The 230,686-nt window shown below is 41.6% G+C and carries 222 protein-coding genes, 3 tRNA genes, 7 pseudogenes, 1 riboswitch and 1 other annotated feature (2 of these 234 only partly in view); of the genes and pseudogenes, 22 read left to right on the top strand and 210 right to left on the bottom strand.

Annotated elements, in window-relative coordinates; all coding sequences use genetic code 11:
* From trpD to LI126_RS02270, 13 genes are all read right to left on the bottom strand, one after another.
* A protein-coding gene (gene trpD, locus LI126_RS02210; protein WP_055173384.1) for an anthranilate phosphoribosyltransferase crosses the window boundary here: on the bottom strand, positions 1-880 show its 5' portion. Its footprint begins 131 nt before the window's first position; 880 of the gene's 1,011 nt are visible here — the first part of the coding sequence; its start codon is at positions 878-880; its stop codon lies beyond the left edge, outside the window.
* A gap of 3 nt (positions 881-883) precedes the next feature.
* Positions 884-1,510: an anthranilate synthase component II gene (locus LI126_RS02215; RefSeq protein WP_227164744.1), complete on the bottom strand. Its 627-nt coding sequence runs from the start codon at positions 1,508-1,510 to the stop codon at positions 884-886.
* Positions 1,507-3,036 (bottom strand): anthranilate synthase component I, encoded by a 1,530-nt coding sequence (gene trpE, locus LI126_RS02220; protein WP_227164745.1) that lies wholly within the window; start codon positions 3,034-3,036, stop codon positions 1,507-1,509. The genes LI126_RS02215 and trpE overlap by 4 nt, the downstream gene beginning before the upstream one ends.
* Positions 3,037-3,504: 468 nt before the next feature.
* Entirely contained in the window at positions 3,505-6,720 is a 3,216-nt protein-coding gene (locus tag LI126_RS02225) for a penicillin-binding Tp47 domain C-containing protein (RefSeq protein WP_331469851.1), read from the bottom strand.
* 36 nt (positions 6,721-6,756) lie between these two features.
* The gene (locus tag LI126_RS02230; protein ID WP_227164746.1) at positions 6,757-7,119 is read right to left on the bottom strand and encodes a hypothetical protein; all 363 of its coding nucleotides are present in this window, start codon (positions 7,117-7,119) and stop codon (positions 6,757-6,759) included.
* A 126-nt stretch (positions 7,120-7,245) separates the two neighbouring features.
* Complete coding sequence (locus LI126_RS02235; protein WP_227164747.1) at positions 7,246-7,752, bottom strand: Gx transporter family protein; 507 nt, start codon at positions 7,750-7,752, stop codon at positions 7,246-7,248.
* A gap of 29 nt (positions 7,753-7,781) precedes the next feature.
* Positions 7,782-8,204 (bottom strand): NusG domain II-containing protein, encoded by a 423-nt coding sequence (locus tag LI126_RS02240; RefSeq protein ID WP_227164748.1) that lies wholly within the window; start codon positions 8,202-8,204, stop codon positions 7,782-7,784.
* A 3-nt stretch (positions 8,205-8,207) separates the two neighbouring features.
* Positions 8,208-9,080 (bottom strand): 4Fe-4S binding protein, encoded by an 873-nt coding sequence (locus tag LI126_RS02245; RefSeq protein ID WP_227164749.1) that lies wholly within the window; start codon positions 9,078-9,080, stop codon positions 8,208-8,210.
* 1 nt (position 9,081) lies between these two features.
* Positions 9,082-9,537: an FMN-binding protein gene (locus LI126_RS02250; RefSeq protein ID WP_227164750.1), complete on the bottom strand. Its 456-nt coding sequence runs from the start codon at positions 9,535-9,537 to the stop codon at positions 9,082-9,084.
* 1 nt (position 9,538) lies between these two features.
* Positions 9,539-11,320, bottom strand: a complete 1,782-nt coding sequence (locus LI126_RS02255) for an FMN-binding protein (RefSeq protein ID WP_227164751.1) — start codon at positions 11,318-11,320, stop codon at positions 9,539-9,541.
* A gap of 36 nt (positions 11,321-11,356) precedes the next feature.
* Positions 11,357-12,430 carry an FAD:protein FMN transferase gene (locus LI126_RS02260; RefSeq protein ID WP_227164752.1) on the bottom strand — a complete coding sequence of 358 codons (1,074 nt, stop codon included), beginning with the start codon at positions 12,428-12,430 and terminating at the stop codon, positions 11,357-11,359.
* 381 nt (positions 12,431-12,811) lie between these two features.
* Complete coding sequence (locus LI126_RS02265; RefSeq protein ID WP_227164753.1) at positions 12,812-14,395, bottom strand: ABC1 kinase family protein; 1,584 nt, start codon at positions 14,393-14,395, stop codon at positions 12,812-12,814.
* A 137-nt stretch (positions 14,396-14,532) separates the two neighbouring features.
* Positions 14,533-14,934, bottom strand: coding sequence for a hypothetical protein (locus tag LI126_RS02270; RefSeq protein WP_020436683.1), 402 nt, complete (start codon positions 14,932-14,934; stop codon positions 14,533-14,535).
* Positions 14,935-15,233: 299 nt separating this feature from the next.
* Here LI126_RS02270 and fucO point away from each other — a divergent pair, with 299 nt between their 5' ends.
* On the top strand, positions 15,234-16,379 hold the full coding sequence (gene fucO, locus LI126_RS02275; RefSeq protein WP_020436684.1) for a lactaldehyde reductase: 1,146 nt from the start codon (positions 15,234-15,236) through the stop codon (positions 16,377-16,379).
* A 374-nt stretch (positions 16,380-16,753) separates the two neighbouring features.
* On the opposite strand, the gene LI126_RS02280 is transcribed toward fucO, so the two are convergent.
* The 9 genes and pseudogenes from LI126_RS02280 to LI126_RS15835 all read right to left on the bottom strand — a co-directional run.
* Positions 16,754-17,323, bottom strand: a complete 570-nt coding sequence (locus tag LI126_RS02280) for a TetR/AcrR family transcriptional regulator C-terminal domain-containing protein (protein WP_020436685.1) — start codon at positions 17,321-17,323, stop codon at positions 16,754-16,756.
* Positions 17,290-17,955 carry a DUF4317 family protein gene (locus tag LI126_RS02285; RefSeq protein WP_015528131.1) on the bottom strand — a complete coding sequence of 222 codons (666 nt, stop codon included), beginning with the start codon at positions 17,953-17,955 and terminating at the stop codon, positions 17,290-17,292. The genes LI126_RS02280 and LI126_RS02285 overlap by 34 nt, the downstream gene beginning before the upstream one ends.
* 93 nt (positions 17,956-18,048) lie before the next feature.
* Entirely contained in the window at positions 18,049-18,837 is a 789-nt protein-coding gene (locus LI126_RS02290) for a GTP pyrophosphokinase (protein WP_015528132.1), read from the bottom strand.
* Between the two features lie 30 nt (positions 18,838-18,867).
* Positions 18,868-19,626, bottom strand: coding sequence for a YdcF family protein (locus LI126_RS02295; protein ID WP_020436686.1), 759 nt, complete (start codon positions 19,624-19,626; stop codon positions 18,868-18,870).
* On the bottom strand, positions 19,623-20,054 hold the full coding sequence (locus LI126_RS02300; RefSeq protein ID WP_020436687.1) for an SseB family protein: 432 nt from the start codon (positions 20,052-20,054) through the stop codon (positions 19,623-19,625). Before LI126_RS02300 ends, LI126_RS02295 begins: the two co-directional genes overlap by 4 nt.
* Positions 20,055-20,230: 176 nt before the next feature.
* Complete coding sequence (locus tag LI126_RS02305) at positions 20,231-21,295, bottom strand: NAD(P)H-dependent flavin oxidoreductase (RefSeq protein WP_155205000.1); 1,065 nt, start codon at positions 21,293-21,295, stop codon at positions 20,231-20,233.
* A 551-nt stretch (positions 21,296-21,846) separates the two neighbouring features.
* Positions 21,847-23,313 (bottom strand): bifunctional metallophosphatase/5'-nucleotidase, encoded by a 1,467-nt coding sequence (locus tag LI126_RS02310; RefSeq protein WP_055158548.1) that lies wholly within the window; start codon positions 23,311-23,313, stop codon positions 21,847-21,849.
* Positions 23,314-23,583: 270 nt separating this feature from the next.
* Positions 23,584-23,802, bottom strand: a pseudogene (locus LI126_RS15830) (beta-galactosidase small subunit); the annotation flags it as partial.
* A pseudogene (locus tag LI126_RS15835) lies at positions 23,802-24,236 on the bottom strand (glycoside hydrolase family 2 TIM barrel-domain containing protein); the annotation flags it as partial. The pseudogenes LI126_RS15835 and LI126_RS15830, both read right to left, overlap by 1 nt.
* On the opposite strand from LI126_RS15835, the pseudogene LI126_RS16275 reads away from it, so the two are divergent.
* Positions 24,231-25,043, top strand: a pseudogene (locus tag LI126_RS16275) (helix-turn-helix domain-containing protein); the annotation flags it as partial. The pseudogenes LI126_RS15835 and LI126_RS16275 overlap by 6 nt on opposite strands.
* A gap of 227 nt (positions 25,044-25,270) precedes the next feature.
* On the opposite strand, the gene LI126_RS02330 reads toward LI126_RS16275, so the two are convergent.
* The 5 genes from LI126_RS02330 to LI126_RS02350 form a co-directional block, all read right to left on the bottom strand.
* Complete coding sequence (locus tag LI126_RS02330; protein ID WP_227164754.1) at positions 25,271-25,615, bottom strand: hypothetical protein; 345 nt, start codon at positions 25,613-25,615, stop codon at positions 25,271-25,273.
* 44 nt (positions 25,616-25,659) lie between these two features.
* Positions 25,660-25,848, bottom strand: a complete 189-nt coding sequence (locus LI126_RS02335; RefSeq protein ID WP_227164755.1) for a hypothetical protein — start codon at positions 25,846-25,848, stop codon at positions 25,660-25,662.
* A 21-nt stretch (positions 25,849-25,869) separates the two neighbouring features.
* Complete coding sequence (locus LI126_RS02340; protein ID WP_227164756.1) at positions 25,870-26,100, bottom strand: hypothetical protein; 231 nt, start codon at positions 26,098-26,100, stop codon at positions 25,870-25,872.
* Positions 26,101-26,269: 169 nt separating this feature from the next.
* Positions 26,270-26,476 carry a hypothetical protein gene (locus tag LI126_RS02345; RefSeq protein WP_227164757.1) on the bottom strand — a complete coding sequence of 69 codons (207 nt, stop codon included), beginning with the start codon at positions 26,474-26,476 and terminating at the stop codon, positions 26,270-26,272.
* Entirely contained in the window at positions 26,415-26,588 is a 174-nt protein-coding gene (locus tag LI126_RS02350) for a hypothetical protein (RefSeq protein ID WP_227164758.1), read from the bottom strand. Before LI126_RS02350 ends, LI126_RS02345 begins: the two co-directional genes overlap by 62 nt.
* Before the next feature lie 544 nt (positions 26,589-27,132).
* Between LI126_RS02350 and LI126_RS02355 the strand changes: the two genes are divergently transcribed.
* Positions 27,133-29,088: a hypothetical protein gene (locus LI126_RS02355; protein ID WP_227164759.1), complete on the top strand. Its 1,956-nt coding sequence runs from the start codon at positions 27,133-27,135 to the stop codon at positions 29,086-29,088.
* 2 nt (positions 29,089-29,090) lie between these two features.
* On the top strand, positions 29,091-29,741 hold the full coding sequence (locus tag LI126_RS02360; protein ID WP_055158423.1) for an ATP-binding cassette domain-containing protein: 651 nt from the start codon (positions 29,091-29,093) through the stop codon (positions 29,739-29,741).
* A 236-nt stretch (positions 29,742-29,977) separates the two neighbouring features.
* On the opposite strand, the gene LI126_RS02365 is transcribed toward LI126_RS02360, so the two are convergent.
* The 22 genes and pseudogenes from LI126_RS02365 to LI126_RS02465 all read right to left on the bottom strand — a co-directional run bounded on the left by LI126_RS02365 (position 29,978) and on the right by LI126_RS02465 (position 56,668).
* Positions 29,978-30,586 carry an ATP-binding cassette domain-containing protein gene (locus tag LI126_RS02365; protein WP_227164760.1) on the bottom strand — a complete coding sequence of 203 codons (609 nt, stop codon included), beginning with the start codon at positions 30,584-30,586 and terminating at the stop codon, positions 29,978-29,980.
* Positions 30,583-32,523: a DUF1430 domain-containing protein gene (locus tag LI126_RS02370; protein ID WP_055158419.1), complete on the bottom strand. Its 1,941-nt coding sequence runs from the start codon at positions 32,521-32,523 to the stop codon at positions 30,583-30,585. Before LI126_RS02370 ends, LI126_RS02365 begins: the two co-directional genes overlap by 4 nt.
* 661 nt (positions 32,524-33,184) lie before the next feature.
* Positions 33,185-33,283: pseudogene (locus tag LI126_RS15850) on the bottom strand (maturase); the annotation flags it as partial.
* 129 nt (positions 33,284-33,412) lie between these two features.
* Positions 33,413-34,321 carry a hypothetical protein gene (locus LI126_RS02375; protein ID WP_227164761.1) on the bottom strand — a complete coding sequence of 303 codons (909 nt, stop codon included), beginning with the start codon at positions 34,319-34,321 and terminating at the stop codon, positions 33,413-33,415.
* A gap of 146 nt (positions 34,322-34,467) precedes the next feature.
* Positions 34,468-34,665 carry a hypothetical protein gene (locus LI126_RS02380; protein ID WP_020436598.1) on the bottom strand — a complete coding sequence of 66 codons (198 nt, stop codon included), beginning with the start codon at positions 34,663-34,665 and terminating at the stop codon, positions 34,468-34,470.
* Positions 34,666-35,157: 492 nt separating this feature from the next.
* Positions 35,158-37,788: a pyruvate, phosphate dikinase gene (ppdK, locus tag LI126_RS02385; RefSeq protein WP_227164762.1), complete on the bottom strand. Its 2,631-nt coding sequence runs from the start codon at positions 37,786-37,788 to the stop codon at positions 35,158-35,160.
* Between the two features lie 383 nt (positions 37,789-38,171).
* Entirely contained in the window at positions 38,172-39,572 is a 1,401-nt protein-coding gene (locus LI126_RS02390; RefSeq protein WP_227164763.1) for an aminopeptidase, read from the bottom strand.
* Positions 39,573-39,684: 112 nt separating this feature from the next.
* On the bottom strand, positions 39,685-41,085 hold the full coding sequence (locus tag LI126_RS02395; RefSeq protein WP_055146386.1) for a glycine--tRNA ligase: 1,401 nt from the start codon (positions 41,083-41,085) through the stop codon (positions 39,685-39,687).
* Positions 41,086-41,231: 146 nt separating this feature from the next.
* Complete coding sequence (locus tag LI126_RS02400) at positions 41,232-42,104, bottom strand: sensor domain-containing diguanylate cyclase (RefSeq protein WP_055158414.1); 873 nt, start codon at positions 42,102-42,104, stop codon at positions 41,232-41,234.
* A 2-nt stretch (positions 42,105-42,106) separates the two neighbouring features.
* Positions 42,107-42,634, bottom strand: coding sequence for a V4R domain-containing protein (locus LI126_RS02405; protein WP_070103538.1), 528 nt, complete (start codon positions 42,632-42,634; stop codon positions 42,107-42,109).
* Between the two features lie 190 nt (positions 42,635-42,824).
* Complete coding sequence (gene recO, locus LI126_RS02410; RefSeq protein WP_055158474.1) at positions 42,825-43,541, bottom strand: DNA repair protein RecO; 717 nt, start codon at positions 43,539-43,541, stop codon at positions 42,825-42,827.
* 406 nt (positions 43,542-43,947) lie between these two features.
* Positions 43,948-45,156: a molecular chaperone DnaJ gene (gene dnaJ, locus LI126_RS02415; protein WP_015528715.1), complete on the bottom strand. Its 1,209-nt coding sequence runs from the start codon at positions 45,154-45,156 to the stop codon at positions 43,948-43,950.
* Positions 45,157-45,305: 149 nt separating this feature from the next.
* Complete coding sequence (dnaK, locus tag LI126_RS02420; protein ID WP_015528714.1) at positions 45,306-47,177, bottom strand: molecular chaperone DnaK; 1,872 nt, start codon at positions 47,175-47,177, stop codon at positions 45,306-45,308.
* Positions 47,178-47,225: 48 nt separating this feature from the next.
* On the bottom strand, positions 47,226-47,879 hold the full coding sequence (gene grpE / locus LI126_RS02425) for a nucleotide exchange factor GrpE (RefSeq protein ID WP_054751834.1): 654 nt from the start codon (positions 47,877-47,879) through the stop codon (positions 47,226-47,228).
* Positions 47,880-47,912: 33 nt separating this feature from the next.
* Positions 47,913-48,962, bottom strand: a complete 1,050-nt coding sequence (hrcA, locus tag LI126_RS02430) for a heat-inducible transcriptional repressor HrcA (RefSeq protein WP_015528713.1) — start codon at positions 48,960-48,962, stop codon at positions 47,913-47,915.
* A 348-nt stretch (positions 48,963-49,310) separates the two neighbouring features.
* A complete protein-coding gene (locus LI126_RS02435) occupies positions 49,311-50,561 on the bottom strand; it encodes a glutamate-5-semialdehyde dehydrogenase (RefSeq protein WP_020437003.1) in 1,251 nt (416 codons plus the stop codon).
* Positions 50,562-50,787: 226 nt separating this feature from the next.
* The gene (locus tag LI126_RS02440) at positions 50,788-51,303 is read right to left on the bottom strand and encodes a GNAT family N-acetyltransferase (protein ID WP_020437002.1); all 516 of its coding nucleotides are present in this window, start codon (positions 51,301-51,303) and stop codon (positions 50,788-50,790) included.
* 69 nt (positions 51,304-51,372) lie between these two features.
* Complete coding sequence (locus tag LI126_RS02445) at positions 51,373-51,660, bottom strand: hypothetical protein (protein WP_020437001.1); 288 nt, start codon at positions 51,658-51,660, stop codon at positions 51,373-51,375.
* Between the two features lie 47 nt (positions 51,661-51,707).
* Complete coding sequence (locus tag LI126_RS02450) at positions 51,708-52,700, bottom strand: Rpn family recombination-promoting nuclease/putative transposase (protein ID WP_020437000.1); 993 nt, start codon at positions 52,698-52,700, stop codon at positions 51,708-51,710.
* Positions 52,701-52,987: 287 nt separating this feature from the next.
* On the bottom strand, positions 52,988-55,354 hold the full coding sequence (locus LI126_RS02455; RefSeq protein WP_020436999.1) for a xanthine dehydrogenase family protein molybdopterin-binding subunit: 2,367 nt from the start codon (positions 55,352-55,354) through the stop codon (positions 52,988-52,990).
* Positions 55,355-55,356: 2 nt separating this feature from the next.
* Positions 55,357-55,851 (bottom strand): (2Fe-2S)-binding protein, encoded by a 495-nt coding sequence (locus tag LI126_RS02460; protein ID WP_015528188.1) that lies wholly within the window; start codon positions 55,849-55,851, stop codon positions 55,357-55,359.
* Position 55,852: 1 nt separating this feature from the next.
* A complete protein-coding gene (locus tag LI126_RS02465; protein WP_020436997.1) occupies positions 55,853-56,668 on the bottom strand; it encodes an FAD binding domain-containing protein in 816 nt (271 codons plus the stop codon).
* A 336-nt stretch (positions 56,669-57,004) separates the two neighbouring features.
* A riboswitch (Lysine riboswitch) is annotated at positions 57,005-57,176 on the top strand.
* Between the two features lie 199 nt (positions 57,177-57,375).
* Here LI126_RS02465 and dapA point away from each other — a divergent pair.
* Positions 57,376-58,260 (top strand): 4-hydroxy-tetrahydrodipicolinate synthase, encoded by an 885-nt coding sequence (dapA, locus tag LI126_RS02470; protein WP_020436996.1) that lies wholly within the window; start codon positions 57,376-57,378, stop codon positions 58,258-58,260.
* Between the two features lie 78 nt (positions 58,261-58,338).
* On the opposite strand, the pseudogene LI126_RS15855 reads toward dapA, so the two are convergent.
* Positions 58,339-58,650: pseudogene (locus LI126_RS15855) on the bottom strand (PD-(D/E)XK nuclease domain-containing protein); the annotation flags it as partial.
* A gap of 51 nt (positions 58,651-58,701) precedes the next feature.
* On the opposite strand from LI126_RS15855, the gene LI126_RS02480 reads away from it, so the two are divergent.
* Together LI126_RS02480 and LI126_RS02485 are read left to right on the top strand one after the other, a co-directional pair.
* Positions 58,702-58,772 (top strand) — tRNA-Trp (locus LI126_RS02480).
* Positions 58,773-58,977: 205 nt separating this feature from the next.
* A complete protein-coding gene (locus tag LI126_RS02485; protein ID WP_227164764.1) occupies positions 58,978-60,909 on the top strand; it encodes an ATP-binding protein in 1,932 nt (643 codons plus the stop codon).
* 96 nt (positions 60,910-61,005) lie between these two features.
* Here LI126_RS02485 and LI126_RS02490 read toward each other — a convergent pair.
* The 5 genes and pseudogenes from LI126_RS02490 to LI126_RS02510 all read right to left on the bottom strand — a co-directional run.
* Positions 61,006-61,269 (bottom strand): annotated as a pseudogene (locus LI126_RS02490) (IS66 family transposase); the annotation flags it as partial.
* 68 nt (positions 61,270-61,337) lie between these two features.
* Entirely contained in the window at positions 61,338-64,100 is a 2,763-nt protein-coding gene (locus LI126_RS02495) for an ABC transporter permease (RefSeq protein WP_227164766.1), read from the bottom strand.
* An 11-nt stretch (positions 64,101-64,111) separates the two neighbouring features.
* Positions 64,112-64,786 (bottom strand): ABC transporter ATP-binding protein, encoded by a 675-nt coding sequence (locus LI126_RS02500; protein WP_227164767.1) that lies wholly within the window; start codon positions 64,784-64,786, stop codon positions 64,112-64,114.
* Positions 64,787-64,887: 101 nt separating this feature from the next.
* Entirely contained in the window at positions 64,888-65,808 is a 921-nt protein-coding gene (locus tag LI126_RS02505) for a sensor histidine kinase (RefSeq protein ID WP_227164768.1), read from the bottom strand.
* Position 65,809: 1 nt separating this feature from the next.
* Positions 65,810-66,463: a response regulator transcription factor gene (locus LI126_RS02510; protein ID WP_020435972.1), complete on the bottom strand. Its 654-nt coding sequence runs from the start codon at positions 66,461-66,463 to the stop codon at positions 65,810-65,812.
* Positions 66,464-66,886: 423 nt separating this feature from the next.
* Between LI126_RS02510 and LI126_RS02515 the strand changes: the two genes are divergently transcribed.
* Complete coding sequence (locus LI126_RS02515; protein ID WP_020435973.1) at positions 66,887-67,300, top strand: C-GCAxxG-C-C family protein; 414 nt, start codon at positions 66,887-66,889, stop codon at positions 67,298-67,300.
* Positions 67,301-67,364: 64 nt separating this feature from the next.
* On the opposite strand, the gene LI126_RS02520 is transcribed toward LI126_RS02515, so the two are convergent.
* Entirely contained in the window at positions 67,365-68,063 is a 699-nt protein-coding gene (locus LI126_RS02520) for an enolase (RefSeq protein ID WP_020435974.1), read from the bottom strand.
* 215 nt (positions 68,064-68,278) lie between these two features.
* Between LI126_RS02520 and LI126_RS02525 the strand changes: the two genes are divergently transcribed.
* Positions 68,279-69,121, top strand: coding sequence for a YitT family protein (locus LI126_RS02525; RefSeq protein ID WP_227164769.1), 843 nt, complete (start codon positions 68,279-68,281; stop codon positions 69,119-69,121).
* Positions 69,122-69,158: 37 nt separating this feature from the next.
* Here the strand turns inward: LI126_RS02525 and LI126_RS02530 are convergent, their stop codons facing one another.
* The 7 genes from LI126_RS02530 to LI126_RS02560 form a co-directional block, all read right to left on the bottom strand.
* On the bottom strand, positions 69,159-69,887 hold the full coding sequence (locus LI126_RS02530) for a cell wall hydrolase (protein ID WP_117824853.1): 729 nt from the start codon (positions 69,885-69,887) through the stop codon (positions 69,159-69,161).
* Between the two features lie 256 nt (positions 69,888-70,143).
* Positions 70,144-71,148, bottom strand: coding sequence for an aldo/keto reductase (locus LI126_RS02535; protein WP_015528207.1), 1,005 nt, complete (start codon positions 71,146-71,148; stop codon positions 70,144-70,146).
* A gap of 22 nt (positions 71,149-71,170) precedes the next feature.
* Entirely contained in the window at positions 71,171-72,103 is a 933-nt protein-coding gene (pfkB, locus tag LI126_RS02540; protein ID WP_055146401.1) for a 1-phosphofructokinase, read from the bottom strand.
* A 48-nt stretch (positions 72,104-72,151) separates the two neighbouring features.
* Entirely contained in the window at positions 72,152-73,201 is a 1,050-nt protein-coding gene (locus LI126_RS02545) for a galactitol-1-phosphate 5-dehydrogenase (RefSeq protein WP_227164770.1), read from the bottom strand.
* Between the two features lie 41 nt (positions 73,202-73,242).
* Positions 73,243-74,760 carry a xylulokinase gene (gene xylB / locus LI126_RS02550; protein WP_055145980.1) on the bottom strand — a complete coding sequence of 506 codons (1,518 nt, stop codon included), beginning with the start codon at positions 74,758-74,760 and terminating at the stop codon, positions 73,243-73,245.
* Positions 74,761-74,773: 13 nt separating this feature from the next.
* Positions 74,774-75,838 (bottom strand): LacI family DNA-binding transcriptional regulator, encoded by a 1,065-nt coding sequence (locus LI126_RS02555; RefSeq protein ID WP_227164771.1) that lies wholly within the window; start codon positions 75,836-75,838, stop codon positions 74,774-74,776.
* A 43-nt stretch (positions 75,839-75,881) separates the two neighbouring features.
* Positions 75,882-76,733 carry a class II fructose-bisphosphate aldolase gene (locus LI126_RS02560; RefSeq protein WP_015528212.1) on the bottom strand — a complete coding sequence of 284 codons (852 nt, stop codon included), beginning with the start codon at positions 76,731-76,733 and terminating at the stop codon, positions 75,882-75,884.
* 309 nt (positions 76,734-77,042) lie between these two features.
* Between LI126_RS02560 and LI126_RS02565 the strand changes: the two genes are divergently transcribed.
* The 3 genes from LI126_RS02565 to LI126_RS02575 are packed head-to-tail and all read left to right on the top strand — an operon-like array spanning position 77,043 to position 78,410.
* The gene (locus LI126_RS02565; RefSeq protein ID WP_055157603.1) at positions 77,043-77,366 is read left to right on the top strand and encodes a hypothetical protein; all 324 of its coding nucleotides are present in this window, start codon (positions 77,043-77,045) and stop codon (positions 77,364-77,366) included.
* Positions 77,356-77,994 carry a stage V sporulation protein AA gene (locus LI126_RS02570; RefSeq protein ID WP_196020174.1) on the top strand — a complete coding sequence of 213 codons (639 nt, stop codon included), beginning with the start codon at positions 77,356-77,358 and terminating at the stop codon, positions 77,992-77,994. Before LI126_RS02565 ends, LI126_RS02570 begins: the two co-directional genes overlap by 11 nt.
* Positions 77,991-78,410 carry a stage V sporulation protein AB gene (locus tag LI126_RS02575; protein WP_227164772.1) on the top strand — a complete coding sequence of 140 codons (420 nt, stop codon included), beginning with the start codon at positions 77,991-77,993 and terminating at the stop codon, positions 78,408-78,410. The genes LI126_RS02570 and LI126_RS02575 overlap by 4 nt, the downstream gene beginning before the upstream one ends.
* 3 nt (positions 78,411-78,413) lie before the next feature.
* On the opposite strand, the gene sigF is transcribed toward LI126_RS02575, so the two are convergent.
* The 25 genes from sigF to LI126_RS02700 all read right to left on the bottom strand — a co-directional run bounded on the left by sigF (position 78,414) and on the right by LI126_RS02700 (position 103,295).
* The gene (gene sigF / locus LI126_RS02580; RefSeq protein ID WP_015528215.1) at positions 78,414-79,133 is read right to left on the bottom strand and encodes an RNA polymerase sporulation sigma factor SigF; all 720 of its coding nucleotides are present in this window, start codon (positions 79,131-79,133) and stop codon (positions 78,414-78,416) included.
* Positions 79,112-79,579, bottom strand: coding sequence for an anti-sigma F factor (spoIIAB, locus tag LI126_RS02585; RefSeq protein WP_015528216.1), 468 nt, complete (start codon positions 79,577-79,579; stop codon positions 79,112-79,114). The genes sigF and spoIIAB overlap by 22 nt, the downstream gene beginning before the upstream one ends.
* On the bottom strand, positions 79,579-79,890 hold the full coding sequence (locus tag LI126_RS02590) for an STAS domain-containing protein (RefSeq protein ID WP_020436535.1): 312 nt from the start codon (positions 79,888-79,890) through the stop codon (positions 79,579-79,581). Before LI126_RS02590 ends, spoIIAB begins: the two co-directional genes overlap by 1 nt.
* Positions 79,891-79,991: 101 nt before the next feature.
* Positions 79,992-81,473: a tetratricopeptide repeat protein gene (locus tag LI126_RS02595; protein WP_227164773.1), complete on the bottom strand. Its 1,482-nt coding sequence runs from the start codon at positions 81,471-81,473 to the stop codon at positions 79,992-79,994.
* A 20-nt stretch (positions 81,474-81,493) separates the two neighbouring features.
* Positions 81,494-81,643 (bottom strand): hypothetical protein, encoded by a 150-nt coding sequence (locus tag LI126_RS02600; protein WP_167549861.1) that lies wholly within the window; start codon positions 81,641-81,643, stop codon positions 81,494-81,496.
* A 6-nt stretch (positions 81,644-81,649) separates the two neighbouring features.
* Positions 81,650-82,948 (bottom strand): bifunctional folylpolyglutamate synthase/dihydrofolate synthase, encoded by a 1,299-nt coding sequence (locus LI126_RS02605; protein WP_227164774.1) that lies wholly within the window; start codon positions 82,946-82,948, stop codon positions 81,650-81,652.
* A complete protein-coding gene (locus tag LI126_RS02610) occupies positions 82,945-85,164 on the bottom strand; it encodes an LTA synthase family protein (protein WP_227164775.1) in 2,220 nt (739 codons plus the stop codon). Before LI126_RS02610 ends, LI126_RS02605 begins: the two co-directional genes overlap by 4 nt.
* 147 nt (positions 85,165-85,311) lie before the next feature.
* Positions 85,312-87,957: a valine--tRNA ligase gene (locus LI126_RS02615; protein ID WP_227164776.1), complete on the bottom strand. Its 2,646-nt coding sequence runs from the start codon at positions 87,955-87,957 to the stop codon at positions 85,312-85,314.
* A gap of 115 nt (positions 87,958-88,072) precedes the next feature.
* Positions 88,073-88,350: a binding site (T-box leader), on the bottom strand.
* A gap of 132 nt (positions 88,351-88,482) precedes the next feature.
* Entirely contained in the window at positions 88,483-89,277 is a 795-nt protein-coding gene (locus LI126_RS02620; RefSeq protein WP_227164777.1) for a glucosaminidase domain-containing protein, read from the bottom strand.
* A 188-nt stretch (positions 89,278-89,465) separates the two neighbouring features.
* Positions 89,466-90,614 (bottom strand): 1-propanol dehydrogenase PduQ, encoded by a 1,149-nt coding sequence (locus LI126_RS02625; RefSeq protein ID WP_117579170.1) that lies wholly within the window; start codon positions 90,612-90,614, stop codon positions 89,466-89,468.
* Between the two features lie 12 nt (positions 90,615-90,626).
* Positions 90,627-91,397, bottom strand: coding sequence for a DeoR/GlpR family DNA-binding transcription regulator (locus LI126_RS02630; protein ID WP_015528224.1), 771 nt, complete (start codon positions 91,395-91,397; stop codon positions 90,627-90,629).
* Positions 91,398-91,477: 80 nt separating this feature from the next.
* The gene (locus LI126_RS02635) at positions 91,478-92,026 is read right to left on the bottom strand and encodes a BMC domain-containing protein (protein WP_015528225.1); all 549 of its coding nucleotides are present in this window, start codon (positions 92,024-92,026) and stop codon (positions 91,478-91,480) included.
* Positions 92,019-93,365, bottom strand: a complete 1,347-nt coding sequence (locus LI126_RS02640) for an SLBB domain-containing protein (protein ID WP_015528226.1) — start codon at positions 93,363-93,365, stop codon at positions 92,019-92,021. The genes LI126_RS02635 and LI126_RS02640 overlap by 8 nt, the downstream gene beginning before the upstream one ends.
* A gap of 7 nt (positions 93,366-93,372) precedes the next feature.
* The gene (locus LI126_RS02645) at positions 93,373-93,639 is read right to left on the bottom strand and encodes a EutN/CcmL family microcompartment protein (protein WP_015528227.1); all 267 of its coding nucleotides are present in this window, start codon (positions 93,637-93,639) and stop codon (positions 93,373-93,375) included.
* Positions 93,633-94,286: a phosphate propanoyltransferase gene (gene pduL, locus LI126_RS02650; protein WP_015528228.1), complete on the bottom strand. Its 654-nt coding sequence runs from the start codon at positions 94,284-94,286 to the stop codon at positions 93,633-93,635. The genes LI126_RS02645 and pduL overlap by 7 nt, the downstream gene beginning before the upstream one ends.
* Before the next feature lie 113 nt (positions 94,287-94,399).
* Entirely contained in the window at positions 94,400-94,678 is a 279-nt protein-coding gene (locus tag LI126_RS02655) for a BMC domain-containing protein (protein WP_054751816.1), read from the bottom strand.
* Positions 94,679-94,823: 145 nt separating this feature from the next.
* Positions 94,824-95,108 carry a BMC domain-containing protein gene (locus LI126_RS02660; RefSeq protein ID WP_020436527.1) on the bottom strand — a complete coding sequence of 95 codons (285 nt, stop codon included), beginning with the start codon at positions 95,106-95,108 and terminating at the stop codon, positions 94,824-94,826.
* A gap of 34 nt (positions 95,109-95,142) precedes the next feature.
* The gene (locus tag LI126_RS02665) at positions 95,143-95,418 is read right to left on the bottom strand and encodes a BMC domain-containing protein (RefSeq protein ID WP_009003872.1); all 276 of its coding nucleotides are present in this window, start codon (positions 95,416-95,418) and stop codon (positions 95,143-95,145) included.
* Between the two features lie 18 nt (positions 95,419-95,436).
* Positions 95,437-95,787, bottom strand: a complete 351-nt coding sequence (locus LI126_RS02670) for a BMC domain-containing protein (RefSeq protein WP_015528232.1) — start codon at positions 95,785-95,787, stop codon at positions 95,437-95,439.
* Between the two features lie 11 nt (positions 95,788-95,798).
* Entirely contained in the window at positions 95,799-97,013 is a 1,215-nt protein-coding gene (locus tag LI126_RS02675; protein WP_015528233.1) for a zinc-dependent alcohol dehydrogenase, read from the bottom strand.
* A 14-nt stretch (positions 97,014-97,027) separates the two neighbouring features.
* A complete protein-coding gene (locus LI126_RS02680) occupies positions 97,028-98,416 on the bottom strand; it encodes an aldehyde dehydrogenase family protein (protein WP_055161072.1) in 1,389 nt (462 codons plus the stop codon).
* Positions 98,407-98,928 carry a GlcG/HbpS family heme-binding protein gene (locus LI126_RS02685; RefSeq protein ID WP_144366639.1) on the bottom strand — a complete coding sequence of 174 codons (522 nt, stop codon included), beginning with the start codon at positions 98,926-98,928 and terminating at the stop codon, positions 98,407-98,409. Before LI126_RS02685 ends, LI126_RS02680 begins: the two co-directional genes overlap by 10 nt.
* A 28-nt stretch (positions 98,929-98,956) precedes the next feature.
* Positions 98,957-99,769 carry a class II aldolase/adducin family protein gene (locus LI126_RS02690; protein ID WP_055146038.1) on the bottom strand — a complete coding sequence of 271 codons (813 nt, stop codon included), beginning with the start codon at positions 99,767-99,769 and terminating at the stop codon, positions 98,957-98,959.
* A 181-nt stretch (positions 99,770-99,950) separates the two neighbouring features.
* Positions 99,951-100,745 (bottom strand): glycyl-radical enzyme activating protein, encoded by a 795-nt coding sequence (locus tag LI126_RS02695; RefSeq protein WP_227164778.1) that lies wholly within the window; start codon positions 100,743-100,745, stop codon positions 99,951-99,953.
* An 18-nt stretch (positions 100,746-100,763) separates the two neighbouring features.
* Positions 100,764-103,295, bottom strand: a complete 2,532-nt coding sequence (locus LI126_RS02700) for a glycyl radical protein (protein WP_227164779.1) — start codon at positions 103,293-103,295, stop codon at positions 100,764-100,766.
* A gap of 281 nt (positions 103,296-103,576) precedes the next feature.
* Between LI126_RS02700 and LI126_RS02705 the strand changes: the two genes are divergently transcribed.
* Together LI126_RS02705 and LI126_RS02710 are read left to right on the top strand one after the other, a co-directional pair.
* Positions 103,577-104,296, top strand: coding sequence for a phosphatase (locus tag LI126_RS02705; protein WP_227164780.1), 720 nt, complete (start codon positions 103,577-103,579; stop codon positions 104,294-104,296).
* 28 nt (positions 104,297-104,324) lie between these two features.
* Positions 104,325-105,128, top strand: coding sequence for a Cof-type HAD-IIB family hydrolase (locus LI126_RS02710; protein WP_227164781.1), 804 nt, complete (start codon positions 104,325-104,327; stop codon positions 105,126-105,128).
* A gap of 86 nt (positions 105,129-105,214) precedes the next feature.
* Here the strand turns inward: LI126_RS02710 and LI126_RS02715 are convergent, their stop codons facing one another.
* From LI126_RS02715 to LI126_RS02745, 7 genes are all read right to left on the bottom strand, one after another.
* Positions 105,215-106,468 carry an L-rhamnose isomerase gene (locus tag LI126_RS02715; protein WP_020436510.1) on the bottom strand — a complete coding sequence of 418 codons (1,254 nt, stop codon included), beginning with the start codon at positions 106,466-106,468 and terminating at the stop codon, positions 105,215-105,217.
* A gap of 30 nt (positions 106,469-106,498) precedes the next feature.
* Positions 106,499-107,902, bottom strand: a complete 1,404-nt coding sequence (gene rhaB / locus LI126_RS02720) for a rhamnulokinase (protein WP_227164782.1) — start codon at positions 107,900-107,902, stop codon at positions 106,499-106,501.
* A 227-nt stretch (positions 107,903-108,129) separates the two neighbouring features.
* Entirely contained in the window at positions 108,130-109,824 is a 1,695-nt protein-coding gene (locus LI126_RS02725) for a [FeFe] hydrogenase, group A (protein ID WP_055161057.1), read from the bottom strand.
* Between the two features lie 15 nt (positions 109,825-109,839).
* Entirely contained in the window at positions 109,840-111,708 is a 1,869-nt protein-coding gene (gene nuoF / locus LI126_RS02730) for an NADH-quinone oxidoreductase subunit NuoF (protein WP_015528257.1), read from the bottom strand.
* Positions 111,705-112,184, bottom strand: coding sequence for a complex I 24 kDa subunit family protein (locus tag LI126_RS02735; RefSeq protein ID WP_015528258.1), 480 nt, complete (start codon positions 112,182-112,184; stop codon positions 111,705-111,707). Before LI126_RS02735 ends, nuoF begins: the two co-directional genes overlap by 4 nt.
* Before the next feature lie 245 nt (positions 112,185-112,429).
* Entirely contained in the window at positions 112,430-113,395 is a 966-nt protein-coding gene (locus tag LI126_RS02740) for an AraC family transcriptional regulator (protein WP_015528259.1), read from the bottom strand.
* Between the two features lie 20 nt (positions 113,396-113,415).
* On the bottom strand, positions 113,416-114,207 hold the full coding sequence (locus LI126_RS02745) for a ParA family protein (protein ID WP_117497921.1): 792 nt from the start codon (positions 114,205-114,207) through the stop codon (positions 113,416-113,418).
* Positions 114,208-114,427: 220 nt separating this feature from the next.
* Here LI126_RS02745 and ymfI point away from each other — a divergent pair, with 220 nt between their 5' ends.
* Positions 114,428-115,159, top strand: a complete 732-nt coding sequence (gene ymfI, locus LI126_RS02750; RefSeq protein WP_227164783.1) for an elongation factor P 5-aminopentanone reductase — start codon at positions 114,428-114,430, stop codon at positions 115,157-115,159.
* On the top strand, positions 115,156-115,884 hold the full coding sequence (gene pduB, locus LI126_RS02755; protein WP_055161049.1) for a microcompartment protein PduB: 729 nt from the start codon (positions 115,156-115,158) through the stop codon (positions 115,882-115,884). The genes ymfI and pduB overlap by 4 nt, the downstream gene beginning before the upstream one ends.
* A gap of 169 nt (positions 115,885-116,053) precedes the next feature.
* On the opposite strand, the gene hflX is transcribed toward pduB, so the two are convergent.
* The 5 genes from hflX to LI126_RS02780 all read right to left on the bottom strand — a co-directional run bounded on the left by hflX (position 116,054) and on the right by LI126_RS02780 (position 120,556).
* Positions 116,054-117,289, bottom strand: a complete 1,236-nt coding sequence (gene hflX, locus LI126_RS02760) for a GTPase HflX (protein WP_196020146.1) — start codon at positions 117,287-117,289, stop codon at positions 116,054-116,056.
* 74 nt (positions 117,290-117,363) lie between these two features.
* On the bottom strand, positions 117,364-117,924 hold the full coding sequence (locus tag LI126_RS02765; protein WP_020436500.1) for a tetratricopeptide repeat protein: 561 nt from the start codon (positions 117,922-117,924) through the stop codon (positions 117,364-117,366).
* A 233-nt stretch (positions 117,925-118,157) separates the two neighbouring features.
* Entirely contained in the window at positions 118,158-118,934 is a 777-nt protein-coding gene (locus tag LI126_RS02770) for a GTP pyrophosphokinase (RefSeq protein ID WP_020436499.1), read from the bottom strand.
* A 139-nt stretch (positions 118,935-119,073) separates the two neighbouring features.
* Positions 119,074-120,117 (bottom strand): PTS transporter subunit IIC, encoded by a 1,044-nt coding sequence (locus LI126_RS02775; RefSeq protein WP_117497871.1) that lies wholly within the window; start codon positions 120,115-120,117, stop codon positions 119,074-119,076.
* A gap of 7 nt (positions 120,118-120,124) precedes the next feature.
* Entirely contained in the window at positions 120,125-120,556 is a 432-nt protein-coding gene (locus LI126_RS02780; RefSeq protein ID WP_227164784.1) for a hypothetical protein, read from the bottom strand.
* Between the two features lie 324 nt (positions 120,557-120,880).
* Here LI126_RS02780 and LI126_RS02785 point away from each other — a divergent pair, with 324 nt between their 5' ends.
* Both LI126_RS02785 and LI126_RS02790 read left to right on the top strand, forming a co-directional pair.
* The gene (locus LI126_RS02785; protein ID WP_020436496.1) at positions 120,881-121,144 is read left to right on the top strand and encodes a hypothetical protein; all 264 of its coding nucleotides are present in this window, start codon (positions 120,881-120,883) and stop codon (positions 121,142-121,144) included.
* 153 nt (positions 121,145-121,297) lie between these two features.
* Positions 121,298-121,371: transfer RNA gene (locus LI126_RS02790), tRNA-Arg, on the top strand.
* Positions 121,372-121,576: 205 nt separating this feature from the next.
* Here the strand turns inward: LI126_RS02790 and trpS are convergent.
* The 11 genes and pseudogenes from trpS to LI126_RS02845 form a co-directional block, all read right to left on the bottom strand.
* Positions 121,577-122,662: a tryptophan--tRNA ligase gene (gene trpS, locus LI126_RS02795; protein WP_020436495.1), complete on the bottom strand. Its 1,086-nt coding sequence runs from the start codon at positions 122,660-122,662 to the stop codon at positions 121,577-121,579.
* 209 nt (positions 122,663-122,871) lie between these two features.
* A complete protein-coding gene (locus LI126_RS02800) occupies positions 122,872-123,552 on the bottom strand; it encodes a phosphatase PAP2 family protein (RefSeq protein WP_015528270.1) in 681 nt (226 codons plus the stop codon).
* 241 nt (positions 123,553-123,793) lie between these two features.
* On the bottom strand, positions 123,794-124,516 hold the full coding sequence (locus LI126_RS02805) for a glycerophosphodiester phosphodiesterase (protein ID WP_319017054.1): 723 nt from the start codon (positions 124,514-124,516) through the stop codon (positions 123,794-123,796).
* Between the two features lie 122 nt (positions 124,517-124,638).
* Entirely contained in the window at positions 124,639-125,559 is a 921-nt protein-coding gene (locus tag LI126_RS02810; RefSeq protein ID WP_020436492.1) for a diacylglycerol/lipid kinase family protein, read from the bottom strand.
* A complete protein-coding gene (locus tag LI126_RS02815; protein ID WP_117497867.1) occupies positions 125,559-126,167 on the bottom strand; it encodes a TetR/AcrR family transcriptional regulator in 609 nt (202 codons plus the stop codon). Before LI126_RS02815 ends, LI126_RS02810 begins: the two co-directional genes overlap by 1 nt.
* Positions 126,168-126,322: 155 nt before the next feature.
* A pseudogene (gene mutY / locus LI126_RS02820) lies at positions 126,323-127,354 on the bottom strand (A/G-specific adenine glycosylase); the annotation flags it as partial.
* 300 nt (positions 127,355-127,654) lie between these two features.
* Complete coding sequence (locus tag LI126_RS02825) at positions 127,655-128,485, bottom strand: amino acid ABC transporter ATP-binding protein (protein ID WP_020436489.1); 831 nt, start codon at positions 128,483-128,485, stop codon at positions 127,655-127,657.
* Positions 128,469-129,179, bottom strand: a complete 711-nt coding sequence (locus LI126_RS02830; RefSeq protein WP_015528275.1) for an amino acid ABC transporter permease — start codon at positions 129,177-129,179, stop codon at positions 128,469-128,471. The genes LI126_RS02825 and LI126_RS02830 overlap by 17 nt, the downstream gene beginning before the upstream one ends.
* 109 nt (positions 129,180-129,288) lie before the next feature.
* Positions 129,289-130,137 (bottom strand): transporter substrate-binding domain-containing protein, encoded by an 849-nt coding sequence (locus LI126_RS02835; protein ID WP_226901033.1) that lies wholly within the window; start codon positions 130,135-130,137, stop codon positions 129,289-129,291.
* Between the two features lie 177 nt (positions 130,138-130,314).
* Positions 130,315-131,142, bottom strand: coding sequence for an undecaprenyl-diphosphate phosphatase (locus LI126_RS02840; protein ID WP_117497861.1), 828 nt, complete (start codon positions 131,140-131,142; stop codon positions 130,315-130,317).
* Positions 131,136-131,987 carry a Cof-type HAD-IIB family hydrolase gene (locus LI126_RS02845; protein WP_117497858.1) on the bottom strand — a complete coding sequence of 284 codons (852 nt, stop codon included), beginning with the start codon at positions 131,985-131,987 and terminating at the stop codon, positions 131,136-131,138. The genes LI126_RS02840 and LI126_RS02845 overlap by 7 nt, the downstream gene beginning before the upstream one ends.
* Before the next feature lie 180 nt (positions 131,988-132,167).
* Here LI126_RS02845 and LI126_RS02850 point away from each other — a divergent pair, with 180 nt between their 5' ends.
* Positions 132,168-133,337 carry a cell wall hydrolase gene (locus LI126_RS02850; protein WP_226901032.1) on the top strand — a complete coding sequence of 390 codons (1,170 nt, stop codon included), beginning with the start codon at positions 132,168-132,170 and terminating at the stop codon, positions 133,335-133,337.
* Positions 133,338-133,419: 82 nt separating this feature from the next.
* On the opposite strand, the gene LI126_RS02855 is transcribed toward LI126_RS02850, so the two are convergent.
* From LI126_RS02855 to LI126_RS03125, 55 genes are all read right to left on the bottom strand, one after another.
* Positions 133,420-134,175 (bottom strand): aminoglycoside phosphotransferase family protein, encoded by a 756-nt coding sequence (locus LI126_RS02855; protein ID WP_227164785.1) that lies wholly within the window; start codon positions 134,173-134,175, stop codon positions 133,420-133,422.
* A gap of 425 nt (positions 134,176-134,600) precedes the next feature.
* The gene (gene adhE, locus LI126_RS02860; RefSeq protein ID WP_055161012.1) at positions 134,601-137,240 is read right to left on the bottom strand and encodes a bifunctional acetaldehyde-CoA/alcohol dehydrogenase; all 2,640 of its coding nucleotides are present in this window, start codon (positions 137,238-137,240) and stop codon (positions 134,601-134,603) included.
* Positions 137,241-137,554: 314 nt separating this feature from the next.
* Entirely contained in the window at positions 137,555-138,073 is a 519-nt protein-coding gene (locus tag LI126_RS02865) for a bL17 family ribosomal protein (RefSeq protein WP_015528282.1), read from the bottom strand.
* Between the two features lie 191 nt (positions 138,074-138,264).
* Positions 138,265-139,224: a DNA-directed RNA polymerase subunit alpha gene (locus tag LI126_RS02870; protein ID WP_054751551.1), complete on the bottom strand. Its 960-nt coding sequence runs from the start codon at positions 139,222-139,224 to the stop codon at positions 138,265-138,267.
* A gap of 126 nt (positions 139,225-139,350) precedes the next feature.
* A complete protein-coding gene (rpsD, locus tag LI126_RS02875; RefSeq protein ID WP_227164786.1) occupies positions 139,351-139,944 on the bottom strand; it encodes a 30S ribosomal protein S4 in 594 nt (197 codons plus the stop codon).
* Positions 139,945-140,040: 96 nt separating this feature from the next.
* Positions 140,041-140,436, bottom strand: coding sequence for a 30S ribosomal protein S11 (gene rpsK / locus LI126_RS02880; protein WP_015528284.1), 396 nt, complete (start codon positions 140,434-140,436; stop codon positions 140,041-140,043).
* Positions 140,437-140,470: 34 nt separating this feature from the next.
* Positions 140,471-140,839, bottom strand: coding sequence for a 30S ribosomal protein S13 (rpsM, locus tag LI126_RS02885; RefSeq protein ID WP_015528285.1), 369 nt, complete (start codon positions 140,837-140,839; stop codon positions 140,471-140,473).
* A 525-nt stretch (positions 140,840-141,364) separates the two neighbouring features.
* Entirely contained in the window at positions 141,365-141,478 is a 114-nt protein-coding gene (gene rpmJ / locus LI126_RS02890; protein WP_020436478.1) for a 50S ribosomal protein L36, read from the bottom strand.
* A gap of 232 nt (positions 141,479-141,710) precedes the next feature.
* On the bottom strand, positions 141,711-141,929 hold the full coding sequence (gene infA / locus LI126_RS02895) for a translation initiation factor IF-1 (RefSeq protein ID WP_005613024.1): 219 nt from the start codon (positions 141,927-141,929) through the stop codon (positions 141,711-141,713).
* 31 nt (positions 141,930-141,960) lie between these two features.
* On the bottom strand, positions 141,961-142,605 hold the full coding sequence (locus tag LI126_RS02900) for an adenylate kinase (protein ID WP_227164787.1): 645 nt from the start codon (positions 142,603-142,605) through the stop codon (positions 141,961-141,963).
* A 106-nt stretch (positions 142,606-142,711) separates the two neighbouring features.
* A complete protein-coding gene (gene secY, locus LI126_RS02905; protein WP_227164788.1) occupies positions 142,712-144,034 on the bottom strand; it encodes a preprotein translocase subunit SecY in 1,323 nt (440 codons plus the stop codon).
* A complete protein-coding gene (rplO, locus tag LI126_RS02910) occupies positions 144,034-144,474 on the bottom strand; it encodes a 50S ribosomal protein L15 (RefSeq protein ID WP_015528288.1) in 441 nt (146 codons plus the stop codon). Before rplO ends, secY begins: the two co-directional genes overlap by 1 nt.
* 21 nt (positions 144,475-144,495) lie before the next feature.
* Positions 144,496-144,678 carry a 50S ribosomal protein L30 gene (gene rpmD / locus LI126_RS02915; protein WP_015528289.1) on the bottom strand — a complete coding sequence of 61 codons (183 nt, stop codon included), beginning with the start codon at positions 144,676-144,678 and terminating at the stop codon, positions 144,496-144,498.
* Positions 144,679-144,721: 43 nt separating this feature from the next.
* Positions 144,722-145,231 (bottom strand): 30S ribosomal protein S5, encoded by a 510-nt coding sequence (rpsE, locus tag LI126_RS02920; protein ID WP_015528290.1) that lies wholly within the window; start codon positions 145,229-145,231, stop codon positions 144,722-144,724.
* A gap of 16 nt (positions 145,232-145,247) precedes the next feature.
* Entirely contained in the window at positions 145,248-145,616 is a 369-nt protein-coding gene (gene rplR / locus LI126_RS02925) for a 50S ribosomal protein L18 (protein ID WP_015528291.1), read from the bottom strand.
* Between the two features lie 17 nt (positions 145,617-145,633).
* Positions 145,634-146,176, bottom strand: a complete 543-nt coding sequence (gene rplF, locus LI126_RS02930; RefSeq protein WP_117497850.1) for a 50S ribosomal protein L6 — start codon at positions 146,174-146,176, stop codon at positions 145,634-145,636.
* A gap of 274 nt (positions 146,177-146,450) precedes the next feature.
* Positions 146,451-146,852 (bottom strand): 30S ribosomal protein S8, encoded by a 402-nt coding sequence (rpsH, locus tag LI126_RS02935; protein WP_015528293.1) that lies wholly within the window; start codon positions 146,850-146,852, stop codon positions 146,451-146,453.
* A 48-nt stretch (positions 146,853-146,900) separates the two neighbouring features.
* Positions 146,901-147,086 carry a type Z 30S ribosomal protein S14 gene (locus LI126_RS02940; RefSeq protein ID WP_005613006.1) on the bottom strand — a complete coding sequence of 62 codons (186 nt, stop codon included), beginning with the start codon at positions 147,084-147,086 and terminating at the stop codon, positions 146,901-146,903.
* A gap of 15 nt (positions 147,087-147,101) precedes the next feature.
* Entirely contained in the window at positions 147,102-147,641 is a 540-nt protein-coding gene (gene rplE, locus LI126_RS02945) for a 50S ribosomal protein L5 (protein ID WP_020435987.1), read from the bottom strand.
* A gap of 23 nt (positions 147,642-147,664) precedes the next feature.
* Positions 147,665-147,976 carry a 50S ribosomal protein L24 gene (gene rplX, locus LI126_RS02950; protein WP_015528294.1) on the bottom strand — a complete coding sequence of 104 codons (312 nt, stop codon included), beginning with the start codon at positions 147,974-147,976 and terminating at the stop codon, positions 147,665-147,667.
* Positions 147,977-147,990: 14 nt separating this feature from the next.
* Positions 147,991-148,359, bottom strand: a complete 369-nt coding sequence (rplN, locus tag LI126_RS02955; protein WP_015528295.1) for a 50S ribosomal protein L14 — start codon at positions 148,357-148,359, stop codon at positions 147,991-147,993.
* A 23-nt stretch (positions 148,360-148,382) separates the two neighbouring features.
* Positions 148,383-148,640: a 30S ribosomal protein S17 gene (rpsQ, locus tag LI126_RS02960; RefSeq protein WP_054751807.1), complete on the bottom strand. Its 258-nt coding sequence runs from the start codon at positions 148,638-148,640 to the stop codon at positions 148,383-148,385.
* Between the two features lie 17 nt (positions 148,641-148,657).
* Positions 148,658-148,861 (bottom strand): 50S ribosomal protein L29, encoded by a 204-nt coding sequence (gene rpmC, locus LI126_RS02965; RefSeq protein WP_054751544.1) that lies wholly within the window; start codon positions 148,859-148,861, stop codon positions 148,658-148,660.
* Positions 148,851-149,288 (bottom strand): 50S ribosomal protein L16, encoded by a 438-nt coding sequence (gene rplP, locus LI126_RS02970; RefSeq protein WP_055172195.1) that lies wholly within the window; start codon positions 149,286-149,288, stop codon positions 148,851-148,853. The genes rpmC and rplP overlap by 11 nt, the downstream gene beginning before the upstream one ends.
* Positions 149,288-149,944: a 30S ribosomal protein S3 gene (gene rpsC / locus LI126_RS02975; RefSeq protein ID WP_015528296.1), complete on the bottom strand. Its 657-nt coding sequence runs from the start codon at positions 149,942-149,944 to the stop codon at positions 149,288-149,290. The genes rplP and rpsC overlap by 1 nt, the downstream gene beginning before the upstream one ends.
* Before the next feature lie 9 nt (positions 149,945-149,953).
* The gene (gene rplV, locus LI126_RS02980; RefSeq protein ID WP_015528297.1) at positions 149,954-150,340 is read right to left on the bottom strand and encodes a 50S ribosomal protein L22; all 387 of its coding nucleotides are present in this window, start codon (positions 150,338-150,340) and stop codon (positions 149,954-149,956) included.
* Between the two features lie 31 nt (positions 150,341-150,371).
* Complete coding sequence (gene rpsS, locus LI126_RS02985) at positions 150,372-150,653, bottom strand: 30S ribosomal protein S19 (protein WP_015528298.1); 282 nt, start codon at positions 150,651-150,653, stop codon at positions 150,372-150,374.
* A 26-nt stretch (positions 150,654-150,679) separates the two neighbouring features.
* Positions 150,680-151,522 (bottom strand): 50S ribosomal protein L2, encoded by an 843-nt coding sequence (rplB, locus tag LI126_RS02990; protein ID WP_055146130.1) that lies wholly within the window; start codon positions 151,520-151,522, stop codon positions 150,680-150,682.
* A 68-nt stretch (positions 151,523-151,590) separates the two neighbouring features.
* The gene (gene rplW / locus LI126_RS02995; protein WP_005612991.1) at positions 151,591-151,890 is read right to left on the bottom strand and encodes a 50S ribosomal protein L23; all 300 of its coding nucleotides are present in this window, start codon (positions 151,888-151,890) and stop codon (positions 151,591-151,593) included.
* The gene (rplD, locus tag LI126_RS03000; RefSeq protein WP_015528300.1) at positions 151,890-152,510 is read right to left on the bottom strand and encodes a 50S ribosomal protein L4; all 621 of its coding nucleotides are present in this window, start codon (positions 152,508-152,510) and stop codon (positions 151,890-151,892) included. The genes rplW and rplD overlap by 1 nt, the downstream gene beginning before the upstream one ends.
* Positions 152,511-152,540: 30 nt before the next feature.
* On the bottom strand, positions 152,541-153,224 hold the full coding sequence (rplC, locus tag LI126_RS03005) for a 50S ribosomal protein L3 (protein WP_015528301.1): 684 nt from the start codon (positions 153,222-153,224) through the stop codon (positions 152,541-152,543).
* Between the two features lie 86 nt (positions 153,225-153,310).
* Positions 153,311-153,628 (bottom strand): 30S ribosomal protein S10, encoded by a 318-nt coding sequence (gene rpsJ, locus LI126_RS03010; protein ID WP_005612986.1) that lies wholly within the window; start codon positions 153,626-153,628, stop codon positions 153,311-153,313.
* Between the two features lie 906 nt (positions 153,629-154,534).
* The gene (hydF, locus tag LI126_RS03015; RefSeq protein ID WP_227164789.1) at positions 154,535-155,776 is read right to left on the bottom strand and encodes a [FeFe] hydrogenase H-cluster maturation GTPase HydF; all 1,242 of its coding nucleotides are present in this window, start codon (positions 155,774-155,776) and stop codon (positions 154,535-154,537) included.
* An 18-nt stretch (positions 155,777-155,794) separates the two neighbouring features.
* A tRNA-Sec gene (locus LI126_RS03020) sits at positions 155,795-155,890 on the bottom strand.
* Positions 155,891-156,021: 131 nt separating this feature from the next.
* A complete protein-coding gene (locus tag LI126_RS03025; protein ID WP_055146137.1) occupies positions 156,022-157,179 on the bottom strand; it encodes an FprA family A-type flavoprotein in 1,158 nt (385 codons plus the stop codon).
* A gap of 274 nt (positions 157,180-157,453) precedes the next feature.
* Positions 157,454-157,690 (bottom strand): DUF3343 domain-containing protein, encoded by a 237-nt coding sequence (locus LI126_RS03030; protein ID WP_015528306.1) that lies wholly within the window; start codon positions 157,688-157,690, stop codon positions 157,454-157,456.
* Complete coding sequence (locus LI126_RS03035; RefSeq protein ID WP_020436431.1) at positions 157,691-158,137, bottom strand: threonine/serine exporter family protein; 447 nt, start codon at positions 158,135-158,137, stop codon at positions 157,691-157,693.
* Entirely contained in the window at positions 158,137-158,898 is a 762-nt protein-coding gene (locus LI126_RS03040) for a threonine/serine exporter family protein (protein ID WP_055172207.1), read from the bottom strand. Before LI126_RS03040 ends, LI126_RS03035 begins: the two co-directional genes overlap by 1 nt.
* Before the next feature lie 143 nt (positions 158,899-159,041).
* Positions 159,042-159,245: a sulfurtransferase TusA family protein gene (locus tag LI126_RS03045; protein ID WP_015528309.1), complete on the bottom strand. Its 204-nt coding sequence runs from the start codon at positions 159,243-159,245 to the stop codon at positions 159,042-159,044.
* A gap of 13 nt (positions 159,246-159,258) precedes the next feature.
* Positions 159,259-160,356: a YedE family putative selenium transporter gene (gene yedE / locus LI126_RS03050; RefSeq protein ID WP_015528310.1), complete on the bottom strand. Its 1,098-nt coding sequence runs from the start codon at positions 160,354-160,356 to the stop codon at positions 159,259-159,261.
* 19 nt (positions 160,357-160,375) lie between these two features.
* On the bottom strand, positions 160,376-161,503 hold the full coding sequence (locus tag LI126_RS03055) for an aminotransferase class V-fold PLP-dependent enzyme (protein ID WP_227164790.1): 1,128 nt from the start codon (positions 161,501-161,503) through the stop codon (positions 160,376-160,378).
* 151 nt (positions 161,504-161,654) lie between these two features.
* A complete protein-coding gene (locus LI126_RS03060; RefSeq protein ID WP_227164791.1) occupies positions 161,655-162,590 on the bottom strand; it encodes a selenium metabolism-associated LysR family transcriptional regulator in 936 nt (311 codons plus the stop codon).
* Positions 162,591-162,601: 11 nt separating this feature from the next.
* A complete protein-coding gene (gene selB, locus LI126_RS03065) occupies positions 162,602-164,548 on the bottom strand; it encodes a selenocysteine-specific translation elongation factor (protein ID WP_227164792.1) in 1,947 nt (648 codons plus the stop codon).
* A gap of 36 nt (positions 164,549-164,584) precedes the next feature.
* Positions 164,585-166,132 (bottom strand): L-seryl-tRNA(Sec) selenium transferase, encoded by a 1,548-nt coding sequence (gene selA, locus LI126_RS03070; protein WP_227164793.1) that lies wholly within the window; start codon positions 166,130-166,132, stop codon positions 164,585-164,587.
* A 93-nt stretch (positions 166,133-166,225) separates the two neighbouring features.
* A complete protein-coding gene (gene selD / locus LI126_RS03075) occupies positions 166,226-167,296 on the bottom strand; it encodes a selenide, water dikinase SelD (RefSeq protein ID WP_081019605.1) in 1,071 nt (356 codons plus the stop codon).
* A gap of 113 nt (positions 167,297-167,409) precedes the next feature.
* On the bottom strand, positions 167,410-168,021 hold the full coding sequence (gene yedF / locus LI126_RS03080) for a sulfurtransferase-like selenium metabolism protein YedF (RefSeq protein WP_155204149.1): 612 nt from the start codon (positions 168,019-168,021) through the stop codon (positions 167,410-167,412).
* A gap of 107 nt (positions 168,022-168,128) precedes the next feature.
* Positions 168,129-168,956: an ABC transporter permease gene (locus LI126_RS03085; RefSeq protein WP_227164794.1), complete on the bottom strand. Its 828-nt coding sequence runs from the start codon at positions 168,954-168,956 to the stop codon at positions 168,129-168,131.
* A gap of 67 nt (positions 168,957-169,023) precedes the next feature.
* Positions 169,024-170,010: an ABC transporter permease gene (locus tag LI126_RS03090; protein ID WP_227164795.1), complete on the bottom strand. Its 987-nt coding sequence runs from the start codon at positions 170,008-170,010 to the stop codon at positions 169,024-169,026.
* The gene (locus LI126_RS03095) at positions 169,991-171,679 is read right to left on the bottom strand and encodes a dipeptide ABC transporter ATP-binding protein (protein ID WP_227164796.1); all 1,689 of its coding nucleotides are present in this window, start codon (positions 171,677-171,679) and stop codon (positions 169,991-169,993) included. Before LI126_RS03095 ends, LI126_RS03090 begins: the two co-directional genes overlap by 20 nt.
* Positions 171,676-173,250, bottom strand: coding sequence for an ABC transporter substrate-binding protein (locus LI126_RS03100; protein ID WP_227164797.1), 1,575 nt, complete (start codon positions 173,248-173,250; stop codon positions 171,676-171,678). The genes LI126_RS03095 and LI126_RS03100 overlap by 4 nt, the downstream gene beginning before the upstream one ends.
* Positions 173,251-173,423: 173 nt before the next feature.
* Positions 173,424-174,821, bottom strand: coding sequence for an alanine/glycine:cation symporter family protein (locus LI126_RS03105; RefSeq protein WP_055146171.1), 1,398 nt, complete (start codon positions 174,819-174,821; stop codon positions 173,424-173,426).
* A gap of 116 nt (positions 174,822-174,937) precedes the next feature.
* Complete coding sequence (locus tag LI126_RS03110; protein WP_227164798.1) at positions 174,938-176,254, bottom strand: amidohydrolase; 1,317 nt, start codon at positions 176,252-176,254, stop codon at positions 174,938-174,940.
* Positions 176,255-176,275: 21 nt separating this feature from the next.
* Positions 176,276-177,124 (bottom strand): MetQ/NlpA family ABC transporter substrate-binding protein, encoded by an 849-nt coding sequence (locus tag LI126_RS03115; protein WP_227164799.1) that lies wholly within the window; start codon positions 177,122-177,124, stop codon positions 176,276-176,278.
* Positions 177,125-177,155: 31 nt separating this feature from the next.
* The gene (locus LI126_RS03120; RefSeq protein WP_020436418.1) at positions 177,156-177,824 is read right to left on the bottom strand and encodes a methionine ABC transporter permease; all 669 of its coding nucleotides are present in this window, start codon (positions 177,822-177,824) and stop codon (positions 177,156-177,158) included.
* Entirely contained in the window at positions 177,824-178,849 is a 1,026-nt protein-coding gene (locus tag LI126_RS03125; protein WP_227164800.1) for a methionine ABC transporter ATP-binding protein, read from the bottom strand. Before LI126_RS03125 ends, LI126_RS03120 begins: the two co-directional genes overlap by 1 nt.
* 391 nt (positions 178,850-179,240) lie before the next feature.
* On the opposite strand from LI126_RS03125, the gene LI126_RS03130 reads away from it, so the two are divergent.
* A complete protein-coding gene (locus tag LI126_RS03130) occupies positions 179,241-180,101 on the top strand; it encodes a class I SAM-dependent methyltransferase (RefSeq protein WP_227164801.1) in 861 nt (286 codons plus the stop codon).
* A 188-nt stretch (positions 180,102-180,289) separates the two neighbouring features.
* Here the strand turns inward: LI126_RS03130 and LI126_RS03135 are convergent, their stop codons facing one another.
* The 26 genes from LI126_RS03135 to LI126_RS03260 all read right to left on the bottom strand — a co-directional run bounded on the left by LI126_RS03135 (position 180,290) and on the right by LI126_RS03260 (position 206,106).
* Positions 180,290-181,330 carry a DnaJ C-terminal domain-containing protein gene (locus tag LI126_RS03135; RefSeq protein WP_227164802.1) on the bottom strand — a complete coding sequence of 347 codons (1,041 nt, stop codon included), beginning with the start codon at positions 181,328-181,330 and terminating at the stop codon, positions 180,290-180,292.
* A gap of 181 nt (positions 181,331-181,511) precedes the next feature.
* Positions 181,512-182,945 carry an Asp-tRNA(Asn)/Glu-tRNA(Gln) amidotransferase subunit GatB gene (gene gatB, locus LI126_RS03140; RefSeq protein ID WP_020436415.1) on the bottom strand — a complete coding sequence of 478 codons (1,434 nt, stop codon included), beginning with the start codon at positions 182,943-182,945 and terminating at the stop codon, positions 181,512-181,514.
* Positions 182,946-182,947: 2 nt separating this feature from the next.
* Positions 182,948-184,438: an Asp-tRNA(Asn)/Glu-tRNA(Gln) amidotransferase subunit GatA gene (gatA, locus tag LI126_RS03145; protein ID WP_227164803.1), complete on the bottom strand. Its 1,491-nt coding sequence runs from the start codon at positions 184,436-184,438 to the stop codon at positions 182,948-182,950.
* Between the two features lie 14 nt (positions 184,439-184,452).
* Complete coding sequence (gene gatC / locus LI126_RS03150; RefSeq protein ID WP_054751804.1) at positions 184,453-184,746, bottom strand: Asp-tRNA(Asn)/Glu-tRNA(Gln) amidotransferase subunit GatC; 294 nt, start codon at positions 184,744-184,746, stop codon at positions 184,453-184,455.
* 76 nt (positions 184,747-184,822) lie between these two features.
* Positions 184,823-186,049 (bottom strand): hypothetical protein, encoded by a 1,227-nt coding sequence (locus LI126_RS03155; RefSeq protein ID WP_227164804.1) that lies wholly within the window; start codon positions 186,047-186,049, stop codon positions 184,823-184,825.
* Positions 186,050-186,189: 140 nt separating this feature from the next.
* The gene (gene aspS, locus LI126_RS03160; protein ID WP_020436411.1) at positions 186,190-187,521 is read right to left on the bottom strand and encodes an aspartate--tRNA(Asn) ligase; all 1,332 of its coding nucleotides are present in this window, start codon (positions 187,519-187,521) and stop codon (positions 186,190-186,192) included.
* A gap of 461 nt (positions 187,522-187,982) precedes the next feature.
* Complete coding sequence (locus LI126_RS03165) at positions 187,983-189,203, bottom strand: S41 family peptidase (RefSeq protein ID WP_227164805.1); 1,221 nt, start codon at positions 189,201-189,203, stop codon at positions 187,983-187,985.
* A 121-nt stretch (positions 189,204-189,324) separates the two neighbouring features.
* Positions 189,325-190,494, bottom strand: a complete 1,170-nt coding sequence (locus LI126_RS03170; protein WP_054751504.1) for a murein hydrolase activator EnvC family protein — start codon at positions 190,492-190,494, stop codon at positions 189,325-189,327.
* Between the two features lie 12 nt (positions 190,495-190,506).
* Entirely contained in the window at positions 190,507-191,460 is a 954-nt protein-coding gene (gene ftsX / locus LI126_RS03175) for a permease-like cell division protein FtsX (RefSeq protein ID WP_020436408.1), read from the bottom strand.
* Positions 191,450-192,136 (bottom strand): cell division ATP-binding protein FtsE, encoded by a 687-nt coding sequence (gene ftsE / locus LI126_RS03180; protein ID WP_015528337.1) that lies wholly within the window; start codon positions 192,134-192,136, stop codon positions 191,450-191,452. The genes ftsX and ftsE overlap by 11 nt, the downstream gene beginning before the upstream one ends.
* A gap of 36 nt (positions 192,137-192,172) precedes the next feature.
* Positions 192,173-193,264, bottom strand: a complete 1,092-nt coding sequence (locus LI126_RS03185; RefSeq protein WP_015528338.1) for a PucR family transcriptional regulator — start codon at positions 193,262-193,264, stop codon at positions 192,173-192,175.
* Between the two features lie 235 nt (positions 193,265-193,499).
* Complete coding sequence (locus LI126_RS03190) at positions 193,500-194,183, bottom strand: WecB/TagA/CpsF family glycosyltransferase (protein WP_020436407.1); 684 nt, start codon at positions 194,181-194,183, stop codon at positions 193,500-193,502.
* A gap of 133 nt (positions 194,184-194,316) precedes the next feature.
* On the bottom strand, positions 194,317-194,541 hold the full coding sequence (locus tag LI126_RS03195; RefSeq protein WP_055157607.1) for a small, acid-soluble spore protein, alpha/beta type: 225 nt from the start codon (positions 194,539-194,541) through the stop codon (positions 194,317-194,319).
* Positions 194,542-194,600: 59 nt separating this feature from the next.
* On the bottom strand, positions 194,601-195,335 hold the full coding sequence (locus LI126_RS03200; protein WP_227164806.1) for an NAD-dependent protein deacylase: 735 nt from the start codon (positions 195,333-195,335) through the stop codon (positions 194,601-194,603).
* A gap of 347 nt (positions 195,336-195,682) precedes the next feature.
* On the bottom strand, positions 195,683-196,186 hold the full coding sequence (locus LI126_RS03205) for a DUF6465 family protein (RefSeq protein WP_055146210.1): 504 nt from the start codon (positions 196,184-196,186) through the stop codon (positions 195,683-195,685).
* Between the two features lie 175 nt (positions 196,187-196,361).
* Positions 196,362-196,808, bottom strand: a complete 447-nt coding sequence (locus tag LI126_RS03210; RefSeq protein ID WP_015528342.1) for a MarR family winged helix-turn-helix transcriptional regulator — start codon at positions 196,806-196,808, stop codon at positions 196,362-196,364.
* A gap of 126 nt (positions 196,809-196,934) precedes the next feature.
* Complete coding sequence (locus LI126_RS03215; protein ID WP_055146213.1) at positions 196,935-198,653, bottom strand: acetyl-CoA carboxylase carboxyl transferase subunit; 1,719 nt, start codon at positions 198,651-198,653, stop codon at positions 196,935-196,937.
* Positions 198,640-199,989 (bottom strand): acetyl-CoA carboxylase biotin carboxylase subunit, encoded by a 1,350-nt coding sequence (locus tag LI126_RS03220; RefSeq protein ID WP_020436402.1) that lies wholly within the window; start codon positions 199,987-199,989, stop codon positions 198,640-198,642. The genes LI126_RS03215 and LI126_RS03220 overlap by 14 nt, the downstream gene beginning before the upstream one ends.
* A 20-nt stretch (positions 199,990-200,009) precedes the next feature.
* Entirely contained in the window at positions 200,010-200,441 is a 432-nt protein-coding gene (gene fabZ / locus LI126_RS03225) for a 3-hydroxyacyl-ACP dehydratase FabZ (protein WP_015528345.1), read from the bottom strand.
* A gap of 15 nt (positions 200,442-200,456) precedes the next feature.
* A complete protein-coding gene (gene accB / locus LI126_RS03230) occupies positions 200,457-200,948 on the bottom strand; it encodes an acetyl-CoA carboxylase biotin carboxyl carrier protein (RefSeq protein WP_015528346.1) in 492 nt (163 codons plus the stop codon).
* Between the two features lie 12 nt (positions 200,949-200,960).
* Positions 200,961-202,199: a beta-ketoacyl-ACP synthase II gene (gene fabF, locus LI126_RS03235; RefSeq protein WP_015528347.1), complete on the bottom strand. Its 1,239-nt coding sequence runs from the start codon at positions 202,197-202,199 to the stop codon at positions 200,961-200,963.
* Between the two features lie 19 nt (positions 202,200-202,218).
* Entirely contained in the window at positions 202,219-202,968 is a 750-nt protein-coding gene (gene fabG, locus LI126_RS03240) for a 3-oxoacyl-[acyl-carrier-protein] reductase (protein ID WP_227159003.1), read from the bottom strand.
* A complete protein-coding gene (fabD, locus tag LI126_RS03245; RefSeq protein ID WP_015528349.1) occupies positions 202,962-203,882 on the bottom strand; it encodes an ACP S-malonyltransferase in 921 nt (306 codons plus the stop codon). The genes fabG and fabD overlap by 7 nt, the downstream gene beginning before the upstream one ends.
* Complete coding sequence (gene fabK / locus LI126_RS03250; protein ID WP_270363765.1) at positions 203,875-204,831, bottom strand: enoyl-[acyl-carrier-protein] reductase FabK; 957 nt, start codon at positions 204,829-204,831, stop codon at positions 203,875-203,877. The genes fabD and fabK overlap by 8 nt, the downstream gene beginning before the upstream one ends.
* 79 nt (positions 204,832-204,910) lie before the next feature.
* Positions 204,911-205,135 carry an acyl carrier protein gene (locus tag LI126_RS03255; RefSeq protein ID WP_081016846.1) on the bottom strand — a complete coding sequence of 75 codons (225 nt, stop codon included), beginning with the start codon at positions 205,133-205,135 and terminating at the stop codon, positions 204,911-204,913.
* Between the two features lie 23 nt (positions 205,136-205,158).
* Positions 205,159-206,106, bottom strand: coding sequence for a beta-ketoacyl-ACP synthase III (locus LI126_RS03260; RefSeq protein WP_117825762.1), 948 nt, complete (start codon positions 206,104-206,106; stop codon positions 205,159-205,161).
* Positions 206,107-206,392: 286 nt separating this feature from the next.
* Between LI126_RS03260 and LI126_RS03265 the strand changes: the two genes are divergently transcribed.
* Positions 206,393-206,983 (top strand): HAD family hydrolase, encoded by a 591-nt coding sequence (locus LI126_RS03265; protein ID WP_227164807.1) that lies wholly within the window; start codon positions 206,393-206,395, stop codon positions 206,981-206,983.
* Positions 206,984-207,020: 37 nt separating this feature from the next.
* Here the strand turns inward: LI126_RS03265 and smpB are convergent, their stop codons facing one another.
* The 12 genes from smpB to LI126_RS03325 form a co-directional block, all read right to left on the bottom strand.
* Entirely contained in the window at positions 207,021-207,485 is a 465-nt protein-coding gene (gene smpB, locus LI126_RS03270) for an SsrA-binding protein SmpB (protein WP_015528354.1), read from the bottom strand.
* A 48-nt stretch (positions 207,486-207,533) separates the two neighbouring features.
* Positions 207,534-209,645 carry a ribonuclease R gene (gene rnr, locus LI126_RS03275; RefSeq protein WP_227164837.1) on the bottom strand — a complete coding sequence of 704 codons (2,112 nt, stop codon included), beginning with the start codon at positions 209,643-209,645 and terminating at the stop codon, positions 207,534-207,536.
* 238 nt (positions 209,646-209,883) lie between these two features.
* Entirely contained in the window at positions 209,884-210,126 is a 243-nt protein-coding gene (gene secG, locus LI126_RS03280) for a preprotein translocase subunit SecG (protein ID WP_015528355.1), read from the bottom strand.
* Between the two features lie 130 nt (positions 210,127-210,256).
* Complete coding sequence (locus tag LI126_RS03285; RefSeq protein ID WP_015528356.1) at positions 210,257-210,700, bottom strand: hypothetical protein; 444 nt, start codon at positions 210,698-210,700, stop codon at positions 210,257-210,259.
* A gap of 30 nt (positions 210,701-210,730) precedes the next feature.
* Positions 210,731-211,171, bottom strand: coding sequence for an RbsD/FucU family protein (locus LI126_RS03290; RefSeq protein ID WP_020436394.1), 441 nt, complete (start codon positions 211,169-211,171; stop codon positions 210,731-210,733).
* A 109-nt stretch (positions 211,172-211,280) separates the two neighbouring features.
* Positions 211,281-212,396, bottom strand: a complete 1,116-nt coding sequence (locus tag LI126_RS03295; RefSeq protein WP_015528358.1) for a substrate-binding domain-containing protein — start codon at positions 212,394-212,396, stop codon at positions 211,281-211,283.
* 341 nt (positions 212,397-212,737) lie between these two features.
* Positions 212,738-213,742, bottom strand: a complete 1,005-nt coding sequence (locus LI126_RS03300; RefSeq protein WP_015528359.1) for an ABC transporter permease — start codon at positions 213,740-213,742, stop codon at positions 212,738-212,740.
* A 14-nt stretch (positions 213,743-213,756) separates the two neighbouring features.
* Positions 213,757-215,253 carry a sugar ABC transporter ATP-binding protein gene (locus LI126_RS03305; protein ID WP_015528360.1) on the bottom strand — a complete coding sequence of 499 codons (1,497 nt, stop codon included), beginning with the start codon at positions 215,251-215,253 and terminating at the stop codon, positions 213,757-213,759.
* A gap of 78 nt (positions 215,254-215,331) precedes the next feature.
* Positions 215,332-216,309, bottom strand: coding sequence for an ABC transporter permease (locus tag LI126_RS03310; RefSeq protein WP_226865992.1), 978 nt, complete (start codon positions 216,307-216,309; stop codon positions 215,332-215,334).
* 311 nt (positions 216,310-216,620) lie between these two features.
* Positions 216,621-217,622, bottom strand: a complete 1,002-nt coding sequence (locus tag LI126_RS03315; RefSeq protein WP_055146239.1) for a LacI family DNA-binding transcriptional regulator — start codon at positions 217,620-217,622, stop codon at positions 216,621-216,623.
* 176 nt (positions 217,623-217,798) lie between these two features.
* Complete coding sequence (locus tag LI126_RS03320; protein WP_334290420.1) at positions 217,799-219,268, bottom strand: rhamnulokinase; 1,470 nt, start codon at positions 219,266-219,268, stop codon at positions 217,799-217,801.
* Positions 219,269-219,408: 140 nt separating this feature from the next.
* Positions 219,409-221,205, bottom strand: coding sequence for an L-fucose isomerase (locus LI126_RS03325; protein ID WP_055160928.1), 1,797 nt, complete (start codon positions 221,203-221,205; stop codon positions 219,409-219,411).
* Positions 221,206-221,430: 225 nt separating this feature from the next.
* On the opposite strand from LI126_RS03325, the gene LI126_RS03330 reads away from it, so the two are divergent.
* Positions 221,431-222,285 (top strand): AraC family transcriptional regulator, encoded by an 855-nt coding sequence (locus LI126_RS03330; RefSeq protein WP_020436388.1) that lies wholly within the window; start codon positions 221,431-221,433, stop codon positions 222,283-222,285.
* A gap of 102 nt (positions 222,286-222,387) precedes the next feature.
* On the opposite strand, the gene nifJ is transcribed toward LI126_RS03330, so the two are convergent.
* The 6 genes from nifJ to rsgA all read right to left on the bottom strand — a co-directional run.
* Entirely contained in the window at positions 222,388-225,960 is a 3,573-nt protein-coding gene (gene nifJ / locus LI126_RS03335) for a pyruvate:ferredoxin (flavodoxin) oxidoreductase (protein WP_117497785.1), read from the bottom strand.
* Between the two features lie 279 nt (positions 225,961-226,239).
* Positions 226,240-227,193 carry a prolipoprotein diacylglyceryl transferase gene (gene lgt / locus LI126_RS03340; RefSeq protein WP_227164808.1) on the bottom strand — a complete coding sequence of 318 codons (954 nt, stop codon included), beginning with the start codon at positions 227,191-227,193 and terminating at the stop codon, positions 226,240-226,242.
* A 130-nt stretch (positions 227,194-227,323) separates the two neighbouring features.
* The gene (gene ychF / locus LI126_RS03345; protein ID WP_020436385.1) at positions 227,324-228,421 is read right to left on the bottom strand and encodes a redox-regulated ATPase YchF; all 1,098 of its coding nucleotides are present in this window, start codon (positions 228,419-228,421) and stop codon (positions 227,324-227,326) included.
* 141 nt (positions 228,422-228,562) lie between these two features.
* Entirely contained in the window at positions 228,563-229,222 is a 660-nt protein-coding gene (locus tag LI126_RS03350) for a thiamine diphosphokinase (RefSeq protein WP_020436384.1), read from the bottom strand.
* Positions 229,215-229,877 (bottom strand): ribulose-phosphate 3-epimerase, encoded by a 663-nt coding sequence (gene rpe / locus LI126_RS03355; protein ID WP_015528369.1) that lies wholly within the window; start codon positions 229,875-229,877, stop codon positions 229,215-229,217. The genes LI126_RS03350 and rpe overlap by 8 nt, the downstream gene beginning before the upstream one ends.
* A gap of 4 nt (positions 229,878-229,881) precedes the next feature.
* A protein-coding gene (gene rsgA, locus LI126_RS03360; protein WP_055146417.1) for a ribosome small subunit-dependent GTPase A crosses the window boundary here: on the bottom strand, positions 229,882-230,686 show its 3' portion. The gene runs 74 nt beyond the window's last position; only the last 805 of its 879 coding nucleotides appear in the window; the start codon falls outside the window, past its right edge; the stop codon is at positions 229,882-229,884.

Raw genomic sequence — 230,686 nt, forward strand, 5'->3', positions numbered from 1 at the left:
CATTCAGGCAAACTGCATTTCTCTTTGCTCCCTGCTCTTTTCCTGAAATGATATCCAATGTGATCTGTGCGTTTTCCTGAGGTGTTCCTCCTGTCAGTGCGCCTTTTTCGCATCTCTCATAACCAAACTGCTCCGGTGTGATCTCATAGCTTGTAAATGTTCCGTCTTTAATCTCACAGACTGTAGTCGGTGCACACATGGAAATCTCATCTAACTTATCCTGTCCGTAAACGACTATTCCGCGGACGACTCCGAGATTCGCCATGACTCTTGCAAGTGGCTCTACAAGGCTTTCATCATAAACTCCCATCAGTTCCATGTTCGCTCCTGCCGGATTGGACAATGGCCCGAGAATATTGAATACCGTGCGGATACCGAGTTCTTTACGAATCGGTCCGACGTATTTCATTGCAATATGATAATTCTGTGCAAATAAGAAACAGATCTGAATGTCTTTGAGAAGCTGTGTGCTGCGCTCCGGTGCGACATCGATCTTCACTCCAAGTGCTTCAAGTACATCTGCCGCACCGGACTTAGAAGATGCTGCACGGTTACCATGCTTTGCGACCGGGATTCCCGCTGCCGCAATCACAAGTGAAGATGTTGTTGAAATGTTAAATGAATTTGCTCCGTCTCCCCCTGTTCCTACGATTTCCAGCACATCCATGTCATGCAAAAGCTTGATACAGTGTGCACGCATTCCCGCTGCTGATGCTGTGATCTCATCGATTGTCTCACCTTTCATGGAAAGTGCTGTCAGATATGCTGACTTCTGAACATCCGATGCCTTTCCTTCCATAATCTCATTCATTACTTCTTCTGCTTCTGTATAGGTGAGATTTTCTTTCTTTGATAATTTTATAATTGCTTCTTTAATCATTTCTTAATTCTCCTTCAATGCTTTTGCATAGTTAATAAAGTTCTCTATCATCTGAAGTCCCTGCGGTGTCATCACGGATTCCGGATGAAACTGTAACCCAAAGATCGGATATTCTTTGTGTTCCATCGCCATGATCTCGTTGTCCTCGCTTCGCGCTGTCACAATCAGTTCTTCCGGTAGTGTCTCTTCCTTAACTGCGAGTGAATGATATCTTGCCACCTGGATTGGAAGTGTCAGATTCTGAAAGAGGACACTGTCTGTCTTTACGTCTTTCAGCTGTGATGTCTTCCCATGCATCAGCTGTCCGGCGTGACTTACCGTTGCTCCGAACGCTTCTGCCATTGCCTGATGTCCGAGACAAACACCGAGCATCGGGATCTTTCCTTTCAGCTTCTGAATTGCTTCGATACAGATTCCAGCTTCAGAAGGTTTTCCCGGCCCCGGTGAGATTACCAGCGCCTCGGGCGCAAGTTCCAGAATCTCTTCCGGTGTGATTTGATCATTTCGTATTACTTTCACTTCTGAATCAATCTGATCTTTTTGCATGTCACCTCTTTTTGATTCTACTCCTGCGATAAACTGATATAGGTTATAGGTAAAGCTGTCATAATTGTCAAGTAATAGTATCATTCCAATCCTCCTTTCGCAGTTTCCACTGCCTGAAGCACTGCCCCTGCCTTATTTAAACACTCCTGGAATTCATTTTCCGGGATACTGTCTGCTACGATTCCGGCTCCTGACTGTACGCGAATGTATCCATTTTTCTTATAAGCAAGACGGATGGAAATGCATGTATCTACATTTCCTGCAAAATCGAGATAGCCGACTGCCCCTCCGTAGATGCCTCTTTTCTCCTGTTCAAGTTCTGCGATAATCTCACATGCGCGGATCTTCGGTGCTCCGGAAAGCGTTCCTGCCGGGAGAATCGCATCGACTACATCCAGCGCATCTTTGTCTTCCCGAATTTTCCCTGTCACGGTGGAACCGATATGCATTACATGGGAATATCTCTGGATTTCCATATATTTATCAACTTTAACTGTTCCCGGCTGGCCGATCTTGCCGACATCATTTCGCCCAAGATCTACAAGCATGTTGTGCTCTGCAAGCTCTTTCTCGTCTGTAAGTAGCTCTTTCTCCAATTCCTGATCTTCCTCTTCGGTCACTCCTCGCTTCCTTGTACCAGCAAGAGGAAAAGTGCACACCTGTCCGTTTTCTAACTTCGCCAGCGTCTCCGGTGAAGCCCCTGCCACTTCAATATCATCACTTGAAAAGTAGAACATATACGGAGATGGATTCGAGGTTCGAAGCACCCGGTAGGTATCAAAAAGACTTCCTTTTGCCTTCGCTGTCAGCGGATTGGATAACACGACCTGGAAAATATCACCTTCATAAATGTATTCCTTAGCTTTCTCAACCATCTTGCAATAATCTTCTTTATCCACTCCCGGATGGAACGCTTCTTCTAAAACCAGTGGTCGGAAATCTGCCTGCGCCCCGCTTCGGATCAATCGTTCCATCTCTTCTAATTCCTGCTTCGCGTTCGCATAATTTTCTTCCAGATCACCTTCCAGCTTCACGCCTGTAATCAGGATCAGCTTCTGTCTGTAATTGTCAAATACGATGACACGGTCAAATAACATCAAGTCCGCATCCCGGAAATCTCTTACTGCCGTTTTTGCTGCTGTCTTTCCTGTAGTCTCATTCTTCTCTTCCAGAACCGGCTTCAATGTCGGTTCTGCATATTTGATGTAGTCATAAGAAAAATATCCAACAAGCCCTCCTGTAAATGGCGGAAGTCCAGGAACAACCGGACTTTTATATGCTTCGAGAATCTCTCTTAGAGCCTTTCCCGGATGGTCGGTTAAAACTTCCCGTCTGGTCTTATCCTCATCTTCATGCCCTTCGCTGATGATCAAACGCCCATCGGTACAGGTAATCTCCATCGTCGGTGCATATCCAAGGAAGGAATATCTTCCCCACTGCTGTCTGTCCTCCGCACTTTCCAGCAGATAGCAATGCTTGCTTGCCGCCCGCAGCGTCCGCATCACACTAATCGGCGTAAATGCATCTGCATACAGCTCTTTGCTGATCGGAACTCGCTTGTATCTGCCTTGTTCAGCGTAGGATCTGATTTGTTCTAATGTCTTGTCCATGTGTATTCCTCCTTGAAGTTATGCTGCAAAATGAATTTCTCTTTTATCCCGATAGGAAATATATGTTTATGGTAGAAAAAAAGTCCCTGACAGAATATTCCTATTCTGTCAAGGACGGTAAATCTAAATCTTTTCCGCGGTGCCACCTTGATTCACGGGTACACTCCCATGCGCTCTGTAAGATACTAACATATCTCCGGCAACTGACGTATGCCCACACGTCACAGAGTACTCGGATTCTCAAATCCTTTGACTGTGCCCTCAGCGGTCCATTTGGCAACCTGCATCTCGATCCGGCTCTCAGCTTCCCGGACTCTCTGTGCGCGCATAATTACTTTGATCTCCGCTTCATCGGTTTAAAGCGTTATTCCATTTGCTAGGAGTTTATCACTTTAAAGCGATAGTGTCAATGCACTATTTTAATCTTTTTCGCGAAATTGTTGAAAAATTTTCTCAATTTTCTTGTCTTTATTTTCTTTTTCTCTTCCATGCAAATCCGCCAACTCCTGCTCCGAGTGAGGAGAATGCAAGTCCTAATAAGCCAAGAACATTTGCCGGATCACCTGTCTTTGCGGCTTTTGATCCACTTGTTCCTTTGGAAGCTGATCCATCCGTAGTTGTTCCTGCCTTCTTTGTAACAGTCGGAGTTGCACTTCCATTCTGACTTCCCGCCTGATTTCCATTCTTTACAAGTGCTTTGATTGCTGCATTTAACGCATCTGTTGCTTTATCAACTTTTTCCTGGCTTTCTTTTGCATTTAATGCGCTCTTAGCGTCTGTCAGTGCACTCTGCAATGCCTTCCAGCTGTCAACTGTGTAATCAGCTTCTTTCAGAGCTGCCGCATCACTAATTACTTTCTCAAGGGAAGAAGTATCAACTGCTGCCGGCTCTTCTGTCTTATCGTCGTCTTTCTTATCCTCTTCTGTCTTATCTCCCTCTGCCTTAACAAGTGCTTCAATAGCTGCGTTGAGGTGGCTTACTGCCTCGTCTACAGTTGCCTGAGTTTTTGGATTTTTCAATTCATCTTTTGCTTCCTGAAGTTCCATCTGCATAGATGCCCAGCTTTCCGCTGTGTAATCAGCTTCTTTCAGGGCTTCTGCTTTTGCAATAGCTGCCTCAAGTTCTGTTGTTGTGATTGTTTCATTCTCAGATGCTTTTACAATATTCTCCTCTGTTGCCTGGAATTTGTATGTCACGTCATTGTATCCAAGTGCTGTCAGTGTAATGGTCCAGTATCCTGTTCCATCTGTTCCTTCCGGAAGTGTGCAACGAAGAGAATCTGTCAGTCCAAGCTGGATTCCCATTGCTTTGTGCATCCAGTTATCTGCTGCAAATTTTGTTCCATAAGTAGCTTTTGCATTTGTATATGTGCTGTCATCTCCATAGTAAGTCCATGTAACAGTCTGGAGATTTGATCCAAGATCACCATAGTTTCCTGTCAGATCAACTCTTAAGAATTCTCCATAAGATCCGCTTGCTTCTTTTACTGTCAGCCCTGCTTCCTCTGCTGTTGGTGCTGTCTTGAGTGCCTGATCTTTGATTCCGGACTCTGATCCATTATTCACTCTTGCAGAGAAACTGAAAGATCCATCCTCATTCTTTGTTGCTGTTTTCAGACCGTTTGTATTCTCTGTTACATTGGCAACCAGTCCTGTATAGCTTACCAGATTCTTTTCTGAATATCCTCCCGCAAGTTCACTTCCGTTTTCGATCACACGATAGCTTGCTTTCAATGCATCCAGATCAGATGTTTTTACTTTCACCGGCACATATTTCAGTCCGAGTACATCATACTCTGTCATCTTTGTTGTTGCACCGGATTCTTCTGTGATCTCTCCTCTGTTAAATGTAATCTTGCTTCCGTCTGTCAGAACTGCAGTAGTTCCATCTGTCCAGTACTCTACTGCATACTCTTTTCCATTTTCCGCCTTGATTACTGCGTTGCACTGGAAAGAACCTCTGTGAAGTCCATGATTTACTGTAGCTCTTGTTACAGTATCGAATGCACCCTTGTCAGACTCTCCTTTTGAATCCTTTGCATCTGAAGAAGATGTATTTCCTGCTGCCTGCACATTTTCAGCAGCCCAGTACTCTGCCCAGCTAAGTCCTACATATGCGTAAGTATACTCACTCTCCTGTGATAAAGTATAAGTGAATTCGTAATCCTTTGCATAGCCTGTTGCCTTTACTGAGATCTTAAATCCATGTCCATTTTCTGCATCCTTAAATGGAGCCGCAGTCGTATCAATTGTTCCATCTTCTTTAATGATCTTCACTGCACGTTTTCCGGTTGCCGCATACTCTGTTCCGTCAACTGTTACGGATTCGATATTCTTTACATAAGAAGTTACATCCTCTGCTGCATATCCTTCTGCTGCTACAAGTGCTGCACTTTCGCTGTTAAATACAACCGGTACAGCTTCTGTTGTCAATTCAAAATCTGTCGTAAGATCCGCATATTTTCCAGATTTATCAGATACTTTCAGAGTATATTTGCCTATCTCAGCGCCTTTTGTCTTATAGGTAAGTACCCCGTCTTTTACCTGAACATCATCAAGACCTTCAACTGTATATTCTGCCTGATAATCACCAGGAAGTCCTTCTACAGTTACATTTACTTTTCCACTTTCAACATCTGCATTCTCTGCTGCGACATTCCCATTGAATTTAACCGGCACATACTGATCTGCATCAATCTCATAGATTCCATTATCTGTGTAATATGTGATTTTATTGATTGTCTGCCCCATCATCTTTTCATAATCTTTTGAGTCCAGTGTGTTTCCATGAGATGTTGTCACAAATCCTGTACTCCATGCCAGTTTTGTCTTTTTCCAGATATTTTCAAGATGACGAAGTCCGTAGTTGTCTCCTTCTTTTGTGCTGATCACAACTCCATATATTGTATTAACTGTTTCTGGGAGTCCATTTACATCTAATTCATAATCTCCATACTTTGTGTCTGTTGTGAAATCAATTGATGCATCACTCAACTTCTGTGCAGTTGCACCTTTCACTTCACTAAAGCTGAGTGAACCATCTGCATTTACTGTTGCTTCTTTATAATAGGAAGGAGTCTCACTTAAAATATAGTAAGAATAGCTTGCGCTCTCGAATAACGCATCTTTTCCATTATATTCTGTTGTTGTCTCCTTTCCTTTCATATTTACTGTAATGGAAAGCTTGCTGTCATCTGTAATCTGTGTATAGTTTTTCAGCACAGATGCGTCGCTAATCTTGACCGGATATGTAATACCTGTAATATCTGTTCCATCGCTATTCACATGATAAGATCCAGCTACAAGTGTTGATCTTGTTTTCGCTTTTGTAGCGGAGGATACACTGTCTGCTCCTGCTACCTGATCAGCTGCATAAAATTCAGAATATGGGATATTCATCAACACATAAGTTTCTTTCGCAACTTCTGCCTTTTTCAATGCCTTCACTGCTGTATTTAACTCATCTGCCGCTGTGTCCACTGCACTCTGGGATTCCTTTGCTTTCAGAGCGGCCTTCGCTGCAGTTAATTTTGTCTGCATTACACTCCAGCTGTCTGCTGTGTAATCAGATTCTGTCAGTTTCTCAGCCGCTGCGATTGCTGACTCCAGCTTTGCTGTGTCAATGGTAACTGTCTCCCCAGCTACCGGAGCTGACTGGATTGCTTCAAGTGCAGCTTTTTTAATTGCATCAGAAGTACGTGTTGCACCGGATACTGTATCCTAGCTGTTAATTGTATCTTCTGTAGCGGCCTGGCCTTCAAGCTTTGTTTTAAATCCTTTTGTTTTGGAATATGCTTTATTAAAGTAGGATGCATTTCCTTCGTCATATCCTTCTTTCGGTGTAACTGTGATCTCAGAGAATTTTCCATCCTCTACTTTCAAGCTTACTTCTACATCATATTCTTCCCACTCATCGTCACTGTCATCTTCTGTTCTGGTTACATGAGCCGTCTTTGTATAAGTTCCATCCTTTGCAGTCTGACTTCCTGTTGCCGCAAAGATCGTTGACGGGCAAAGTCCTACTACCATAGACATTGCCACTGCCATGGACATTGCCTTTACTTTCATTTCTTTGTTTTTCATAGAAACCTCCTTTTTAACTAAAATAGTTACATACAGATCCTGCCTGTCGCAGTTCTGCTTTCCTGCTTCCGCATGGAATATATTATCAAGTTAGCTTTTACTAACCTGTAATCAAAAAGTATATATCTATACTGTCCTTACAGCTTCTTTCTTCACAACCGGTAAAATCTTTCCTGCGACAATTCCAATCACGAACCCTGTCACTGTTCCTGCCACAAGAAGAACTGGCAGATAATAAATCAGTTTCAGATTCTCCACCACTGCCATCGCAACAAGAATCTGTCCTATGTTATGAAAGACGCCGCCAGCGATACTGACTCCTACAATGGAAATTCCATCCATCTTCTTTACAAGTACCATGGCAAGAAGGCTGACAACCGCCCCTGCCAGACTGTAAATGATCGACATTCCATTTCCAAAAAGAAATCCTGTCAGAAGTACACGCAGTACCGATACCGCCAGTACCTCCGGAATTTCCAGAAAATAAAGACCTGTTACAGTGACCAGATTAGCCACTCCAAGCTTCATCCCCGGCACTCCAAAATTAATTGGGATCAGGCTTTCCACATAACTAAAAATCATTGCCAGCGCAACAAGCATTGCCATGTTCGCAAGTTTTTTATTTCTATTCATACATTCTCCTTTACAGTCGAACAATTAATTTATTTAGAAATTGTATCCGGTAGATGTTCCTTTTCATTTTGAGAATCATCAAAATTCTCAACTTCTTCTATTTCTACAACCAGCTTATGAGGCAGGCAGACAATTGTCTGTGTCCGGTTATTGATCTTTCCCTGCTCTTCGCAATATCCATCCGGACAGTCAGCCTCTTCCATATACGCTTTTCCATCCTTGATCCGGACACGGTTGTAAAAGTCTCCATCCTGCACTTCAATCACCTGGTCTTCATCCAAAGCATATCTTCCGTAAACTTCTCCATCTACCTTGATCACAACCTGTTTTTCCTGAATTTCTTTTTGCCCGCTTTCCTTTGCCTGTACATACTGCATCAGGTTCATCACAAGAAACAGTACACATGCCGCAAAGAGGATTCCGCCTCCTAAAAACAGATCTTTTTTCTTCATCTATTACACTCCTGCCCAGATCATAATTACAAGTAACAGAATTGCCCGAAGAATCGTAAACCAGAATTCATTTCCCTTCAGACCTTTGATTCCTGTATGGATATGCTTCTTTGGACAGGTATCAATACATTTCTGGCATTGGAAACAATCTCCCTCGACTTTGAGTGATCCGTCTTCCGGGAGTCCGATCCAGGATGGACATTTCTTCGTGCATCCGCTGCAGCCTTTGATGCAATTTTCTCTGTCGCGGTGCAATGCAAAGAACGGAAGCACCGGAAGCAATGAGAATACTGCTCCCATCGGACACAGATTCCGACAGAAAAATCTTTCTTCCAGACACATCCCCACAATAATAAGAAGTAGTAATATCACTCCCGGCAAATATCCCTGCAAATGAAGATTTCCTGCATGCAGCATAGAAAAAACATCCCACGGGCTTGTCCCTTTTGCCTTTCCGTATACTCCCGCAAAACAAAGTACTGCGATTACGGTCAACACCAGATATTTCAAATAGCTTAACTTCTCTGTGATCTTTTCTGAAAGCAGCACCGGCTTTTTCTTTCTCTTCTTAAAACACCAAAGATAAAATGCATGAATTCCATCTCCAAGACTTCCGAATGCACATGCGAATCCACAGAAGAATCTTCCGAAAAGAATCGTATACGCGCAGAGAACTATAAGCACTGTTACAAAAGAGGTCAGCCCGATTGCCTCGCCTTCTCCTATCTGTGTAAAAATGTATTTCACGCCGGCAAATGCCGCTGTATACACAGATGGCAGAAACAGAAAATAGAGAATCTGAATCAAGGCACGAAGCCAAGTATGCAATTTTTTAATTTCTTTTGCTTTTAAATTATGTATATTCAACTTCTTCAAACTACTTTACCGCCTGTTCTAATGCCTGTTCTGCTGCATTTTTAATTCCTGTCGAACTGAACGTTGCGCCGCTGATCGTATCAACTTCTGCACTCTGCGCCTCTATGATCTTTGGAATGATATCTTCCGCCATTGCAAGATATGCACTGTCTTCCTTCTCGGCGGAAGTCACTTCTACCGCTTCGATCTTTCCATCTTTTACAGTAACTTCTACCGCAACCGTTCCGCCAAATCCATCCGCTTCTCCGGTATAGGTTCCATCCTTGTATCCTGCTCCATCTCCTGAATCACTCCCTGACTCAGAATCACTGCCGGCACCAGATGACTGTATCTCCAACTGTGCATTCAGTTTTGCGATTTCCTCATCCTTCGCACGGACATCCAACACTTCATTATATCCGAAAAGGACACCGACGATTGCCAGCAGACTAAACAGTCTTACGATAAACTCTTTCATCCTACTGCGCCTCCGTCTCTTCTGGTCTTAAAGCCATTTCCAGTGCCTTTTTGCATCCGTCAATAATCGCATTCGAAGAACAGGTTGCTCTGGATACCGTATCGATTTCTTCCGGCATTCCTTTGGTAATAATCTGGGAAATGACACCTTTTTTGCTTGAAGTTCCATTTGCCGCCTTCTTGATATAGCTGTCATTTGCTGCATCCCCATCTCCTGACACGTCAGTAATGGATACAATTTTGTCATTTCGTATTGTCACCTTCATAGAAAGCTGATACTCTGTAAAATCTTCATCCTCATCCGGCTTACATGGTACACTCACCTCATAAGTTCCATCGATGTATTTTGTCTTCACTTCTTCCTCTTGATCTGACTTCTTTTTCTCAAGCTGTGCAACTGCAAGGTTCAGGTTCTCCACCGCTTTATCAACAGCCTGCTGTTCCACTGTTTCATTCGCAGCTGTTTCCAACAGCTCTTTTGCATCATTCAGTCGGAGACTCAGAACCGCCCAGCTACTCTGCGTATACTCCTCCATCACAAGTGCTTCTGCTGACTTGACTGCATTTTCCAGTTCCGTTGTATCTGCTTTCTCTTCAATGGATTCTCCATTCGTTACTTTCTCCGCCTGTTTTAAAGCATTCTTGATTGCTCCGAGAAGTCCCTTAGAACTGTAAGTTGCACCAGATACAGTATCTACATCTGTATTCTGATTTTTAAGCACATTTTTCACTACATCCATTGCGCGGTTGAAAAATGCTTCATCATCTGATGTCTCTGTGACTAAAATCGCTTTGATCGTATGCTCCTGGATCACCACAGCTACCGATACATCTCCACTGTATCCTTCCGCTGTTCCATAATAGATTCCTTCTTTGTATGGAACTGTTCCGGTTGTGGATGTACTCTGATCCTGACTGGAAGAACTGTTCGAGCCATTCGTCTCTGAAGAATCCGAAGCTGCTCCATTTCCACTCACTGCTGCCTGACTTAAGGCATCTCGCACCGCCTGGATAATTCCAACTGAACTGTATGTTGCTCCGGACACGGTATCTACATTGGTGCTCTGACTGCTGATGATCGCATTGATCAGTGCAGAGGCTTTGGAAATGTATTCGCTTCCATCTTGATTCTCCATAATCTGGATGTCTGTGATCTTTCCACCACTGATCTCAACCTTTACTTTCAGTGTTCCACCAAATCCAGTCCCTGTTCCGTAATAAGTTCCGTCCTTATATGCTGCCGGGTCTTCCACTGTTGCGACAGAAGTAGAACTTCCTGCTGCCGCGCCGCCACCAGACTGTGACTGTCCTGTTGTTCCGCTGTCTTTTTCTCCTGTCAGTGCATTCTTCACTGCACTGATGATTCCCCGGGAACTATAGGTTGCCCCTGAAACAGTATCGACTTCCAATGTCTGTCCTTCGATGATCTTATCGATCACCGCCTGTGCACGTTTGAAAAATGCTGCATCGTCAGATGAACTCAAAATATCAATTGCTGTGATCTGCCTGTCTTTGATCTGCACAGCAACTGTAATATCTCCTGCGTAACCTGTTCCGGTCCCTTTGTAAACACCATCCGTCAGATCAAAAGAACCTTTTACCGCCTGCGTCTGCTGTTCCTCTACTTTTTCTGTTTTTTCTTTTATAATTTCTGACTGTTCCTGCGCTGCATAAACCGGTGGCTGATATCCACTCAGGGAGCCTGCTACACAGGATGCCACAACCGCTACCGAAAGTACCGGTGCAAATGGCTTCAACTTCTTTCCTGTCTCTTTTAAATCCATTTTTGTCCTCCCATCTCTGCTTTTGTCTTATACTTTCTATCGGATGATCTCAACCGTTCTTTCCGTTGAAAAATCATTTTCCAACCCTTCTGTTACATATAGCGTTCCATCGTCACTCATAAGGATTGCATCAAACTCATCCTTATGTTCTCTCCAAAACTCTGCCGCTTTCTCTTCTCCCATAATAAAAAGTGAAGTAGAAAGTCCATCTGCCAGTGTTCCGTCCGAACTTACAATTGTTACAGAGACAAGTCCGCTTTCTGCCGGGTATCCGGTCTTCGGGTCAATGATGTGATGATACGTCACACCATCCTGTTCAAAATACCTCTCGTATCCTCCCGAAGTGATAACTGCCTTGTCCTGAACGCTCAGAATTCCCAGATAATCCTCTGTATCATCCGGACTCTGCACTGCAATCTTCCATTTCGTTCCATCCGTCTTTGTTCCGAGTGCCTGCACATTTCCGCCAAGATTCACTAATCCACTTGTGATTCCATTGTCTTTGTAAATGTCCATAATTCTGGATGAGGTATATCCTTTTGCAATTCCTCCGAGATCGATTTTCATTCCTTCTACGCCGAAAGATATCTTTCTCGTTTCTTTGTCATAAGAAATGTTTCCCGCATCAGTGAGTGGAAGAAGTTGATCCAATGTCTCCTGTGACGGAACCTGGAAGTTCTGTGTTGGGAATCCCCATGCTTCCATCACCGGATAAATCGCAATATCAAACGCCCCGTCTGTTTCCTGGTAGAGTTCCAATGCACGTTCCGTCAGATAACCTGCATCTTCGGAAAGCTCTGCACTTCCATCTGCGTTCAGTTTTGCGATCTCGCTGTCTTCATCTCCTGTCGATAAAAGTGCGTCCAGACGCTCAATCTCTGCCTGTGCTGCATCAACGGCTGCTTCTGCATTTTCTCCATACGCAGTCACTGTCATATAGGTATCCATTGCAAAAACATCTCTGGATGCTTCTTGAATATCCTCCGACTGGTTCTGTGCACTTTCTGACGATATTTCGGATTTATCTGCTGTCTTCTGTCCGCATCCGACCAACAGGGCCGATGCACAAAGACAGACTGCAAGTAAACATTTTATATTTTTTAATTTCATGTAATCGCTCCAGGTTATACTTTTCTAACTTGTGTTAGTCTAACTAACTCTGTAAGTATACAGGATGTCTATTATCCAGTCAATTGGATTTTTATTATTTGAGAACTTTTCTCATTTATCTGTTTTAAACTTATATATTTTTCTCATGAACAAAGAATGTGCCTCGGCACATTCTTGCGCCTGCGGCGTTGCTAAGCGCCAGTGGCGCTTGTTTAGCAAGGACCGAAGTGGAAACGTAGACCGCTTGCGACACCTACCTTGTACGCCACAGTGCGCATCCTGAGCGGAGCGTTTTTTATATATTAGGAAAGGACTTTCCTAATATATAAAAAAGAGAGACGAAAATTTCATCTCTCTTTTCCTTTGCTTTATATTCTTTTTTTACTTCCTCGAGAAAATATGTTTCACAAATACATAGATCATAATCACCACTGCCATCAGATATCCGAACGCTCCAAGCGCCGGAATCCCCATAAACTTCGGTGTCATATCCGTCGTACAGATAATACTTGAACTGATCAGAAGTGCCATGACCCACAAACCCATAACAATATTCCTTACCAAGCGTCTTAAAAGAAATGCCAGATCCTTTGACACACGCAGATCCAGGTTTACTTTTGACTGCCCTTTCATGAATTCATCCATTAAGTCCGTTGTCATGGATGGAAGGTCAATCATCTTCCGCACAGATTTCAAAAGGCTTCTTCCTGTGTTCTTCAATTCCTTCTTAAAGTTAAAATTGTGAAGAAAACCCGCAGCAAGTCTTGCTCTGGCAATCTCCACCATATTGATATCCGGTGCGATATTGGAAAGTACACCTTCCATATGCGTAAGTCCTCTGGCTAGCATCGTCAGTCCATGTGGCATCATGATCTTATTTTCTTTCATGACTTCCATCAGATCCGTCATGACCTCTGCCACATTAATCTTGCCCATATCGGTACTTCCGTATTTCAAAAGCAATCCTTCAATGTCTTCGTAAAGTTTTCTCTGCTCCGGTCGTTCTTTGAATTCGCCCAGTCCAAGAACCGCCTTTAGGATCAGACCAACATCATTCAGTGCAACGCCTTCGATCGCAAGCGTGATCATCTCACGGTCATGCTCTGTCAGTCGTCCCATCATACCCATATCAATCCAGACAATCTTTCCATCACGGATCTTTACATTTCCGGAATGCGGATCAGCGTGGAAGAAACCATCATCCATTACCTGTTTGATATAGTTATCTACAAGTTTGCTTCCAATTTCTTTCAGGTCATAGCCATCTTCGAGCAGCTTATCCTTCTCATCAATACCGCAACCATCAATATATTCCATCACCAGCACATGAACGGTCGTATACTGCTGATACAGAACCGGTGTCTGAACAAAATTGACATCTTTATTTCTTCTGGCAAATTCTTCGATATTCGATGCTTCGGTCAGGAAATTCATCTCATCTCTTGTCACTGACCAGAGTTCGTCAAGCACAAGATCAAAATCAGCCATTCCTTTCAGACTGATCGGCGGCATCAGCTTGATTGCTTTACGGATAAACTCAATGTCCCGCGCCATCATCTCATAAATGCCTTTTCTCTGAATCTTAACGACAACCTCTTCTCCTGACTTTAAGACTGCTCTATGTACCTGCGCAATTGATGCAGAACCGATTGGCGTCTCTTCGATTGATGAAAAAACTTTCTTCCAGGAGCGTCCGTAAGACTCGTCGATTACAGACACTGCCTCCTCGAAGAGCATCGGTCTTGCATCCGTACATAATTCCATCAATTCATCACAATAGGCCTTTGGAAGAATGTCAGAATGGAGTGCCATGATCTGTCCGATCTTCACAAAAGTCGGACCAAGATCCTCCATGATCAAACGAAGTTTCTTCGGACTAAGTCCACGTGTAATATTATGTTTTCGAAGTACAGAAATAATCTCTCTAAATCTTGAATTATTTGTTCCCTTTTCTTTCTCACTCATATCTGTATTCTCCTGCTGTCTCGGTGACGAGTTCCTCTTTTCTTCAGTATCCCTTGCTGATAGTTCAAAAGTAATAGTCACTTTTTTCTTTCTTGAGAAAGCAGAGAAGCCGCTTTTCGGCAGCTTCTCTAATATTTTTACTCTTCTTTTGTCTCTTCCTCAACAACTTCTGCATCATCTACATTTTCAACATCTTCCGCTGTATCTTCTGCATCTACCTCTTCTGCTTCCGAATCTACGGTTGACTCTTTCGCCTTGATCTGAGCCTTCAGTGCTTCTAACTGCTCCGGTGTCATCTTGTCGAGAAGTTCGCTCAACTCTTCCGGTGTAGTGACTTTGACTTTCACATTCACATTGTTCTTTACTGTCTGCTTCAGATTATGCTTGAGTTCCTCATTCAGAACCTTGCCCTGCTCCACTGTAAGCTCGCCTTTTTTTACCATATCATCAAGAACGTCCTTTGACTTCTCTGCAGTTGTAGCAACCGCTCCGATTCCAGCCAGTATTACCTTCTTTAAGTTGTCTGTTAATTTTTCCATAATGCCTGTCTCCTTCCGTAAATGATCTGTTTCCAGATTCAAAACTATAATTAGATTTTACAACTTTCTCTTCATCTCGTCTAGTATTCGATTTTATTTTCTGTGCTTGTTTCACAATAATTTAATAAACCCTTTATAATTTTCAAAACTTTTCCACAAAAAAAAGCTTAAAATGTTACATTTTCAACCTTTTGTAACTTTTCTTTTTTATTTACGCTTGTTAAAATAAAGACATAGTACATCGGGAATATCTCTAAAGCTTCCCGAAAATCTGTTTTTAAAAAAGGAGATCGAAAATCATGGCAAACAGAATTATGTTAAATGAAACATCTTATCATGGAGCAGGCGCAATCAAAGAGATCGCTACAGAAGCAAAAGCAAGAGCATTTAAGAAAGCTTTTGTATGTTCTGACCCTGATCTGATCAAATTCGGAGTTACAAAGAAAGTAACAGATATTCTTGATGAAAATGGACTTGCTTACGAAATTTATTCTGATATCAAAGCAAACCCAACAATCGAAAATGTACAGCACGGAGTAGAAGCATTCAAGAAAGCTGATGCAGATTACATCGTTGCAATCGGTGGTGGTTCTTCTATGGATACTTCCAAAGCAATCGGTATCATCATCGCAAACCCGGAATTTGAAGATGTAAGAAGCCTTGAAGGTGTTGCACCGACAACAAAACCTTGTGTTCCGATCATCGCAGTTCCAACAACAGCCGGAACAGCTGCTGAGGTTACAATCAACTACGTTATCACAGATGTTGAAAGAAAGAGAAAATTCGTTTGTGTTGACCCACATGACATGCCGGTTATCGCAGTTGTTGACCCGGATATGATGTCCTCTATGCCAAAGGGACTTACAGCTTCCACAGGTATGGATGCCCTGACACATGCAATTGAAGGATATACAACAAAAGCTGCTTGGGAAATGACAGATATGTTCCATATCAAAGCAATTGAGATCATTGGAAAATCTTTAAGAAGCGCTGTTGCAAATGAAAAAGAAGGCCGTGAAGGAATGGCTCTTGGACAGTATATCGCAGGAATGGGATTCTCTAATGTAGGTCTTGGAATCGCTCATTCTATGGCTCATACACTTGGTGCTGTATACGATACTCCACACGGTGTTGCATGTGCTATGATGCTTCCAATCGTTATGGAATACAATGCAGATTGTACAGGTGAGAAATACCGTGAAATCGCAAGAGCACTGGGCGTTAAAGGTGTTGACGACATGTCTGTTGAAGAATACAGAAAAGCTGCTGTTGATGCTGTTCAGAAACTTTCTGTTGACGTTGGAATCCCGACAAAACTGGAAGCTCTGAAAGAAGAAGACCTGCAGTTCCTCGCTGAGTCTGCTCACGCTGATGCTTGTGCACCGGGTAATCCGAAAGATGCAAGTGTAGAGGATCTGAAAGAGCTCTTTAGAAAGCTTATGTAAATTGATTTCTGATACACGGACGAAAATTCTGAAATGTGATAAGCTGTGATTCCTTCAAAGGATGACGCATCGAATCTGGCTCAGGGTTACGTGTACTGATAATTCTAGGAAAAACTTAAGATTACTAAATACAAAGAAAGGTTTGGAAAACTCACTGCCGCTCAGACAGTTTCCAAACCTTTCTTTAACGTAACCTTAAGTTTTTCAAGTATTATCAAGCACACTCCACATTCACCATCTTCGATGCGTCATCCTTCTTCGGAGATTCACTTTATCCCACATTTCCGAATTTTCTGTGTATAGAAATAGATTTACGGAATATACGAAGGGGTGAAATGATTCGCACATTTTTTTGTGTGTAGAAATAAATCTATCTACAACAATCCACGTTCTTTAAAGACGTCTCTTAGTTCTGCGGGCATGGATTCGGAGAGGAATCTAGCCAGGGTTTCGGGGGTGGCTTTGTGATTGCCGAGAACCCATTGGACCGTCATGTAAATGGAGCCTTGGCAGTACATTTCTAACTGAAAGCGAATCTTGTCGGACATCTTTTTCCCGGTGTTTCCTTCGATACGATCGGTATAAAATTGTGTGATCAGTTCAAAGTCGTGATCACGCAAACAGTTCTGGTCGTCATTTTTAAATGCCGCACGAAAGAAAAGTGTTTCTTTCTGAATGTATTGAAATTTATTTACAAGACTTTCATAGACTGTTTGTCCCTCTCCCATATGTTCAAAGGATTCAATCAGTATCTTGTCAAAATACCAGTTGATCAAATCGTATTTATCCTGAAAATTCCGGTAAAAGGTCTGACGTGTCACTCCGCATTCTTCTGTGATCTCTTTCACAGTGATCTTTTCGACCGGAGCTTTTTTCATGCATTCTTTCATTGCCTCTGCCAACCGGTATTTTACTTTTTCTCCTGACTTGTATGTTTCTGCCATAACTTTTTCCTTTCCACTCCAAGCAGTTCAAGCAGTTCTTCATGCGGGTATTCTTCGTCTTCCTGGTAAATATCCACGTAATTCATTGCAGCGCCTCCATCTACGAATGCAGGAAACAGGAAACCGCATTCCGGTTCGCCCGGTTCATATTCTCCGCTTAATGGACAGATCACGCATAAAATGTATTCATACATTCGTTCTGATTCTCCCTGACGTATATGATCCAGCCCCTTCGCCGGAATGTCATATCTGTCATGAAAAACATAGATTGCATAATCTTCATCTGCCTGGTAATGTTCCCCGATAATCTCATAAAATGTCTCCATCAGAGCATCATTTTTCAAGCCACAGGCACGCATCCCCATCAGAAGCTTCCACATACTGTCCGGATTTCTTTGATCATCAGAAAACTTATATTCCTTCAGATTTTTATTTGTTTTTGCAAACGGCACTTTCTTCGCAAGTGCCAGATTCTTCTCCTGTTCTGCCGGGCTTAATTTCAGGAAACTGGTGTTAAATGTTCCATCTATAAATCCGTCTATATCCATATATCCCCCGGCGATCCGAGTGATCGATGTCCGTTTCACTGTCATTCGTCTGGTCAGCGCCAGCATATCTTCTCGATTGATCATAATCTTTTCCCTCCGGCTCTCTGTTTATCCCTACAAATCTCTGCATATCTCGACAGCTTTCTGTTCGTCTCAAACATCTTCCGCCTGTCTACATCAGAGATTCTTCTGTCTTATCCGCTCTGTCAATCCTCGAAGCATTAACGGTTCCACGCCGCTACTTTTTTCTTCCTCTTTTTCCTCCGCCTGCATGATCACATCACGCACCTTCTGCATTCTCTCATCAAGAGCTGAGCTGATCTGTGCACAGTCCATCATCTCTTCTGCCAGATACTTACTCTGATCTTCCGGAATACTCTTTTTATAGCGAAGCTTATGCTCCAGGCTCGCCCAGAAATCCATCGCGATCGTACGAAGCTGCACTTCAACTGTGATCATCTTTTTTCCTTCTTTTAAGAAAATCGGAGTCTTCACGATCAGATGAAGACTTCTGTAACCACTTGGCTTTGGATTTGCAATGTAGTCTTTTTTTTGAATTAAAATTACATCGTCCTGATCAAGGAAGCATTTCGCAAGTTTATAAATGTCATCCTGAAAAGCGCAGATCACACGCACACCGGCAATATCCTGAATATTTTCTTCGATTGCATCAATCGTCAATGGAATATTTTTACGACGAATCTTCTTCAGCAGACTCTCCATAGATTTTACACGCGTCTTAATACTCTCAATCGGGTTGCGGTCATACTCCAGCGAATACTGTTCGCTCAGCACCTTAAATTTCGTCTCAACTTCCATGATCGCACACTGATAATAAGCCATCATCGTATTGACCGGCTTTAAATTCTCCTGTACAAAGTCAATAAATTCATCTGAAAGAAGACTGTTTCTTACAAAGTCCTCTCTTCTTTTCTCGATTCGTTCTTCTAATTCTCGTCTACCCATTTGTTTCTTTCATCTCTCTTTTCTTGCTTTTTATAAGATTGACCTGATCAGATACTTCCATTCTGCCAGATATTCTCTAAGCATATTGTTTGGCAGATACAATGGATTCGAGCCTGCAGCAATTGCTTTCGCTGACTTTAATCCCTCACCTTTTGTAATCTGCATTGCCCGAAACATATGGAAATCATTTGTGATAATTCCCACACTTGCTCCGTTTTTCATATATTTTTTACTATATTTTATATTCTGCTCTGTTGTCTTCGATTTGTCTTCCAGAATCAAACGGTCTTTCTCAATTCCGGCCGCTTCCACATAATCAGCCATCGCCTGCGCTTCCGTACATGGCTCGTTATACCCCTGTCCACCTGACACAATACAGATTGTCTCCGGATTTTTCTCCAGATAATCGATTGCTGTGTTCAAACGATGCTTCAGCACTTTGCTCGGTCCATCTGCTCTCACCTGTGCACCAAGCACTATGATGTAGTCCAGATTTTCATCTGCCTTCGCATGCATCTGACTGATAATGCATCCTTCGATAATCACAAAGGAAACTACAAATACAAGCAGTATTCCCCTTAATATCCACATCATCCACATCGGAAGTCTTGCCCATCCATCCAGAAATGTAATTGCTGCGCATCCTCCAAGCAATGCAGCCAATACAAACCAGATCAGGAAGAATCCCGTCCCAGATCCATTTCCGCTCATCCAGAATCCATACCAGGCAAATAACACTGCAAATAAAATACATATTATAGTTACTGTCATTTTTCGCTTTGTTCTCACTTTCCACTTTCTCCAAGAATCAGTCGAAGCAGTGTCTTGTCAAGCATGATTGTCCGGTTCCATGGATTCAGAATGATACCTTCAATCTCATTCTCCTGTACAGCAGACTGGAATAATGGTTCGATTGCTGTCAAAAATGTAGACATCACACTATTAGAACCTTTTAATTCTTCCTCAAAACTTGTAAATGCACTCCACCACTTCTTTCCATCAGCTGTCTTCACTGCCTGTATCTTCAGTTGTTCTGCAACAGAAGGCTCTACCGCAAGAATCAATTGTCCTTCTTCTTTCATTCGTCTACGGATCATTGTCAACGCATGTGCTAAAAGTTCCTGAGATGGTTCCTGCTGGAGTGCAAAAATTGCTTCCTCAATCTTCTCGTTTCCTTTCAGTCCTTCATCTTTTGTATCGTTATTCTGCATCTTCATCCTTGCTACTCCTTGTAAGTTACTTCTATTTTTAATAAATCATCTCATTATTTCATATCTGATATCATCTAAGTATATCATAAAAAGAGAGAATAATGTGATATTTTAAATTTGTTTCACACTATTCTCTCTTTTTTTAATTTTCCTCAATATGACTTTGGATTCTTCCCATTTATCTAAGACACAAGTTCCTGCATCAGCTCATGTACACTCATCATCTGATTGATCCGTCCGACATTACTTCCGCAGAACACAAGTCCATTTTCCACGTCACCTTTGACCGCATCAATCAACGCCTTCGTGATACAGTACGGAACTTTTCCCGGATTACATTTTGCTAAGCAATTATAACATTTCTTAATAGGCTCTTTTTCTTTCTCGACACGCTCGATCAATGCATTGCGAAGAGCACGCCCCGGCATTCCAACCGGACTTTGGATAATCTGGACATCCTCTTCTTTTGCATTGATATAGGCCTGCTTATACGCCTCTGACGCATCACATTCTTCTGTTGCCACGAACCTGCTCGCAATCTGGACTCCGTCTGCTCCAAGTTCCAATGCGTGATCAATATCTGCTCTGTCGAAGATTCCCCCAGCAACGATCACAGGAATCTTCTTCTCGTATCGCTTTTCATACTCTTCCTTACAGGCAATGATCTGACGGATCTCCTCATCATAATCCATCGTATCAATCTCATCTAACTGCTCTCTTGAAAAACCAAGATGTCCTCCGGCTTTCGGACCTTCTACAACAAGAAAATCTGCTGTTCTGTCATACTTATGCGCCCACATTTTCAAGATCAGCTGCGCAGCTCTTTTAGAAGAAACGATTGGCGCGATCTTCGTTCTGCAAGTCTCACTGACCAGCTCCGGCAGGTTCATCGGAAGCCCTGCGCCACTGATGATCACATCTGCACCTGCTGCCACGGCCTCTTTCACATGCTCCGCATAATGCTTCAGTGCAACCATAATATTTACACCGACAAGACCATTTCCCTGCGCGAGTTCCTTTGCTCGCTTGATGTGCTTGTGGATTGCTCTGTTGTTACATGCAGCCTGATCCTTCTCAAACCCTTCTTCATCATAACCAATCTGCGCTGTCGAAATAATTCCAACTCCGCCTTCTTTCGCCACTGCACCTGCAAGGGAACTTCTGCTGACACCTACTCCCATGCCGCCCTGGATAATCGGGAGCTTCGCAGTCAGATCACCTATTTTTAATTGTTTGTTTATACTCATTTTCAATTCTCCTGTATTTTATTTTGAATTTCAAACTATTTTAAGTATAAACTATTTTATTAAAATGTCAAGGAATATTGATTTTACGGATTAATCCGCAGATAAAAAACCCCGTTTTGATAGGCTCTTGCGATAACATATGATGATTCATAAAATGCACTAGTGACTCCCAGGCGGATTCCCGATTCCATTTGCTCCGGTTCTAACAGGCAATGATCCATTCGTTGACTTTGCTTCTCAATTTTTCAATTCTTGGGTAACGGTATGCCTCTCTTCTTTGACTTGCTTTGCAGTTTTGCGCTTCTCGGGTAACGATACGCTAGGAACTAACTGTAAAAACAAAAAGCAAGTCAACAAATGCAACCAAAACAGTTCTCTTGGAATTGCAAAATCATAAAAATAGAATCTCCCCTCATATCTGCCGGAACCAATTAGATTCCATTAGGTATGAGGGGAGATTCTATTTTTTAATCAAGTGCCAATGTTTTGGGTTTTATTGTTACAAATTGGCAATTCTTGATTCATGCGAAAAACTTAATTCAAATAATGGATCAATCTACAACAATCAGGCGTCCTTCAACTTCACGGCAAAGATGCGGTGTAACCATCATATATTCTTCTACAATATCTCGACTTGATGTGGCCAGTACACGAGGAAGTGCATTTTTTTTCGTTTCTTCCAGTGAAATATCCATAAAATCAGAGATATTCATAAAGTGATATTTTGAAAGAGCAATAGAATATAACTGATGCTCTTCAATAGGCTGGTCATTGAGACTAAGTTTCCGGAAAACCTGTTCTTTACGCGACCATATAATCTGCATACCGTGGGAGAACTGATAGAACTCCGTATGTTCTCCAAGAAAGGCTTCTTCGCGCAGGATAAAACGTAGCATATGTTCTAACTGTGCTCCGGTTACTTTCAGCATATAGACAGCTTCATCATATGGCAGGCATTCTACCAGGCTGTGATAATGTACGACAGGTCCCAATTCATAACTTCTGACTTCACCGGAACCGAGAAGCATCAGATCAATTCCAAGGCTGTCTTTCAGAATATCTGCGATCAGGTTACCAAGAGCTGTTTCCTGATTGCGGAGTGGATGCGTCAGACATTTGGTGAATCTTGTTACAATACGATCATACTTCTTGTCAGTTTCCCGCTTATACTGTGTTATAAATTGTTCCATAGCTTCGTCTTTTAGCGCAGTATCGTTGTTGATCGGAATCAACTGCCAGGTAAATGTATCGATTGCATTAAGATCAGTATCTACCATAATATCAAAGCGTCCGATCTGATCTGTGCCTGTACCGGCTTGCACGATATAGATATTATTAACAAGTGCAGGTTCTTCCAGAAACGTGTGTGAATGGCCACCGATGATTACATCCACACCCCAGGCTGGATCCAGTAAAGCTGCAAGCTTTTTATCTTCCTCGAATCCGATGTGTGTCAGAAGTACTGTGAAATCAATATCAATGGCATTGTAAGCATTGCATATATTGCCTACTTCCTGTGCTGCTTCGCTGATATCCACAAAGGAACCAATCAGTTCTTCTGCTTTTGTCTGTGCAAGTACATCCTCTGTTATTATTCCAATAAAAAGTATCTTCATGCCATCTATTTCAGCAATATAGTGAGGCTGAAACAGTCGCTTATGATTAGAGCGGATATGGAAGTTGGCATTGATAATCGGGAAGTTTGCACATTTCTCCAGAAACAGCAAATGCGCCAGACCATAATCAACCTCGTGGTTACCAATCGTTGCCACATCAGGCCCAAGTAGATTCATAATACCGATGGTTGATACGCCCTTGTACTCGGAATCGATAACAGAACCACGGAACATATCACCGGCAATAGCATAAAGCACATTCTTTTCCTGATTACGCACCATGTTCACATATCCTGAGAGAAGAGATACACCACCTACCAGCTTTTCATCAATCTGTTCTGCCAGAAAATCTCCGTGCATGTCGTTTGAATGAAGAATTATTAATTCCTTCAAGTTTTTCATAAATACCACCTCACTTAAAACAGTTCGTTCTTCGTGATGGTTAATTCTTGTAAAGTGTGTCCCCACGCACCCTACAAATAATATTGTAGTATTTTATTGTATTTTAACATGCTTATGTGACAAAGGCAATGGATGGTGTAGCGGTTACAAATTTGTTGACTTTTCTCAGGTAACAGTTCCCTATCTTTATTGACCTACATAGAATTATTGCCAACCAAGTCATCAAACATCACCAACTATCTTCCAAATACTCCCCTGAATAACTGTTTTCTAACAAATGGTAAATGAATATCTGATATCTTCTTCCGCACTGATATGATATTCGTCTTCCACATCACTTCCCCAGCTGTCGATACCTCCGACTCCTCTGACTGCTCCGTATACGCATAAAACAGTTCTTCTTGCTGGCGGTAATTCCTCATGATGCAGAGCATTTTCAATTTCAGATGCTGTATAAGGAAGGCATGAAAAAGCAAATTCCCGGTCTGAATTCCTGCATTGCCGCACATATAATACCACGGTATCTGATCCGAATAATGACAGGTGCGTACCGAATTAATATTATTTCTGAGCATACATGCGATATCTGCTCGCATATCTTCTAATCCAATGCATCTTCCTATTTTTGGATTCCACTCATGACGGTTTACTCCTGTAATAACCAGGCGTTTTCCATTTAAATAAATAATCTTATCAATAATCTCAATTCTTCTGAAACCAATATCGTAAGGAATTACTTCTACTAAACTTCCATCTTCTGCTTTAAGTTCTACATACGCATGATACAAATAAGGATCATGATTATCCCACAGTCTAACAGTCTCTAAATCAATACAGATTGTACCCTCTAAGTGGTCATTTTCTTTCTTTAACTGCACGGATTTTTCTGCTAACAGATTTTCTTCCCTGTCTTTTAAAATAAAAAATCTCCGCTTTTTGTTGGAAGCTGCGGCACATATCGTCTGAAAACCGTCGAAAAGTTACCAACACACCGTCCTCGGGGAAGATTAGATTTCCAACTTATTTATATTGCCTCAGGAAAAGGAGAATTTTATTTTCATGGTAAGAAAGAAATTGTAAATGCCGAAAATATGGTAATCTACCGCCCCAAAGAAGAGCAACGCTACTACTATTATGGTGTAGACCAAACTGAAGTTTACTGAGTTCATTTTACCAGGAATAATGTAACGAATATTTTGAGACAGCATGGTATTTCTGATGATATGCATATAATTTATACCGGTACTTCTCTTGAATATAAACGAATTTTTACATCTATTATAAATGAATTACGTTTTTGCAAAAGTGAGTACGAAGAACTTTGTGTTTATTATTTAATGGAACTCTTAATTCTAACGCACCGGCTTTCCAGTGAAAAGCCACGAAAGAGCAATTTACTGACAATGCAGGAAATGGAACAGGCTGTCCAGTATTTTTCACAAAATTACAATTCGCCAATAAACATTGATGAATATGCACATTCCCATAATTTCAGTATCAGTTGGTTTATCCAAAGTTTCAAACAATATACAGGCACTACTCCTACCCAGTACCTTTTATTCTTACGGATCTCTAATGCAAAAAACTTATTGGAAAATACTTCTTTTAATATATCGGAAATTTCTCGAGCGATCGGATATGAAAACCCACTATATTTTAGCCGTATTTTCAAGAAACAAAGCGGGCTTTCCCCGTCTGAATATAGAAAAAAATATCAAATAATAATGTGAAACTAAATCGCTTTCTAAAAAAAGAACCCGGAATTGTTATTCAAAACAATTGTCGGTTCTTTTTTCTGTATAGATTTCCTGTTTTTGCAGTTCTCGGGCAACAATATCCTCTCTCTTCGTTGATTTGAACACTCTCACCATGCTTTAACAATAGAATATAATTCCCTTTCTGCTTTAAAATCAAAGAATCCTTTCGATTCTGCATATTTTTTCATGACAGTCTCCTTTTATTTTTTTAAAGGTTTAATTTCCGTGACACCACCTAAAGAAGCAGGTGCTGTATCCTCTACATCGCCATTGTATGTCACTATAACCAAGTCCCCAACATTAAAATCCGTAGATTCTTTTCCAACTAAATTTACCATATAGTCATTAGAATACTTTAAATCTTGAAGGATCAGATAGGTATCGTGAACTTCAAGAACTTGTAATTCTATAGATTTTTGAAGTTTTGTATGTATAATAAAAAATAATAGAAATAAAATACATACAAAAAAAATAACTTTCATAATATCCTTATGAAAACTTTTTAGATATCCACCTTTCCTCAGTTCATTATTCTTTTTTAACAAAAAAATCCCTCCTTCACTCTTTTTGTATTGGTGACATTTATTGTTCATTCAAATATTTCATATTGCTCTTGTTTAACCAACTCTGATTGAACTTCTTCAATATAACGATTATAATTTTCTATTGTTTCTTCTGCCTCTTGATTATTTGATTGTGTAGAAATACTATTCTTCAAATATTCTTGTTTTAATGATTCTAAATATTTTTCAATTGGTAAATTTATCTTATTCTTCACCTATTACCTTTGACACCCACATCATCTTATTAGAAAATTTGCTTTTTCCCAATCTTTTCGTTTTACAAATATTTGATATTCATAGGCGGCATCCATCTGAATAAAAGCTATTCCATGATGTCTTCCTGGGTTTGTCAATGTATTTGTAATTACATAAGTTTGGATATTATTTTCAAGTAAAAGTTCTCTAATCTTGTTACACTCATCTATGTTTCGCGTAACACGTATCTCACGTTTTAAAAAATCAAACATTTTGCTTCACTCTCCTTACTTATGCTATCTGTTCCGCTTTGTAAGAAATCAACAGATAGGAACACGGTTCTCCTCGCTCCATTGACTTGCTGTGCATTTTTGCTGTTCTCGGGGAACAGTTCCGGCATTCTTTGACTTGTTCCTCATTTATAAATATAACACAATTTTATCAGGATACGAAGAAAATGTCATCCAGAAACTCTAAAGTCTCTGTTGTGTGACAGGATATAAGAATTAATGCTCTTCGTTCCTTTTCTTCTCTGACAATCTGCCATAGTGTTTCTTCACTCTTTTCATCCAATGCATTCGAAGGTTCATCTAAGATAATCCGCTCCGGTTTTTCCATGATTGCAGCTGTTCTGTATGGTATACTCAACATCAACCTCGCCAAACTCTCTGACTGGTGGATGTTTATGTTCTCTTACCATAGCGGTCACAGAAATGTCGTCTGCTGTGAGCATAAACACATCATCCATTTCCAATCTCATACTGATTTTCCAGCTCAATCACTTCACTTTCGTTTCGGCTCTGTTGCTCCCTGTTCTGCACTTAAATCTAACGTTACCATTTCAACTCCAAGGACTCGGTACAGGCGTTTTGCAAAACCTTACCCGACAGGATTCTCCTGCTACACACTATCAACTTACAAAATTCTCCGCTTACTAGAGGAAATCGGATTAGCTGATTTCTCGGCTTGTATCATGCATTATGTATAAAATATATTAGAACTTAATAGATAATATATACAATAGAAACAAGAACAAATTGACGCTTAATAAAATATATGTTATGTTGAGGTCAGTAAAAAAAGTTGAGAATGAAAGTAGTTAGTCTTGTAGCAACAGTTATGGTTGTCGGTACTCCACTTACAGCGTGGACTATTAATGTAGCAGATGGAGATTTGTATTACAATGGTGGGCAAACGAAACGTCTCATTATGCGTATTATCCATACTGAGCCACTATAAACAACTAGGACGGGTCTGGTTGTCCTGTCTTATTTCGTAATTTTTTCAAAGGAATGGTGTATATTATGAAAAATTTTTTGAAGATTTTTATTTTTCTTGAAATTATACTTTTTGCATATATTTTTAATACTTCAATCTACAACATTTACGAAAAGAACAATATCGCTACTGAGAAATTAGAAGGGTATGTTTTAGAAGAAACATCGCCAGAAATTCTCGACAAATTCTATACAATATTTACAGAAAACTATTCTCAAAATAAATTAGAACTCATTAACAATACGCTCACTTCAACAGATAAATCTGTTTATGATTTATATTGCTATCCATTAAATGAGTTTACACAAAAACAGCCTATATCTTCCTCTATTTTGTTTCAATATCATGAATTACAAGAAGAAGATTTTTTAGATAGTATTGGTGTATTCTATACAGATTTACCAGTTAACGCAATCAAAGAGATTGCTTCTCAACTGTCCGTCACAATAAATACCTTTGAAAACGACGCTATTCCGTATAGTATGGTATTAGAATTGAATCTTCTGAATTTTGTAATCTTGTTTATTGTACTTCAAATCATATATTGTATTTACACATCTTATAGTTTGAAAAAAATAGGTGTTAAAAAAAGCATGGGCTTTTCTACTATACATATTTTAAAGGAACAAATTACAAGTATAATAAAATATTTTTCTGTAACATGTTTCGTATTACTGGTCTTGTTAAATTTATATTACGCATTAACAAACAGATATGATTTTTCTTATTTAGTAACAATTGTACTGTTCTTTATGGGTGTTTTAACTATAAATGTACTTTGTGTTTTAATTACAAGTATTTTAATTAAGTTTGTTTCTTTAGAGGCAATGATCAAAAATAAGACTTTAAATAGCGGCACAAATATTGTAGTTCAGACTATAAAAATAATTTTTTCGGTAATAATTGCTATTACTATAATTTCATTACTTAAGCAGGGAAACTCATTTAGACAAAGCCAACAAGCTGTTTTAGATTATAAGTATCTGGACGGATATTATACCGCTAATGGTTTTAACTCATTGGAGTATGATTATGCGTTAGCAAACACAGACATATTAGAAAACTATTCAAAACAAACATTAGAGATGTATAATCATAACCATTCACTACTATGTGATTTTAGGATAAACGATGGTTTGCAGATATCACGCCCCTATTATGAGCAACAGCTTGTTATTGCAAATAGAAATTATCTGAGTGAATTTTCCAATATCCAGTTCAGTGGAAAACCATTGAGAGAAGATATATTCAGTGAACCAACAGTATTAGTTCCACATAAATATAAGAATGATGAAAATTCTATTAGCGAATATATTAAACAAGAATATTTCCGATTAATGAATTACAATCAATTTTATGGAATACCGGGAGAAGAAAAAACTATTGATAATTTTAATGTCGTTTATATAGACGATGATTCTACAATAAAAGTTAATGCAGAGAATGGTTTTTCGGATATGGTTACTCCTATTATCATTGTTGATACGGGCAATTTTGCAGGACTTTACTATTTGGACTCTTTAAATACAAGATGTCTATTTTTTCAAATGGAGTCAAGAGAAGATTTTTCTTCTTTATTATCAGAATATGATTTAGAGCAATTAGTTACAGCCGGAACATTACTCACACCTTATTTATTGCAACTTGAAAATGTGACATTCGTTCTTAAAACACTCACTACGTTTACGATTGTCTTTATAGTGTCTTTACTGTTTGTTTTGTATATTTCAAATTATGTGGATATTTTTGTAAATCGAAAGAGATATGCGGCAAAAGAGATTTTAGGATTCTCGCATTTTAGAATACTGAAAAATCGGTATATTTTTTTAGGAATTGAACTCATTATATCAGGCGTATTAACTGTTATAAACTATTATTTTGCTTGCCTTTTTGCGATTATACTTATTGACTACATATTCTGCGAATTGCTTTATAAAGTTTATATCTCAAATGCTTTATATGAGATTGAAAAGGGGGCATAAATATGTCATTGATTACATTAAAAAATGTCAAAAAAGAATATGGGAAAAATCAGGTTCTATTTGAAAATTTATCTTTAGAAATAGAAAAGGGCGAATTTGTGGGACTTGTAGGGAAAAGCGGGGCAGGTAAAACAACACTTTTAAATATAATAGGATTGATTACAGATATATCTGAGGGCACAATCATTATTGATAGTCATCAAAATTTATCCATGAACAGTAAAAATGCTATGATTTTGAGAAGATATACAATAGGATATCTGTTTCAAAATTATGGGCTAATAGAAGATGAAAGCGTGTTATGGAATTTAAAATTAGCTCTTGAATATAAAAAAATAAAAAAAGAAGAAAAACTAAAACTAATCAATAAGTATTTAAAGCAGTTTGAGCTAAATGATATGCTTAACAAAAAAGTATATCAGCTAAGCGGTGGAGAGCAACAGCGAATTGCAATTATTAAATTGATTTTACAAGGAAGTCAGGTCATATTAGCTGATGAACCAACTTCTGGACTTGATAAAGAAAATGAATTGATAGTGATGAAACTTCTAAAAGAATTAAATGAAAAAGGCATTACTATAATCATGGTCACTCATAACATGAATTTGTGCGATTGTTTTTCCAGAGTTATAAATGTAGAAAACTTTAGATAGTTTGCTAAAATTGTTCTTTTGATGTAAGTAGGTAATACGGATGATTACCTACTTACGATATTTTTCAGGATTGCCAAGAAAAATTTAACTCGCTTTTCTCTCTAATATGCAAATATATATCCCATCAATATAGCGAATATACTGAAATAAAAGTATCTTTATAATCAATTTTAACCAAAAGAATATGTTCTTAGAGGAGGTGTCTCCTGAAAGAACATATTCTTCTATTATGGGTATTATAAATATAGAACATGCTTTTCTTGTGCTACAATTTCTTCACTATGAGTTACAACAATAACTGTTTTTCCCTGTTCACTTAACTCATGTAATATATTCATAACAATCTCACTATTTTTTTTGTCTAAGGAACCAGTCGGTTCGTCTGCTAATACAATTGAACATTTCTTTAGCATTAAACGAGCTAACGCAACTCTCTGCTGTTCGCCACCAGATAATTGATAGACTTTTTTGTTAATTACTTTCTGTAAGCCAACTTTTTCAAGAGCTTCATTTATTGAAATATCCGTTCTACCTGATTTTTTTATTATTTCTAGATTTTCTTTTACTGTTTTGTTTTCCAAAAGGGCAAAATTTTGAAATAAAAATCCAACAACTTCTTTGAAATATTTCTGCTTTTTTCCTTTTTTTGCCACATCAAAACCATTCACAATAATAGAACCTTTGTCAGGATTTTCAATACCTCCAATCATATTAAGTAAAGTACTTTTTCCGCATCCACTTTCGCCACTAATTACCAAAAAACTGCTATTTGGAATTTTCAAATGAAAATTTTTGAACAAAATTTTATCATTATATGCTTTGCATAGATTTTCAATTGTTATCATAAGCAACCTCCTTTTAATGATTTCGGTATGTTTGTTTTTTCAACAATTGTGATATTAAAGAAAATAATTGTAAATTCTATTAGTGCCATAAATGAACTAACAAGAATGCTAATTCCTACTTCAGTTTGTACCGATAATAAAGAATAGATAAGCATACCTACTAATATCACAAAATTTTCCACTACAATCATTTTAAGAAGTGTTTTGTGCCGTTCAAATAAACTATATCCAAAGATTTTCATTAAGGAAATTTTCATTGCATTTTCTCGAAACTCTAGTCTACTTACGGTAACAATAATCGTAATATTTAAAAGCAATACAATCGTACAAAGAGAACTTAAAAATCCCACGAGTTTTATTAAAAATGTGTGATTATATAAATACTGTTCATGTACGTTTGTAATTACTAGCTGATAATTTCCAAGCATATCTTCATACTTTTTGCTGATATTTCTTAGCTGTTTTTCATCACATTGAAATAAAACTGCTCCTGCCTTATAGCTTTCAAGATACCCACCATTGACTGCTAAATCTTTGTTTGCCTGATAAATAATTATCGGATTTTTGCTTTTTTCGATACCGTTTATTCCACTTGTATCTAAATAGGAAAAGTATTCTGTTTCGCTATACTCTATGTACTGAATATTTAATTGTTGTAAATTATCATGATTTAAAACATGGCTCAAGGAGTCATAGGCTAATTGCTTGTTTTTAGCAAAATATCTATTCTTTGGAATGAAAATAATCAAATCAGAAGATTCATTCTCTACTGTATTTATCTGCTTCGTAAAACCTTGTAACATATCTTTTGCATGATTATTTACATATATCACATCATTTTTATCATTTAAAATATTCAAGCATATTACAGGCTTTAATGTGTTATATTCATTCTTGTATAGTTTATTCCAAAATGCTTCTTCTTTTTCAGCATTAAAATCAGTAGTCTTTACGGTAAAATAATTTGCATCATAATATTCTTCTAACAAATGTTCATTTGTAAATAGGTTATTATGAATACTACTAATATTAGTGGTAATTGTAAAAACAGCGGCTACCCCTGCTATAAATTTTAACGAATAACTTAAAAAATCCACTCCTCTTTTGTGTGTTGCATTTGCAAATGCCTTTCTAATATCAAAAAAACAAAAAGAACAATATGGAATAGTGGAAAGAATAATTCCAATGGAATATAAAATTGTGACGAGTCTATTCTCATATGCTCCCGATATATAATTTGACAGCAATATTTTTGCAACAATAAATAATGTAATGTCAAAAGTAACATCAAATAAAGCAGCCTTAAATGCTATGAAACCAGCACTTTCTCCTAAGGAAACTCGTACAACAACCTCTTTTTTTCGCCTAACCACTTCAATTACATTTAGAACAATCATCAATGCAATAATCATACCCCATATAATAAAAATCATGTCCTTTTCCGTAGAATTCCAATATTCTGGATAAGTCAAGCTATATTTTTCTGATAATTTCTGATATGCAGAGATAATATTGTCCTCATTTCCTATGTATGATATAAAGTTTTCATAACCCACAGAGGTACTTTGCAATTCTGAGAGATTATGAAATTTTACTTTCGTAACTCCGGAAACTAAAGCGGTATATTCTGATTCTTCTATGTTTGCAGTATTTTTTAATGTTTGTCTGATTACTTTATCATCGCCATAAATATGAAGTGTTGAAAGGTATTTATTATTGATTTCATTGTGCTGAGAAAAAATATGTACATCATTCTCCGTTGCAGTTTCTGATACATCTTTCAGAAATTGCGACATATCTTCACTAGCAACTTCATAGCGTGATGACGTAAAATATGCTGTAGAAAAGTTCCAAAGCTGATCTTGAAATATTTCAGATTGCATAAGTATTCCAAAAATCAGGAAACAAAACAAACATAAGTTTTTAATTACTTTCATTTATTTCACCCCCAGATTCCATACTTTATTTGCTTTTTCAAATATCGTAATCAATATTGTGCTATTTTCATCAACAATCCATTGATCTTCAGCTTTTTTGCTACTTGACAACATAATTTGAGTATTCAAATCCTTATAGTCATTAAATAGCACGCCTTGACTTATTCCTTGGTGAAATGGTTTTATCCAAATAATTAGTGCATATCGAACATCTGACTCAGCTATCGCAAGATTTCCATTCCAAAGCAAATAATCAGGGACAGACACACTATACTGGAATCCATCTTTATCTGTGTAAATTTTTACTCCAGATTCTTCTATTTCAGGGAAGTCTTTCTGAAATTCGTTATATGGTTTATATTTTCTTTAAGAAAGTGGGCGCTAAAAACGTCCCTCTTATTAGTTCGCTGATCATAAAATATTTCATTTTTTAATAATTCTTGCTTTGTTTGCCACCTTTTGAATTATTGTAAATCAGCTATTTTCTTAGAATTTGGTGGATATTCTTGTCTAACTCAAGAAACCCAGATTCCGGTAACATGGAAACCGGTATTCCGGAGCGGAAACCACCATTGATTGGCTTGATTAACACTCATAAGGAATCGAATGTCAAGCCCAGAGCCGCTTTGCGGGGCATAAGCCGGCTTTACATTGTAAGATTAATTCCTAACTTTCGCATTTCTCCGTCTGGTTTTGGAATTTCCACTCTTCTGACTGGGAATGGGGTATCATGCCCCTTTCGTATCCTCTCTGGCAGTTCATGGCAATCGAGTAGGAGGCTAAGCATTAGTTGAGTAGCCAACCTCTCAATCAAGTAGATAAGAAAATTTTCACCTTAAACTTCTTACGGAACCGTACGTGAAAGTCTTTCATGTTGACATGATATTGATCATTCAAATATTTCATATTGCTCTTGTTTAACCAACTCTGATTGAACTTCTTCAATATAACGATTATAATTTTCTATTGTTTCTTCTGCCTCTTGATTATTTGATTGTGTAGAAATACTATTCTTCAAATATTCTTGTTTTAATGATTCTAAATATTTTTCAATTGGTAAATTTATCTTATAAACTTCAAATTCATGCTGCCAATATCCTTCTTCCGAACCAAATTGACTTATAAGAGCCTGAGCCTCCTCACTATTAATCGAATCATTTATTGTAACTTTTAAATCATCTAAATAATCATTGATTTCATCATCAGACACAGAATATCCCGCTGCAATAGCTCTTTGATAAGTCGCATCGCGTTGTAACATATATTCTACTGCCTTATCTTCAGCGTCTGACTGTTCATACCCTGCTAAAATGTAAAATTCAGTAGCTTGTTCAATATCCTTTGTAGTAATAACACCACCGGATTTACCTCTTGCATAAATAGACTCATCTGTTTTATCTCGATAGGGATCCAATAATTGTCCGGCTTTCTTCATCAAATCAATATTAGACTCTTTTTCATTTATCACATAGATATTCTCGACTTTAAGTGGTCGAACGTCTGCATTATATGGGAAATAGTAAAATATAATTTTTTTACCTTCCTTTAGATTTTCTAATTCATAACCACAATTTCTACAATCTAACTGCAGTGTATCGACATTTTTAAAATCCTCATCTTGTTCATTCAATTTATCCAAACGAACAACTATAATATTCTTATCTATAGATTCTACTATCCCACTTCTGTTAAGATGGTATACCCCCGAAGAATACATTGTGTCATTTCTTTTTTTTAGTCCTAATAATGCCAAAAGCACCCCTAAAATGCATAAGACATATATTATTTTTTTCTTCATTAAGTTTCACCACACGTTTATTTTTAAAATGGAAGAGAAAATACTTTCTCTTCCACATCCTGATACATAACAAACTATTTTCTATAGTCACGAACCTAAAATATAAACCATAGATCAACAAATTTTCTTCAAGACTTTCATTTTCTCTACAGCTTAAAAACTGTTCCTTTAAGATCTGAATATTGTGATGTATCTAAATTAAGATAATACACTCCATTATCCCAACCATCCGAAACCATTGCTGTATTAAATGTTGTATTATTTACAATAATTTGGGCATATCCCTCAACTGCCATCGTATGCCCATTTCTTCCGTCTGATAAACTAATTCCACAATGAATCATCCCTATATCGCCTCTATTAATAGCTGTTCTATAAAAGTGAACCGGTTCATTTATTTCAAATATAACAAATAAAACTTTCTGCGTCAATATTTTTTTATATTTTCAATATTTTTTACAGTATATTTCCTTATTTTTTATGCATTTTCACTGTTTTTTCTATCATACTCGCTGATTTACTGCATAATCTTTATTTGGAATTAATCTTATGCGTAACATGATTATTTTGACCACCTTTGTATTTTTACAGTTCTTTGGGAACCTTTCCCCCGCTTTCGTTGACCAAAATAGAATTTCTGCTAATCAAGTCATTGAACCGCTTCCAAATCCTCCCCTAAATAACACTTTCCCAATATAAAGTCAAAAAAATCTCCCCTCACACCGAATGAAATCTAATTGATTCCATCAGATATGAGGGGAGATTCTATTTTTTATGATTCACTTTTCAGTGTACTTCCAAAGAAGCTTCTATGTATAATCTACTAACAACTATATTTAAGCGTTCTTCTTGGCAATTGCTGCCTGTGCTGCTGCAAGACGAGCGATCGGTACACGGAATGGTGAGCAGGATACATAATCAAGTCCGATGCTGTCGCAGAACTCTACGGAGCTTGGATCTCCACCGTGCTCTCCACAGATACCTACATGCAGGCTTGGGTTAACCGGTTTTCCGAGTTCGATAGCCATCTTCATGAGCTTGCCAACACCAACCTGATCCAGTTTTGCAAATGGATCGTTCTCGAAGATCTTAGCATCATAGTAAGCATCGAGGAACTTACCAGCGTCATCACGGGAGAATCCGTATGTCATCTGTGTAAGGTCGTTTGTTCCGAAGCAGAAGAAGTCAGCTTCTTTTGCGATATCGTCAGCTGTAAGAGCAGCTCTTGGAATCTCGATCATTGTACCAACCTCGTACTCAAGGTCGCTTCCAGCTGCTGCGATCTCAGCGTCAGCTGTCTCTACAACGAATTTCTTAACGTATTTGAGCTCTTTGATATCTCCAACGAGTGGGATCATGATCTCAGGTTTTACGTTCCAATCCGGATGAGCTTTCTTTACATTGATTGCTGCACGGATAACAGCGCTTGTCTGCATCTTAGCAATCTCTGGGTATGTAACTGCAAGACGGCATCCACGGTGTCCCATCATTGGGTTGAACTCGTGCAGGCTGTCGATAATAGCTTTGATCTGGTCAACTGTTTTGCCCTGAGCATCAGCCAGTTTCTTGATGTCCTCTTCCTCTGTAGGAACGAACTCATGAAGCGGTGGGTCAAGGAAACGAATTGTAACCGGGTTACCTTCAAGAGCTTCGTAAAGTTTCTCGAAGTCTCCCTGCTGCTCTGGAAGAATCTTAGCAAGTGCTGCTTCTCTTTCTTCTACTGTCTCTGCACAGATCATCTCACGGAATGCGTCGATTCTGTTTCCTTCGAAGAACATATGCTCTGTACGGCAAAGTCCGATACCTTCTGCACCAAGCTCACGAGCTTTCTTAGCGTCAGCCGGTGTATCAGCGTTTGTACGAACCTTCATAGTTCTGTACTTGTCAGCCCATCCCATGATTCTTCCGAACTCACCAGCGATTGTAGCGTCTACAGTCGGGATGATTCCGTCATAGATAGCACCTGTGGATCCATCAAGTGAGATTGCATCTCCCTCGTGGAATTCTTTTCCACCAAGTGTAAATTTCTTATTAGCTTCGTCCATTGTGATGTCACCACAACCAGATACGCAGCATGTTCCCATTCCACGCGCAACTACAGCTGCATGAGATGTCATACCACCACGAACTGTCAGAATACCCTGAGCAGACTTCATACCTGTGATATCTTCTGGTGATGTCTCAAGACGTACAAGAATAACTTTCTCTCCTCTTGCAGCCCACTCTACAGCGTCATCAGCTGTGAATACGATCTTACCACAAGCAGCTCCTGGTGATGCTCCAAGTGCTTTTGCCATTGGTGTAGCAGCTTTCAGAGCTTTCGCATCGAACTGTGGGTGAAGCAGGGAATCAAGGTTACGAGGGTCGATCATTGCAACAGCCTCTTCCTCTGTTCTCATTCCTTCATCTACAAGATCACAAGCGATCTTAAGAGCAGCCTGAGCTGTTCTCTTACCATTACGTGTCTGAAGCATGTACAGTTTACCGTGCTCTACAGTGAACTCCATGTCCTGCATATCTCTGTAGTGAGTCTCCAGAGTGTTGCAAACTTCTTTGAACTGTGTAAATGCTTCTGGGAACTTCTGCTCCATCTCGGAAATGTGCATTGGTGTACGAACACCGGCAACAACGTCCTCTCCCTGAGCGTTTGTCAGGAACTCTCCGAACAGACCATTCTCTCCTGTAGCAGGGTCACGTGTGAAAGCAACACCTGTACCACAGTCATCTCCCATATTACCGAATGCCATCATCTGTACGTTGACAGCTGTTCCCCATGAATAAGGGATGTCATTGTCACGGCGGTATACGTTAGCTCTTGGGTTATCCCATGAACGGAATACAGCCTTAACAGCTTCCATAAGCTGTACCTTAGGATCTGTCGGGAAGTCTTCTCCGATCTTCTCTTTGTACTCAGCCTTGAACTGCTCAGCAAGTTTCTTAAGATCATCAGCGTCAAGATCTACATCCTGTTTAACACCTTTCTCTTCTTTCATCTTGTCGATCAGTTCCTCGAAGTATTTCTTACCAACTTCCATAACTACATCAGAGAACATCTGGATGAATCTTCTGTAGCAGTCCCAAGCCCAACGTGGGTTGCCTGAAGCTTTTGCCAGTGTCTCAACAACCTCTTCGTTAAGTCCAAGGTTAAGAATTGTATCCATCATACCAGGCATAGAAGCTCTAGCTCCTGAACGTACGGAAACGAGAAGCGGGTTCTCTTTATCTCCGAATTTCTTACCTGTAATTCCTTCCATCTTATCGATAGCTTCCATGATCTGAGCCATAATCTCATCGTTGATCTGTCTGCCATCCTCATAGTACTGTGTACAAGCCTCTGTTGTTACTGTGAATCCCTGTGGTACAGGAAGACCCAGATTTGTCATCTCTGCCAGGTTTGCGCCTTTTCCACCGAGAAGGTTTCTCATATCTGCGTTACCTTCAGTGAACATATAAACCCATTTTGCCATGATCAATGACCTCCTAAAATAATTTTTACAAATAAAATAATTTTATTTCGCATATAATATTTTAATGGTTTTATACTTATGAGTCAAGTCTTTTGTTCGTAATTATATACAATTTTTACAAATGCTTTTTGTATACTTTTCATATTGGTTAACCTATCTTTCACAAATTGTAAACACATCGTCCATCAGGCTGTCATTTTGCATATTTGCATTAATCTCCATACAATGTGCAACATGCACAAAAAAATAGTTGTCCATGCTTTATAAGAACTTGGAAACAACTACTTTTTTGTGATTAATATACAATTTACACATATCATTGCTATGGTGTTTCCGCCACCAACATCATGCAATTTTCCTCAAAATCAACAAGTACATAATCTTTATCTCATTTCTTCAACAAATGCCTTATATCCCTTATAAGCTTCATACACATCTGCCTTGCTTGTCACTTCCCACGGCGCATGCATACTCAACACTGCGACACCGCTGTCGATGACTTCCATGCCATAATTTGCCATAATGTAAGCAATTGTTCCACCACCACCGGCATCTACTTTTCCAAGTTCTGCGAACTGGTATGCAACACTCTGCGCATCCATTGCATTTCTAATCTTTGCAAGATATTCTGCATTTGCGTCATTAGAACCGCTCTTTCCGCGAGCACCTGTAAACTTGTTGAATACAAGTCCTTTTCCAAAGAATGCAGAACTGCGTTTTTCGAATACTTCAGCATACATCGGATCATAAGCTGCGCTCACATCAGAAGAAAGCATTCTGGAATTCATCAGCGCTCTTCTGACTTTCAGGTCAGACTCCCCTTCTGTCAGTGCCACAAGTTCTGCAACTGTATTTTCAAAGAAACGAGAATGCATTCCGGTCGCACCGACACTTCCGATTTCTTCTTTATCTACGAGAATGCAACACGCTGTGTGCTCCACTTCTTTCACATCAAGCATTGCAAAGAGAGAGGTAAATGCACATACACGGTCATCCTGTCCGTAAGCCAGTACCATACTGCGATCCAATCCACAGTCGCGGGCCTTTCCTGCCGGAACGATCTCAAGCTCTGCGGAGAGGAAATCCTCTTCCTCCATGTCATAATATTGTTTCAGAAGATTGATTACATTTGCTTTTACAGCCTCTTTTTCCTTTTCTTCTAATGTTTCATCCTGCTCAATCGGGCGGCTTCCGATCAGAAGATCAAGCTTCTCTCCTTCTACAACCGTTGCAGCCTTTTTCTCCATCTGTTTCGACGCGAGATGGATCAGCAAATCCGTGATAACAAAGACCGGATCATCTTCTTTTTCACCGATACTTACCTGAACTGTTGTGCCATCTTTCTTTGCAATCACTCCATGAAGGGCAAGTGGAAGTGTCACCCACTGATATTTCTTGATTCCACCATAATAATGTGTATCAAGATAAGCAAACTCTTCATTTTCATACAAAGGATTCTGCTTTACGTCAATACGCGGGGAATCAATGTGAGCTCCAAGAATATTCATACCTTCTGTCAGCGGTTTTGTACCCATATGGAACAGCGCAATCGTCTTGTTCATACACACGGCATACAGTTTATCTCCGGCTTTCACTTCTTCTCCATTTTTAATGATATCTCTGATATCCTTATATCCTTCTGCTTTTGCCTTTTCAACTGCCAATGTAACACACTCGCGCTCTGTCTTGCCGGCATCAAGGCAGTTCTTGTATTCTGTATTTACCTGTTCTAATCTGTCCAGCTCTTCCTTACTGTAAGTTGTCCATGCATTTTTTCTGTCCATGTCATTCTCCTCCTGTTCTATCTTCCATGCTATTTTAAAGTTATAAAGAAACAGCCCAAACTGAATCCACAAGCTTACCTGTGAACTACAGTCCGGGCTTTTCTTATTTATCTTACCACTCGAATTTCTTCTCGAAGTATGCTTTCAGATCTTCAATCTTAACTCTTTCCTGTTCCATTGTATCACGGTCACGTACTGTAACAGCTCCGTCTTCCTCAGAATCGAAGTCATATGTTACACAGAATGGAGTACCGATCTCGTCCTGACGACGGTAACGTTTTCCGATATTTCCACGATCATCGAACTCACAGTTGTAATACTTAGATAACTCTGCAAATACTTTCTCTGCGCCTTCGTTCAGTTTCTTGGAAAGTGGGAGCACACCGATCTTAACCGGAGCCAGTGCCGGATGGAAATGAAGTACAGTTCTCATATCCGGTTTCTCTTCTGTTCCGATATTCTCCTCATCATATGCACTGCAAAGGAATGCAAGTACAACACGGTCAGCACCAAGTGATGGCTCGATAACGTATGGAATGTATTTCTCCTTTGTCTCATCATCAAAGTATGTCATATCCTGTCCGGATACATTCTGATGCTGAGTCAGGTCATAATCCGTACGGTCAGCGATTCCCCACAGCTCACCCCATCCGAATGGGAAAAGGAACTCAACGTCTGTAGTAGCCTTACTGTAGAAGGAAAGCTCTTCCTGATCATGGTCACGGTAACGTACTTCCTCATCTTTCAGTCCAAGAGATGACAGCCAGTTCAGGCAGAAGCTCTTCCAGTAATCAAACCACTCAAGGTCTGTGTCCGGTTTGCAGAAGAACTCAAGCTCCATCTGCTCGAACTCTCTTGTACGGAATGTAAAGTTACCCGGTGTGATCTCGTTACGGAAAGACTTACCGATCTGTCCGATACCGAATGGAAGTTTCTTTCTGGATGTACGCTGTACATTCTTGAAGTTTACAAAGATACCTTGTGCTGTCTCAGGACGAAGGTATACTGTGTTCTTCGCATCCTCTGTAACACCCTGGAATGTCTTGAACATCAGGTTGAACTGACGGATATCTGTAAAATCATGCTTTCCACAAGTCGGACATGGAATGTTATTATCCTCGATAAATGCTGACATCTGCTCCTGTGTCCATCCGTCTACAGAGCTCTCAAGCTCGATTCCATTCTCTGCTGCATAATCTTCAATAATCTTATCTGCACGGAAACGCTCATGACACTGTTTACAGTCCATCAGCGGATCACTGAATCCTCCAAGATGTCCGGAAGCAACCCATGTCTGTGGGTTCATAAGGATTGCACAGTCAACTCCAACATTGTATGGATTCTCCTGAATGAACTTCTTCCACCATGCTCTCTTCACATTATTCTTAAGTTCAACACCAAGATTACCATAATCCCATGTGTTGGCAAGTCCGCCGTAGATCTCAGAACCCGGATATACGAATCCTCTTGACTTTGCGAGTGCTACGATCTTGTCCATTGTCTTTTCAACCATTGTATGTTCCTCACATTCTTTTTTATCATTTACATTATTTATATACCTTATGCACTTTGGTCAGTATTTTCAGAGAAGTTATCCACATTTTCTTAAGAAAATATTCACCTTGCACATCAATGTTACTTATTATAACTACTAATGCCTTATTTTTCAAGCTGTTTTAAGTACTTCTCTTTATGTTTCCGCTTATATTCATACATAACTTCATCCGCTCTTTGCAGAATCTCTTCGGTAGAAACTATATCATGTCTTTCAGGGAGTTCTGTAATACCGTAACTGAAGCTCTTCGGATAGTCATTGTCTTCCTCCTTACAGAATACTTCATACACATGCTCAAATTTCTTCTTCATAATTTCTTTCGAACAATTCAGGAGCACAATACAGAATTCATCACCGCCAAGACGCACAAAGAGATCTCCCGGCCGAATGTTTGCTTTCACTATATCGACAAAATGTTTCAGATACTGATCTCCTTCCTGATGTCCAAAATAGTCATTCACATATTTCAAATGATCAAGATCACAATAACAAAAGACAATCTTCTTTCCTGTAGCAAGCATCGTCTCCGCCCGTTCATGGAACAGATGACGATTTCCAATCCCTGTAAGTTTGTCTCTGTAAGCCTCTTCTTCAAGTTCCTCTTCTCGTTCTTTCAACTGCTTTGTCATTGTATTAAATGCTTCTGAAAATTCTCCCAGATAAGAAACACTCTGAGAATAATCCCCTTTCGCCACCTGCTTTGCCTGCCAGGTGAGATGGTTCAGATTCGCATGGATATTCTTCAGATTCTCACAGAGGAAATTATCTCGCCCCGGCGCTTCAATTGACAGATTTCCCTTTGAAATCTCCGCTGAATAATGCTTCACTTCTTTCACCGCTTTATCCAGATATTGAAGACCTTTTCCAAGTTTCCAAAAAGGTTCGTCCAGCTGTTCAAGATCCAACTTTGCATTCTCGGAATCATATATAATATCCCTCAGATATTCAAATAATATCTCACAGTTTTTCTCTTCCATAACTAACTGTCACCTTCTCTTACATCTGCCTGGAAACGGCAGACACGGCCTCCTGTAGCCCAGCAGTCCGTTTCCACTGCTACATATTCCTTTCCAGAGTATAAAGATAAAATTCCGGAAATAAATCCTTCATCATAATTGCAGACAGTCTCACCAAGCACCGGAAGCCCCGAACAGTCCGCATCTTCCGAGACGGTCAGAATGATCTGCCCGCTCTCCTCGTCTACTGATTCAATACGGAGTACTCCAATCTTCATTTCTGCCATCTTCTTCTGGAGTTCACCCACAAACTGATCCAGCGGCTGATTCAGATTCAGCATCTTACGTGCAAAAAATTCTCCCGCTTTCCTTCCCGCATTTCGGAAAATCTCAACCTGTTCTGCTCTTCCGTAACGTACCGCAAGCTCGTCTTTTATAGAATATTCCAATAGCCGATATACAATCACAGGGAGTTCTCCTCCAAGATTCCCCCTGCTGTTCTCATCATATTCAAGGTAGTCTTCGAAAGAAATCGGTTTCTTCTCCTTCATAAAAATGTTCTCGTCCATCATTTTTCTCTTTTCTTTCCTCTGCTACTATTACATTTACAACAAAATGCACTCGTTTCACACTGTCATGTAACAGGTGATATAACCGTAGTATAGCATGATTTTTTTCATGATTCAACAATTGCATAATGTCTTAAATGTTGTTGAGAATTTTTAAATAATACCCCAAATATCACAGCAATGTCTGCAGTATCTCCAGAGACTTGAACTCCTTATCTACATACATCTTCATCAACCGTCCCATCACACGTCCAAACTTCTCCAGCACTTCCGGCTTCACGTTAAATGTATATAATTTCTCAATTGTACTGGATTCAATATACTGCATCGTATACAGCGTAGAACCGTCAAGAAACATTCCATCTCTCACTTCTCCGTCACATTCATTACACACAAGTCCGCCCTTCGCCGCGCTGAACACTGCCGGCCTCGTCCGGTCGCCACACTGTACACACTGGAACACCTGCGGTCCCTGTCCGTTGATTGTCAGCACTTTCAACTCGAAAATGTAACGGATCAACTGATTCGGAAGATGTGGATTTGTCAGCGCACGCATCGTCTGATAAAGTAATTTTAAAAGTTCCCGCTCATCATTTCGTTCCCTCGCATAGTAATTCGCAACCTCAAGGAAATAAAAGCCATAATATGCACCTACCACATCTGCTCTCAATTCTGAAAAATAATTTGATACATTTACAGACTGAATTGTGTAAGAAGAACGACCTTCATACATCATGAATTCACCGAAAGTAAATGGATTCACCGCTCCCACTAGAGGACTGTTTGGTCTTCTTGATCCCTTTGCAAAGGCTGAGATCTTCCCCTGTTCTTTTGTAAGTATGACAACTCTGCGGTCGTACTCGCCCACCGGTGCGACAGAAAGCACCATTCCTGTCAAAACGATCTGATTCACGATGAAAGTCACCTTCTTTCTGCTATATTTGTAAAGATGTTGGAGACAAAACCCACAACTACGATGCCTGCGGATGCTTCGTGCAACGCATTTCCAATATCTTCTAATATATCCGATTTCGCGTGTAAATACAAGGAGATGTTCTAGGAGGGATTTTTTTGGATATGAGTTTTGCTGGATGTTTGACACATGTTAAGATTTTGGAAAACCAGACCAAGAGAAACTTGCTATAAATCATCTATTTAACCTTGATTCCCTGAATCTGCTTTTCAATTATTCCCATATCATATTCTTCAGCGTATTAGCAACTTGCGTCGCTAGATATGCTAAAAGCGGCAGCCACCAACCTCTCAGTCAGCAGCTGCCGCTCTCATCATTCTTTTTATTCTTTATCTTCAAAGGCTTCTTTCATCTTATCCATGAATCCTTTTTTCTTGCCTTTTTTCTCTGATTTCTCAGATTTTGTAGCAAGGTCATCATGCTGATGAAGTGTATTTCCACTGAGCTCATCGAATTTTCTCAGAGCCTCTTTCGCCTCTGCGCTTAATCTCTCCGGTGTCTGGATCACTAATGTTACATAATGATCTCCTCTTACCTGAGTATTTCTAAGGGATGGAACTCCCTTTCCTTTCAGACGTACTTTTGTATCTGTCTTTGTTCCCGGTTTTACTGTGTAGAGAACGTCTCCGTCTACAGTTGGAATCTTCACATCGCCACCGAGTGTAGCCACTGCGAAGGAAATCGCAACGGTTGAGAAGATATGCATATCCTGTCTCTGGAAGATTGGATGTCTGGATACGTTAACCTCAACGAGGAGATCTCCTCTCGGTCCTCCATTAACTCCCGGTTCTCCTTTTTCACGGATGCGTACGCTCTGTCCGTTATCAATACCTGCCGGAATCGTAACTTTGATCTTCTTTCTGCTGGATGTATATCCTGTACCTGCACATTTCGGACATTTCTCTTTCACGATCTTACCGGAACCACCACAGTTCGGACATGTTTGTACATTCTGTACGGTTCCAAAGAAGGACTGGGATGTATATACGACCTGACCTTTACCACCGCACTTTGGACATGTCTCCGGTGATGTTCCAGGCTTTGCACCTGTGCCGTGACAGTCTTCGCAAGGATCTTTCAGCACAAGATCCAGTTCTTTCTCACATCCGAAGACAGCTTCCTCGAATGTGATGCGGATGCTCTTTCTGATATTAGCCCCTTTCATAGGACCATTGCTTGCGCCGCCTCTTCTGGAGCCACCAAACATATCTCCGAAGATATCTCCGAAAATGTCGCTGAAATCTGCTCCATTGAAATTAAATCCGCCACCGAATCCACCTGCTCCGCCGCCGGCACCACCATCAAATGCAGCGTGGCCGAACTGATCATACTGACGACGTTTGTCAGCGTCACTCAGAACGGCATAGGCTTCGGAAGCCTCTTTAAACTTTATTTCTGCTTCTTTATCCCCCGGATTCATATCTGGATGGTACTTCTTCGCAAGCTGACGGTATGCTTTCTTGATTGTAGCATCATCTGCATCTTTGCTTACGCCGAGCACCTCATAATAATCTCTCTTTGCCTCTGCCATAACACAAATACTAACCTTTCTGTATCTCTTTCTTAACCTCAAGAAATTCTACGAAGCTACAAAGCTCCGTAGAATTTCTCTTCATGCTTCATTTATCTGATGCCCTGCTGCCTGTTTCTCTTCTGTCTTACCGGCATCTTTTCTATATTTTAGACTTCTTTGTAGTCTCCGTCTACAACATCATCACCCTGGAAACCATCCGGAGCCGGACCAGCTTCTGGTGTAGGACCAGCCTGTGCACCTGCACCTGCTGCAGCACCTGCCTGCTCATACATCTTTGTGAACAGTTTCTGTGCGCTCTCCATCAGTTTTTCCTTCGCAGCTTTGATCTCTGCTACCTGCTCTTCTGTTGTGTTCTCCGGAGCAGATTTTGCAAGGATATCTTTCAGTGCCTGAACGTCTGCCTCTACAGCTGCCTTCTCTGTAGCATCGACTTTGTCGCCAACCTCTTTGATTGCCTTCTCTGTCTGGAATACCATAGCGTCTGCTTCGTTTCTTGTATCGATTGCTTCTTTACGTTTCTTATCCTGAGCCTCGAATTCAGCTGCTTCTTTTACAGCTTTATCGATATCGTCATCAGACATATTAGAACCTGCTGTGATTGTAATATGCTGCTCTTTACCTGTTCCAAGATCCTTAGCAGATACATTTACGATACCATTTGCATCGATATCGAATGTAACTTCGATCTGCGGGATTCCACGTGGAGCCGGCGGGATTCCATCAAGTCTGAACTGTCCGAGGGACTTGTTGTCTCTTGCGAACTGTCTCTCACCCTGTACAACGTTGATATCTACAGCTGTCTGGTTATCTGCTGCTGTTGAGAAGATCTGGCTCTTCTTTGTCGGGATTGTTGTATTTCTCTCGATCAGTCTTGTAGCTACACCACCCATTGTCTCGATAGACAGTGACAGTGGAGTTACATCAAGAAGAAGGATGTCTCCTGCGCCTGCATCTCCTGCAAGTTTACCACCCTGTACGGAAGCACCAAGTGCTACACACTCATCTGGGTTAAGGGATTTGCTAGGCTCTTTGCCTGTCAGTCTCTTAACTTCTTCCTGAACAGCCGGAATACGTGTTGATCCACCAACGAGAAGTACCTGTCCAAGCTCGGAAGCTGTGATTCCTGCGTCAGAAAGTGCACGTCTTACCGGTTCCTGAGTCTTTTCTACGAGGTCTCTTGTCAGCTCGTCGAATTTAGCTCTTGTAAGGTTCATATCGAAATGCTTCGGTCCTTCAGCTGTTGCTGTGATGAACGGAAGGTTAATATTTGTTGTTGTTGCACTTGAAAGCTCTTTCTTTGCTTTCTCTGCAGCTTCTCTTAATCTCTGAAGAGCCATCTTATCTGCAGAAAGATCTACGCCTTCTTTTGCCTTGAAGTCTGCAAGCATGTAATCTGTGATCTTCTGGTCGAAGTCATCTCCACCAAGTCTGTTGTTACCGGCTGTTGAAAGTACTTCGATAACTCCATCACCAATCTCGATAACAGATACGTCGAATGTACCACCACCAAGGTCGTAAACCATAATCTTCTGCTCTTTCTCGTTGTCAAGACCATAAGCAAGTGCAGCTGCTGTAGGCTCGTTGATGATACGTTTTACATCAAGTCCTGCGATCTTACCTGCATCTTTTGTAGCCTGACGCTGAGCATCGTTGAAGTAAGCCGGAACTGTGATAACAGCTTCTGTTACTTTCTCACCAAGGTATCCTTCTGCGTCTGCTTTCAGTTTCTGAAGGATCATTGCAGAAATCTCCTGTGGAGAATATTTCTTATCGTCAATATCTACTTTATAATCTGTTCCCATCTCTCTTTTGATGGATGAGATTGTTCTTGCTGCGTTTGTTACAGCCTGACGTTTTGCAGGTTCACCTACGAGACGCTCTCCTGTCTTTGTAAATGCTACAACAGACGGTGTTGTTCTTGCGCCTTCTGTATTCGCGATAACTGTTGGCTGTCCACCTTCCATAACGGCTACACAGCTGTTTGTTGTACCAAGGTCAATACCAATAATTTTTCCCATGATAAATTTCCTCCTCTATCTAATCTCTGAATCTTGTTAAAAATCAAATTAGTTTGCTACTTTTACCATGCTGTGTCTTACAACACTTTCACGGTACATGTAACCTTTCTGGAATTCTTCTGCGATGATGTTCTCACCGAGTCCCTCATCTTCTACATGCATCACTGCGTTGTGGAAATCCGGATTGAATTCCTGACCAACTGCCTCGATTGGTTTTACTCCAACGGATTCCAGTGTAGTCATAAGCTGTTTGTAGATCTTCTCCATTCCTTCTACGAACGGAGCATTCTTCTCCTCCTCCGGTACGGAACCAAGTCCACGCTCGAAGTTGTCTACAACCGGAAGAATCTTTTCTATGATATCTTTCGCTCCGATCTCGTACATCTGGGATTTCTCCTTCTCAGATCTCTTGCGGAAGTTATCAAACTCTGCCATCTGACGAGTAACGCGGTCTGTGAGTTCCTCGATCTTCTCGTCTTTCTTGTCCTTCTTCTCTTTCTTTCCGAAGAACTTTTTCTTACCTTCTGATGCTGCTTCTGAATCTCCTTCAGTCTCAGTTGCTTCCTCTGTTGCTTCTTTCGCTTCAGCCTCAACTCCCTGGGCATCTTCTGTTTCTACTGTCTCTTCAGCTTCTGCCTGCTCTTTTGCAGCCTTTGCTTTTGCCTCTTCAACAGCTTCTTTTACCATATCTTCTTTGCTCATGTTCTCTGTCACCAGCTTTCTACCTTCCTATTATTACTCTTTGGGTTCTTTATTATAAATCGCATCCAACTCACTTTGCAGCGTTTTCAGCGTCTTCATGACATGTTCATAATCCATTCTCTTCGGACCGATGATTCCAATCGTTCCTTTCATACCTTCTCCCAGCTCATATGTGGCGGTAACAACACTGCAGTCTTTCATGGTCTTAACCGGAGTTTCATCTCCGATATAAACCTGTATGCCGTTGTTCTCCTCACTTGCCAGTGTCTCTGTCACCAGATCTGCCAGCTGCTGTTTCTCTTCAAATGCACTGATGATCTCCTGTGCGCTCTGCTTATCACTAAGCTCCGGATATTTGAAAATATTCGTTGCGCCGCTTGTGTAGATCTCCATGTCATTATCTACATGAATGATCTCTGCCACTGCATCCAGTACATGACCGACAACCTCGCTGTGGATACCAGCCTGTTCTTTCAATCTGGCAATCAGACCTAATGTAATCTGATCAATGGATAATCCATTCAGTGTCGTGTTCAGAAGCATATTCAGCTTCAACAGATTCTCGTTACTTAAGGTTTCTCCAACTTCAATGATCTTATTCTTGATCACATTACCACCAAGTACGATGACTGCTACGATCTGTTCTTCATCCACCTGTGATAGCTGAATGAACTTCAATGTGTTCCGGCTGTTGACCGGTGCGGAAACCATCGTTGCATAATTGGTGTTCGAAGCAAGAACCTTTGCTGCCTGCTGGAGTACCTTCTCGACCTTATCGGTCTTCTCAAGAAGTGCATCCTCACGTCTGCTGATCTCCTGCTCCTTATTCTCCATCAGAAGATCTACATAAAAGCGATATCCCTTATCTGATGGAATTCTTCCTGCCGATGTGTGTGGCTGGAAGATGTAACCAAGATCTTCCAGATCTGCCATCTCATTCCTTATCGTTGCGGAACTTAATTTCAAATCTGTGTATTTTGAAAGGGTTCGTGATCCGACCGGTTCGCCAGTCTCCAGATAATTCTGTATGATGGCTTTCAATATCGTAAGTTTTCTTTCACTTAATTCAGCTTCTACAGACATCTCTGTGTTCCCCTTTCTGTTCATCTTTGTTTGTTATTAGCACTCTTTGTTTTTGAGTGCTAACACCTTACAGATACTAAGATAGCACCTCGATTTCTGTTTGTCAACACTGATTGTTATTTTTATAAGTTTTTTATTTTCTTCTTATTTTATTAATAGGATGCTTTTTGGGGGAGGAAATGTGATTTTATAGAAATATTGTTGACTTGGATTGTAATTTTGTGAATTCCAGGCAAGCTTATAGCCAAATCATAAGTTGACTTGAATTATGATACATAAAATCCAGGTCAAAGACAAGTTTATTTAACTTACACTAATTGACCTGGATTTTAAAACCTGCTATCTATACTATCCCCTGATCTGTCCGTTTCCGAAGATAATATACTTTGTTGTTGTCAATGCTTCGAGTCCCATCGGGCCTCTTGCATGAAGCTTCTGTGTGCTGATTCCGATCTCTGCACCGAATCCGAATTCGAATCCATCTGTAAATCTTGTTGATGCATTTACATAAACCGCTGCCGCATCGATCTCATCCTGGAATCTCAATGCATTGTCGTAATCCTTTGTAATAATGGATTCAGAATGTCCTGTATTGTATGTATTGATATGTGTGATTGCCTCATCGATGGAATCAACAATCTTTACAGAAATAATTGCATCCAGGTACTCTGTTCCCCAGTCTTCTTCTGTTGCCGGAATAATCTCTGAACTGATTGCCTGTGCTCTCTCATCTCCACGTATCTCTACACCATGTTCCTTCAGTCTTGTTACAATCTTCGGCAAAGCTGCATCTGCTATCTTGGAATGAATCACAAGTGATTCACATGCATTACACACACCAAGGCGCTGTGTCTTTGCATTTTCAATAATATCTGTTGCCATCTTAATGTCTGCTGTCTCATCAACATATACATGACAATTTCCGGTTCCTGTCTCAATTACCGGAACCGTACTGTTTGCGACAACATTTGCAATGAGTCCCGCTCCGCCTCTTGGGATCAGGACGTCGATCCAGCCATGCATCTTCATCATCTCATTTACAACTTCTCTGCTTGTATCTTCCACAAGAAGGATGAGATCCTGAGATAACTTCTCTTTGCGGAGTCCTTCCTTGATTACACGGGTAATTGCCCGATTGGAATGGATCGCATCACTTCCTCCGCGAAGAATTACCGCATTTCCAGTCTTGAAGCAAAGTCCGAATGCATCTGCTGTCACATTCGGTCTGGATTCATAGATAATTCCGACAACGCCAAGCGGTACGCGTTTCTTTCCGATACGAAGCCCGTTCGGTCTTGTCTTCATGCCAAGCACTTCTCCGATGGGATCATCAAGTGCTGCAATCTGACGCAGACCTTCTGCCATGTCTTCAATTCGCTGTTCCGTCAGTGCCAATCGATCAATCAAAGACTGCTTCACGCCTTTCGCTTTCGCAGCTTCAATATCCTTTGCATTCTCCTGTAAAATCAATTCTCTCTCTTCTACAAGTTCATTCGCTACTGCGAGAAGCCCTCTGTTCTTTGCCTTCGTTCCAAGCTTTGCTGCCTCACGGGATGCACTCTTTGCAAGTCTTCCAAGCATCTGCATATATGTCTCCATTTTATTGCTCCTTTCATCAGCCTGCCGTTAAATATCTCTATCAGTTTCCATTCAGGAATGCCTCGGCATTTCTGCAATCCTGCCAGAGGCTATGTCGAGAGTATACCACACACCTTTTCTTTTTTCTATATTATATCAGTATTTTGCTTTATCTTTTTCACGTATTAACGTATTAGTGCATTTCTGTGAAAACAAACATCAGATGTTTATTCCGATGTTTGTTTTCTTATTCTATAATATTTTTCATCCAGATATCTCTTAAGAATCCGCCATATTTTTCCTTCGTAAGCATCTTCTGATACCCCTGTTTCATGACATTTGATCTGCTGAAAACATTTTCCGGATGCACCGTACAAAGCAGGTAGCGATATCCCATCTGTCTCAAATCACCTTCCGCGTGCTGCATCATTTTATATTGTAAATAGTGCCCTCGAAACTCTGGTAATACAGCCGCCGTATCCATCATAGCACAAAGCTTCAGTTTCTCTTCCTCCATTCCAAGATCATATCCCAGATTATCCGGGTGAGCGCCCGGTAAAATTACGAAAAACATAGCTCCCGCCTTGCCCTCTTCATCAACAGCAAGATATAAAAGACCTCGTTCCTTCTTCATCCAGAAATCAAATTCTTCATACGTTTCTGCAACAAACCATTCCGGAACGTTCATCCCCTGGTCTACCTTATTCACAATTTCGTACGCTTCTCGTAAGCGCTCTCTTCCAACGCGAATTATCTTTATCATCAATAAATCTTCCTATTTTGTAATCACTTCTGTTCATTTATGTCTAATGCTTATACACTAAAATTATTTTTACAGTTCTTGTAGTCCTGCAAAAAACAATTCATAAGGGTCATCCTCTCCTGTAAGCACCGGTGAATTCTCTCCGCCACCATTCGTACTGCGCTTCATTGCGGCATAAAATTCATCTCCCGCCTGCACAATATCCATCGGATAAAGTTCATAACCCGTCTCACGACATACAGAGCAGAATCCTCCAAGAGGATCTTCTGCATCCCTTGTCTTTATGAACTGTTCTCTTAATTTATCATCATGTCTTGCTTTGCGCTGTAATTCATCTAAAGCTTCTACTGCGTTCATCTCTTTCTCCTCATTCTGCTCTGTTTTTCGTGGTATTTGTTTCAGCCTCACTTCCAATATGTGTTTAAGTATTCCTCTGTTTGCTCCTCTGTTAATTTATACTCTTTCCGAACATTATTAAACGTCTCTATTCTAGAAGCATTCAAATTTTGACACGTTCTAATAGTTGCTGCTATTCCTTGCTGAATTCCATCTTTCACTCCATCATCATACATTTCCTGTATTGCCTTACACATATCTACCATCTCCTCCTTCTGCTCTGTTTCACTTGGTATTTGTTTCATGTTCAAAAATGCTTTCATCGCCTGACTTGTTTCATAATCAACATTCTGAAAAAACTTTTTATTTTCATCAATATAGTGTTTCAGTTCTTCCTTACTGTCCCTATATCTTAGCATAGTTAATATCACTTGTAAATCATCCGAAAATTTTTCAACATCTTCCAATCGTTCTGCGTCTACAAGATTGATTTTATAATTGGGAAGATATTTCTCCAAAATTTCTTTCTCTTCTTTCGTTCCTTCCAACCGAAACATATCATACAGATCAACAGGTCCATCCCACGGTTCTGAACCATAATAAAAGACTAATGAAATAATCGGTATCAATCGATCTTTTTTTCGAAATCGCGACAGATATTCTCCTGCGGTAAGATGCTCTAACGACTGACCTGCTTTTTTATTCTGCTTTCGTCGGTCATTAAAGTTTTTCCAATTATTCCGAATCTGTGTTTCGTAATCCATTCCATCATAAAGCATTACCTTGTGCGGCATTGCATAATGAACCTTATCCTGTGATTCATTTGCAAGTAACACAAGTGTAGCCTGATTTCGCCATTTCATAATGATATCGCGGTATTTTTTCATGTTTTTTGTTTTCCCGGTCCGATTTTTCACACTGACAGATGAAACAGGATTCACTTCTTCCAAATCCTCTGGCAATATCACCTGCCTTCCACCATAAATCACACCATTAAATAAATTCGCAAATCTTTTCTTCTCACTTAGCCAGATATTCACATTAACATCTGCTTTTCCCATAGACGCTTCCTCCTGGTTTCTTATTCTTTTGTTATTTTGTAACTCATCAAAATGGAATCTCCTGCTGATACAGCCTTGAATATGAGATAAAGTTATCCTTTCGATAACACATTCAGACAAATGAAATATAGAAAATATACGTCTGAGATTTTGATGTGGATTTACTATAGCAGAATAAAATAACAATGTCAACGTAAAAAAGCTATCAACGACGATATTCAACTCCATTCGTTGTTATCGTAGTTGATAGCTTCCTTATTTCACTTCATTCTTCCCCGACTCCAAGTCTAACGCCCAGAAATTCCTCTGTAAATTTTCTCCGCTGTCATCGGCAGTTCTCTAATGATCACTCCTGTCGCGTTCTGGATTGCATTGCTGATTGCCGGTGACGGTGTATTGATTACGATTTCTCCGATAGACTTCGCTCCGAACGGTCCTGTCGGCTCGTAGCTGCTCTCGAACTCAACACGGATTGTTCCGACATCAAGACGAGTCGGGATCTTATACTGCATCAGGGAATTGCTGAAGTTCTTTCCCTTTTCGTTATATACAACATCTTCATACAGTGCCATACCGATTCCCTGTGCGATTCCGCCTTCCACCTGTACACGCGCAAGGTTCGGATTTATAACTGTTCCGCAGTCTACGACTGCTACGTAATCGATCAGTTCAAGTACACCTGTCTCTTTGTCGATCTCAACTTCTGCCATACCAACCATGAATGGCGGTGGAGATACCGGTGAGGAAAATGCTTCACTTGCGGAAAGTGGTGCGTTACTGAAACACATTACATTATTTCCAATCTGACTTCTTGAAATCTGCTTTCCTGTTGCCAGCTCTGTTACATATTCTCCATCGAAATCTACATCTTCCGGCTTGCATCCGAGATACTCTGCTCCACGCTCGCAGATTTTCTTGCGAAGGGATTCACAAGTCTTAACAACTGCCTGTCCTGTTACATAAGTTGTACTGGATGCGTATGAACCACAGTCGTATGGAGAGATGTCTGTATCTACTCCGAATACAACAACTTCTTCCGGTTTACATTCAAGACACTCTGCTGCCATCTGGGCAAGGATCGTATCGCATCCTGTTCCCATATCAGTAGCTCCAATGATCAGACTGTAGAATCCGTCATCATTTACTTTGATTTCAACCGCACCTGTATCTACTGCTGAGATTCCAGATCCCTGCATGGACATTGCAACTCCGACGCTGCGTACTTTTCCATTTCCCATATCACGGTATGGATACTTTTCATCCCAGTTGATCATTTCTTTTGCTCTGGCAAGACATCTGTCGAGTGTACAGCTGTTTGTAACTTCGCCATAATAAGCCGGCATCTTATCGCCCTGGCGTACCATGTTCTTCTCACGAAGCACTGTCGGGTCCATTCCGAGAACTTCTGCAAGTTCATTTACAGCTGATTCTACAGCGAACTGTCCCTGTGTTGCTCCGTATCCACGGTAAGCTCCTGCTGACATAACATTTGTATAAACGACATCATATGTAAAGCGAAATGCTTCTGTCTTTCCATAAAGTGGAATGGATTTGTGACCGGAAAGACCTACGGTTGTCGGTCCGTGCTCACCAAATGCTCCAGTGTTGGAAAGTGTATAGAGATCGATTGCTTTAATATTTCCTTCTTTATCCGCTCCCAGACGTACATGAAGTTCCATCTCATGACGCGGTGAAGAAGCGATCAAAGACTCTTCTCTTGTGTAAATGATCTTCGCCGGTTTTCCTGTCTTCCATGTGACAAGTGCCGGATAAACTTCGGAAACTACAGTCTGCTTCGCACCGAATCCTCCACCGATTCTCGGCTTGATCACACGTACTTTGCTCTTCGGAATATCGAGTGCATGAGCAAGGATTCTTCTTGCATGGAACGGAACCTGTGTAGATGAAACGACATTTAATCTTCCGTATGCATCTAAATATGTATAAGTACGGAAAGTCTCCATCATCGCCTGCTGGTTCGCCTTTGTATGATAAACGCGATCGATCACGTGATCACATTTTGCAAGAACTGCTTCTACGTCTCCATCTCCACATACATCATGTGCACAGAGATTTCTCTTGTTGTCTGCGCCAACCGGGCAGAGGCTTCTCCAGTTATCTTCCGGATGCACAAGGATTGGATTATCCTTTGCTGTACGGAAATCAAGTACCGGTTCAAGAACCTCATACTGGATCTTCACAAGCTTCATCGCTTTCTTAACTGCTTCCTCTGAAGTTCCTGCCACGATTGCAGCTGCATCTCCAACGAAACGTACTCTCTGGTCAAGGATCAGACGGTCATACGGACTTGGTTCCGGATAGGTCTGACCAGCCATTGTAAATCTCTTATCCGGACAATCTTTATATGTAAGAACACATTCGATTCCAGGTACAGCCTCAGCACGTGCTGTGTTAATATCCTTAATTAATGCGTGTGCATATGGACTTCTGATCACTTTAACAATCAGACAGTCTGACGGTGCAAGGTCATTTGTATAAACACTTTTTCCTGTAACAAGTGCAGCAGCATCTTTCTTTACGACAGGACGGTTTACAATCTTCAGGGATTCTATAGCTTCTCCTTTTTCCTGATTGCTGTGGACAAATTCCGGTTTCTCAGGAATCAGATTCTGAACTTTATCTATTCTTTCCATTCTTACTCCTCCCCGCCCATTTTCTTTACTGTAATGTTAACTGCTGTATTTCTGACTTCCATATATTTCTGGATTGCACGAAGCTGTCCCATGTATCCTGTACAGCGGCACAGATTTCCTGCCAGATATTCTTTGATTTCTTCTATAGAAGGGTTCTTCAATTCACGAAACATTGCGAGCACGTTCATAATGAATCCAGGGGAACAGAATCCACACTGCTCCGCACCTTCCTGTGCAAGAAATGAGCCGAATTCTGCTGCTTCTTTCTCCACACCCTCAAGTGTTGTCACTTCATGTCCGTCAATGCTTGCTGCAAGAACAGAACATGACAGGCGGGATTTTCCATCGATCCATACTGTACACAAACCACAGTTTGTTGTCTCGCATCCACATTTTACACTCTTACATCCAAGATCACGCAGAAGGTTCAAAAGGACTGTATCTGCAGCGATCTCTGTACTTACTTTCTTTCCATTCAGGGTAAACTGTACTTCCATCCTATTTCTCCTCCGCATTATATTCATCTAAAATTGAGCGCATCTCTCTGCGAAGCAGAACCTCCGCAAGGTGCTGTCTGTACTCCGCACTTCCGCGCATATTGCTTCCATAAGTAAATTCTGCTGCCACACGTTTTGCATACTCTGTGAGCTGCTCGTCTGTAGCATCTTTCGGGATCTCCCACTGCTTTTCAAGCAATGCCGCTTTCATCGGTCTTGCTCCTACCGAAAAGAACCAGGACTCCTGACCTCTGTAAATTCCTGTTACGACAGAACATGTCAGTACTGGAAAATCTGTCTTTGTCTGACGAATTGATTCATAACGGAATTTTCTCTTGCTCTTTCTGACGATCACGGATACAAGAATATCCTTATCTGCTTTTCTGTTTACAAACTCAGAAAGTCGAACAGTTCCTCCATTATATAATTCCACAAATGTATCCAGTGCCAGTAATGCAGTCAGCACATCAGAAAATCCGTATCTTCCATAGATACTGCCTCCAACTGTTGCCTGATTTCTAAACTGAACTCCAACAATATGACGAAGGCTTTCTGCAATTCCGTCCCCATAGAATTTTCTCAGCCCCTCATGCTCTTCCAGCTGGCGCAGTGTACACATTGCTCCAATGCGGAATACATGGTCTGTCTCCTCAATCTCATTCAAACCAAGTTCCGACATATCAATGATTGTCTTCACTCTTGCATTTCCTAATCTCATCCACATCATACCGCCCATGATACGACTGTTTCTTGCCTGATTCAGCTCGTAAGCCTCCTCCAGTGTCTTAACTTTCACGTAATTACCGATTGTTAACACAGTAGGTCTCCTTCCTATCCACATACCTTTTCCAAGAATCGCGGTTCTCATCCTCGCAATTTTCTCTTGTTATCTTATGTCGTTTCTTGCGATTGTTTTTCAAAAAACAAACATACAAGCATAAAAAAAGTGCAAATGAAACAGCTTTGTCATTCACACATCTAGCAAATTAATGATATCATATATATAAGAAAAAAGTCAAAAAATCGGTTATACTTTATTATAATCAATTTTTATAAGGTGTACTTATAACCCGGGTATTATAAATAAGAAAGAAATCCAGAAACCATGTTGACATCATTGTACCCTCGGTGTTATTATTTGCTTAAACACGGAAACGTAGATAGAGGTTGCATTTTTCATAAGTAAGGTGACGGATGTGTCAGGAACAGAAGAACTCATCGGAAAGGGAAAGATGCCGAAAGGGTAAGAATCCTGAGTTCTTGTTCTTGGGCATGACGTGAATAGCGGCATGACTGTCATCGCAAGATGGAGAGCTATCTGAATTATACATAATGTATATTTGGGGACGGCGCATCTTGCCGTTTCTTTTATGTTTATTTACAGTTTACGCATTCTTGCATAGATGTATATTAAACAGTTACTGCTCATGGCTATTATAATTATCGTTCACAAGGAACTTATGCGCAATAACCTGCTATGACCAGTAATACTTTGTTTCACCATGTTGAAGGAGGATAAAAAGAATGGCAATTTTTAAAGGCGCAGGTGTAGCGATCGTTACTCCGATGAAAGAGAATCTTGAGGTCAATTATGACAAATTAGATGAGATGTTAGAGGAGCAGATTGCAGGCGGAACAGATGCGATCGTCATCTGTGGAACAACAGGTGAATCCGCTACTATGACAGAGGAAGAACATGCAGCAACAACCCGTTTTGCAATTGAGCGTGTGAACCACCGTATCCCGGTCATCGCCGGAACAGGTTCTAATTGTACAAGAACAGCGATCCAGTTGTCCAAAGAAGCTCAGGAAGATGGAGCTGACGGACTTCTGCTCGTTACACCATATTATAATAAAGCAACACAAAACGGACTGATTGCTCATTACACAGCTATTTGTAATGAAGTAAATATTCCGGCGATTCTGTACAATGTACCAAGCCGTACAGGATGTGGACTTCAGCCACAGACAGTTGCAACACTTGTGAAAGATGTTGAGAACATCGTAGGTATTAAAGAAGCATCTGGAAATATCAGCACAGTTGCACAGATCATGCATCTTTGTGATGGCAACGTTGATCTTTACTCAGGAAATGATGATCAGGTTGTACCGCTTCTCGCACTTGGCGGAATCGGAGTTATCTCCGTTCTCTCCAACGTAGCTCCGGCTTACGTGCATGACATGTGCTACAAATTCTTCTCAGGAGATATCGCAGGTAGCCGCAAGATGCAGTTAGATGCGCTTCCACTGGTTGATGCTCTCTTCTGTGAAGTGAACCCGATCCCGGTTAAGGCTGCTCTTAACATGATGGGAAAAGAAGTTGGAACTCTTAGAGCACCTCTGACAGAGATGGAAGATGCACATAAAGAAGTTCTGAAAAAAGCAATGATGGATCTTGGAATTCTGTAAGAGAACAAAGAAAGGAAGAAGTGATTTTGAGGTCGCTTCTTCCTTTTTTATAATTGCCTGATCCGGCGTTTCTCTTGGTATTAACATCACATCATATCGCCCGTAACCGCTTTCTCTGTTGGACTTTACTTCATAACGATCTCTTAATTCTACCAAAAGTCCCAGAACGAATCCATGATAGAAACGCTCCGGCTGACTTTTTCCTGACGGATGTCTTCCTGTATCAAAACTGTTGAATGTAGCTAGTGCAACTTCATTCATATAAGTATTCATCTCTTTCACATTCCCCCAAAGCATCGCTTTGATAAATGCGTTATAATTTGATTCAGAATTAGAGAACCATCCTTGAAACATTTCTTGAATTTTCTTTATTTTTTTCTTGACATTCATCACTCCATAAGGTATACTTAACAAGTCGCTTGAGTTAAGCGACAACTGAATAGGGGATTGGTCAAATGGTATGATAGGGGTCTCCAAAACCTTTGGTGGGAGTTCGATTCTCTCATCCCCTGTATTAAAAAGCCTTAGAAATCGCGTAAAATCGCTGTTTTAAGGCTTTTTCTTTTTTCCAAAAAGCCCTGCAAATCCAGATTGGTGCCGTGGAGCGATATAATTGAGAAAGAGCAGTCACTGTAGTGGTGGCTGCTTTTGCTATATTGAAGACTGCATGATAATGTGCTATGATAAAATTGATAAATTAGGATTTAGAGGATGTAAATGAGCAGCATGAAGAAAACAAAAGAAGGAATTAATTTGAAAAAACTCCTTAAGCTGAAGAATACAGGCAGTATCTTTGTGATTGCGGGGCTTTTGATGATTTTGGTAATAGCGTCGTACACATATATTCTGCAAAGTTCTTACACTAAGACCGCCCTTGAAACAGAAATCACACGTGACACAGCGAGTGCAGATGCAGTACACAAACTTGTGGATGGAAGAATCGGCAAAGAAGATTTTGATCAAATCAAAGATCAATCTGATGAAAAGAAGCAATTATATAAGGATATTTCTTCATATTTCAATGAAATCAGAACACTGAATTCTACTCGATATATTTACACCGCTAAAAAAAATGAAGAAGGAAAACTCGTTTATGTGGTAGACGGTTTGGATCCGGATGCGAATGATGTAAGACACCCTGGAGATTATATTGAGGAAGAAATGGTTCCATATATTAATAGGGCTATTTCTGGGGAGAATGTGTACTCTCATGATATCATTGATACAACATGGGGTCCGATTTTTACGGCTTGCTATCCTGTAAGCGCAAATCATGATGGGACAGGAGAAATCATTGGCGCATTTTGCATTGAAATGGATATGCAATCAGCTTATGGAATGGTTGAAGAGACGAACCATATTTCCATCATCTGCGGTTTAGTCGCAGGAGCTGTATTGCTTTTAATTTGTCTATATACCTATTATGTTTACCAGAAAAGCAAGGCAGAAGAGCAAAAACAAAAACAATTATTAATGACCGCCGCTGAGGAAGCAGATGCTGCCAACAAAGCAAAATCTGCGTTTTTGCTTAGTATTAGCCATGACATCAGAACGCCGATGAATGCCATTATTGGATTTACAAACATTGCGCTTCACCAGAACACGGTTTCAGATATTCATAATAGCTTGGAGAAAGTTCAACAAAGTTCGAATCATCTTCTCTCTTTGTTGAATGACGTTCTGGATTTTACTCGCATTGAAAGTGGAAAAGTTACTATTTCGCCCGAGCCAGTGGACATTACTCAATTGACAGATAACGTCCAGGCGATTATGAATGGACTTCTTTATAATCGAGATCTTAAGTTTGAAGTACATCAAGAAATCCCAAAGAACCAATATGTCCTTGCGGATGTTGTGCGTATCCGAGAAGTTTTGGTGAATCTTCTTGGCAATGCTGTGAAATTCACAAAGGACGGCGGAAAGATTACTTTGGATATCAGCAGTTACCCAGGAGCAGATGAGAAACATATCATAACTCGTTATGTTGTTCGAGATAACGGTATTGGCATGAGCGAAGAATTCCAGAAAAAATTATTCGAGCCGTTTTCACAAGAAGATGATACTAATGCCAGAACCCAATATAAGGGAACCGGTCTTGGTATGGCCATCACAAAAAAATATGTGGATATGATGGGCGGTTCGATTGATGTTGAGAGCAAAAAAGGTGTAGGTTCTACATTCACAGTGGAGATCCCACTGGAGTTGCCAGAACAGGTTATTCAATCAGAACAAAACCAACATTTGCATGGAGATTTGACGGGTATTCATGTTCTTATGGCTGAGGATAATGATCTAAATGCTGAACTTGCTACGATAATGCTGGAAGATGCTGGTATGACCGTAACACGCGCATCAGACGGAAAAGAAGTTGTGAATTTGTTTAAAAATCATCCACGAGGCACATACGATCTTATTTTGATGGATATTATGATGCCAAACATGGATGGACACCAAGCAGCAAAAGCCATTCGAGCCTTGGGTATAGAGCGGTCCGATGCAGTTACGATTCCAATTATAGCTTTGTCTGCAAATGCTTTTATAGATGATATTCAGGAATCCCTGGATGCAGGCATGAATGACCATATTTCCAAGCCGATTAACATGGAGGAATTAATCAATACTATCACTAAATACATTAAACACGATTAGGAAAACAAAGAAGTTAATTCGACCAGATTTCGGATGCCATTGTTACCGCCTGCCTGTCCCATGACAGAAACAGCCGTGTGGCAGCAGAGTGCATGATCAAAGGTAAGTAATCATCCGTATTATCAAAGTAAGCCGCCCACTTGGGCGGCTCAATTTCTTTGTTGAAAGATTCAGATCATACCTTGCGAATTCGCGTTCCTGTCTTGCCAACGGCATACCATTTACATACTTTGCATTCATGATACCTGCAACCAGTGATGAGATTGCTACACTTCCTTTGATAAGCGGAGATATTTTGTCGGGTCTTACCATAGTCCCGCATTTCGGACAGCTGTATACATAAGTAGAGACCTTGGCGACTGCCGCGCAAAAGATGTCGAAGAAATGAATGGTCACTTTTTAATGTTTAACAAGAAATATTATCTCAATCAATGCAAATCCTTTTCTTCACCGCAAAAACCAACAACAAAATGGGTAACCAGAACATTAATCACTAAAAGTGATATCATTATTCCTGCGATAATAAGAATCGGCCAACGAAATGTGAAATATGACAATTTATTTTCCATATAAATCTTTACCCCAACCAAAGCTGCCATTCCTACAGTAAATAACAATCCCACCACACACATAAAATAATAACTGCCTTCTCCAAAGAGCATTAATTTCATTTGCTTATCGGTCATTCCAATACTTTTCATTACGTCAAACTCTTTTCGTCGAGCGTACATCCCAGTGAATACAACGTTACAATAATTAGTCAATCCCGCAATGAATAATATGATACTTACAGCACCTAAGAGAATTCGATTTCCTCGCATATATGTTTCTTTTTGCTGCATCAGGTCTGATTTACAGATAACAAAAACTCCTGCTTCGCCGGTTCCTTCATCCATTGATACTTCTGTCATTTCGGATCGTTTCTTATTTTCCTCAGAGACCAGCTCGCTGATCTGTGTTTTCACATAAGGTTCTTTTTCCGGATTGGCAGTTAATTCCATTGTTAATATCTTTTTCTCAGTTGGTATCTTTTGAAAGCCTTTCTCACTGATAAAATAGTATAAGCTGCATTCTCCATGCCAGGATTGATTTATTTCCGGGAAATCATCGTTTTGCCGATCCAAATAACCACATAGAGTAAATGTTTCAGATTCTTTTTGAGGGAATTCGTCTTCCTGTTGTTTCTCTTTATTCTCAGAATTACTTTGTTCTTTTCTACGAATCGCATCTTCTCTTGAGAGCAAAGTTTTAAAGTATACCGGTTCGCCAATTGCTTCATCTGCAAGTTTTTGCTGTTCCGGGGTCAGCATATGATCATGTATGATCAGCACACCATTTCCTTCTTCCAAAGATTTCAAATCAATATTGAGTTGATTATCCTGAACGTATTTCTCAAGCGACAAGATTTGATTGTCATTTAAAATCTGTACCGTATCCCAACTGAATCCTTCCACCATATTGTCATTTGTAAGATTCGAAAGCCCTTCATCATAAGGACGGATGCCCTTTCTGGATATAACTGTAGTTACATAAGCTCCTTCGATCAGATTAGAATTCTCCCAATCGATACCATCTATCTTGTGTATTTTTTTCTCCAACTCTTGAGAGATTGGTGAAAATTCATCATAATCGTTATCATACAACAGTTCCACATCATCTCCCTGCGTCAGCAAAGGATCCACATCGATTTCTCTTGTTTTATATTCTTCCCCACACCCCTGGCTTTTCCCGAATTCGCTAAACTCTCCTGCCAGCAAAAAATCAGGACGTTTCTCAAGAAGATGCTTATAATCACATCCATTTGTAAGTACATTCATTAGAACAAAGGATAGGACTCCTAAAAATATAGAAAGACTTGTAATGATAAATCGTGCTTTATGCCGTGTTATATTTCCCCACGCAATATAGAACATTTCTTCTGTTTCAGAACGTCTAGGCACTATTTCCCCAAAGTGTTTTGTTTTTCTGGCAACTGTATTTTCGTTATAAGCAGCACTCTCAATACAAGACAGCTTCATTATTTTTCTAATAACGCCTTCCGATGCTATCCACAAAATTCCATTTACAAATACAACAGAAAGCAAAAGAATCCACGGTCTGAAAAAGGAAAGTATTGTATTCCCTCCCATTTCCTGATAAAAATGGAAACCTAATAGTTCCGGTATTAATAAGACTAAAATCAGTGCAGAGATCAAACTTCCCAAGACAGAACCTTTTAACATGAGTGACCTCATTTGTTTCCGGTATATTTTTGTAATCTGTCTTTCTGTGGCTCCGATCGTGTGGAGCAGTCCGAGATTTTGAACATCTTCGCTCATGGATATCCAAAGGACATTGCGCACAAGGAAATATATTCCACACAAAATTCCTATCGTTCCCAATATCACCATCTCATATCCACCTGCGAATTTAGAAACAGCAGTATATTGTGCTGTATCAGAAACGTATATCTTCTGATCTGCACTCTTCATCGGCAATGTCTGATATAATTTTTCCTCTGTTTTACTCCTGTTTAAATGATCACTCTGACTGAAAAGTAAAGTATAAGGACCCTTTTCCAGTTTCAACTCTTTAATTTTGTCATGTGAAATATATCCGATTGCTAATTTATTTCCAGAGTCCGTATACCAGCCACACAGTTTGAATTTTTCTTTCGAATGTTCGAACACATATTTGTATACATCTAAGTTTATTTCCATCCCTTGTTCCGGTTCTGAGATACCAAGTTTTTTCAATGCCCGCTCAGATAATAGAATTTCATCCTTTTTCTGTGGGTAGCTTCCAATCACATTGGTATATGCCGGTCTCAAAAAATTGTTCCAGCTTTCTGAGTCAGCCCAGACTATATCACATATCGTTTTTGCATTGTTCTCCGAAACTTCTGTAGCTTCACCTACAAAAATACTTTTTGCAACTTGTTTTATATAATCCAGTTGTTTTAATTTTTCATATTGTTCTTCTGTTCCATCTTCTATTCTCCCCGAAGAAGAAGTTCCATTTTCTCTGATTAATCTTATTTCTTCTGCCTGTATTTTTCCAAAGGAGATTCCGAATACCATGGTAATAGCAACAATACCTATTACGATCGAGCAAAATAAAATCGTATTTCTCACCTTCTTGGTACTTGCAAAATTTTTAGCCAGGAATCGGATTATGTCTTTATTGTTATTCGGAATGTTCTTGTGAAACATAATAACCCCTCCTAACAATCTCTTGTATAGATTTTTCCATCAGACATACGTATTACTCTGTCTGCCATCTGTGCGACCTCTTCTTGATGCGTCACGATCAATGTCGTCTGATGAAATCTTGCAGCACAGGATTTTAGTAATCCTACGACTTCCATACTTGTAACAGAATCCAGATTCCCGGTCGGTTCATCCGCCAGGACAATTGCCGGTTTCGTCAACAATGCCCGTGCTATAGAAACTCGCTGTTGCTGCCCGCCGGACAGTGTTGATGGAAAACGTTCTAATTTATCTTTTAATCCAAGAATTTCTACAATCTCATTAAAGAAATCTATATCAATTTCCTTGCCGTCAAGTCGCATCGGAAGAACTATGTTTTCGCGTATACTAAGCGAAGGAATTAAATTGTATTGTTGGAATACAAATCCGATATTTCTTCTTCTGAATATTGTTCTTTCTTCCTTGTTAAGATCTTTTAAACTTGTATTTCTGATCCAGACACCTCCAAAATCCGGAATGTCAAGACCTCCTAACATGTTCATAAGTGTTGTCTTTCCACATCCGGACGTACCAACAACCGCTATAAATTCACCCTCTTCCACCGTTAATGACACACCATCTAAGGCACGCACTTCATATGTATCGGATGTATAATATTTTTTTAGATTCATGGCTTTGATTATATCCATCTTTTCTGTAAACTCCTTTCATAAATGCTACCTTTAACTCAGCCATAATCTATTATACATGGTACCTCTTACAAACTTCTTACACGCTGCATATGAACTGTCTATACCGGAAGATTTACTTCTATAAGCAGCCCTGGCTTCATTTGTTTTGCTTTCATCATCCCTTTTTGTAATAGAACACTCTCTCTGGAAAGATATAAACCAATTCCGCATCCTTCCTGCCCTCTTGCCTGCTCACCACGATAAAATCTTTGAAAAATTTTATTTTCTTCTCCATCTCTTATCCCAATTCCATAATCTCTTACTTGAATTTTATAAAACATTTCTGTCTGTTTCATTGTGATATTGATCCTGCTGTTGTTTTTACTATATTTGACTGCATTATCAAACACATTATAAAGGGCCTCACACATCCAGTTTTTATCATGTTCGCAAATGATTTTCTCTGGCAATTCTACTTGAAAATAGATATCTTTCTCTTCTGCCTTTTTCTGTATTTGCCCCAACGCATTTAGAATCGTTTCAACAAGATTTTCTTTTTGAGTGTGAACTTGTATGATTCCCTGCTCTAATCGGGCAGTTTTTATAAAGCTCTCCACCAAAAAACATAATTGTTCTTCACTTGTTCGCAAGTCTTTTATGTATTCTGTATTCAATGTTTCTTGAGTTTCATTTAATGACTCTTGCAGCAATTCTGTATAATTTTTTATATTCGCCAGCGGTGTCCTTAGTTGATGCGCAATCTCAGAAATTAATTTCTGTATCTCATATTTACTTTTTTCAGCCTCTTTCCTTCTTCCTTCCAATATTTCCTGTAAACGGATTAATTGATTGGTCGTTTTAGAATAGATCGTTTCTTTCCCTATATCAGAACCATCTAATTCATTGCCGTTTATTAAGGATTCCGTCAATTTATATATTTTATTCATTTCATTTGTTCTCAAATGATTTTCAACTAAATATACAGTGCTTCCTCCGAGTATGAAACCTATTAAAAGTACTGTAAAACTTGCTACAGCCATGCTACTCTCCCATTCTATATCCCATTCCAAATACATTACTGATAACATTCGATGAATCATTCAATTTCTTTTTCAATCTGCTGATCATAACGCTAATTGTGTTGGGATCAATGAATTCACTATCGATTCCCCATATATTTTCCATTATCATCTTTTTTGTAAGAACCTGGTTCTGGTTCATAATAAAATATTCTAAAAGCTGATACTCTTTGAGTGTCAAAGATATTTCCGTCTCTCCAACAAAAACCTGTTTTCTATCGGAATATAACATAACCTGTCCGCACATAAAAATATTTTCATTTGATTTTCTCTTTAGCACAACTTCAATACGCTTTAACAATACTTTTATTGAAAATGGTTTAACCACATAATCATCTGCTCCTGTATCAAACGCTTTTAACATATCTTTTTCGTCATCTTTTGCAGTCAAAAAAATAGCTGGAATTTTTCTATTTTTTTGAAGCTCCTGATATAGATTTATTCCATCTCCATCCGGTAATCCAATATCTACGATCAACAAATCTACAGAACTATCTATATTTTTAATTGCTTCTTTTCTCGAACCAGCAAGAATCGTTGTATAACCTTGATTTTTCAAAGATGTATCCAATGCTTTTCTCAACAAATTGTCATCTTCTATAATTCCTATTACCATATACTCCTCCAACTATGATACCTACGGATTGTTTCGTGCAATGCACTCCCACAATCCTGGTATCATCATATAATATAAAAATACACATATCTTCCTGCCAATACAAGCTTTTTACACAATAATATGAAGGGAGATGTTCAGAAATCGTTACTGTTCACTCCCGTGTCAATCACTTCGCTGATTGACACGGAGGATGTATGTTTTGGCTTGAATGCATCTCGCCCATCGCCAAAGGCGATTTAAAATGGCGAGATGCGTTGCTGGTCGCACATCGTGTGAACAGTAACCAGAAATCATTCAAAGCATCACCTTCCTCTGTTGAAATCCGTAATACTAATTGTCATAAATAGAAAAGAGCGTTATAATAAAAACAATTTGAAATCAAAGAAATAAGTTGGAATTTCTAAACACAAGGAGAAAAAAATGAATACAAAAGTGGAAAAAGCATTAGAACTACATGACAAAGGGTATAACTGTGCACAGGCTGTAGCCTGTTCTTTCTGTGAGGAATTTGGTGTAGACCAGGAAACAATGTTTAAAATCTCTGAGGGATTCGGATTTGGCATGGGCATGATGGACATGTGCGGAGCTGTAACCGGAATGATGATGGTTATTGGAATGGACAACAGCATTGGAAATCTTGAAAATGGAAAAGCTACAAAAGCAGATACCTATAAGAAAACAAAAGAATTTGCAGAAAAATTCCGTCAAAAGAACGGAACCTATTATTGTCGTGATCTAAAGGGAGTCTCTGGAAAGGGGAAAGTTGTCCCATGTTCTCAGTGTATTGCAGATGCTGTTGAACTGACAGAAATGTATTTAGAGAGTGTAAAATAAAGTCGCTAAATAATTGGGAGCTATGCTCCCATTATTTATTTCTACCTGATCTCTTGAGATTGCCTCATCCACTAATCTTCTCTTCCAGTTGTAACAATCGATTGTTCAGTACTGTATAATAAGCGCTTTCTCTGTTTTCAACCAAGATCATCGTAATATTCGCTGCAACTGCAAGATCTACCAGGAAGCTGTCTTCTGTTCCTGCTGTTTCCTGACTGAGAATCATTTTATTCCCTTCATTCTGTTCTTTCAGTATTCTTTCGAACAGTTTCGTAAGAACTGTACTCTCGTCTATCTTAATTTCTTTTATCTTTTCTATCTCAATTTCTTCTTTTCTGATCAGCTGCGGCATACTTGGATGTACCGCACGTACGCCTCCAAGATACCTGTAAAGCGGAATCTTTTCTGCAGCCGCTGCTGCTCGCGCCACTGCAAGTGATATTGCAAAGGATGTCTGTTCATTTCCGTTTTCTTTCAGAATTGTATCAATCTTTCTTTGTTCAAATACATTTTCACCGATTATTTCCGGTGCGATCTGACTGTTAAGCAGTTCAATTTTTTCTTCGATGTGCACCTGCTGTTTTTCTGTCTGCTCTTTTTTACTATAATTTTTCCCTGCCATAGACGCTTTTCCTATGATTTCTCCTCCTGCCAGCACTTCCACTTCAATAGCCGGATTCCCGGCGAAATCAAGGATCTCTCTTGCATAAACGTCACGGATTTCTATTGCAAGATCCAGCTTATTTCTAACTTCTGGTTCCACACTCCAAAACCTCCTTTTCGTTGCTTTTCTTTCTATTTTTGTATGCTGTTTTTCGTACTTTGCTTAATTTCAGTATTTCCTTTTTGGAATAACTTCATGCGTTGACTTTTCACTTTTCAACGCTTACAATCATATGTACAAACATTTGTGACAGATTTTTAGATTGGATGTTGCACACAAAAGCTATCATTTTTCTTTTGGGGAGGAATTTATTTATGTTAGACAAGGGGAAACATTTTCTTTTACTGACAGTCAGCACACTGATCATGGCGATTGGTACCTACTTTTTCAAGTTCACGAATAACTTTACCTTCGGCGGTATCACCGGTCTTGCTGTTCTTATTGCGAAGACAGGACTTATGACAGCCGGTGATTTCAACTTTGTTGCCAGTATGACGCTTCTGGTGATCGGAATGATTGTTCTTGGTAAGAAATTCGCAGCTAAGACAGCTTATTGCAGTATTCTGCTCTCGGTAACGCTTTCTTTTCTGGAGCGCGCCTGCCCGATGAAAGCTCCTTTGACAGACCAGCCGATGCTGGAGCTTTGTTTTGCGATTGCACTTCCGGCTCTTGGCTCTGCCATTTTGTTCAACATTGGCAGTTCCAGTGGCGGTACAGATATTATTGCTATGATTTTAAAAAAATATTCCAGCTTCAATATCGGACCGGCTCTTATGCTTTCTGATCTGTTGATCACTATTGCCGGATTCTTTATCTTCGATATCAAAACTGGATTATATTCTTTGCTCGGACTTACGATTCGTTCTTTCATGGTAGACACCTTTATCGAGAACTTCAATTTGTCCAAATATTTTAATGTTGTATGTGACGACCCGGAACCGATCTGTGATTTCATCGTTCATGAGCTGAACCGTAGTGCCAGCGTCTTTCACGCAACGGGTGCTTATTCCGGTCAGGACAAAGCGATCGTCCTGACTGCGCTCAACCGTACCCAGGCTGTCCGCCTGCGTAATTTCATCAAGATTACTGATCCAAAGGCGTTTATTCTGATCTCTAATACAAGTGAGATTATCGGAAAAGGATTCCACAGTATCTGATCAACTCTGTTTGATCAGATGTTGTGAGTGGGGCATTCTAATGAAATAAGTGATCTCCGATCCGTGTTCCGTAACCGCCTACACTGAAATACAGACAATCTCCAATCGGATTGCTTCCTGCAAGTGCATCTTCTGCCGCCTGCATCGCAGTTTCTGTATAGCCCTGGTTTGCTCTTACGCGGTCAAGCCATCCGGACATTGCCGGTGAGAACTGACCGGACTGGTAGATTACTTCTTCCATCGTATCCGGATAAGAGGAACTCTTGATACGGTTCATTACAACCGCTCCAACCGCAACCTGTCCTTCATACGGCTGGTTTCCCGCTTCACAGAAGATCAGGGATGCCAGCAATTCTTTTTCTGCTGCCTGCTGTGCAGCCGCTGCTTCTGCCTGTGCCGCTGCTGCCGCTTCTGCTTCTGCCTTCTCTCTGGCGATCCGTTCTGCTTCTTCCGCCGCACGTCTCTCTTCTTCCAGCTTTGCTTCATAAGCAATCTTCGCTTCAACTGCCGCGATCTTCACATTCTCGATCATCCCTGACTGTACATCGATCACTTCCTTTGATACACACCAGTCAGTACCTACATCCCCGGCAGACTGCGTGTCATCTAAAGTTTCTTCCTGATCCGATGGCTCCGTTGACACTTCTGATTCTACAGCACTCTGCTCCTGTGCTTCCGTGGAACTTGCAAATCCCGTCAGCATGACCGCACTCATCATTGCTGTATACATCGCCAGAAACATCCTTTTATTTTTATTAAATTTCATATACCCTCCTAACAATTTTGTTGCATAATTTTTACCATTTAATTACTATTCTTTATTAATACTATGCATTATTTTCATTTTTATTACATTTATTACAAAAATGTTACGAGCGATATATTATCATAAAAATGTGTGCATGTCAACTTTTTTATTTCACGCAGAAAATCCGATCCTTTTTTCTACTAAAATACAGCTCCTGTAAAAGTCTCAACTTCCTACAAGAGCTGTATCTCTCAACATCATTTTATCTCATTTTTTACAATGTCACGATTTCTCCATCTTCATCCCAGAGATCATGCCAGTCTTTTGCTCCATGCCACAAGAACACCTGTCCTTTTACAAGGCGGTTTCCTTTTTCGAGTGTTGCGATCTTCGCCATCTCTTCTTCTGTCAGCGGATCTTCTGTCATTGCTTTTAAGTTGCTTACATAATTGTGAAGTGAGAACGGAATTGCAATCTCGCCTCTCTGTCTTGCCCATTTCAGTGCAATGATCGCCGGGTGACAGTTATGAGCCTTCGCAATCTCCTGCATAACCGGAGTCTGCAGATCTGCTACATCTTCCGGACACATATCTCTCTCCGGTCTCATCGGAGAACCGATTGGCATGTAACCTACCGGCTGGATATCGTGTGCTACGAGGTAATCGTAAAGTTCCTGTTGCTGGAAGCAAGGATGGATCTCGAGCTCACAGGCAACCGGTTTGATCTTCATCAATGGAAGTACTGCTTCGAGTTTCGGAATCGTCATATTGGAGATTCCGATGAATCTTGTCAATCCGTCTTCGACAAGTTTTTCACACTGTCTGTATGTATTCATGAATTCTTCCACACTGAATGGTTTAGAATCCGGATTTCTTGACTCTACATCGCATTTTGGTGCATGGTAATTCGGGAATGGCCAGTGAATATAATACATATCCACATAATCACACTGGAGATCTGCGATACTTTTCTTGCAAGCTTCTTCGACATGTTCGTGCATATCGTTCCATACTTTTGTCATAATAAAGAGATCTTTACGTTCTACGATTCCCTCATCAAATGCATTTTTAAATACTTTACCGATCTCCGGTTCATTTCCGTAGCATGCGGCACAATCAAACATGCGGTATCCGCTTTTGATTGCTCCGTCTACTGCTTCAGCAATCTGATCTGCTGTAAATCTGTCGGAACCAAATGTTCCCATTCCGATACATGGTGCTTCATCACCTGTGTAGAATTTTACTTTTGGCACATCTGCCGGATTAATAAATTCACCCATGATAACTCTCCTTTTATCTAATCTAACCGATTTTCTCAATCTCCACCTGTGGATAGATCTTTTCCATATCTTCTTTTACGAAGAATCCTGTTTCTTCTCTGAGTGCTGCTGCCGCTGAGATCGCACTTGCTTTCTTCAATGTCTCTTCAACCGAAAGTCCTTCGCTAAGTCCAAGAGCGAACCCGGCGATCATGGAATCTCCGCATCCTACAGTGTTTACCGCATCAATCTTCGGCACACGTGCGCGAAAGATTCCGTCATCACATACGACAAAGGAACCGTCTCCACCGAGTGACACTGCTACGATCTCGACTCCATCTGCATGAATCTGTTTTGCCGCATCTACCATGTCCTGGAAGTTGTCGCAGCTTTTTCCTGTCAACATACGGATCTCATCAATGTTTGGCTTGATCATCGTCGGCTTTGCCTCGATTCCCATCTCAAGCAGTTTTCCACTTGTATCAAGGATGACTTTCTTTCCTGCCTCTTTGCAGATTCTTACAAGACGCTGATAAGCGGTTCCGTCAAGTCCTTTTGGAACACTTCCTGACATAGCAACAACATCTGCTTTCTTCACCAGTTCTGTGAAATGTTTTTCGAATCCCTTAAATTCTTCCTCAGATACCGTGAATCCCGGCTCAAGAAATTCTGTCTGCACGTGATTGACTTCATCCCAGATGTTGATACAGGATCGGCTCTCTTCTTCCAGATGATAGAATTCGCTCTTGATTCCAAATGGTTTCAGTGCGTCTTCGATATAATTTCCTGCATGACCTCCGACAAATCCTGTCGCGACCACTTCCGCTCCTGCGATAGACGCCGGCTTGGATACATTTAATCCTTTTCCGCCTGGCGTATACGCACATTCTTTCACACGGTTGACTTCACCGACCTGATAGCCTTCCACAACATATCTTTTGTCGATTGCTGCATTTAATGTTACTGTAAGTATCATATTCGGTACAGAGCTTTAACACATCAAAGCTCTTGTCCCCCTCTCTGATTAATCTTCGTTTACAAGCATTACTTTCCCCTGTACAAGTCCCGGTGTCTTAAACATCTGGAATGCTTCCTGTGCCTGACTCATCGGAACCATTTTGTAAATAAATCCCTTGTCGAATTTCAGCTGTCCTGTCGCAAAGTAATGTGCTGTCAGATCCCACTCTTTGCCAGGGAACGGTGCGCTGTAGGACATCCAAGATCCTGTCAGTTTGAACTCTTTACGGTTCATGTTCTCCCACATTGCCGGTGTGAACTCAAGATTCACATGTGGTGTTCCGATAAAGCATACATGGGATTTGTTTCCTGCAAGTTCAAATGCCATATGCATGGTTGGAACCTGTCCGGCTGTCTCGAATACAAATCCGTATCCTTTACCGCCTGTGATCGCCATTGCCTCTTCCATAAAATTATCTTTCGTTGTGTTGACAACTTCGTCAGCTCCAAGACGTTTTGCAAGTTCAAGTCTCTCATCACTGATGTCGAAAACTACAACTTTCTTGGATCCGAAGATCTTGCACCACTGCATTGTAAACATTCCGATCGTTCCGCCGCCGAGTACTGCAACATACTGTCCGCCCTGATAATCATTCTGGAATACACCGTGGATAGCTACAGTGGCAGGCTCAAACATGGCCGCCTGTTCATACGGAATGCCTGGATCATATACAACTGCATTTTGCTCTGGGATCACTACATAATCGGCATTGGATCCCTGCTCTCTGGAACCAATAAAGCTGTAATGTTTGCACAGAGAGAAGTTTCCGTTCTGACAGTCATCACATTTCATACATGGTTTCAATGGTGCACCGGATACGTGATCTCCAACCTTAACCTTTGTTACACCTTCACCTACTTCTACAACATCTCCTGAGAACTCATGTCCAAGTACGATTGGATAGAAATGAACTCCGTTGTGAAGTACTCGTGGAATATCAGATCCGCAGATACCGGAACATTTTACTTTGACCTTAACTTCGCCCGGTCCCGGTGTCGGTTCTTCGTAATCAAGATACTGTACGTCTTCGTTGGCGCATACAACTGCTGCTTTCATTTTCAAGATCCTCCTTTTTTGATCTTTTGTTAATTTATTTCTTATTCATGGTTTTTCGCCATAGTTTCCTTTAATTGTTTATAAAGTTCTATATATGTTTCGTAATTTTTATCGTAAACTTTTCTGTTTTCATTATTCGGTTCGTGGGAACGCTTCTCTTCAATAGTAAGCTTCACTGCCTCGTCAAAGTCTTTGTACATTCCGATTCCGACTCCGGCAAGAATCACTGCACCGAGTGTTGTTGCTGTGTCAGAGGATGGAACAACAATTGGTTTTCCTGTGATGTCAGACTTGATCTGTGTCCACAATAAGGAGTTTGCTGATCCGCCCATCGCACGCAGGACTTCTACTTTCGCTCCGGCTTCTTCCGCAACATCAAGGTTATGCTTCAATGCATAGGCTGTTCCTTCCATTGCCGCACGGATGAAGTGTCCTTTTGTCTTACTGAAATCTAATCCGTAGTAGACACCTTTTGCGTTTGGATCCCAGATCGGAGTTCTCTCACCGGACATATATGGGAGGAAGATCACTCCGTCACTTCCCGGTGCTACTGCTGCCGCCTCTTCATTAAATAAATCCAGTGAGCTTTTTCCCTGACGTTTTCCTTCTTCTCTTTCGTACGCCCCGAACTCCCGCTCAAGCCAGCGCATCACTCCGCCGCCTCCGGTTGTTCCGCCTTGTAAGAGCCAGCAATCCGGCACGACATGAAATCCAAGAATCAACCGCTCATCGGCACGATACTGGTCAGTACAGATACTCATTCCACCTGCCTGTCCACCTTGTTCCTGTGTCTCTCCGCTGTGGATCACTCCTGCACCGAGAGTTCCACATGCTGCATCGAGTCCTCCGGCCACGACCGGTGTTCCTTCCGCCAGTCCGCTTTCTTTCGCAGCTTTCTCATTTACCTCACCGATCACTTCATGACAGGCATGAATTTCCGGCAATAGCTCAGAAGAAAATCCAAATTCCTGACACATCTCTTCATTCCAGGTTCCTGTTCTCATATCAAAACAGTGAAGGCCATATCCCTGAGAAAGATCCTGTGTCATCACACCGGTCAGTTTGTATGCAATATAACTGTTGGATTGAAGGATCTTATAAGTCTTTGCATAGACTTCCGGCAGATTTCTCTGATACCAGATGATCTTTGCAGTTGTATAAGATGGCTGCAAAGAGTTGCCGCAAAGCTCGAAGATCTTGTCTTTCCCAATCTTTTCATTGAATTCTTCACAGATATCTGTGGCTCTTGTGTCCATCCAGATTGGGGTGTTCGTAAGTACATTTCCATCTTTATCGACTGCGATCGCAGACCAGCTCTGTCCATCGATTCCGATTCCTTTAATCTCTTCCGGGGAAATATTTCCTTTTACGAGTACCCTTGGGATTGCATCGCAAACTGCTTCCCACCATTCTTCCGGATTCTGTTCTGCCCATCCAGGATGTGGGTAATAAACCTGATAATCACCGGTTCCGGTTGCCTTGACGGTTCCGTCTTTTGCAAAGACTGCAATCTTGCAGGCACTGGTTCCGATATCTATTCCTAATAAATATTCTCCCATGGTCTCCTCCTCTTTATGAAATGTCCGCCACTGATTCTCCTTCTACGAATCCGGTTTTCAGCCAGATTGTCTCTGTTGTTTCTATTTTGTCTGATGTTTTATCTGATGTTTCATCCTTATCTTCGAGATGACTCAATAACAGATTTGCTGCCGCTTGTCCAATCTCTTCCGTTGGCTGTGACACGATTGTCAATCTTGGTACTACAGCTCTTGCAAAATCCATGTTATCAAATCCTATCACAGACAGCTGTTCCGGAACTTTGATACCAAGGTCATTGATCTCCATCATTGCTCCGACTGTCATCTCGTAGTTGGAGATAAAGACTGCTGTCATATCTGGATTGTCTTCGTAAAGCTTGCGCATCGCTTTCGCTCCGCCGGCAATCGTGTAGTTACCATCTGCCAAAAGTTTTGTATCTGTTTTGCCTTTTAAATCTGATTGTTGTGCTGATCTAGCTTTGGATGATTCTTGTATTGCAAGCTCATATCCTCGTTGACGTTCCCTTGCTGTATACACATTATCCGGTCCTGTTATCATACCAATCTTCTTATGCCCTTTTTTCATCAGCCGTTTCACTGCGTTCTGCGCTGCTCCTTCATTGTCTACAAGAACGCAGTCACAATCTCCGTTCTCCATCCTTCGGTCGATCAGTACAACCGGTCTTCCGGATTTTCTAAATCTATCAAATACTTTCTTCTCTGCTCCGGTTGGCATCATGATCAAACCATCCACTCTTCTGTGAAGAAGGAATTCTGCTGCCTCTTCTTCTCGCTTCACATCGGATCTGCAGTCACAGATCATCGTCGCATACCCATGACTTCTTAATAAATCTTCCGCTGCTGTAATGATCTCTGAAAAGAAAATGTTGTTCAACTCGGGTAAGATGATTCCGATGGTCTTTGTTCGGTTTGTCTTTAATCCTCTTGCAACTTCATTTACCTCAAAATGAAGCTTCTCAATTGCCTCTTCGATCTTGATTCTGTTTTTCTCACGCACATTTCCTCCATTTAGATAAGAAGAAATTGTTGCAAGTCCGAGCCCTGTCTCTCGGGCAATGTCTTTCATCGTTGCACCCATAAACTTATTTCCTTATTCTGTATCTTGTAAGCTATCACTTGTTTTATTTTGCTTTTCCATCACATCCGCACATCTTCATGCGTGCGATCACCTGTTCTTTTACAGCTTCCATCGCAACAACACCGAGTTTCTTCGGATCGAATGTCTCCGGCTTCTCTTCAAGCAGTTTCTTCACGGCATCTGTGTATGCAACACGAAGCTCAGTAGCAAAGTTGACTTTACACATTCCACGCTCTACACATTCTCTTACGTCTTCTTCACTCAGTCCGGAAGCTCCATGAAGCACGAGCGGAACATCTACAACTTCTTTGATTGCGCTTACTCTTGGCTTGTCAAGAACCGGGGTTCCTACATAAAAGCCGTGCGCTGTTCCAATCGCTACTGCAAGAGAGGAAACTCCTGTGCGCTCTACGAATTCTTTCGCTTCCTGCGGATCTGTGTTCGTATCAGCATCAGCCTCAAGGTCGTCTTCCTTTCCGCCAACTTTACCAAGTTCAGCTTCTACCGGAATACCAAATGCATTTGCTACATCTACAACCTTCTTCGTCACTGCGATATTATTCTCAAAATCTTCGTGGGAACCGTCGATCATAACAGATGTGTAACCAGCTTTCATTGCCTGAACTGCAAGTTCAAAGCTATTGCCGTGATCCAGATGCAGACATACCGGGATCTTTGTTTTCGCAGCTTCTGCTTTCACGATTCCTGCAAATGTCTCCAATGTTCCGTACTTTACAGTAGAAGGTGTTGTCTGAAGCATCACCGGTGCGTTCAGCTCCTCCGCTGCAGCGATGACTGCTTTAACCATCTCCATATTCTCTACATTGAATGCGCCTACTGCGTATCCATCCTTCTTTGCGTCTAAAAGCATCTTTTCTGATGTAACTAATGGCATCGTATCGTCCTCCTTATTTCCAAAACCGAAACGTTTCGGTTTTGCTTATGTATTTATTTTAGTACGGGATTTATTGCTTGTCAAGATAATGAAAACGAAAAGTATATTTTTATTAAAGCTGCAAATAATGTAACTGTTCAGAGCCAACCTCCAAAATGCTACGCATTTCGTCGGTGTGGCGTATCCGCCAAATAAAATTTCAAAAACAGTTTTAAAAATGCAAGCATTTTATACCTGTTTTTTGAAATTTTGCTTGGCTCTGAACAGTTACCAAATAATAGAAAAAAACACTTCAGGAGGTCTGATGAAATGAAAAACAGAGCGAAAAAGAGATGGTTTGCTTTAATAATCCTTTTACTATGCGCAGTTGTTATTGGTCTGTTTTATTGGAATGGACAGAAGAAAATGCAAAATGATGAGGGATATCTTGTGAAATATTCGTTACTGTTCACTCCCGTGTCAATCACTCCGCTGATTGACACGGAGGATGCGCGTTTTGACTTGAATGCATCTCGCCCCATCGCCAAAGGCGATTTAAAATGGCGAGATGCGTTGCTGGTCGCACATCGTGTGAACAGTAACAAATATTCTGCTCCGGATAAGAAACTGGAGGTGATCGTCCATGGCATCTGAATCAACAACTCTTTATCTCAAAGCAGACAGGAATGTTGAGGTATCAAAGCAAAACGTCATGTTAGGAGACCTCCTGAATATGGAGTGTTCAGACAAGACCATCCTGATGAAAGTAAAAACTTTGCGGATTTTGAAGATCCGGGAGGAAAAAGAACAGCGCTATGTAATTTCCGTGTTGAAAATCATTGCTTGTATTCATGAACAGTATCCCCGGCTGGAGATCCAAAATCTGGGCGAAACAGATATTATCGTTACTTATGAAAATCAGAAAACACCACCTCTTCTCTGGCACATTTTAAAGGTAGTTCTGGTATCCGCAGTGATTTTCTTTGGATCTGCCTTCTCGATCATGGCATTCAATAATGATGTTGGGGTAACGAAGCTATTTGGTCAGATTTATGAACTGATCATGGGAAAGAAGACAGATGGTTTTTCTGTTCTGGAAGTCACGTATTCCATAGGGCTTGCAATCGGAATTCTAATATTTTTTAATCACTTTGGTAAGAAACGCTTTACAGTAGATCCTACACCGATGGAAATACAGATGCGTCTTTATGAAAATGATATCCAGACAACTCTGGTGGAAAATGCAGCACGGCAAAAGAAAGAACTGGAGGTCGGAAAATGAACTTGTTGCAGACAATTTTCCTGGCATTGCTTGGTTTAAGTGCCGGAATGATAGTAGCTGGCGGTGTCTTTTCTTTCATTGTGGAACTTGGTGTGATCTCAGATTTTGCAGATCGTACCCATACCGGCAATCATATTTTAATTTATGAAGATATGGTAGCAGCCGGTGCGATCCTTGGAAACTTGTTTCAGATTTTTGAAGTTAATCTTCCGGGAAGGATGATATTTCTTGCAATTTATGGACTTTTCGGAGGGATTTTTGTTGGTTGCTGGGCAATGGCACTTGCAGAAATTTTGAATGTATTTCCCATTTTTATGAGACGGGCAAGGATTGTCCGGTATCTCGCGGTGTTTGTGATAATGGTTGCATTAGGGAAAGGAATCGGAGCGGGATTGTTTTTTTGGAAAAGATGGTAAACTCTACCGCTTCATTTCTTTCCGCATCCGCTCCAGCACCTTTTTTTCTGTCCTTGACACCTGCACCTGAGACATTCCCATTTTCTTTCCTATCTCAGCCTGCGTCTTTCCTGCAAAATATCTCAGATAAATGATCGTCCGTTCCTTCGCTTCAAGTGTTTCCAGTACTTCTTTTAATACAATTCGATCAAGCACCTTTTCTTCCTGCCTGTCTTTTTCTTCCAGCTTATCCATCAGAAGGATCTCGCTTCCCTCTTTCTGATGGATCGGCTTATATATGGATTCCACCTCCACTGACGACTCCATTGCCTGGACGATCTCCTCACAATCTATCTGAAGCTCTTCTGATAACTCTTTCAATGTCGGTTCTCTCCCGAGTATCCTGGTCATCTTTTCTCTCGCCTGCAGACTCTTATAGGATAGCTCTCTCAATGAACGGCTGACTTTTATCATTCCGTCATCTCTCAAAAAACGCCGGATTTCTCCGGATATCATTGGAACAGCATAGGTTGAAAACTGTACTTCATAAGAAAAATCAAATTTATCAATTGCCTTAAGCAGTCCAATGCTTCCAATCTGAAACAAGTCTTCCGGTTCTGCACCTCTTCCGTAAAATCGCTTTACTACGCACCAGATAAGACCTATATTTTTTTCAACAAGTTCTTCTCTCGCTTTTTTATCTCCGTCGTGTGACTTTCTGATTAAAGCGATTGTGTCGTCCATATTCTGCTCCCTTTACCTATTGTCTTAGTCATTTTCACACTGGTTCCTTCCCCTACCTTTGACTCTACTTCCACAGTATCCATAAATGCTTCCATAAAAGAAAATCCCATTCCTGACCGATCATCCTCCGGTTTTGTTGTAAACATCGGTTCCATTGCTTTTTCCACATTTGCAATACCTTTTCCACGGTCCGATATTTCTACTGTAAAAAGCTGGTTTTCTATACTACAATGTATCTTTACTTTCTCTACTCTCTGTTCATATCCGTGGATAATCGCATTTGTTACAGCTTCTGACACTGCAGTCTTCACATCTGCTACTTCTTCCACCGTTGGGTTTAGTTGTGTTAAAAAGGATGCTACAGATACTCTGGCAAATCCCTCATTTTCTGATCTGCTGTCAAAGCGGATCTCCATCTCATTATTCTGTGTATTACTCGCCTCCATCACTTTTCCCCCTCATAAATCTGCATAATCTTTGCTGCTCCTGAAAATGTAAGAATCTTCCGGATTCTTTCGTTCGTATGTACCGCCCAGACTTCTCCTCCGATCAGACTGACGGTCTTATACCTCCCCATAATGATTCCAATTCCTGAACTATCCATAAAATCTGTCCTGTCAAAGTCAAAGATCACATATCTGATATGATTTCTGCTGATCACTGCATCCGCTTCTTTCCTTATTTCATCTGCATTATGATGGTCTACCTCTCTTGGAAGATAGATCGTCAGACAATTTTCCTGTACCTGATATCTCATATATTTTCATGCCTCCTGCTTTTCTCATTTTCCGTTTAATTACCTGAATCCGTACGCTAAAAAAGGATATGCTTCTTCGCATATCCTTTTCCTTCGTAATCTTATTCGTCATCCTCTGTATTGTCAGAATTATCGTAATCTCCATTATCCTGAGAATTATCATAACTATTGGAGTCATCGGAATTTTCTGAGTCATCGGAATTTTCTGAGTCCTCTGATACTGAACTACTATCTGCACTTGTATCTGCACTGGCATCTCCATTCAGAATTGCAAGCTGCTTTTTCGCATCCTCAATATATCTGGAATTATTATAAGTATCTACCATCTTCTGATACCAGGTCTTTGCATTCTCTGTATCACCTTTTCCCTGATAAGCCTGTGCCAGACGATAAATAGCCTGTCCATCATTATAACTTTCGTCCATCTTCACAACCTTTGTCAGGTACTCAATCGCCTGATCATAGTCCTCTGATTCCAGTGAATCTACACCGGCTGCATATCTTCTCCTGCATGCTGTTGGGAAAATAGAATCAGAAAGTGTATCATACATCTCTTTTCCACTGTCTCCAAGAGAATCTCTTGTAATCTCAAGCAGCGCGTCTGCCATATCCGTATAACTATATTCTCCGGAACGGCTCTGACTTGAAACCTGAAGCAGTTTCTCATAGCTGTCAGATGTTGCCTTTGCCTGATCAACTGCTTTCTGTGCCTCGTCTCCGGCTGTTCGATATTGATCCAGTGTTCTTGTCTGGGCACTCACCTGTGCTTCCAGTGTGTTGATCTGTTCACTGTATGCACGCATCTGATTATTCAACTTCTCCGAGCGGTTCTGATTCACCGCCGGAGCAACAAGAAACCAGATCAAAGCAGCACCAAGAACCATTCCGATCAATATATTGGCAAATGCAAGCTGCTGTGCCATATCCCGGATCTTAGAACGTTTCGGCTGAATGATCGTCTCATTTCCAAGACTGTATTCTACTGTCGCACTTTTTGGTTTCCGGAAACTTCTCTCTGCATTCTTCCCATATCTGCCACGCTGTTTTGTAACTTCTTGCAAATAGGTTAGTGTCAGTTCATTTGTTGTATCTAATTTCTTTGCTTCTATAAGAATCTGTCTTGCCTTTGTATTCTGATTCATCTGTATATAGATCAGAGCCAGAAGCTGATACGCCTTCAAAAATGTCGGATGAGACGCGATCACCTGTTTCAACTGGATGATCGCAAGATCTTCCCCGTTCTGCTGACAGTAAACCAGACACTGGTTAAACTTCTTAATTGCCTGATTCAGTGATTCTAATTCATTCGCTGAATTCTGTACATTTTTAATATAATAATCTGCAATATTGTCTCTTGGGCACAGATTCTTACTGATGATCCACTCCACAAGAGCTTCTGAAACTTCCCCTATGCCATAATACACAAGACCTAAAAGATTCCGCGCCGCAATATTCTCCCTGTTATACTGCAGGCTCTGCTGCAAGGAAACAATTGCCCCGGACATATCTCTCACCTGGGCTTTGCGCAGTCCATCATTGTACCAGGAATTTGACTGATACATGATCTTCTTTGTGTAATCCATTTATACCCACCACTATCTTTCTATCTTCTCACCGTTTTTTCTTTCTTTGCCATAACCTCTTTTACGATATCCTGCATATCTGTCAGATCTTCCTTGTAAACAGCTTCCTCAATCTGGTCCACCTCGAGACTTGGCTTGAATTTTTTGAGTTCTTCTTCATAATTAAGCATCTGCAATCAAACCTCCCCACATCCGCTTAAAGATTCCTGTATAATCTCTTTGATCATTCCTGTCAGGTAAAGAGACCCGAGACAATATACCGTTCTTCTCCCCTGAATCCGCAATACATACTGCATTGCCTCTTTGACAGATTCAATCACAGTCACCGGCTGTTCTGTATATTTCCGGAACAGTTCACCCAGAATGTGTGCGTCTGTCGCACGATCTCCGTCGATCAATGTTACTACATATTCTTCCGCATCAGCATGTTTACATAGATACGAAATCATTTCTTCATATTCTTTATCTTTTACCGCCGAAAATAAAATAATATTTCCATCTGGATTCTTCGGAACACTTCTTGCAAATGCCTGAATGGCACTTACATTATGTGCTCCGTCAACGTATACTTTTGGAAGAATCTCTTCCATTCTTCCTGCCCATTTCACCCTGGCAAGTGCTGTTCTCCACTCTTGTAGATGACCGTTTTCTTTGAAAAGATAACGCATCACTTCCATCGCAAGCAGTGCATTCCCCGGCTGATAGGTTCCAATATTATTTAATTTCCACGTGGTAGTTCCATAATAAGCACTTGCGCAGGAAAATGCAATATGTTTATCTTTAATTCCAAGAATTTCGTACGCATCTTTCCCTATTTTTTTACAGAAACAGCCTTCTTTTTCTGCTGTTTTTTCAATTACAGAATCACTTCCCGGTGCTGTCTGTGCAAAGAACACCGGAACTTTCGGCCGGATGATTCCTGCTTTCTCTCCCGCAATCTGTTCCACTGTATCACCAAGATATTCCATATGATCCAGACCGATCGATGTGATCACGCAGGCGACCGGTTCTACAGAACTTGTTGCATCCAGCCGACCTCCAAGTCCTGTCTCAAGGACAATGTATTCCATTCCTGCTCTGTCATAAGCTTTCATCGCCATTGCAAATAAGAATTCGAAAAATGTCGGATGCTCCAATCCTGCATCCTGCATCCTGCGGACAGCCTGCATGGTCTCTTCAAATACTTCGCAGAAACCCTCATCACTGATCTGCTTTCCGTTCAGAACAATCCGTTCATTCATTTTCACCAGATGCGGTGAAGTAAACAATCCGGTGCTTTTTCCTTCTGCCCTGAGCATCGCATCCAGATAAGCGCATACAGAACCTTTTCCATTCGTTCCCGCTACATGAATGATCTTCTTTCCATTCTGCGGATTTCCCAAAAACAGAAGCATCTCTCTGGTATGAGCCAGAGAGTGCTTTCTTGTAAATCTTGGAATTTCTTCTATATAGGTTACGATTTCCTTATAGGTCATTTTTTCTTTTCTTCCTTTTGTTCTACAAAGGCCTGTCTTCCATTTTCAACATCCGTATCCTGGTCTGTCACTTCTACAAGCTGGCCTCCTGTATATTCATAAGTCTTCGATGTACGGAAGATTGTATTGCTTGAACCGCACTGCGCGACCATGATCTGATCGCCATCTTTGATTTCTGACTCTTTCAGATCCAGTCTTGTATTGTTCAGGAATTTTGTTGTCTGCTTCTCTCCGTTGATATAAACCTTACTTTGTTTTGTAAAGTTCTCTCCGTAAATGCTATAAGTTCCTTTCAGCTGCTCCACAACACTGGTGATCGTCGCATCCTTTACCCCCATGACCATATGTCCTTCTGTGATCGGAGCTCCACTGTCCTTGTATACATACTGTTTTCCGTACATGATATCATACTGGAGTAATTCCAGATCAGCAAGATAATTCTTTGTCTGTCTTCTCTGCTGATGGTAATTGAAAATAGTTCCTGTATGAATATCCAAACGATCAAAGACTTCTGCCATAATCTGGTAAGCAGCGATATTCCCATCTTTCTTTTCCAGTCCAATATTGTCCCAGATAACATAATTCGTATTGTACAGATATTTTCCTTTCAGGTCTTTTGCTTCCAGACCAAGTGTCGGGAGATGGTCTCCGTAGAATACGAGCACTGTCGGTTCCCCTCTCTGCTCGATTGCATCGATCAGCTGTCCAACGAATTTGTCCATCTCATGGACTTCATTTACATAGTACTCCCATGCATTTCTCTTGCCTTCATCTTCCACTCCGGTTACATTGATCTCCGGATTTTCCAAGGTCGGCTCTGTCGGATAATCTCCATGTCCCTGCACACTGATTGTACATACAAAGTCTGTTCCGTCTGTTGTGTCCAAAGACTCCATGATGTTCGGAACAAGAATATCATCTGTCGCCCATCCCTTCGGAGTCGTCTTTAAGATATTCATGAATTCCTTACTTGTATAATGGTCGAATCCCATGTTGTTGTATACTTTGGCACGACTGTAGAAATTACCGCCGTTGTTGTGAAGTGCCTCTGCACCATATCCAAGGGATGAAAGTGCACTTGCCGCACTCTCAAGAGGTGTCGTCTTCACATAAGTCTTGTATGGATACTCTCCCGGTCCGAAGAAACGCATATTCATTCCGGTAAGCACCTCGAACTCTGTATTCGCTGTACCTGCTCCGACAGATGGAACTTTAAAATATCCGGAAGAATAGTCAGCATAAAGCTTTCTGAGATTTGGGATCGGATCCTCGGAAAATCTCAGCCATTCTACCTCTGTCGGATCAAAATAAGATTCCAGCTGGACAAACATGATATTCGGCAGTTCCTCTTTTGAACGGCTTGTCTCACTCACGTTAAGACATCCATCCTTGTTGATCTCTGCCATCGTCTCTTCACTGTAACCGGCCGGCTGATTGATTCCTGTATTAAATAAGCTTGCTGCGAAACAATATGGGAATCCATAGTCTTCGTAAGCAAATGCGATATTTCCAAAATAATTTGAGATCACTCGCTTGTCGATTGCAACATCAGTAAGTCCTACATAGGCAAATCCGGATGCCACAACAGCGATCACTGCAATAATGCGGTGCATCTTTCCAGTATACTGCCCACCGCGGCGCCACATGGAAATCACCCACAAAACAACAGCTGCGATTCCAATGGTAAGCATCACGATCTCAAAGCCATTAAAGTAATTACTTGTCAGTTCCAAGGCATCTGACAGAACTTTCAAGTCCTGTGCATTGAACGGTGTAACTCGCTTCAGGAGCAGATATCCGTTACATGCTCCCAGAAACAGCCAGAATACACTAAGAAGAATTCTGACAAATACACGTCTGCGGAACAGATAAACAATCATAAATGTTGCAAAAATTAGAAATACGTTAAACAGAAACACGAGCGGTGTTCCTGTCATGTAGCTCCATGCTTCAAAAAAGGAATGCCTTGAGATCACCTCAATCAAAAAATTCAAAACACAGGCCAGCAGATAATGAAGGACGAGTGAAAATCTGTTCATCCACTTATAAACCGGCTGCATCTTTTTCGCAAATTTACTGTTTCTTCTCTGTTCCAGGATTCTCTGGCGTCTTGCTTTTTTCTCCTGATAGTGTCTCTTGATATCTTCTGGTTTCAGATTTTTGACCTTTGTAAAAAATCCTTTGATATCTGGTTTTTTAATATGAATCCGCTTCATCTATAACCTCTTTCTTATAGGCAAAATGCACGGCATGGGATCTTAGCTCCTTTCTGCCGTGCGACTTTTTGCCGTCTAATACCTGATACTGTGTCTAAACTGCTGTTTACAGTTTCCTGCTTTTTCGCAGCTTTTCTCCCCCCACAGTTATCTGAGACTATCGATTCTCTCTTTTACTTGCTCAAGCATCTTTGTATATTTCTCAAGTTTATCACGCTCAGCCTGAACTTTATCTGCAGGTGCTTTGCTTGTGAATCTTTCATTTGCAAGCATTCCCTGTGCTCTCTTTATCTCGCTGTTGAGTCTCTCTTCCTCTTTCTTCAGTCTTTCTCTCTCCTGCTCGAAGTCTACAAGGTCTTCCAGCGGCAGGTAAACTGTTGCTCCCGGAACAACGATAGATACTGCATCATCAGCAACATCTTTCTTCTCATAGTGAAGAATAATATCGTTTGCCAGCATCAACGGTTTTACAGATTCCTTGAGTGCTTCAAGTGCTGTAAGCAGTTTTGAATCACTGCTGATAATATAAACCTTTGTACGTTTGTTATTCGGAACATTCATCTCAGCACGCATATTTCTGATTCCGCGTGTGATTGCTTTTACATGCTCAATAACTTCTGTAGCATATGGGAACTTCCAATCCTCTCTGTATACCGGCCAGCTTGACATCATCAATGACTCTTCCTCCGGTACAAGTGCTCCGTAGATCTCTTCTGTAATAAATGGCATAAATGGATGAAGGAGCTTAAGTGCCTGTCCAAGAACTGTCTTAAGTACCCACAGAGCACAGTTTGCGGACTGTGAATCTTCCTCCGCATGGTAGATACGATATTTTGCGATCTCTACATACCAGTCACAGAACTCATCCCAGATAAAGTCATGAACTTTCTGAACTGCGATACCAAGCTCGAACTTGTCCATGTTCTCTGTCATTTCTTTTGTCAGGCTGTTTACCTTGGAAAGGATCCATCTGTCTGCCGGCTTCAGCAGGAAGTCTTCCGGTTCCTCTACAACGTTCTTCTCCATATTCATCAGGATAAATCTGGATGCATTCCATACTTTGTTTGCAAAGTTACGGCTTGCCTCAACGCGCTCGTTGTAGAAACGCATGTCGTTACCTGGTGCATTTCCTGTGATCAGTGTCAGTCTCAGGGCATCTGCACCGTACTTGTCGATGATCTCAAGCGGATCGATACCATTTCCAAGAGACTTACTCATCTTACGTCCCTGAGAGTCTCTTACAAGACCGTGGATCAGTACTGTGTTAAACGGAGCTTTTCCTGTATGCTCATATCCTGAGAATACCATACGGATTACCCAGAAGAAGATAATGTCATATCCTGTTACAAGAACATCTGTCGGATAGAAGTAATCAAGGTCTTCTGTCTTCTCCGGCCATCCAAGTGTGGAGAACGGCCACAGTGCGGAAGAGAACCATGTATCCAGTGTATCCTCATCCTGTGTGAAATGTGTACATCCACAGTGTGGGCATTTCTCCGGCGCTTCTTTCGCAACTACGAATTCACCGCACTCATCACAGTAATAAGCCGGAATTCTGTGTCCCCACCAGATCTGACGGGAGATACACCAGTCTTTGATGTTCTCAAGCCAGTGAAGGTAAATCTTGTCAAAACGCTCCGGTACGAAACGAAGTTCACCGGTCTTCAGTGCGTTGATCGCCGGTTTTGCAAGCTCATCCATCTTTACAAACCACTGCTGTTTGATCAGCGGCTCAACGGTTGTACCACAACGGTCATGTGTTCCTACTGCATGCATGTGAGGAACAACCTTTACAAGGTATCCCTGCTCATCAAGATCAGCTACGATTGCTTTTCTCGCCTCGTAACGATCCATTCCTGCATATTTTCCACCCTTCTCGTTAATTGTTGCATCATCGTTCATGATGTTGATCTCCGGAAGGTTATGACGCTTTCCTACTTCGAAATCGTTCGGGTCATGTGCCGGTGTGATCTTAACAGCACCTGTTCCGAATTCTTTGTCTACATAATAATCTGCAACGATCGGAATCTCACGATTTACAAGCGGAAGGATTGCCATCTTTCCTACGATATCTTTGTATCTCTCATCATCCGGGTGAACGGCGATCGCTGTATCTCCAAGCAGTGTCTCCGGACGTGTTGTTGCAATCTCAAGGAAACGGTCTGTTCCGGCGATCGGGTACTTAATGTGCCAGAAGTTTCCGTCCTGATCCTCATGCTCTACCTCTGCGTCTGACAGAGATGTCTTACATTTCGGACACCAGTTGATGATTCTGGAGCCTTTGTAAATATATCCCTTGTTGTATAAATTGATGAATACTTCTTCTACAGCCTTAGAACATCCCTCGTCCATTGTGAAACGCTCTCTGTCCCAGTCACAGGAAATACCAAGTTTCTTCAACTGGTTCTCGATTGTTCCTGCATATTCTTCTTTCCACTGCCATGTTCTCTCAAGGAATCCCTCACGTCCGAGTTCTTTCTTGTCGATTCCCTCTTCTTTGAGCTGATTTGTAACCTTAACCTCTGTAGAGATTGCTGCATGGTCTGTTCCCGGAATCCACAGTGCGTTATATCCTTCCATTCTCTTGTAACGGATCAGGATATCCTGCAGTGTATTGTCAAGTGCATGTCCCATATGCAGCTTTCCTGTAATATTCGGAGGCGGCATTACTGTTGTAAATGGTTTCTTACTTCTGTCTACTTCAGCATGAAAATACTTGTTCTCACACCATCTCTCATAGAGTTTCTCTTCGATCTGTTTCGGATCGTAAGTCTTTGCGAGTTCTTTGCTCATGATTGTTCTCCTTTTTCCACATATTATGTTAATTTTGTAGTTGTTTTCCACAATCTCATTGTTTTAAAAGTGGATATCTCTTTCTTCTATAACTAGAAAACGCCCTCTACTTCACGTAAAGGGCGAAAATCTCGCGGTACCACCTTATTTATATATGTAAGAACTTGTTACTGTTTGTATTAACCTTGTTCTTTACATATACATCTCTTCGTTCTGTAACGTGAACGACTCCGGGAACTCCTATCCAACCTCTTCGACCTTTCAGAATTCCGGCTCCGAAGCTACCTTCCATCATCCTTTTTCCAAACCGTCTCACAGCCAGATCCTCTTAGCAATCTGAACGGTTCTCTCTGTGGGAAGTAATGATGTACTCCTCTTCTTCAACACCTGTATCTTTACATAGTTGTTAAATACTTTTTAACTGTTACTACTATAGCTGTCAAAGGCTGATTTGTCAAGGGATTTCCCTTTCTTTAAGAAATCTTAAAATATCATAACCACCGCCGGAAGTCCAGCCATATCTTCTTAACCTTGCTCTTTTAAAAGTAAATGTTGCAACATCCCTGCAATATCATACCCGTAGTTCTCTCCTGTCGCCCAACCGACTCCTTCCGGGTTCTCTTTCTGTCCCAGCCATTGTACATAAGGTGCGGAAGCTTTTTTCACATATTCATAACGGTTATCCACGCAAGTCTGATTCAGCGGTTCATCTGTCGCATAGGCCTTCAGATGCTGGATCTGTGCCCGCACTCCTGTTCTGACATCCGGATAAGAATTCCCCGGCACTCCTCCACCGGTTGTTCCTATTCCGGCAAAATTAAACTGTTCAACACTTACATCTCCACCAAACTGAAGAAATCCGGTCTCTTTCATTGCCTGGGTAAATGCAACCTCTGCCCGGATGTCTTCCGCCTCTGCTTCTTCACAGTAAATCTGGCAGAATGTTTCTATGGTATCTGCTCCACCTTTTGCCAGTTCTTCCGACGGATATTCGTATCCCGATTGATTGAAATAATCTGCAAGCTCATCCACCGTAACAACACTCTCCCCCATGACCGGATACTGTCCGGCCGGAGAACACATCTGTGCTGTTATTGCTGCGCTGTCAGTCTGTGCAACTTCTTCTATCGAATCTGTTGCCTCTTCCGCAACTGCTTCCTTTTCATTTTGCATGTCAGAATCTGATTTCTGTTCTACTTCTGACTGTTTCATAACATTATTTTTCTGGTTCTGAGGAATCATTCCGTTTCTTCCTGCCATTGCCAGAATCACTACCAGAAGAACTCCCATTGCTGCTTCTATATAAGTAGGTAATTTCATTTCGCGCTTCCTGTCCATTTCCCAGGTATTTGATATAATATATACAACAATTCTTTCAGATAACACTCAATTAATAAATAGGTACCGTTACCCGAGAACTTTAAAAACATGCCTAAAAATAGAAGCAAAAGAGAGTGTAAAAAAAGAAGCTACAATACGCAGCTTCTTTTTACTTCTTTTTACACTTATTATTTCCACAATTTCTTGTAGATTTCAATAACATCTTCCTTATTTGGTACTCTCGGGTTTGTTGCTGTACATCCATCCTCGAGTGCGGCATCTGCCATACTGTCGATTGCATTGAAGTACTCTTCCTCTGAGATTGTACCCATCTGAGAGATTGACAGCGGAATATCCATCTCTTTTAACATAAACTGTACCCAGTTTACAAGGGATCTGACTGTCATAATTTCATTGTAGCTGCTCAGTCCAAGGATCTGAGCTACGGTTGCATAACGCTTAACAGCCGGAAGATATTCTTTCTGACTCTTACTATGTTTATTGATATCACTGTTGAATTCAATGATATGTGGAAGAAGCATTGCGTTCGCACGTCCGTGTGGGATGTGGAACTTTGCACCTAACTGATGAGCCATACCATGGTTCAGTCCGAGAGATGCTGAGTTGAATGCCAGTCCTGCCAGACAGGATGCGGAATGCATCTTCTGACGTGCATGAGTATCATTTCCATCCAGATATGCTCTGAGAAGGAATACTCCAACCAACTCGATCGATTTCTCTGCAAGTGCTGTTGAGAAATCGCTTCTAGCTGTACTTACACATGCTTCAAGTGCGTGTGTAAATACGTCCATTCCTGTATCTGCTGTAATCGCCGGTGGCACACTCTTTACAAGTTCTGCATCGAGGATTGCCTCGTCCGGTGTCAATTCCCAGGATACAAGTGGATATTTTCTCTGTTCTGCCGGGTCTGATACAACGGCAAATGAAGTTACCTCTGATCCTGTACCGCTTGTTGTTGGAATTGCAATCAGCCCTACCTCTGCGTAATGATCTACGCGAAGTGCAAATTCACGGATTGACTTGGAGGAGTCAATTGCTGATCCGCCACCAACTGCAACAATTGCATCCGGCTTATATTCAAGCATTTTCTTAACACCGAGACTGATCTTCTCAATCGGTGGATCCGGAACAATATCCTGAAAGATATCATATTCCTTACCTGCTTTTTTGATTGGATCGAGAATCAGGTTCAGATTTTTGCTTTTCGCCATAAATGGGTCTGTAACAATCAGGATCTTCTTATATGGCACTTCTGCCAGTCGATCCAGCGCATTATCTCCAAAATTTACTCTAGTTTTAATCTGAAAGCTTTTCATAACTGCCCTTCCTTACTTTGGATAGATACATTTTACACCAATCTTATCAAAATGCTGAAGCCATCTTGTTTCCGGCTTTGCATCCGTAACTATAGTTGTGATCTGATCTAATGAACCTATCTCAGCAAATGCTACTTGATCGAACTTACTGCTGTCTACAGCAAGAATTTTTTCTTTTGCTCTTGTCAGCATTGTTCGCTTATTATTCGCATGCAGATCATCTGAATCTGTAAGTCCAGCGTTCATATCGATTCCCTTTGCAGAGATAATTGCCTTATCTACATGATAAGATCGAAGCATCCGGTCTGTCTGATAACCTACCAGTGCAAAGGATCCTTCTCTTGACTCTCCTCCGGTAGAGAGAACCTTCCAATCCTGCGCCCCAAAAAGCTCTATGATAATCTCCACAGAGTTTGTAAGTACGGTAAGATTCTTCTTTCCCTGTTCGAGAAGCGTCTTTGCAACATACACTGCTGTAGAACTTGCATCAAGCATGATGCTATCCCCATCTTTGATCTGTTCACTCACCAGTTCCGCAATATGCTGTTTACCAACAATATTGCGATTCTTTCTGATGTTGAACGGAAGCTCGATATTCACATTTTCATTGATCACGGCACCGCCATAGCTTTTTATGGCGAAACCGTCCTGAACCAGTTTATCGAGGTCTCTTCGGATTGTCTCCTCGGAAACCTCGTAAATCTGACTCAGTTCGCTTACTACGACTCTTCTGTCGTTCTGCAGTTTTTCTAATATTTCATTTCTTCTCTCTATCGCAAGCATCTAACTGCCTCCTGTCCTAAGTCCAATAGAATGTTACTGGTATTGAACTATAATTCCCTCAGACATTAAAGCAGAGTTCATTATAAGATTGCGTCGCGAATCTGAGCATCCGGATGAGCAATAACGGAAGAGTCAAGGAACATTCCTCTATCTTTGATTGCTTCCTTAGCTTTTTCGATTGCAGCTTCTACAGCAGCCACTTCACCAGTGAGCAGCATGTAGGATTTTCCGCACATACCACGTGCGATACGAAGCTCGATCAAATCAACGATAGCCGTCTTCGCAGCCTCATCAGCAGCTACAATAATTGAAGATGCATCGTATGTCTCCATAATACCAAGAGCGGATACGTCTTCAATATGTGCAGCACCGTAGATTGCCGGGAAGATGGACTCGTGCGGATTACCGAGCACAAAACTGTCGATCAGGTGAAGACCATGCATCTCTTTTGCATTATCCACTGCTGCTTTAACGGCACTTAAGTCACCTGTAATGATCGCGATATATTTGCCCGGACATACTGTCTGTGCTTCGATTATGCTGACTTCAGAAGTCTTTACCATAGCATCAGCTGCGGTAATACCTGCTGAAACAGTCTTATATTCTACCATTCCAATAGCCTTACTCATTGCCTGCACGTCCTTCCTGAGATTCTATGACAATATATTTCTCATTTACTTCTGTAACTAAACCATTCACGGATGCGTGGATTCCAACGCTTAATCCCTTTCCTGGTTCAGCAATCATCTGTCCTTTAGTTACCATGTCGCCTGCTTTCACAATTGCAGAAGCAGGTGCTCCAATATGCTGACTTAACAGAATACGTACTGTCTTAACCGGCACTGCTGATTCATCAAGCGGTGCTTCACGGTTATATCTCGTAAGATCAAGACGCGCCATAAGTCTCTCCATCGGAACTTTTCTGTATTCTCTTTCCGGTCCTACAGGTTTTGCTTCTACTTTCGGAGGACGGATTCCGTTTGCACGAAGACCTCCCTTGTACTCTGCCATAAGACTTCTTGGTGAAAGTCCCTGGAAACAGGAATACATCTCACAAAGTCCGCAGGATGAGCAGAACAACGTATTGATGAAGATGTTCGGCTCCTGTACATCCTTGCATGTTGCTGCAAGCATAAATTTATTTGGCTCAATCGGATGTCCTAACAGATGTCTTGGACATAAGTCTGTACACATTGTACACTGGCAACAGCAAGCTGCTGCTCTCTTCATATCGATTGAGTTTTTCTTTAATTTCTTCTGAATGATGTGATGGTCTTTCGGAAGAACAAGGATTGCATTTGTTGTCTTTGTAACAGGCTGCGCTCCTGTTCCGATATTACCCATCATAGGTCCACCAACGAAGTAAACTGCATCTTTTGTAGTCACACCGCCGGCAAGAGCTACTACTTCTTCCAGTGGTGTTCCGATCGGAACACGTACTGTGATCGGGTGCTCTACCTCAGCTACTACTGATACAAGCTTGTCCTCAACGGGTGTCTTCTCATTCAGTGCTCTGTATACATTGTAAACTGTCTCTACGTTGAATACAGCTACGCCGCTTTCGATTGGAAGTCCGCCCGGTCTTACAACTTTACCTGTTGTCTCATAAATAAGAACAACCTCATCACCTGCCGGATATACTTCATCCAACAGTCCCAGTCTTACTTCCGGATACTGTCCCATAACGGCCTTTACAGCTTCGATCGTTGCTGTGTAAGCTTTCTTAATACCAATGATGACTTCTTTCGCACCGACTGTCTCGCCGATCATATGAAATGTATCAATGATCTCCTTTGCATATTTCTCAAGGAGCTGTCTGTGAAGTCGAAGCAGTGGCTCACACTCTGCACAGTTCAGAATGATTGTCTCTGCACGTTCATCTAATTTAGCATATGTAGGAAAGCCTGCACCACCAGCACCAACGATACCGTTCTGCTGCAATATGCTGCTTAATTCTTTCATATCCATAATTTCACTACTCCAGTCCTAATCCTTCGTCAATAATTCCAACGATTGCAGCATCGATCGGTGCTTCCGGCATACCACTTCCGATTCTCGCAGCACTTCCCTGTACAACCAGAACGTATTCGCCGATTCCTGCGCCGATCTTATCGATTGCAATGATCTGTTTTGCTCCCTGACGCATATGATCTGCCACTTCTACAATCATGAATTTATTTCCGACTAAGTTTTCATTCTTGCGTGTTGATACAACACTGCCAACAACTTTTCCCATTAACATGATACAATCCTCACGGTATCCCCGCTCTTAATCTGCGCTGCATTTGCTTCATCTGTATCGATGTGCATCTCAAGTGTAAAGCTGTCATCTACACGGATCTGTACGTTGTTAAAGATGGTTCCTCTCTCATTATCTGCTTTTACAGATACGATATCACCATCATGAACTCCTGCTGCCATCGCATCTTTCGGAGCCATGTGAATATGTCTCTTCGCAACAATGCATCCCTCGTTCAGATACACCGCACCTTTTGGTCCGATGATCGCGATTGGTGCGCTTCCTGCAATATTTCCTGATTCTCTGATTGGTGCTTTTACACCGAGGCTGATTGCATCTGTTGCAGAAATCTCTACCTGAGTATTCTTTCTGACTGGTCCAAGAACTCTTACATTCTCGATTGCTCTTAATTTAAGACCAACAATTGTAACCTTTTCGTTTGATGCAAACTGTCCACCCATAAGTTCTTTGAACTTTGTAAGATGGTAGCCTTCTCCAAACAGAATCTCGACATGCTCCTGTGTGAGATGGATATGTCTTGCGGACACTCCGATTGGAACGAGAAAACCTTCTCCAGACTGAGCAGCATTCTTTTTCTCTACTGCTTCGAGAACCATTTTTGTAATTAATTCCACATTACTGTTATCCATATTTGTGTCTCCTCGCAAAGTGGATTGCTCCACTTACTTATTTAAGCACTCTCAGGGGATCAGCGCCCGGCGCTTAATCCCCTAAAAGTACCGGTTTTATTTACCTTTGACTATTATTTGATCTGTGGAAGAATCTTCTCAACATCTGTATGTGGTCTTGGGATTACATGTGTAGCTACAAGCTCTCCAAGTCTTCCTGCTGACTCTGCTCCAGACTCAACTGCTGATTTAACTGCTCCAACGTCTCCACGAACCATAACTGTTACAAGACCAGATCCGATCTTCTCTGTTCCAACGAGTGCTACGTTAGCAGCCTTTAACATTGAATCTGCTGCCTCGATAGATGCTACAAGTCCTCTTGTTTCAACCATTCCTAATGCTTCCTGTGACATTCTGCGTTCCTCCTTCTGAACTTCCGGTTTCTTCTGAACCGTTTCTGCCTTTTGCGCCGTCTTTCTTACTCTGCGTACAGTTTTGGCTGGCGCTTTGGCTGTTGTTGTTTTCTTTTCTTTTTCGTCTGCCATCTGTAGCTGCCTCCTATACAACCTTGTTTACACTTGTGTTAATGATTCTCAAGATCTCCTCGTGAGGACTTGGGATCACTACTGTGCTCACTGGTTTTTTGATTCCATTCTGCTCGGCAGCTTCAATGGCCTGCGCAACTGCGGATACATCACCACGAATTATGATCGTGACAAGTCTTCCACCCAGTTTTTTCTCCCATGTAACGAACTGCACATCAGCAGTCTTGCACATGATATCCACGGCTACCACTGCTGCCGTAACACTTGGGATTTCAAAGAATCCATACGCTTTTCCCATGAGACTGCTCCTTTTCTAGCTGTTTGACTTCAAACTATACTGTAGGAAGGATCTTCTCAACGTCGTTGTGTGGTCTTGGGATTACGTGTGTAGCTACAAGCTCTCCAAGTCTTCCAGCTGCGTCAGCACCTGTCTCAACTGCTGCTTTAACAGCTCCAACATCTCCACGAACCATAACTGTTACAAGTCCGGATCCAATCTTCTCTGTTCCTACAAGTGTAACCTCTGCTGCTTTTGTCATTGCATCTGCAGCCTCGATTGCTGCTGTAAGTCCTCTTGTTTCTACCATTCCTAATGCAAGCTGTGCCATTGCCATTGTAATATCCTCCTAAATTTCTTCGACTTCTTCGTCTGTTACTTTGTGTGGTGTTCCTTTATCAAATGCGTTAAGCTTAAGCATCTTCTCAGTGTCCTCAGTCGGTCTTGAGATCTTATACTTTGTGACAATTCCTGTCATTGACTCTGCTTTCGCTGTAGCAGCCTCAAGTGCTGCCTCCACATCTGCAACCTGTCCGCGGAACTTGACCATTACGATCAACGGTACAGGCAACTCGTCTGCATTCGCAGGTTTATTTTTATCGAAGTTCTCCAGTCTTACATTTCCTGCTTTACATCCGGCGTCAGCCGCTGCAAATGCCGTTGCAAGTCCGAATACTTCCAGCATACCTACTGCTTCCATACTCTCTCACCTTATTTGTTGATGATTGCAATCTTAAGACCTTTCATAGCCAGGTTTGTCTGGTGAGCCTCATTGATCTGCTCGAGCGGGAACTCGTGTGTGATCAGATCATCCATCGGAAGTCCGATTGCTTTTGCTCTCTTAAGGAAATCAAATGTAGTTGCATAATCTCTCAGAGTGTATACCCATGAGCCAACCAGTGTGATCTCTTTTGAGCAAAGATCGAAGTGTGGGTTGATTGTTGCATCTCCACCATTGATAAAGAATCCAAGCTCACAAAGTCCACCACCATTGCGGATGAATTTGTAAATGTTTGCATGAGCGATCGGTGATCCTGTACACTGGAATGCGAAGTCAGCAGCATGTCCGCCGAATGCATCTTTTACTCCCTGTGCAAGTGCATCGATTCCCTGGAAATCTTTGAAGTTAACTGACTTCTCAGCTCCCATTCTCTTAGCAAAGTCAAGTCTCTTCTGCTCTCCGTCTACAGCTACGATATTCTCAATACCCATTGTACGAAGAACTGCGATACAGATCAGTCCGATCGGTCCACATCCCTGAACAACAACTCTGCTGTTGAATCTTAAGATTCCTGTTGTCTTAGCTCTTTCTACTGCATGTACAAGTACTGCACATGGCTCGATCAGTACACGGGATTTCAGATCCAGATCACTTACGTTGAATACTGTAGATCCCTCACGGATCAGGATGTAATCTGAGAACCATCCATTCAGATGAACATCATCGTCTGGAAGAAGTCCGTATACATCAGCTCCGCCTACGTTCTGTTTGTTGAGGTCGTACATTGTGATCTCCGGATCATCCTTGAAGATCATACATGTAACAACTTTATCTCCAAGATTCAGAGCTTTTCCAGCGCTGTCAACTTTAACGTTTTTACCCATCTTAACAATCTCACCTGTTCCCTCATGTCCGAGTACTACAGGAATAAGGCTGAATGGGTCTCTCTTGAATTCGTGAGCGTCTGTTCCACAAACACCACATCCTTCAACTTTAACAAGAATATCTCCGTCACCAACTTCCGGCATCGGATACTCTTTGATTTCAAAATGCTCAAGTGCTGTAAGCATAGCTACATGAGCTGTCTTTGGAATTTCATTTCCTGCTGCTTTCTGTGCCGGAGCTGCTTCTGGAACTTTCTTTTCCAGCATGCTCTCAAGTACCTGTTTTACAACAGCTTCTACATTAGCAGAATTCATTTCCATTGTCTATACCTCCGTTATCTTATACATAAGCTGTCTGTCATTACGCAACGTCTTCTCTTTGTGAAGCTACTTGCGCTTGTAAGTCCTTCACCAGTTCTGCTGGCAATTGTAAATGTACAGAAGCCTTCGCCTCCGAATCCAAGTGCCGCATAGGATGGTCCGTTCTTAACAAGAATTGCTGTGTCAATTGCTTTTGCATATTTTGTAATACGATCTACATTCTTGGAATGAATGTGAGCGGAATGTCTGTTACCATGCTCAAGCCATACAGCCTGCTCTACAGCATCGTCGAAATCTTTCGCTCTTACTACACCAAGAATTGGCATCATAAGCTCTGTTGCGATCAGTGGGTGTTCCTTTGGTCCTTCAAATGTAATACATCTGATATTGTCCGGAACTGTAACTCCGATCATTCCAAGCAGTGTCTTTGCATCACGTCCAACACATTTTCTGTTCAGCTTTCCGCCTGCAAGAACTACATTTGTCAGTGCATCCTGCTCTTCCTTGGAAGCCAGGTAGCATCCCTGCTCATTTACCATGTAGTGCATCAGTTCATCAACGATAGAATCAACTGCAACAATCTCTTTTTCTGCGATACACGGAAGGTTGTTATCAAATGTACATCCGTTTACAATGTCCTCAGCTGCCTTACGGATATCTGCTGTCTCATCAACGAGTGCCGGTGGGTTACCTGCTCCAGCTCCGATTCCTCTTCTTCCTGAAGAAAGAACTGCTGTAACAACTCCCGGACCTCCTGTTGCAGCGATCAGCTGAATTGCAGGATGTTTCATCATGATGTTACTTGTCTCAAGTGTCGGATGCTCTACTGTACAAGCAATGTTGTCCGGTCCACCAACCTCAACAGATGCTTCGTTCAGAAGATTAACTGCGTAGATTGATGTTTTGATTGCTGCCGGATGTGGGTTGAATACTACTGTATTTCCACCTGCGAACATTCCGATTGTGTTACAGAGAACTGTCTCACTTGGGTTTGTACAAGGTGTGATCGCTCCGATTACTCCGAACGGTCCCATCTCGATCAATGTAAGACCTCTGTCTCCTGACCATGCCTGTGTAGTGATATCCTCTGTTCCCGGAGTCTTCTCAGCTACCAGCTGGTGTTTTAAAATTTTATGTCCGACATTTCCCATGCCAGTCTCCTGAACTCCCATACGGGCCAGGATTTCTGCATTCTCCATGATCTTTTTACGGATGTTGGAGATAACTTTCTCTCTGTGATCCAGTGACATCTTAGCCACGATCTTCTGGGACGCTTTCGCTGCCTCAATGGCCTCGTTCATATCCTTGAATACACCGCGGTCTCCCTGTACATCAGAAGCGATCTGCATCTTTGCAAGAACGTCCTGTACAATGTCCTGAACCATCTGTTCATTTATAGACACTCTAATACCTCCTTGAAGACTTGTTTTCCGTAAGCTGCGATTGCTGTGTCCTGCTCAGCAGTTCCGCCGCTGACACCAAGTGCACCGACGATCTTACCATCAGCTTCGAGTACCTCTCCGCCTCCGAAGATCACGATCTTACCATCATTCGTAAACTGAATTCCGTATAATGGCTGTCCCGGCTGACTCAACTGACTCAACTCTGCTGTGGACATCTTAAGGCTCGCGGAAGTATATGTCTTGTTTAATGCAATGTCAAAGCTCGCTATGTAGGCGTCATCCATACACTGGACGGCTACAGGTCTACCTGCCTTGTCGGAAACTGCTACAACCGCATTCACACCCACACGTGCCGCTTCTGCCTTAACTTTTTCAATCAAGGCATTGGCAAGCTTCAATGTCATCTGATGCTTTTTGCATTGACAGACATGTTTGTGTGTATGTTGTGGAGCTGCTTCCTTCATCTGATCCAGCACAGCCTGAACTGCACTGGTAATTTCCTGCTCATTCATAGCATTGCTCCTTTACTAATCTGTCAGATTATCTTCCCAGCTGTTCCATAACTTTCTTTGTGATAGAAGCTACAAGATCAGCATCTGTTCCTTCTGGAGCTGCTGCTGAAGATCCGCCACAGTTTCCACCGCATGAATGGCAGCTTGGCTTACCAGCTTTAGCGTTCGGGCAAAGGTTTGCCGGGTGTTTTCCTGGAAGTCCCATCTGTCTTCTCAGTTCGTACAGTCTCTGAACCTGCTCATCGTTCAGTTCCTGAGGTCCGCCAATCTGCATGGACTGCCATAACAGACGTGCGTAGAACTCAAGAGACTCCATCTTGTGGTATGCGCTCAGAAGGCTGTCTGAGTAAGCAAGTGCTCCGTGGTTCTCAAGAAGAACTGCATCAAAGTGCTGAAGGTATGGCTCGACAGCGTCCGGAATCTCCATTGTAGAAGGTGTACCGTATTTAGCGATCGGAACACATCCAAGAGCGATAACTGCTTCTGGCATGATTGGCTGTGTAAGCGGAATACCAGCGATAGCGAATGTTGTAGCGTACAATGGATGAGCATGTACTACAGACTGAACGTCTGGTCTTTCTCTGTACACACGCATGTGCATCTTAATTTCTGAAGATGGTCTGAATCCTTTGTTTGCCTGAAGAACATTACCATTCTCATCTACTTTACAGATGTACTCTGGTGTCATGAATCCTTTGCTGACACCTGTTGGTGTACACAGGAACTCATGGTCGTTCAGTTTTACAGAAAAGTTTCCGTCATTAGCTGCAACCATTCCACGGTTGTAAACTCTTCTTCCGATTTCACACATTTCTTTTTTGATTTCGTATTCGTTTTGCATTTTTTCTCCTCCTTGGAATCGTGTCAAAACTTTTGTTTTGTGTTGTTTCTTAACTTATTTTACCACACAATCCCACATTAGTCAATTTGAACAGCCGTTGTTTTTATTGTTTCTTGTGATTATTTTCACTATTTTCTCTGTTTTCGACTTCGTGTAGATTATCTGATTGTGTTTTTTATTTTTAACCACCGATCCGGCACTCTACACCGGAAACTTCTTCTGCTACTTTCAGAAGTCGTGCCATCTTTTCATTTGTCGGTGGTTTTACATCCCCCATCAGGTATGGGCGGTTCAGTCCGTCATATTTATCCTGTCCCAGCCTGTGGTAAGGCAGAAGATGCATTCTTCTTACATTGCCAAGTTTGCGGACATATTCGGCAATATCACGGATTTCTATCTCTGTATCATTGAATCCCGGGATTACCGGAACACGGATGCTCAACTCTGTCATATGAGAGTCTGCAATCTTCTTTGCATTCTCTAACATCAGTTCATTCGAGCGTCCTGTAAATTCTTTATGTTTCTCTGGATTCATGTGTTTGATATCCAGCAGATACTGGTCTAAATATGGAAGAATCTCTTCGATTGTGCTGTATGGTGCGCATCCCATACTTTCCATCGCAGTTGTGATTCCTGACTCTTTCGCTGCCCGCAGAAGGTCTCTTGCGAACTTCGGCTGGCAAAGGCTTTCGCCTCCGGAAAGTGTAAGTCCGCCTCCGGTTCTTCTATAATAAGTACGGTCTTTTTCTACCGTCTTCATCACTTCCGCAACCGTTGTGTCCTCACCGATCACTTTTGGTTCTCCCTGCACCATCATTGTCTCGATCTCGTAGTGCTGCGATTCCGGATTACAGCACCAGCGGCATCTGAGCACGCACCCCTTCAGGAACACGATGGTTCGAATTCCATTCCCATCATGGATGGAATACCGCTGGATATCGAAGATTCTTCCTTTGGTCTTCAGATATTCTTCCATGCTGTCTCCCTCTTATTCTTAAAATCCCTGCTCTGTTCTGCGGATGATATCATCCTGCAGTGACTTGGACAATGTCGTAAACAGTGCACTATATCCAGCTACACGTACAACCAGATGTTTGTACTGTTCCGGATGCTCCTGTGCGTCCAGAAGTGTTTCACGGCTGACAACGTTAAACTGCATGTGACTTCCCTTCTGATCAAAGTATGACTGGATCAGTCCTACAAACTTCTCAAGTCCTTCTCTTCCACTCAGTGCAGACGGATGAAACTTCTGATTGAACAGTGTTCCATTCGAAGCAATAAAGTGATCCAGTCTGGAAACGGAGTTTGCAGCTGCTGTCGGTCCGTTCACATCCTTACCGGCTGATGGCGATACTCCATCGGCTACCGGCATATGTGCCAGACGTCCGTCCGGTGTGGCTCCTGTCTGTCCGCCAAGCGGTACATTCGCTGATACTGGATATAATCCCGCCTGGAACATACCTCCACGTGGATTTTTGTATTTCTCCAGTGGTTTTGTATAAGTATAGGCAACGTCTCTTGCAAATGCATCAACCTCCGGAATATCATTTCCGAACTTCGGCACTGCATCAATCAGCTTGAGGATTCTCTCACCATTCGCCTTCACCTGCTCTGATTCTGTCGCTGCAACAACAGTCTTCAGGATTGCCGCAACTTCTTTCTCGCCTACCGGCTGTCCGGCAGACTTCATAGCAGAAGCCACTTCTGATACCATCTCTGCAACATCATCACTTCTCAGACCTTTTCCATAGTTTGTACTAAGAGCCATCTTCAGGTCATGCATTGTAATCTTGTTCTCGTCATAAACGAGTTTCTTTACTGCGTAAAGTGCATCTGCCATGTTGGCAACACCGAATCCCTGCGGACCTGTAAAGTTATATACAGCTCCTCCCTGTTCCAGTGTCTTTCCTCTCTTGATACAGTCGTCGACCATACTTGCCAAGAACGGAAGCGGTGCTCTCTCTGCATGTGCCATATCAATAGCATTGTCAGCATTAACAAGTAGTGCGATTGCGTAATCCATCTGTGCTTTATAAGCATCATAGAATTCATCAAATGTCTTCATATCCTCAACATTACCTGTCTTTGGACCAATCTGTACACCCTTGTCCACACCATTTGAAAATACCAGTTCCAGCGGACGACACATATTGAAGAATGCTGCATCATGCCATCCGTTCGTCTTACCGGACTTCTGTGGTTCTACACATCCGATGATATTGTAGTCTCTCGCATCCTGCAAAGTCAGTCCACGACTCTCCAGTGACGGGATAATAACCTCATCATTATAATACGCCGGGAGTCCGATTCCTGTTCTTGTAAGTTCTGCTGCATAAATCAGGAATTCATGTGGTGATCCATTCCAAACTCTTACGGAAAGAGAAGGCATTGGAAGGAATACATGCATAGATGATGTAATACACATAAATGAAAGATCATTCGTAACATCTATACCCTCTTCATTCTGTCCTCCTACAATCAGGTTCTGGAACAGACTGTAACCTGCGAATCCTTCTGCTGAAGCCGCATCACGGCACTTGTTCAGGTCATTTAATTTAACCCAGATACAATCCAACAGTTCCTGTGCAAACTCTCTTGTGATCTTTCCGCTGTCGAGATCCTTCTTATAATAAGGATACATATACTGGTCGAATCTTCCAGGGGAGATTGAATGTCCACTGGACTCGATCTGTAACAGCTGCTGTACAAACCAGAAGGACTGACAAGCTTCATAGAATCCTGTCGCACCCTTCTCCGGTACATTCGCACAATTCTGTGCAATGATAAGAAGTTCTTTCTTTCTTACCGGATCAGAACATTTCTCAGCCATCTCAAGTGCAAGCTTTGCATAACGACGGGCATATGTGATTGCTGCATCACAGCTGATCATCACTGCCTCAAGGAAACGTGATTTTGTCTGATAGTTACCATCACTGACCTTCATAGAAGCAAGCTCATCTTCTGCTTTCTTGCGGATTCCGGAAAATCCGATCTCGAGAACTTCACCATACTTAACTGTCACATGTCCTACACCATTGTAGAAATAGTTTCCAGGTGTAAAGATATTGTGTTCAATGTCAAGTAATGTCTCCGGCTCCATGTATGCTGTAGCCAGGTCACTTGTTGTACGGCCTTTCCAGTAAGCATTCGCCTCTTTCAGTTCCTTCTTCGTCTGCTCAGAGATATAGAACGGGTCGGCACTTCTTGTTTCAACTGTATCAAACTCTGCCTCCAGCCACTCGTAAGAGAACTCCGGAAATGTTTGGCATCCTCTTGGGGCAAGTGTACTGCTTCCAACAACAAGTTCCAGGTCACGGATCGTGATCGGAATATTCTCCAAAATATGCTGGAACGCCTTTGCTCTACGGATGATCATTGGTTCATTCTCAGTCTGTTTGTACGACTCCGTAATCAGTACCGCTCTCGCCGACTCAATCTCAGGCATCTTCGCATACAGGTTTTCTACCAGTTTTGGAATTCTGTCCGACTTCGGGATGGGAGTACTGTCATAAGTATAAAGTCCCATTTTGCTCTTAAACTCCTTTCTTCCAATATTAACATTTATTATACTTTATTTATCCCCCAAAGTCAATCAAAACACAATACATCCCACATTATATTTCTGTAAAGTTACAATAAATCCCAATACGGTTCATGTTGTGTTTTATTTGTTTTTTCTTTACGTTTCGCCTCGAATTTATTGACATTTTACTTAAAATACCGCATACTTAAGGTATATATGCGGCATGGCGAATGAATCAACACAATGTCTGCCGCGTGAACGATTAGAAAGAAGGGTTGGATTATATGGCTTCTTATGAATTTGATATCCACACACATTCCATCGCCAGCGGGCACGGAACCTGTGCGACCATGACTGATATGGCAAAAGCTGCCAATGCAGCCGGGCTTAAGATGCTTGGAATTTCCGATCATGGTCCAAAAACGCTTGGTGGCGGACGCATTTCTTATTTCCGCAGCCTTGCATTTGCACAACCAAAGCGTCTCGGTGTTAGAATGCTTTACGGTGCAGAGGTAAATATTCTGGATCAGGAAGGAAAACTGGATCTTGATGATGAAATTTTAGAATCTCTGGATTATGTTATAGCAAGTATGCATCGTCCAATTTTTAAGTCCGGAACAGCAGATGAGAACACCCGTGCTTATATCAAGGCTATGGAGAATCCTAATGTTAATATCATCGGTCATTGCGATGACGAAAAATTCCCTGTAGATTATTTTGCGCTTTTCCGTGCTGCAATGGAGAACCATGTTCTGCTTGAGATCAATAACAGTTCTTTAAGTCCGGATGGATATCGTGGGGATACGACCTATGCTGATCTCTTAATATTGAATCTGTCCAAGCACTTTAATTATCCGGTTCTGTTCTCCAGTGACAGCCACGGCACCGAACATATCGGTGACTTCCAGTATGCCGAAGCTTTGGCTCGAAAAGCTGACATTCCGGAGGATCTTATCCTGAATTACTCTGTACGTAAGTTTATGGGATTTTTAGGTGAGAGATAATACTATAAATATAGAAGGAATACTTACAATGGGAAAATGCCTTTTCTTTGATGCAGATGGAACAATTTTAGATATTGTAAAAGGAACACCAGAAGATACAAAACTTGCACTTCAACAGTTGAGAAAAAACGGACATAAGACTTTCATCTGTACCGGTCGTTCAAACGCTTTTGTTCCTGAATATCTTATGAAGGAGATTGGATTTGACGGACTTATCGCTAATCTTGGAGCATATATCGAATATAATGGAACGCGGGTATTTGAGCGTGAGATGCCAACCGACCTGGCATGGAAGACCGTAGAGATCATTAAGGCAAACGGTTTTATCCCTGTACTGGAAGGCAATGATTATATGTACTATAATCTGGATGAATATACAAGTGACATAGACTGGTTTGCTGATCTGATCACTCAGGAACTCGGTGACAAACTGCTTCCTATTCGTGGAAATGAACATAATCTTCACTTTAACAAAATAAGTGCCAAGCGCACACCCGGATGTAATCCAGAGAAATTATGCCAGGAATTATCCCTATGGTATGATTATATTATTCACAGTGGATCTTTTGTTGGAAGAACGATTGAATTTGTCATGAAAGGCTGTTCCAAAGGACTTGCGATCAGTGTTATGAGTAATGTACTTGGATACGAAAAGAGGGATGTTATTGCTTTCGGCGATAGCAATAATGACTTGCCAATGTTCCAGGCTGCCGGATTTAAGGTTGCTATGGGAAATGGATCTGAAAACTTGAAATCACAAGCTGATTATGTGACCAGCGCCTTGGAAGACGGCGGAATCCGCCAGGCGCTGGAATATCTGAATTTGATTTAAAAAGGATACTCCTTGACCAACTTCTCATTTTCGAACAAAAATGGGGCATATCAATTTCCTGATATCCCCCATTTTTTCACTCTTTATTATGCTCTCTTAGACAGCACTTCATCCTCATATTTTTGAATCTCGTCAAACCATCCTTCAGCTTCTACACCACACTGACGGCAGTACTCTTCCCATACATCACCGATTGGAAGTGTCTTGCACTGTTCCATAACAACCATCTTCTTGCTCATCTGGTTTGTATCCTGAAGCTCTTTGAGCATCTCGCTTGGCTGACAAAGTGCATCAAGCAGTGCTTTCTGGAAGCTGCGGAATCCTGTTACCCATGCGGAAATACGGTTGATGGAAGCATCAAAGTAATCCAGTGCAATATATGTACGGTCAATTCCGTTCTCGCAGCGAACGATCTCTTTTGCGATCTCTTTTGTCTCATCATCAAAGAGAACTACATGGTCTGAATCCCAACGGATCGGACGTGTAACATGCAGAGCAATCTCCGGGAAGAATGTAAGTAGTGCCGGAATCTTATCGGATACTACTTCTGTTGGATGATAATGTCCGTTGTCCATCAGTGGCAGACATTTGTCTTTGTTCATTGCAGCGTAGCTCAGTGAGAATTCAGCTGACCCTACTGTATAAGCCTCAACACCGATACCGAATACTTTAGACTCTACACAAGGTTTTACAAGGTTTGTGTCAAATGGCTCGGAAAGGATTGCATCGATAGACTCTTTGTAGCGTACACGAGGTCCCATACGGTCAGCCGGAATATCTTTGAATCCGTCACCTGTCCAGATATTCATTACACAAGGAACTCCTGTCTGCTCCGCAAAATACTGTGAAATGCGGATGCAGGCTTTTCCATGCTCGATCCAGAAGTTTCTTACTTCCTCATCCGGGCTTGAAAGTGTAAGTCCGTCTTTTACCATTGGATGTGAGAAGAATGTTGGATTAAAATCAAGTCCCATTCCTCTTTCTTTTGCAAAATCAACCCATTTCTGGAAATGTTTTGGCTCTAATTTATCACGATCTACGAATTCACCATCTTCAAAGATTGCGTAGCATGCATGAACATTGATTTTCTTTTTACCCGGCATCAGGCTCATTGCCTTATCCATATCAGCTAACAGTTCTTCCGGAGTTCTTGCTTTTCCCGGATAGTTTCCTGTTGTCTGGATTCCTCCTGTCAGAGGGCCGTCGTGGTCAAATCCTGTTACATCATCTCCCTGCCAGCAGTGAAGAGAAACCGGAATTTCTTTACATTTTGCGATTGCTGCGTCTGTGTCCACTCCTAATTTTGCATAGATTTCTTTGGCTGATTCATATCTTGTCATCTTTTCTTCCTCCATTTTTGTGAATTTGAATTACGCATTTTCGTATATTTTTACATCAAACGATTTTCCAACACATGTTCTTGCTTCCGGCAGGTCTTTAAATACTCCATCATGTAGCATCTGGACAACAATATTTCCGATTGCTGTAGCTTCAGAAGGCCCTGCAGAAACTTTTTTTCCTGTATATTTTGCTGTCAGTTCGTTAAGATATCCTGCATTGGCACCGCCACCGACAACATAGATTGTAGTGTATTTTTTTCCTGTTAATGCTTCAATCTCTTCGATCGTATCGCCATAACATTTTGCAAGACTGTTGTAGATAACTGCTGCGATCTCGCCCACTGTTTCAGGCACCTGCTGCTTGGAATCACGGCAGAACTTCTTCACAGCTTCAATCATGCTCTTCGGAGCAAGGAAGCAGTCATCATTACAGTCTACTAAAGATGTGATCGTCTCTTTGGAAGCTCTCTCACAAATCTCTGCAAAAGAAAGATCCTCTGTGAATTCTTTCTTTACAGACTGGATCATCCAGAGTCCCATGATATTTTTCAGGTAACGGAAACGGTGATCGTATCCACCTTCGTTTGTGAAGTTTGCCTGCATACTTCTCAGTGAACAGTCTGCTTCTTTTCTCTCAATTCCCATCAAAGACCATGTGCCGGAGCTGATATAAATGGCATTGTCATCGTTGGTTGGTACCGCAAGTACCGCTGAGCCTGTATCATGAGTGGCTGGAAGAACAACCTTGCAGTTGAATCCAACCTCGTTCTGAATGTCCTGTGTAAATTCGCCTACTACTGTTCCCGGCATAGATACCGGCTGGAACATCTCTTTGTTGTATCCGAGCATATCGATCAGTTTATAATCCCAGTCATTTGTCGTCGGATTCACAAGCTGTCCTGTTGTCGCATTTGTATATTCATTTTTCTTCACACCTGTCAGCAGGAAATGGAAGTAATCCGGAATCATCAGGATTGCTTTTGCCTGTTCAAGGTACTCCGGATGAGTCTCTTTTACAGCCATCAGCTGATAGATTGTATTGAATATCTGCTTCTGGATACCTGTTCTCTCATACAATGCGGAAAGGGAAATCTTTTCATACACTTTCTCATCCATTCCATTCGTACGACTGTCACGATAGCCTACTGTATCTCCGAGGATCTGATCCTTCTCATCAAGAAGCACATAGTCAACTCCCCAAGTATCAATTCCCATTGTTGCCGGTATCTTTCCAAGTTCTTTGCATTTCTTCAATCCGTTCTTAATTTCTGTAAAAAGACGATCTACATCCCAACATAAAGTACCGTTTTTGTTATCCATTCCATTTGGAAACCGGTAAACCTCTTCCAGTTTCATCTTTCCATCTTCCATGGATGCCAGCATATGACGTCCACTGGATGCTCCGATATCAACTGCCAGATAATAATTGCCCATTGTTTGGTGCCTCCTTGTTATTTTTCTATTACTGTTCATTTCTTATGACTTTATTATACCCACGCTTTTTATGTAAAAAAAGGACGCTATTTACGAAAAACAGCGTCCTTATTTGCATTATATTTTGTTTTTAGGGTTCTCTTTTGCACCTTGTACAATTTTCAATTACTATTTTTGTTGAAAATGTATATCTTCATTTCAAATGTAATTCTCCACAACCAGATACTTTATTTACCGGAGAAATTTCTATGAAGAAGCTCATGCTCTTTTCCCTTCAACAAAGTATCGTACAAGGAAAGAATCATTGGGTTCTCATTTGATTTCTTGATCTGAGTGTTTACATCTGTATCATATAAGCCCTTCATTCTTGCTTTTCTGGTTCTCGGTCCTGCATTCACCGGCTGACCTCCACCCATGATACATCCTCTGCGGCAGGCCATCACTTCCACAAAATCATACTCTGCTTCGTGATTTTTAATTTGCTGCAATACTTTATCTGCATTTGCAAGGCCATTTACAACTGCTGCCTTAATCTCTCTTCCATTATAATTATAAGTCAGCACTTTAATACCGTCGTCCCCACGCACACCACTCTTTTTAATAGACTCCATGTCTACTCTGTTGTGTCCCTGCTGCAGCCTACGGAGCACTGCCTCTGTAACACCACCGGTAACACCGAAGATCACACCACTTCCGGAGCCGATACCAAACGGTACATCAGCTGCTTCGATCTCAACTTTGTCAAATACAATTCCTGATTTGCGGATCATTCTTACGATTTCTGTTGTTGTAAGCACGTAATCAACATCCTGCTTGCCATTTGTATAAGATTCCGGACGTAAGATTTCTTCCTTCTTCGCCGTACAAGGCATGATAGATACAGATACAATCTTCTTTCCTTCATTTTTCTCAGGATCTTTATAATACTCTCTTACAACTGCTCCAAACATCTGCTGCGGTGATCTGCATGTTGAAAGATTCGGCACGAATTCCGGATATTTATTCTCACAATATTTTACCCATGCCGGACAACAGGATGTAAAGAGTGGCATCTTCTCACCGGAAGTAAATCTCTCAATAAACTCTTTGGATTCCTCCACAACTGTCAGGTCTGCGCCATAGGATGTGTCATATACTTCATCAAATCCCAGACGATGCAATACTCCTACTAACTTACCCATTACATTTTCGCCTTTGGCATAACCAAAATTATCACCGATTGCAACACGTACAGCCGGAGCGATCTGAGCGATCACCTTTGTATTCTTGTCTGCCAAAGCTTCCCACACTTCATCAATATTGGTATGAATACTGATTGCACCGGTCGGACAGACAACACGACACTGTCCACAACCTACGCAGTCTGTTTCTGCAATCTTCTTATTAAATGCCGGTATTACCTGTGCATCAGTTCCACGATACGCGAAGTCGATTGCATTGATATTCTGTACATTATCACACATTCTGACACAGTCACCACACAGGATACATTTATTCGGATCTCTGATAATTGCGTGTGAACTTGTATCAATTGGCTGTATCTCTCTTACATTTTCAAAGCGGATCTCATGAACTCCCATACGGTGCGCCAGTTCCTGCAGATGACACTCGCCGCTCTTGATACACGTCGTACAATCTCTGCAGTGAGCAGCCAGAAGTAGTTCCAGTATCAGTTTCCGGTAGCGCATCAGCCTTGGTGTATTTGTATAAATAATCATTCCGTCTCTCGGCTTTTCTGAACATGAAGCAAATGTTTTCCCTCTGTCATCTTCTACCGTGCATAATCGGCAGGCACCATAGATAGATAATTCCGAATGATAACACAAGGTAGGGATATCAATCCCGGCTTTTCTTATTACAGACAATACATTAGGTTCATCCGTGAACTCAATGGCCTGTCCGTCAATTGTCATAATTCCCATAAATCTCTATCCTCCCTACTCTGTATAAACAGCTCCAAATGGGCAGTTATCGATACAACTTCCACACTTGATGCACTTTGAATTATCAATTGTAAATGGTGATTTTATTTTTCCTGTGATTGCATTTACCGGACAGTTCTTCGCACATTTCGAACATCCTTTGCATTTCTCCGGATCAATCTTAAACACACGAAGATTAGAACAGACTCCCGCACGACATTTCTTATCTATTATGTGCTCTTCATATTCTTTTCGGAATGCATGAATCGTACTTACAACCGGCTTTGGTGCACTCTTTCCAAGACCACATAAGGCAGTATTTTCAATCATGTCTGCCAGTTCTTCCAGTTCATCAAGGTCGCTCATTTCTCCGTTTCCGGCAACTATACGTTCCAGAATCTCAAGCATACGCTTAGTTCCTTCTCTGCACGGAACGCATTTTCCACAGCTTTCTCTCTGTGTGAAGTTCATAAAGAATCTTGCAACCTCTACCATACAGGTGTCTTCATCCATAACAACAAGTCCACCGGAACCGATCATGGCACCGATCTTTGACAGTGAGTCAAAATCCATCTTACTGTCAAGCTGGGATTCTACCAGACATCCACCGGATGGACCACCGATCTGAACTGCCTTGAACCCTTTATCGTCCTTGATACCGCCTCCGATATCAAAGATGATTTCACGTAAACTTATTCCCATAGGCACTTCGATCAATCCGGTATTTTTTACATTTCCGGTAAGGGCAAACGCTTTCGTTCCTGGGCTTTGCGGTGTACCGATACGGCTGTACCAGTCTGCTCCGTTTTTAATGATCATCGGGATATTTGCATAAGTCTCTACGTTATTCAATACGGTTGGCTTCTCCCATAATCCCTGTTCTACTGTTCTCGGTGGTTTTACTCTTGGCATGCCTCGCTTGCCTTCGATCGAAGCTGTAAGCGCGGAACCTTCCCCACATACAAAAGCACCTGCTCCGCGATTGATATGTAATTTGAAGCTGAATCCTGTTCCAAGGATATTATCTCCCAAAAGTCCTTTCTCTTCCGCCTGAGCGATAGCGATCTGCAGTCTTCGTACTGCCAGCGGATACTCTGCACGAACGTAAATATATCCTTCCTGAGCCTGTACTGCATAAGCTGCCAGCATCATACCTTCGATCATTCGGTGAGGATCACCTTCCATAACGCTTCGATCCATAAATGCACCCGGATCTCCTTCATCACCATTGCAGACTACATAACGGATCTTTTCCGGCTGACTCGCTACCTGTGACCATTTTCTTCCCGCCGGAAATCCTGCTCCGCCTCTTCCACGAAGACCTGCATCTGTAACCGTCTTAATCACTGCTTCCGGAGTCATTTCAAACACAGCTTTTTCGAAAGACTCATATGCTCCTACCGCCATTGCATCTTCAATATGCTCTGCATCAATATGACCGCAGTTTCTCAACACCAGACGGGTCTGCTTGGCATAGAATGGAATTTCTTCCTGTGTCTGATATACATGACCATTATCTTCATACATCAATCTTGTAACCGGTTCTCCATGAAGAATCGTCTTTTCAAAAATTTCTTCGCAGTCTTCCAGTTTTACTTTCAGATACAGATAGTTATAAGGTTCAATACGAACCAGCGGACCCATCTCACAGAATCCATGGCATCCGCTCATCTTAAGTCCCACATGAGCGATTTCTTCACCGATTTTGACTGTTACATGATCCATATTGGAAGTTAGTTCTTTCAAACGGGCATATATTTTATCTGAACCACCTGCCAGACATCCTGTTCCTCCACAGACCAGAATACAACAGTTTTCTTTCTGCCGCTTTTCCTTACACTCTTCTCTCCATAACTGGAGCTGCATTCTGTTTTCTATCCTCATTCCTCTTCCTCCCGCAGCTTCTTGATCAGCTCGCTCATTTTCTCAGGTGTCATTTTCGGATGTACTTCATCATTGACCATTACGGCCGGTGCCAGTCCACATGCGCCCAAGCATGAAACCGTCTCTACTGTAAACAACTGGTCATCTGTTGTGTGTTTCTTTTTCCCAAGCCCCAGTTCCTTGTAAAGTCCTTCCAGAATCGGAATAGATTTGCGCACATGACAGGCTGTTCCATCACATACTTTTATCACATATTTTCCTTTTGCCTCAAAAGAAAAATTTTCATAAAAGCTTGCCACACTGTAAGCTTTCGCCTCGGAGATTCCCAGTTTCTCCGCAACATAAGTTAAAAGCTCTGGTGGAAGATAGCGATATTCTTCCTGAATCCCCTGTATAATCGGGATCAAAGACTTTTCTTCACATGTATACTGTGCAATAATCTCATCTGTTTTTTCGTAATAGGATATATCTAACATCGTGCCCCTCCTTTTTGTATTTTTCACATATGTTTCATTATACATCCTATCTCCTTTTGTGCATAGTGCTATTTTGATATTATTTTCGCAATTTTATTTCGTCGTTTTTTTATTTTTATCTGTTTTCATACGTTGTCATTGATGCAAATTGCCAATTCTCACTTCAGTATAGTCTTCGGTTTACTATTCGCGTAAAAAAAGAAGATGCCATCTGTGAAAAATAGCATCCTCTCTATACTTTATCCTTAATTCATATTTTCAATCCGATATTCTTTCGGACTGATTCCGTAGCGTTCTTTAAATTTTCTATAAAAATAGCTTGTATTGTCGTATCCAACTGCTTCTATAATGTCCGACACCGCAATCCTGCTGTTTATCAGAAGATACACTGCCTGCTGCATTCTCTTTTCCTGAAGAAGTTCTTTATATGTTTTCCCTGATTTCTTCTTAATCTCACGACTCAGCCAATAGACATCCACTTTCATCTCTACCGCCAGTTCTGACAGCGTGCCTTCTTTAAAATGATCCTCAATATAGCGATACACATTCGCCATAATCTCTGTGTCAAATTTGCGTCCGCCGGCTTCCATCTTATCCATATAATTCAACAACTGAAGAAACAAAAGTCCCATCGTGATCTGATTACTGCTTCGCTTATTGGAAATGTCATAGAAGATCGTCCAGACCATATTCTCGATCAGATTCTGCACCGGGAGAATATCAGCCACATGAAAATACAGATAAGACGTCTCTTCATCTCTTCCGCACAACGCCCCGACAAGGAAATCTTTCAGCTGATTTTCTTCTGCCCCGATCATAGAGAATGCTGTGTTAAAAAACTCCGGCAGGACAATAAAATTCACTGCAATATCATACTCTCCGGCCGGAAGGATCTCCTGCACTGCATTCTGATTCAGAAACAGAAGGTCACCCTGTTCGAGCACAACCTGATTGCCATTCACGATATGTGTCGTTGTTCCCTGGCACATATAAATTACTTCTATATAATTGTGTGTATGCGCCGGGAAATGTACAAAGCGAGTATGCGGTCTGACCTGGATCAACTTCCCCTTCTTCAGAAGTTTCGCACTGTCCACAACCATTTCCTTCTTTTCTGTATAAAGCTGTGGATCGATCTCCTGTTTTCCTTCAAGGATCCGGCGTTCCTCATCTGTGATCATCGCCAGTTCCCGGATCAGTTCCTGATGCATCTATTGCCTGCCTTTCTTGTTTATCCTTTTAATGTAGCTGCAATCTCTCTCGTTAATTCCATGTACTCTTTCGCACTTCTACTGCTCTTCTTATATGCGATCACCGGTGCATTATTATCCTGCGACCACTCAATTCCACTGTCCACGCGGATGTAAGTATCAAATACTTTCACATCATCTAACTCTTGCAGAGTCTCTAATGTCTGTTTGAAATAATTCTTTCTTGTATCAACCTTTGTGATCACAATTCCACCAAGCTTGAGATCCGGTGCAATTTCTTCTACACTGTCCAGGAATTCAAACATATTTCCAAGACCAAACAGTCCCCATGGAGATGCCTCTACCGGAAGAATCACATAATCGGACGCACACAGGATATTCATCACCCATCCACCAAGTGTCGGCGGTGCATCGATCAGAATATAATCATAAACCTCTGACTCGCGGATCTTCTTCAATCCTTTTTTCAAAATATACTCTCTCTGCCATTTTGTAAAAAGTTCGTATTCAATCGAACTCATCAATGTAGAAGACGGAATCAGATCAAGTCCTTCGTATTTTGTATTCACGATATAATCTGTCAGATCATCCTGTCGCTTGATTGCTTCATACAAATTTTTTTCACTCTGTGCATATGCAAGCACTGTATCTTCGTCAAACAAAGAAAGGGAGAGATTCAGCTGCATATCTCCGTCGATCATCAGAACCTTTTTTCCAAGCTCTCTCAAACCAAATCCAACATTTGAACAAGTTGTGGTCTTTCCGCTTCCTCCCTTATTATTCGTAAAACAGATTACCTTTGTCTTTGCCATTGTGTTCTCTCCTTCTTCCGAAATCATCAAATCTATCCTAATTACTGTATCCAGTAACGCCCTTTTCTAAAATTTTAGCATATCCATTTACGAAAGACAATGAAATCCAATCCATTTTATGTTATAGTTATTGTATCTGAGTAATCATTAGAATTTTATCATGATCACTCTCCAAATCAGCCGCTTATTTAAGGGCTCAGAAAGACTGAGGTTTTCTTTTATGAATAAAAAATCCATACTGATCACCGGTTCTTCCCGCGGCATCGGGCGTGCCTGTGCGAAAGCATACGCCAAGGCCGGTTATCACGTATTTCTCAACTGTGTCCACCAGGTGGAACGCTTAGAAGAACTCGCACATGAGATTCTCTCAGACGGTGGTTCCTGTACAGCAGTTCCCGGAGATGTCAGTAACCCCGACGAAGTCCGGAAGATTTTTCAGATTATTGAAAAAGAGTGTGGTGGCGTTGATATTCTGATCAACAATGCCGGTATCGCCTGGTTCGGACTTCTGACTGACATGACTGACAATGACTGGGATAAGATTCTTGCCACGAATCTTTCTTCCGTCTTCTACTGCAGCCGTGCCGCAATTCCATACATGGTGTCTAAAAAACATGGAAAGATACTCAATATTTCTTCCATGTGGGGAACCGTTGGTGCTTCCTGTGAAGTTGCTTATTCCGCAACCAAATCAGGAATACATGGACTGACACGAGCACTTGCCAAGGAACTTGCACCGAGTAATATTCAGGTGAATGCAATCGCCTGCGGTGTGATCGATACGGAAATGAATGGTCGTTTGAATGAAGAGGAACGCCAAGATCTTATGGATGAGATTCCTTCCGGACGTTTTGCCGATCCGGAGGAAGTTGCCGAGCTTGCATTAAAGCTCACAGATACGCCGGCCTATATGACCGGACAGATTATTGGAATAGATGGAGGATTCATATGATAGACGTACATCACATTGAACAGATTTCACAGGATTGTTCCCTTACTGAATTCGTTGGAACAACCGTTTTGGATACAATCGGACTTGTAATTCCAGGAATTGACCCTTCTCTTCTTGAGAAGATGAATCTGAAGAAGGCATATAAGAGTCTCGGCCTGATCAGTTCAAGAACAGGTGCAGCCGGACAGATCAATGCAGCAGACGAAGCTGTCAAGTCAACGAACACGGAGATTGTCTCTATTGAGCTTCCTCGTGATACAAAAGGCTGGGGCGGACACGGATGTTTTATCGTGATTGGCGGAGACAATGTCTCTGACGTGCGCCGTGCAGTTGACATTGCGCTTGAATATATCGGCAAATATGCCGGTGAACTCTACATCAGCCAGGCCGGACATCTGGAGTTCACTTTCTCTGCCTGTGCAGACAAAGCACTTCATATGGCATTCAACGCCCCGATTGGAAAACCATTTGGATTCTTCTGCGGTTCCCCTGCTGCTATTGGACTTGTCATGGCTGACCTTGCGGTGAAGTCTTCCCCGGTTGAAGTCATCAAGTATATGACCCCGGACCAGGGAACAAGCCATTCGAACGAAGTGATCGTCGCGGTAACCGGTGATGCGGATGCTGTTAAGAATGCAGTCCTCACTGCAAGAGATGTAGGTCTTCAGCTGCTTGTCTCCATGGGAAGTTACCCAGAGAGCCCGGCAACACCGTATCTACAGTAGGATATAACTTTACAGAAACACCATATAATATCACACGCAATTCCAAGAACAGTTTTTCCACTGTTCTTATAAGAAAAAACCGTAAGATGAAGCTCATTTCCTGCTTCCTCTTACGGTTTTGTTATCTATCTATTTTTCTTATTCTATAGCATTAGAATTCCAGACACATTTATAATCTTCCATAAATATCCTGCGGCACATATGCCTTAACCTCAATTCCTTCCGGCACATATTCTTCGGATAACAGCTGTCCTTTACTGCGGATCAGCTGAATCTTGCCCGCTTCACTGAAATCATATAAGCGTTCAATATAAATCTGCTCTTTACGGATAATCTCCAACAATGCGTGTTTGAACTCTTCCAGCCCCTGCCCGGTCTTCGCAGATGTCGCAATGGAATAATCTGCCTGAAGATCTTTGTGATTAACCGGAATCTCAACCTTATCCTGCTTGTTAAACAGTGTAATGACCGGTTTTCCTTCGGCTCCAAGCTGTCTGAGTGTCTCATAAACTACATGCATCTGTGCATCCATCTGTGGATTCGAAGCATCAACTACGTGCACGATAATATCCGCATACTTTGCTTCTTCCAGTGTACTCTTAAATGCCTCTACCAAATGATGCGGCAGCTTGTTGATAAATCCAACCGTATCTGTCAGAAGAATTTCCTGTGTGTTATCCAGTGTCAAAGCTCTCGTTGTTGTATCCAATGTTGAGAAAAGCATTGCATCCTCCAATACTCCTGCCTGTGTCAGTGCATTCTCAATACTGCTCTTCCCTGCTGAAGTATAACCTACTAATGCTGCTACTTTCAGTCCGGACTGCTTTCTCTGTCCACGAATCAATTCTCTGTGGCGCTCTACATCTTTCAATTCTTTCTTCAGTCTGCTGATACGTTCTCTGATCAGACGGCGGTCCATCTCCAGTTTTTTCTCTCCCGGTCCTCTTGTTCCGATTCCTCCTCCAAGTCTGGAAAGTGATTTTCCAAGTCCGGCCAGTCTTGAAGCACGGTACTTTAACTGTGCTAATTCTACCTGGATCTTACCTTCTCCTGACACTGCTCTGGCTGCAAATATATCAAGAATCAGAAGTGTTCTGTCCATGATTTTACAATCCAATTCTGCTTCCAGATTCCCCATCTGCACACTTGTCAACTCGTCATCACAGATAATTCCTGTTCCGTGCGTCTCCCACAATAATTCCTTTAATTCCAGAATTTTTCCTTTTCCTATATAAGTTCCCGGATGGATATTTTCTCTTGGCTGGATCATACGACCGACAACTTCTGCACCTGCTGTCTTCGCAAGCTCTCCAAGCTCATCCAGGGATCGTTCTGCCTGATCAGATCCATCCGTATCTACCGCAACGAGAATTACCCTCTCTTTTATTTCATCCATTGATATCATATTTTCTTTTCCTTATCTACTTATCATGATCTGCTAATATGCAACCTGCCCTGCTACTGACCGCAGTAACCTGTTTATCTTGTCTGAAGGAACTCTGCTTCCTTACTCACAGAATCATCTTCCGGGAAATCTTCCTGATACTGTTTCATCGCACTCTTTGCATTTTCCCAGTCTGCCTGTTGTTCGTAGCAGACAATCACATTATATTCCATTTCTTGAAGAAGTGCTGTATCTGCTTTCGTTTTGTCATCTCCTGTCTTGCTTTCTGCAAGTGCGATTCCAGCCTGGAAACATTCGAGTGCCTTCGCATAATCTTCCGTCTTCATTGCGCAAACTGCGGTCAGATTATAAAGTTCCTGCGTCTGCTCTGCTCCCTGATCCAATGCGGTCTGAAATGCTTCCAATGCTTTATCATATTCTTCCTGTTCATAATATGTCATTCCAAGTCCCTGATACCCATCTGCCGCAACTTCTTTATTCTCATTCTTAGTTGCCTCTTCAAATGCCGTCTCTGCCGCATCATATCTTCCTTCACCAAGCGCCTCTGTCCCGTCCTTGACCACATTTCCACAGCCGGATGCTAAACAAGTCACACCAGCCAACATCAAGACTGCCAGTTTTTTTCTTATCATCATCTATTTTCCTCATCTTTCTATGCTAAATATCTTTCATATTTTCCATTCTTCTATTGCTATAGTATACCGAACCTACAGAAAATCATCAAGCCCCATCGCCAAAGGCGATTTGAAATAACGAAATGCGTTTCTGGTCGCACATCGTGTAAACAGTAACACAATCACTTTTAACAACAAGAGCTGTGAAAATATGAATCTCTCATTTCCCACAGCTCACTTCATTTATTACTGTCTTATGTTACAATCTCTGTCACTTTTTCCTGTACTTTCGAATCTTTATATTCTTTGTTATTTCCAAGAACATCTCTGCACACATCATTCATCAGTTCTTCATTCATCCGAATCTGATCCTTATCCTGTTGGGCAATGCATTCCTGAATTGCCTCATTCAATGAAAGCATCTTATCATCCAGCTCTGATACCATCTTTGCGCATTCCTGCAGATCCTTGCTGATATACTCCGGTGCATTCCCTTCAAATTTGTAGTAGATCTTATGTTCAAGGCTTGCCCAGAAGTCCATTGCAATGGTTCGGATCTGAATCTCAACCTTCGTGTCTACTACACTATCCGAAAGGAATATCGGCACAGAAACTAACATATGATAACTTTTATATCCACTTTCTTTGGGATTCTTAATATAATCCTTAATTGAAAGAACTTTCAAATCGCTTTGATTCCCTATCATCTCTGCCAGACGATATATGTCTGATGTAAATGAACAGATCAATCTTACTCCTGCAATATCATTCACATAGCGAACCATGTTCTCTATGGACGTCTCATGTCCATACCTCTTCAGCTTTTTCACAATACTGTCCGGTGTCTTGATTCTTGTCTTAATATGTTCAATCGGATTATACTGATGTACATGCTGAAATTCATCATTAAGAATCTCCAGCTTTGTACCAACTTCTTTCAACGCTGCATTATACAGGAAAATGATTGTCTTCCAGCTGTCAACATCTTCATAACTCTTTAGCGCAGCTTCTACCTGTTGTTCACTTCTCATAGCAGTCATCCCCCGGTCTGTTTATATATATTAAGTATAACATACTCCCATTTTTCTGTCACAGAATTCACTTCTTTTTTAGAGATATTTTAGTGTTACTGTAATAGTATCTTTCCAATCTCTGTAATCCATTTTCTGCCTACAGCTCCAGTTTCATATCTCCCTGGCGAATCCAGCCCTTCTTTCTCATAAATTCTGAAATTCCAAGTGTGATCACTGCTGGAAGTACAAACTGGATCACAATGATCTTCACCAGAACAATCATCGGATCTTCTGTCTGGATCATCACCTGCCACGTCATCAACGGACCAACCAGCCCGGCTGTTCCCATTCCGGATCCGGTTGCATTATTCGTCATATGGAGTAACATTGTACTTACCGGTCCTAAAATTGCACTTGACAAAATGGATGGGATCCAAATCAATGGATGTCTCATAATATTCGGTACCTGAAGCATAGAAGTACCAATTCCCTGTGCCAAAAATCCACCAATCTTATTCTCTCTGTAGCTTGCAACTGCGAATCCAATCATATTGCAACAACATCCAACTGTAGCTGCTCCAGCTGCAAGACCTGACAGATTCAGGATTACCCCCAAAGCCGCGGAGCTGATCGGCAATGTCAGGATCATTCCCATCAAGACCGAAACTACAATTCCCATAAGGAACGGCTGCTGTTCTGTTCCCCAGTTAATCAAAGAACCCAGCCAGTTCATAAAGGAAGAAATCGGTGGTCCGACAAACAATCCAACAACTCCACCAACTCCAATGCAGATCAATGGTGTCAGGATAATATCTAGTTTTGTTCTTCCTGTAACTAAAATTCCAATCTCAATTGCCACATAAGCTGCCACGAAAGCTCCCAGTGGTTCCCCCGGTCCGGCTAATACAATATTCCCATCTACAAGTACCTGACCTGCCAGAATTTTCCCCGCGAATGCTCCGATCATACCGGCAACAGCTGCACAAACTGTAACAAGCTGCTGAGCCTCCAGCTTCCTTGCTACTCCGACACCAATACCTGCTCCTGTAAGCGCTGCAGCAACTTTCCCGATCAAATAAATTAAATCTCCATAATTTCCTCCAACAAACATTCCTATCTGCTGGATGATTGTTCCTATGATCAATGTTGCAAACAAGCCCTGCGCCATTCCGCTGAGTCCGTCAATAAATATTCTCTTCATCGCTCTTCTAGTCCTCCTTATACAGGACGCCCCATTCCTGTCCTTCCTTCTTCCGGGTGTCCCTCTTCAACGCATTGCCTTCCTCATCACAAAGCTCCGGGATCTGATCTACGGTATCCATCCGGTAGTCTGTCAGAAGCCAGCTTACAATATTCACATTATCCTTTCGTCCAATCACCATCTCCGGCACAAGCGCAGAGAGCATCTGCTCCAGGAAATCAATTTCCACCTGGTTCTCTTTCGAATAAAGCAGTACATTTTTGTAAATCATAAGATAAACACCTTTGCACTGTTCTTCTTCAATATCCATATAAACGGACTGGAATTTCTGTTCAAATCCGAATTCATCAATCAGACGAAAGATTTCCTGTCCATAACTGTCTTCTTCCAGATAACTTCCCAGTATTTCTCTGTCTGTCTCTGTACATTCTCTAATCATAACTGCTCTCCAATCATTCTATCAATTACTATATTGCTGTTACCATTACCGTGTTACTGTTCACACGATGTGCGACCTGCAACGCATCTCGCCATTTTAAATCGCCTTTGGCGATGGGGCGAGATGCATTCAAGTCAAAACACGCATCCTCCGTGTCAATCAGCGGAGTGATTGACACGGGAGTGAACAGTAACATTACCGTTCCACTATACCAAAAAGTCTCTAAAAAAGAAATGACTTTTTGTTTTTCTTATGTTAGGATACAAGAGACAGGTATTTTCAGAAGATCAGATAGTTTCTTCTGCTGCCGGAAAGGAGTCTATTATGTTTCGTTTATGGGGAAAAGAATTTAAAGACAACCGCATGCTTTGCGATACTGTTATCTGCGATGAGACAGACGACACACGTACACATAAGATCTTTCATGCACTCGATAAGATCTGCTATGAATTTGATCTGAGCAAGCCGATCTGGCTCGACTCAACGATCAATGAGTTCAAGCGCCACGCCAAAGCGCGTTTCTATCAGGACAATTTTGTCGATGAGATTGACTTTGACTATCTGGAGATTCAGATTATTGAAGAATAACACTCGGTAGCGCACAAAAGATAGATTGAAAATAGCTTCTAAAATCCGCTTCAAATTTTTTTGAAAAAAATTCAAAATTAGTGTTGACATTTTCCAATATCCGTTATATAATCTTTTTTGTTGTGAGCGATACAACAGAGCAAACAACAAAATGTGCGATTAGCTCAGCTGGATAGAGCGTCTGACTACGGATCAGAAGGCCGGGAGTTCGAATCTTCTATCGCACGCTATAGAGACTGTAAGGAAATTTCCTTACAGTCTTTTTGTATCTTTGGAAAATCTCACTTCAAAGGATCCTCTCCGAACAGACGCCCAAAAATTTACCCAAAACCAAGCAAAGGCGGTGCCAGATTCAAGTTCACATATAAGCAAACTCAAATTTGCACCGCCTGTCCTGATTCAAAACTACATTATAACTATTCCAACAACACTCTATTTTGAAAATCTCTCTGCCTGCGCCTCAATCAGTGCCTTGTCATCAAAATAATTGATCTTCATAGCATCTTTTACTTCCTTCAATGTCTGTGCTGCAACAGCCTCTGCCTTCTCGCTTCCCTTTTTAAGAATCTCGTAGATTGCAGGAATGTCTTTCTGAAGTTCTTTTCTTCTGTTGCGGATTGGCTCCAGTTCTGCCTGAAGAACATTGTTCAGGAATCTCTTCACTTTCATATCTCCAAGTCCGCCTCTCTGATAATGTGCTTTCAGCTCATCCAGATTCTGATATTCTGGCAGGAATTCCGCAAAATACTCTGGTTTACAGAATGCATCCAGATATGTGAATACAGTATTTCCTTCCAGACTTCCCGGATCTTCCACACGGATATGATTCGGATCAGTAAACATGCTGAATACTTTCTTCTTAATATCTTCTGATTCCTCTGACAGATAAATACAGTTGCCCAGAGACTTACTCATCTTCGCCTTACCGTCAATTCCCGGGAGACGAAGGCATGCTTCATTCTCCGGAAGAAGAATCTTCGGATCGATCAGGGTATCTCCATAAACGGAATTAAATTTGTGTACAATCTCCTTTGTCTGCTCAAGCATCGGGAGCTGATCTTCTCCTACCGGTACAACAGTAGCCTTGAATGCTGTAATATCTGCTGCCTGACTGATCGGATATGTGAAGAATCCAACCGGGATACTTGCCTCAAAATTTCTCATCTTGATCTCATTCTTTACAGTAGGATTTCTCTGCAGTCTTGAGACTGTCACAAGATTCATGTAATAGAATGATAACTCTGTCAGTTCCGGTACCTGTGACTGGATAAACAGAGTAGACTTCTCCGGATCCAATCCACAAGCCATGTAGTCTAATGCTACTTCGATAATATTCTGACGTACCTTTTCCGGGTTATCAGCATTATCAGTCAATGCCTGTGCATCTGCGATCATAATAAAAATGTCATCAAAATCTCCTGTATTCTGTAATTCAACACGACGACGCAGGGAACCCACATAATGTCCTACGTGTAATCTTCCTGTCGGTCTGTCACCAGTAAGCATAACCTTCTTCATGCTCTAGTCCTCCTAAATCTCATGTAATACTTTATTCGTAACTGTCAGGCTAATCTGCCCACAGTAATTCACTGGCTTTTATTATAACATTTCCCCAGATGCTTTTCTATAGAAACTTCTGTATATTAGGAAAGGACTTTCCTAATATACAAAAAAGTGCCCTTGACCTCATCAGCCAAAAGCACTTCCTGTAATTCTTTTTCTAACTCTTACTTATTCTGAAATACCGGACGCTTTGAATATCCCGGAACTTTCTTCGTCTCTTCTGCATATACCCACTGATACAACAGATAAGCCATAATAAATGCTCCTGTCACATCAAGTACAGAATGCTGCTTCAAGAACATAGTCGCCATTATGATCAACGCTCCAAGCACATATGCTCCAATACAAACAGCTTTGTGTTTCTTAAGTGCCTGACTCTTATGGATTGCAATACATGCGCACAGAGTATTAAACACATGAAGACTTGGAAATACATTCGTACAAGTATCTGTCCGATACAGCATTCGAACTGCATCTACAAAAATATTATCCCGCTCAAACACAACCGGTCGTAAATCCTGACCATTCGGAAATACGGAACAAATAATAAGGAAAATTGTCATTCCTGCAAACGAAATCTTCGCCAGTTTGTAAAATCCCTGTACATCTGTAACGAAAAAGTATAAAAATGTAGCTGCGATAAATACAAACCATAACATATACGGTACAATAAAATATTCAATAAAAGGAATCTCTTCATCTAATGCTGTCTGCACCACATGATAATTCATCGTCACATGTTTCTCAAGAAACCAAAACCACGGCATATAGATTAACGCGTATAAAAACACCCATGCATGCTTATATCTTTTCATTGTCTCTATGAACTTTGTCTTCCATTTCATATCTGACACTCCTCCGCTTTTCATCAAACCGATACAGCACTTGCTACTTCTGCGCTATTTTCATTTAACGCTCTTTTTTGATAGGCTCGATTATAGCACTTTTAAAACACAATCTCAACCGACTTCATAAGTTTTTAACATTTCTTTTCTTTTTCTTATGAATTATCAACATCTGTCTCTTCTTTTGTTCACCTTTACTTTTTAAATCAGCACTTTCAATAGAAATCAGATTTACTCTTCTTTAACTCATCTCAAAAATATACATATCGAAGCTTCTTCTTGCCGCCTTAACATCCTTTTCTCCATGCAGTGTCCATGCCGCTGCCGGCGTTTTAAAGAGAACCCTGTTCAACCATAATCCCGGATTCTTTCTGTCCGACCACCGGTAAGAAATAAAATCCGGTCTGCACATACAGTTACTCAAAAGATATTTTACACAAAATCTCAAGAGATAATGCGTTGTTCTGTCGTTTTTCGTCAGATTCTCAGATAATTGTCCTCTTGGGATTTCATTCCGATATTTCTTCATCCAACGAAGTACCAGGCTGTTAAAGGATTGGATCATGTATTCGCCATGATATTTTCGCAGTTCTTCATCCAATTTTCTGCAAATCTTTGTATCTGTGTTAGGAAGTTTCACCTCGATCAGAAGTGGTACCTTTCCATCTACCAACTGCAGTACTTCTGACAATAGTGGAATCCGCTCTTTTGTCTCCGCAAGTCTATACTTCTGCATCTCTTCATATGAAGTATCTTCCACTCTGCCCCGTCTTCCACAGATTCTTTCAAATGTATCATCATGAAAAACCACCAACTGTCCATCCTTTGTCAGATGAACATCCAGTTCTATTCCATCTCCGGCTTCGATTGCCGCACGAAATGCCGGAAATGAATTTTCCGGAATCCCACGCTTCTTATCATGAAGTCCTCTATGCGCCCACTTTACGCCAAGAAACGGATGCACTCTTTTTCTGCCCGACAGTCTTGGAGCCAGCAAAAAAATTAAGAAAGCTGGTATTCCTATTACAATACATAACCCAATTGCTAAAACAATCCCTATATGCATCCTGTTTCATCACCTTTCTTCTATTCAACGATCACATTAAGTTTTTCTTTTTCCAGTGAGACTTCTATCTCTTTTGATAAAAAGGAAGGTTCTCCATCTGTATGTAACGGCAGTGCACGATCTGTCACTACCTTTACACTACGACATTTTAATATCGTCACCCCTTTAAATCTTGTATGCTTTCCTGAAAAAGCGGTCGGAAGCAGACACAGAATCTTGAGCTTCGACAGATCCGACACAACCATAATATCAAGAAATCCATCACTTCCGGAAGCGTCCGGACAAAACTTAAAGCCTCCTCCTTCATAAGGAAGATTCATAAATGCTGCAAAATAAGTCCTCTCAAACACTTTCATGCTTCCATCATCCAGTGTCAGTTCAAGTTTCACCGGCCGATCCTTTATAATACGATCCATTGCCACAACCGCATAACTCAGCTTACCGATTTTCAGAAGGTTCAATACACGTTTCCATTTTGAAACACATACTTCATGACAAACTGCAGCATCAAATCCAATGCCGGCACTCACTGCAAATCTTCTTCCTTTCCCTTCCCTTTTTAGCACACCTATATCCATCTTTTCAACCCTTTTGGGTGAAAGAATTGTGTCCAATGCTTCAAAAGGATCTCCCGGAATTCCTGTTCCTCTTGCAAAATCATTGCTTGATCCAATCGGAATATATCCCAACGTCACTTTCTCCAGTGATTTAATTCCGCTTAGTACTTCATTGAGTGTACCGTCGCCTCCAAGAACAACAAGCATGTGCTCCTGGCCATCTTCCGTAATCTCTGATGCAATCTTTCCTGCATCCTTTTTCTTTGTTGTCAGATGAATCTGATAATCGATTCTTTTTCTGCACAACTCAGGTTCCAGCTGTTTCCACAGCATCTCGCCAAGCCCTGAACGAGCCCGCGGATTCACAATAAAGTGATAAATCATCAACCTTCCTCCAGTGTACTGTCCAGATACCGCCTTAAAGAACGACTCATGTTGCCCTCGAAATCAGCATTTCCCTCTCTCAGACACCATTCAAATACATTTCCGATCACGATCATCCGGATATCTGTTGTAAATTCGTCAATACTCTCTCTAATGTTAATAATCCCATCCTTCGCAGCCTGCTCTACATAAGCCTGCACTGTCACGATCGGATATGGACGTTCTGTTCTTATCGCCGGATTCAATGCCTGATTCTTTGTATCATAATACCCTGCCATAAATTCTACACCAAGCTCACGGCAATAAGCTACATAATTCAAATAAACACGGACAATTCCGTCCTTTACATCTTCCAGACTTTTCGGTGTCTCCAGCAGATCCGGTCCCATCGTAGGCTGGTCTTCTATATAATAAGACAGCAAATCATCTTTTGTCTTAAAGTGATGATAGAAACTTCCGTTCGACACTCCTGCTTCTTCACAGATATTCTTGATTGACAATTTTTCATATCCGCTCTTCTGAAGAATCTTCTTCGCTGCCTGAAAGATTTTTTCCTTTGTTTCCTGTGATTTTTTCTGCTGCTTCGATAATTCTATTTTTGTACTCATTTCTGCTAAAACTCTCCCGTATGCATTTTAAACTATAAGAGATATTATAACATATTTCGCCCTTTTTTTCAATAAAACAGAGTGGACTCTATTTTAAGCGTTCTATTTTTATTTTCCAGATTTTTCAGCTACCACAGTATTCTCATCCTCTTCATTTATAGATATGCAGAAAATGCACTCGGAATTGCATAATTTTTCTCCAGGTCCTTCTTTCCTGTAAATATGATCTCAGGATTCTGAAATTCTTTTTCCAACTCATCCACCAAAATCTCATATCCGGTCATATGCCATTCCACATGACTGAAAATGTGCTTCGCCTTTGGCAGCTTCTTCACGCGCACCGGCGTAAGACCTGACTCTTTTGCATATTCTATAACTTCTTTTTGTGTTAAATGTCCCTCTACATTAGGAAATTCATACAATCCTGCAAGGAGTCCTTTTCCCGGCCTTTTGCGAATCGCAATTTCCTCATTATCACAGAATCTTAGAATCGTTCTTTTCTCGATTCTTCGCTCTTTCGCCTTTTTCTTGACCGGATAGTCCATCTGACATTCATCCTGGTATGCAAGACAAAATTCCCTTATCGGACAGCTCTCACACCTTGGTTCTCCATTTGGCAGACAGACGATTGCCCCAAGTTCGATCAATCCTTGATTAAAATCTCCCGGTGCCTCTGCCGGAATCACTTGTTCAAGCATACGTTCTATCTTTGTCCTTGTACTTGCTTTCATAATGTCATCACTGTCTTCCAGAATTCTTGTAACCACGCGAAAAACATTTCCATCTACCGCTGGTTTCTGCTGATGATAAACAAAAGAGCTAATCGCACCGGCTGTATAACTGCCAATTCCCTTCAACTTTTTTATCTCTTCAAATGTATCCGGGAATACACCATTATATTCTTCCATTACCTGTTGTGCTGCTGCCTTTAAATTCCTCGCCCTGTTGTAGTAGCCAAGTCCTTCCCACAGCTTAAGCAGTCTGTCTTCCGGCACTTCAGCCAGCGCTTTGATATCCGGCAGTTCTTCCAGGAATCGTGTGTAATAAGATTTAACTGCTTCCACTCTCGTCTGCTGCAGCATAATCTCTGAAATCCAGACCCGATACGCATTCACATGCTTCCGCCACGGAAGATCTCTCTGATTCTCCCGAAACCATTCAACAAGTGGTTCTACTGTTTCTTGCAGCCTCTCACATGCCAAAGCATCTGCTTCGTTTTTTTTCTTTCCATCACATTTCATTCAATACCATTTCCTTATATATAAAAATATCTGTTCAATATTGTAACACAATACCAAACAGATATTCTATAGATTAAAAATTAAATATTTTTTCGTAACTGTTCAGAACCAACCTCCAAAATGCTACGCATTTCGTCGGTGTGGCGTATCCGCCAAATAAAATTTCAAAAATAGTCTTAAAAATGCAAGCATTTTACACCTGTTTTATGAAATTCTGCTTGGCTCTGAACAGTTACATATTTTCTTTTACAGGATCTTTGAAAGGAACTCCTGAAGTCTTGGATCTTTCGGATGTTCAAAGAATTCTGCCGGGGCAGCTTCTTCCTTAATCTGACCGTCATCAATGAAAAGAACTCTTGAAGCAACCTCACGGGCAAATCCCATCTCATGAGTAACAACAACCATTGTCATTCCCTCTTTTGCCAGATCTTTCATCAGTTCAAGTACTTCTCCTACCATTTCCGGGTCAAGTGCTGAAGTCGGCTCATCAAAAAGAATTACGTCAGGATTCATAGCCATGGAACGGATAATCGCGACACGCTGTTTCTGTCCACCGGAAAGTGTAGACGGATACACATCCGCTTTATCTTCCAATCCGATTCTCTTCAAAAGAGCCATTGCCTGCTCCTTTACTTCTTTCTTGATCTGCTCCTTTGTCTCAGTGATCGGAATCAGTTCTTCCTTCTTGTCACTTCCACGGAACATATTTTTAAATTTGATCATACGATTCTTTTTCTTTGCCTTATCAATGTCCTTACATCTTAGATATGCAGGTGCCATCATGACATTCTGAAGAACTGTCTTATTATTATAAAGATTGAAATGCTGGAAAACCATTCCCATATGGCGGCGATGCTGATTAATATCAACCTTCATATCTGCGATATCAACACCATTAAAGATAATGCTTCCGCCTGTCGGGTCTTCCATACAGTTCAGGCATCGCAAAAATGTACTTTTACCGGAGCCGGATGGTCCGAGTACCGCAACGATATCGCCTTTATTGATCGTAACATTGATTCCCTTCAGAATCTCTTTGTCCCCAAAGCTTTTTTGCAGATTAATTACGTCTATCACTCTTCTTCAGGCTCCTTTCTAATAATTTAACAAGTAATGTGATCACAAGCACAAGTGCAATGTAGATTAACGCCATTACAAGGTACGGTACCATGAATTCGTAGCTGTTACTTCCGATATAGTTAAATGCAACATAAAGGTCAGCTGCGCCAACAAAACTTACTACGGAAGTCTCTTTAATAAGAGAAATGAACTCATTTCCAAGTGTCGGAAGAATGTTCTTTACAGCCTGCGGAATCACAATCTTCATCATACTTGTTCCAAAACTGAGTCCGACTGCTCTTCCGGCTTCCATCTGTCCCGGATCGACAGACTGGATTCCGCTTCGCATGATCTCTGAAATATATGCACCACTATTCAGACCAAATACAACCATAGAAACCTGTACTCCGGTAATCTTCACCCCAAAAATCGGAAGGAGTACATAATAAAAGATAAGGAGCTGAACTACCATAGGAGTTCCTCTGAATAATGCAACGTAAAAGCTGCAAATATGATTCAATACTCTCGGAAGAGTTTTATATTTCGGAATCACACGGACTGTAGCGATCAAAGTACCGATCACAATACCGATAATCAGACCGCAGATTGCGATCAGCAAAGTATTGTGCAGTCCCTGAACTACTTTCACATAGCCATTCTGATTCAGAAATATATCAATAAATTTGTCTACTTTCTGACTAAAATTCCCCATTTGTTTCCTTTCTCCAAAAAGAGGAAAATGCATGCATCATCTTCTGCCTGTATTTCCCTCGTTAATAAATTCTGTTATTTTACTGCCTGTAAATTCTTAGTAAATACTCTTACTGAACCGCGTTGATTGCATCTGTGATTGCTGCTGCCGGTGCTGCATCAATGATCACATACTGAATATTTCCATTGAGCATATCCTGTACTGCAAGTGATCCGCTCTTGTATGTCACACATTTTGCCGGAAGTCCCGGGAAGTCCCAATCTTCGCTTCCTTCAACATAGTACTGACCTGTTGTTCCCTGCTGAACACCGATCTGGTCAGATGATTTTGTCTCAGCAAGCTTAGCTGCAACGTCATCTGCTGTCTTGCAATCATCGAATGTTGTAACATTGCTTGGAACGATCAAACGCTGGGATGCTGAATAGTAAGAATCTGTAAATGTAACATATTCTTCTCTCTCTTCATTGATTGTAAGTCCTGCCATAGCAATATCACATTTCTGCTGGCTTACAGACAGACAAACTGCATCAAAATCCATGTTCTCAATTACAAGCTCTTTTCCAAGTTCATCAGCAAGAAGCTTTGCAATCTCCATGTCGATTCCATAATAATCTTCACCCTTTGTATACTCAAATGGCTCGAATGCTGCATTTGTAGCTACAACCAACTGATCCTTAGATGTATCAAGTGTTGCTGATTTTACTGCTTCCGGCTCTCCGTCTGAGAAATACTTTTTGCAGATCTCATCAAGTGTTCCATCTGATTTGATCTTTGCAATAAACTCATTTGTCTTCTCAAGAAGTTCCGGCTGATTCTTGTCCACACCAAATGCATATTCTTCATCTGTAAGGTCAATATCGATTACCTTTGCTGTTACTGTTTCGTTCTTACTACCACAACCTGCCAGCATGCTGACTGCTAATGCTGCAGTAAGAAATACTGATAAAAACTTCTTCATATTAAGCGCCTCCTCTTTTCTCTGCATAAAAATTCAAAACATGTTAATAATTATAACATGCTTTTCATAAAATGCAAGACGTAATTATGCACGATTTCTTTTGGAAATACAAAATTTTACTGTTCACAATAACTGTGAACAGTAAAACACACTGCACTCTATTCAATAATACATACCTTATTTGAATAAAGCCTGGATACCGAAGAATAAAAATACAACGATTCCAAGTACGATTCTGTAATATCCAAATGCCTTAAAGTCATGGTTCTTGATATATTTCATCAGGAACTTGATTGCTATAACAGATACTGCAAAGGATACGATCATTCCAAGAAGAAGCAGAAATACCTGCATTGGGGTAAATGCCAGACCGAACTTAAACAACTTCAGTGCACTTGCTCCAAACATAACCGGAATTGCAAGGAAAAATGTAAACTCTGCTGCAACACTTCTTGAAACCCCAAGTGCCAGTGCTCCGACAATCGTTGCGCCGGATCTGGACGTCCCAGGAATCATCGCCATCATCTGGAAAACTCCGATCAGAAGAACTGTCTTCACAGAAAGCTGAGAGAGTCTTTTTACTTTCGGTTCTCTTGTCTCATTACGTTTTTCAATTACAATGAATAAAATACCATAAACAATCAACATCAATGCAACAACATATGCATTACTCAGTTTTGATTCAATCAGATCGTTCAGCAACACTCCTCCGATCAGTGCCGGAATTGTTCCGATCACTACTTTAATCCATAACTGAATTGTCATCTTCTTCTGCTTTTCCGTCTTCGTCGGTGAGAACGGATTTAACTTATGAAAATAAATTACTACAACTGCCAGGATCGATCCAAACTGAATCACCACATTGAACATATTCGTAAATGCCTCGTTCTGCTTCAGTTGGATCAGCTGCTCTACCAGAATCAGATGACCTGTACTACTGATTGGAAGCCACTCTGTGATTCCCTGCACAATTCCTAAAATGATAACCTTTAATACTTCTAACATGATTCCCCTCCTCGTTTCAGAACAAACTTCTCGATGGCCTTTGCAGCCCCCTCATCATTGTTGCTCTCCGTAATATAATCAGCTACAGCTTTGACCTTTTCTTCGGCATTCGCCATGGCAACCCCAAATCCAACTTCCTTGAGCATTGCGATATCATTATCGCCATCCCCACACGCCATGATCTCTTCCCGCCTGATTCCAAGCATCTTGCCAAGATTCACAAGTCCGGTTCCTTTATTTACACCAACTGCGTTGATTTCTATATTATATTGAAGAGAGCCAACCAGTTCAAAGACGCCTTCTCGCTCCAGCTCTTTCCATGCCTCTTCTCTCTCTTCCATATCTGCAAACAACATCTGTACTTTATCAAGATTCCCTTCTTTTTCATCCAGCAGATCTTCCAGTCTGTCTACCGCTATTCGTGTTCTCAGAAAATAATCCCACATGTTCGGATTCTTATGATACTTTCTCACCTGCGCGATCTCATCTTTCTGAGCATATCCCTGCCCATCAAAATAAACTTCCAACAGAGTATCATATTTTCTTCCGATTGCAATTGCTTTTTTTGCTGCTTCTTTGGATAACAGATGTTCTTCCAGTACCTTTCCGGTTCTCGTCTCAATAATCCTTGCCCCATTCGCAGTCAGTGCATAATCCATCCCCGTAAGCTCACGTAATTCTTCCGGAACTCCTGTCCATGGTCTTCCGGTTGCAACAAGAACAACTGTACCATTCTGCAGTGCCTCTCCGATTACATTCTTCGTATAAGGAAGAAGTTCCTTCTTATCTGTAAGAAGTGTTCCATCGAGGTCTAATCCAACAATCTTAATTTCCTTTTTTTCCATACTTTTTTCCTTATCTTCTGTATTTTCTATCCGTCAATTGTTACAAAAAGTAACATCTTTTTAATCATTTTGTAAAACAATCATAAAATGTTTCGCGCAAATTTGATTAATTCTCTGTTTTATAGTATAATAGGTTTTCGACAACTATGCAATGTCATTTAAAGAAAGGATATTGAGATTATGGCATTTTACAAAAAAAGCAAGCTACATACGGGCACCGCGCTCATTTGTTCCCTTGCAATTGTATTTTCTGCACTTCCTGTCTATGCTACAGACACGATAGACAATCTGCAAAACCAGACCTCTGCCCTTGAGAACGAATTAAAAGGCATCAACCAGGATATCCTCACCCTGAGTGAGAAGATATCTGATACTGAGATGCAGGTTGAGATCCTCAACAGTGATATAGACAAAACACAGGATGATCTTGAGAAAGCGCAGAAAAACGAAGATCAGCAGTATGAAGATATGAAAAGCCGTATCAAATATATGTATGAGCACGGAAGTGCTACAATGCTTGAGATGCTTTTCTCAGCAGAAAATATGTCAGATTTTCTAAACAAAGCTGATTTTATTGAAAATTTAAGTAACTACGACCGCAAAGCTCTGAACAATCTGAAAGATGTTCACCAGCAGATTGCCGATCAGAAAGCAGACCTGGAAGCACAGCAGGCTTCCATGAAAGATTTACAGAACCAATTGCAGACACAGCAGACACAATTACAGGCAAAAGCTGCTGCAACTTCTACTAATTTGAATGAAGTGAATGCAAAACTGCAGAAAGCCAAAGAAGAAGAGGCAGCTCGTCAGGCAGAAGAAGCCAGGAAACAGGCGGAAGCCGCTGCAAAAGCCGAAGCAGCTGCAAAAGCTGAGGCTGCTGCCAGTGCGAACAAAGCGAATACTTCCAGTTCCTCTGGGAACTCCGGCAATTCAGGTTCCTCATCCTCCGGAAGTTCAAGTTCTTCTGGTGGCTCCAATAGTTCCGGATCTGCCATTGCGTCTGATGACCTTACACTTCTTGCAGCAATCCTGCAATGTGAGGCCCACTATGATTACGACTCTATGCTTGCAGTTGCTACAGTCATTATGAATCGTGTATATAGCAGTCGCTTTCCGAATTCTATTCATGATGTCATCTATGCCCAAGGACAGTTTGCTCCTGTATGGACAGGTTCCTTAGACCGTGTATTAAAGCAAGGTCCACGAAGTCTTTCTATCCAGGTTGCACAGGATGCGATCAACGGAGCTCGTCTTGCTGCCGTAGCCGACTGTTATTACTTCCTGTACGCACCATCGACAAGCAGAACCGGTGTTGTAATTGGCGATAACGTTTTCTTTACAAGTTGGTAAAATAATAAAAAGAAGATTAAGAAGCGCCGGAAGATTTCATTTTCATCTTCCAGCGCTTCTTTTTTAGAAACAACTCTATTTTCTACTGATAATCAACAACATCAATCCATCTCATCAGAAAATCTTTTTCAAGTTCATTTTCTTTAGATAACTGTGCTGCTGCCACAATCGGAAGCCACTGCTGTACATACTGCATTGCTGTATCGCTCTTCTTGCAGAACAATTTCAGATAGAGATCTGCTACTTTCTGATCTTTCAGTGCGAAAAGCAAATATGTCATTGCTGCATCTGCACTTGCATTTCCCTGTGTTGCATGAGCCCAGTCAACCACAGTCATCTTTCCATTCTTTCCTACGATCACATTACTCGGATTAAAGTCTCCGTGACATACTTTATTATGCTTTGGCATACTCTCAAGTCTTGTCAGAAGTTCATAACGTGTAGTCGCATCAAGATCTTTCAATCCATTGATCTGACGAGCTAATTTATCTTTCATTCCTTTCAGAAGCGGTGATTTCTTACTCTGAACCTGTAACTGGAGATCAACAAAGTCTTCCATATATTTTTCCAGATTCTTCATATCAGATTCCATCATGTCCTCAAGTGTCTTACCTGCTTTGTACTCAATAGCAATTGCCCACTTTCCATCAATCTGAATTACTTCTTTTACCTTCGGAATGTCCAGACCTGTCTCTTCTACTCTTGCAGTATTCAGAGCCTCATTAAATACATCTGACTTCGGATGTCCTTCATTAAAAACTTTCACGATACAATCATCACATTTATAGACTGATTTGTAAGCACGTTTCACGATGAGATTTTTTTCTTCTAACTTCATAATATAGACCTCCTTATATCTTGAACGCCCCTTCTTGTCTGCTCTTATTTTATCTCAGCTCTGCTGGGCTGTTCCTTTTGCCTTACGGCTCTTACTTTGTTTTGATGATGTCATTATATCTCACAATTTTTAGAAATAAAACCCCTTTAGAGCAAGTTTGTGCAGTTTTTAACAAGATTTTTTGTCTCTTATATATTGTCTATTTATTAACAATCATAGCTTTGGCTCGTTGCTCACGTATACTTGGAAAACTCAAAAACTGTATTTTCCAAGTTATCGCGGCAGTCGCCAAGGTCTTGTGCAAGCACAGACTTTGGCTCGTTGCTCACGTAAAAAAGAGACAGAACAATGCTTTTCAACATCATTCTGTCTCTCTTCGTATATTTTAGATTCTAACGGTCATATGCCTGCTTATGCAATGCGATTTATTTTCCGTAGTAGCATTTCAGGTACAGATCTTTGATCTCCTGGATGAGTGGGTATCTTGGGTTAGCTCCTGTACACTGATCGTTGAATGCCTGCTCTGACATTTCATCAAGTGTGTCAAGGAAGTACTTCTCATCAATGCCGTAATCTTTGATTGTCTTCTTGATTCCGATCTTCTCTTTGAGTTCTTCAAGTTTAGCGATGAAGTTCTCAAATACTTCTTTATCATCTTTACCTGTGCATCCTGCGAAGCGTCCGAGTTCTGCGTATCTTGCAAGTGCATGTGGGTACTGATACTGTGAGAATGTTCCCATCTTTGTCGGAACTTCTGCTGCATTGTATCTCATAACCTCTGTAAGGATTACTGCGTTAGCAACACCGTGTGGCAGGTGGTGGAAAGCACCAAGCTTATGAGCCATGGAGTGGTTAACACCAAGGAATGCATTTGCGAATGCCATACCAGCCATACAGGAAGCGTTTGCCATCTCTTCACGAGCCTTCGGATCGTTTGCTCCGTTCTCGTATGCAGATGGAAGGTTCTCGAATACAAGCTTAACAGCCTTCATAGCCAGACCATCTGTGTAATCTGTTGCCATGATAGATACATATGCCTCGATTGCATGTGTCATAACGTCGATACCTGAAGCACTTGTCAGTCCCTTCGGCTGTGTCATCATGTTGTCTACGTCTACGATTGCCATGTTTGGAAGCAGAGCGTAGTCAGCGATTGGCCATTTAACACCTGTGTCAGCGTCTGTGATGATTGCGAATGGTGTTACCTCAGAACCTGTTCCTGAAGATGTTGGGATAGCTATGAAGTAAGCTTTCTCTCCCATCTTAGGGAATGTAAATACTCTCTTACGGATGTCCATGAAGTCCATAGCCATATCTTCGAAGTTTGCTTCCGGATGCTCATACATGATCCACATGATCTTACCTGCGTCCATTGCAGATCCACCACCAAGAGCGATGATTGTATCTGGCTCGAACTGTCTCATCTGGTCAACACCCTTGCGTGCACACTGAAGTGTCGGGTCTGGTGCTACTTCGAAGAAGCATGTATGCTGGATTCCCATTTCATCTAATTTATCTTCGATCGGTTTTACATATCCGTTCTTGTAAAGGAAGGAGTCTGTTACGATAAATGCTTTCTTCTTATGCATTACTGTTCCAAGCTCATCCAGTGCAACCGGCATAGAACCTTTCTTGAAGTAAACTTTCTCAGGTGTTCTGAACCACAGCATATTTTCTCTCCTCTCTGCAACTGTCTTGATGTTAAGCAGATGTTTTACTCCTACGTTCTCTGATACAGAGTTTCCACCCCATGATCCACATCCAAGTGTAAGGGACGGAGCCATCTTGAAGTTATAAAGGTCTCCGATTCCACCGTGAGAAGAAGGTGTGTTGATCAGTACACGGCAAGTCTTCATTGCTGCTGCATGTTTTGCAATCTTCTCTGTCTCTGCCGGATGTACGTAGAGTGAAGATGTATGTCCATATCCACCGTCTGCTACAAGCTGAGCTGCTTTCTCAAGAGCCTCATCAAATGTTTTAGCTTTGTACATACCAAGTACCGGTGATAATTTCTCATGTGCAAATTCTTCTGAAATATCTACAGATTCAACTTCTCCGATCAGGATTTTTGTATTCTTCGGTACATCAACGCCTGCCATCTGAGCGATTTCATAAGCTGATTTTCCTGGGATCTTGCTGTTCAGTGCACCGTTGATGATGATTGTCTTACGAACTTTGTCAAGCTCCTCACCTGGTTTCAGGAAGTAGCATCCTCTGTACTGGAATTCTTTCTTAACTTCCTCATATACGCTTTCAAGTACTGTTACAGACTGCTCAGACGCACAGATCATACCATTATCAAATGTCTTAGAGTGGATGATTGAGTTAACTGCCATTCTTACATCTGCTGTATCGTCGATGATAACCGGTGTGTTACCAGCTCCAACTCCGAGTGCCGGCTTTCCTGAAGAGTAAGCTGCTTTAACCATTCCAGGACCACCTGTTGCAAGGATGATATCTGCATCTCTCATTACTGTGTTTGTAAGTTCCAGTGATGGAGCATCGATCCAACCGATGATTCCTTCCGGAGCTCCTGCTTTCACTGCTGCATCAAGAACAACTTTAGCTGCTGCGATTGTAGATGCTTTAGCAGCCGGATGTGGGCTGATGATGATTGCATTTCTTGTCTTTAAGCAGATCAGTGTTTTGAAAATTGCTGTTGATGTCGGGTTTGTTGTAGGGATAACTGCTGCAACAAGTCCGATTGGCTCTGCGATCTTTTTGATTCCAAATGCCTTATCTTCTTCTACAACACCACATGTCTTTGTATCTTTGTATGCGTTGTAAATATACTCTGCTGCGTAATGGTTTTTGATAACCTTATCCTCGAGAATACCTCTCTGAGTCTCTTCTACTGCAAGTCTTGCAAGCGGGATACGCTGCTTGTTTGCTGCCATAGCTGCTTCATAGAAGATTTTGTCAACCTGCTCCTGTGTAAATGTAGCGAAGATTTTCTGTGCCTCGCGCATCTCTTTCATTTTTGCTTCAAGAGCTTCAACGTTATCAATGAATCCGGTGTTTACTGTCTTTGTCTCTACAGTTTTTGCCGCCTCTTTCTTTGCCATCTGAGTATTCCTCCTGTACTTGAATAAATCATTTTTATAGTCACTGTTTTCGTAACCTGCAAGTTTTATCCGATCGGGTTGTTTTTATGTTTCCCGATTACAGGTATTAGTATACTAGTTCGTTAATTAATTGTCAATGTACCAGTTGTTAAAGTTTTAACGTTATTTTTTTAACATCATTTGTGCAGTTTTCACAAAAGCAAATTTTCACTTGACATTTTTAACTATGAAAAACACTTTACTAATATGCAAAAAACTCCCATACAGGACATTTCTGTCCTATATGAGAGTCAAAAATCAGCTATATTATCAAATTAAACAAGCTCGATCAGAACTTCCATAGCTGCGTCACCTTTACGCTGACCAATCTTTACGATTCTTGTGTAACCACCGTTACGATCAGCATATTTTGGAGCGATCTCATCAAAGAGTTTTGCAACCATGTCAACATCTTTCATGTTTCTCTTCTCGCCTTCTTTAACAGGGAAGAGAACTTTCAGCATCTGACGTCTAGCGTGCAGTCTGCTTGGCTTATCTTTTTTGATTGTCTTCTCAACTTCGTCATAAACAGTAACTTTCTTACCGTCAACAACTTCTTTCACACGTTTGCCATCAGCATCTTTACGTGCTACTTTAGCCATTACTGTAACTTCTTCAAAGTTATCTTTCTCTTTTACAGCAAGAGCGATCAGGCTTTCTGCCTGCTTACGGATCTCTTTTGCCTTAGCTTCTGTTGTAACGATCTTTCCGTTGTTAAGAAGTGCTGTTACCTGGTTTCTAAGTAAAGCTTTTCTCTGGCTTGCTGTTCTGCCAAGTTTTCTATACTTTGCCATTTCAAATTTCCTCCATTAATTAACATTTGGTTATGCATCTTCGGGCTTACTAATCAAATGCTCCTGCTGTGCTCTTCGGGCTTACCACCAGGATATTCAATCTTCAGCGGGCTGCAATTCACAAAACTGTAATCACAGCCTGTGCAGGACATAAGTGTCCTGATAATTTATCATAGTACGGATATAGAATATTATTCTTCTCCGTGGTTCAGTTCCAGATTGAGTTCTTTCAGTTTTGCAAGAACTTCTTCGAGAGACTTACGACCAAGGTTACGAACCTTCATCATGTCTTCCGGAGTCTTGTTTGTGAGCTCTTCAACTGTGTTGATTCCGGCTCTCTTCAGACAATTGTAAGAACGAACAGAAAGCTCAAGTTCATCAATGCTCATCTCAAGAACTTTTTCTTTCTCGTCATCCTCTTTCTCAATCATAACTTCTGCCTGCTGAGCTACCTCTGACAGGTCGATGAAGAGTTTCAGATGCTCACTTAACACTTTTGCTGCAAGGCTAACAGCCTCATCAGGAGCCATTGTACCTTTTGTCCAGACATCAAGTGTCAGTTTGTCATAATCTGTAACCTGACCTACACGTGTATCCTGAACTGTCAGGTTGACACGATCGATCGGTGTGTAGATAGAATCGATCGGAAGAACACCGATTGGCATATCTTCTGTCTTATTCTTATCTGAGCTTACATATCCTCTTCCTTTTGTGATTGTAAGTTCCATATAAAGCTTGCTGTCTTTGCCACCGCTTAATGTAGCAATTACCTGCTCCGGGTTTACAATCTCAATATCAGAGTCACACTGGATATCAGCACCTGTTACAACGCCTTCTCCTTCGAACTCGATATAAGCTGTCTTCACTTCATCAGACTCAGATGTGTTCTTGATAGCCAGAGATTTCAAGTTCATGATGATCTCTGTCACATCTTCTTTAACACCCGGGATGGAACTGAACTCGTGCAGTACACCGTCGATTTTCACAGAACTGATTGCTGCTCCCGGCAGGGAAGAAAGCATAATTCTTCTCAGCGCGTTACCAAGCGTAGTTCCGTATCCTCTCTCCAGCGGTTCTACGACAAATCTTCCGTATTTCTTGTCATCTGAAACATCTGTAATTTCAATATTCGGTTTATTAAAATCAAACACTACACAGACCCTCCTTATGGGCTTAATATATGTTGAGGGGGTACAAAACTGTATCTAATCAACTTATTCAGATTAGTTAGGATTGCCCTGCATAAATGCCTGCGCAATCCTTTCAAATCGTAATTATTATTTAGAATACAGCTCGACGATAAGCATCTCGTCAACCGGTACATCGATTGCTTCTCTGTTAGGAAGCTCTTTTACTGTACCTCTAAGATTCTCAGCGTCTGCCTCAAGCCACTCTGGTACCATGTTTCCAGCTGTAGCTTCAAGAATCTCTTTGTATCTCTGTGAACCTTTTTTGTTCTCTTTGATTTCAATAATATCTCCAGCCTTTACAAGGTAAGATGGGATGTTAACCTGTTTGCCGTTTACAAGAACGTGCTTATGATCAACGATCTGTCTAGCTTCTTTTCTTGTTCTAGCAAGTCCAAGACGGAAAACAACGTTGTCAAGTCTTGACTCAAGGATGATCATAAGGTTTTCACCTGTCATTCCTTCCTGCTGTTTTGCCTTTGCATAGTAGTTTCTGAAAGGTTTTTCAAGAACACCGTAGATGAATTTTGCTTTCTGTTTCTCGCGAAGCTGAAGACCATACTCGCTCATCTTTCTGTTTGCTCTTTTTAACTGTCTGTTAGATTTCTTATTGATTCCGAGGTAAATCGGATCCATTCCTAATGAACGGCATCTTTTAAGAACAGGAACTCTATTTACTGCCATTTCTATCCTCCTAATATTATACATGCCAGCGGTACTCATGCCGCTGCGTCAACATTTACTATTAAATAACTGCTTTTCTTATACAGCAGAGTATAATTACACTCTTCTGCGTTTCGGTGGACGACATCCGTTGTGCGGTACCGGTGTTACGTCCTTGATGCTTACTACATCAATTCCGCATGCCTGAAGTGCACGGATTGCTGCTTCTCTTCCTGATCCCGGTCCTTTTACGAATACATCTACTGTCTTAAGACCATGTACTAATGCTGCTTTAGCTGCTGTCTCAGCTGCCATCTGTGCTGCATATGGAGTAGATTTTCTTGAACCTCTAAATCCCAGACCGCCTGCACTTGCCCATGAAAGAGCATTTCCCTGAGCGTCAGTCAGTGTAACAATTGTATTGTTGAATGATGACTGAATATGTGCCTGTCCGCGTTCAACGTTTTTCTTGACACGTTTTTTTGTTACTTTTTTCGCAACTCTCTTAGCCATTTAAACTAACCTACTTTCTTTATTTTATACGATATTATTTCTTCTTATTTGCTACAGTTCTCTTAGGACCTTTGCATGTTCTTGCATTAGTCTTAGTTTTCTGTCCACGTACCGGAAGTCCTTTTCTGTGACGGATTCCACGGTAGCATCCAATCTCTTTAAGTCTCTTGATGTTGAGCTGAATCTCTCTTCTAAGATCACCTTCTACAACCTGAGTCTCATCGATCACTGCGCTGATCTTCTTTACTTCTTCACTTGTAAGATCTCTTACACGAGTGTCAGGATTAACTCCTGCATCCTTTAAGATACGTTCTGCACTTGTTCTACCGATTCCGTAGATATAAGTAAGACCGATTTCTACACGTTTGTCTCTTGGTAAGTCTACACCTGCAATACGAGCCATGTGTCTTTCCTCCATTTTCTTTTCTGGTTTTCTTGTTAATTGTCCCTAATTGAGGCTGCGAATGCGAAATGAGTCTCTTCTTTTTATAAATGAAGTCTGGTGTAACTCATTTACTGCTGCATCCTACCGGAATGTATCCTTCCGATATCCCAGCCCAGGTATGTACGGAAACTACATACCCTTTCCCGGCACGGATCATACTCTCATCCGCCAATGCAAATGCCGGGTATTATAAGCAATATACAATAGCATCTTCCCTCTTTAATATAAAGATGACAAACGTCTGTCAGATGCCCAGACTACACGCTCTGTCGGTACCTGCGGACAGATGCGATGTATCCTTACTGTATATTAAACAGCTCCACACACCTCCTGGCATGTCATGCTGTCAGCCGCTTGATAATTGCACAAAACATCAGTAGCATCACTCGACTAGGTTCGATAATACCTCACCAAGTCTCCTGATAGGCTTTCTCACTAAATTCGTGCTACGCTTACGCTTGCACTCATCAAGTGTTCAATGCCTTAGCCCTGGCGCTGTTTGTGTTTCGGGTTCTCACAGATTACTCTGATACTACCTTTTCTTCTAATAATTTTGCATTTTTCACAAATTGGTTTAACTGATGATCTAACCTTCATGTCAAATCCTCCTTCCCTACTTTGCTCTGCCTATATATTCCGGTATTTTTGGACACACCTCTCCAAAAATGACCATTTCATACTTTACCACAAAACATATGGTAAAGTCAAGACCTAAATTAAAAAAGATATTATTTTCTAAAAATACTTTTCAGAAAATAATATCTTTTTATCTTTTCAGATACGGAACGTTGTAAACAACAACATTCCCGTTATTTGATGTGTAGAATTCTTACTTGTCTCTCCAGACAATTCTTCCTTTGCTCAGGTCATAAGGTGACATCTCAAGTGTAACCTTATCTCCCGGCAGAATCTTGATGAAGTTCATACGCAGCTTACCGCTGATATGTGCCAGTACAATATGGCCATTCTCAAGTTCTACTTTGAACATTGCGTTAGGAAGTTTCTCAACTACAACTCCTTCAATTTCAATCACGTCAGTTTTTGACATTTTTAATCCTCCTGAATGAAATCAACAAAACTTACTCTCCAAGAATCTGAACGATTGCAGCAAATACATCGTTGATATCGATTGTACCATCAACTTCTCTGAGTACTCCTGCTTCTGTATAATAATCGATCAGCGGCTGTGTCTGCTCATGATAAACACCAAGTCTCTTAAGTACTGTCTCTGGTTTATCATCGTCTCTCAAGATAAGCTCTCCACCACACTTGTCGCAGATGCCTTCTTTTGCAGTCGGAGCATATACGATATGATAAGTAGCACCACAATCAACACAAGCTCTTCTTCCAGACATACGGTTTACAATATTCTCATCTGGAACTTCAACATCGATCGCATAATCAATCTTCTGTCCCATCTCAGCAAGTGCACGATCAAGTGCCTCTGCCTGTGGAATTGTACGCGGGAATCCATCAAGTACATATCCATTCTTACAATCTTCCTGGTTTACTCTGTCTACAACGAGATCAACAACCAGTTCATCCGGAACCAGAAGACCCTGATCCATGAAAGTTTTTGCTTTCTTACCAAGTTCTGTTCCGTTCTTGATGTTTGCTCTAAAGATATCTCCAGTAGAAATATGCGGAATAGAATACTTCTCAGCAATCTTCTTTGCCTGTGTTCCTTTTCCTGCTCCTGGGCCTCCTAACATGATGAGTTTCATATCTTTATCCTCCTTATACAAGTTTAACCCGCTCTGTTCGTCCTGCAATTGAGGACAGAACAAAGCGAGCTAAAAGACGTTTAATAGAAAACAATATCAATAACTGTTATCTCTTATTATTTAAAAATCCTGTGTAATTTCTTACAAGCATCTGTGATTCAATCTTCTTAATTGTCTCAAGTACAACACCTACAATAATGATAAGTGATGTTCCACCAAAGGAAACGTTTGCACCAAAAACACCATTGAAGAAATATGGAATCACCTGTACGATGATCAAACCACACGCACCAACAAAGATAATATAATTCAAAATCTTTGTAAGGTAGTCAACTGTTGGTTTGCCCGGACGAATTCCAGGGATAAATCCACCGCTCTTTTTCATATTATTTGCAATCTCCATCGGATTGAAAGTAATCGATGTATAGAAATATGCAAAGAATATTGTAAGTAAAATGTAAACCACAAGTCCGACTGAATAAATCGGATTCTCTGGATCACACCAGTTATTGGAGTTTAAACCTGCAAGGATCTTACTTCCAATTCCAGTTCCATTTCCTTTTCCAAGGAACTGTGCAATCACGATTGGTGTCTGCATCAGTGAAGAAGAGAAGATAACCGGGATTACTCCGGCTGTATTCACCTTCAACGGAATATGTGTTGACTGACCGCCATACATTTTTCTTCCCTGTACTTTTTTGGAATACTGAACTGCAATTCTTCTTTCACCATCCTGAAGAATGATAACAAACACAACTACAACCAGAAGAACTGCAATGATAATAACACCAGCAAGTCCTGCCTTTGCAATTGTTTTGCCTTTCATGAACTGTGTATACAGTGTCACGAAATCATCCGGAACACGGGAAATAATATTGATCAGAAGTACGATAGAAATACCGTTTCCAACTCCCTTTTCAGTAATACGCTCACCGATCCACATAAGAAATGCACTACCAGCTGTAAGCGTACATACAACGATTGCACAATTTACGAAATTATATTCTTCCAGAAGTCCCTGACGTCCAAATCCTACAGCCATTGCGATAGATTCAATCAGTGCAAGACCAACTGTCACATATCTTGTAATCGCTGCGATTTTCTTTCTTCCATCTTCACCATCTTTCTGCATTTCTTCAAGCTTTGGAATCGCTATTGTCAGAAGCTGCATGATAATAGATGATGTGATATATGGAGTGATACTCAGGGCAAATACTGACATTCTTGTAAATGAGCCGCCGGTGAACGCCTCAAAAAAGTTAAATACGTCACCGGTCTGCTGTGCAAAAAAATTCTGAATAAATGTCGGATCTACTCCCGGAGTGGGCAACTGTGATCCTAACCTAACAACGATAAGCATTGCCAATGTATAGAGAAGTCTCTTTCTGATATCCTCAATACTTAATGCTTTACGCAAGGACTTAAGCATTAGATCACCTCTGCTTTTCCACCAAGAGCTTCAATCTTCTCAGCTGCTTTTGCACTGAATGCATTAGCCTGAACTGTAAGCTTCTTAGTTAACTCTCCATTTCCAAGAATTTTTACTCCGTCTTTTGGATTCTTAACAATACCGCTTTCGATCAATGTCTCAACGGATACTGTAGCGCCATCCTCGAATACTTCAAGTGCGCTAAGATTGATTCCTACGATTGTCTTAGAGTTTCTGCATGTGAAACCTCTCTTAGGAATTCTTCTGTATAAAGGCATCTGACCGCCTTCGAAACCAGGTCTTGTAGCTCCTGAACGAGCCTTCTGTCCTTTGTGGCCCTTTCCGGCTGTCTTACCGTTTCCTGAACCATGACCACGGCCTCTTCTGAAATTATCACTCTGTTTTGAACCGTCTGCCGGTCTTAAGTTTGATAAGTCCATGACATTACCTCCTTATCTTAATTAAGCCTCTTCTTCAACTTTAACTAAATGTCTAACCTGCTGTACCATACCTCTGGTAGCTGCATTATCTGGCAATACAACTGTTTTGTTGAGTTTCTTAAGTCCAAGAGCCTCAACTGTTTTTCTATGCTTTGGTACGGCGCCGATTGTAGACTTTACTAATGTAACTTTTAAATTTGCCATTTCAATCTTACCTCCTATGCGCTTGATCGGGCTTCTCGGTTGATTAGCCTAAGATCTCCTCAATTGATTTGCCACGAAGTCTTGCAACATCTTCCGGAGTCTTAACTGCTTTAAGTCCTTCGATTGTAGCAAGTACAACATTCTGTTTGTTGTTGGATCCTAAAGATTTTGTACGGATGTTCTTAACTCCAGCCGCCTCAATTACGGCACGCGCCGGTCCTCCGGCGATAACACCAGTACCTTCCGGAGCCTTCTTAAGAAGTACGGAAGCGCTTCCGAATTTACCAATCACATCGTGTGTTACACTTGAGTTTTCATCAAGAGATACGCTGATCATTTTCTTCATAGCGTCCTCTTTACCTTTACGAATAGCTTCCGGAATTTCAGTAGCTTTTCCTAAACCTGCACCAACATGGCCATTTCCATCACCAACAACTACTAAAGCTGTGAAACGGAAGTTACGACCACCTTTAACAACTTTGGTTACACGCTTGATTGATACCACTTTTTCTACTAATTCCATCTGACTAGCATCAATACGTTCCTGTCTCATCTGTGTTCTCCCTTCCTTAGAAATTCAGACCAGCTTCTCTTGCTGCGTCTGCTAATGCCTTGATTTTACCCTGGTAAATGAATCCGCCTCTATCAAATACAACTTCATCAATACCTTTAGCTTTTGCTCTCTCGGCAATTACTTTTCCAAGGTATGCTGCTGCTTCAACGTCGTTAGTCTTCTCGAGCTCTGCTTTCACTTCTTTCTGAAGAGTGGAAGCGGAAACAAGAGTATTTCCAACAGTATCGTCGATGATCTGTGCATACATATGATTATTACTTCTGAATACAGCTAAACGCGGTCTCTGCGCTGTTCCGCTGAAACGGTTGCGTAATTTCATGTGTTTTTTTCTACGAACTTCGCTTCTAGATTTCTTACTAACCATTTTCACACTCTCCTTATTTATTTCTTACCAGTCTTACCGACTTTACGTCTGATTACTTCATCAGCATATTTGATTCCCTTGCCCTTATATGGCTCCGGTCTTCTCTTATCTCTGATCTCAGCCGCAAACTGTCCAACTTTTTCTTTATCGATACCTTTAACAGTGATCTTGTTCTGTCCCTCAAGTACAGTCTCGATTCCTTCTGGATCGATCATCTCAACTGGATGGGAATAACCAAGGTTCAGTGTCAGTTTATTTCCTGATTTAGCAGCTCTGTAACCTACACCGTTAACCTCAAGAACTTTCTCATATCCGTCTGTTACACCTACAACCATGTTGTTGATCAGTGTTCTTGTCAGACCATGAAGAGCTTTCATTTTCTTTAAGTCGCTCGGTCTTGTAACGATTACTTCTTCGCCTTCAACTTTGATTTCCATTTCTACTGGAAGCTCTTTTGTAAGAGTTCCCTTAGGACCTTTTACAGTCACTACATTGTTCTCAGCAACTTCTACAGTTACTCCTGCAGGAATTGCTACAGGCAGTCTTCCTATACGTGACATACCATTATCCTCCTTAACTTAGATTCTCGGAGAAGCTGCGTTGGCTTCTCTGTTTTCAGTTACATTTATAAGGAAGTTCTTTTCGCTAAGCAAGTAGTCTCGCTAGCTCAAAGAACGTACCTTTTATAATGAATCATCCACTCAACTCGATAGATGAGCAGATTTAAGGAAGTTCTTTTCACTAAGCTCGAAAGGACCTCGCTAAGTTCAAAGAACAACCTCGCACTAAGCTCAAACTTCGGCTACGCCTCGTTCTCACTAAGTTGCTTTCGGCTTACCAAACGAAGCAAAGAACCTCTCCGCCTACGCCGAGTTTTCTAGCTTCTTTGTCTGTTACTACACCTTTGTTTGTAGAGATGATTGCTGTTCCGAGTCCGCCAAGTACTTTCGGGATATCCTCTGTATTAGCGTAAACACGAAGTCCCGGTTTGGAGATTCTCTTCAGTCCGGAAATAACTTTCTCGTTCTTGTCAGCACCGTATTTCAGTGTGATGTGAATTGTCTTGAAAGCTCCATCTTCTACAAGGTCATATTTTGCGATATATCCTTCATCAACAAGAATGTTTGCGATAGCAAGTTTCATCTTTGATGCCGGTACATCTACTGTATCATGTTTTGCAGTGTTTGCATTACGGATTCTTGTAAGCATATCTGCAATTGGATCGCTCATAGTCATGTGTGTGATTCCTCCTATGTTATTTCACAGTATATAGTTGCTTTCGTCTTACCAGCTTGCTTTTTTAACACCCGGGATCTGTCCTTTATAAGCCAGTTCGCGGAAGCAGATACGGCAGATACCGTATTTTCTTAAATATGCATGCGGACGACCACAAATTCTGCAACGGCTGTATTCTCTTGTGGAGAACTTTGGTGCACGCTGCTGTTTGATTTTCATTGATGTTTTAGCCATGAATTTCTCTCCTTTTTACTTTGCGAATGGCATATTGAACTGTGTCAATAATTCACGTGCTTCTTCATCAGTCTTGGCTGTTGTAACAAAAATTACATCCATACCTCTGACTTTGTCAATCTTATCGTACTCGATTTCCGGGAAGATAAGCTGCTCCTTGATTCCAAGTGCATAGTTACCTCTTCCGTCAAATGCGTTCGGGTTTACTCCTCTGAAGTCACGTACACGAGGAAGTGAGAGGTTGATCAGACGATCAACGAACTCGTACATTTTCTCTCCTCTTAAAGTAACTTTACATCCGATCGGCATACCCTCTCTGATCTTGAAGTTAGCTACAGAATTCTTTGCTCTTGTTACAACCGCTTTCTGTCCTGCGATTTTCTCCATGTCTGCAATAGCTGACTCCAGAAGTTTAGCATTGTCTTTTGCCTCACCGACACCCATGTTAATTACAACCTTGTCAAGTTTCGGCACTTCCATGATGTTTTTATATCCAAATTTTTTGATCATTGCATCAACGATCTCATTCTGATACTGCTCTTTCAGTCTACTCAAAGTCCTGGACCTCCTTCCTTGAATTAATCAATAACTTCGCCTGTTGCCTTAGCAAAACGAACTTTTTTGTCTCCATCCATCTTGAAGCCTACTCTTGTTGCTTTTCCGTTATGAAGTAACATAACGTTTGATGCATCAATGTAACCTTCCTGATGTACGATTCCGCCGTTCTGGTTTGCCATGCTTGGCTTTGTGTGCTTTGTCAGCATATTGACGCCTTCAACCAGGACTCTTCCGTCTTTTTTATCTACGGCAATAACTTTGCCTTCTTTATCTTTATCTTTTCCGGCGATAACCTTAACCATATCACCTTTTTTAATTTTCATAGTTGACATTCTCAGGCACCTCCTTACAGTACTTCCGGAGCCAGAGAAACGATCTTCATAAAGTGTTTCTCTCTAAGCTCTCTTGCTACTGGTCCAAAAATACGTGTTCCACGTGGGTTCAAATCGTCTTTTATAATAACAGCAGCATTTTCATCGAATCTGATATAGGAACCGTCTTTACGACGAGCGCCTTTTACAGAACGGACAACAACAGCTTTAACGACATCACCTTTTTTAACAACGCCGCCTGGTGTTGCATCTTTAACAGTTGCAACGATCACATCTCCGATGTTGGCGTATCTTCTTGTAGAACCGCCAAGAACACGGATACACAGTAACTCTTTCGCACCTGTGTTGTCTGCTACTTTAAGTCTGCTTTCTTGCTGTATCATGCAGGTAAACCTCCTTCAAATAATTATTTCGCTTTCTCCATGATTTCCACAAGTCTCCATCTCTTGTCCTTGGACAGCGGTCTTGTTTCCATAACTTTTACTGTATCTCCAACTTTACACTCGTTGTTCTCATCATGAGCTTTAAGCTTGTAAGTTCTCTTTACGATCTTGTTGTAAAGTGGATGTTTTACATGGTCTTCAACAGCAACAACAATCGTTTTGTCCATCTTGTCGCTGACAACCTTACCCGTACGGGTTTTTCTTAAATTTCTCTCTTCCACGGTTGCTGCTCCTTTCACTATGCTCTTTTAGCCTCTGTAATCAGAGTCTGGATACGAGCGATATTCTTTCTTACTTCTTTGATTCTGCTTGTATTATCCAACTGATTTGTTGCGTTCTGGAATCTCAGATTAAAGAGTTCCTTCTTAGCAGCTACTAATTCTTCATTTAATTCCTCTACGGATTTTCCTTTTAACTCGTTTACAAATGTATTAATTTTCACTGTTATCACCGCCTTCTAAGTCTGCGCGAGAAACGATTTTGCATTTGCAAGGTAATTTATGCATTGCAAGTCGAAGTGCCTCTCTAGCTGTTTCCTCTGGTACTCCTGCAATCTCAAACATAACACGGCCTGGTTTAACTACTGCTGCCCAATACTCAACAGTACCTTTTCCACTACCCATACGAGTCTCAGCCGGTTTTGCTGTGATCGGCTTGTCTGGGAAGATTTTGATCCAAACCTTACCACCACGCTTGATGTAACGTGTCATAGCAACACGGGCTGCCTCGATCTGGTTAGAACGAATCCAGCATGGTTCCATAGCTACGATACCAAATTCACCGTAAGAAATCTTATTACCTCTAAGAGCCTTACCTTTCATAGTACCACGGAACTGTTTACGACGTTTTACTCTTTTTGGCATTAACATTATCTATCTCTCCCTTCCTTATCTGCTTTAGTCGGAAGAACTTCGCCTTTGTAAATCCAAACCTTTACACCGACTTTTCCGTAAGTTGTATCAGCTTCTGCGAATCCATAATCGATGTCAGCACGAAGTGTCTGCAGCGGAATTGTTCCCTCGCTGTAGAACTCTGTACGAGCCATATCAGCACCGCCGAGACGTCCGGATACGGAAGTCTTAACTCCGAGTGCTCCAGCCTTCATAGTTCTGGACATGCATGATTTCATAGCACGTCTGAAGGAGATACGGTTCTCAAGCTGCTGAGCAATGTTCTCAGCTACAAGCTGTGCATCTTTGTCCGGTCTCTTAACTTCTTTGATGTCAACGATGAGCTTCTTATCTGTGAACTGTGCAAGCTCTGCTTTCACCTTTTCGATCTCGGAACCACCCTTGCCGATTACGACACCAGGCTTAGCTGTATAAACGATGATCTTAACGCGATCGGATGCTCTTTCGATTTCAATCTTAGAGATTCCAGCGCTGTATAATCTCTTCTTTAAAAACTTTCTGATCTCGTGGTCTTCAACCAGATTGTCAGCGAAATCTTTTTCTGCGTACCATTTGGAATCCCAGTCTTTGATAACGCCAACTCTCAGGCCATGAGGATTAACTTTCTGTCCCATATTGTCCTCCTATCTCTCATTGAGCACGATTGTGATGTGGCTCATTCTCTTCTCGATTCTGTAAGCTCTACCCTGTGCTCTAGGTTTGATTCTCTTCATTGTCGGTCCTTTGTTTGCGTAGCATTCCTCGATGTAGAGGTTCTCAACGCTCATACCGTTGTTATTCTCAGCATTTGCGATTGCTGATTTCAGTAACTTCTCTATAACGCTTGAAGCATATCTTGGATTGTATGCTAAAATACCAAGTGCTGTCTGTACATCCTTGCCTCTGATGGCATCAAGAACGAAACATGCCTTCTGAACAGATACTCTTGCGTAAGAAATCTTAGCTGAAGGTCTTGTATCTCTCTGCTCGTTTCTTTCTCTTTTGATTTGGGATCTATGTCCTTTTGCCATGGATGAACCCTCCTTTCAAAATATATGAAAATTATCTAACTTTTGACTTCTTCTCGTCTTTTCCGTGTCCTCTGTAAGTTCTTGTTGCAACGAACTCACCGAGCTTGTGGCCTACCATATCCTCTGTAACATATACAGGCACATGTCTTCTTCCATCATGTACGGCAAATGTATGACCTACAAATGATGGGAAGATTGTAGAACGGCGTGACCATGTCTTTATAACTGTTTTATCACCTGCAGCATTCATAGCGTCTACTTTTTTAAGTAAGCTTTCGTCTGCAAATGGTCCTTTTTTAAGTGAGCGAGCCATAGGTTCTAACCTCCTTGTGAATCTGATTATTTAATCGCTTTACCATCTCTTCTTCTTACAATCAGCTTGTTAGAAGATTTGTTCTTCTTACGAGTCTTAAGACCAAGTGCCGGTTTACCCCATGGAGTACACGGTCCTGGACGTCCGATACTTGTCTTACCTTCTCCACCTCCGTGTGGATGGTCGTTAGGGTTCATTACGGAACCACGAACTGTAGGTCTGATTCCCATGTGACGCTTACGTCCTGCTTTACCAACATTGATCAGGTTGTGATCACCGTTTCCTACAACACCGATAGATGCGCGGCAGATGATCGGAACCATTCTCATTTCTCCTGAAGGAAGTCTCAGTGTAGCGTACTTTCCTTCTTTCGCCATCAGCTGTGCGCTGTTACCAGCGGAACGAACCAGCTGTCCACCTTTTCCCGGGTACAGCTCGATGTTGTGGATCTGTGTACCAACCGGAATCTCTGAAAGTGGAAGGCAGTTTCCTACTCTAACCTCAGCGCCAGCACCGTTCATAACTGTCATGCCGTCTGTAAGTCCTTCTGGAGCAAGGATGTATGCTTTCTCACCATCTGCGTAGCAGATCAGTGCGATGTTAGCACTTCTATTTGGATCATACTCGATTCCAACAACTGTTGCCGGAATTCCGTCTTTCTTTCTCTTAAAGTCGATAATTCTATATTTCTTCTTAGCTCCGCCGCCACGATGTCTTACTGTGATTTTACCCTGTGCGTTACGGCCAGCTTTTCTCTTCTTGGATTCGAGGAGGGATTTCTCTGGAGTTGTCTTTGTGATCTCTGAGAAATCAGAACCTGTCATCTGTCTTCTGGAAGGTGTATATGGGTTATATGTTTTGATTCCCATTACTGTCTCTCCTTTCGTTTGCTCTGATTATTTGTTTCACGGGTTTGCACCGTATAATGTCTTATTTTTTACAGACCTTCAAAGATTTCAATATCAGCGCTGTCTTCTGTCAGTGCTACTACAGCTTTCTTTGTCTTAGCTGTCTTTCCGAAAGTCATTCCACGTCTTTTGTTCTTACCATCAAGGTTCATTGTGTTGACGCTTTTTACTTTTGTACCGTTGAACATTTTTTCAACAGCTTCTTTGATCTGAGATTTTGTAGCCTCTGTGTGTACAAGGAATGTATATTTCTTGTCAGCCATAAGCTCCATGCTCTTCTCAGTTACAACTGGTTTAAGGATTACATCATAATACTGAATGTTTGCCATTATGCGTACACCTCCTCGATTGCTGCAACAACAGCTTTCGTAGCGATTACTGTGTTGTATTTCAGGATGTCATATACGTTGATTGTGTTTGTATGTGCTGTTTTAACATCCGGGATATTCTTTGCGGAAATCTCAACATTCTTGTTTCCATCTTCAAGAACTACCAGCGCTTTGTTAACGTTCAGGTTGTTCAGTACTGCCTGGAATTTCTTTGTTTTGATTTCGTCGAAATTAAGTTCATCAACAACGATGAATTTGTTCTCTTCTACTCTGGAAGTAAGTGCAGACTTAAGAGCTGCTCTCTTCTCTTTCTTATTCATTTTGAAGGAATAGTCTCTCGGAACTGGAGCGAATACAACTCCACCGCCTGTCCACTGTGGTGATCTTGTTGATCCCTGTCTTGCGTGACCTGTTCCTTTCTGTCTCCATGGTTTTCTTCCGCCACCGGAAACTTCAGAACGTGTCTTGGCTTTCTGTGTTCCCTGACGATTGTTTGCAAGCTGATTTACAACTGCCATGTGTACGAGGTGCTCATTAACTTCAACACCGAATACAGCATCGTTCAGTTCGATTGTATCAACTTCTTTACCTTCGATATTGTAAACAGATACTTTTGCCATCTGTATGTTCCTCCTTTCTTAGCTGTCAGACTAGTTTGCCTTCACTGTCTCTTTGATTGTTACCAGGCATTTCTTTGGTCCCGGTACAGAACCTTTAACGAGGATGAGATTGTTCTCTGCATCAACTCTTACTACTTCAAGATTCTGAACAGTGATCTTCTTGTTACCCATCTGTCCTGGCATCTTCTTACCTTTGAATACCTTACTTGGATCAGATGCTGAACCGTTAGAACCAGCATGACGATGGAACTTGGAACCGTGAGTCATAGGTCCTCTGCTCTGGTTGTGACGCTTGATTGCGCCCTGGAAACCTTTACCTTTTGAAACAGCAGTTGCATCAATCTTGTCTCCTGCTGCAAAGATATCAGCTTTAATTTCCTGAGCAAGTGTATACTCTTCAGCGTTCTCAAATCTGAATTCTTTTACATATCTCTTTCCGGATACGCCTGCTTTGTCAAAATGACCTTTTTCAGCTTTTGTCACACCGTTTCTGTGAGCGATGGACTTCTTTCCACTGTTGTCTTTTGTGACAATCTTTTCTTTCTTGTCAACATATCCAACCTGTACTGCGCTGTAACCGTCATTCTCAACTGTTTTAACCTGTGTTACTACACAAGGACCAGCCTGCAGAACTGTTACCGGAATCAGAACTCCGTCTTCTTCATTGAAGATCTGAGTCATTCCAACTTTTGTAGCTAAGATAGCTTTCTTCATTATAATTACCTCCTGTGATTTACAGCGGAACGCTTTCGCGCTCATCCTAAATTTTAGGAATACTGTTTAAAATTAAGATGTCCTTATTATTTGGACTTCATCTTGATGTCGATAAATACACCAGCTGGCATTTCTAATCTAGAAAGTGCATCAACAGTTTTCTGTGTTGGTGTGATGATATCGATCAGTCTTTTGTGAGTTCTCTGCTCGAACTGCTCTCTGGAATCTTTGTACTTGTGTACAGCTCTCAGAATTGTTACAACTTCCTTCTTAGTCGGAAGTGGTACCGGTCCACTCACCTGTGACCCGTTCTTTTTTACAGTTTCGATGATTTTCTTTGCGGATGCATCAACAAGCTGATGATCATACGCCTTCAATGTGATTCTCATTACTTGACTTGCCATAAAAAAAGTCGCCTCCTTTTCGTACTTTTCACATCAGTACGACAAGCGGTGACTGTACACTCTCCCGTGTGTGTCGTGAGAAACTCACACGTTGTTTCATACTCCTACCCTGGTTATCCCATTGGGGCAAATAGTAATCAGTTTTTGATTCGTACAGTGACTTGTCGCCAGTTTCCTAACTTGACATTCGCTCCACGGAAAACCTGCACCAGCTTATTCATTTGCCGGGCAGCAACCTCGCGCTTCATTGCTATCATGTCACAGCTCTCTTAGTATATCCGAGAGAGTGCAAAATTGCAAGTACTTTTTTTGTTTTTTTTCAAGTACAATCTTTTTCTTCTTTATTCTTGTGTTTTCTCATGTATATATATTTGATTATTGATCGATTCACTTCCTATTATATATAGAAGAAACTCGTTTTATATCATTATTGTTTCCCCCTTTTATTCAATACATGATGTGTTTAAACTGAACCCCATTTAATATTCTCATAATTCTCATATTTTTTTCTTCTCAAATACTTGACATCACTCTGTGCGAATGATATTATTATTTCGACTTGTAAGACCAAAGGCGGTTTTCCTATTTACCGAGGAGAAACTGTCTTTTTTTATTCGTTTTTACAGGTCAGATACTTCAGTTATCATGCAGTACGCTAACGCCGGATGTTTTCCCCAAGAATATCCCTGCCGCAGCAGTACCGTCAGCGCACAGCCTCTTTGTAGGAATTCCCCAGTTTCGTGTGCAGATGTTTCTGTCTGGTAACTAAAGGATCCTCTCAATTACATACCATAGAAATGACGCCGCCTGCTGGAGTTGCAGATCCAGCAAAGCGGCGTCATTTCCGTTATAATGCATTCTTGTTACTGTTCACACGATGTGCGACCAGCAACGCATTCTTTACTTTTATAAGAGTTTTTCTATCTCCGGAAATGGACTCAGACTCCTTTTCAATATTCCATGAATATATGCGATCACCATTCCATAGTTTGCAATCGGAATTCCCTGATCCTGTGCGCAACTGATCCTGTATTTCATTTCGCGTTCATTCAGCATACACCCTCCACAATGAATGATCATTTTATATGAACCAAGGTCATCTGGGAATTCTGTTCCTGAAGAAGTCTCTATTATAAGTTCTTTCCCTGTATACTCTTTCAGCCAGCGTGGAATCTTCACTGTACCAATATCATCACACTGTCTGTGATGTGTGCACCCTTCACTGATCAGCACTTTATCACCGTCTTCCAGAATATCCAGTGCCTTTACTCCGTGTACCATTGTTTCCAGATTTCCTTTATATCTTGCAAATAGAATCGAAAAGGAAGTTAATAAGATATCCTTTGGTGTATCTTTTGACACTCTACCAAACACCTGACTGTCTGTAATAACCATCTTCGGCTTTCTTCCAAGTGAAGCTAATGTTCCTGCAAGTTCTGTTTCTTTTACAACAATAGCAGATGCATCTGCATCCAAAATGTCACGAATCGTCTGCTGCTGTGGTAAAATCAGGCGTCCCTTTGGTGCCGCACTGTCAATCGGCACAACAAGCACTACAAAATCGGATGGTTCAAGAAGATCTCCAACAATCTTTCGTTCTTCCTCTTCCTTTCCTTTCAATGCTCCAAGTTCTTCCTTCAGCTCATAAATTCCGCTTTTATCCGCTGCACTTACAAGAAGAATCTTCTCTTTCTCTGTTTTCAAATAACTTGCGGTATTTTCCTGTACCCGCAATCTCTCATCTTCTTGTGTAAACCGTTCACATTTATTCAGTACTATTATATAAGGTATGTTCTTTTTCTGAATCCGCTCTGTTATCTTGAGATCTTCTTCACTGACGCCACACGTTCCATCAATCACAACAACAGCAATGTCTGTCTTATTCAACACCTGATAACTCTTCTTCACACGAAGTTCACCCAGTTCACCTTCATCATCAATTCCAGGAGTATCCATCATCACAACAGGACCCAACGGAAGAAGTTCCATTGTCTTATAAACCGGATCCGTTGTTGTTCCTTTCACATCAGAAACTACCGCAAGATTCTGTCCTGTTACCGCATTCATCACGCTTGATTTTCCCGCATTCCGCTTACCAAAAAAGCCGATGTGCACTCGTTCGGACACCGGCGTCTGATTCATACCCATATTCTTTTTCCTTTCTTTTGGCGGAGACATGTGGGAATCGAACCCACCCGGGACGTACCACGCCCCACACTGGTTTTGAAGACCAGGAAGCACACCAGTTACTCTTCTGCCTCCATAATACTTAGACAATTCATCATTGATCTATTTATTAAGAAACGGAGCAAACGCCAGCTGATATCTGGTCATCCGCTCCGCCATCTGATTCTATCCTAACAGAATCTTTCTTTCCTGTAAATCACAATTGCTTACATCAATTCCTCTGCCATCTTCTCGATGTCCGCTTTATTCTGCTCATCCATAGAAGACATAATCTTTACTGAAGTCTCAAGCCATGTGATATTCTTGCTCTTCTCAAACATTCCTGTCATCACTTTACCAGCCATAGAAGCCCAAGATCCGTTCTCAATCAGACCAATTGTCTTATTCTGATAGTTACGTTCTGTCAAGTGCTCGATAAATGTCTTCATGAACGGGAATACATCTCCGTTATAAGTTGTTGAAGCAAGAACGATCTTACCGTAACGGAACGCATCTTCTACAGCCTCTGCCATATCCTCACGGGCAAGGTCTGTTACTACGACCTTAGGGCATCCTTTTTCTTTCAGCTTCTCAGCAAGAAGTTCAACTGCCTTCTTTGTATTTCCATAAACAGATGTGTACGCGATCATAACACCTTCAGATTCTGTTCCATAAGAAGACCATGTATTATACTGTCCAATGTAGTGCTCCAGATTCTCTGTAAGAACCGGTCCATGTAGCGGGCAGATTGTCTGAATATCCAGTGTTGCTGCAACCTTCAAAAGATTCTGAACCTGTGCTCCGTATTTTCCAACAATTCCGACATAGTAACGGCGTGCTTCGCAATCCCAGTCTTCCTCTGCATCAAGCGCTCCGAACTTACCGAATCCATCCGCAGAGAAAAGAACCTTATCCTTGCTATCGTATGTTACCATTACCTCCGGCCAATGTACCATCGGTGCAAATACAAATGTAAGCTCATGTTTTCCAAGTGTCAGTGTATCTTTATTCTTCACTTCCAGCTTGTTCTCGTCTGCAAGTTTCAGGTCACGGAAGAAGTTTCCGATCATTGTAAATGTCTTTGCATTTCCAACCACCTTTATATTCGGATATACTTCCAGAAATTTCTGAATATTTGCTGAATGATCCGGCTCCATGTGCTGAATGATCAGGTAATCAGGTGTTGCTCCATTCAATACATCTGCAATATTCTTCAGCCACTCATCGCCAAAAGCTGCATCCACTGTATCCATAACCGCAATTTTCTCATCATTGATCACATAGGAATTGTAAGCCATGCCATTCGGCACGATATACTGACCCTCGAATAAATCAATGTTGTGATCATTTACACCTACATATAAAATGTCATCTGTAATTCTCATATTATGCTCCTTCTCTGCCGAACTATCAGCAGTCTTTTCATTACCGCTCCCACTGATCTGTGAGCAGCACTTTTTTCGTTACTGCACACTCCCGTGTGAACAGTAACCTTTTTTTTCTTTTATTACTGAATAGAGTATAGCGCAAACCGCCCTCAGAATCAACGTTCATTCTCATATTCTCGTTTCTTTTTTGGAAACATGATTACTTTTCCTTCCACATTTATCACTCCACTGTTCAACACAGATTATGCGCATTTTGCCTTGAATCCAAAGATTAGACCATGCACTCATGAAGTTCTTCTCTCTCAATCCCCTTTTCCTGCATTACATGCTTGATCTGTTCTACCGCCTCAAGCGGTGCCGCCCAGGCAAGTCCACAACCGGCCGAGATTACTCTTGGCACCGGAATCAGTCTGCCCGGTACCTCCTCTGCCTTGCACGCTTTTTCCATCGCCATCGCATCCGCAGTTGTGTGAAATGTCACCACAAGTTTTAATTCTTTCTTTCTCATTTATGAGATCTCCTGTTTTCCTCTTATCTTTCTTAAAAAATCACAGATTGCCCAGGCAATACTCATACCTGCCGCAATCCCCAATGCATATAAAAATGTATCTCGTCCATAATTCCATGCCTGATGTAAATTTCCTTCAACAACACTTCTCATACAATAATAAAGCGTGCTTCCTGGAATCAGTGGAATCACCGATGTTACAAAAAATGAAGTCGAAGTACTCCTGCAACTACGCGCAAGTATCTCCGCATATAAGTCGATTCCAAAAGCTGCTGCCAATGTCGGGAAGAACACACCTCCCCAGAATCCTCTACAGATGATAAATAACAGCCAGCCCAGAAAACCGCCAAGTGCCGCCAATGGAAGGTGTTTCTTCTTCATATGAAACAATATGCCAAATGCAACCGAACCCGCTGCACCTGTAAATAATTGAACAATATACGTCATCAACCAATCCTCCCAATCAGAAATATTGCTCCGATAAATCCAAGTGCAAGCACTGCTGCAAGAAGCATTGCCTCTATAAAACGCATAACCCCAGATATCGTATCTCCAATCAATATATCACGAATTGCATTGGTTGCCATCAATCCCGGGATCAATAACATAATATCACCAATCATAATCTTATCCACGTGCAGAGCCGGAAAAAGCCTCGCCATAACACAAATAAAACATCCCGCAAGAAATGATGCCACAAATTGAAACGTCACTTCATTCATGCAATACTTTCTTATATGTCTCTGTGCTCCCCAGATTAAGATGCCTGCTAATCCGGCCAGTAATGCATCCCAAAGATTTCCTCCATAGAAAAGCGCAAAACTAAAAGCTGCCAGAATACTCCCTGCGAGTTTTCCTGTCTGTGTCGGAACAACTTTGTCAATCTGATCGAAGATTTCCCTAAGTTCTTCAGGAGACATAGGATTCTGGCAAAACTGTCTACTCAAATTATTCAATTTCTCCAGCTTCTCGAAATCATTTCCTCCGGTCTTTCGGATTCTCCTTGTCTGAGTTCGTACATTTTCTTCTGGAAATTCCATTGTAATAACAATACTCGATGTGATCACGAACACATTCATCTGTGTTGCACCGCATGCATATCCCATACGGTTCAATGTATCTTCTACACGAAATATCTCCGCCCCGCTTGAAAGCAGCGCATCTCCGATATCAAGAAATACATGCAGATATTTTGTTGAAATATACATGCTGTTATCCTCACACTTTCCTTTTTCTCAACTCTCTTATTATAACCGAAACCAGACAAATAGAAAACATTTTTCATTACTAAAATGCTCCCTTTACCAAATTCACATTCAGTAAAGGGAGCAGGGCTTTTTACTATTTCATTTTACTCGATCACAACAGCAAATCCATCTTCGATTTCTTCTACTGTTGTTTTCTTTCCGTGATCCTTTGCAAATTTCTCCACATTTGTTTTCTGATGTGGTTCTGTCACAAGAACCTTTACCGGACTATTGTCACTTTTAATCGCTTCTGCTGTCAGCATCAATGGTTCTGGACAAGATAATCCTCTTGCATCTACTTCTCTCATAACTATTTTCTCCTTATTTTGCTTCGCTTCTCTTGTTTGTAAATGCGATTACAAAACATACAATAATACAAATAATTGCTGCGATCTTACCTGCTGGCGGAACAGCTCCGGCTACAATCTCACCTGTCTCAGCATTCAGTGCTGTTCCACTTGCTGCCAGGCCAAGGTTATGTGCAAGTGCTCCACCTGCAAACATACCGATCACTGTTACTCCTGCATCAGATGATCCCTGACCTGCAAGTACAAGCTGACGCAGCGGGCATCCTCCTGCAAGAACTGCTGCAAATCCTACTGCATACATTCCAAGAATGCTCCACAGGTGCTGGGAGTGAGCGATCACTCCAGGTGTATTGAATGCAAGAACAAAATGTCCTGTTGCAACATTATATACAAGCATAACTGCGAAGAATCCTACAACGATTGTGATCAGGTCAAAGTTCTTCATAAGAATGATATCACGGATACTTCCTGCGAAACACATTCTTGATTTCTGAGCAAATGCTCCAAAGAGAAGTCCACCGATCAGAGAAATAATGATTGGTGCATGCATACTTCCCGGACCCGCTGTACTACTCTTTAAAAGATTTGTTCCAAGTGCAAGTACAAGCACTCCGATCATAAGAAGTGGAAGTACACTTCCACTCACTTTATTTGTCACATGTGCACGCCCAAGGCTGAAACCTTTCTTCAGTGCAAACACGCCTGTAGCAACACCAAGAGCAAATCCGATCAGTGCTACCCATGCATTCAGATCTCCGGCTGACATACGTATCACCATACGAAGCGGACATCCAAGGAATACAAGTGCTCCGATCACAAGAATCATTCCGAGTACAAAACGTACGATTGTGGAAGATCCTGCTGTTGCACGATATTCTTTTGTCGCAATTGAAATAATAAATGCACCGAGGACGATTCCGATGATCTCCGGTCTTGCATACTGTACCGGCTCTGCGGAATGAAGTCCAAGTGCCCCTGCTGTATCACGTACAAAACACGCAATACAGATTGCCATGTTCGCTGGGTTACCAAAATAAGCAAGTGTTGCTGCTACCAGACCCATTACGACACCGGCGATTCCCAGTTTCTTCTTTGAATCAAACAAATTCATTTCCTTTTCCTCTCTTTCTCTACAACTCTTTTATTGCACGAATTGCAAAATCGACCTCTTCATCTGTATTGTAATGAGAAAAACTGAATCGGACAGCTCCCTGTTCTACTGTACCGAGTGCTTTGTGCATCAGTGGTGCACAATGTGCTCCCGGTCTGGTCGCAATCCCATAAACTTCATTCAATTCATCACTGACTTCAGAAGAGTCATAATCTCCCAGATTGAAAGTCACGATCGGAGCTCTTTCCTCTGCTGTAAAATCTCCATAGACTTTCACATCCGGGATCTGAGAAATCCCATCATAAAACCTGCGCATCAGATGAAGTTCTTTCTCACGGATCACATCAATTCCTGTACGGTTCAGATAATCAATCGCTGCGCCAAGTCCTGCAATCCCATGCCCATTAAGAGTTCCGGCCTCAAGTGCCGTCGGCATCTGGGACGGATGATGCATGTTATAAGTATCCACGCCACTTCCTCCACACAGAAGCGGACGAATTTCCACACCTTCCCTAACATAAAGCCCTCCGGTTCCCTGCGGTCCAAGCAAACCTTTATGTCCTGTGAAGCACAATACATCAACCCCAAGTTCCTGCACATCAATTGGATAAACACCTGCTGTCTGAGAAGCATCCACAACAAACAAAATATGCTTCTTCGATGCAATCTGTCCTACCCGTTTCAGATTGATCATATTTCCTGTCAGATTCGAAGCATGCGTACACACAATTGCTTTTGTGTTTTCCCGCACTGCATTCTCCATCTCTTCATATGACAGATTTCCCTTTTCGTCACAGTTTAGAATTGTAAGCTCTACTCCCTGTTCCTGACACCAATACAGCGGACGCAATACTGAATTATGTTCCAGCACTGTTGTGATCACATGATCGCCCGGTTGAAACAAACCTTTCAGTGCAATATTAAGACTCTCTGTAGAATTTGCAGTAAATGCAATTCTTGTCGGACTTTCTGCATTGAAAAAATCTGCAAGCTTTTCCCTTACTGCATAGATACTTCTCGAAGCATCAAGTGCAGCTTCTGTTCCGCCTCTCCCCGCATTTCCCATATGCTCGAGAGCATAGAGAATCGCCTGTTTTACTTCTTCCGGTTTCTGCAATGTAGTTGCCGCATTATCCATGTAGATCATAGGGCTTCTCTTCCTTTCTGTATGTGTTTATATCGTTTACTTTTCAGATACAAATCACTAGTTATAGTATACTTCTCTTTTCTGTTTCCGTCTAATAGGAATCCGTAATGGATCTGCCCTATTTATAGACTTTTTCTATAAATAGGGCGTGTTATTTGCATTCACCTATCCCTGTATTTTCTTTCTTCAAATACATTCTCTTTATCATCTTTATAAAACGCTCTGCTGCCGGAAGCAACGGATATTCTGCATCATAGACAAGGTTGATCATTCTCTTTCCACCTTGACTGCCCAGTGGAAAAGCCAGAAGTGTTCCATTTTTCAATTCCTCTTCTGCCGCAAGTTTAGACAAAATCGTAACTCCCATCCCTTTACTTACAGATCTTTTGATCGTCTCCTGATTCTCCATCAAGGCTGCCAGCTTCAATTTTTTCATATCAATCCCTTGTTCTGCCAGCATTTTTTCTGCTTCTTTCTTTGTTCCGGATCCTTCTTCTCTTAAGATCACCGGCTCGTCCATGATCCAATCCGCCAATATTTGTCCACCACAAAGCTTTTCAACAAATTTCTCATTTGACGGAGTAAGCACAACTAATTCGTCTTCATAAAATGGAAGATATTTACAGTTTCCTTTCTCAATCACGGTTCCTGTAAATCCAATATCAATATGATGGGAAAGAATCATATCGATAACTCCTTTACTGTCTGTCTCAAAAAGCTTCAATTTTTCACCAGGATATTCTGCATGAAATGCAGACATTACATTTGGAAGAATATATTGCGCCGGTATGGTTGAAGCACCAATACGAAGTACATTTCCCTCCGGTTTTATTTCTTTTCCAAACCGTCCTTTTATTGTCTTTTCGATTTCAAGCATTTGTACCGCATAAGCATAAAGCTCTTTTCCACTCTCTGACAGATCAACTCCTCTTGTATTTCTTATAAGGAAACAGGTATTCAGTTCTTTTTCTAATGCAGACACATGTGCACTGATAGTTGGCTGCGTAAGGAATAACTGCTTTGCCGCTTCCGAAAAACTTTTTGTTTCTGCTACTTTCACAAATGCTTCCAGTTGTTTTAAGTTCATTCACTCTCCCCTTACTTTCCTCTGATTTGTTCTCTTTGCAATTTACTTCCTGCGGAGCGTTCTGTCTGTGCACCTTCTTTTGCTGTAAATCTGATTCGATCTGTATATTCAAAAATCAATCTGGCATTTTTTCTGCTTGTCTGAAATACTTCTTTCACCTGACTCAGTGTAATCACTTTAGATACAGATAACATACGGCTTACTTCTGTTCTAATTTTAAACGTAATCTCTGTTGTTGTATAGACACTCTCACAAACCTCTGTAATTTCGTTTTCTTCCTGCATATAATTCAGAATTTCCATCAATTCATCCTGACTTTGTATTCCACTTTTCTTTTTCGTTTTTCTTGCTGACTCAAAAAATGTTTCCAATTCCACTTTGTTCAAAAAGAAAACTTTATTCTCATCTGATTGACTGGCAAAGATTTCTCTTAATTTAGAAACTTCTTCCGTCTCTTTTACTTTATATCCCTCCGGAGAAATCAGCTCTATACTGGAATTTTCCTGTTGCAACCTTATACAACCGACATTTCCATGTTCCTCCAATAGTATAAGACATTTCTGAATTTCCCGATTCTGTTCCTTTTTCCCTTTGCTGATCTGATTGAAAAGAACTGTCTTTGGCATTCCTCTTCGATATGGATGCGCAGACAACCAGCTTTCCAATTCATCCATAATTCTCTTTTCTAAAGAAATCTGTTCCTGCAGGCTCTTTTCTTGATCTGGGATTTCCTTTGAACACTTATTTTCTTGATTCCAAAGATTGTTTTCCAACAGTTCCAGTCTTTGTAAAACCCCATCATGATATTTTCGCTCTTTTTTTTCTCCCATTTCAAGGATAATTCCTCCACCGATTGTCTCGAGTGGTGAATAAAATCGGACAATAAACCTGTCCCCCGGACAAAACGCAGCAGGGTCTTCTAACCTTAATTGGACATAGGCTGATTCCCCCGGCTCAACTTTCTCACAGGACAACGGAACTGCTCTGCACAGAACTTCTGTTGTTCCGCTATAAAAATGTAATCGAGTCTGATGTTCAATACTTCTTTTACTTTGTGGAAGAAGTGTCAGTTTTGCATTCACATAGCGGCTGACTTTCATACTTCCTTCCGGTGCAATCACATTTCCTCGATACACAAACTTCCCATCACTGCTCTGTCTTCGGTCCGTCTGAACCAGGTTCAGTGCGCTTCGCTGACCTGCTTCACAAGCTTCTGCCTCCTGCTCATGCACCTGAACTCCACGCACTCTGCACGAAGTTTGTTGTGGATAGATCATCACCCGATCTCCCGAATGAATTTTCCCGTCAAGAAGTGTTCCCGTCACAACTGTTCCGCTTCCTTTAATTGAAAATACTCTGTCCACAGGAAGTCTTGGAAAAGCAGGAATTTTCCACATTTCTTTCTGCTTTTTTACACATTTCAGGATTTGACTTCTTAATTCTTCTATTCCGGCTCCTGATTTTGCTGAAACACGTACAATGTCCACATTATATTCCAGCTTATCTTCTACCTGATCATTTCTCTGACCTACTGTAAGCAACTGTTGCATTTCTTCACAGATCTGCTGTTCTACCATCTCCAGCCATTCCTCATCCACAAGGTCACATTTATTCAAAACAACAAGGATATTCTCAACACCGAGAAGGCGTAAAATCGCAAGATGTTCTCTTGTCTGTGGCATAACTCCCTCATCTGCAGCAATTACAAGAAGAACAAGGTCCATTCCCACCACACCCGCAGTCATATTAGAAATGAACTTTTCATGCCCGGGAACATCAATGATTCCGACACGCTCTCCGTCTGTCAAATCCATCCATGTAAACCCTAGATCAATTGTGATTCCACGTGCTTTCTCTTCTTTCAGACGGTCTGTATCTCTTCCCGTTAATGCCTTGATCAGTGTCGTCTTACCATGATCGATATGTCCGGCAGTTCCGATGATCACATGTCTTTCCATCTAATGCAGTCCCTTTCTTAATGCTGTTTTTCTTTCTTAGTTATGCTTTCTTTCCATAACATGTCTGATCTGTGTCGCCAGATATTCGATTCCTTCTTCCGAGAAAGTTCTCATATCCAGAAGGAAACGCCCTTCCTTTATTCTTCCAATTACCGGAACTGAAAGATTTCTCATCCTGCTTTCTAATTCTTCAACGGTGATCTCAGTTGGTTCCAATGCTACTCCATAACTTGGAATCTCCGTCTCAGGAAGTGCACCGCCACCAGCCTTAGAAATACATTTTTCCACTTGAATCTGAACGGACGCTCCCTCTTGATTCCATCTATCAGCACAGACTCTTGCTTTCTCTTTTATTTCCTCCACAGGTCTTGTCAGCATTCTCAGTGTTGGAATCTTTTGAACCGCTTCTTTCTGATCCAGATAACATTTCAACACTTCTTCTATTGCTGTCATTGTAAATTTATCTGCTCGAAGAGCCCGAAGCAATGGATGATTACGCATCTGATCAATATATTTTTTCTTTCCTACAAGAACTCCGGCCTGTGCTCCACCAAATAGTTTATCACCACTAAAACAAACAACATCTGCACCGGCCTTTACTTCTTCCTGTACGGTTGGTTCTTTGGATAAACCATATTCCTCCAGATTTATAAGTACACCACTGCCCAGATCTTCAATCACTGGAATTCCGCTTCGTTCCGTATGATTCTCGAAGTTTTCAGGCGGCAATTCCTGCGTGCACTCTATCAGACCAGTACTTAATTCATACAATTCTTCTGCACTTACCGATTCTGTAAACCCGACAATTCTGTAATTACTTGTGTGGACTTTCAAAAATGCTTTCGTCTTTTCACTGACTGCTGCTTTATAATCTTCTATCCTTGTACGATTGGTTGTCCCGACTTCTTTCAAAATAGCACCGCTTAATTCAAGAACTTCCGGAATACGGAATTTCCCTCCGATTTCAACAAGTTCTCCTCTGGAGACGACCACTTCTCCTCCTTTTGTCAATGCACTCAGGGCAAGAAGTACAGCTCCGGCATTGTTATTCACAACAATTGCCGCTTCTGCTCCTGTGATCTGACAAAGCAATTCTTCTGCATATCCGGTCCTGTTTCCACGTTTTCCAGTCTGTAAATCATATTCCAGACTGGAATAATTCTCTGCAACTGCTTTCAGTTTTTCCGCAATCTCATGACTAAGCGTTGCACGTCCAAGCCCGGTATGAAGGATTACTCCTGTTCCGTTATAAACTGGTTGGATCTCCTTTTTCTGTTCTTGTTCCAGAAGATGGTTCACTTCTGATTTCTTTGAACTTGATTCTATCTCATACAGAAATTTCTGAATCATTTCTTTTGCTTCATGCTCACTGATTCCCTTTTTGATTCCTTGTGAGATTTCATTTCTCAGATTCTCCACAGAATCTCTGACTGCTCCGAGAACACGCTCATATCCTTCTTTCTCTGCCAGTCTCTGAACATTTTCTTTCTTCATCAAGTCATCTACTCGCGGAAGCAGGCGGAAGATCTGATTCTTTTCTTTCTGTAAATTTTCTCTTTTCTTATTCTGATCTAACTGTTCCAACTACTGCTGCTCCTTATTTTCTCTTTCTACAGCGAAATGCCGCAAGAAACCGTTACTGCTCACAGAGCACTGTGAACAGTAACAAGAAATCTCTTACAGCATTTCCATTTTTCCTTTTTTTAGTTGGATGAGTTTTTCCTGCCGCTCTTTGACGCAGCCTACAACTGAAACTTTCGTTTCCATTCCCACTGCCTCAAAGTCTGCTAACAGACAATCTAATTCTTCTCTTGGGACACTGACAAGAAGTCCTCCTGAAGTCTGCGGATCGCTGATCAGATCTAAATAGACCTCTTCTATATCTCCTGCATCCAGTCCTTCTGCTGCAAACTCCCGGTTCTTATATGCTCCTGCCGGAACGAGTCCCATCCTTGCATATGCAATCGCTTCTGTCATATATTCAATCTGCTCCGGATATAATTCCAGAGTCATGTCACTTGCCTCAGCCATCTCTGTACAATGTCCTAGCAATCCAAATCCCGTCACATCTGTACATGCGTGGATCGTGTGTTTCTCAATTGCTCTTTTCGCTCTCTGATTCAATGAAGCCATTACTTTCGCAGCTTCATCTGCGGCTGCTTCGGAAGCCATCTGTGCTTTCACTGTTGTATTCACAATACCACTTCCAAGCTGTTTGGTCAGAACCAGCACATCTCCCGGCTGACACCCGTAATTCTTATAAATCTTATCCGGGTGAACGAAGCCTGTTACCGAGAGTCCGTATTTCGGTTCATCATCCTGCACCGAATGACCTCCGACCAGAACGGCTCCTGCTTCTAACACCTTGTCTGCTCCGCCTCGCAAGATCTCCCCTAAGATCTCCGGATCCAGACAATTTGGAAAACATACAATATTCAATGCAACCTTCGGCTCTCCTCCCATTGCATATACATCGCTTAAGGAGTTCGCCGCTGCAATCTGTCCGAACAGATACGGATCGTCCACAACCGGTGTGAAGAAATCCAGTGTCTGTATCATGGCAGTCTCATCCGATATTTTATAAATTGCGGCATCATCTGATGTCTCAACACCGACAAGCAGACGCTCATCGGAAAATTTAGGCAGCTTACCCAGAACCTGGGCAAGGGTCTCAGGACCGATTTTGGCCGCTCAACCAGCTGTCTTTGTCATCTGTGTCAGATGAATCTCTTTGAGTCCCTTACTCATTTCGCCCACTTCCTTTCGAATATTTTTTCAAAATAATTCCCTCGGTATACGAAAAAGCTGTTGCAGCAGCTTTTCCATCACATTTTCAAATTACTGTAACTGTTCCTATGTTTCTAACAAGGTTTCACAATCTTACCTGCATTATTCATAGACTCGACAATGTCATACATATTTGTAACTGTTCCTACTGCAAGCTTGTCTTTCATTCCATAATAATCCAGACATGTTCCGCAAGTCACAATCTCAACGCCCTGGCTTTCCAGATTCTTCAGATCCTCCAGAGAGTCAGATCCTTCACATGTGATCTTAGCGCCACCGTTGTAGAAGATCATCTTCTTTGGAAGCTCATCAAGCTGTGTGATTGCAAAGATGCAACCTTTAATCAGCACTTTTCCGAGCTCATCATTTCCACTTCCCATCTTGTCAGAAGAAATCACAACTACCGTATCCCCTGTCGGAACACAATCGCAAACCGCACCCGCCGGTGCTGTCTGAGTTCCTTCTCCTGCAAGCGCCTGGATTGTCACTTTATATTCATCCTCTCCAAGCTTCTCCTGTGTTACTGTTGCGCCTGTACTCTGTGCCATCTTTGTCACATTAGCCACTGCTGTCTCATTATCAACGAGAACTTCTATTGTCTCCGGAGCTGTCAAAGCATCTAATGCTTTCTTTGTCTTAATTACCGGAAGTGGGCATTTGTCTCCCATAGCATTTACTGTTACCATTCTATCGCTCTCCTTTACCTATTCGTTCAGGTATTTTAACCTCCAGGCTTCTGTTTTTCAGTATAACATTTTTACTATGGGTTATCAAACTTTTCTATAGAAATTTTCTATAAATTGCCTTCTTTCTGATTCACATTTTTACGCAAAGCTTCTCCCAGTTCCGTAATACACAGTAATGTGATTACAAGCACGATTCCCGGAATCAGAATGATCCACCAGGAGTTTGTCATCAATGCCTTTTCAGAAAGCGAGAGCATACTCCCCCAGGAAATGATTTCCATCGGAAGACCAATCCCAAGAAAGCTCAATGTTGACTCTGCTATGATTGCACTTCTGATGTTCATCACGACCATAAACATAATCGATGAAACAAAATTCGGCAGCAAATGCACACGTAAAATATGCCAGAAACTTCCACCCATACATTTTGCAGCAATCAGATATTCACTCTCACGGAGCTGTCGTACCTCAGTGCGTACCATTTTTGCAATATTCATCCAACTGGTAAACCCAATCACTACGGTGATTGCAACAACTGAGTTCTTTCCTGCCAGTGCCTGAAGAAAGATAATTAACAGAATTGAAGGAATACTCAATAAAATTTCTGTAAAACGCATCATCAGTTCATCAATCCACTCCGGTGCGATTCCACTGAAGGATCCGTAGATCACCGCAATCGTAGTCGATAACACGGTGGATATCAACCCGATAAACAACGAGATTCTACCACCGTATAAAATCATTGAAAAGATATCTCTTCCCATCGTATCCGTTCCAAAAAAGAACTCTCTATTCGGTGAAATGTTGCAGTTCTTCAGATCCATGTATGTAGGGTCTTTCGTCATAAAGAAACGACAGAAAACACAGGCAAATATGATGACTGCAAGAATACTTCCGGCAATTACAGAAGACTTGTTTTTTCCAAAATCATTCATTTTGAATATCCTTATTCTATTTTCGGATGAACTATTATTCTTCTCAGCTTTTCTCATCTTCTCCACCTTATATTTGACTTGCCTTTCCTGTCATGTTTATCTCTTTCATTCTTGGATCGATCCATTCACTGACAGACTGTCCGATCACATTTCCTGCAATAACAAAAATACCGGTAAATACACAAAGCACCATCAGCATATTATAGTCATGATATTTTGCACTTTCAAAAGAAAGCGTTCCGATTCCCGGATAGGAAAATACCATTTCCACGATATACGTCCCTTCGATCACATGCTGAAGTGAAATTGCCATCAGACTGATGAACGATGGCATAATATTTTTCACACAGTGAAAGAACAATACTCTTTTTCGCGACATTCCTTTTGCCTTTGCCAGTAAAACATAGTCTTTTCTAGTTTCTTCCAACAATCGGTTACGGATCAGATACGCATAATACCAAAGGTGGCTCAGCACAACAACTGTCAGCGGAAGAATCAGATGAGTCAATCTGCTCAACGGATTTGCCGATTGGCCAAGATCATATGCCCCACTTCCCGGAAGGAGCTTTAGATTCACACTAAAAATCAAAATCAATATAAGTGACAACCAGAATTCCGGAATACAGCTTGTGATTGTTCCCACCTTACGCAAAATCCGGTCTGGAAGCTGATTTTCATAATACACACAGAAAATTCCAAGCAAAAGTGCCAGTCCAAATGTCAGGATAAAACCAATTCCGCCAAGCAATAATGTATTGACTAAACGTCCCTCGATTACTGTAAGAACGTCTTGTTTATATTTATAAGAGATTCCGAAGTCCCCCCGAAATGCATTTCCAAGCCATTTCACATACTGAACAGGGATAGGTTCGTTTAATCCAAGTCGTTCCATTGCATGCTCATGTTCTTCCACCGACATTCTCTCCGCACGTTCTCCATAATAAGAAAACAGCGGATCCCCGGGTGCCAGCCGCGACATTACAAACACAAGAAGTGAGAGCACAAAAACAGATAGCAAGATCAGTCCGATTTTTTTAAGCCATTGTTTCTTCATCACTCTGCTCCTCTCCTGAAATCTCCGGAATCGGAATCGCCTCCAAAAGTTTCTTCGTATATAAATGCTGTGGATGTTCAAACACCTGCTCGGTTTCTCCTATCTCCACAAGTTTTCCATCCTTCATCACTCCGACACGGTCGCACAACAGACGCACCATTGAAAGATCATGCGCAATAAAAAGGATTGCACAGTCATGTTCTCTTTGTAAATGCCGAAACAGCTTCACCATCTGTGCCTGTGTAGTTACATCCAACGAAGCGATTGGTTCATCTGCGATCAAGAGCTTCGGCTTCATTGCAAATGCTCTTGCGATTGCAACTCTCTGTCTTTGTCCGCCTGACAACTCCGGTGGCCACACGTGAAGCTGTTCTTCCTGCAATTCCACTTCTTCCATCATTTCACATAAAAAATCATGTTGTTCTTTCTTGTCAGAAAATACTTTATGTATTTCCAATGGCTCTGCAAGGATCTTCTCTACCTTCATTTTCTGGTTTAAGGAAGATGTTGAATCCTGAAAGATCATCTGCCGCTCTTTTTGCAGTCTTCTCGCATTTTTCTTTTTTGCTTTTTTATCAAGAAGATTTATCCCATCATAAGAAAATGTTTCTGCTTCCGGACTTAGAATTCCCATCAGACATTTTCCAACCGTTGACTTTCCAGATCCTGACTCACCTACCAGTCCAAAAATCTCGTCTCTTCTTATCTCAAAGGACACATCTTTCACCGCTTGAAACACGCTTTTTCTATCCAAAGGGTAGGCATAGGACAAATGTGAAATCTCTACCAGTTTTTCATGCAATTTCGACTCACTTTTTAATTCTGATTCATTTCTATGCATATAATAAGGATGATCTTGAAGCAATTTCTTTGTATAAGAATGTTTTGGAGCTGTGAAAAGCTGTTTTGCTTCTTCCAATTCCACGATATTTCCATCCTGCATTACAGCAACCCGGTCTGCGATCTGAGCAACAACTCCGAGATCATGTGTGATAAACAGAATACTTAAATTCAATTCTTTCTGTAATTTTTTCAACAGTTTCAGAATCTCCGCCTGGATTGTCACATCCAAAGCTGTCGTCGGTTCATCCGCAATTAAAAGCTTTGGATTTGAGGCAAGTGCTGTTGCAAGCACACATCTCTGACGCATTCCACCTGAAAAATAATACGGATATAGATCATAACGCTGCTCTGCGTCTTTGATCCCAACGAGCTTCATCAGTTCGATTGCCCGCTCTTTTGCTGATTTCTTCTTATTTTTCTCGAAATCTTTCTCTCTTTTCTTCTGATTTAAAGCTTTTTCATGCAACAAAATAGCCTCTTCCATCTGACTTCCAACTGTCATCGTCGGGTTTAACGTACTCTGTGGATCCTGAAAGACCATCGCGATTCCCTGTCCTCGGATCTGCTGCATCTCTTTTTCATTATATCCGATCAGGTTCTGATCTTTATATTGAATGGCTTCGCCTGTCACAGAGGCACTCTTTGGCAGTAATTTCAAAATTGATCGGCACAGTACAGTCTTTCCACATCCTGACTCTCCAACAAGAGCAAGGACCTCCCCTTGTCTTAACGACAAGGAGACGTCCTTTACTACTTGTTTCTTTCCATCTGAAGTTTGAAATTCAACTGACAAATGCTTCACTGCCAGTATTTCTTCTATTTTCATTCGATTGTCCAATCCTCTACATTCCAGAAAATTCCAACACCATGATGGCCAAGAACTGTATCCTTTGTAATTCCATGGATCTTCTTATTCGTCACATAATCTACATCGCAATAACAGAAGAATGTATATGCCGGATTTTCTGCAAGTGCAACCTGAAACTTTGCATATGCTTCTTTTCGCTCATTCTCATCACTTGTCTGTCTTGCCTGTGTCAGATAAGTGTCTACTTGTTCATTGGAATATCCACTGTAATTACTTCCTTTATCTGTACCAAACACTTTATATGTATGGTCATCAGCATCAAACGGGCTTCCCCATCCGATCAAAAATGCTTCCTGATTTGCCCAGTCGATTTCTGACTGAACCTGTGCTTTTGCATCAACTCCAACTTCTTTCAGCTGCTGACATGCGATAGCCGCAAGATCTGCGCGCACCTGATCACCTTCCATCACATTGATTGTAAAAGAAAGCTTCTCTCCGTTTCTCTCATAGATTCCGTCATCTCCCAATGTCCAGCCAGCCGCTTCTAACACTTCTTTTGCTTTTGCCGGATCATAAGAGTATTTCTCTACATCTTCATTATTATATTTATTTCTCTGAAGCGGACCATAAGCTACAATTCCTTCTCCCAGAAGAACGCTGTCTACCATCTTCTGACGATCGATTGCATAGCTGATTGCCGGAATTGCATCTTTGTTCCTCTGCCAGAACTCATTATTAAAGTTATAAAGGATACCTCTGTAATCTGCTGTCTTCATATCATATACTGTAAAAGTATCATCATCTGTAAAATTCTGTGCATCCTTCGGTGTCACCTTTGCCAGATTGATCTCACCGGATTTTAACTGAAGTGCCTTTGCATTATCATCCGGTACAATCTTAAACACGATTGTATCAATCTTCGGAGCTCCTTTATAATAATCCTCATTCTTTACAAGTGTAATACTCTGTCCTTCATCCCACTCCTGAATCTTATACGGACCCGTTCCGATTGGATTATGGAAATATTCATCTGTCTGCATATCCTTGCCTTCCAGTAAGTGTTTCGGAAGGATACCAATTGTCATATAGTCGAGAAATGCCACATTCTTATCCCGAAGTGTAAAAGAAATCGTCTTATCATCGATCACATTGATTGCTGTAACATCCTCGTAATTAGAAGCAATCTCTGACTCATTGTCCGGATCCATGATTGCTTTGATCGTAAACTCAACATCATCTGCTGTAAATTGCTCTCCATCATGCCAATTTACATCATCCCTAAGATGGAATGTATAAGTATTTGTCGCGTCATCCAGCTCCCATGATTCTGCCAGTCCCGGTACTACCTCATTATTCTCATCATGTGCTGTCAGACCGTCAAACAGAAGTAAATTAATCTCTCCATGCTCATCAATAGCCGGATTGATCCTTGTGTAATCATTACTTCCATAGATTAATGTAGATCCGCTTTGTGTAGTCTCTTTATTTGCATTGTCTGATTTACTTCCACAGCCTGTAAGTACACAGCCTGCCAACGTGCAGACTGCTAAGGTTACCACGATCACCTGTGATAGTTTTCTTCGTTTCATCGTTTTCTCCTCATGATGTCTATTTTCTTTCAATGCAATTTATTGTATAAGAAACAGAATAAACCCACAAGCCAGGTGGGGGGATATAAGATGTTTTTTATTGCTCAATTAAAAAAACTCCGGTGATTTCAAAAAACACCAGAGCTTTAAATCTTCTATATCTAGTTTTATTTTTAACTTTCTTTTCCTTCACCCGCAAAGTATTCTTTCACAAGCTTTACAACTACACCTGACAACAAGAATACTGCGATCAGGTTCGGAATTGCCATCAGACCATTGAATGTCTCGGCAATATTCCACATCAATCCAAGTTCCATCGTTGCACCGATGATTGCAACGAGTGCATAGAGTACCATGAATGGCTTATTCGCTTTTGTACCAAGAAGGAATTCCACACATCTCGTTCCGTACAATCCCCATCCGATAATCGTAGAAAATGCGAAGCAGCACATTGCAACCGCTGTAAAGATAGATACCCAGTTTCCATAAGTGGATGTAAATCCAAGAATAGTAAGTTCTGCTCCTGCTGCCTCTCCATATCCAACCGGAACACCGCTACACAGAATAACGAGTGCTGTCAATGTACAGATTACAATGGTATCAACAAATACTTCGAAGATTCCAAAAAATCCCTGCTTTACAGGCTTTTTCGTATCTGCACATGCATGCGCGATAGAACCTGTACCAAGTCCTGCCTCATTAGAGAAGATTCCTCTGGAAACACCTTTCTTCATACTCATAAAGAAAGATCCCACGGCGCCTCCGGTCACAGATGCCGGTGAAAATGCGCCTTCGAAAATGGATCCAAATACGCTCGGAATGTTCTGGAAATTCAGAACAACAACGCCAAGTGCCAGAATCACATAAATTGCTGCCATGAATGGGACAAGCTTTTCTGTAACCTGTCCAATTCTCTTAATTCCTCCAAGAAGGATCATGCCGATCAGGATAGCAAGTACAATTCCGATAATCAGATTCAATGTTCCAACAGAATCCTTTTCTATGATTCCATAATTAAAAAGTGCAGAATCGATTGCTGTTGTAATTGTATTCACCTGTGTTGCATTTCCCGTTCCAAATACAGTCAGAACTCCGAATGCAGCGAACAGATAAGCCAGCCAGTGCCAATGCTTTTTCAGACCATTTTTGATATAATACATCGGTCCACCGACACGATCTCCTTCCGCATTCGTCTCATGGAAATGAACTGCAAGAGTAACTTCTGAAAACTTTGTACACATTCCAAGAAGTGCTGAGATCCACATCCAGAACACTGCGCCCGGCCCTCCGATTGCGATAGCACCGGCAACCCCAGCGATATTTCCGGTTCCGACCGTCGCCGCCAATGCGGTACAAACTGCCTGGAACGGAGTCAGTGCACCGTCAGATGCATCTCTTTTGCGGAGCATTCTTCCGATCGTCACTTTCATCGCATACGGAAATTTTCTGATCTGAAGGAAGCCGGTCCGGATACTTAAGTAAAGCCCGACTCCAATAATGCAGATCATAGCCGGAACACCCCAGATAAAGTTGTTCACAGCACTATTTACTGATTCTATCGTAGATAACATACTTCTCTAATTCCTTTCTTTTATGATATTATTACGTCGACTGTTCATCACATTAAATCGATAAATCATTAAAATAACTTTTAAATTATACCATAAAAGTGGGGAAATGTATAGAATTATTCCAATACTTCTTTCGAATCAAACTGATCCATAAACTCCGCATACTTTGCTGAATTTTCAAATACCGGCTTATAATTTTTAACAAGTTCTCTGCTTCTTGCTGCTTTTTCTTTCAAAAGTCCATAGGCTCCAAGTGCAAACATCTTCGCAGTGACAATATAAGCTTCTTCCTCATCCGTCACTTCAAATTCTACCTGATGGAGTCCACCCTTTACACCCCCTGTATTAAATGTATATACAGGCATTAAGTGCTGGACATCACCGACATCTGTAGATCCTCCCGTATGTCCTGAGGCCTCGATCACATTTGTTTCCGGTGCAGAAAGTTCTGCTGCTCTTTTTAATTCTGGGAGTGCTTCTTCCGCAAGTGTCGGAAGGTATCCCGGAAGTGTTGTGATTTCAACCTTCGCTCCCATTGCAGTAGCTCCTGCGTGAAAGGATCGGTCTGTTTTCTTCGCTGCATCTGTAAATGCCTCGATTGTTTTAGCTCTTACCAATGTCTCTACTACAACTTCATCAGGCACTACATTTACCAGGTTGCCACCCTTTGTAATGATCGGATGGACACGGACACAATCCTCATCACGGAATGTCTCCCGATTCAGACCGAGTGCCTGCAGACCAAGTGACGCCGCCGACAGAGCATTTACACCTTGTTCCGGTGTTCCTGCCGCATGGGCTGCCTTACCTAAACAACGGATCACTTTAGATACAAATCCATTTCCGGTTCCACTTCCTACTATGATGTCATCCCCCGGTGCAATGTGATGTGTAATACAAAGATCAATATCATCAAATGCGCCGATACGAAGCAGCTCACATTTTCCACCGCCATATTTTATTTTTCCCTGTGCACGCAGTTCATTTTTGAATCCAATTTCACCATACTCTTCCGCCGGTGTTGCAAAAAATACCACCTGTCCATCCAGTTTTTCCGCGATCTCCGGAACTGTAAGAGCCAGTGCCGCACCAAAGATTCCAGCCATCTGTGCATGATGTCCGCAGCAATGTGCCGCATCTGTCTCTGGATTCGCATGAGCATGCTCCGGAATCCTAAGTGCATCAAGTTCTCCAAGAAGTGCAAGGCTTGCTGTATCTTTCTTTTCTTCATTTAAATACGCTTTTGTTCCTGTAATTGCAAGTCCGGTTTCTGTGCGCAGACCTAATTCTTTCATCTTCTTTATGAATTTTTCTACTGTATTGAATTCTTTATATCCAAGTTCTCCATGATCGTATATATCTCTGGCAAATTCAATGATCTCATCTCTGTGCTGATCGATTGCTTCTAGGATTAATTTTTCTGTCTGATCCATTTTCATCACTGCCTTTCTTAATTATTGAAGCTCCTCCGGGATCCACCATAATCCATCATTGTTTTCTTTCATATACTGTTTGAATTCATCTGAATGGTATGCGTCCACGATTGCCTGTGCCCAATCTGCATCTTTGTTCTCTTCTTTTACAACAACCTGAAGTACAAGATAATCTGAAATATCTTCATTGGCCAGTGCTGTAGAAGCATCAATGCCTGCATTATATACAACACTTCCTGTGATTGCAATATAATCAAAATCAGATTCTGCTGCCGGAATTGTCATGCTGTTCATTTCTGTAAATTCAATATTATGTGGGTTCTCTACAATATCATCCTGTGTAACTGTGGATGGATCAGCATTCTCGTCAAGCTTGATCCAGCCGATTTTCTGAAGCATCAGATAGCAGCGTGCTGTGTTGGACGCATCATTTGGGACTGCAACCTTCGCACCATCCGGAATTTCATCTACAGAATCATATTTTTCTGAATAAACGCCTGCCGGAACAGTTGGAATCGGACTGATTGCAACCAGATCTGCGTTATAACTCTGATTGAAACTGTCCATGTATGCTGTATGCTGTTCTACATTGACATCTACATCTCCATCATTTAGTGCAACATCTGCTGTCTGAAGATCTGAAAGGTCAACAGCTTTCAGAGTATATCCTTCTTTTTCAAGAATTGGAACAATTGCATCTTCGAAAAGTTCTGTATATGGTCCCTGGGATTTTCCATAGACGATTTCCTTTTTCTCTGATGTATCCGCGTCACTTTTCTTCGTATCTCCTGAATCTGAATTTCCGCATGCCGCCAGGCTGAATGCTGTTGTTGCTACTAATAATCCTGCAATAATTTTCTTGATTTTCATAATATAATTCTCCTCGTTCTTTCTTAATCAATTATCTATGTTGTCTGAGTTTTCTTGAAATTGTATTTCCTGCAAGCTGAAGGATCTGTACAAATACAACCAGTACAACTACAGTAAAGATCATCAATGGTGTATTCATCCTCTGATATCCATAAGTCAGTGCCAGGTCTCCGACACCTCCTCCGCCTACATATCCAGCCATTGCTGATGCTCCAAGCAACCCGATCGTACCTGTTGTCAATGCGAGTACGATAGATCCAAGTGTTTCCGGAAGCAGAAAATACCGAATCGTCTGCCAGGTAGATGCCCCCATTGCTTCAGCCGCTTCCAGAATACCCGGATTAATCTCCAGTAAGCTATTTTCCATCAAGCGTGCAAGATATGGACTGATATAAATAACAAGCGGGACAAGTGATGCTGTACTTCCGATGGTCGTTCCAACAATTGCCCTTGTCAACGGCATGATCGCTACCAGTAAGATCACAAATGGAATACTTCTTACTATATTAATATAGATACTTACAATATTGTAAAGGATCAGATTCTCTATCAGTCCTCCCTTACGGCAAAGTACAAGGATCAGTGCCAAAATAATTCCTATGATTGTTCCAATAATCAGTGACCATGCAACCATATATAAGGTCTGTCCACCACTGGTCAGTAACTTTTCCAGTGATACTCCAAAATACTCTTGTTCCATTAAATCGCCTCCACTCTTTCTCTGATTACTCCATTCTCATCAATCTGTTTCTCAGCTTCTAACATTTTCTCTTCCGTTCCGATCAGCTGCAAAATGAACACACACATTACATTCTCCTGCAATTCCTGCACGGTTGCTCCTAGAATATTTACTACAATTCCATCCACATGACAGATATCTGAAATCACAGGTCGTTTTACACTGCTTCCGATAAACTTAAGCCTCTCTACCCGGAAATGTTCTTTCTGTTCTTTCACAAGACTTAGAATGCTTTCCGGAATCTGATCATTTACTACAGTCTGAACGAATCTTCTTGTAACAGGTGCCTGTGGCTTTCCGAATACATCAAGCACACTTCCGGCCTCTACTACTTGTCCGTTCTCCATAACTGCTACTTTATTACAGATCATCTGAACGACCTGCATCTGATGTGTGATCAGAAGGATTGTAACTCCCATCTCCCGGTTGATCTTCTTAAGCAGTTTCAGAATGGATTCTGTAGTTTGCGGATCCAGTGCACTTGTCGCCTCGTCACAGAGCAGAATGTCCGGTGTTGTTGTCAGTGCCCTTGCGATTCCCACTCTCTGTTTCTGTCCTCCCGAAAGCTGGCTTACATAAACATCTTTCTTATCTTCCAGTTCTACAAACCGGAGTACTTCTTTTACTTTCTTATCAATCTCTTCCTTTGGTGCCTTTTCAAGAATCAATGGCAATGCAATGTTGTGATACACTGTTTTTGATTCAAGAAGATTAAATTGCTGAAAAACCATTCCGATTTTTCTTCTAAGCTTGCGAAGCTGCGTTTTTTTCAGATTCCCAAGATTTTCTCCCTGGACTATAACATTTCCCGTATCCGGTGTCTCTAATCCATTTACCAACCGGATCAAAGTTGATTTACCTGCTCCGGAAAATCCGATAATTCCGTAGATGTCACCTTTCTCTACATGAATGCTGACATCCTGCAGCGCATGTACTGTACCGTATTTCCCGGAAAATGTTTTGTTTGCATGTTCTACTTTTATCATACTCATCACTCCATCTATCATTTGATGTAACTCTGTTACTTTTTCGCATCTCAGATTCGATAGGCGTATAATACATCTTATTAACCTACCTTGTCAATATGTTTTATATGTTTTCGGCGTTTTGTTTTTATATTCCTATGTGTTTAGTAGGTTTATAGTGCATTTTAACCAGTCCATTTATAAGAATGCTGTTCACACATCGTGTGAACAATACCGGCTGGCAACACTTGATTTCTGAATCTGAAAATTTTCATTGCATTACCATAGGACTTTCTATTATAATAGAAATGTTATAGACGATATAAAACGAAACAATTTCAAAAATGTATCGTTCTTTGAGATTGTCTCTGTATGATTACAAGTATTTTTTGTAGAAAGGATTAACTAATTCATGTGGATTGCAGATAATTGGAAAGATTACGAAATTCTTGACTGCTCAGGTGGCGAAAAGCTTGAGCGTTGGGGAAATTATCTTCTTGTCCGTCCGGACCCGCAGGTCATCTGGGATACTCCTAAGAAGAACCGCGGTTGGAAAGAGATGAACGGACATTATCACCGTAGCAAAAAGGGTGGCGGTGAATGGGAGTTTTTTAGTCTCCCACAGCAGTGGCAGATCCATTACGGTTCTCTCACATTTAATTTAAAACCATTTAGTTTCAAGCACACAGGACTCTTCCCTGAGCAGGCAACTAACTGGGACTGGTTCTCTGAGAAGATTAGGAATGCTGGACGTCCGGTCAAGGTGCTGAACCTTTTTGCTTATACCGGAGGTGCTACACTTGCAGCGGCAGCTGCCGGAGCGCAGGTTACTCATGTAGATGCATCTAAGGGTATGGTGACATGGGCAAAGGAGAATGCGGTTTCTTCCGGTCTGGGAGATGCACCGATCCGCTGGCTTGTCGATGACTGTGTGAAGTTCGTTGAGCGCGAGATTCGCCGTGGCAACACTTATGATGCAATCATTATGGATCCGCCGTCATATGGGCGTGGACCAAAAGGCGAGATCTGGAAGATTGAAGATATGATCCATCCACTCATCAAGCTTTGTACAAAGATTCTTTCCAAGGATGCACTGTTCTTCCTTGTGAATTCTTATACAACAGGACTTGCTCCTGCCGTACTTACCTACATGATCTCAACTGAATTAAAACCTTGGAACGGACATGTAGATTCTCAGGAGATCGGACTTCCTGTTACAGATTCAGGATTGGTTCTTCCATGTGGTGCTTCCGGTCGTTGGGAACGTAACTAGCAGAATCCCAATTATAATTCGTTTGTTACTGGCTTCAAATTTCTGAGTCAGTGGCTATAAATTGTACCTGTGCAAAACGTTACTGCTCACAGTAACTGCAAAACAGCTACAACAATATTCTAAACAGCAGAAAAGACCAGAGGTTCTTGTTTCAACTTGTGAAACAAGCCTCTGGTCTTTTCATTTATTTATGCTGTTCTTGAACTCCCCTGACAGATTTCTTCAAACTCTTTTAATTTCTGTCTTGCCTGCGGACTTAAGTTTCTTGGCACTTCAATCTGAATTGTCACATACTGATCTCCGTGAACGGATGAATCTTTCATCGAAACGATTCCCTTGCCTCTCAGACGGATCTTGGAACCTGACTGTGTTCCCTCTTTGATCTTGCACATAACATCTCCGTACAAGGTGTGTACCAATGTCTCTCCTCCGAATACAGCTGTCGTATATGGAACAGATACGGTTGTATACACATCCATGCCTTTCCGCTCATATCCAGGTTTCGGAGCAACTGTTACTTTCAACAGAAGATCTCCGGCTTCACCGCCACCGGTTCCCGGCATTCCCTTTCCTCTTAAACGGATCGACTTTCCGCTATCAATACCTGCCGGAATATGAACCTTCAGTGACTGTCCCGGTTGTCCCGGATTCTCCGGATTACTCAGGGTAATAACCTTATCTCCACCAAATGCAGCCTCATCAAATCCTACAGTGATACCTGCCTTGATATCAGAACCTTTTGATTTGAAGCTTTCTCCTCCAAATCCACCGGTAAATCCTGATGTCCTTCTGCTGCGTCCTGAAGCACTTCCTCCATGGAACATATTTCCGAAAATGTCATCAAACATATCATCCATGTCGCCACCTTCGAAATGATACTCCTGATATCCCCTTCCCGGTCCACCATAACTACGGTAAGTACCGCCTTTGAATCCGCCGTTTCCGCCGAATCCTCCAAAGCCACCTGTACCGGCATTTCCGTATCCGGAACCTGCAGCACCGCTCTGATCAAATGCAGCATGACCGAACTGGTCATACAGTTTCTTCTTCTCCGGATCACTCAGTACAGAGTACGCCTCCGTCACTTCTTTGAATTTCTTCTCCGCTTCTTTATCCCCAGGATTCGTGTCCGGATGATACTTCTTCGCCAGCTTACGATATGCTCTCTTTATTTCTTTATCCTCTGCGCCCTTTGACAGTCCAAGCACTTCATAATAATCTCGTTTCATTCTTTCCACATCCTTCCGAATCTCTTATTGTTTTGAACATATATAGTTTATTATTTCTCTGTGTTCTACTTGTAATATAGCAGACATTTTCCAGACTGTCAATATATCAATCTTAATTTCAATATTAGGTCAATAAATGTATCTGTTCCATTTACAGGAATCCTAACAGGCAAATCAAATTTTATTTTAACAACTCCCGCAGCACCTGGTTCACCATTCCTGGGTTTGCTTTCCCCTTCATGGCACGCATTGTCTGTCCAAGCAGTGCTCCGATTGCTTTCTCTTTACCGCCTTTGAAGTCTGCGACTGCCTGTGGGTTGTCTGCGATCACTTTAGCAGCTGTCTCACGGAGTGCACCTTCATCGTTCACCATCTTAAGCCCGTGTTCTTCGACATATTTCTCAGGATCTATATCCTCATGGAAAATCTGCTTGAATACATCTTTTGCCACAGAACTGTTAATGGTTCCTGCCTCCGCAAGATCAATTAATTTTGCCAGGTTCTCCGGAGAGAATGTTAAATCTTCCGGCTCCATTCCATTGTCTTTCATCAGACGGAAGGTCTCTCCGATCAGCCAGTTTGCAACTTTCTTCGGTTTCTCACAGATTGCTGTTGTTGCCTCAAAAAGATCGGCCATTTTCTTAGAACCTGTGATGATCTCTGCGTCATACTGCGGAATATCAAACTGTTCCTTGTAACGCTCCAGCTTCTCCGTACGAAGTTCTGGCTGCTGAGATTTGATTTTCTCGATCCATTCATCACTGATCACGATCGGAACAAGGTCTGGTTCCGGGAAATAACGATAATCCTGTGCATCCTCTTTGGAACGCATTGCATAAGAATGCTCTTTGTTGTCATCCCAGCGTCTTGTCTCCTGTACAACCTGTTTTCCTTCTTCGATCAACTCAATCTGTCTCTGACGCTCGCCTTCAATTGCATGTGCGATTGCCTTAAATGAGTTCAGATTCTTCATCTCTGTTCTTGTACCAAACTGATCGGATCCGACTTCACGGACAGACAGGTTGACATCAGCACGCATAGAACCTTCCTGAAGCTTACAATCTGATGCGCCTAAATACTGCACGATCATACGAAGCTTCTCAAGATAGGAAATAACTTCTTCTGCGGAACGCATATCCGGTTCAGATACGATCTCTACAAGTGGCACACCGCTTCGGTTATAATCGACAAGTGACGTATCGTCCCACTCATCATGAACCAGCTTACCTGCATCTTCTTCCATATGCATCTCGTGGATTCTTACTTTCTTCTTTCCTGAACCACTCTCGATCTCTACATATCCATCTCTGGCAATCGGGAGATACAGCTGGGAAATCTGATAGTTCTGTGGGTTATCTGGGTAGAAATAGTTTTTACGGTCAAATTTGCATACCTGTGTAATCTTACAGTTTGTTGCAAGACCAATCGCCATAGCATATTCTACGACTTGTTTATTCAACACCGGAAGCGATCCCGGCATACCGGTACATACCGGACAAGTATGTGTATTCGGTGCGCCACCGAATTCTGTGCTGCATCCACAGAAGATCTTTGTCTTTGTAGCCAGCTCAATATGCACTTCCAGTCCAATGACTGTTTCATACTGCTTTGCCATTGTTAACGCACCTCCTTTTCTGACATAAGACCGACATTTGCCGGTGTTTCATGCATCTTCTTTGTCGCACACTCATAGGTATATGCTGCACGGATCAAAGTTTTTTCTTCAAATACATTTCCAATCAGCTGCATACCGATTGGAAGTCCTTTGCTGTCTTTTCCAACCGGAACGCTCATTCCCGGAAGACCTGCAAGATTGACTGAGATTGTATAAATATCTCCCAAATACATCTTCATCGGATCACTTAAGCTCTTTCCAAGCTCCGGAGCAGTTGTCGGTGCTGCCGGTCCGAGAATGATGTCATAATTACGGAATGCACGGTCAAACTCTTTCTTGATTAAAGCTTTTGTTCTAAGTGCCTTCAGATAGTAAGCATCATAATATCCTGAACTTAAGACAAAAGATCCAAGCATGATTCTTCTCTTTACTTCAGGGCCAAATCCTTCTGAACGTGTTTTCTTGTACATGTTATGAAGTCCATCGTAATCTTTCGTACGATAACCATATTTCACACCATCAAAACGTTCCAGGTTAGAACTTGCCTCTGCATCTGCGATCGTATAATAAGCAGGGATTGCATATTTTACAAGTCGCAGATCAAACGCCTCAACAATCGCACCCTTTTCTTCGAGTACTTTTGCTGCCTTCATCACAGCATCATTTACTTCAGGATCCAGACCTTCTCCCATATAGTCTCTTGGGATTCCAATACGGAGTCCTTTCACATCATCGACAAGTGCTTCTGTGAAATCACAATCATCACGATCCATGGAAGTGCTGTCCTTCGGATCATGGGATGCAATTGTTTCAAGAATTGCCGCACAATCCGATACATCTTTCGCTACCGGTCCAATCTGATCTAAAGAAGATCCATATGCGATAAGTCCATATCGGGAAACGGTTCCATAAGTTGGTTTTAGTCCGACAACTCCACAGAAAGAACTCGGCTGACGAATGGATCCGCCGGTATCAGATCCAAGTGCATAATAACATTCGGATGCTGCCACTGCCGCACAGGAACCACCGGAAGAACCTCCCGGAACATGCGCTGTGTTGTGCGGATTGCGTGTCGGTCCGTAATAAGACGTCTCTGTTGTACTTCCCATGGCAAATTCATCCATATTTGTCTTACCAATGATAACCGCTCCTGCTTTTCTGAGGTTCTCAACTGCCTCTGCCGTATAGGTCGGTTTGAAGTTGGAAAGAATCTTTGAACTACATGTGGTAAGCTGTCCCTCGATACACATATTATCTTTTACTGCAACCGGAACTCCTGCAAGTGGACCTGTCAGTTCGCCCACATCTATTTTCTTCTGAATTTCCTCCGCTTGTGCATAAGCACCTTCTTCATCTATCGTCACAAAGCTATGAATCTCTGACTCCGCTTCTTTGATCTGTCCAATCACTGCATCGACTGCTTCTCGTACAGTTACTTCTTTTACTTTGATCTTCTCGCCCAGTTCAAGGGCTGTAAGTTTTAATAAATCCATCTGCTCTCACTCCCTTAACCAATTGTCTTCGGCACTTCAAAACTGTCCTCTTTACGAAGTGGTGCATTCGCAAGTGTTGCCTCTTTGTTATCGCCATTTGTCACCACATCTTCACGGAACACATTCTGTACCGGAAATACATGAGACATTGGTTCAATCCCTGTTGTATCAAGTTCATTTAATGTATCTATATAATCCAGCATCTGCTCCATGTCTTTTTTCGCTGCTTCTTTCTCTTCCTCTGAAAGTTCCAGCTTTGCAAGGATTCCTACATACTCGATTGTTTCATCGGATATTTTATTTGCCAATTTAATCATCCTTTCTTTCTACTCTGTCTTTGCTAATCCTGACAATTTCCAAAATCAGTATCATAAATTTCTCAGCTTATTGCGACCTATAGCGGTACATATCATAGAAACTGTCATAATTCTGGTTTTTTACTGAGCCGGACGGCGTCAGGATTAAGTCCCCATCATCCACTTCCAGCTCCGTTCCTTCCGGGAAAACTGCATTTCTATAAGATTCTGATCCATCTGTATCATAAAACCAGAGTCCATAATTTTCATAATTGAGATTTTCATTTTCCTTATCATAAAAATCACCAAGATAAATCTTGTAATGAAGCTCCGCCCAGTCGACTCCTGATGCCTCGGTCACATCATACCATCCTGCCGGGAAATCTGTTCCCGCCGTATAAGTGTTTCCGGCTTTCAATGTTACCTGTTCCGTCAGCGGATTTTCTTCCAGCTGCATCTGTTCCGTCTGTGCATTCTCAGAATGAAACTGGACAACCAGTCCTGTATCAATCTTCAGATGACCTCCTGTATACAGTCTCACATCATCCAGATAATCTCCTGCATCCGTATCTGACTCATCTTCACTAAAATAAGAATAGTAATAAATCGAATTCTCAGGATCATCCTGCTGCATGGAGCCTTCTCCTGAGACAAGCTCCACTTCATAAGTTCCTTCCGGGATCTGTGCTCCGATCTCATACTCCCCATATCCTAATACACAATCATAAGTTGCTCCTGTCTCAGAAAGTTCTCTCGTTGTATTCATATATGGATCATACTCAGAATCCACTTCGCTACCATCATCATTCCAGTCATAATCTGAGGAATGAAAATCATCCCCAAATGAGGAAATGAAATCACCAAAGGAACCTGCAATGCTTGCAAATGCTACGATTGCTACGATGATTCCCGCAAGAATTCCACTGATTTTCCTTGCCTTTTTCTGTTCCTCGTAAGATCCTGCATGAACCTTCCTTGCCGGATTAAATACCGTCGGCCCACCCAGCTGCATCTGCCCTGTCTGTGGGATTTCAATCCGCGGATTTTCTTTTTGCTGATATTCTGTCTGCGTTCTTTTCCGTCCGTTATGACTCTCACAGAGATGTCCCGCATCCTGCTTTTTCTCCCGTTTTTTTGTCTCTCCAGTCTCATTCTGTCGTTTCTGGGAATATGTCATTTTTTTCTTGCGGTCAAAGCTGCTCTCATTCAGCCTGTAATTCTTTTTCTCCAGCTTTGTGTTATCCAGCCCACAGGAACTGCAACGGCCATCAATTAATTTACCTCCGCAAAGATAACATTCTTTTTTCTTAAACATAAAGATCCTCCCTCGTTTCTACTCCTTAAGTTTCTGACCACAACATCCTGTGGGCAGTTCTCTTTCTCAGTTCAGACCTTCACATCCAACAGTTTTTTCGTTCAATCCAGGGGGATTGACCCGTTTTTTGTATTTTCTTCTTATGGTTCCAGACGACTTAAGTCTCTTGGGAATAATGTTGTTTCTCTTACATTGTCTTCGTTCATCATCTTCATTGTCAGACGTTCCATACCTATTCCAAGACCTCCGTGTGGTGGCATTCCATGCTTAAATGCACTTAAATACTGCTCCATGCCTTCATCTGTCATACCTCGCTTCTCCATCTTCGCAAGAAGTTCATGATAATCATGAATACGCTGTCCGCCGGTTGTGATCTCCATTCCTCTGAAAAGCAGGTCAAAACTGAGCGTGTAAGTCGGATCCTCCGGATCATCCATTGCATAGAATGGACGTTTCTTTGATGGGTAATGAGTAACGAATACAAAATCTGCATCCCATTCTTCCTTCGCATAACGGCTGATCAATGTCTCTTCCTCTGGTTCCAGGTCAAATGGGTTCTTGATCTTTCTGTCATACTTCTCGGATACCAGTCGTTTGATCTCGTCGAATCTTACTGCCGGAATATTATCTGTCTTCGGTACTTCAATATTCAGAATCTGAAGTTCTCTTGCATACTCTTTCTTCAACAGCTCCATCGTATACTGAAGAAATCCCGTTTCCATTGCCATGATATCTTCAAATCCATCAATATATCCCATCTCGAAATCAAGGCTTGTGTACTCATTCAGATGACGCTTTGTGTTGTGTTTCTCTGCACGGAATACTGGCGCTGTCTCAAAGACTCTGTCGAATACTCCGACCATCATCTGCTTATAGAACTGTGGACTCTGCTGAAGGATCGCCGGTCTGTGGAAATACTCCAGACGGAAAAGGTTCGCACCGCCCTCTGCACTCTTGGCACCGATTTTCGGAGTATGGATCTCTGTAAATCCTTCTTTATAAAGGAAATCACGGAACCCTCTTACGATTCCTTCCTGAATTCTGAACTTCGCACGCTCTCTGATATTTCTCAGAGAAATCGGTCTGTAGTTTAATTTTGCTTCCAGAGATGTGTTCAGCTTCCACTTTGCAATCGGAAGCGGCATTGGCTCTGCCGGCTCACTTAAGATCTTCAATTCACCAAGGCGAATCTCAATCCCATTCGGAGCTTTCGCAGACTCTACAAGCACACCTGTTACCTCTACTGTATCTGCTTCCTTCACATCTTTCAAGTCAAATTTGGAAATATCTTCTTCATATACACACTGAACAAGTCCTTCTCTTTTTCTGAGAATAATGAATGCAATTGTTCCCATATCACGGATCGTATGGATCGCACCATTTACTTTCACTTCGGTTCCAATTCTTCCCTCTTCGAGAAGTTCACTCAGTTCCAATGTTTCCTTCTTTTTTACACCTGTTACAAATTCCATAATTCTTCTCCTTTCAGATTCCAGCATCCCGGGAAGAAGCTTTCTAAATAAAAAAGCCCCGGGATACATCAGTATCCCGGGACGGAAATTACAATCATAATATCCGCGGTACCACCCGCATTGAATCTCAGTCTTCACATTTCAAATCTTATCCCTGTGTAAGCCAGATTCCACTCTTTGCATGTAACGTATGCTCCACGTGCTGCCCTACTTCATCTGTTCAGACAGCCAGCTCCCAAGTGTTCCCTTAATCCGCTCCGCTGTCCGGCGCTCTCAGTCGGTGACGCCAACTTCCTGTCAGTTTCTGTGAATCAGAGTCTTGTTCTTAGCCTTTTTCTGGTTCAGCACTTTAGTCTGCTAAAACTTGTTTCCAATATTAGCACATCATTTTTTGATTTTCAAGAGTTTTTATCTGAATTGTCACACATTTTAACATTTTATCAGAATGAGGCTTTTTCAACCTATCGGTTTTGTGTACTTTCAACAATTTCTTCCTGTACTGTGCTTAATGCCTGATCCAGCTGGTTATCCGCTTTGGGATTCTCTTCGTCATACTGATACTCCACCTCGACATCCGGCTCAACACCTTTCCCATTGATGCTTCTTCCATTTGGAGTATAATACTCTGCAATCGTCACTTTCAGACAGGTTCCATCTCCCAGATCCATCAATTGCTGCACAACACCTTTTCCATACGTTGTAACTCCGACAATCTTTGCTGTTCCATAATCCTGTACTGCACCGCTGAAGATTTCAGATGCGCTGGCACTGTACTGGTTTACAAGAACTGCCATTGGTTTCTTAAATTCATGAGTTCCGTCACAAGTGATTTCGTCTGTCTTTCCATTCTTGTCCTTTGTTGATACAATTGTACCTTCCGGAAGAAGCAGACGCAGCATATTTGTAACTGTATCAAGACTTCCGCCCGGGTTGTTTCTCAGGTCAACAATAAGACCCTGCATTCCCTGATTTTCAAGATCATCCAATGCTTCTTTGAACTGATCATAGGTTACTGTATCAAATTCAGACACTCTGATATATCCAATCTGATTCTCTTTCATCTCATACGAAACTGTCTTCACTTCGATCGTATCTCTTGTAGCAGTCAGTTCCAGCTCTTCTCCGTCTCTGAGAACTGTAATCTTTACCTCTGTTCCCTTTTCTCCTTTAATCCAGGACACCACCGTGTCAAGCTGCTCATCACCAACCTCGTGGTCATCGATTTTCTCCAGAATATCTCCTGCTTTCAGTCCTGCTTTCTCTGCCGGAGAGTCTTCATAGACATTTACAATTGTGGCATAGCCCGTATCCGCATCTTTTGTCAGCGTTGCACCCACACCTGAAAATGTTCCGCTTGTTGATTCCATCAGAGCTTTCGTCTCATCTTCATCATAATAAACAGTGTACTTATCTCCCAGTGCACTCGTATATCCGGAATAAATTCCTTCTGCCAGCTTATCTGTATCAATTTCATCTTCATACAGATAATATTTATCAATCAAAGCATTCAGCTTATTCAGTTTTTTTGATACCTCTTTTTCTGTCACTTTACCAGATGCATAACTGCCGGCTGTGTTCGTAATGACCCTGAATCCCACAAGGAGAAGCAGGCTGACAAGAACTGTTGCAAGAATTCCGGTAACAATCCCGGCTCCATATCCCTTTTTCTTTTTCTGTTCCATTGTCTGTCCCTTTCGCTGTTATTTAAAGAAAAGGACAAAGCAGAATCTTCCACTTTGTCCCCCTTTATTCTTTGAATCACTTTCATGTAAACATGAAAGGAAGATTTTGAATCCCTTTGTCTTACATATAATTATTTGGATTCACTGGTGTTCCGTTAAGCTCCACCTGGAAATGTAGATGTGCTCCGGTTGAATATCCTGTAGAACCAACATATCCGATCTGTTGTCCTTTTTCCACTCTCTGACCGGCACTCACACAAATTGAGCTGTGATGCATATACTTTGTCACCAATCCGTTTCCATGGCTTATAACAACCCAGTTTCCCGCACTGTTGCTCCAGCCTGCCGTAATGACTGTTCCGGCTGCTGCTGCATATGTAGGTGTTCCTGTCGGTGCGGCATAATCATTTCCTTTATGTGGTCTTGAATCGAAAGATCGAACCTCTCCAAAATAACTGGACTGATACGTCATTCCCGGACATGGATGTGTAAAATATCCACTTCCGCTCACCACGTTTCCGCTGGAAGCCGGTCTGGAACTACTGCTTCCGTTACTACTGCTTCCGCTATTGTTCTTCTTTGCCGCCGCAGCAGCTGCAGCAGCCGCCGCTGCCTGCTCTTCCTGAAGACGTTTTGCTGCTTCTGCTTTCGCCTTGAGGTCTGCAAGAAGGTTCGCATTATCTGTAATCTGATTCTGAATCTCCGCAATCTGTGCTTCCTTACTGCTGATCAGATTCTGCGCTTCCGTCTGCTGACTTACCAAGCTTGTCTGTAATGTATTCAGCTTCTCATACTCATCTTTAAGCTTTGCTTCCTTTTCTTCTACAACTTTCACCGTTTCCTGAAAAGCAACAAGCATATCTCTGTCATAGGAAGAAAGCTTTGATACATACTCCGCTTTATTGAGCAGATCACCAATATTGCTGCTGGACATCAGTATCTCAAGGAACTGGGTATTACCACCCTCATACATGAATTTGATTCTCTTCTTCATGCTGTTATACTGATCATCCTCATCAACCTTCGCCTGTACAAGCTCTTCCTCAGCTGTTGAAATTTCAGTTTCCTTGGCACTTAATTCTTCCTGCGTCTTGTTCATCTGGTCAATGATGGAATTAAGTTTCGCAGCAAGTGTATCTTTTTCAGCCTGAGCTGCACTCTTCTGTGATTGCAGCTCATCTGCTTTTTTCTGCGCTTCATCAATTGTCACAGCACCGGAAGTAATTGTCATTGACAGCATCATTCCGACTGACAGAACCAGTGCTGTCACCTTTCTCATCCGTCTTTTCATAGGTATCTCCTATTACACTCTTAAGTGCTTACGAACAGTGAAGTAACTTCCGAGGAATCCAATTCCAATTCCCATTGCAAGCCCGATTGGCAACAAATAGATATATACATTTCCAACCGGAAGGAATGTAATGATATTCTTCAGAATGCTAAACTTCTCCATAATATATACTACAGCCTTGTCATAAAGGAAATATAACAGAGCAAGCGGAATAACTGCACCGAATAATCCGATGATCAGACCTTCGATCACGAATGGTGATCTTACTACAAAGTCCTTCGCTCCGATATATTTCATGATTGCAATCTCTTCTTTTCTGACTGTAATACCTGTTGTTACCGTATTACTGATCAGGAAGATCGATACTCCGAGAAGAATTGCGATAATTGCAATTGAAACATATGCAACAAGCATATTCACACTGGAAAGTGTGTTCGCTACAACATCTGACTTATTGACCTGTCTGACTCCGTCCAGACTCTGTGCAAATTTAACCAGATCCTGCTGCGTAGCTGAAAGAGACTTACTCTTCGCGATCAGATCCTTATTATCACCTTTTACCGTCTTCATGTAGACTTCATAGTTATCCGAACCTGCCAGCGGGTTATCATCCTTAAAACCTTCTGCAAGTTCCGGGTTGTCTCCAAAATACTCTTTCTGGAATTCTGCCCATGCATCATCTGATGACACATACTTCACTTCTGAAACATCATCACGGGACTCAAGCTGTTCGCCAATCTCTTTCTTCTGTTCCTCTGTTGCGTCATCATTAAAGAAGACGGTGATCGCAACACCTTCTTCTGCACTTTTGATAATATACTGGAAGTTAACAAGTATCGAGAAAAACAATCCAAACAGGAAAATACATGCTGACATCGTCGCTATGGATGCGAGTGAAAACATCTTGTTTCTCCAGATATTCTTAACGCCCTGTTTTCCAACGTATCCAAATGTACTAATCCTCATTTATATACCCACCTTTTTTCTCATCACTGACGATTACGCCCTGCTTCATAGTAATGACGCGCTCGTTCATCTCGTTTACGATCTCCTGGTTATGTGTAACAACAAGTACTGTTGTTCCACGCTCATTCGCCTCTTTCAGCAGACTCATGATCTCCCATGAGTTTGTCGGGTCGAGGTTTCCTGTCGGCTCATCCGCCAGCAGAATGGCAGGTTCATTTACAATTGCTCTTGCAATCGCTACTCGCTGCTGCTCTCCACCTGAGAGTTCCTTTGGGAATGACTTGTATTTCTGTGCAAGTCCTACCAGTGACAGAGCTGCCGGTACCTTCTTCTTGATCACACGGGTCGGTGTCTCAGTCACGCGCAAAGCGAATGCAATATTCTCATAAATATTACGATCCTTCAGAAGACGGAAATCCTGGAACACAACTCCAAGTCCTCTTCTGTATTTAGCAATGTTTCTGTGTTTCATACGGTTCAAATTCTGGCCGTTGACGATAATTGTACCCTCGGTCGGATTCAACTCTTTCATGATCAATTTGATCAATGTAGACTTACCTGATCCACTGTCACCAACGATGAATACAAATTCTCCGCGCTCAATCTTCACGGAAACTCCATTCAAGGCTGCGTGACCTTTGGAATACTCCTTCGTCACATTCCTTAATTCAATCATATGTTCCTCCTAAAACTTATCTATACTCCTACGGTTCTAGTACTCTAATGTCTCCATATACTTCATATACTTTACTACCATTAAGGCAATCTTGAAAGTAATGGCATCCTCAAACACACGCAGATCCAGACCGGTACTCTTCTGAAGCTTATCCAGTCTGTATACCAGTGTATTTCTGTGGATATAGAGCTGTCTGGATGTCTCTGATACATTAAGGCTGTTCTCAAAGAACTTATTGATCGTTGTCAATGTCTCTTCATCAAAGTCATCCGGAGATTTTGCTTCGAAAATCTCTTTAATAAACATCTTACAAAGTGGCAGCGGCAGCTGATAGATCAGACGACCGATTCCAAGTGTTGTATAAGCAACGATATCCTTCTCATCAAAGAAAATCTTACCTACATCAAGTGCAAGCTTCGCCTCTTTGTATGACTTGGATACTTCCTTGATATCACTTACGATGGTTCCGTATGCAATATGGATCTGCTCGTCGCCTCCCTCTGCCTGGAGCGTATCCAGCATCTCTTTCGCCATCTTCTCAAGTTCCTTATTGCCGTCCTTATCTGAGAGTTCTTTCACAACAATAATATTCTTCTCATCAACAGCTGTGATAAAGTCTCTTGACTTTCCTCCCAGAAGATTTCTCACATTATCAAGTGCAGCACTGTCTTTCTCGTGCGATGTTTCAATAATAAAGATAACACGTTTTACTTCTGTGTCAATATGTAATTTCTTTGCACGATTGTAAATATCAACCAAAAGAAGGTTGTCTAAAAGAAGATTTTTGATAAAGTTATCTTTGTCAAAACGCTCCTTATAGGCTACAAGCAGACTCTGGATCTGAAATGCCGCAATCTTACCGAGCATATACACATCTTCTGTCTCGCCATCTGCAAGCAAAACATATTCCAAACGCTGTTCGTCAAAGATCTTAAAGAACTGGCATCCCTGGATCACCTGGCTGTCTGCCGGGGATTCAACAAAAGAAAGAACCGCTTCCCCACAATCTTTTGCCATATCAAATGTTGCTGCAAGTTCCTTGCCTTCTGTGTCGAGTACACAGAAATCAACCCTTGATATTCCCTTTAATCCTTCAATAGTGTTTTGAAGTATCTGATTCGAAATCATCCTTTTTTCCTCCACTCTGTACGATGTATTGCTGATTACAGCAAACTGTAAGTAGTAACACGCATGTGCATATTCCACAATTTTTTTGTATGCATTATTTATCCGTACACATACCCTTATATTATATTAAGGCAAAACAGCAAAAAAAGAAAGAGGAAATCCATCTTTTTTATGCATTTCTTAGTCGAATCTATGAAATATTCACATTTTTATCTTTTAGCATTCTTCACAAAGACTAATTCTGCTTCTCTACTTTATAGCGAAATACTTTCTTTACTAACATTCTCTTTATCCGGCTTGTCATCTTTCTGTCGTCAAAGCTGCGCATCAGAACTGATCCACAGCCAATCCAGACTCTTGTGTCGATCAATGCCCGGTTCTGTTCAATAAAATCTTCCTGCGCCGGCGATGGAAGGACTGATAAAATACAATCTGCCTCTGAGCCATTGACTGCATTCACTATTCCATGGATCCTGTCTGCATCTGTCAACTCTCCGTCTTCCAGATGGATCACGGCATCTCCTACCACACGGATTCCCTGATTATACCTTGCAAGAGCTTCCTCTGCTTTTACCAGTTCCTCCTGACTGGCTGCCAGAAGATAGATCTTATGATGGTTCTTCTGTAAATATTTCAAAAACATTCTTAAGAATAATTTATTATCCGTCTCACGCAGCAATCTTGCATCATCCGTTTTCGCTGCCTCAAGAATCTCTACACTTCCCGGAAGGACAAGATCCTGCATTGAAACCTTTTTTTTCCACTCCGGATTTTCATGTTCTTTCATCAGAGATTCCATCGATACAAGTTCAATGGTATTGACGGAATCGCCTTTCATGAATCCGATTGCCTGCATCATTGCTTCTTTTGCCTTGATGCAGGAAATCTCCACATCAAATATTGAAATTTTTTCTGTCATTTATGCCACCAAAGTTATCACTTTCCAAAAGCTCTGCGAATTCTAACGCAAAATAATTTCTCCCCATTCTGTCTATTTTACCAAATTTATCCTGATTTGTCAAAAGCTGTGTCATTCAAAATTTTACTTTTGTTTATCTTTCATCATTTTTATCCGCAATTTTTGTCTGTTTTTTTATCTCTCGTCTTCTTCCGGTGACCATTCCGCCAATTCGTCCTGTCTCTTTTGATGTTAATGACTTCCACCCATCCTGCATCACGCGATCTAAAAGGCCTAATTCTTCTGCTATCTCATACTTCAGTTTTTCTTCCGGTTCAAGTTCTGTAAGATTGATTGTCTTTTCCTTTTTTCTTCCCATACTTCTTATTGCTGCATACAGCATCCTCCTTTTCAGAAGTATTTACAGGAAAAGAAATTTTATTCGCCACTTACATGAATCGCACCAAGAACCTCTCCGATCGAAGCCGATATTACAAGCTCTGCCCGGACAGTTCTGGCTGTTTCTGATTTATTAATCACAACAAGGTGTTTTCCGTGAAAATAATCAATAAAACCGGCTGCCGGATAAACAACAAGGGAAGTACCTCCGATGATCAGCATGTCGGCTGATGAAATTGCTTCGACTGCCCCTTGGATCGTCTTCTGGTCAAGTCCCTCTTCATAAAGTACTACGTCCGGCTTAATCATCCCGCCGCAGCTGCATCTCGGAATTCCTTCTGAATTCTTCACATATTCCGCATCATAGAACTTCCCACATTTCATACAGTAATTTCTGTGGATGCTTCCATGAAGTTCATAGACTTTTCTGCTTCCTGCCGCCTGATGCAGTCCATCAATATTCTGTGTCACAACAGCCTGCAATTTTCCGGCCTGCTCCAATTCTGCCAGTTTCAGATGGGCAGCATTTGGCTTCGCATCCAAAATCATCATCTTCTCTTTATAAAACTCATAGAATGCTTCCGGATATTTCATAAAAAAGCTATGACTGACCACCTGTTCCGGTGAATACTTATATTTCTGATGATAAATTCCTGTTGCACTTCGAAAATCCGGAATATTACTTTCTGTTGATACACCGGCTCCTCCGAAAAACACGATCCGGTTACTCTCATCAATCATTGCCTGCAGCTGCTCAATCTCTTTCTCGTACATCTTGCATACTCCTTTCTCAAACCACACTTGCCAGATTCCTGTCACCTTAAGGCACACTGCCTTCTGCACCGGCGAAATGTTTACAAGGACTTTCCTAATATAGAACAAAGAATGTGCAAAGGCACATTCTTGCGCCTGCGGCGGTCGCTTGCGACACCTACCTTGTACGCCGCAGTGCGCATCCTTAGCGGAGCGTTTTTAATATATTAGGAAAGCACTTTCCTAATATATTAAAAAGACAGGTCCGTCCTTCACCTGCATTCAGCTGTGTCTGACTCCCTGTCTTTTCTTAAGTAAACCTGTTCCCGGTACGTCCGGAAAGCGATCTTATATCTTTTATTTATATCTTACAGATCGATTTTTCCTGTTGTATCTCCATTAACAACATAATATGCTGCTGACTCTTCCGGTTTCAGATAAATCTTAACATCTTTCATGTCTCCGACTTTATTCTTCAAATCCTTTGTCCATACATCTTTGACTTTCTTAAGAATCTCTTTCTCTGTATACTCTTTACCAGAGAACTGAAGGAAGAATTCTGTCTTCAGATCAGCTTTCTTTGTAGTCTTAGTTGCTGTCTTCTTAGCTGCTGCTTTCTTTACAGTCTTTACAGCCTTTTCAGCTGTATCTTCTGCTTTTGCTGCAACCTTCTTAGCTGCCTTCTTCACTGTCTCTTTCACTTCTTCTGCCTGAACTTCTGGTGTATCTACCAGCACTGCTGCCTTTGTTTCAAGTTTCTTTGTTGTGTCTTTCTTTGTCTCGATTGCTTTCGCAGCTGCTGTCTCTTTCTTCTCTGCCTTTACTGTTGCTGTTTCAGCTTTTGTTGTTGAAGATGTCTTCTTTGTTACCATACTTGTTTCCCTCCTAAAATATACACCCAAGTATATTGGCACTACCTCATTACAATGTTATTCTTAACGCGAAATAATAACAAGAACTTTTGTCCGTAATGATAAATTATTCACGATACAGATTATTGTAACTCATTTTTGACAAAACGTCAAATTTTCCTTGATAATTATCATTTTATTCCTCTGAAGAATATCCCCTGAAAAATTCTGAAAGTCCGTCCAATGTCTTCATAAGAACCGGAATCTCTTTTTCATCCAGTCTGTTCAGCACAGCATTTGTCATCTCCCTGTGAAACTCCTCGTGATGATAGTAAGCCTTCTCCCCTTTTTCTGTCAGCCAGATATACACCACTCTTCGATCCTCTTCACCGCGGGCACGCATTACATACTTCTTGTTTACCAGCCCATTCACCGCTGTGGTCAGAGACCCTGCCGTAATCTTCATCTTCTTTGCCACTACAGACATCGTTGTCTTTCCTGAAACACCGATTGCTTCTATTATATGCATATCGTTGTTTGTGATGTCTTTAAACTCCTCTGTAATGATTGCCTTTTTCTCCAGCTCCCAGATTTCATTAAATAAATGTACCAGAATGTCATTGATGGTATTATACGCATCCATCTTTTTTCCTCCTCGTCTTCTACTGTTCTCTGATCTCTTCAAACAGCTCTTCTCTATTGAATCTTCCGGGATCACTTTCATTCTGGTCTGCTATCTTAATTCAGACAATACCATGTTTTCTATCTCTTACATTCGACGAAATCTGTCGTATCTTCTATCTGTCAGTTGTTTTTCTGAAAGGCTTCCATATTGTTCAAGGAAATGTTCCATCTTCTCTTCCAGTTCACAGAGCACAGGAACCATCGTATCTTCCCGGTACACTTCAGGCTCGCAAATTATTTCTTCGATCACCTTAAGTTCCTTAAGATCTGCTGCTGTCAGACGCATCACTCCTGCCGCCTCTGACGCTCTCTTGCTGTCTTTCCACAAAATGCTTGCAAACCCTTCCGGTGAAAGTACTGAATACACTGCATTCTCCATCATCCACACTTCATCTGCAACTGCAAGTGCAAGCGCACCGCCGCTTCCACCTTCTCCGATTACAATTGAAAGAACCGGCACTTTCAAAGCTGACATCTCATACAGATTCCGGGCAATTGCCTCACCCTGTCCACGCTCTTCTGCCTCCATTCCGCAGAAAGCCCCCGGAGTATCTACAAAACAGATGACCGGACGCTGGAACTTCTCTGCCTGTTTCATCAGACGCAGTGCTTTTCTGTAACCTTCCGGAGACGGCATTGCAAAATTCCGTTCCAGATTCTCTTTCGTTGTCTTTCCTTTGCACTGGGCGATCACAGTAACTGCTTTTCCATGAAAATACGCAATTCCTCCTACTACTGCCGGATCATCCTTATAATATCTGTCTCCATGTAATTCTACAAAATCTGTAAACAATCTGTCAATATAATCCTTACCGACCGGGCGTTCTTTTTCCCTGGATTTCAGAACACGCTCCCAGGCTGACACATTTTCTTTTACTGCAGATATGTTTTTTCTGTTCTCTTTTTTCTTTTCCGGACATTCTTCTTTCTTTTCATCTGTAAACGTATGCATTTTCAGAATCTGCCCCAGTACTTCCTTCATCTCATCCCTGGTTACGATCTGATCAACAAATCCATGCTCAAGAAGGAATTCAGCTCTCTGGAATCCTTCCGGCAATTTCTGTCCGATCGTCTGCTCGATCACACGCGGACCGGCGAATCCGATCAGTGCTCCCGGTTCTGCAAGAATGATATCTCCAAGCATAGCAAAGCTTGCTGTGACACCTCCCGTAGTTGGATCAGTCAATACCGGAATATAAAGAAGGCCTGCATCACTGTGGCGTTTCAGTGCTGCTGAAGTCTTTGCCATCTGCATCAGGGAAATGATTCCCTCCTGCATACGTGCGCCTCCGGAACAGGTAAAAAGAACAACAGGAAGCCTCTCCTCTGTTGCACGCTCGACTGCACGGGTAATCTTTTCTCCTACCGCATGTCCCATACTGGCCATCATAAATCTTCCGTCACAGACCCCGATCACAACCGGATATCCACAGATTGTTGCTTTTCCTGTAACAACCGCTTCATCAAGTCCTGTCTTTACTCTTAAAGCTTCGACTTTTTCTGTATACCCCCGGAAATCCAACGGATTCTCCGGTCTTTCCCCTTCATCGATCTTTGCATCCCATTCTTCAAAAGAGCCTGCGTCTGTCACAAGCTCAATTCTCTTATATGCCGGAATACGAAAGTATCCATGACATTTAGGACAAATATATTTTCCGTTGATTACTTCATCTGTCAAGATTGCCGCACCGCATTTATTACATTTTTTCAAGATTCCTTCCGGTGCTTCCGGCTTTCTTCTGTTTCGTGAATGAATCGAAGTGATCTTCTCTCCGGTCTTTTTAAACATATTATGCAGTCTCATTCATCATTCCTCCGATAAACTCCACATCAATATCTCCAGATATGAATTTTTTATGATTCAAAATCTCATACTGATAATCAATATTTGTATCCACACCTTCAATAATAACTTCGCCAAGTGCGCTTCTCATTTTACGGATAGCCTCTTCTCTGTCGTCAGCATGTACGATCAGTTTTGCAAGCATGGAATCATAATAAGGCGGAACTTCATATCCTGTGTAAATCGCACTGTCTACACGTACGCCTTCACCACCCGGGAAATGTACATCTGTGATTTTTCCAGGAGACGGGCGGAAATTCTTTTCCGGGTTCTCTGCATTGATCCTACATTCGATCGCGTGACCTGTGATCTTGATGTCTTTCTGCTGAAGTTTTAGTCTCTGTCCGTCTGCAATCTTAATCTGCTCTTTGATCAGATCGATTCCTGTCACCCATTCTGTCACCGGATGTTCTACCTGGATTCTTGTATTCATTTCCATAAAGTAAAAGGCTCCACTCTTTTCTAAGAGAAATTCAATCGTTCCGGCATTCGTATAATGAGCTGCCTTCGCCGCTTTCACAGCCGCTTCTCCCATCTTCTGTCTCAATTCCGGTGTCAGTGCTTCTGACGGAGATTCCTCGATCATCTTCTGATGATTTCTCTGAATGGAACAGTCTCTTTCTCCAAGATGGACCACATTTCCATACTTATCTGCAAGAATCTGAAATTCTATATGACGCGGATGTTCTACAAAATGTTCCAGATACATTGTTCCGTCTCCGAATGCCATCTGCGCTTCTTTCTGTGCTGTCTGGAAACTTGCCTGGAACTCGTCCGGTGTCTGTGCGACACGCATTCCTTTTCCTCCACCGCCAAGTGCTGCCTTAACGATGATTGGATAACCAATCTCACCAGCGATCTTCTCGCCTTCTTCTACGGTATAGACAGGCTCCTTGCTTCCCGGAATAACCGGAACACCTGCTTCCACCATCGTATTTCTTGCAACGGATTTATTTCCAAGAGCACTGATCACCTTTGAATCCGGTCCGATATATGTGATCTTGCACTGTTCACACAGTTCTGCAAATTTGCTGTTTTCAGAAAGGAATCCAAATCCCGGATGGATTGCATCTGCGCCGGACACAAGTGTTGCACTGATGATATTCTGCATATTCAGATAACTTTCTGCGGATGGAGCAGGACCTATACAGACTGCTTCATCTGCGAGCTGGGTATGCAGCGCATCTTTATCTGCCTCAGAGTAAACAGCAACCGTACGGATTCCCATTTCTCTGCAGGCGCGGATCACCCGGACTGCAATCTCCCCTCTGTTCGCAATTAAAATCTTCTCTATCATTTCTTCTGCTCCTGATTTTTTTATTCTCCAACCATAAATGTAAGTTCTGCCGTAACAACGACCTTTCCGTTAACTGTTGCCACAGCTTCTCCTACGCCTACCGGTCCTTTTCTTTTAATAATCTTTGTCTCTAATTTCAACTGATCTCCCGGAAATACCATTCCTTTGAAGCGACATTTTTGTACACCACCGAAGAATGCAATCTTTCCCTGATTCTCCGGTACACTTAAGATTGCCACAGCTCCTGTCTGAGCAAGTGCCTCAAGAATCAGAACTCCAGGCATTACTGCTTTCTGTGGGAAATGTCCACGAAAGAAATCCTCATGATAAGAAACACCTTTGTATCCAATTGCATATTCTCCCGGAACATAATCTTCAATCTTATCAATCAAAAGAAATGGATGTCTGTGCGGAATGATTTCCTGAATCTGTTCTACATTTAAACTATTCATATCTGAATTCCTTTCTTAAACAATTCTAAAAATCGGCTGGCCGTATTCTACCGGTTCTCCGTTCTCTACAAGAACTTCTGCAACTGTACCGGCACATTCACTCTCAATCTCATTCATAAGTTTCATCGCTTCTATGATTCCGACAACCTGTCCGGCTTCGACCTTGTCACCAACCTTAACAAAACTCGGTGCATCCTCTGCCGGTGCTGCGTAGAAAGTTCCAACCAGAGGTGAAACGATCAGTTCACCTTCTGTTTCTTTTATCACTTCCTGATGCTCTTCCTGTGTGTGATCCGCTTCATTTCCTGGATTTTGCAGAATTTCTGCTGTCTGAAGACCTGCTGTGACAGTTCCTGTCACCGGAACTACTCCCGGACTCTGTATAATCTCCACCTTCTGCTGTTCTTTCTTCAGATTCAGCTTTGTTCCATTTTCTTCATATTTAAAATCTGTAAGCTCAGAAGCAGAGACTGCTTCGATCAGCTTCAATATTTCTTCCATCTTCATCTTCGCTTCTCCTTATTCTTCGAAACGTTTTACAAGAAGAGACACATTGTGCCCACCAAACCCAAGAGAATTAGAAATTACACAATTCACTTCTTTCTCTACCGGTGCGCCTACTGCATAATTCAATCCACATTCCGGATCTACATTCTTTGTACCAACTGTCTGATGGATGAAATTATCCAGAATACTCTTTACGCAGACAACAAATTCTACTGCTCCTGCTGCTCCAAGAAGATGACCGATCATAGATTTTGTTGAATTGACAACTACATTTTCGGCTGCATCTCCTAATGCATAACAGATCGCACGCGTCTCAAAAAGGTCATTGTGATGTGTACTTGTTCCATGGGCATTGATATAATCCACTTCTTCCGGTGCCACACCAGCCTCTTTCATTGCAAGTTTCATCGCCATTCCGGCTCCTTCTCCATTTTCTGCCGGAGATGTAATATGATAAGCGTCTCCTGTAGAGCCGTATCCAGCGAGTTCTGCGTAAATCTTCGCGCCTCTCGCTTTCGCGTGTTCAAGTTCTTCCAGAACTACGATTCCGGCTCCTTCTCCGAGGACAAATCCATCCCTGTCCTGATCAAACGGACGGGAAGCTGTCATTGGATCTTCATTTGTAGACAGTGCTGTCAACGCAGTAAATCCTGCAATTCCGGTCGGACAGATACAGCTCTCTGTACCCCCTGCAACACAGACATCCAAGTCACCATATTGAATCGCACGGAGTGCATCTCCGATACTGTTAGATCCTGATGCACATGCTGTCACGACATCTGTACATTTTCCTTTCAGTCCAAGCTGGATGGATACATTTCCTGCTGCCATATTGGAGATCATCAACGGAACCATCAATGGATTTACACGCGCTGGTCCTTTTGTCTGGATCTTGTCGTAATTCTGCTCTACACAGCTGAGACTTCCGATACCTGAACCGATGATCGTTCCCACACGGTAAGGATCTTCCTGCTCCATATCAAGTCCCGCATCCGCAAATGCTTCCTTTGCTGCTGCAACCGCATACTGGGAGAACAATTCCATTCTCTTTGCTGCCTTGAAATCCATTCGTTCTTTTCCAACGAAATCTTTCACTTCTGCTGCCAGCTTAACCTTATAATCTGTTGTATCGAATTTTGTGATCGGACCAATTCCAACTTTACCTGTTTTGATTCCGTTCCAGAATTCTTCTACTGTATTTCCAATCGGTGTCACCGCACCCATTCCGGTTACAACAACTCGTCTCTTCATTTTCCTACTCCTTCTATTTTTACATCGCCATTCCGCCGTCGACATGCAGCGTCTGGCCTGTGATATAACGTGCTTCATCAGAAGCAAGAAATGCCGCCGCATTCGCAATATCTTCTGTCTCTCCAAACTTTCCGAGAGGGATCTGGGCGATTGCTCCTTCTTTCACCTTCTCTGAAAGTACTTCTGTCATCTCTGTGTTAATAAATCCCGGAGCGATCGCATTTACGGTAATTCCTCTGGAAGCCAGTTCTCTTGCCGCACTCTTTGTGAGTCCGATCACACCAGCCTTTGATGCAGAATAATTAGCCTGTCCTGCATTTCCAAGAACTCCTGATACAGAAGACAGGTTAATAATTCTTCCGGATCTCTGACGTAGCATCTGTCTTGAGACTGCACGGATACAATGAAAAGTTCCTTTCAGATTCGTATCGATCACAGCATCAAAATCTTCTTCTGCCATTTTCATAAGCAGTCCGTCTCTTGTGATTCCCGCATTGTTCACAAGGATATCTATTCTTCCAAATTCTTTAATGATTGTCTGAAACATCTCATCACAAGATGCTGCATCTGCCACATCACACTGCATGATCTGTGCTGTTCCGCCTGCAGATTCAATCTCTGTTTTCACTTCCTGCGCGCGCTCTTTCGATCCATTATAATTGATCACTACTGCTGCGCCCTCCTGTGCCAGACGCAGCGCGATCGCTCTTCCGATTCCTCTGGAAGCACCTGTCACTACCGCAACTTTCCCTGTCAGTCTGTCTAACATAATTCATTTACCACCTTATCTACGTCTTCCCAGGTTCCGACGTTATACACTTTCACCTCACGGTTTATCTTTCTCAAGAAACCAGCCAGTGTTCTTCCAGGCCCGATCTCGACAAATGTATCTACACCATCCGCGATCAGGAGTTCCATACTCTGCTGCCAGCGTACGGAAGATGCTACCTGACGTGCGAGCAGTTCTTTTGTCTTTGTAATATCAGTTACATATTCTGCTGTCACATTCGTCACATATGGGATCTGGAGATCAGAAAAATCTACCTGTTCCAGTTCTTTTCCAAGCTCTTCTCCGGCCTGCTCCAGGAGGGAAGAATGGAACGGTCCACTGACATTAAGCGGAAGGACTCTCTTTGCTCCGGCTTCCTTCAGTGCATCTGCTGCCTGTTCCACATCTTCCTTCCATCCTGTAATCACAATCTGTCCCGGACAATTGTAGTTGGCGATCATTACACCACTTCGATCTGCCAGCACTTCCTCAATCTTTCCGGCATCCAGTCCAAGAACCGCTGCCATGGCTCCCTGACCACCCGGTACTGCATTCTGCATCAGAATACCGCGTTTTCTTACTGTTGTGATTGCATTTTCTGTGCTCATTCCTCCTGCTGAAGCAATCGCACAATATTCACCCAGGCTTAAGCCTGCTGTGACATCCGGGGCGAGTCCCCGTTCTCTTAATACCTTCTCCATTGCCATACAGACAGTCACAAGTGCTGCCTGTGTATATTCTGTCTGATCCAGAAGATCATTTTCTTCAAAACAGAGTGCTTTCATATCCAGTCCAAGCAGTTCACTTGCACGGTCGATCACCTCTGCTGCCGTCTTACTGTTTTCATAGAAATCTTTTCCCATTCCGGCTTTCTGTGCTCCCTGTCCCGGGAAAATAAATGCGATCTTACTCATAGAATCCTTTTCCTCCGATCAGTTCATCTGTCTGTGAGACCAGCTTCTGGATCACTTCCTGACAGGTAAGCTTCTCCTTGATCATACCTGCGATCTGCCCTGCCATCACGCTTCCGCTCTGAACATCTCCATCAACAACAGCTCTCCTGAGTCCTCCTAGTGTCAGATGTTCAAGTTCTTCGAATGTTGCTCCTGCCTGTTCTTTCTCAAGATACTCTTTCGTCATTTTATTACGAAGAGCACGAACCGGATGACCTGTAGATCTTCCTGTCACACGAGAATCAATATCCCTTGCTTTCAAAATGCATTCTTTATAATTCTCATGCACCTGTGCTTCTTCTGTCACAACAAAACGTGTTCCGATCTGAACACCCTCTGCTCCGAGCATAAATGCCGCTGCAATTCCTCTTCCATCTGCAATTCCTCCGGCTGCGATCACCGGGATTTCAACTGCATCTACAACCTGCGGAACGAGAACCATCGTTGTATTCTCACCGATGTGTCCGCCTGCTTCTGTTCCTTCTGCCACCAGAGCATCTGCTCCACAACGCTGCATTCTCTTCGCCATCGCTACAGAAGCAACTACAGGGATCACTTTGATTCCGGCTTCCTTCCACATCTTTATATATTTTTCCGGAGATCCTGCACCTGTCGTGACAACTGCGACACCTTCTTCGACAGCCACCTTTGCAACTTCATCTGCATAAGGACTGATCATCATAATATTGATTCCAAACGGCTTATCCGTCAGCTTCTTTGCCTCACGGATCTGTTCTCTGACCCACTCGGCCGGTGCACTTGCTGTTCCGATCAGTCCAAGTCCACCGGCATTTGAAACTGCTGCCGCCAGATGATATTCTGCAACCCATGCCATACCGCCCTGAATGATCGGGTACTCAATTCCAAGTAATTCTGTTATTCTCGTTCTCATAAGAACTCCCTTCTTGATCACTTCTCTATCAACGGTTCTCTCGGATCGGCTGCCGAAAAGGAACCGAAATGCTTCGTTTTCTACTAGTTCTATACTTCTACTTGTGTGATTCGATATATTTTACAACATCACCCACTGTTGTGATCTGCTCCAGATCTTCAGATGGGATCTCTACTTCAAAAGCTTCCTCAAATGCCATTACCATCTCAAAAAGATCCAGGGAATCTGCTCCAAGATCCTCTTTGAAAGATGTTGTCTCACTTAATGTGCTTTCCTCTACGTTTAATGACTCTGCTACGATTTCTTTTACTTTTTCTAACATGATTTTGTTTTCCTTTCTTGAATTTACCATTCCATCAGGCATCCTGCCCATGTAAGTCCTGCCCCGAATCCGGCAAGTATAATTTTCTGACCTCTTTTCAGCTTTCCATCCCGATTCATTTCATTTAAAAGGATTGGAACTGACGCCGCCGACGTATTCGCATATTCACCAAGATTCATTGGGAACTTCTCAATTTCTACGCCAACCCTCTTTGCAGCCGCTTCAATGATTCTTCTGTTTGCCTGATGCAAAACAAAGTAATCCACATCTTCTCTTGAAACATCTGCTTTTTTCAACATTTCTTCGATGATTTCCGGTACTTTTCTCACAGCGAACTTAAAAACTGCCTGTCCATCCATCCGAATTACCGGCGTTTCTTCTGTTCCATATTGTAAGGTCAATGCCTCTCCCTTGTCTCCTGCCGAATGTGCCATGGCCGTGTAGACTGCTTCTGCACTTTCACTTTCTTCTCCCCGGAGAACCACTGCACCTGCACCGTCTCCGAATAAAATGCAAGTTCCTCGGTCTTTCCAGTCTACAATTCTGCTCATCTTCTCTGCACCGATCACCAGTGCGGTCTTGACAAGACCCGAACGGATATAAGACTGCGCCGTATTCAATGCGAGAATAAATCCCGAACAGGCTGCATTCAGATCGTATCCCCATGCATGAACTGCACCGATTGCTTTCTGCACTTCACAAGAAGTATTCGGAAATACTGTTTCTGAAGAAGACGTCGCTACAAGGATCAGGTCAATCTCTTCTGCTTTCAGCCCACTGTCTGCAAGAGCTTCTTCTGCTGCTTTTGCAGCCATAAAAGATACCGTCTCCTGTTTTGCGAGATGTCGGCTTTGAATTCCTGTGCGTTCCCGGATCCATTCATCACTTGTGTCGACCAGAGAGGACAATTCCACGTTGTCCATTCGATGGGACGGTATGTACGATCCTGTCCCGCATATTCTTCCTATCATATCTCTTCTCCAACTCTGTCAAAATAATTGTCACTCTTCACAGTATGATTCTTTCCAGATCTGAACCATAATTGTTTTGACCTTTAAATACTTTGACTCTCAAAGTATATCATAAATAAAATAGATGTCAAGATAATTTTTAGACAGTTTTTCTCTTTTTGTCTATTAGTTACTGTTTGCACGATGTTACTGTTCACTCCCGTGTGAACAGCAATGCATATTTTATTTGAATCTGTCTTTTCTGCGCAGTATAATAAAATAAGCATCTATAGAAAGGGAATTTGTTATGAAATACAAGAATATTGTTTTTGACTTTGGAAATGTCATCGGACGTTTTGATGGAAAAGCGATCCTCTCAGAATTCTGCCCATATGAAGAAGAACTGGATTATTTATCCGAAATCGTTTATAAACGCTGGGCAGAACTTGACGCCGGCACACTTGATTATGATAGTTACATAAATGAAGTCATTGATCAGGTTCCGGAACATTTGAAGGACTGCATCCGCCGGTTTGCAAAAGAATGGCCACGCTGCACTACTTTACTTCCGGATACCATTACATTTATCCATGAATTAAAAGAGCGCAATATACCAATCTATCTGCTGTCTAATGCTCCAACCTATTTTGCAGAATACTATGAAGGAAGTGAACTTCTTTCTCAGTTTGACGGAATCTTATTTTCCGGACCGATCAGACTTGCAAAGCCGTCTCCTGAAATCTACAGTCATTTTCTCAGGAAATTTGATTTAAAGGCAGAAGAATGTTTCTTTATTGATGATCTTGAGCCAAACATCTATGCAGCAAAAGAAGCCGGAATGGGTGGACTTGTATTTACTGGCGATATCAATGAAGTAAAAAAAGCAATTGGTTTCTGATCCAATTGCTTTTTCTATTCGCTCCTGCTTCAATCCCTTATCGATTGAACGCTTTGAATTCTCTCTGCGCTTCACGCTTCTGATCTTTCTTTGCGATCGTCTCACGCTTGTCATATAATTTCTTACCTTTGGCAAGTCCAATCTCAATCTTTACAAGACTTCCACTGAAATAAACCTGCAGCGGAACAACTGTAATTCCCTGTTCTTTCATCTTACCAAATATTTTCAGTATCTCCTTCTTATGAAGAAGCAGCTTTCTCACACGAAGCGGATCTTTGTTAAAGATATTCCCCTTCTCATAAGGACTGATATGCATACCATAGATATACATCTCCCCGTCTTCCACACGGATAAATGCTTCTTTGATACTACACTTTCCCATACGAAGAGACTTTACTTCTGTGCCATGCAGCACAAGTCCTGCTTCGTATTTCTCAAGAATAAAATAATCATGATATGCTTTTTTATTATTCGCAATAAGTTTTTTCTCTGTCTTTGCCATCTGATTCCAACCTCTAACTCATCTATTTTAACCGCACTCCTGCAAGTATTATGCCAGCTCGAAATTAATCGTTCGTAGCAGCTTATCTGCATCACTTACGCGGACACGCACCTTTTCACCAAGTTTATATGTCTTTCCTGTATGCTCTCCGACCATTTCATATGTCTGCTCTATAAAATTATAATGATCGTCCCGCAGATCCACAACATGAACAAGACCTTCTACTGTATTCGGAAGTTCTACATAGATTCCCCATTTTGTAACACCGGAAATGACACCTTCGTACTCTTCTCCAATATGCATGCGCATATACTCTGCTTTTTTCATCTTCACAACTTCGCGTTCTGTCTCTTCTGCCAGTCGTTCTCTGTCACTACACTGCTTCGCTACTTCCGGGAGGATCTTGTCATAATGTTCTATACGATTCTCATTCAGTCGTCCGCGCAGGTTCTCCTTAATGATTCTGTGAATCTGGAGATCCGGATAACGGCGGATCGGAGAAGTGAAATGTGTATAATACTTCGCTGCCAATCCAAAGTGTCCTGTATTATCTGTTGTGTATTTTGCCTGGCACATGGAGCGTAATGTAAGTCTGCTGATCAGAGCTTCTTCCGGGGTTCCTTCCACCTGACTAAGAAGTTTCTGAATCTCCTTTGGCTTTACTTCATCATGCACATGAATATGATAACCGAAATTATTGATAAATGTACTCAGTTTCTTTATCTTCTCTTCGTCTGGAACTTCATGCGTTCTGTAGAGAAATGGAACCTCTCTCCAAAAATATTCTTCTGCCACTGTCTCATTAGCAAGAAGCATAAAATCTTCGATGATCTTCGTTGCACTGTTTCTCTCATAAGGTTTGATATTAATTGGTTTCCCCTTCTCATCCAATTCAATCTTTGTCTCTGGAAAATCAAAATCAATCGAACCTCTCTTGCCGCGTCGTTCTCTGAGAATCGTTGAAAGTTCCTGCATCTTCTGAATCATCGGAACAAAATCCTTATCTTCTTCCAGTGCTTCCGGTTCTTCTGCCAGCACCTTAGATACACCTGTATAACTCATACGCTTGTCTACCCGGATCACAGTCTCCGCGATCTGATGATCGATCACCTCGCCTTTCGGAGACACTGTCATAATACAGGATAATGCCAGACGGTCTTCCCCTGCATTCAGAGAACAGATGCCATTCGACAACACATGCGGTAGCATCGGTATGACACGGTCAGCAAGATAAACACTCGTCCCACGCTTCAGTGCTTCTCGATCCAGAGCACTTTTCTCCTGTACATAATTGGTAACATCCGCAATATGAACTCCCAGCTGATAATTCTCATCCTTCATTGTCAGAGAAACCGCATCATCCAGATCCTTCGCATCTTCACCGTCGATCGTAACCATCTGCCAGTCACGTAAATCCAATCTTCCTGCACAATCTGCTTCTGATACATCTTTTCCAACACGAACCGCCTGATTCAATACCTTCTCCGGAAATTCTGTAGGAAGATCATAATCCTTTACAATAGATAAAATATCTGCTCCCGGATCATTCACATGACCGATGATCTCAACAATCTTTCCTTCCGGCTTAGCATGTTCCTGTCCATAAGATGTCAGTTCTACCACAACCTTATGACCGTCCATGGCACCCATCTCTTTTCCGGCCGGAATATAAATATCTTTCAGATATCTCTGATTATCCGGACGTACAAATCCAAAACTCTTACTCTTCTCATACAATCCGACAATCTTCTTCACCTGATGCGACACGATTCTTACGATTTTTCCTTCTTTTCTCTTACCTCCAGGCGCACCTGTAATAATACATTCCACTTCATCTCCCTGGAATGCACCGTTCACATTCTCTCCCGGAATAAAGATATCCTCATCTTCACCCTCTAGCATAACAAATCCAAATCCACGGATATTCGCCTGGAAGGTTCCTGTGATACGCTTCGTCTGCCCTTTACTGTATTTTCCTCTTTTAGAAAGTGTAATCTTCCCTTCCTCAACAAGAGCGTCCAACACTTCCTGAAGCTCTCTTCTCTGTTCTTTCGATACCTGAAGAACTGTCGCAATCTCTTTGACTTTCATTGGGATATAAAAATCATCACAAATAAAGTCATAAATCACTTTTTTTCTCTTTTCAAATGTCTGATCCATTCTGTTTCCTTTCATCGTTACTGTTCACACGATGTGCGACCAGCAACGCATCTCGCCATTTTAAATCGCCTTTGGCGATGGGGCGAGATGCATTCAAGTCAAAACATGCATCCTCCGTGTCAATCAGCGGAGTGATTGACACGGGAGTGAACAGTAACCTTTCATCACTACTTAAAGTAAAAAAAGACATTCTATAGTCTTATTATAGAATGTCTTATACTTACTTCATCATCTGTTATTAATTAAAAACCTTAAGGTTCAGTACTACTGCAAGCACCAGGAAAAGGATAGCAAGAAACTTTGTAGACTTTACAAGTGCACCTTCCATAGAACGTCCCTTGTTCTGTCCCCAATAAGTATCCGCCATACCGCCAATTGTTCCCAATCCGGCTGACTTTCCTTCCTGCAAAAGAATAATCGCTGATAATGCGATACAGTCTATAACAAAGATAATGTATAAAACAATCTTCAAAATGTCCATCTTCTATGACCTCCTACACACTAACGTAACAGCACACTTATTAAACCATAAAAATATAGCTTCTAAAATCTTCTCATGCCATTACATGAATCTTAATTATTCTATCACAAGTAAGGTTGATTTGCAAGTATTAAAAGATTCCAAATATCTTCTCACGGAATGAAACATATAGGGAATCATAATCTGTATACTGAATCTTACTGTTCTTAAACTTTTCTCCCCATCTGCTGCAGAGATGGTCTGCGATCAGTTTCGCATCGTCATGCTCTGTCAAAAGAATTGCCGGAAATACATAATAGATCATAAAGAAATTCAGATCTGTCTGAATTGCACTGTCTATTTTTCCTTTTTTCGGAGAAACATATGCATCATAAACCTTATCTGTAAAGTCTACTGCAAGCTCTTTGGCTGCCGTCTCTTTATCAGAAGCATTCTCCGTATATTCTGTCATCTCACGGAAATAATGTCCATGATTCTCTATAAAAGCCTCCATATTTACTTTATAAGAAGCCTTCTTCAACTTTTTCATCATCGGCTTCATATCTGCAAATATTTTTTCTACATGATCAAGCATATTGTTCCTCCATTACGTTAAAAAATGTGACTAGTCTGTTACAACACCCTTCTGAAGCATTACATTCGCATAAAGTGCTGATTCACCTGTTGCAATGATTGCATAAGCTGTCTTAGCTTCATCATAGAATGCAAAACGCTCAATGTTTCCAACAACAGCATCACCTCTGTCATCATATTTACGGATAATCTCTTTATATGTATCCCAGATTGGTGTCTCCACAGTATCTCCAGGCATAACTTCCATAAGATTTACCGGATGCTCCACATAGCTGTCCAGAGGGAACACCTGAAGAATCGCATCAAGAATCTCCGGTACTCCGTGTCCGTCGCAACGGATCACAATCGCGTCTTTTCCCATTGATTCAGCCGGGAAGTTTCCATCAGAGATAACCAGTCTGTCACTGTGTCCCATCTCAGCAAGTACTTTCAACAGTTCTGGTGATAAAATTTTTGGAATTCCTTTTAACATATTATCTTCCTCCTTGATATAATAACATATTATTTTAAAAAAGGAACCGGGAATTTCCCGATTCCTTTCTTTTCACTTTAATAATTCAGCTTCTCTTTACAGATATGAATTAGTCATACAGGTTTGGAGAGATATCCTCATCATCCATGTTTGTAGAATCATACCAGTAACCATCTGTTGTAACGTCTTCTACAGACTCACCATCACAGATCTTAGCAAGAGTCTCGATGGAGATTTTACCCTGCATCAGAGGAGACTGTGTAACAGCACCAAGTAATGTACCATCTTTAACAGCGGCTTTGATAACTGATCCAGCATCGAATCCAGCTGCAACGATCTTATCATCATCTGTTCCAAGTTTGTTCAGGTTCTGGTTAGCTGTGAGAACACCCTCTGCAGATACCTGGTTTGATCCGAACATAGCGATTGTATCGTCTTTGTTCATGATGTTAGAAGCCTCTGTAGCACACAGCTCAACTGTTGTCTGTGCCGGAACTGCAACTTCGAGAACTACGTCAGCAGATGCCTGATCGCCATTATCTTTTACCTGGTTTACATAGAAGTCATTTCCTACAACTGCTACTGTCTTTCCATCAGCTTTAGCAAGCTCGATGAACTTGTTGATGAATCCCATACCACGCTCAGAAATGTTAGCAGATGTTGCATCCTGGTTAACTTCACCAACACGAACCTGTCCGTTTCCGATTCTGTCTTTGATTGCTTCATAAATATGCTCTGCTGCGATTCCACCAGCCTGCTCGTTGTCTGTTACAACTGTTGCGTATACAGATCCTTCTGGAGCGTCCGGAACACCTGAGTCGAAACATACAACCGGAATCTTCTTGTCAAGTGCTGACTGCAGTGAATCAAGAACTGAGTTCTGGTCACAAGCTGCAAGAGCGATTCCGTCTGGATTTTTGTTGATTGCGTTGTTCAGCATGTTAACCTGGTCAGCGATATCGGACTCAGCGTTCGGTCCTGTTGTGTTAGCTGTAACACCGAGCTCATCACAAGCCTGATTGATTCCCTGTACAGCTGCCTGCCAGTATGAAGACTGGAAGCTCTTTACAACAACTTCGAAATGATATCCCTTGGAATCTCCTGATCCATCTGTCTTAGTGTCGCCATCTGCTTTCTTAGTGTCATCTGCCTTGGATCCACATCCTGCGAGCATTCCAACTACCATACATCCACCAAGTAAAACTGCTAAAACTTTCTTTTTCATAATTATGTCCTCCTGACAAAATAAATTTGTGACTGCTTGTCTGAGTTTTCTTCCAGTTTTCCTCTCCCTAATGCCGGGCCTCTCTGGCAGAGCCTCTTTCGTGCATTTCTTAAATCGCTCTGCAGAAGTAGTTTGCCCAGGCTTCTTTGTCCGAAAACTCTTTATACAGTCTGTTTCGTTTAGCTTCTATAGTAACAGCTTTCTTTTTCACGCTTTTTTAGCATATTTTCCCGCTGCTATCTATCCGCACACATTAATAATATAACACATTACCAATGGTTTTGCAATTAATTATTGCTTTTTCGTGATTTTTCACAAATTCTAAATTTAAGTGGAAAAAATTACTCTTTTCCTGCTTTTCTCTTAAGAATATCAACAAGTACGGCTGCGATCAGGACAAATCCTGTAATGATCTGCTGCCAGTTAGCTGTCAGTCCGATGAATGGAAGACCAGTCTTCAGAAGACAGATAACGAATACACCAAACAGTGTTCCTGTGATGCTTCCTACACCACCTGTCATGGATACACCACCGATGATTGCTCCACCGATAGCCTCAAGCTCGAATCCAGCACCACTTCCTGGCTGAACTGTAGCGAAGATAGCGGAGTATGCGATAGAAGCAAGTCCTGCGAAGAATCCACAGATTACATATGCTGCAATATGATAGAATCTTACATTAACTCCGGAAAGTCTTGTTGCTTCTTTGTTACTTCCGATTGCAAGTGTATAACGTCCAATTCTTGTATGATTCAGTACAAATGTCATAACAACAACCAGAAGAATTACCCATAAGAAACCGATCGGGATATTCTGTCCGCCGGACTGAATCTTGAAGATACTTCTGAACCATCCGCCCGGTGCTGCTGCTGCCGGCCATGAGATTCCGAATCCACCTACGATAATGGAACCAAGTCCACGAGTAATCATACAAGTACAAAGTGTTGCCAGGAATGCCGGCAGGTCCATGATTGCTACCAGTACACCATTCAGAACACCAATCAGCATTCCAAGAATAATTGCTGCAAGGATACCAACGATTGTAGGCATTCCTTTGTGAACGATCAGATATCCACCAACGAGTGAATAACATACAAGTCCAGTACCGATTGACAGGTCAACACCACCTGTCATCAGTGGAAAGGCTACTCCAATTGCCATCAGGACAATATAATAGGAGAAGTCCAGAATGTTAATAAATGTTGTATATTTTCTGAAGTTAGGGCTCATTGCACAGAAGAAGATAAACAGTGCAATAACAACGAGCAGGACGATGAATTTCTGTCCTCCCATTCTGTCAATAAATGACTTATTAGAGCCGGCCTTCTTTGTTGTATTATTTGCCATTACTTTTTCCCTCCCTACTCAATCTCACGTGTAGCCATGTTCATGATATTTTCCTGTGTAGCTTCGGAAATATCCAGCTCACCTGTCTTCTTACCTTCGCACATAACAACGATTCTGTCACTCATACGAAGGATCTCTGTCATCTCGGAGGAAATCATAATAATGGCTTTTCCTTCTGCTGCCAGCTGATTCATCAGCTTGTAAATCTCATTCTTAGCTCCAACGTCGATACCTCTTGTAGGCTCATCGAAGATAAGGATGTCACAGTCTCTTGTCAGCCATTTTGCAATAACGACTTTCTGCTGGTTACCACCTGACAGGTTAACTACCAGCTGATCTGTACCAGGAGTCTTTGTTGCAAGCTGCTCAACATATTCCTGAGCAATCTTGTTCTCTTTCTTCTTATCGATAAAAGGACCGCTCATGAATTTTTCAAGTGTTGCCATTGTTGTATTCTCAGCAACTGATTTCTGTACAACAATACCATATCTCTTTCTGTCCTCTGACAGATAACCGATACCGCACTTAACAGCATCCTGTGGGCTCTTGATTGTAACCTTCTTACCGTTGATATAAATATCACCGCTGTCGATCGGGTCAGCTCCAAAGAGTGCTCTGGCTGTCTCTGTACGTCCAGCTCCCATCAGTCCGGAGAATCCAAGGATCTCACCTTTGTGAAGTTCGAAGCTTACATCCTGTACCATCTTACCAGCGTTCAAGTGTTCAACTTTAAGAACTACCGGTGCTCCCGGAGGTGTCATGTTCTTCTCCTTCGGATCTTCGTAAATAACACGTCCAACCATCATGTTGATGATGTCGTCTTTTGTACTTTCTTTTGTGATCAATGTTCCAACATAAGTACCATCTCTCATGACTGTAACACGGTCTGTGATCACTTTAATCTCATCCATACGGTGGGAGATATAAACAATTCCCATTCCCTGACTTTTCAGGTCACGGATGATCTTGAACAACTGCTCAATCTCTGTCTCTGTCAGAGCTGCTGATGGCTCGTCAAAGATGATGATCTTTGCATCATGTGAAATAGCTTTTGCGATCTCACACATCTGCTGCTTACCTACTGTAAGTTTTGACATTGTCTCTCTCGGATCAATATCAACGTTCATTCTGTCGAACAGTTTCTGTGCTTCTTCGTTCATTTTCTTGTCATCGATCTTGATGCCCTTCTTGAACTCTCTTCCGATGAAGATGTTCTGAGCAACTGTCAGATGACCAAGCATGTTCAGCTCCTGGTGTACGATGATAACACCATTGTCCTGTGCTTCACGAGCACTATGGAACTCAACTTCTTTACCTTCATATGTAATTGTTCCTGAATCTTTTGTATAAATACCTGTGAGAACTTTCATCAGAGTTGATTTTCCGGCACCATTCTCTCCCATAAGAGCAAGAACTTCGCCTTTTCTGATCTCAAGATCTACATGGTCAAGTGCGTGAACACCTGGGAAAGATTTATCAATCCCTTTCATTTCCAATATAACTTCGCCCATTTTATTACCCTTGCCTTTCTTTCAATCAAACATTTCGTTCATCATTCATAAAGCTGATCTCTTAATATAGAAGAGAAATTAGTTCTTTCTGCGTCTTGCAAGTACGTCACTGAATACTGCGACGATAACAATAACACCTGTAATGATAAGCTGATAATCTTTTGTAAAGCCAAGAGCCAGAATTCCTTCCTGAAGAAGAGCGATGATAAATACACCAATGATTGTACCGCTGATGGATGCAAGTCCACCTGCCATGGATGTACCACCCATTACACATCCGGCGATTGCTTCGTTGTTGTACTGATCTCCATAACCAGGCTGTACTGTTGTATATGCAGATACATAGAAGATAGCGCCTATTCCAACGAGAACTCCACAGATAATGAATGCAAGCATTTCCCATTTCTTAACATCTACACCTGAAAGTCTAACAGCTTCTTTGTTACTACCAAGGCAAAGGATGTAACGTCCGATTCTTGTCTTGTTCAGGATAATCGCACAGATAACTGCAGCTACCAGAAGAATAACAAGTCCAACCGGGAACCCGTTATATCTTACAAGATTTCTGAACCATCCGTTGTCCGGATCTGCTGCCTGCGGCCAGCTGACTGACTGTGTCTTTGTGTAAACTGACGCAAGACCTTTTGCAATATTCATACTTGCCATTGAAGTGATGAATGAAGGTACTGACCAGTAAGCTACCAGGTATCCATTAAAGAGCCCAAAAGCAAATCCCACAAGGATACTGATCAGGATTGCAACCGGCATGGAAATTCCATGTGTTGTCAGTGTATAACCTGAGATAAGTGCACAACAGAACATAACCGGTCCAATAGAGAAGTCGATCTCTCCTGTAGCAATTACAAATGTAACACCCAGTGATAAAAATCCAAGGAAATAAGCATAATTGAGTGCGCTCATGATTCGGTTCATTCCTGCGAAGCTTCCTCCGGTCAGTGCACAGAAGAGTCCGTACATCAGAAGAAGGACACAGCACAAAACAATTCTGTTAAATCCTACCTTTTTTACAAAAGGATTTTGTTTAATTTTTTCCAATTTTCTTCCTCCCATCTTTTACTTTGCTGGTGTTGACTGGATTGTCGATTAACTCTTACGATACCCCCATTCCTCTTAACCTCAGCGTAACGGTTCGCTTTCAAAGCTTTAAGATTTTTTTGTTTTTCAAAGTGTGTTTTCAATTTTCCCGCACACCTTTAATACAAGAATAAATTATAGCCTTGTTTTCATATTTTGTCAAGATTTCCCACCGTTTTTAGAGCGAAACGGTTCGTTTTTGTTTGTTTTCACTATTTTTTTATCCATTCTCACAACAAAAACCACGCTTTTCTGTGCATTTTGCTTATGCACTATCCAAGGTCTCGTATTGAGTCTCCCTCTCTTACAGAGGTACTGAAACTAATTTTTACCGGCATACCGTTTTGCTCTCCGTTTACTCGCTCCAGGAGCATAGCTACAGCCTTCTCGCACATCGTTTCCATTGGCTGGACAATCAGCCATAATTTAGGGCGCAGCACCTGGGTCATCGGAAGATTATCCACTCCGATGAGCGAGACATCTTGCGGACAGGAGAGTCCTGATTCGTTCAATGCCATAATCCCACCAAGCATGGTGTTATAGTTTCCTAAGATCACACCGGTCGGACGGTCTTCAAGCTCCAAAAGTTCTTTCATTCCTCTGTACCCATGTTCAAAAGAATGCCTTCCCAGCTTACAGTATTCCTTTGGAATCTCCAGTCCTGCCTGGTTCATCGCATCAGAATATCCTTTCACACGTTCCCTTCCGGTATATTCAATATTAGAGGCAATCACAGCTATTTTCTTGTGATGGTTCTCAATTAATTTATTCGTTGCACGATAGATTGCTGTCCGGTTATCAACCTCAACGCAATCATATTCTTCATCCTGGAATGATCTGTCAACCAGAACAACCGGAACATTTGCTGTTTTCGCAGCGTGAAGAAACTTTCCATGCATACCTACAGCAAATACCAATATTCCATCTACTTTCCTGCTCAGAAGAAACTGCAGATTTTCTTTCTGTAGCTTCTCGTCATTGCAGGAATCACAGATCAACATTCCATATCCCTTTTTATGAAGTTCCATTCCCAGATAATGCAGCATACTTCCTACAAAAAGACACTGTATATCATAAGCCAGAACTCCAATCGTCTTTGTCTTGTGGGTAACAAGCCCTCTTGCGAGCTCGTTCACTTCATAATGCAGTTCGTTGATTGCCTCCTCAATCAAGATACGATTTTCCGGCAATACATTACCGCCATTCAAATACTTCGATATCGTTGCAAGGGATAATCCTGTCCTTTTCTTGATATCGCGAATAGTAGCAGCCATAATCTTCTCCTCCCAGGCCAATCAGCGAACCGTTATGCATTTTGCCCAACTCAACTGCTCATTCCATTAAATCATACAGCAGATTGACAGTCAAGTGTTTCTGAAGAATTCTTTTTTATTACGTTGCCAGCCATAATTATTACAACTGGCAACCCATTTCCCCTTAGTCCAAAGCACTATACTAAAATTTTCTTAAATCTCTCGTATGCTTCGTCCCATGCTTCTTTGTCCTGTGGCTCGTAGATCTTGATGTCCTGAGAACGTTTGATAATTTCTCTTGCTTCTTCGATAGATTTGATATCTCCGGAAGCCATGAGCTGCAGTGCAATATTTCCAAGAACAGTTGCCTCGATCGGGCCTGCACTAACTCTGCATCCACATGCATTTGCTGTGAACTGGCAAAGAAGAGCACTCTGTGTTCCACCGCCTACCATGTAGACTGTCTTATAATCTTTACCTGTACACTCTTTAATCTCTTCCATCGCATGACGATATTTCATTGCAAGACTCTGGTTGATGCAACGAACAACTTCTCCAACTGTTTCCGGAACAGGCTGTCCTGTCTTCTTGCAGAATTCACGGATTCTTGTCGGAATATCTCCGGCAGGTGTGAATTCCGGTGCATCCGGATCAATAAAGCTCTGAAGTGCCGGAGCTTCTTTTGCCATAATCTCAAGCTCGCCAAATCCGTACTCATTTCCTTCACGGATCCACTGACGACGGCTTTCCTGAATACACCACAATCCAATGATATTCTTAAGGAAGGAAATCTTTCTTCCATATCCACCTTCATTCGTGATGTTGTAATGCTCAGATTTCTCATTGATGATAGGTTCTGCAAGCTCTGTTCCAAGCAGTGACCATGTTCCACAACTCAGGAAGATAAAATCTTCTTCTGATGTTGGTACAGATACAAGTGCGCTCTGCGTATCATGTCCTGCAACAGCCATAACATCAATCTTATCCAGACCAAGCTCTGTACAGATTTCATCTGTAAGAGTGCCGATCTTTGTACCTGTAGGTACAATTTCCGGGAAAATATGTTTCGGAATTCCCAGTGCTTCGATCACTTCATCTGACCACTCGCCCTTTTTCGCATCAAGAAGCTGTGTTGTAGAAGCGATAGAATACTCAGCTTTTTTCTCCCCTGTAAGGAAGTAGTTGAAAAGGTCTGGCATCAAAATCATCTTGTCAGCTTTCTCAAGAAGCTCTTTTCTTGTCTTTACAAGAGAAAGGAGCTGGAATGCTGTGTTGAGATCCATGAACTGATTTCCTGTGATCTGGTAGAATTTCTCTTTATCGATCAGTTTGAAACTTTCTTCGATCATTCCTTCTGTACGTGCATCACGGTAATGTACAGGGTTTTCAAGAAGTCTTCCTTCCTCGTCGATCAGTCCAAAATCAACTCCCCATGTGTCGATACCGATACTTTCGATCTTTCCACATTTCTTTGCTTTGATCAGACCCTGTTTGATTTCAAAAAATAATCTCAGTACATCCCAGTACATTGATCCATTCAAAATAACCGGATCGTTAGAAAAACGGTGAAGTTCTTCAATGCTGATCTTGTCACCATCAAAAGTTCCGCACATTGCTCTTCCGCCTGAAGCACCAAAGTCAAATGCTAATACTTTTTTCTCCATAATCTTCCTCTTTTCTTAATACTCTTTTAGTCGGTATTAAAACGGGGGCCCTGCATAGGCAGACCCCCCGCATTCTTTGTTCTAGCTCTGTATCGAAACTGTATTTACAGTCTTTTTACATTTTCTGACAAAAGGACTCCATCTTATTTGTAAAGTGGTCCGTAGTTCTTACAAGCTCTGAAGTCAGCGCCTTCTTTATCCATTCCAAATGCATTCCATGCTGCCGGACGGTAGATATCTTTCTCCGGTACGTTGTGCATAGATACTGGAATACGAAGCATTGAACACATTGTGATCAGGTCAGCTCCGATGTGTCCATAGGAGATAGCACCGTGGTTAGCTCCCCAGTTGTTCATTACATCATAAGCTGTCTTGAATGCTCCCTCTTTACCATCACATCTTGGAGTAAACCATGTACATGGCCATGTGTAGTCTGTACGTTTCCAAAGCTTATCAGATACTTCTTCCGGAAGTTCAAGTGTCCATCCTTCTGCAATCTGAAGAACCGGTCCAAGTCCTTTTACAAGGTTAAGACGGATCATTGTAGCTGGCATCTGAGCACGTGTCTCGTAACGGCTTGAGTATCCGCCTCCACGGAAGTATCCGTTGTCAGCCATGCACCACTCTGTAGCATCCATGATTGCTTTCTGGTCTTCTTCTGTAACGTTCCACCATTCTTTCATAACGCCGTTACCATTCTCGTCTTTAGCAACACCAGATGCATCAAGACAAGCTGCTCCAGAGTTGATCAGGTGAAGGAATCCACCGTTCTCTTTAGCAACACCTTCGAGGTCATATCCTGTAGCTTTCTTAACTGCCTCTGGGCTCCAGTATGTACGAACATCAGCGAAGATCTGAGCACGTCCTGTAAGAAGTTTCATGAACATCATTCCAAGTCCGTTGAGAACGTCGTTCTCTGTAGCAAGGATGTATGGCTCACGAGCTCCGTTCCAGTCGAAAGATGTATTCAGAACTGCCTCTGCGAAGTCTCCGTTCGGATAGAAGTCTGTCCACTGTCTCTGTCCCTGGAATCCAGCTGCCAGAGCGTTATGTCCGATTGCTTCCTCTGAGAATTTCTCGTCAAGGTTCTTATTTCCGTTCATAAGGTCTTTGATGATAACTGCCATCTTAACAACGAACTCGAACTGCTCCTCTTTCTCCTCTGGAGAAGCCTGAAGCTCTTCTGGGTTCTTATCCCAACCAATCTTGCAAGTCTCTTTTGCCCATTTAAGAGCTTTCTCGAACTCAGCCTTGTCATAGATCTCTTCTGACATACGACGGATGATTTCCACCTCGTCAACAGACTCTACACGCATTCCAAGGTAAGACTCGATGAAATCAGAATCGATGATAGATCCACCGATACCCATTGTAACAGATCCAATCTGAAGGTAAGATGTTCCTCTCATGGATGCTGCTGCAACAGCTGCACGTCCGAATCTAAGAAGTTTCTCTTTAACGTCTTCCGGAATTGTTGTGTCGTCAGCTTCCTGAACGTCATGTCCGTAAATTCCGAATGCCGGAAGTCCCTTCTGTGCATGTGTAGCAAGTACAGATGCAAGGTATACAGCTCCCGGTCTCTCTGTTCCGTTGAATCCCCATACAGCTTTGATTGTCTGTGGATCCATATCCATTGTCTCAGCTCCGTAGCACCAGCAAGGTGTAACTGTAACTGTGATATCTACGCCTTCTCTTCTGAACTTATCAGCACAAGCAGCACTCTCACCTACACGTCCGATTGTTGTGTCAGCGATAACAACTTTAACCGGCTCACCATTTGAATATCTTAAGTTCTCCTCAAACAGTTTTGCTGCAGATTTTGCCATGTTCATTGTCTGCTCTTCAAGAGATCCTCTTACGTCAAGAGCTCCTCTACGTCCATCGATTGTCGGTCTGATACCAATTACTGGATAAGATCCTACTAATCTTCTTTCTGCCATAATTACATTCCTCCTTAATTGTTTGCCTTGCTCTGCTTATCTTCCTTCGCAGAACCGCTTCTTTGAGTATCATTATAGTTCTTTCCTTTCTTTTTGTCTTGTGGTATACTAGAATAAAAATATAAAGATATTCACCTTTTATACAACAAAGTACAATTTATAAACATATATTTCCACATATGTGTTTGTTTTTACACTATTTAGATTTTTAAAGGAGATTATTGCATGAAATACATCAATTACAGAGAAGAACGTAATCACGGAACCATTGATTTTCCAATTGAATTTTATCATGTTACGCCGAATCATCCACGGTATGAAATGTCTTATCACTGGCACATCGAATATGAACTTATTCGTGTTTTAAAAGGGAAATTACTTATGTCAATTGGTGAAAATGAATTCACTGCAGTAGCCGGCGACCTTATTTTTATAAAAGGAGGGCTTCTTCATGGCGGAATTCCTAAGGATTGTGTCTATGAATGCCTTGTTTTTAACCTTGAATCGCTCATGGCAGTAAATCATGCCAGCGAACGTCTGCTTAAGAAGATCGGAAGTGACACTCTGACTATCCCTTCCCTTATCAAAGCACCCGTAAAGAATTTAGAGCATATCACCTCCATGATGTTTGAACATATCAAAAAGCGTACTGAAGGGCACGAGCTTATGGTGATTGGTACTCTGTACGAATTCTTAGGCTATATTCTGGAAAATAAATTGTATGAAAACGTTCGAATCATCAGTCAAAAGGATAGCCGAAAAATAGAACATTTAAAGAAAGCTCTTGAAGTGATTGAAAACCATTATGCTGACTGTATCACACTGGAAGATCTGTCTCAGGCCGCCGGTATGAATTCAAAATATTTCTGTCGCTACTTTAAAGATATGACACACAGAACTCCTGTTGACTATCTGAATTACTATAGAATAGAACAAGCTTGTTTCAAGCTCGTTACTTCGAATGAATCAATCGCAGACATCGGACTTAGCTGTGGATTTAACGATGTAAGCTACTTTATCAAAACCTTTAAAAAATATAAAGGAATGACACCGAAGAAATATCTTCGCGCACCACTGTAATCAAAAATTATGAAACAGGTCAACCCCATCATTTTTCACGCAAAAGGAGATCCCCTTACGGAGATCTCCTCTTTTCATATCTCATTCACTCATGAAATATCCTTATTTATCTTCTTTTTCTGCAGCGTATACAGTTACCAGTTTGTTCAGGTAATCGTATCTCTCCATAGCTTCCTGCTCATTGAGAGCGAAGAGCTTGTCAGCCTTAGCCGGGTTAGCTCTCTTCAGTGCGTTGTAACGTACTTCACCATTCAGGAAGTCCTGGTATCCTTCTGCTTTCGGAGCCTTGCTGTCAAGTGAGAACTTGTCTCCCTCTGCAGCCGGGTTGTAACGGAAGTTATTCCAGTATCCACACTCTACTGCCAGCTGTTCCTCTGTCTGAGCTTTGCTCATACCCTTCTTGATACCATGGTTGATACATGGAGCATAAGCAATGATCAGTGATGGTCCCGGATAAGCCTCAGCCTCAGCGATTGCCTTAACTGTCTGGTTGAAGTCAGCACCCATAGCAATCTGAGCTACGTATACGTATCCGTATGTCATAGCCATTCCTGCAAGGTCTTTCTTCTTAGTCTCTTTTCCGCCTGCTGCGAACTGAGCTGTAGCACCAGTCTTAGTAGCCTTAGAGGACTGTCCACCTGTGTTGGAGTAAACCTCTGTATCGAATACCATAATGTTGATATCTTTCTTGCTTGCAAGAACGTGGTCAACTCCGCCGTATCCGATATCGTAAGCCCATCCGTCTCCTCCGAAGATCCACTGGGATTTCTTAGCAAGGAAATCTTTGTTCTTCAGAACTTCTGCTCTCTCTTCGCAATCGCAATCGAGTGCTTCAAGAGCTGCAACAAGTTTGTCTGTAGCTGTTCCGTTTGTAGCGCCTACTGTATATGTCTCAAGATACTCAGCTGCTGCAGCCTTAACTGCCTCATCTGTAGTCTTCTCTGCGATCTTCTCAACTTTTGCTTTCAGTCTGTCTCTGATTGTATTCTGTGCAAGCAGCATACCGTATCCGAACTCAGCGTTGTCTTCAAACAGGGAGTTGCTCCATGCAGGTCCTTTACCTTCCGGTGTTACTGTGTAAGGTGTAGACGGTGAAGAGTTACCCCAGATAGAAGAACATCCTGTTGCATTTGCAATATACATTCTATCACCAAACAGCTGTGTGATCAGCTTAGCGTATGGTGTCTCACCACATCCTGCACAAGCTCCTGAGAACTCAAGGAGTGGCTGTTTGAACTGGCTTCCCTTAACTGTTGTCTCTTTGAATTTAGCAACAACTTCTGGTTTAACCGGAATCTCTCTACCAAAGTCGAAGAATGTCTGCTCTCCTGCATTAGCTTCCATGTTAGCCATTGTAAGAGCCTTCTCAACTTCGCCTGTCTCTTTGTTCTTCTTTCCTGGGCAGACATTCACACAAGATCCACATCCTGTACAGTCGTAAGCGGATACTGTCATTGTGAACTTCATTCCCGGCATTCCGATCATATCAAGTGTCTTAAGTCCTTCTGGAGCCTGAGCAACTTCTTCCTCTGTCAGAGCTACCGGACGGATAACTGCGTGCGGACATACATATGCACAACGGTTACACTGGATACACTGATCTGGATTCCAAACCGGAATATCTACTGCGATACCACGTTTCTCATATGCAGATGTTCCTGACGGTGTAGATCCATCAACATAATCATTGAATGCAGATACAGGGAGTGTATTTCCTTCCTGAGCGTTAACTTTTGCCTGGATATTCTTAGCAAATGCAATTGCATCAGTTCTTCCGCCGTCTGCGATATGTGGTGTAGCAAGTCCTTCATCAGCTGCATCTTTCCAGCTTTCCGGAACTTCTACTTCTACGACCTGTTTTGCACCAGCATCGATTGCATCGTAGTTCATCTGAACAATCTTGTCACCTTTTCTTCCGTAAGTAGCCTTAGCAGCTGCTTTCATAAGGTCAATAGCCTCTTCTTCCGGAATGATAGCTGCAAGTTTGAAGAATGCAGACTGAAGAACTGTATTGATACGTCCGCCAAGTCCGATCTCTTTACCAATCTTGATACCATCGATTGTGTAGAATTTAATTCCGTGGTTAGCGATATAAGCTTTTACCTGTCCTGGAAGATGCTCCTCAAGTCCTTCCATATCCCATGGGCAGTTCAGAAGGAATGTTCCTCCATCAACAAGTTCCTGAACCATGTTGTATTTGTTAACATAAGACGGGTTATGACATGCAACAAAGTTAGCCTGATGGATCAGGTATGTTGATTTAATTGGCTTCTTACCAAAACGAAGGTGAGACATTGTAACACCACCGGACTTCTTAGAGTCATAATCAAAGTAAGCCTGTGCATACATGTCTGTGTTATCACCAATGATCTTGATGGAGTTCTTGTTTGCTCCAACAGTACCATCTGCTCCAAGTCCCCAGAACTTACAGTTGATTGTTCCTTCTGGTGTTGTAACAAGTGGCTTACCAGCATCAAGTGAAAGGTGTGTAACATCATCTTCAATACCGATTGTGAATTTAGCTTTCTCATCGTTGTGGTATACAGCAACGATCTGAGCAGGTGTTGTATCTTTAGAACCAAGTCCATAACGTCCTGTGTAAACCGGAACTGCATCGAACTTAGATCCTTTAAGTGCTGCAACAACATCCAGGTACAGTGGCTCGCCAAGTGCTCCTGGCTCTTTTGTTCTGTCAAGAACAGAAATCTTCTTAACTGTATCCGGGATAGCGTCGATCAGAGCTTCTGCGCTGAATGGTCTGTAAAGACGAACTTTAACAACTCCGACTTTCTCTCCTGCAGCTGTCAGGTAATCGATTGTCTCCTCGATTGTATCACATACAGATCCCATAGCTACGATCACGTGCTCTGCATCTGCTGCTCCATAGTAGTTGAACAGTTTGTAGTCTGTTCCGATCTTCTCATTAACCTTATCCATGTACTTCTGAACGATTCCCGGAAGTGCATCATAGAATGGGTTACAAGCCTCTCTTGCCTGGAAGAAGATATCCGGGTTCTGAGCTGAACCTCTCTGGCATGGGTGGTTCGGGTTAAGTGCATGTGCACGGAACTCGTCGATTGCTTCCATGCTTACCATGTCTTTCAGATCTTCATAATCCCATGTCTCAATTTTCTGAATCTCGTGTGATGTTCTGAATCCATCAAAGAAGTTGATGAATGGAATCTTTCCTTCAAGTGCTGCACAATGAGCAACCGGAGTAAGGTCCATTACTTCCTGTACGCTGGATTCACAGAGCATAGCTGCTCCTGTCTGACGACATGCATAAACGTCAGAATGATCTCCAAAAATTGACAGTGCGTGGCTTGCAAGTGCACGGGCAGATACGTTGAATACTCCCGGAAGCTGCTCACCAGCAACCTTATATAAGTTAGGAATCATAAGAAGGAGTCCCTGAGAAGCAGTAAATGTTGTTGTAAGAGCACCTGCTGCTAATGATCCGTGAACAGCACCTGCTGCTCCGGCCTCGGACTGCATCTCTGTAACCTGTACAGTCTGTCCGAAAATGTTCTCCCTTCCTTCAGTAGCCCACTCATCGATATGCTCCGGCATAACGGATGAAGGCGTAATCGGGTAGATAGCTGCTACTTCTGTATATGCATAAGAAACGTGAGCTGCTGCCTGATTACCGTCCATGGTCTTCATTTTTCTTGCCATTTTTATTCCTCCTTAGGTGTTACATAGGTTTACACTGAGTTAAGTATAATTAATTCACATGTAATTTCATTATATCTCCAAAAGTCACAAAAGTCTAGAGTTATAAATATCCTCTTTTGTATATTTTCGTGTACAGCGCAGTGTTTTGAGAATAGTTATCAGTGCTGTTATTGGGGATTATTAACTAAAACAGGCAGAAATGTAAAAAGCCAGAAGAGTACTTTCTGTTGAACATTAACTCTTCTGGCTTATGAATCACTATACTTTTTTCTTATCATTCTATCTGTTTTTAAACAACCGGTCATCCCACTTCGGTGGTTTTTTCCCTTTGATCTTTGTTGGCACCGGCTCATACTGATCCACTTTTTTCTTCTCATTTCTTTTTCTGCAATGTCTTCTGCAATAGATCAGCATAATTCCTGTCACAATCACCAGGCAACCTGCCAGAAGTTCTGACACCGGAAATCCGATTCCCGGAAGAACAAGCTGATCCGTTCTAAGCCGCTCAATCCATACACGTCCTGCCCCATATCCAAACAGGTACATGAGAAAAAGTTCACCTTCATATTTCTTATGCTTCCTATACAAAAACAATATGATAAAAAGTCCGGCACACCATAATGACTCGTATAAAAATGTCGGATGTACCTGAATATAACTGACTCCGTCAATTCTCTGCATGTTCTCGCGCATAAGTTCTGTGATATCTCCCGGCCTTACTGCATCAACCGGAAGCCTCATCGCAAACAGACAATCCGTATATTCTCCAAATGCTTCCCTGTTAAAGAAATTCCCCCAACGTCCAAGCATCTGACCATTCAGAAGTGCCAGTGCAATTGTATCCAAAATCTGAAATGGTGATTTTTTCTTAACAGCAGCCATCACAAAAACTGCGATCACTGCTCCGATCACGCCGCCATAAATTGCCAGACCACCTTCTCTGAGATTAAAGATAGACAAAAGATTATCTTTATATAAATCCCAGGAGAAAATCACGTAATAGATTCTTGCACCCGCAATTCCTGCGATCACTCCGACAATTCCCATATCCAGATAGTCTTCCGGATTTTGTCCTGTTCTTTTTGCTTCCGCTGTGGCAATCAGAAATCCAATCAAAATTGCTGCACCGATGATCATGCCGTAGTAAGCAATGGAAAAACCAAAGATGCTGATGCTTTTTCCTACATGATCCAGATAAATCCCTAAATTCGGAAAGCTGATATTGTAATGCATATTATGTTATTTCCTTTCATATCCACAGAAATCAGGAACAAATCTAGTTGTCCCTGATTCCTGTTTTTACTGCTTTTCCAATTAGAAAGCAATGAATCTAACCGGTTTTTAAGCATATTCCCTATATCTGTTAAACGTTAAATCTGAACAGCATGATATCTCCGTCCTGAACGACATAGTCTTTTCCTTCCAGACGAACTAATCCTTTTTCTTTCGCTGCCGCATGAGTTCCACATGCCATCAGATCATCATAACTTACTACTTCCGCACGGATAAATCCACGTTCAAAGTCTGTATGGATCTTACCAGCTGCCTGTGGTGCCTTTGTTCCTTTCTTGATTGTCCATGCACGAACTTCCGGCTCACCTGCTGTCAAATAACTGATCAGTCCAAGAAGATGATAACTTGCCTTAATCAACTTCTCAAGTCCGGATTCTTCCAATCCAAGATCTTCAAGAAACATTGATTTTTCATCGTCATCTAACTGAGAAATCTCTTCTTCAATCTCTGCGCATACTACGAACACTTCGCAGTCTTCCGCTTTTGCATACTCACGGACTGCCTGAACCCCTGCGTTGTTCACACCATCATCCGCAAGATCATCCTCAGATACATTTGCTGCAAAGATTACCGGTTTTGCTGTCAGAAGATTATACTCTGCAAGCCATGCCTGCTCATCCTCATCCTCTGTCACAAAACTCTTCGCCATCTTATTCTCTTCCAGATGCGCTTTCAGACGGTTCTGAAGATCCAGCTCTTTCGCCGCCATCTTATCGTTTCTTGAAAGCTTCACTGTCTTGGAGATTCTTCTTTCAAGAACCTCAAGATCTGAGAAGATCAGCTCAAGGTTGATTGTCTCAATGTCACGCAGCGGATCAATGCTTCCGTCTACGTGGACAATATTAGTATTCTCAAAGCATCTTACTACATGAACGATTGCATCAACCTCACGGATGTTGGCAAGGAACTGGTTTCCAAGTCCTTCTCCTTTGGATGCTCCCTTCACAAGTCCTGCAATATCAACAAACTCGATTGCTGCCGGAATGATCTTCTTTGTATGATACATCTCTCCAAGCACATCCAGTCTCTTATCCGGAACTGTTACGACACCGACATTTGGGTCAATTGTACAGAATGGATAGTTTGCAGATTCTGCACCGGCCTTTGTCAGTGAATTGAACAGTGTACTTTTTCCTACGTTCGGTAATCCCACAATACCAAGTTTCATTTTCTCTATTTCCTCCTTAAAACCTTGATTTCTAAAGCTAAATCCACAAGGTCTATTTCTCTTATTTTCTGTTATGTGACTCTTTCACAAAAAGAAGCCCCAAAATAGCATCTAATATTATACTATAATGGGGCTTGAATTTCAATCTCTCGTCTCCATCAAAATCACTTTTCCAAACACGAAAGAGATCTTCACTTCATCTTCACCTTCTGCAAACTCATTACTCACACACAAGCTGTCTCCTGATGAGAGCAAATGATTCTGCAATGGATATTTTGCACCGCTGATACAGAAATCCTCAACCGGAAGTTGCATCGGAAATACTGAAAAATACTTTCCAAAAGCTTCTTCTCTGCGAATTGCGATTCCATGATCAAGCAGACGAATTCTATTATGACTGTCTAAGATCATCGCCTGAGATCCTGCTTCAAGTGCAATATTCAGGCACTGAACATTAGCCCAGAAATGATCCAGACGATTTCCTGTTCCTCCAAGAATCCAGATTTCTTTTCTTCTGAGTCCAAGACACATACGAAGTGCAATCTCCGTATCAGACGCATCCTTTACCGGATTGAACTCCCGGATCGGTACACTTGCTTCTTTTCTATAATAATCGATTACTTCTTCCGGTACACTGTCAAAATCTCCTACAATGTAATCCGGCTTGATCTTATGTTCATAAAGAAATGCGAGTCCTTTATCTACTCCGATAATAAATTCTGTCTCTTCTGCCTCAAGAATCGGAAGGACAAAATCTTCTTCCAGCATTCCCCCGCTCACAATAACTGTTCTCTTACACATTGCCGTTTAAAATCTCCATAAACTTTGCTGTATTATCTTTGATATCACCTTTAAAAACGCCTGAACCTGAAACCATTACATTCGCTCCGGCTGCAAGTACTTCTGCCACGTTTTTATGATATATTCCACCATCTACTTCAATATCAGTTGTAAGTCCTTTTTCATTCAGAAGGTTTCTCAATTCACTGATACGCTCCAGTGATTCCGGAATAAATGCCTGTCCGCCAAATCCCGGTTCTACAGACATGATCAGAAACATCTCTGCCTGATCCAGATATGGAAGCAGTACATCAACCGGTGTCTTTGGTTTAATAGAAATTCCCACTTTCGCTCCTGCTGCATGGATTTTATCAATTGTTGCCTGCAGATCTTCACATGCTTCATAATGAACTGTAACGATATCTGCTCCTGCTTTCACGAATTCTTCCACATAACGAATCGGTTCTGTCACCATGAGATGAACATCCAGTGTCTGTGTTGTTGCTCCCTTGATCGATGCGAGAACAGGCATTCCAAAGGAAATGCTTGGAACGAACATTCCGTCCATCACATCAAAATGAATATACTCTGCGCCTGCTTCTTCTGTTAATTTCAACTGCTCTCCTAAAATCTTGAAATCTGCTGAGAGAATAGATGGTGCCAAAATATTTTTCATAAACTTAATACCTCTTTCTTTCCTTTAGTTCACGGTACATCTCCGTATAATCTTCATATCTGATCTTATGGATCTTCCCTTCTTCAACTGCCTCTTTTACAGCGCATCCGGGTTCATGAATATGGTCACAGCCATTGAACTTGCACTGTCCTTCAAACGGTGTGAATTCCGGAAAATAATATTTTAAATCTTCTTTTTCGAAATCATTGACATAAAGAGAACTGAATCCCGGAGTATCCATAATATAAGAATCTTCTCCAATCACGATCAGTTCGGAATGTCTTGTTGTATGTTTCCCACGGTCAATCTTCTTACTGATACTTCCTGTCTCCATCTTCACTTCAGACTGCAGAAGATTGATCAGGGATGATTTTCCAACACCGGAAGGACCTGCGATCGAAGTTGTCTTTCCTTTTAAAAGTGATTTTAACTCACTGATATTTTCTTCTTCCTTAGCACTTGTGAAGATTACCGGATATCCGCATCCGGTATAAACTTCTTTCAATTCTGCAATTTCAGGATGACTGGCAATATCCGTCTTATTAAAACATAATACGACAGGTATCTCTTTTCGTTCCATCATGACAAGAAAACGATCCAACAGATTATAATGTGGTTTCGGTTTTGTCACCGCAAACACAACCAGTGCCTGATCAATATTGGCTACTGCCGGACGAATCAACTCATTCTTACGCGGCAGGATCTCTGTGATATTTCCTGTCATTTCTTTTTCATCAAGTACCTCGATCACAGCATCATCACCGACCAACGGCTTGATCCCGTCTTTTCGAAAAGCACCTTTTGCTTTA

Origin of the sequence: Mediterraneibacter sp. 210702-DFI.5.30, from assembly GCF_020560115.1 — a bacterium.
Taxonomy (GTDB): Bacteria; Bacillota; Clostridia; order Lachnospirales; family Lachnospiraceae; genus Mediterraneibacter; species Mediterraneibacter faecis.

Excerpts from the sequence above, each read along its gene's own strand:
- LI126_RS02215 (WP_227164744.1), bottom strand. The coding sequence starts at position 1,510 with ATGATACTATTACTTGACAATTATGACAGCTTTACCTATAACCTATAT.
- trpE (WP_227164745.1), bottom strand. The coding sequence starts at position 3,036 with ATGGACAAGACATTAGAACAAATCAGATCCTACGCTGAACAAGGCAGA.
- LI126_RS02230 (WP_227164746.1), bottom strand. The coding sequence starts at position 7,119 with ATGAAAAACAAAGAAATGAAAGTAAAGGCAATGTCCATGGCAGTGGCA.
- LI126_RS02235 (WP_227164747.1), bottom strand. The coding sequence starts at position 7,752 with ATGAATAGAAATAAAAAACTTGCGAACATGGCAATGCTTGTTGCGCTG.
- LI126_RS02240 (WP_227164748.1), bottom strand. The coding sequence starts at position 8,204 with ATGAAGAAAAAAGATCTGTTTTTAGGAGGCGGAATCCTCTTTGCGGCA.
- LI126_RS02250 (WP_227164750.1), bottom strand. The coding sequence starts at position 9,537 with ATGAAAGAGTTTATCGTAAGACTGTTTAGTCTGCTGGCAATCGTCGGT.
- LI126_RS02255 (WP_227164751.1), bottom strand. The coding sequence starts at position 11,320 with ATGGATTTAAAAGAGACAGGAAAGAAGTTGAAGCCATTTGCACCGGTA.
- LI126_RS02260 (WP_227164752.1), bottom strand. The coding sequence starts at position 12,430 with ATGAAATTAAAAAATATAAAATGTTTACTTGCAGTCTGTCTTTGTGCA.
- LI126_RS02265 (WP_227164753.1), bottom strand. The coding sequence starts at position 14,395 with ATGAGTGAGAAAGAAAAGGGAACAAATAATTCAAGATTTAGAGAGATT.
- LI126_RS02270 (WP_020436683.1), bottom strand. The coding sequence starts at position 14,934 with ATGGAAAAATTAACAGACAACTTAAAGAAGGTAATACTGGCTGGAATC.
- fucO (WP_020436684.1), top strand. The coding sequence starts at position 15,234 with ATGGCAAACAGAATTATGTTAAATGAAACATCTTATCATGGAGCAGGC.
- LI126_RS02280 (WP_020436685.1), bottom strand. The coding sequence starts at position 17,323 with ATGGCAGAAACATACAAGTCAGGAGAAAAAGTAAAATACCGGTTGGCA.
- LI126_RS02285 (WP_015528131.1), bottom strand. The coding sequence starts at position 17,955 with ATGATCAATCGAGAAGATATGCTGGCGCTGACCAGACGAATGACAGTG.
- LI126_RS02290 (WP_015528132.1), bottom strand. The coding sequence starts at position 18,837 with ATGGGTAGACGAGAATTAGAAGAACGAATCGAGAAAAGAAGAGAGGAC.
- LI126_RS02300 (WP_020436687.1), bottom strand. The coding sequence starts at position 20,054 with ATGAAGATGCAGAATAACGATACAAAAGATGAAGGACTGAAAGGAAAC.
- LI126_RS02305 (WP_155205000.1), bottom strand. The coding sequence starts at position 21,295 with ATGAGTATAAACAAACAATTAAAAATAGGTGATCTGACTGCGAAGCTC.
- LI126_RS02310 (WP_055158548.1), bottom strand. The coding sequence starts at position 23,313 with ATGAAAAACTTGAAGGAATTAATAATTCTTCATTCAAACGACATGCAC.
- LI126_RS02340 (WP_227164756.1), bottom strand. The coding sequence starts at position 26,100 with ATGTTTGATTTTTTAAAACGTGAGATACGTGTTACGCGAAACATAGAT.
- LI126_RS02350 (WP_227164758.1), bottom strand. The coding sequence starts at position 26,588 with ATGAGATTGGAAATGGATGATGTGTTTATGCTCACAGCAGACGACATT.
- LI126_RS02355 (WP_227164759.1), top strand. The coding sequence starts at position 27,133 with ATGAAAAATTTTTTGAAGATTTTTATTTTTCTTGAAATTATACTTTTT.
- LI126_RS02360 (WP_055158423.1), top strand. The coding sequence starts at position 29,091 with ATGTCATTGATTACATTAAAAAATGTCAAAAAAGAATATGGGAAAAAT.
- LI126_RS02365 (WP_227164760.1), bottom strand. The coding sequence starts at position 30,586 with ATGATAACAATTGAAAATCTATGCAAAGCATATAATGATAAAATTTTG.
- LI126_RS02370 (WP_055158419.1), bottom strand. The coding sequence starts at position 32,523 with ATGAAAGTAATTAAAAACTTATGTTTGTTTTGTTTCCTGATTTTTGGA.
- LI126_RS02375 (WP_227164761.1), bottom strand. The coding sequence starts at position 34,321 with ATGAAGAAAAAAATAATATATGTCTTATGCATTTTAGGGGTGCTTTTG.
- LI126_RS02380 (WP_020436598.1), bottom strand. The coding sequence starts at position 34,665 with ATGATTCATTGTGGAATTAGTTTATCAGACGGAAGAAATGGGCATACG.
- ppdK (WP_227164762.1), bottom strand. The coding sequence starts at position 37,788 with ATGGCAAAATGGGTTTATATGTTCACTGAAGGTAACGCAGATATGAGA.
- LI126_RS02390 (WP_227164763.1), bottom strand. The coding sequence starts at position 39,572 with ATGGACAGAAAAAATGCATGGACAACTTACAGTAAGGAAGAGCTGGAC.
- LI126_RS02395 (WP_055146386.1), bottom strand. The coding sequence starts at position 41,085 with ATGGTTGAAAAGACAATGGACAAGATCGTAGCACTCGCAAAGTCAAGA.
- LI126_RS02400 (WP_055158414.1), bottom strand. The coding sequence starts at position 42,104 with ATGGAAGAGAAAAACTGTGAGATATTATTTGAATATCTGAGGGATATT.
- LI126_RS02405 (WP_070103538.1), bottom strand. The coding sequence starts at position 42,634 with ATGAAGGAGAAGAAACCGATTTCTTTCGAAGACTACCTTGAATATGAT.
- recO (WP_055158474.1), bottom strand. The coding sequence starts at position 43,541 with ATGGTGCTTTCTGTCGCACCGGTGGGCGAGTACGACCGCAGAGTTGTC.
- dnaJ (WP_015528715.1), bottom strand. The coding sequence starts at position 45,156 with ATGGCAGAGGCAAAGAGAGATTATTATGAGGTGCTCGGCGTAAGCAAA.
- dnaK (WP_015528714.1), bottom strand. The coding sequence starts at position 47,177 with ATGGGAAAAATTATTGGTATTGACCTTGGTACAACAAACAGCTGTGTA.
- grpE (WP_054751834.1), bottom strand. The coding sequence starts at position 47,879 with ATGAGCAAAGAAGATATGGTAAAAGAAGCTGTTGAAGAGGCAAAAGCA.
- hrcA (WP_015528713.1), bottom strand. The coding sequence starts at position 48,962 with ATGTCTGTAGAAGCTGAATTAAGTGAAAGAAAACTTACGATATTGAAA.
- LI126_RS02435 (WP_020437003.1), bottom strand. The coding sequence starts at position 50,561 with ATGGAGACATATATGCAGATGCTTGGAAGACTTGCAAAGAGTGCATCC.
- LI126_RS02440 (WP_020437002.1), bottom strand. The coding sequence starts at position 51,303 with ATGATAAAGATAATTCGCGTTGGAAGAGAGCGCTTACGAGAAGCGTAC.
- LI126_RS02445 (WP_020437001.1), bottom strand. The coding sequence starts at position 51,660 with ATGAACGCAGTAGAAGCTTTAGATGAATTACAGCGCAAAGCAAGACAT.
- LI126_RS02450 (WP_020437000.1), bottom strand. The coding sequence starts at position 52,700 with ATGGGAAAAGCAGATGTTAATGTGAATATCTGGCTAAGTGAGAAGAAA.
- LI126_RS02455 (WP_020436999.1), bottom strand. The coding sequence starts at position 55,354 with ATGGAAAGAATAGATAAAGTTCAGAATCTGATTCCTGAGAAACCGGAA.
- LI126_RS02460 (WP_015528188.1), bottom strand. The coding sequence starts at position 55,851 with ATGGAAGTACAGTTTACCCTGAATGGAAAGAAAGTAAGTACAGAGATC.
- dapA (WP_020436996.1), top strand. The coding sequence starts at position 57,376 with ATGGCAATTTTTAAAGGCGCAGGTGTAGCGATCGTTACTCCGATGAAA.
- LI126_RS02485 (WP_227164764.1), top strand. The coding sequence starts at position 58,978 with ATGAGCAGCATGAAGAAAACAAAAGAAGGAATTAATTTGAAAAAACTC.
- LI126_RS02495 (WP_227164766.1), bottom strand. The coding sequence starts at position 64,100 with ATGTTTCACAAGAACATTCCGAATAACAATAAAGACATAATCCGATTC.
- LI126_RS02500 (WP_227164767.1), bottom strand. The coding sequence starts at position 64,786 with ATGGATATAATCAAAGCCATGAATCTAAAAAAATATTATACATCCGAT.
- LI126_RS02505 (WP_227164768.1), bottom strand. The coding sequence starts at position 65,808 with ATGGCTGTAGCAAGTTTTACAGTACTTTTAATAGGTTTCATACTCGGA.
- LI126_RS02510 (WP_020435972.1), bottom strand. The coding sequence starts at position 66,463 with ATGGTAATAGGAATTATAGAAGATGACAATTTGTTGAGAAAAGCATTG.
- LI126_RS02515 (WP_020435973.1), top strand. The coding sequence starts at position 66,887 with ATGAATACAAAAGTGGAAAAAGCATTAGAACTACATGACAAAGGGTAT.
- LI126_RS02525 (WP_227164769.1), top strand. The coding sequence starts at position 68,279 with ATGTTAGACAAGGGGAAACATTTTCTTTTACTGACAGTCAGCACACTG.
- LI126_RS02530 (WP_117824853.1), bottom strand. The coding sequence starts at position 69,887 with ATGAAATTTAATAAAAATAAAAGGATGTTTCTGGCGATGTATACAGCA.
- LI126_RS02535 (WP_015528207.1), bottom strand. The coding sequence starts at position 71,148 with ATGGGTGAATTTATTAATCCGGCAGATGTGCCAAAAGTAAAATTCTAC.
- pfkB (WP_055146401.1), bottom strand. The coding sequence starts at position 72,103 with ATGATACTTACAGTAACATTAAATGCAGCAATCGACAAAAGATATGTT.
- LI126_RS02545 (WP_227164770.1), bottom strand. The coding sequence starts at position 73,201 with ATGAAAGCAGCAGTTGTATGCGCCAACGAAGACGTACAGTATCTTGAT.
- xylB (WP_055145980.1), bottom strand. The coding sequence starts at position 74,760 with ATGGGAGAATATTTATTAGGAATAGATATCGGAACCAGTGCCTGCAAG.
- LI126_RS02555 (WP_227164771.1), bottom strand. The coding sequence starts at position 75,838 with ATGGGTGCAACGATGAAAGACATTGCCCGAGAGACAGGGCTCGGACTT.
- LI126_RS02560 (WP_015528212.1), bottom strand. The coding sequence starts at position 76,733 with ATGCCATTAGTTACATCAGAAAAGATGCTTTTAGACGCAAAGAAGGAT.
- LI126_RS02565 (WP_055157603.1), top strand. The coding sequence starts at position 77,043 with ATGAAAAACAGAGCGAAAAAGAGATGGTTTGCTTTAATAATCCTTTTA.
- LI126_RS02570 (WP_196020174.1), top strand. The coding sequence starts at position 77,356 with ATGGCATCTGAATCAACAACTCTTTATCTCAAAGCAGACAGGAATGTT.
- LI126_RS02575 (WP_227164772.1), top strand. The coding sequence starts at position 77,991 with ATGAACTTGTTGCAGACAATTTTCCTGGCATTGCTTGGTTTAAGTGCC.
- sigF (WP_015528215.1), bottom strand. The coding sequence starts at position 79,133 with ATGGACGACACAATCGCTTTAATCAGAAAGTCACACGACGGAGATAAA.
- spoIIAB (WP_015528216.1), bottom strand. The coding sequence starts at position 79,579 with ATGGAGGCGAGTAATACACAGAATAATGAGATGGAGATCCGCTTTGAC.
- LI126_RS02590 (WP_020436535.1), bottom strand. The coding sequence starts at position 79,890 with ATGAGATATCAGGTACAGGAAAATTGTCTGACGATCTATCTTCCAAGA.
- LI126_RS02595 (WP_227164773.1), bottom strand. The coding sequence starts at position 81,473 with ATGGATTACACAAAGAAGATCATGTATCAGTCAAATTCCTGGTACAAT.
- LI126_RS02600 (WP_167549861.1), bottom strand. The coding sequence starts at position 81,643 with ATGCTTAATTATGAAGAAGAACTCAAAAAATTCAAGCCAAGTCTCGAG.
- LI126_RS02605 (WP_227164774.1), bottom strand. The coding sequence starts at position 82,948 with ATGACCTATAAGGAAATCGTAACCTATATAGAAGAAATTCCAAGATTT.
- LI126_RS02610 (WP_227164775.1), bottom strand. The coding sequence starts at position 85,164 with ATGAAGCGGATTCATATTAAAAAACCAGATATCAAAGGATTTTTTACA.
- LI126_RS02615 (WP_227164776.1), bottom strand. The coding sequence starts at position 87,957 with ATGAGCAAAGAACTCGCAAAGACTTACGATCCGAAACAGATCGAAGAG.
- LI126_RS02620 (WP_227164777.1), bottom strand. The coding sequence starts at position 89,277 with ATGAAATTACCTACTTATATAGAAGCAGCAATGGGAGTTCTTCTGGTA.
- LI126_RS02625 (WP_117579170.1), bottom strand. The coding sequence starts at position 90,614 with ATGAAAAGCTTTCAGATTAAAACTAGAGTAAATTTTGGAGATAATGCG.
- LI126_RS02630 (WP_015528224.1), bottom strand. The coding sequence starts at position 91,397 with ATGCTTGCGATAGAGAGAAGAAATGAAATATTAGAAAAACTGCAGAAC.
- LI126_RS02635 (WP_015528225.1), bottom strand. The coding sequence starts at position 92,026 with ATGAGTAAGGCTATTGGAATGGTAGAATATAAGACTGTTTCAGCAGGT.
- LI126_RS02640 (WP_015528226.1), bottom strand. The coding sequence starts at position 93,365 with ATGGATATGAAAGAATTAAGCAGCATATTGCAGCAGAACGGTATCGTT.
- LI126_RS02645 (WP_015528227.1), bottom strand. The coding sequence starts at position 93,639 with ATGTTAATGGGAAAAGTTGTTGGCAGTGTTGTATCAACACGCAAGAAT.
- pduL (WP_015528228.1), bottom strand. The coding sequence starts at position 94,286 with ATGGATAACAGTAATGTGGAATTAATTACAAAAATGGTTCTCGAAGCA.
- LI126_RS02655 (WP_054751816.1), bottom strand. The coding sequence starts at position 94,678 with ATGTCACAGGAAGCATTAGGAATGGTTGAAACAAGAGGACTTGTAGCA.
- LI126_RS02660 (WP_020436527.1), bottom strand. The coding sequence starts at position 95,108 with ATGGGAAAAGCGTATGGATTCTTTGAAATCCCAAGTGTTACGGCAGCA.
- LI126_RS02665 (WP_009003872.1), bottom strand. The coding sequence starts at position 95,418 with ATGGCACAGCTTGCATTAGGAATGGTAGAAACAAGAGGACTTACAGCA.
- LI126_RS02670 (WP_015528232.1), bottom strand. The coding sequence starts at position 95,787 with ATGGAAGCAGTAGGTATGCTGGAAGTATTCGGACTTGCAACGGCATTT.
- LI126_RS02675 (WP_015528233.1), bottom strand. The coding sequence starts at position 97,013 with ATGGAAATGAATTCTGCTAATGTAGAAGCTGTTGTAAAACAGGTACTT.
- LI126_RS02685 (WP_144366639.1), bottom strand. The coding sequence starts at position 98,928 with ATGAATGAGCAGGAAATTACCAGTGCAGTTCAGGCTGTGCTGGATCAG.
- LI126_RS02690 (WP_055146038.1), bottom strand. The coding sequence starts at position 99,769 with ATGCAAAACGAATACGAAATCAAAAAAGAAATGTGTGAAATCGGAAGA.
- LI126_RS02695 (WP_227164778.1), bottom strand. The coding sequence starts at position 100,745 with ATGGAAGAATATCTGAAGACCAAAGGAAGAATCTTCGATATCCAGCGG.
- LI126_RS02700 (WP_227164779.1), bottom strand. The coding sequence starts at position 103,295 with ATGGGACTTTATACTTATGACAGTACTCCCATCCCGAAGTCGGACAGA.
- LI126_RS02705 (WP_227164780.1), top strand. The coding sequence starts at position 103,577 with ATGGCTTCTTATGAATTTGATATCCACACACATTCCATCGCCAGCGGG.
- LI126_RS02710 (WP_227164781.1), top strand. The coding sequence starts at position 104,325 with ATGGGAAAATGCCTTTTCTTTGATGCAGATGGAACAATTTTAGATATT.
- LI126_RS02715 (WP_020436510.1), bottom strand. The coding sequence starts at position 106,468 with ATGACAAGATATGAATCAGCCAAAGAAATCTATGCAAAATTAGGAGTG.
- rhaB (WP_227164782.1), bottom strand. The coding sequence starts at position 107,902 with ATGGGCAATTATTATCTGGCAGTTGATATCGGAGCATCCAGTGGACGT.
- LI126_RS02725 (WP_055161057.1), bottom strand. The coding sequence starts at position 109,824 with ATGGGAATTATGACAATTGACGGACAGGCCATTGAGTTCACGGATGAA.
- nuoF (WP_015528257.1), bottom strand. The coding sequence starts at position 111,708 with ATGAGGATAGAAAACAGAATGCAGCTCCAGTTATGGAGAGAAGAGTGT.
- LI126_RS02735 (WP_015528258.1), bottom strand. The coding sequence starts at position 112,184 with ATGTTAGATATATCCTATTACGAAAAAACAGATGAGATTATTGCACAG.
- LI126_RS02740 (WP_015528259.1), bottom strand. The coding sequence starts at position 113,395 with ATGCATCAGGAACTGATCCGGGAACTGGCGATGATCACAGATGAGGAA.
- LI126_RS02745 (WP_117497921.1), bottom strand. The coding sequence starts at position 114,207 with ATGGCAAAGACAAAGGTAATCTGTTTTACGAATAATAAGGGAGGAAGC.
- ymfI (WP_227164783.1), top strand. The coding sequence starts at position 114,428 with ATGAATAAAAAATCCATACTGATCACCGGTTCTTCCCGCGGCATCGGG.
- pduB (WP_055161049.1), top strand. The coding sequence starts at position 115,156 with ATGATAGACGTACATCACATTGAACAGATTTCACAGGATTGTTCCCTT.
- hflX (WP_196020146.1), bottom strand. The coding sequence starts at position 117,289 with ATGATATCAATGGATGAAATAAAAGAGAGGGTAATTCTCGTTGCGGTA.
- LI126_RS02765 (WP_020436500.1), bottom strand. The coding sequence starts at position 117,924 with ATGATGATAAGAAAAAAACTGGCAGTCTTGATGTTGGCTGGTGTGACT.
- LI126_RS02770 (WP_020436499.1), bottom strand. The coding sequence starts at position 118,934 with ATGAGAAGTGAACAACAGGTAGAAGCTGCGCTAAAGAGTTATGAAGAT.
- LI126_RS02775 (WP_117497871.1), bottom strand. The coding sequence starts at position 120,117 with ATGAAGAGAATATTTATTGACGGACTCAGCGGAATGGCGCAGGGCTTG.
- LI126_RS02780 (WP_227164784.1), bottom strand. The coding sequence starts at position 120,556 with ATGATTAGAGAATGTACAGAGACAGACAGAGAAATACTGGGAAGTTAT.
- LI126_RS02785 (WP_020436496.1), top strand. The coding sequence starts at position 120,881 with ATGTTTCGTTTATGGGGAAAAGAATTTAAAGACAACCGCATGCTTTGC.
- trpS (WP_020436495.1), bottom strand. The coding sequence starts at position 122,662 with ATGAAGAAGGTTATGCTTACTGGTGACAGACCGACAGGAAGATTACAC.
- LI126_RS02800 (WP_015528270.1), bottom strand. The coding sequence starts at position 123,552 with ATGAAATGGAAGACAAAGTTCATAGAGACAATGAAAAGATATAAGCAT.
- LI126_RS02810 (WP_020436492.1), bottom strand. The coding sequence starts at position 125,559 with ATGATTTATCACTTTATTGTGAATCCGCGGGCTCGTTCAGGGCTTGGC.
- LI126_RS02815 (WP_117497867.1), bottom strand. The coding sequence starts at position 126,167 with ATGAGTACAAAAATAGAATTATCGAAGCAGCAGAAAAAATCACAGGAA.
- LI126_RS02830 (WP_015528275.1), bottom strand. The coding sequence starts at position 129,179 with ATGGGGAATTTTAGTCAGAAAGTAGACAAATTTATTGATATATTTCTG.
- LI126_RS02835 (WP_226901033.1), bottom strand. The coding sequence starts at position 130,137 with ATGAAGAAGTTTTTATCAGTATTTCTTACTGCAGCATTAGCAGTCAGC.
- LI126_RS02840 (WP_117497861.1), bottom strand. The coding sequence starts at position 131,142 with ATGTTAGAAGTATTAAAGGTTATCATTTTAGGAATTGTGCAGGGAATC.
- LI126_RS02845 (WP_117497858.1), bottom strand. The coding sequence starts at position 131,987 with ATGGAAAAAAAGGAAATTAAGATTGTTGGATTAGACCTCGATGGAACA.
- LI126_RS02850 (WP_226901032.1), top strand. The coding sequence starts at position 132,168 with ATGGCATTTTACAAAAAAAGCAAGCTACATACGGGCACCGCGCTCATT.
- LI126_RS02855 (WP_227164785.1), bottom strand. The coding sequence starts at position 134,175 with ATGAAGTTAGAAGAAAAAAATCTCATCGTGAAACGTGCTTACAAATCA.
- adhE (WP_055161012.1), bottom strand. The coding sequence starts at position 137,240 with ATGGCAAAGAAAGAGGCGGCAAAAACTGTAGAGACAAAGACAGTAAAC.
- LI126_RS02865 (WP_015528282.1), bottom strand. The coding sequence starts at position 138,073 with ATGGCAAAGTATAGAAAACTTGGCAGAACAGCAAGCCAGAGAAAAGCT.
- rpsD (WP_227164786.1), bottom strand. The coding sequence starts at position 139,944 with ATGGCAGTAAATAGAGTTCCTGTTCTTAAAAGATGCCGTTCATTAGGA.
- rpsK (WP_015528284.1), bottom strand. The coding sequence starts at position 140,436 with ATGGCTAAGAGAGTTGCGAAAAAAGTAACAAAAAAACGTGTCAAGAAA.
- rpsM (WP_015528285.1), bottom strand. The coding sequence starts at position 140,839 with ATGGCTCGTATTGCAGGTGTAGACTTACCAAGAGACAAACGTGTAGAA.
- rpmJ (WP_020436478.1), bottom strand. The coding sequence starts at position 141,478 with ATGAAGGTTAGATCATCAGTTAAACCAATTTGTGAAAAATGCAAAATT.
- infA (WP_005613024.1), bottom strand. The coding sequence starts at position 141,929 with ATGTCAAAAACTGACGTGATTGAAATTGAAGGAGTTGTAGTTGAGAAA.
- LI126_RS02900 (WP_227164787.1), bottom strand. The coding sequence starts at position 142,605 with ATGAAACTCATCATGTTAGGAGGCCCAGGAGCAGGAAAAGGAACACAG.
- secY (WP_227164788.1), bottom strand. The coding sequence starts at position 144,034 with ATGCTTAAGTCCTTGCGTAAAGCATTAAGTATTGAGGATATCAGAAAG.
- rplO (WP_015528288.1), bottom strand. The coding sequence starts at position 144,474 with ATGGACTTATCAAACTTAAGACCGGCAGACGGTTCAAAACAGAGTGAT.
- rpmD (WP_015528289.1), bottom strand. The coding sequence starts at position 144,678 with ATGGCAAATTTAAAAGTTACATTAGTAAAGTCTACAATCGGCGCCGTA.
- rpsE (WP_015528290.1), bottom strand. The coding sequence starts at position 145,231 with ATGAGACAGGAACGTATTGATGCTAGTCAGATGGAATTAGTAGAAAAA.
- rplR (WP_015528291.1), bottom strand. The coding sequence starts at position 145,616 with ATGGTTAGTAAGAAATCTAGAAGCGAAGTTCGTAGAAAAAAACACATG.
- rplF (WP_117497850.1), bottom strand. The coding sequence starts at position 146,176 with ATGTCACGTATAGGAAGACTGCCTGTAGCAATTCCTGCAGGAGTAACT.
- rpsH (WP_015528293.1), bottom strand. The coding sequence starts at position 146,852 with ATGACTATGAGCGATCCAATTGCAGATATGCTTACAAGAATCCGTAAT.
- LI126_RS02940 (WP_005613006.1), bottom strand. The coding sequence starts at position 147,086 with ATGGCTAAAACATCAATGAAAATCAAACAGCAGCGTGCACCAAAGTTC.
- rplX (WP_015528294.1), bottom strand. The coding sequence starts at position 147,976 with ATGTCAACTATGAAAATTAAAAAAGGTGATATGGTTAAGGTTATCGCC.
- rplN (WP_015528295.1), bottom strand. The coding sequence starts at position 148,359 with ATGATACAGCAAGAAAGCAGACTTAAAGTAGCAGACAACACAGGTGCG.
- rplP (WP_055172195.1), bottom strand. The coding sequence starts at position 149,288 with ATGTTAATGCCAAAAAGAGTAAAACGTCGTAAACAGTTCCGTGGTACT.
- rpsC (WP_015528296.1), bottom strand. The coding sequence starts at position 149,944 with ATGGGACAGAAAGTTAATCCTCATGGCCTGAGAGTTGGCGTTATCAAA.
- rplV (WP_015528297.1), bottom strand. The coding sequence starts at position 150,340 with ATGGCAAAAGGACATAGATCCCAAATCAAAAGAGAAAGAAACGAGCAG.
- rpsS (WP_015528298.1), bottom strand. The coding sequence starts at position 150,653 with ATGGCTCGCTCACTTAAAAAAGGACCATTTGCAGACGAAAGCTTACTT.
- rplB (WP_055146130.1), bottom strand. The coding sequence starts at position 151,522 with ATGGGAATCAAAACATATAACCCATATACACCTTCCAGAAGACAGATG.
- rplW (WP_005612991.1), bottom strand. The coding sequence starts at position 151,890 with ATGGCAAACATTCAGTATTATGATGTAATCCTTAAACCAGTTGTAACT.
- rplD (WP_015528300.1), bottom strand. The coding sequence starts at position 152,510 with ATGGCAAAAGTATCTGTTTACAATATCGAAGGTAAAGAAGTTGATACA.
- rplC (WP_015528301.1), bottom strand. The coding sequence starts at position 153,224 with ATGAAGAAAGCTATCTTAGCTACAAAAGTTGGAATGACTCAGATCTTC.
- rpsJ (WP_005612986.1), bottom strand. The coding sequence starts at position 153,628 with ATGGCAAGTCAAGTAATGAGAATCACATTGAAGGCGTATGATCATCAG.
- hydF (WP_227164789.1), bottom strand. The coding sequence starts at position 155,776 with ATGGGTATGAATCAGACGCCGGTGTCCGAACGAGTGCACATCGGCTTT.
- LI126_RS03025 (WP_055146137.1), bottom strand. The coding sequence starts at position 157,179 with ATGAGAATTACAGATGACATTTTATATGTAGGTGTAAATGATCACAAC.
- LI126_RS03030 (WP_015528306.1), bottom strand. The coding sequence starts at position 157,690 with ATGAGAAAGAAAGAATTAAAACTTGTGGTGACATTTCACACAACTGCG.
- LI126_RS03035 (WP_020436431.1), bottom strand. The coding sequence starts at position 158,137 with ATGACGTATATTGTTCAATTATTTACAGGTGCAGCGGGTTCGGTTGCA.
- LI126_RS03040 (WP_055172207.1), bottom strand. The coding sequence starts at position 158,898 with ATGTATATTTCAACAAAATATCTGCATGTATTTCTTGATATCGGAGAT.
- LI126_RS03045 (WP_015528309.1), bottom strand. The coding sequence starts at position 159,245 with ATGAGAGAAGTAGATGCAAGAGGATTATCTTGTCCAGAACCATTGATG.
- yedE (WP_015528310.1), bottom strand. The coding sequence starts at position 160,356 with ATGAATTTGTTTGATTCAAAGAAGAAACTGGGAATCGCCGGTGTCGTA.
- LI126_RS03055 (WP_227164790.1), bottom strand. The coding sequence starts at position 161,503 with ATGATCTACATGGATAATGCGGCAACTACATTGCAGAAACCGGAAGAA.
- LI126_RS03060 (WP_227164791.1), bottom strand. The coding sequence starts at position 162,590 with ATGAACTTAAAACAACTGGAAGCATTTGTGAAAGTAGCAGAAACAAAA.
- selB (WP_227164792.1), bottom strand. The coding sequence starts at position 164,548 with ATGGAAAGACATGTGATCATCGGAACTGCCGGACATATCGATCATGGT.
- yedF (WP_155204149.1), bottom strand. The coding sequence starts at position 168,021 with ATGGTAACAGTAAATGCTATGGGAGACAAATGCCCACTTCCGGTAATT.
- LI126_RS03085 (WP_227164794.1), bottom strand. The coding sequence starts at position 168,956 with ATGAATGATTTTGGAAAAAACAAGTCTTCTGTAATTGCCGGAAGTATT.
- LI126_RS03090 (WP_227164795.1), bottom strand. The coding sequence starts at position 170,010 with ATGAAGAAACAATGGCTTAAAAAAATCGGACTGATCTTGCTATCTGTT.
- LI126_RS03095 (WP_227164796.1), bottom strand. The coding sequence starts at position 171,679 with ATGAAAATAGAAGAAATACTGGCAGTGAAGCATTTGTCAGTTGAATTT.
- LI126_RS03100 (WP_227164797.1), bottom strand. The coding sequence starts at position 173,250 with ATGAAACGAAGAAAACTATCACAGGTGATCGTGGTAACCTTAGCAGTC.
- LI126_RS03105 (WP_055146171.1), bottom strand. The coding sequence starts at position 174,821 with ATGTTATCTACGATAGAATCAGTAAATAGTGCTGTGAACAACTTTATC.
- LI126_RS03110 (WP_227164798.1), bottom strand. The coding sequence starts at position 176,254 with ATGGATCAGACAGAAAAATTAATCCTAGAAGCAATCGATCAGCACAGA.
- LI126_RS03115 (WP_227164799.1), bottom strand. The coding sequence starts at position 177,124 with ATGAAAATCAAGAAAATTATTGCAGGATTATTAGTAGCAACAACAGCA.
- LI126_RS03120 (WP_020436418.1), bottom strand. The coding sequence starts at position 177,824 with ATGGAACAAGAGTATTTTGGAGTATCACTGGAAAAGTTACTGACCAGT.
- LI126_RS03125 (WP_227164800.1), bottom strand. The coding sequence starts at position 178,849 with ATGATAAAAGTAGAACATGCAAACAAAACATTTTCCGGGAAATACGGT.
- LI126_RS03130 (WP_227164801.1), top strand. The coding sequence starts at position 179,241 with ATGTGGATTGCAGATAATTGGAAAGATTACGAAATTCTTGACTGCTCA.
- LI126_RS03135 (WP_227164802.1), bottom strand. The coding sequence starts at position 181,330 with ATGAAACGAGATTATTATGAAGTGCTTGGACTGTCAAAGGGCGCAGAG.
- gatB (WP_020436415.1), bottom strand. The coding sequence starts at position 182,945 with ATGGCAAAGCAGTATGAAACAGTCATTGGACTGGAAGTGCATATTGAG.
- gatA (WP_227164803.1), bottom strand. The coding sequence starts at position 184,438 with ATGGATTTATTAAAACTTACAGCCCTTGAACTGGGCGAGAAGATCAAA.
- LI126_RS03155 (WP_227164804.1), bottom strand. The coding sequence starts at position 186,049 with ATGTTTAAGAAAAAAGAATGTTATCTTTGCGGAGGTAAATTAATTGAT.
- aspS (WP_020436411.1), bottom strand. The coding sequence starts at position 187,521 with ATGGAATTTGTAACAGGTGTAAAAAAGAAGGAAACATTGGAACTGAGT.
- LI126_RS03165 (WP_227164805.1), bottom strand. The coding sequence starts at position 189,203 with ATGGAACAGAAAAAGAAAAAGGGATATGGAGCCGGGATTGTTACCGGA.
- LI126_RS03170 (WP_054751504.1), bottom strand. The coding sequence starts at position 190,494 with ATGAAAAGACGGATGAGAAAGGTGACAGCACTGGTTCTGTCAGTCGGA.
- ftsX (WP_020436408.1), bottom strand. The coding sequence starts at position 191,460 with ATGAGGATTAGTACATTTGGATACGTTGGAAAACAGGGCGTTAAGAAT.
- ftsE (WP_015528337.1), bottom strand. The coding sequence starts at position 192,136 with ATGATTGAATTAAGGAATGTGACGAAGGAGTATTCCAAAGGTCACGCA.
- LI126_RS03185 (WP_015528338.1), bottom strand. The coding sequence starts at position 193,264 with ATGATTTCGAATCAGATACTTCAAAACACTATTGAAGGATTAAAGGGA.
- LI126_RS03190 (WP_020436407.1), bottom strand. The coding sequence starts at position 194,183 with ATGACAGAAAAAATTTCAATATTTGATGTGGAGATTTCCTGCATCAAG.
- LI126_RS03195 (WP_055157607.1), bottom strand. The coding sequence starts at position 194,541 with ATGGGAAGAAAAAAGGAAAAGACAATCAATCTTACAGAACTTGAACCG.
- LI126_RS03200 (WP_227164806.1), bottom strand. The coding sequence starts at position 195,335 with ATGTACGAGAAAGAGATTGAGCAGCTGCAGGCAATGATTGATGAGAGT.
- LI126_RS03205 (WP_055146210.1), bottom strand. The coding sequence starts at position 196,186 with ATGGTAACAAAGAAGACATCTTCAACAACAAAAGCTGAAACAGCAACA.
- LI126_RS03210 (WP_015528342.1), bottom strand. The coding sequence starts at position 196,808 with ATGGATGCGTATAATACCATCAATGACATTCTGGTACATTTATTTAAT.
- LI126_RS03215 (WP_055146213.1), bottom strand. The coding sequence starts at position 198,653 with ATGAGACTGCATAATATGTTTAAAAAGACCGGAGAGAAGATCACTTCG.
- LI126_RS03220 (WP_020436402.1), bottom strand. The coding sequence starts at position 199,989 with ATGATAGAGAAGATTTTAATTGCGAACAGAGGGGAGATTGCAGTCCGG.
- fabZ (WP_015528345.1), bottom strand. The coding sequence starts at position 200,441 with ATGAATAGTTTAAATGTAGAACAGATTCAGGAAATCATTCCGCACAGA.
- accB (WP_015528346.1), bottom strand. The coding sequence starts at position 200,948 with ATGAAGATGGAAGAAATATTGAAGCTGATCGAAGCAGTCTCTGCTTCT.
- fabF (WP_015528347.1), bottom strand. The coding sequence starts at position 202,199 with ATGAAGAGACGAGTTGTTGTAACCGGAATGGGTGCGGTGACACCGATT.
- fabG (WP_227159003.1), bottom strand. The coding sequence starts at position 202,968 with ATGTTAGACAGACTGACAGGGAAAGTTGCGGTAGTGACAGGTGCTTCC.
- fabD (WP_015528349.1), bottom strand. The coding sequence starts at position 203,882 with ATGAGTAAGATCGCATTTATTTTCCCGGGACAGGGAGCACAGAAAGCC.
- LI126_RS03255 (WP_081016846.1), bottom strand. The coding sequence starts at position 205,135 with ATGTTAGAAAAAGTAAAAGAAATCGTAGCAGAGTCATTAAACGTAGAG.
- LI126_RS03260 (WP_117825762.1), bottom strand. The coding sequence starts at position 206,106 with ATGATAGGAAGAATATGCGGGACAGGATCGTACATACCGTCCCATCGA.
- LI126_RS03265 (WP_227164807.1), top strand. The coding sequence starts at position 206,393 with ATGAAATACAAGAATATTGTTTTTGACTTTGGAAATGTCATCGGACGT.
- smpB (WP_015528354.1), bottom strand. The coding sequence starts at position 207,485 with ATGGCAAAGACAGAGAAAAAACTTATTGCGAATAATAAAAAAGCATAT.
- rnr (WP_227164837.1), bottom strand. The coding sequence starts at position 209,645 with ATGGATCAGACATTTGAAAAGAGAAAAAAAGTGATTTATGACTTTATT.
- secG (WP_015528355.1), bottom strand. The coding sequence starts at position 210,126 with ATGGACATTTTGAAGATTGTTTTATACATTATCTTTGTTATAGACTGT.
- LI126_RS03285 (WP_015528356.1), bottom strand. The coding sequence starts at position 210,700 with ATGCTTGATCATGTAGAAAAAATATTTGCAGATATGAAGCCGATGATG.
- LI126_RS03290 (WP_020436394.1), bottom strand. The coding sequence starts at position 211,171 with ATGTTAAAAGGAATTCCAAAAATTTTATCACCAGAACTGTTGAAAGTA.
- LI126_RS03295 (WP_015528358.1), bottom strand. The coding sequence starts at position 212,396 with ATGAAAAAGAAAGTTTTAGCAGTTTTACTTGGTGGATGTATGGTAGTT.
- LI126_RS03300 (WP_015528359.1), bottom strand. The coding sequence starts at position 213,742 with ATGGCAAATAATACAACAAAGAAGGCCGGCTCTAATAAGTCATTTATT.
- LI126_RS03305 (WP_015528360.1), bottom strand. The coding sequence starts at position 215,253 with ATGGGCGAAGTTATATTGGAAATGAAAGGGATTGATAAATCTTTCCCA.
- LI126_RS03315 (WP_055146239.1), bottom strand. The coding sequence starts at position 217,622 with ATGGCTGCTACTATTCGCGATATCAAGAAAAGGACAGGATTATCCCTT.
- LI126_RS03325 (WP_055160928.1), bottom strand. The coding sequence starts at position 221,205 with ATGGCAGAAAGAAGATTAGTAGGATCTTATCCAGTAATTGGTATCAGA.
- LI126_RS03330 (WP_020436388.1), top strand. The coding sequence starts at position 221,431 with ATGAAATACATCAATTACAGAGAAGAACGTAATCACGGAACCATTGAT.
- nifJ (WP_117497785.1), bottom strand. The coding sequence starts at position 225,960 with ATGGCAAGAAAAATGAAGACCATGGACGGTAATCAGGCAGCAGCTCAC.
- lgt (WP_227164808.1), bottom strand. The coding sequence starts at position 227,193 with ATGCATTACAATATCAGCTTTCCGAATTTAGGGATTTATCTGGATCAT.
- ychF (WP_020436385.1), bottom strand. The coding sequence starts at position 228,421 with ATGAAACTTGGTATTGTGGGATTACCGAACGTAGGAAAAAGTACACTG.
- LI126_RS03350 (WP_020436384.1), bottom strand. The coding sequence starts at position 229,222 with ATGTGTAAGAGAACAGTTATTGTGAGCGGGGGAATGCTGGAAGAAGAT.
- rpe (WP_015528369.1), bottom strand. The coding sequence starts at position 229,877 with ATGAAAAATATTTTGGCACCATCTATTCTCTCAGCAGATTTCAAGATT.